The 230,686-nt window shown below is 66.5% G+C and carries 204 protein-coding genes, 1 tRNA gene and 7 pseudogenes (2 of these 212 only partly in view); 111 read left to right on the top strand and 101 right to left on the bottom strand.

Translation table 11 applies throughout. The features are described 5' to 3' along the window. From ACOCEP_RS28615 to ACOCEP_RS28590, 6 genes are all read right to left on the bottom strand, one after another. A protein-coding gene (locus tag ACOCEP_RS28615) for an SRPBCC family protein (protein WP_482332155.1) crosses the window boundary here: on the bottom strand, window positions 1-187 show its start. It extends 272 nt beyond the left edge of the window; the window shows 187 of its 459 coding nt (coding positions 1-187); the start codon lies at window positions 185-187; its stop codon lies beyond the left edge, outside the window. A 59-nt stretch (window positions 188-246) separates the two neighbouring features. Continuing rightward, complete coding sequence (locus ACOCEP_RS28610; protein WP_482332154.1) at window positions 247-1,131, bottom strand: helix-turn-helix domain-containing protein; 885 nt, start codon at window positions 1,129-1,131, stop codon at window positions 247-249. 10 nt (window positions 1,132-1,141) lie between these two features. Then, window positions 1,142-2,197, bottom strand: coding sequence for an LLM class flavin-dependent oxidoreductase (locus tag ACOCEP_RS28605; RefSeq protein ID WP_482332153.1), 1,056 nt, complete (start codon window positions 2,195-2,197; stop codon window positions 1,142-1,144). 67 nt (window positions 2,198-2,264) lie between these two features. Beyond that, the gene (locus ACOCEP_RS28600) at window positions 2,265-2,876 is read right to left on the bottom strand and encodes a SecDF P1 head subdomain-containing protein (RefSeq protein ID WP_482332152.1); all 612 of its coding nucleotides are present in this window, start codon (window positions 2,874-2,876) and stop codon (window positions 2,265-2,267) included. A gap of 58 nt (window positions 2,877-2,934) precedes the next feature. After that, on the bottom strand, window positions 2,935-3,816 hold the full coding sequence (locus ACOCEP_RS28595; RefSeq protein ID WP_482332151.1) for a hypothetical protein: 882 nt from the start codon (window positions 3,814-3,816) through the stop codon (window positions 2,935-2,937). Window positions 3,817-3,829: 13 nt separating this feature from the next. Continuing rightward, window positions 3,830-5,125 carry a choice-of-anchor B family protein gene (locus tag ACOCEP_RS28590; RefSeq protein WP_482332150.1) on the bottom strand — a complete coding sequence of 432 codons (1,296 nt, stop codon included), beginning with the start codon at window positions 5,123-5,125 and terminating at the stop codon, window positions 3,830-3,832. Window positions 5,126-5,810: 685 nt separating this feature from the next. Between ACOCEP_RS28590 and ACOCEP_RS28585 the strand changes: the two genes are divergently transcribed. Both ACOCEP_RS28585 and ACOCEP_RS28580 read left to right on the top strand, forming a co-directional pair. Continuing rightward, the gene (locus ACOCEP_RS28585; RefSeq protein WP_482332149.1) at window positions 5,811-6,038 is read left to right on the top strand and encodes a hypothetical protein; all 228 of its coding nucleotides are present in this window, start codon (window positions 5,811-5,813) and stop codon (window positions 6,036-6,038) included. Between the two features lie 16 nt (window positions 6,039-6,054). Continuing rightward, window positions 6,055-6,231, top strand: a complete 177-nt coding sequence (locus ACOCEP_RS28580; protein ID WP_482332148.1) for a hypothetical protein — start codon at window positions 6,055-6,057, stop codon at window positions 6,229-6,231. Here the strand turns inward: ACOCEP_RS28580 and ACOCEP_RS28575 are convergent. After that, window positions 6,222-7,475, bottom strand: coding sequence for an HNH endonuclease signature motif containing protein (locus tag ACOCEP_RS28575; RefSeq protein ID WP_482332147.1), 1,254 nt, complete (start codon window positions 7,473-7,475; stop codon window positions 6,222-6,224). The genes ACOCEP_RS28580 and ACOCEP_RS28575 overlap by 10 nt on opposite strands. Window positions 7,476-7,688: 213 nt before the next feature. Here ACOCEP_RS28575 and ACOCEP_RS28570 point away from each other — a divergent pair, with 213 nt between their 5' ends. Beyond that, on the top strand, window positions 7,689-8,294 hold the full coding sequence (locus ACOCEP_RS28570; protein WP_482332146.1) for a hypothetical protein: 606 nt from the start codon (window positions 7,689-7,691) through the stop codon (window positions 8,292-8,294). Window positions 8,295-8,342: 48 nt separating this feature from the next. On the opposite strand, the gene ACOCEP_RS28565 is transcribed toward ACOCEP_RS28570, so the two are convergent. Beyond that, entirely contained in the window at window positions 8,343-8,942 is a 600-nt protein-coding gene (locus ACOCEP_RS28565) for a TetR/AcrR family transcriptional regulator (protein ID WP_482332145.1), read from the bottom strand. 164 nt (window positions 8,943-9,106) lie between these two features. Between ACOCEP_RS28565 and ACOCEP_RS28560 the strand changes: the two genes are divergently transcribed. From ACOCEP_RS28560 to ACOCEP_RS28550, 3 genes are read left to right on the top strand one after another with little or no spacing between them, the layout of a single operon-like run. Next, window positions 9,107-9,895, top strand: coding sequence for an SDR family NAD(P)-dependent oxidoreductase (locus ACOCEP_RS28560; RefSeq protein WP_038523608.1), 789 nt, complete (start codon window positions 9,107-9,109; stop codon window positions 9,893-9,895). Between the two features lie 26 nt (window positions 9,896-9,921). After that, window positions 9,922-11,049, top strand: a complete 1,128-nt coding sequence (locus ACOCEP_RS28555) for a DUF5938 domain-containing protein (protein WP_038523611.1) — start codon at window positions 9,922-9,924, stop codon at window positions 11,047-11,049. Window positions 11,050-11,065: 16 nt separating this feature from the next. Then, window positions 11,066-12,595 carry an AMP-binding protein gene (locus ACOCEP_RS28550; protein ID WP_482332144.1) on the top strand — a complete coding sequence of 510 codons (1,530 nt, stop codon included), beginning with the start codon at window positions 11,066-11,068 and terminating at the stop codon, window positions 12,593-12,595. On the opposite strand, the gene ACOCEP_RS28545 is transcribed toward ACOCEP_RS28550, so the two are convergent. Beyond that, on the bottom strand, window positions 12,592-13,497 hold the full coding sequence (locus tag ACOCEP_RS28545) for an Lrp/AsnC family transcriptional regulator (protein WP_038514898.1): 906 nt from the start codon (window positions 13,495-13,497) through the stop codon (window positions 12,592-12,594). The two genes, ACOCEP_RS28550 and ACOCEP_RS28545, sit on opposite strands and share 4 nt — an antisense overlap. Before the next feature lie 211 nt (window positions 13,498-13,708). Between ACOCEP_RS28545 and ACOCEP_RS28540 the strand changes: the two genes are divergently transcribed. Then, window positions 13,709-15,370 carry an amidohydrolase gene (locus ACOCEP_RS28540; protein ID WP_482332143.1) on the top strand — a complete coding sequence of 554 codons (1,662 nt, stop codon included), beginning with the start codon at window positions 13,709-13,711 and terminating at the stop codon, window positions 15,368-15,370. Further along, window positions 15,367-16,647, top strand: a complete 1,281-nt coding sequence (locus tag ACOCEP_RS28535; protein WP_482332142.1) for an MFS transporter — start codon at window positions 15,367-15,369, stop codon at window positions 16,645-16,647. Before ACOCEP_RS28540 ends, ACOCEP_RS28535 begins: the two co-directional genes overlap by 4 nt. On the opposite strand, the gene ACOCEP_RS28530 is transcribed toward ACOCEP_RS28535, so the two are convergent. The 5 genes from ACOCEP_RS28530 to ACOCEP_RS28510 all read right to left on the bottom strand — a co-directional run bounded on the left by ACOCEP_RS28530 (window position 16,644) and on the right by ACOCEP_RS28510 (window position 23,274). Then, window positions 16,644-18,218, bottom strand: coding sequence for a succinic semialdehyde dehydrogenase (locus ACOCEP_RS28530; RefSeq protein WP_482332141.1), 1,575 nt, complete (start codon window positions 18,216-18,218; stop codon window positions 16,644-16,646). The two genes, ACOCEP_RS28535 and ACOCEP_RS28530, sit on opposite strands and share 4 nt — an antisense overlap. Window positions 18,219-18,310: 92 nt before the next feature. Continuing rightward, window positions 18,311-19,957 carry a GMC family oxidoreductase gene (locus ACOCEP_RS28525; protein WP_482332139.1) on the bottom strand — a complete coding sequence of 549 codons (1,647 nt, stop codon included), beginning with the start codon at window positions 19,955-19,957 and terminating at the stop codon, window positions 18,311-18,313. A 116-nt stretch (window positions 19,958-20,073) separates the two neighbouring features. Next, entirely contained in the window at window positions 20,074-20,913 is an 840-nt protein-coding gene (locus ACOCEP_RS28520; RefSeq protein WP_482332138.1) for an LLM class F420-dependent oxidoreductase, read from the bottom strand. A gap of 43 nt (window positions 20,914-20,956) precedes the next feature. Continuing rightward, entirely contained in the window at window positions 20,957-22,123 is a 1,167-nt protein-coding gene (locus ACOCEP_RS28515) for a CaiB/BaiF CoA transferase family protein (protein WP_482332137.1), read from the bottom strand. Beyond that, window positions 22,120-23,274 (bottom strand): acyl-CoA dehydrogenase family protein, encoded by a 1,155-nt coding sequence (locus tag ACOCEP_RS28510; protein ID WP_482332135.1) that lies wholly within the window; start codon window positions 23,272-23,274, stop codon window positions 22,120-22,122. The genes ACOCEP_RS28515 and ACOCEP_RS28510 overlap by 4 nt, the downstream gene beginning before the upstream one ends. 102 nt (window positions 23,275-23,376) lie before the next feature. Here ACOCEP_RS28510 and ACOCEP_RS28505 point away from each other — a divergent pair, with 102 nt between their 5' ends. Continuing rightward, window positions 23,377-23,721: a hypothetical protein gene (locus ACOCEP_RS28505; RefSeq protein ID WP_482332134.1), complete on the top strand. Its 345-nt coding sequence runs from the start codon at window positions 23,377-23,379 to the stop codon at window positions 23,719-23,721. A 61-nt stretch (window positions 23,722-23,782) separates the two neighbouring features. After that, the gene (locus ACOCEP_RS28500) at window positions 23,783-25,156 is read left to right on the top strand and encodes an alpha/beta hydrolase family protein (RefSeq protein ID WP_482332133.1); all 1,374 of its coding nucleotides are present in this window, start codon (window positions 23,783-23,785) and stop codon (window positions 25,154-25,156) included. On the opposite strand, the gene ACOCEP_RS28495 is transcribed toward ACOCEP_RS28500, so the two are convergent. Next, window positions 25,153-25,812 carry a S1 family peptidase gene (locus tag ACOCEP_RS28495; RefSeq protein WP_482332132.1) on the bottom strand — a complete coding sequence of 220 codons (660 nt, stop codon included), beginning with the start codon at window positions 25,810-25,812 and terminating at the stop codon, window positions 25,153-25,155. The two genes, ACOCEP_RS28500 and ACOCEP_RS28495, sit on opposite strands and share 4 nt — an antisense overlap. Window positions 25,813-25,888: 76 nt before the next feature. Continuing rightward, window positions 25,889-26,911, bottom strand: coding sequence for an LLM class flavin-dependent oxidoreductase (locus ACOCEP_RS28490; RefSeq protein ID WP_482332130.1), 1,023 nt, complete (start codon window positions 26,909-26,911; stop codon window positions 25,889-25,891). A gap of 220 nt (window positions 26,912-27,131) precedes the next feature. Here ACOCEP_RS28490 and ACOCEP_RS28485 point away from each other — a divergent pair. The 3 genes from ACOCEP_RS28485 (at window position 27,132) to ACOCEP_RS28475 (ending at window position 28,908) form a co-directional block, all read left to right on the top strand. Further along, window positions 27,132-27,215 (top strand) — tRNA-Leu (locus tag ACOCEP_RS28485). 143 nt (window positions 27,216-27,358) lie between these two features. Then, entirely contained in the window at window positions 27,359-27,823 is a 465-nt protein-coding gene (locus tag ACOCEP_RS28480) for a hypothetical protein (protein ID WP_482332129.1), read from the top strand. Further along, entirely contained in the window at window positions 27,820-28,908 is a 1,089-nt protein-coding gene (locus tag ACOCEP_RS28475; protein ID WP_482332128.1) for a tyrosine-type recombinase/integrase, read from the top strand. Before ACOCEP_RS28480 ends, ACOCEP_RS28475 begins: the two co-directional genes overlap by 4 nt. A gap of 119 nt (window positions 28,909-29,027) precedes the next feature. Here the strand turns inward: ACOCEP_RS28475 and ACOCEP_RS28470 are convergent, their stop codons facing one another. Continuing rightward, entirely contained in the window at window positions 29,028-29,486 is a 459-nt protein-coding gene (locus ACOCEP_RS28470; RefSeq protein WP_482332127.1) for a hypothetical protein, read from the bottom strand. Window positions 29,487-29,689: 203 nt separating this feature from the next. Here ACOCEP_RS28470 and ACOCEP_RS28465 point away from each other — a divergent pair, with 203 nt between their 5' ends. The 6 genes from ACOCEP_RS28465 to ACOCEP_RS28440 all read left to right on the top strand — a co-directional run bounded on the left by ACOCEP_RS28465 (window position 29,690) and on the right by ACOCEP_RS28440 (window position 39,384). Then, window positions 29,690-30,151: a hypothetical protein gene (locus ACOCEP_RS28465; protein WP_482332125.1), complete on the top strand. Its 462-nt coding sequence runs from the start codon at window positions 29,690-29,692 to the stop codon at window positions 30,149-30,151. Window positions 30,152-30,241: 90 nt separating this feature from the next. Next, entirely contained in the window at window positions 30,242-31,207 is a 966-nt protein-coding gene (locus tag ACOCEP_RS28460; RefSeq protein ID WP_482332124.1) for a hypothetical protein, read from the top strand. Continuing rightward, a complete protein-coding gene (locus ACOCEP_RS28455; protein WP_482332123.1) occupies window positions 31,123-31,914 on the top strand; it encodes a hypothetical protein in 792 nt (263 codons plus the stop codon). The genes ACOCEP_RS28460 and ACOCEP_RS28455 overlap by 85 nt, the downstream gene beginning before the upstream one ends. A gap of 255 nt (window positions 31,915-32,169) precedes the next feature. Beyond that, window positions 32,170-33,045 (top strand): hypothetical protein, encoded by an 876-nt coding sequence (locus ACOCEP_RS28450; RefSeq protein WP_482332122.1) that lies wholly within the window; start codon window positions 32,170-32,172, stop codon window positions 33,043-33,045. Window positions 33,046-33,231: 186 nt separating this feature from the next. Then, window positions 33,232-34,557, top strand: coding sequence for a hypothetical protein (locus ACOCEP_RS28445; protein WP_482332120.1), 1,326 nt, complete (start codon window positions 33,232-33,234; stop codon window positions 34,555-34,557). A 309-nt stretch (window positions 34,558-34,866) separates the two neighbouring features. Continuing rightward, on the top strand, window positions 34,867-39,384 hold the full coding sequence (locus ACOCEP_RS28440) for an NACHT domain-containing protein (RefSeq protein WP_482332119.1): 4,518 nt from the start codon (window positions 34,867-34,869) through the stop codon (window positions 39,382-39,384). Window positions 39,385-39,439: 55 nt separating this feature from the next. On the opposite strand, the gene ACOCEP_RS28435 is transcribed toward ACOCEP_RS28440, so the two are convergent. After that, window positions 39,440-43,441 carry a BTAD domain-containing putative transcriptional regulator gene (locus tag ACOCEP_RS28435; protein ID WP_482332118.1) on the bottom strand — a complete coding sequence of 1,334 codons (4,002 nt, stop codon included), beginning with the start codon at window positions 43,439-43,441 and terminating at the stop codon, window positions 39,440-39,442. On the opposite strand from ACOCEP_RS28435, the gene ACOCEP_RS28430 reads away from it, so the two are divergent. Then, complete coding sequence (locus tag ACOCEP_RS28430) at window positions 43,322-44,041, top strand: pentapeptide repeat-containing protein (RefSeq protein ID WP_482332117.1); 720 nt, start codon at window positions 43,322-43,324, stop codon at window positions 44,039-44,041. The genes ACOCEP_RS28435 and ACOCEP_RS28430 overlap by 120 nt on opposite strands. 1,114 nt (window positions 44,042-45,155) lie before the next feature. Then, entirely contained in the window at window positions 45,156-45,536 is a 381-nt protein-coding gene (locus ACOCEP_RS28425; protein WP_482332116.1) for a hypothetical protein, read from the top strand. 432 nt (window positions 45,537-45,968) lie between these two features. On the opposite strand, the gene ACOCEP_RS28420 is transcribed toward ACOCEP_RS28425, so the two are convergent. The 6 genes from ACOCEP_RS28420 to ACOCEP_RS28395 form a co-directional block, all read right to left on the bottom strand. Then, window positions 45,969-46,640 (bottom strand): hypothetical protein, encoded by a 672-nt coding sequence (locus ACOCEP_RS28420; protein WP_482332114.1) that lies wholly within the window; start codon window positions 46,638-46,640, stop codon window positions 45,969-45,971. 814 nt (window positions 46,641-47,454) lie between these two features. Beyond that, the gene (locus ACOCEP_RS28415; RefSeq protein WP_482332113.1) at window positions 47,455-47,643 is read right to left on the bottom strand and encodes a hypothetical protein; all 189 of its coding nucleotides are present in this window, start codon (window positions 47,641-47,643) and stop codon (window positions 47,455-47,457) included. Between the two features lie 1,722 nt (window positions 47,644-49,365). Beyond that, entirely contained in the window at window positions 49,366-49,563 is a 198-nt protein-coding gene (locus ACOCEP_RS28410; protein ID WP_482332112.1) for a hypothetical protein, read from the bottom strand. Window positions 49,564-49,644: 81 nt separating this feature from the next. Continuing rightward, on the bottom strand, window positions 49,645-49,920 hold the full coding sequence (locus ACOCEP_RS28405) for a hypothetical protein (protein WP_482332111.1): 276 nt from the start codon (window positions 49,918-49,920) through the stop codon (window positions 49,645-49,647). Between the two features lie 219 nt (window positions 49,921-50,139). Next, the gene (locus tag ACOCEP_RS28400) at window positions 50,140-50,316 is read right to left on the bottom strand and encodes a hypothetical protein (protein WP_482332110.1); all 177 of its coding nucleotides are present in this window, start codon (window positions 50,314-50,316) and stop codon (window positions 50,140-50,142) included. After that, window positions 50,313-50,606, bottom strand: coding sequence for a hypothetical protein (locus ACOCEP_RS28395; RefSeq protein ID WP_482332109.1), 294 nt, complete (start codon window positions 50,604-50,606; stop codon window positions 50,313-50,315). Before ACOCEP_RS28395 ends, ACOCEP_RS28400 begins: the two co-directional genes overlap by 4 nt. 136 nt (window positions 50,607-50,742) lie before the next feature. Here ACOCEP_RS28395 and ACOCEP_RS28390 point away from each other — a divergent pair, with 136 nt between their 5' ends. After that, the gene (locus tag ACOCEP_RS28390) at window positions 50,743-50,892 is read left to right on the top strand and encodes a hypothetical protein (protein WP_482332108.1); all 150 of its coding nucleotides are present in this window, start codon (window positions 50,743-50,745) and stop codon (window positions 50,890-50,892) included. Window positions 50,893-51,079: 187 nt separating this feature from the next. Next, entirely contained in the window at window positions 51,080-52,564 is a 1,485-nt protein-coding gene (locus ACOCEP_RS28385) for a hypothetical protein (protein WP_482332107.1), read from the top strand. 251 nt (window positions 52,565-52,815) lie between these two features. Here the strand turns inward: ACOCEP_RS28385 and ACOCEP_RS28380 are convergent. Continuing rightward, window positions 52,816-53,085 (bottom strand): annotated as a pseudogene (locus ACOCEP_RS28380) (site-specific integrase); the annotation flags it as partial. 72 nt (window positions 53,086-53,157) lie between these two features. Here ACOCEP_RS28380 and ACOCEP_RS28375 point away from each other — a divergent pair. Then, on the top strand, window positions 53,158-53,775 hold the full coding sequence (locus ACOCEP_RS28375; protein WP_482332106.1) for a DUF6624 domain-containing protein: 618 nt from the start codon (window positions 53,158-53,160) through the stop codon (window positions 53,773-53,775). 10 nt (window positions 53,776-53,785) lie between these two features. Here the strand turns inward: ACOCEP_RS28375 and ACOCEP_RS28370 are convergent, their stop codons facing one another. The 8 genes from ACOCEP_RS28370 to ACOCEP_RS28335 all read right to left on the bottom strand — a co-directional run bounded on the left by ACOCEP_RS28370 (window position 53,786) and on the right by ACOCEP_RS28335 (window position 59,170). After that, window positions 53,786-54,610 carry an SAM-dependent methyltransferase gene (locus ACOCEP_RS28370; RefSeq protein ID WP_482339838.1) on the bottom strand — a complete coding sequence of 275 codons (825 nt, stop codon included), beginning with the start codon at window positions 54,608-54,610 and terminating at the stop codon, window positions 53,786-53,788. 269 nt (window positions 54,611-54,879) lie between these two features. Continuing rightward, window positions 54,880-55,554 (bottom strand): NYN domain-containing protein, encoded by a 675-nt coding sequence (locus ACOCEP_RS28365; protein ID WP_482332105.1) that lies wholly within the window; start codon window positions 55,552-55,554, stop codon window positions 54,880-54,882. Between the two features lie 156 nt (window positions 55,555-55,710). After that, window positions 55,711-56,241: a hypothetical protein gene (locus ACOCEP_RS28360; RefSeq protein ID WP_482332104.1), complete on the bottom strand. Its 531-nt coding sequence runs from the start codon at window positions 56,239-56,241 to the stop codon at window positions 55,711-55,713. A gap of 47 nt (window positions 56,242-56,288) precedes the next feature. Continuing rightward, window positions 56,289-56,837 (bottom strand): hypothetical protein, encoded by a 549-nt coding sequence (locus ACOCEP_RS28355; protein ID WP_482332102.1) that lies wholly within the window; start codon window positions 56,835-56,837, stop codon window positions 56,289-56,291. A gap of 105 nt (window positions 56,838-56,942) precedes the next feature. Next, window positions 56,943-57,506 (bottom strand): hypothetical protein, encoded by a 564-nt coding sequence (locus ACOCEP_RS28350; protein ID WP_482332100.1) that lies wholly within the window; start codon window positions 57,504-57,506, stop codon window positions 56,943-56,945. A gap of 233 nt (window positions 57,507-57,739) precedes the next feature. Then, window positions 57,740-57,931: a hypothetical protein gene (locus ACOCEP_RS28345; protein ID WP_482332099.1), complete on the bottom strand. Its 192-nt coding sequence runs from the start codon at window positions 57,929-57,931 to the stop codon at window positions 57,740-57,742. 187 nt (window positions 57,932-58,118) lie between these two features. Then, complete coding sequence (locus ACOCEP_RS28340) at window positions 58,119-58,481, bottom strand: histone-like nucleoid-structuring protein Lsr2 (protein ID WP_482332098.1); 363 nt, start codon at window positions 58,479-58,481, stop codon at window positions 58,119-58,121. 206 nt (window positions 58,482-58,687) lie between these two features. Then, complete coding sequence (locus ACOCEP_RS28335; RefSeq protein ID WP_482332096.1) at window positions 58,688-59,170, bottom strand: NUDIX domain-containing protein; 483 nt, start codon at window positions 59,168-59,170, stop codon at window positions 58,688-58,690. A gap of 278 nt (window positions 59,171-59,448) precedes the next feature. Between ACOCEP_RS28335 and ACOCEP_RS28330 the strand changes: the two genes are divergently transcribed. Next, the gene (locus ACOCEP_RS28330) at window positions 59,449-60,666 is read left to right on the top strand and encodes a UDP-N-acetylglucosamine--N-acetylmuramyl-(pentapeptide) pyrophosphoryl-undecaprenol N-acetylglucosamine transferase (protein WP_482332095.1); all 1,218 of its coding nucleotides are present in this window, start codon (window positions 59,449-59,451) and stop codon (window positions 60,664-60,666) included. A gap of 22 nt (window positions 60,667-60,688) precedes the next feature. On the opposite strand, the gene ACOCEP_RS28325 is transcribed toward ACOCEP_RS28330, so the two are convergent. The 5 genes from ACOCEP_RS28325 to ACOCEP_RS28305 form a co-directional block, all read right to left on the bottom strand. Next, a complete protein-coding gene (locus ACOCEP_RS28325; protein WP_482332094.1) occupies window positions 60,689-61,339 on the bottom strand; it encodes a formyl transferase in 651 nt (216 codons plus the stop codon). Further along, window positions 61,336-62,535, bottom strand: coding sequence for a DegT/DnrJ/EryC1/StrS family aminotransferase (locus tag ACOCEP_RS28320; protein WP_482332093.1), 1,200 nt, complete (start codon window positions 62,533-62,535; stop codon window positions 61,336-61,338). Before ACOCEP_RS28320 ends, ACOCEP_RS28325 begins: the two co-directional genes overlap by 4 nt. Beyond that, window positions 62,532-63,533 (bottom strand): dTDP-glucose 4,6-dehydratase, encoded by a 1,002-nt coding sequence (locus tag ACOCEP_RS28315; RefSeq protein WP_482332092.1) that lies wholly within the window; start codon window positions 63,531-63,533, stop codon window positions 62,532-62,534. The genes ACOCEP_RS28320 and ACOCEP_RS28315 overlap by 4 nt, the downstream gene beginning before the upstream one ends. Before the next feature lie 66 nt (window positions 63,534-63,599). Continuing rightward, complete coding sequence (locus ACOCEP_RS28310; protein ID WP_482332091.1) at window positions 63,600-64,175, bottom strand: dTDP-4-dehydrorhamnose 3,5-epimerase family protein; 576 nt, start codon at window positions 64,173-64,175, stop codon at window positions 63,600-63,602. Between the two features lie 36 nt (window positions 64,176-64,211). After that, window positions 64,212-64,577, bottom strand: a complete 366-nt coding sequence (locus ACOCEP_RS28305) for a hypothetical protein (RefSeq protein ID WP_482332089.1) — start codon at window positions 64,575-64,577, stop codon at window positions 64,212-64,214. A gap of 109 nt (window positions 64,578-64,686) precedes the next feature. Between ACOCEP_RS28305 and ACOCEP_RS28300 the strand changes: the two genes are divergently transcribed. Beyond that, a complete protein-coding gene (locus ACOCEP_RS28300) occupies window positions 64,687-66,210 on the top strand; it encodes a peptide deformylase (RefSeq protein WP_482332088.1) in 1,524 nt (507 codons plus the stop codon). Window positions 66,211-67,081: 871 nt separating this feature from the next. Then, entirely contained in the window at window positions 67,082-67,441 is a 360-nt protein-coding gene (locus tag ACOCEP_RS28295) for a DUF6210 family protein (protein WP_482332087.1), read from the top strand. 244 nt (window positions 67,442-67,685) lie between these two features. Here ACOCEP_RS28295 and ACOCEP_RS28290 read toward each other — a convergent pair whose 3' ends face one another. The 9 genes and pseudogenes from ACOCEP_RS28290 to ACOCEP_RS28250 form a co-directional block, all read right to left on the bottom strand. Next, window positions 67,686-68,045: a hypothetical protein gene (locus tag ACOCEP_RS28290; RefSeq protein WP_482339837.1), complete on the bottom strand. Its 360-nt coding sequence runs from the start codon at window positions 68,043-68,045 to the stop codon at window positions 67,686-67,688. 36 nt (window positions 68,046-68,081) lie between these two features. Continuing rightward, window positions 68,082-68,390, bottom strand: a pseudogene (locus ACOCEP_RS28285) (DUF3558 family protein); the annotation flags it as partial. A 422-nt stretch (window positions 68,391-68,812) separates the two neighbouring features. Further along, window positions 68,813-70,771 carry a hypothetical protein gene (locus tag ACOCEP_RS28280; RefSeq protein WP_482332086.1) on the bottom strand — a complete coding sequence of 653 codons (1,959 nt, stop codon included), beginning with the start codon at window positions 70,769-70,771 and terminating at the stop codon, window positions 68,813-68,815. 418 nt (window positions 70,772-71,189) lie between these two features. Then, window positions 71,190-71,786 (bottom strand): DUF3558 domain-containing protein, encoded by a 597-nt coding sequence (locus tag ACOCEP_RS28275; protein ID WP_482332085.1) that lies wholly within the window; start codon window positions 71,784-71,786, stop codon window positions 71,190-71,192. Further along, entirely contained in the window at window positions 71,783-72,514 is a 732-nt protein-coding gene (locus tag ACOCEP_RS28270) for a hypothetical protein (RefSeq protein ID WP_482332084.1), read from the bottom strand. Before ACOCEP_RS28270 ends, ACOCEP_RS28275 begins: the two co-directional genes overlap by 4 nt. Continuing rightward, window positions 72,511-72,894: a hypothetical protein gene (locus tag ACOCEP_RS28265; RefSeq protein ID WP_482332083.1), complete on the bottom strand. Its 384-nt coding sequence runs from the start codon at window positions 72,892-72,894 to the stop codon at window positions 72,511-72,513. Before ACOCEP_RS28265 ends, ACOCEP_RS28270 begins: the two co-directional genes overlap by 4 nt. Next, the gene (locus ACOCEP_RS28260) at window positions 72,891-73,202 is read right to left on the bottom strand and encodes a hypothetical protein (RefSeq protein ID WP_125734562.1); all 312 of its coding nucleotides are present in this window, start codon (window positions 73,200-73,202) and stop codon (window positions 72,891-72,893) included. Before ACOCEP_RS28260 ends, ACOCEP_RS28265 begins: the two co-directional genes overlap by 4 nt. After that, window positions 73,199-73,672 (bottom strand): YbaB/EbfC family nucleoid-associated protein, encoded by a 474-nt coding sequence (locus ACOCEP_RS28255; protein ID WP_482332081.1) that lies wholly within the window; start codon window positions 73,670-73,672, stop codon window positions 73,199-73,201. The genes ACOCEP_RS28260 and ACOCEP_RS28255 overlap by 4 nt, the downstream gene beginning before the upstream one ends. Window positions 73,673-74,146: 474 nt before the next feature. Continuing rightward, window positions 74,147-76,042 carry a DEAD/DEAH box helicase family protein gene (locus ACOCEP_RS28250; protein WP_482332080.1) on the bottom strand — a complete coding sequence of 632 codons (1,896 nt, stop codon included), beginning with the start codon at window positions 76,040-76,042 and terminating at the stop codon, window positions 74,147-74,149. 569 nt (window positions 76,043-76,611) lie between these two features. Here ACOCEP_RS28250 and wzm point away from each other — a divergent pair. After that, window positions 76,612-77,561 (top strand): annotated as a pseudogene (gene wzm / locus ACOCEP_RS28245) (galactan export ABC transporter permease subunit Wzm/RfbD). A gap of 835 nt (window positions 77,562-78,396) precedes the next feature. Here the strand turns inward: wzm and ACOCEP_RS28240 are convergent. The 3 genes from ACOCEP_RS28240 to ACOCEP_RS28230 all read right to left on the bottom strand — a co-directional run bounded on the left by ACOCEP_RS28240 (window position 78,397) and on the right by ACOCEP_RS28230 (window position 85,113). Further along, window positions 78,397-79,254 carry a hypothetical protein gene (locus ACOCEP_RS28240; RefSeq protein ID WP_482332079.1) on the bottom strand — a complete coding sequence of 286 codons (858 nt, stop codon included), beginning with the start codon at window positions 79,252-79,254 and terminating at the stop codon, window positions 78,397-78,399. Next, window positions 79,251-84,464, bottom strand: coding sequence for a caspase family protein (locus ACOCEP_RS28235; protein WP_482332078.1), 5,214 nt, complete (start codon window positions 84,462-84,464; stop codon window positions 79,251-79,253). The genes ACOCEP_RS28240 and ACOCEP_RS28235 overlap by 4 nt, the downstream gene beginning before the upstream one ends. Before the next feature lie 172 nt (window positions 84,465-84,636). After that, window positions 84,637-85,113, bottom strand: a complete 477-nt coding sequence (locus tag ACOCEP_RS28230) for a hypothetical protein (protein ID WP_482332077.1) — start codon at window positions 85,111-85,113, stop codon at window positions 84,637-84,639. Window positions 85,114-86,064: 951 nt separating this feature from the next. Here ACOCEP_RS28230 and ACOCEP_RS28225 point away from each other — a divergent pair. The 3 genes from ACOCEP_RS28225 to ACOCEP_RS28215 all read left to right on the top strand — a co-directional run bounded on the left by ACOCEP_RS28225 (window position 86,065) and on the right by ACOCEP_RS28215 (window position 88,319). Further along, the gene (locus tag ACOCEP_RS28225) at window positions 86,065-87,225 is read left to right on the top strand and encodes a NucA/NucB deoxyribonuclease domain-containing protein (protein WP_482332076.1); all 1,161 of its coding nucleotides are present in this window, start codon (window positions 86,065-86,067) and stop codon (window positions 87,223-87,225) included. 79 nt (window positions 87,226-87,304) lie between these two features. After that, window positions 87,305-87,832: a hypothetical protein gene (locus ACOCEP_RS28220; RefSeq protein ID WP_482332074.1), complete on the top strand. Its 528-nt coding sequence runs from the start codon at window positions 87,305-87,307 to the stop codon at window positions 87,830-87,832. Between the two features lie 160 nt (window positions 87,833-87,992). Next, the gene (locus tag ACOCEP_RS28215) at window positions 87,993-88,319 is read left to right on the top strand and encodes a YrhB domain-containing protein (RefSeq protein WP_482332073.1); all 327 of its coding nucleotides are present in this window, start codon (window positions 87,993-87,995) and stop codon (window positions 88,317-88,319) included. A gap of 500 nt (window positions 88,320-88,819) precedes the next feature. Here ACOCEP_RS28215 and ACOCEP_RS28210 read toward each other — a convergent pair whose 3' ends face one another. The 5 genes from ACOCEP_RS28210 to ACOCEP_RS28190 form a co-directional block, all read right to left on the bottom strand. Continuing rightward, a complete protein-coding gene (locus tag ACOCEP_RS28210) occupies window positions 88,820-89,509 on the bottom strand; it encodes an SMI1/KNR4 family protein (protein ID WP_482332072.1) in 690 nt (229 codons plus the stop codon). Next, a complete protein-coding gene (locus ACOCEP_RS28205) occupies window positions 89,428-89,934 on the bottom strand; it encodes an SMI1/KNR4 family protein (RefSeq protein WP_482332071.1) in 507 nt (168 codons plus the stop codon). The genes ACOCEP_RS28210 and ACOCEP_RS28205 overlap by 82 nt, the downstream gene beginning before the upstream one ends. A gap of 354 nt (window positions 89,935-90,288) precedes the next feature. Then, entirely contained in the window at window positions 90,289-90,843 is a 555-nt protein-coding gene (locus tag ACOCEP_RS28200) for an SMI1/KNR4 family protein (protein WP_482332069.1), read from the bottom strand. 52 nt (window positions 90,844-90,895) lie between these two features. Next, entirely contained in the window at window positions 90,896-95,188 is a 4,293-nt protein-coding gene (locus tag ACOCEP_RS28195) for a DNA/RNA non-specific endonuclease (protein ID WP_482332068.1), read from the bottom strand. A gap of 154 nt (window positions 95,189-95,342) precedes the next feature. Next, complete coding sequence (locus ACOCEP_RS28190) at window positions 95,343-96,002, bottom strand: hypothetical protein (RefSeq protein WP_482332067.1); 660 nt, start codon at window positions 96,000-96,002, stop codon at window positions 95,343-95,345. Between the two features lie 774 nt (window positions 96,003-96,776). Here ACOCEP_RS28190 and ACOCEP_RS28185 point away from each other — a divergent pair. After that, window positions 96,777-99,713 (top strand): RICIN domain-containing protein, encoded by a 2,937-nt coding sequence (locus ACOCEP_RS28185; RefSeq protein WP_482332066.1) that lies wholly within the window; start codon window positions 96,777-96,779, stop codon window positions 99,711-99,713. Between the two features lie 889 nt (window positions 99,714-100,602). On the opposite strand, the gene ACOCEP_RS28180 is transcribed toward ACOCEP_RS28185, so the two are convergent. From ACOCEP_RS28180 to ACOCEP_RS28170, 3 genes are all read right to left on the bottom strand, one after another. Continuing rightward, window positions 100,603-101,346: a hypothetical protein gene (locus tag ACOCEP_RS28180; protein ID WP_482332065.1), complete on the bottom strand. Its 744-nt coding sequence runs from the start codon at window positions 101,344-101,346 to the stop codon at window positions 100,603-100,605. Window positions 101,347-101,385: 39 nt separating this feature from the next. Further along, a complete protein-coding gene (locus tag ACOCEP_RS28175) occupies window positions 101,386-101,913 on the bottom strand; it encodes a GNAT family N-acetyltransferase (RefSeq protein ID WP_482332064.1) in 528 nt (175 codons plus the stop codon). A gap of 117 nt (window positions 101,914-102,030) precedes the next feature. After that, entirely contained in the window at window positions 102,031-104,511 is a 2,481-nt protein-coding gene (locus ACOCEP_RS28170) for a hypothetical protein (protein WP_482332062.1), read from the bottom strand. A gap of 300 nt (window positions 104,512-104,811) precedes the next feature. On the opposite strand from ACOCEP_RS28170, the gene ACOCEP_RS28165 reads away from it, so the two are divergent. The 9 genes from ACOCEP_RS28165 (at window position 104,812) to ACOCEP_RS28125 (ending at window position 110,032) form a co-directional block, all read left to right on the top strand. Continuing rightward, window positions 104,812-104,946: a hypothetical protein gene (locus tag ACOCEP_RS28165; RefSeq protein WP_482332061.1), complete on the top strand. Its 135-nt coding sequence runs from the start codon at window positions 104,812-104,814 to the stop codon at window positions 104,944-104,946. 188 nt (window positions 104,947-105,134) lie between these two features. Next, window positions 105,135-105,659, top strand: coding sequence for an SMI1/KNR4 family protein (locus tag ACOCEP_RS28160; protein ID WP_482332059.1), 525 nt, complete (start codon window positions 105,135-105,137; stop codon window positions 105,657-105,659). A 146-nt stretch (window positions 105,660-105,805) separates the two neighbouring features. Continuing rightward, on the top strand, window positions 105,806-106,360 hold the full coding sequence (locus ACOCEP_RS28155) for a hypothetical protein (protein ID WP_482332058.1): 555 nt from the start codon (window positions 105,806-105,808) through the stop codon (window positions 106,358-106,360). Continuing rightward, on the top strand, window positions 106,357-106,752 hold the full coding sequence (locus tag ACOCEP_RS28150; RefSeq protein WP_482332057.1) for an SseB family protein: 396 nt from the start codon (window positions 106,357-106,359) through the stop codon (window positions 106,750-106,752). Before ACOCEP_RS28155 ends, ACOCEP_RS28150 begins: the two co-directional genes overlap by 4 nt. Window positions 106,753-106,786: 34 nt before the next feature. Beyond that, window positions 106,787-107,131 carry a hypothetical protein gene (locus ACOCEP_RS28145; RefSeq protein WP_482332055.1) on the top strand — a complete coding sequence of 115 codons (345 nt, stop codon included), beginning with the start codon at window positions 106,787-106,789 and terminating at the stop codon, window positions 107,129-107,131. Next, a complete protein-coding gene (locus ACOCEP_RS28140) occupies window positions 107,131-108,339 on the top strand; it encodes a putative T7SS-secreted protein (protein ID WP_482332054.1) in 1,209 nt (402 codons plus the stop codon). Before ACOCEP_RS28145 ends, ACOCEP_RS28140 begins: the two co-directional genes overlap by 1 nt. Before the next feature lie 3 nt (window positions 108,340-108,342). Further along, window positions 108,343-108,678: a hypothetical protein gene (locus ACOCEP_RS28135; RefSeq protein WP_482332053.1), complete on the top strand. Its 336-nt coding sequence runs from the start codon at window positions 108,343-108,345 to the stop codon at window positions 108,676-108,678. A 114-nt stretch (window positions 108,679-108,792) separates the two neighbouring features. Further along, window positions 108,793-109,233, top strand: a complete 441-nt coding sequence (locus ACOCEP_RS28130; RefSeq protein ID WP_482332052.1) for an NUDIX domain-containing protein — start codon at window positions 108,793-108,795, stop codon at window positions 109,231-109,233. 157 nt (window positions 109,234-109,390) lie between these two features. Beyond that, on the top strand, window positions 109,391-110,032 hold the full coding sequence (locus ACOCEP_RS28125; RefSeq protein ID WP_482332051.1) for an RICIN domain-containing protein: 642 nt from the start codon (window positions 109,391-109,393) through the stop codon (window positions 110,030-110,032). Between the two features lie 695 nt (window positions 110,033-110,727). Here ACOCEP_RS28125 and ACOCEP_RS28120 read toward each other — a convergent pair. After that, on the bottom strand, window positions 110,728-111,171 hold the full coding sequence (locus ACOCEP_RS28120) for a hypothetical protein (protein WP_482332050.1): 444 nt from the start codon (window positions 111,169-111,171) through the stop codon (window positions 110,728-110,730). Between the two features lie 281 nt (window positions 111,172-111,452). Between ACOCEP_RS28120 and ACOCEP_RS28115 the strand changes: the two are divergent. Continuing rightward, window positions 111,453-111,650, top strand: a pseudogene (locus tag ACOCEP_RS28115) (GP88 family protein); the annotation flags it as partial. Window positions 111,651-112,027: 377 nt separating this feature from the next. On the opposite strand, the gene ACOCEP_RS28110 reads toward ACOCEP_RS28115, so the two are convergent. The 12 genes from ACOCEP_RS28110 to ACOCEP_RS28055 form a co-directional block, all read right to left on the bottom strand. Further along, window positions 112,028-112,882 (bottom strand): phage holin family protein, encoded by an 855-nt coding sequence (locus tag ACOCEP_RS28110; RefSeq protein WP_482332049.1) that lies wholly within the window; start codon window positions 112,880-112,882, stop codon window positions 112,028-112,030. Further along, window positions 112,864-113,289 carry an Imm1 family immunity protein gene (locus ACOCEP_RS28105; RefSeq protein ID WP_482332047.1) on the bottom strand — a complete coding sequence of 142 codons (426 nt, stop codon included), beginning with the start codon at window positions 113,287-113,289 and terminating at the stop codon, window positions 112,864-112,866. The genes ACOCEP_RS28110 and ACOCEP_RS28105 overlap by 19 nt, the downstream gene beginning before the upstream one ends. Further along, a complete protein-coding gene (locus ACOCEP_RS28100; RefSeq protein ID WP_482339836.1) occupies window positions 113,283-113,636 on the bottom strand; it encodes a DddA-like double-stranded DNA deaminase toxin in 354 nt (117 codons plus the stop codon). Before ACOCEP_RS28100 ends, ACOCEP_RS28105 begins: the two co-directional genes overlap by 7 nt. 539 nt (window positions 113,637-114,175) lie before the next feature. Continuing rightward, window positions 114,176-115,090 carry a hypothetical protein gene (locus ACOCEP_RS28095; RefSeq protein WP_482332046.1) on the bottom strand — a complete coding sequence of 305 codons (915 nt, stop codon included), beginning with the start codon at window positions 115,088-115,090 and terminating at the stop codon, window positions 114,176-114,178. A 191-nt stretch (window positions 115,091-115,281) separates the two neighbouring features. Further along, window positions 115,282-115,908: a hypothetical protein gene (locus ACOCEP_RS28090; protein ID WP_482332045.1), complete on the bottom strand. Its 627-nt coding sequence runs from the start codon at window positions 115,906-115,908 to the stop codon at window positions 115,282-115,284. An 86-nt stretch (window positions 115,909-115,994) separates the two neighbouring features. Continuing rightward, window positions 115,995-116,246: a hypothetical protein gene (locus tag ACOCEP_RS28085; protein ID WP_482332044.1), complete on the bottom strand. Its 252-nt coding sequence runs from the start codon at window positions 116,244-116,246 to the stop codon at window positions 115,995-115,997. Window positions 116,247-116,382: 136 nt separating this feature from the next. Further along, complete coding sequence (locus ACOCEP_RS28080; RefSeq protein ID WP_482332043.1) at window positions 116,383-116,580, bottom strand: ANTAR domain-containing protein; 198 nt, start codon at window positions 116,578-116,580, stop codon at window positions 116,383-116,385. After that, window positions 116,567-119,884 carry a helicase associated domain-containing protein gene (locus ACOCEP_RS28075; RefSeq protein WP_482332042.1) on the bottom strand — a complete coding sequence of 1,106 codons (3,318 nt, stop codon included), beginning with the start codon at window positions 119,882-119,884 and terminating at the stop codon, window positions 116,567-116,569. Before ACOCEP_RS28075 ends, ACOCEP_RS28080 begins: the two co-directional genes overlap by 14 nt. Before the next feature lie 82 nt (window positions 119,885-119,966). Beyond that, window positions 119,967-122,150, bottom strand: coding sequence for a helicase associated domain-containing protein (locus ACOCEP_RS28070; RefSeq protein ID WP_482332041.1), 2,184 nt, complete (start codon window positions 122,148-122,150; stop codon window positions 119,967-119,969). Further along, entirely contained in the window at window positions 122,147-123,076 is a 930-nt protein-coding gene (locus ACOCEP_RS28065) for a DNA glycosylase family protein (protein ID WP_482332040.1), read from the bottom strand. The genes ACOCEP_RS28070 and ACOCEP_RS28065 overlap by 4 nt, the downstream gene beginning before the upstream one ends. Further along, on the bottom strand, window positions 123,073-123,699 hold the full coding sequence (locus tag ACOCEP_RS28060) for a DUF3558 family protein (RefSeq protein ID WP_482332039.1): 627 nt from the start codon (window positions 123,697-123,699) through the stop codon (window positions 123,073-123,075). Before ACOCEP_RS28060 ends, ACOCEP_RS28065 begins: the two co-directional genes overlap by 4 nt. Beyond that, window positions 123,696-124,151, bottom strand: a complete 456-nt coding sequence (locus tag ACOCEP_RS28055; RefSeq protein WP_482332038.1) for a hypothetical protein — start codon at window positions 124,149-124,151, stop codon at window positions 123,696-123,698. The genes ACOCEP_RS28060 and ACOCEP_RS28055 overlap by 4 nt, the downstream gene beginning before the upstream one ends. 1,152 nt (window positions 124,152-125,303) lie before the next feature. On the opposite strand from ACOCEP_RS28055, the gene ACOCEP_RS28050 reads away from it, so the two are divergent. Next, window positions 125,304-126,689: an NsdA family TPR-like regulatory protein gene (locus ACOCEP_RS28050; protein ID WP_482332037.1), complete on the top strand. Its 1,386-nt coding sequence runs from the start codon at window positions 125,304-125,306 to the stop codon at window positions 126,687-126,689. Here the strand turns inward: ACOCEP_RS28050 and ACOCEP_RS28045 are convergent. After that, on the bottom strand, window positions 126,686-127,351 hold the full coding sequence (locus tag ACOCEP_RS28045; protein ID WP_482332035.1) for an HAD family hydrolase: 666 nt from the start codon (window positions 127,349-127,351) through the stop codon (window positions 126,686-126,688). The two genes, ACOCEP_RS28050 and ACOCEP_RS28045, sit on opposite strands and share 4 nt — an antisense overlap. Before the next feature lie 414 nt (window positions 127,352-127,765). Between ACOCEP_RS28045 and ACOCEP_RS28040 the strand changes: the two genes are divergently transcribed. The 17 genes from ACOCEP_RS28040 to ACOCEP_RS27960 all read left to right on the top strand — a co-directional run bounded on the left by ACOCEP_RS28040 (window position 127,766) and on the right by ACOCEP_RS27960 (window position 141,664). Continuing rightward, a complete protein-coding gene (locus ACOCEP_RS28040; RefSeq protein WP_482332034.1) occupies window positions 127,766-128,650 on the top strand; it encodes an SAM-dependent methyltransferase in 885 nt (294 codons plus the stop codon). A 111-nt stretch (window positions 128,651-128,761) separates the two neighbouring features. Next, the gene (locus ACOCEP_RS28035) at window positions 128,762-129,346 is read left to right on the top strand and encodes a hypothetical protein (protein ID WP_482332033.1); all 585 of its coding nucleotides are present in this window, start codon (window positions 128,762-128,764) and stop codon (window positions 129,344-129,346) included. A gap of 97 nt (window positions 129,347-129,443) precedes the next feature. Then, window positions 129,444-130,451, top strand: a complete 1,008-nt coding sequence (locus ACOCEP_RS28030) for an ABC transporter substrate-binding protein (RefSeq protein ID WP_482332032.1) — start codon at window positions 129,444-129,446, stop codon at window positions 130,449-130,451. 78 nt (window positions 130,452-130,529) lie between these two features. Beyond that, complete coding sequence (locus tag ACOCEP_RS28025) at window positions 130,530-131,435, top strand: SAM-dependent methyltransferase (protein WP_482332030.1); 906 nt, start codon at window positions 130,530-130,532, stop codon at window positions 131,433-131,435. After that, window positions 131,419-132,312 (top strand): SAM-dependent methyltransferase, encoded by an 894-nt coding sequence (locus ACOCEP_RS28020; protein ID WP_482332029.1) that lies wholly within the window; start codon window positions 131,419-131,421, stop codon window positions 132,310-132,312. The genes ACOCEP_RS28025 and ACOCEP_RS28020 overlap by 17 nt, the downstream gene beginning before the upstream one ends. After that, window positions 132,309-132,698, top strand: coding sequence for a hypothetical protein (locus ACOCEP_RS28015; protein ID WP_482332028.1), 390 nt, complete (start codon window positions 132,309-132,311; stop codon window positions 132,696-132,698). Before ACOCEP_RS28020 ends, ACOCEP_RS28015 begins: the two co-directional genes overlap by 4 nt. Window positions 132,699-132,903: 205 nt before the next feature. Then, window positions 132,904-133,974, top strand: a complete 1,071-nt coding sequence (locus tag ACOCEP_RS28010; protein ID WP_482332027.1) for a S1 family peptidase — start codon at window positions 132,904-132,906, stop codon at window positions 133,972-133,974. Between the two features lie 156 nt (window positions 133,975-134,130). Then, a complete protein-coding gene (locus ACOCEP_RS28005; protein ID WP_482332026.1) occupies window positions 134,131-134,952 on the top strand; it encodes a trypsin-like serine protease in 822 nt (273 codons plus the stop codon). Then, the gene (locus ACOCEP_RS28000; RefSeq protein ID WP_482332025.1) at window positions 134,946-135,584 is read left to right on the top strand and encodes an HAD family hydrolase; all 639 of its coding nucleotides are present in this window, start codon (window positions 134,946-134,948) and stop codon (window positions 135,582-135,584) included. Before ACOCEP_RS28005 ends, ACOCEP_RS28000 begins: the two co-directional genes overlap by 7 nt. A gap of 247 nt (window positions 135,585-135,831) precedes the next feature. Beyond that, the gene (locus ACOCEP_RS27995; RefSeq protein WP_482332024.1) at window positions 135,832-136,401 is read left to right on the top strand and encodes a hypothetical protein; all 570 of its coding nucleotides are present in this window, start codon (window positions 135,832-135,834) and stop codon (window positions 136,399-136,401) included. 12 nt (window positions 136,402-136,413) lie between these two features. After that, on the top strand, window positions 136,414-137,376 hold the full coding sequence (locus ACOCEP_RS27990; protein WP_482332023.1) for a hypothetical protein: 963 nt from the start codon (window positions 136,414-136,416) through the stop codon (window positions 137,374-137,376). A gap of 356 nt (window positions 137,377-137,732) precedes the next feature. Beyond that, the gene (locus ACOCEP_RS27985; RefSeq protein ID WP_482332022.1) at window positions 137,733-138,218 is read left to right on the top strand and encodes a hypothetical protein; all 486 of its coding nucleotides are present in this window, start codon (window positions 137,733-137,735) and stop codon (window positions 138,216-138,218) included. A 69-nt stretch (window positions 138,219-138,287) separates the two neighbouring features. After that, window positions 138,288-138,602 (top strand): helix-turn-helix domain-containing protein, encoded by a 315-nt coding sequence (locus ACOCEP_RS27980; RefSeq protein WP_482332020.1) that lies wholly within the window; start codon window positions 138,288-138,290, stop codon window positions 138,600-138,602. 408 nt (window positions 138,603-139,010) lie between these two features. Beyond that, window positions 139,011-139,298, top strand: a complete 288-nt coding sequence (locus ACOCEP_RS27975; RefSeq protein ID WP_482332019.1) for a hypothetical protein — start codon at window positions 139,011-139,013, stop codon at window positions 139,296-139,298. A gap of 2 nt (window positions 139,299-139,300) precedes the next feature. Continuing rightward, window positions 139,301-140,269 (top strand): ABC transporter substrate-binding protein, encoded by a 969-nt coding sequence (locus ACOCEP_RS27970; protein WP_482332017.1) that lies wholly within the window; start codon window positions 139,301-139,303, stop codon window positions 140,267-140,269. A gap of 74 nt (window positions 140,270-140,343) precedes the next feature. Continuing rightward, the gene (locus ACOCEP_RS27965; protein ID WP_482332016.1) at window positions 140,344-140,883 is read left to right on the top strand and encodes a hypothetical protein; all 540 of its coding nucleotides are present in this window, start codon (window positions 140,344-140,346) and stop codon (window positions 140,881-140,883) included. A 259-nt stretch (window positions 140,884-141,142) separates the two neighbouring features. Then, entirely contained in the window at window positions 141,143-141,664 is a 522-nt protein-coding gene (locus tag ACOCEP_RS27960) for a hypothetical protein (RefSeq protein ID WP_482332015.1), read from the top strand. A 39-nt stretch (window positions 141,665-141,703) separates the two neighbouring features. Here ACOCEP_RS27960 and ACOCEP_RS27955 read toward each other — a convergent pair whose 3' ends face one another. Further along, window positions 141,704-142,657, bottom strand: a complete 954-nt coding sequence (locus ACOCEP_RS27955) for a hypothetical protein (RefSeq protein WP_482332014.1) — start codon at window positions 142,655-142,657, stop codon at window positions 141,704-141,706. Window positions 142,658-142,884: 227 nt separating this feature from the next. On the opposite strand from ACOCEP_RS27955, the gene ACOCEP_RS27950 reads away from it, so the two are divergent. The 7 genes from ACOCEP_RS27950 (at window position 142,885) to ACOCEP_RS27920 (ending at window position 147,446) form a co-directional block, all read left to right on the top strand. Continuing rightward, window positions 142,885-143,193 carry a hypothetical protein gene (locus ACOCEP_RS27950; RefSeq protein WP_482332013.1) on the top strand — a complete coding sequence of 103 codons (309 nt, stop codon included), beginning with the start codon at window positions 142,885-142,887 and terminating at the stop codon, window positions 143,191-143,193. Between the two features lie 552 nt (window positions 143,194-143,745). Beyond that, on the top strand, window positions 143,746-144,072 hold the full coding sequence (locus tag ACOCEP_RS27945) for an ankyrin repeat domain-containing protein (RefSeq protein WP_482332012.1): 327 nt from the start codon (window positions 143,746-143,748) through the stop codon (window positions 144,070-144,072). A 219-nt stretch (window positions 144,073-144,291) separates the two neighbouring features. Then, the gene (locus ACOCEP_RS27940) at window positions 144,292-144,720 is read left to right on the top strand and encodes a hypothetical protein (RefSeq protein ID WP_482332011.1); all 429 of its coding nucleotides are present in this window, start codon (window positions 144,292-144,294) and stop codon (window positions 144,718-144,720) included. A gap of 101 nt (window positions 144,721-144,821) precedes the next feature. Next, on the top strand, window positions 144,822-146,048 hold the full coding sequence (locus ACOCEP_RS27935; RefSeq protein WP_482332010.1) for a competence protein CoiA family protein: 1,227 nt from the start codon (window positions 144,822-144,824) through the stop codon (window positions 146,046-146,048). Between the two features lie 193 nt (window positions 146,049-146,241). Next, window positions 146,242-146,457 (top strand): hypothetical protein, encoded by a 216-nt coding sequence (locus ACOCEP_RS27930; protein ID WP_482332009.1) that lies wholly within the window; start codon window positions 146,242-146,244, stop codon window positions 146,455-146,457. After that, on the top strand, window positions 146,454-147,152 hold the full coding sequence (locus ACOCEP_RS27925) for an RNA polymerase sigma factor (RefSeq protein ID WP_482332007.1): 699 nt from the start codon (window positions 146,454-146,456) through the stop codon (window positions 147,150-147,152). Before ACOCEP_RS27930 ends, ACOCEP_RS27925 begins: the two co-directional genes overlap by 4 nt. Before the next feature lie 42 nt (window positions 147,153-147,194). After that, the gene (locus ACOCEP_RS27920; RefSeq protein WP_482332006.1) at window positions 147,195-147,446 is read left to right on the top strand and encodes a hypothetical protein; all 252 of its coding nucleotides are present in this window, start codon (window positions 147,195-147,197) and stop codon (window positions 147,444-147,446) included. A 1,215-nt stretch (window positions 147,447-148,661) separates the two neighbouring features. On the opposite strand, the gene ACOCEP_RS27915 is transcribed toward ACOCEP_RS27920, so the two are convergent. The 3 genes from ACOCEP_RS27915 to ACOCEP_RS27905 all read right to left on the bottom strand — a co-directional run bounded on the left by ACOCEP_RS27915 (window position 148,662) and on the right by ACOCEP_RS27905 (window position 150,766). Further along, window positions 148,662-148,943, bottom strand: a complete 282-nt coding sequence (locus ACOCEP_RS27915; RefSeq protein ID WP_482332004.1) for a hypothetical protein — start codon at window positions 148,941-148,943, stop codon at window positions 148,662-148,664. Between the two features lie 64 nt (window positions 148,944-149,007). Then, the gene (locus tag ACOCEP_RS27910) at window positions 149,008-149,559 is read right to left on the bottom strand and encodes a DUF3558 family protein (protein WP_482332003.1); all 552 of its coding nucleotides are present in this window, start codon (window positions 149,557-149,559) and stop codon (window positions 149,008-149,010) included. A gap of 613 nt (window positions 149,560-150,172) precedes the next feature. After that, entirely contained in the window at window positions 150,173-150,766 is a 594-nt protein-coding gene (locus ACOCEP_RS27905) for a hypothetical protein (protein WP_482332002.1), read from the bottom strand. Between the two features lie 319 nt (window positions 150,767-151,085). On the opposite strand from ACOCEP_RS27905, the gene ACOCEP_RS27900 reads away from it, so the two are divergent. Both ACOCEP_RS27900 and ACOCEP_RS27895 read left to right on the top strand, forming a co-directional pair. Continuing rightward, on the top strand, window positions 151,086-152,384 hold the full coding sequence (locus ACOCEP_RS27900; protein WP_482332000.1) for a pentapeptide repeat-containing protein: 1,299 nt from the start codon (window positions 151,086-151,088) through the stop codon (window positions 152,382-152,384). A 914-nt stretch (window positions 152,385-153,298) separates the two neighbouring features. Then, complete coding sequence (locus tag ACOCEP_RS27895) at window positions 153,299-153,826, top strand: hypothetical protein (protein WP_482331999.1); 528 nt, start codon at window positions 153,299-153,301, stop codon at window positions 153,824-153,826. Window positions 153,827-154,083: 257 nt separating this feature from the next. Here ACOCEP_RS27895 and ACOCEP_RS27890 read toward each other — a convergent pair whose 3' ends face one another. Beyond that, window positions 154,084-154,731, bottom strand: coding sequence for a hypothetical protein (locus ACOCEP_RS27890; protein WP_482331998.1), 648 nt, complete (start codon window positions 154,729-154,731; stop codon window positions 154,084-154,086). A gap of 199 nt (window positions 154,732-154,930) precedes the next feature. Between ACOCEP_RS27890 and ACOCEP_RS27885 the strand changes: the two genes are divergently transcribed. The 4 genes and pseudogenes from ACOCEP_RS27885 to ACOCEP_RS27870 all read left to right on the top strand — a co-directional run. Then, window positions 154,931-155,383, top strand: coding sequence for a hypothetical protein (locus tag ACOCEP_RS27885; protein WP_482331997.1), 453 nt, complete (start codon window positions 154,931-154,933; stop codon window positions 155,381-155,383). A 340-nt stretch (window positions 155,384-155,723) separates the two neighbouring features. After that, the gene (locus ACOCEP_RS27880) at window positions 155,724-156,956 is read left to right on the top strand and encodes a tyrosine-type recombinase/integrase (protein ID WP_482331996.1); all 1,233 of its coding nucleotides are present in this window, start codon (window positions 155,724-155,726) and stop codon (window positions 156,954-156,956) included. Then, window positions 156,953-159,337, top strand: a complete 2,385-nt coding sequence (locus ACOCEP_RS27875) for a tyrosine-type recombinase/integrase (RefSeq protein ID WP_482331995.1) — start codon at window positions 156,953-156,955, stop codon at window positions 159,335-159,337. Before ACOCEP_RS27880 ends, ACOCEP_RS27875 begins: the two co-directional genes overlap by 4 nt. A 56-nt stretch (window positions 159,338-159,393) precedes the next feature. Then, window positions 159,394-159,585, top strand: a pseudogene (locus ACOCEP_RS27870) (ArsR/SmtB family transcription factor); the annotation flags it as partial. Window positions 159,586-159,769: 184 nt separating this feature from the next. Here ACOCEP_RS27870 and ACOCEP_RS27865 read toward each other — a convergent pair. Both ACOCEP_RS27865 and ACOCEP_RS27860 read right to left on the bottom strand, forming a co-directional pair. Continuing rightward, a complete protein-coding gene (locus tag ACOCEP_RS27865; RefSeq protein ID WP_482339911.1) occupies window positions 159,770-159,901 on the bottom strand; it encodes a hypothetical protein in 132 nt (43 codons plus the stop codon). Window positions 159,902-160,094: 193 nt separating this feature from the next. Then, window positions 160,095-160,490 carry a heavy metal-responsive transcriptional regulator gene (locus ACOCEP_RS27860; protein ID WP_465481596.1) on the bottom strand — a complete coding sequence of 132 codons (396 nt, stop codon included), beginning with the start codon at window positions 160,488-160,490 and terminating at the stop codon, window positions 160,095-160,097. 94 nt (window positions 160,491-160,584) lie between these two features. Here ACOCEP_RS27860 and ACOCEP_RS27855 point away from each other — a divergent pair, with 94 nt between their 5' ends. Further along, window positions 160,585-161,550: an alkylmercury lyase family protein gene (locus ACOCEP_RS27855; RefSeq protein WP_482331994.1), complete on the top strand. Its 966-nt coding sequence runs from the start codon at window positions 160,585-160,587 to the stop codon at window positions 161,548-161,550. 152 nt (window positions 161,551-161,702) lie between these two features. Here the strand turns inward: ACOCEP_RS27855 and ACOCEP_RS27850 are convergent, their stop codons facing one another. The 7 genes from ACOCEP_RS27850 to ACOCEP_RS27820 all read right to left on the bottom strand — a co-directional run bounded on the left by ACOCEP_RS27850 (window position 161,703) and on the right by ACOCEP_RS27820 (window position 170,575). Continuing rightward, window positions 161,703-161,828, bottom strand: coding sequence for a bacteriocin (locus tag ACOCEP_RS27850; RefSeq protein WP_465481598.1), 126 nt, complete (start codon window positions 161,826-161,828; stop codon window positions 161,703-161,705). 378 nt (window positions 161,829-162,206) lie between these two features. Further along, the gene (locus tag ACOCEP_RS27845; RefSeq protein WP_482331993.1) at window positions 162,207-164,450 is read right to left on the bottom strand and encodes a peptidase domain-containing ABC transporter; all 2,244 of its coding nucleotides are present in this window, start codon (window positions 164,448-164,450) and stop codon (window positions 162,207-162,209) included. A gap of 35 nt (window positions 164,451-164,485) precedes the next feature. Next, on the bottom strand, window positions 164,486-164,668 hold the full coding sequence (locus tag ACOCEP_RS27840) for a hypothetical protein (protein ID WP_482331991.1): 183 nt from the start codon (window positions 164,666-164,668) through the stop codon (window positions 164,486-164,488). Window positions 164,669-164,700: 32 nt separating this feature from the next. Next, the gene (locus tag ACOCEP_RS27835; RefSeq protein ID WP_482331990.1) at window positions 164,701-165,060 is read right to left on the bottom strand and encodes an ArsR/SmtB family transcription factor; all 360 of its coding nucleotides are present in this window, start codon (window positions 165,058-165,060) and stop codon (window positions 164,701-164,703) included. Between the two features lie 250 nt (window positions 165,061-165,310). Beyond that, window positions 165,311-166,060 (bottom strand): DUF169 domain-containing protein, encoded by a 750-nt coding sequence (locus ACOCEP_RS27830; protein WP_482331989.1) that lies wholly within the window; start codon window positions 166,058-166,060, stop codon window positions 165,311-165,313. 583 nt (window positions 166,061-166,643) lie between these two features. After that, window positions 166,644-167,066: a GNAT family N-acetyltransferase gene (locus ACOCEP_RS27825; protein ID WP_482331988.1), complete on the bottom strand. Its 423-nt coding sequence runs from the start codon at window positions 167,064-167,066 to the stop codon at window positions 166,644-166,646. Window positions 167,067-167,257: 191 nt separating this feature from the next. Continuing rightward, window positions 167,258-170,575 carry an error-prone DNA polymerase gene (locus ACOCEP_RS27820; protein WP_482331987.1) on the bottom strand — a complete coding sequence of 1,106 codons (3,318 nt, stop codon included), beginning with the start codon at window positions 170,573-170,575 and terminating at the stop codon, window positions 167,258-167,260. A gap of 216 nt (window positions 170,576-170,791) precedes the next feature. Here ACOCEP_RS27820 and ACOCEP_RS27815 point away from each other — a divergent pair, with 216 nt between their 5' ends. Further along, window positions 170,792-171,922 (top strand): AAA family ATPase, encoded by a 1,131-nt coding sequence (locus ACOCEP_RS27815; protein ID WP_482331986.1) that lies wholly within the window; start codon window positions 170,792-170,794, stop codon window positions 171,920-171,922. Beyond that, a complete protein-coding gene (locus tag ACOCEP_RS27810; RefSeq protein ID WP_482331984.1) occupies window positions 171,919-172,689 on the top strand; it encodes an ExeA family protein in 771 nt (256 codons plus the stop codon). Before ACOCEP_RS27815 ends, ACOCEP_RS27810 begins: the two co-directional genes overlap by 4 nt. Window positions 172,690-172,883: 194 nt before the next feature. Here ACOCEP_RS27810 and ACOCEP_RS27805 read toward each other — a convergent pair whose 3' ends face one another. Beyond that, complete coding sequence (locus ACOCEP_RS27805; RefSeq protein WP_482331983.1) at window positions 172,884-173,291, bottom strand: hypothetical protein; 408 nt, start codon at window positions 173,289-173,291, stop codon at window positions 172,884-172,886. A 718-nt stretch (window positions 173,292-174,009) separates the two neighbouring features. On the opposite strand from ACOCEP_RS27805, the pseudogene ACOCEP_RS27800 reads away from it, so the two are divergent. The 19 genes and pseudogenes from ACOCEP_RS27800 (at window position 174,010) to ACOCEP_RS27710 (ending at window position 192,231) form a co-directional block, all read left to right on the top strand. Next, window positions 174,010-175,085 (top strand): annotated as a pseudogene (locus tag ACOCEP_RS27800) (tyrosine-type recombinase/integrase). Continuing rightward, the gene (locus ACOCEP_RS27795; RefSeq protein ID WP_482331982.1) at window positions 175,082-175,402 is read left to right on the top strand and encodes a helix-turn-helix domain-containing protein; all 321 of its coding nucleotides are present in this window, start codon (window positions 175,082-175,084) and stop codon (window positions 175,400-175,402) included. Before ACOCEP_RS27800 ends, ACOCEP_RS27795 begins: the two are co-directional and overlap by 4 nt. A gap of 300 nt (window positions 175,403-175,702) precedes the next feature. Further along, on the top strand, window positions 175,703-176,932 hold the full coding sequence (locus tag ACOCEP_RS27790) for an integrase (RefSeq protein WP_482331981.1): 1,230 nt from the start codon (window positions 175,703-175,705) through the stop codon (window positions 176,930-176,932). A gap of 1,399 nt (window positions 176,933-178,331) precedes the next feature. Continuing rightward, window positions 178,332-178,715, top strand: a complete 384-nt coding sequence (locus ACOCEP_RS27785) for a response regulator transcription factor (RefSeq protein ID WP_482331979.1) — start codon at window positions 178,332-178,334, stop codon at window positions 178,713-178,715. 127 nt (window positions 178,716-178,842) lie between these two features. Next, complete coding sequence (locus ACOCEP_RS27780) at window positions 178,843-178,995, top strand: hypothetical protein (protein WP_482331978.1); 153 nt, start codon at window positions 178,843-178,845, stop codon at window positions 178,993-178,995. A gap of 129 nt (window positions 178,996-179,124) precedes the next feature. Further along, window positions 179,125-179,763 (top strand): hypothetical protein, encoded by a 639-nt coding sequence (locus tag ACOCEP_RS27775; RefSeq protein ID WP_482331977.1) that lies wholly within the window; start codon window positions 179,125-179,127, stop codon window positions 179,761-179,763. After that, entirely contained in the window at window positions 179,760-180,443 is a 684-nt protein-coding gene (locus ACOCEP_RS27770) for a hypothetical protein (RefSeq protein ID WP_482331976.1), read from the top strand. The genes ACOCEP_RS27775 and ACOCEP_RS27770 overlap by 4 nt, the downstream gene beginning before the upstream one ends. A 50-nt stretch (window positions 180,444-180,493) precedes the next feature. Next, window positions 180,494-181,051 (top strand): annotated as a pseudogene (locus ACOCEP_RS27765) (DUF3560 domain-containing protein); the annotation flags it as partial. A 593-nt stretch (window positions 181,052-181,644) separates the two neighbouring features. Further along, the gene (locus ACOCEP_RS27760; RefSeq protein ID WP_482331975.1) at window positions 181,645-182,361 is read left to right on the top strand and encodes a hypothetical protein; all 717 of its coding nucleotides are present in this window, start codon (window positions 181,645-181,647) and stop codon (window positions 182,359-182,361) included. 701 nt (window positions 182,362-183,062) lie between these two features. Further along, complete coding sequence (locus ACOCEP_RS27755) at window positions 183,063-183,779, top strand: hypothetical protein (RefSeq protein ID WP_482331973.1); 717 nt, start codon at window positions 183,063-183,065, stop codon at window positions 183,777-183,779. 112 nt (window positions 183,780-183,891) lie between these two features. After that, entirely contained in the window at window positions 183,892-184,641 is a 750-nt protein-coding gene (locus tag ACOCEP_RS27750; RefSeq protein WP_482339835.1) for a GP88 family protein, read from the top strand. Between the two features lie 47 nt (window positions 184,642-184,688). Beyond that, entirely contained in the window at window positions 184,689-184,904 is a 216-nt protein-coding gene (locus tag ACOCEP_RS27745; protein ID WP_482331972.1) for a hypothetical protein, read from the top strand. Between the two features lie 31 nt (window positions 184,905-184,935). Continuing rightward, a complete protein-coding gene (locus ACOCEP_RS27740; protein WP_482331971.1) occupies window positions 184,936-185,556 on the top strand; it encodes a hypothetical protein in 621 nt (206 codons plus the stop codon). A gap of 206 nt (window positions 185,557-185,762) precedes the next feature. Beyond that, window positions 185,763-186,407 carry a hypothetical protein gene (locus tag ACOCEP_RS27735; protein ID WP_482331970.1) on the top strand — a complete coding sequence of 215 codons (645 nt, stop codon included), beginning with the start codon at window positions 185,763-185,765 and terminating at the stop codon, window positions 186,405-186,407. Window positions 186,408-186,531: 124 nt separating this feature from the next. Beyond that, window positions 186,532-187,077 (top strand): VUT family protein, encoded by a 546-nt coding sequence (locus ACOCEP_RS27730; RefSeq protein WP_482331969.1) that lies wholly within the window; start codon window positions 186,532-186,534, stop codon window positions 187,075-187,077. Further along, complete coding sequence (locus ACOCEP_RS27725; RefSeq protein ID WP_482331968.1) at window positions 187,074-187,844, top strand: deazapurine DNA modification protein DpdA family protein; 771 nt, start codon at window positions 187,074-187,076, stop codon at window positions 187,842-187,844. Before ACOCEP_RS27730 ends, ACOCEP_RS27725 begins: the two co-directional genes overlap by 4 nt. Window positions 187,845-188,300: 456 nt before the next feature. After that, window positions 188,301-190,205, top strand: a complete 1,905-nt coding sequence (locus ACOCEP_RS27720) for a hypothetical protein (protein WP_482331967.1) — start codon at window positions 188,301-188,303, stop codon at window positions 190,203-190,205. A gap of 125 nt (window positions 190,206-190,330) precedes the next feature. Beyond that, entirely contained in the window at window positions 190,331-191,272 is a 942-nt protein-coding gene (locus tag ACOCEP_RS27715) for a PP2C family protein-serine/threonine phosphatase (protein ID WP_482331966.1), read from the top strand. Window positions 191,273-191,277: 5 nt separating this feature from the next. Next, window positions 191,278-192,231, top strand: a complete 954-nt coding sequence (locus ACOCEP_RS27710; RefSeq protein WP_482331965.1) for a bifunctional DNA primase/polymerase — start codon at window positions 191,278-191,280, stop codon at window positions 192,229-192,231. A gap of 615 nt (window positions 192,232-192,846) precedes the next feature. On the opposite strand, the gene ACOCEP_RS27705 is transcribed toward ACOCEP_RS27710, so the two are convergent. Beyond that, window positions 192,847-193,371 carry a hypothetical protein gene (locus ACOCEP_RS27705; RefSeq protein ID WP_482331963.1) on the bottom strand — a complete coding sequence of 175 codons (525 nt, stop codon included), beginning with the start codon at window positions 193,369-193,371 and terminating at the stop codon, window positions 192,847-192,849. 388 nt (window positions 193,372-193,759) lie between these two features. Here ACOCEP_RS27705 and ACOCEP_RS27700 point away from each other — a divergent pair, with 388 nt between their 5' ends. The 11 genes from ACOCEP_RS27700 (at window position 193,760) to ACOCEP_RS27650 (ending at window position 202,163) form a co-directional block, all read left to right on the top strand. Then, the gene (locus tag ACOCEP_RS27700) at window positions 193,760-194,161 is read left to right on the top strand and encodes a hypothetical protein (RefSeq protein ID WP_482331962.1); all 402 of its coding nucleotides are present in this window, start codon (window positions 193,760-193,762) and stop codon (window positions 194,159-194,161) included. Between the two features lie 2 nt (window positions 194,162-194,163). Then, window positions 194,164-194,604, top strand: a complete 441-nt coding sequence (locus ACOCEP_RS27695) for a hypothetical protein (RefSeq protein ID WP_482331961.1) — start codon at window positions 194,164-194,166, stop codon at window positions 194,602-194,604. A 73-nt stretch (window positions 194,605-194,677) separates the two neighbouring features. Beyond that, window positions 194,678-195,421 (top strand): hypothetical protein, encoded by a 744-nt coding sequence (locus tag ACOCEP_RS27690; protein ID WP_482331959.1) that lies wholly within the window; start codon window positions 194,678-194,680, stop codon window positions 195,419-195,421. A gap of 193 nt (window positions 195,422-195,614) precedes the next feature. Then, entirely contained in the window at window positions 195,615-196,913 is a 1,299-nt protein-coding gene (locus ACOCEP_RS27685) for a hypothetical protein (protein ID WP_482331958.1), read from the top strand. Next, the gene (locus ACOCEP_RS27680; protein WP_482331957.1) at window positions 196,901-197,722 is read left to right on the top strand and encodes a class II glutamine amidotransferase domain-containing protein; all 822 of its coding nucleotides are present in this window, start codon (window positions 196,901-196,903) and stop codon (window positions 197,720-197,722) included. The genes ACOCEP_RS27685 and ACOCEP_RS27680 overlap by 13 nt, the downstream gene beginning before the upstream one ends. 204 nt (window positions 197,723-197,926) lie before the next feature. Next, on the top strand, window positions 197,927-199,036 hold the full coding sequence (locus ACOCEP_RS27675) for a DUF4192 domain-containing protein (RefSeq protein WP_482331955.1): 1,110 nt from the start codon (window positions 197,927-197,929) through the stop codon (window positions 199,034-199,036). Window positions 199,037-199,143: 107 nt separating this feature from the next. After that, window positions 199,144-199,611 carry a hypothetical protein gene (locus ACOCEP_RS27670; RefSeq protein ID WP_482331954.1) on the top strand — a complete coding sequence of 156 codons (468 nt, stop codon included), beginning with the start codon at window positions 199,144-199,146 and terminating at the stop codon, window positions 199,609-199,611. Between the two features lie 105 nt (window positions 199,612-199,716). Beyond that, entirely contained in the window at window positions 199,717-200,121 is a 405-nt protein-coding gene (locus tag ACOCEP_RS27665) for a DNA-processing protein DprA (protein WP_482331953.1), read from the top strand. Window positions 200,122-200,594: 473 nt separating this feature from the next. Then, window positions 200,595-201,089 carry a single-stranded DNA-binding protein gene (locus ACOCEP_RS27660; RefSeq protein WP_482331952.1) on the top strand — a complete coding sequence of 165 codons (495 nt, stop codon included), beginning with the start codon at window positions 200,595-200,597 and terminating at the stop codon, window positions 201,087-201,089. A gap of 140 nt (window positions 201,090-201,229) precedes the next feature. Continuing rightward, the gene (locus ACOCEP_RS27655) at window positions 201,230-201,616 is read left to right on the top strand and encodes a hypothetical protein (RefSeq protein ID WP_482331950.1); all 387 of its coding nucleotides are present in this window, start codon (window positions 201,230-201,232) and stop codon (window positions 201,614-201,616) included. An 88-nt stretch (window positions 201,617-201,704) separates the two neighbouring features. Continuing rightward, entirely contained in the window at window positions 201,705-202,163 is a 459-nt protein-coding gene (locus ACOCEP_RS27650; RefSeq protein ID WP_482331949.1) for a hypothetical protein, read from the top strand. Between the two features lie 91 nt (window positions 202,164-202,254). Here the strand turns inward: ACOCEP_RS27650 and ACOCEP_RS27645 are convergent, their stop codons facing one another. Then, window positions 202,255-202,905 carry a hypothetical protein gene (locus ACOCEP_RS27645; RefSeq protein WP_482331948.1) on the bottom strand — a complete coding sequence of 217 codons (651 nt, stop codon included), beginning with the start codon at window positions 202,903-202,905 and terminating at the stop codon, window positions 202,255-202,257. 821 nt (window positions 202,906-203,726) lie between these two features. Here ACOCEP_RS27645 and ACOCEP_RS27640 point away from each other — a divergent pair. From ACOCEP_RS27640 to ACOCEP_RS27625, 4 genes are all read left to right on the top strand, one after another. Next, window positions 203,727-205,049 (top strand): hypothetical protein, encoded by a 1,323-nt coding sequence (locus ACOCEP_RS27640; protein WP_482331947.1) that lies wholly within the window; start codon window positions 203,727-203,729, stop codon window positions 205,047-205,049. 830 nt (window positions 205,050-205,879) lie between these two features. Continuing rightward, window positions 205,880-206,989 carry a tyrosine-type recombinase/integrase gene (locus ACOCEP_RS27635; protein WP_482331945.1) on the top strand — a complete coding sequence of 370 codons (1,110 nt, stop codon included), beginning with the start codon at window positions 205,880-205,882 and terminating at the stop codon, window positions 206,987-206,989. A 9-nt stretch (window positions 206,990-206,998) separates the two neighbouring features. After that, a complete protein-coding gene (locus ACOCEP_RS27630) occupies window positions 206,999-207,340 on the top strand; it encodes a helix-turn-helix domain-containing protein (RefSeq protein WP_482331944.1) in 342 nt (113 codons plus the stop codon). Continuing rightward, window positions 207,337-208,845, top strand: coding sequence for a hypothetical protein (locus ACOCEP_RS27625; protein WP_482331943.1), 1,509 nt, complete (start codon window positions 207,337-207,339; stop codon window positions 208,843-208,845). The genes ACOCEP_RS27630 and ACOCEP_RS27625 overlap by 4 nt, the downstream gene beginning before the upstream one ends. Before the next feature lie 587 nt (window positions 208,846-209,432). Here the strand turns inward: ACOCEP_RS27625 and ACOCEP_RS27620 are convergent. From ACOCEP_RS27620 to ACOCEP_RS27610, 3 genes are all read right to left on the bottom strand, one after another. Then, window positions 209,433-214,073, bottom strand: a complete 4,641-nt coding sequence (locus ACOCEP_RS27620) for a pentapeptide repeat-containing protein (RefSeq protein WP_482331942.1) — start codon at window positions 214,071-214,073, stop codon at window positions 209,433-209,435. 7 nt (window positions 214,074-214,080) lie between these two features. After that, window positions 214,081-214,611 (bottom strand): toll/interleukin-1 receptor domain-containing protein, encoded by a 531-nt coding sequence (locus ACOCEP_RS27615; protein WP_482331940.1) that lies wholly within the window; start codon window positions 214,609-214,611, stop codon window positions 214,081-214,083. A gap of 83 nt (window positions 214,612-214,694) precedes the next feature. Continuing rightward, window positions 214,695-215,147, bottom strand: coding sequence for a hypothetical protein (locus ACOCEP_RS27610; protein ID WP_482331939.1), 453 nt, complete (start codon window positions 215,145-215,147; stop codon window positions 214,695-214,697). A 642-nt stretch (window positions 215,148-215,789) separates the two neighbouring features. Here ACOCEP_RS27610 and mobF point away from each other — a divergent pair. Beyond that, a complete protein-coding gene (gene mobF, locus ACOCEP_RS27605) occupies window positions 215,790-220,880 on the top strand; it encodes a MobF family relaxase (RefSeq protein ID WP_482331938.1) in 5,091 nt (1,696 codons plus the stop codon). A gap of 132 nt (window positions 220,881-221,012) precedes the next feature. On the opposite strand, the gene ACOCEP_RS27600 is transcribed toward mobF, so the two are convergent. The 9 genes in view from ACOCEP_RS27600 to ACOCEP_RS27560 are tightly spaced (at most 29 nt apart) and all read right to left on the bottom strand, a layout consistent with a single transcriptional unit that may run on beyond the window. Continuing rightward, entirely contained in the window at window positions 221,013-221,411 is a 399-nt protein-coding gene (locus tag ACOCEP_RS27600; RefSeq protein ID WP_482331937.1) for a hypothetical protein, read from the bottom strand. Beyond that, entirely contained in the window at window positions 221,389-221,850 is a 462-nt protein-coding gene (locus tag ACOCEP_RS27595; RefSeq protein ID WP_482331936.1) for a hypothetical protein, read from the bottom strand. The genes ACOCEP_RS27600 and ACOCEP_RS27595 overlap by 23 nt, the downstream gene beginning before the upstream one ends. 19 nt (window positions 221,851-221,869) lie before the next feature. Further along, entirely contained in the window at window positions 221,870-222,589 is a 720-nt protein-coding gene (locus ACOCEP_RS27590; protein WP_482331935.1) for a hypothetical protein, read from the bottom strand. Beyond that, entirely contained in the window at window positions 222,586-224,415 is a 1,830-nt protein-coding gene (locus ACOCEP_RS27585) for a type IV secretory system conjugative DNA transfer family protein (protein WP_482339834.1), read from the bottom strand. Before ACOCEP_RS27585 ends, ACOCEP_RS27590 begins: the two co-directional genes overlap by 4 nt. Continuing rightward, window positions 224,324-225,604: a C40 family peptidase gene (locus tag ACOCEP_RS27580; RefSeq protein WP_482331934.1), complete on the bottom strand. Its 1,281-nt coding sequence runs from the start codon at window positions 225,602-225,604 to the stop codon at window positions 224,324-224,326. The genes ACOCEP_RS27585 and ACOCEP_RS27580 overlap by 92 nt, the downstream gene beginning before the upstream one ends. Continuing rightward, window positions 225,604-226,362, bottom strand: coding sequence for a hypothetical protein (locus tag ACOCEP_RS27575; RefSeq protein WP_482331932.1), 759 nt, complete (start codon window positions 226,360-226,362; stop codon window positions 225,604-225,606). Before ACOCEP_RS27575 ends, ACOCEP_RS27580 begins: the two co-directional genes overlap by 1 nt. Before the next feature lie 11 nt (window positions 226,363-226,373). Further along, on the bottom strand, window positions 226,374-227,936 hold the full coding sequence (locus ACOCEP_RS27570) for an ATP-binding protein (RefSeq protein ID WP_482331931.1): 1,563 nt from the start codon (window positions 227,934-227,936) through the stop codon (window positions 226,374-226,376). 29 nt (window positions 227,937-227,965) lie between these two features. Next, a complete protein-coding gene (locus ACOCEP_RS27565) occupies window positions 227,966-229,468 on the bottom strand; it encodes an SCO6880 family protein (RefSeq protein WP_482331930.1) in 1,503 nt (500 codons plus the stop codon). Continuing rightward, on the bottom strand, window positions 229,465-230,686 hold the 3' portion of the coding sequence (locus ACOCEP_RS27560) for a hypothetical protein (RefSeq protein ID WP_482331928.1). 128 nt of this gene lie beyond the right edge of the window; the window shows 1,222 of its 1,350 coding nt (coding positions 129-1,350); its start codon lies off the right edge, out of view; its stop codon occupies window positions 229,465-229,467. The genes ACOCEP_RS27565 and ACOCEP_RS27560 overlap by 4 nt, the downstream gene beginning before the upstream one ends.

Raw genomic sequence — 230,686 nt, 5'->3', positions numbered from 1 at the left:
TCCGGAAGGCACGCACCGCGCCGACGGTGTCCCGACCGTCGGCGGAAAGTCCTTGCGACGCGGCGACTTCCAGTGCACCCACCCGTGACCAGACCGGCCAGCTGCGGGCGTCCAGCAACAGTGCCCACACCTCGCCGGGTGGCGCGGATGATTCGGCGGTGACGTCGTACGACTGCGTTCCACTCACAAGGCTCACCCTAGGAACGGCCGGGCGGGGCCACCATGCGCCGGATTGCGGGACGGCGATCAGGAATTGCGGTACTCCGACGGACGCGTTCCGGTGTGTTTCAGGAAAGCGGCCGACAGGGCGCCCGGAGTGGCGAACCCGCATCTGCCCGCGATCCGGGCGATCGGGAGGTCGGTGTCGCGCAGCAGCCTGCGCGCTTCCTCCATCCGCAGTCCACCGAGAAACCGGTGCGGGGTCTGGCCGGTCTTTTCCTTGAATACCCGGATGAAGTGGTAGACGCTCAGATGCGCTTCCCCGGCGATTTCGGCGACGCTGAGCGGTTCGGCGAGCCGTTCACGCATCATCGCCACCGCGGCGCGGACCCGGTGGTCCTCCTGGCCGGCGCCGGGCGGCTCCGGCTTCCGTGCGTGGCGGGTGAGCAGGTGCACGGCGAGGAAGGCGGCCGCGGATTCGGCGTAGAGGTCGTCCTCCTCCCCGGCGTTCCCGACCGCGCGGACCAGCTCTTCGAGCAGCGGGTCTCCCCCGGCGACGGACGCGGCCATCGCCTCGTGGTCCACCGCGCGGCCACCCAGCCGCGCGGCCACCGACTCCACCGTGGTGCCCGGTATGTGCACCTGCAGGCTCCGCATCGCTTCGTCACCGCGGTAGCGGCGCCGCACGGGCATGCCGGGAACAGCGAGTTCCAGCCGTCCCCAGGGCCGGCGGTCCCACCGGCCCTCGCCGCGGGTCTCCAGCACCGCCCGCCCCGAAAGCGGAAGGACCAGATGCAGATCCGCGACGCCGGGCAGCCGCATGTCCTCGGCGACGGGAACGTGGTCGAAACGCTGGACGAGCAGCGACTCCCAGCCGGAATCCTCCCAGCTGCAATACGTCCGCCGGACGTAGCGGGACATGTCGAAACCGGTGTAGGGCTGAAGGTCGAATCGCTCGGAATCGAACACCACGTCTTCGAGGCTAGCCGAGCAGCTCCTTCACGCGCGGGACGACCTGCTCGCCGTAAAGCCGGATCGAGTTCAGGCGCTGCTCGTGCGGAAGCGCGCCGACGCTGTATTTGAGCTGGAAACGCGACAGGCCAAGGGTCCGCACCGCCCACGCGATCTTCTGCGCGACGGTCTCCGGCGAGCCGACGAACAGCGCGCCACGCGGCCCGGCCATGGCGTCGTAGTCGGCCCTGGACATCGGGCCCCAGCCTCGTTCGGCGCCGATCTTGGCGAACGCGGCCTGGTGGTGCGAGAAGTGCTGGGCGACGGCGAGTTCATCGGTCTCGGCGACGTGGCCGGGGCTGTGCATCGAGATCGGCAGTTCCTGGTGTCCCGCCTCCTTCACCGCGCGCCGGTACAGGTCCGCGAGCGGGGCGAACCGTTCCGGCGAGCCGCCGATGACGGCCATCACCAGCGGCAGGCCGTACGCGGCCGCGCGGACGACCGACTGCGGGGTGCCGCCGACGCCGACCCAGGCGGGCAGACTGCCCGATTCGGTGACCGGGAAGGCCTGCGCGCCCTCCAGTGCCGGGCGGACGGTCCCGGACCAGTCGACGGGCTTCTCCCCTTGCAAGTGCGTGAACAGGTCGAGTTTCTCGGCGAAGAGCGCTTCGTAGTCCTCCAGCGAGTAGCCGAACAACGGGAACGACTCGGTGAACGAGCCCCGGCCGAGCGTGACCTCAGCGCGTCCGCGGGAAACGGCGTCCAGCGTGGCGAACCGCTCGTACACGCGCACCGGGTCGTCCGAGCTGAGCACCGTGACCGCCGTGCCCAGCCGGATCCGCTCGGTCCGGCCCGCGATCGCGGCCAGCACGACGTCCGGCGAGGACACCGCCATCTCGGCGCGGTGATGTTCGCCGACGCCGAAGTAGTCCACGCCCACCTGGTCGGCGAGGACGCCCTCGACCACGACCTGGCGGATGGCCTCCGCCTGGCTCACCGGCTGGCCGTCCGTGCCGTTCTCGACGTCGCCGAACGTGTCCAGGCCGAAGGTCGGCCGTTGCGGGGTGCCCAGGATCTCGTAACCCATGTCCAACTCCTCAAGTAGTTGAACGCTCAAACGTTGGATCCGGTGATCGTATTCCGGGGTGGGTGAGTCAGGCGCCGGCGATGTCCCGCGCCAGTTGACGGGCGTCGTCCATGGTGAACTTGCCGGTGATCTGGGTTTCCCCGCCGGTGATGGCGGACTGGATCATCGGCGCGGTCAGCACCCGGCTCTTCAGCACCATCGCGACCTGCTTGCCGACGTTCCCCGCGGTCCAGTCGGCCCACGTCCGCGCGCCCGCGTCGGTGAAGCTGAGCCCGACGAGCGGGCCGCCCGACCGCGAATCGAGCCTGGCGTTCGCCCGGCTGAGATCGGCCCCGGTGAGGAACGCCGGGCCGAGCAGGTAGCGGGTGCCCTGCACCCGGTCACAGCTGATCAGCGGGAGCGCCGGATCGTCACGGCCGTCCAGCGGATCAGATCCCTCCGAGCAGTCCAGTGCGGCGGCCGCGGCCTGCTGCTCGGCGGGATCGGTGCTCTGCCGGTTGGTCGCCGCGCCGGTCGCCGGACCAGGCGGGAACTCCGTCAGGACCGGGCGGAACCGCAGCCGCGACCCGTCCTTGATCGCGAAACTGTCACCTTCGGGTTCGGCTTGACCGGAAACCCCGCCCTGACATCCGGTGACACCGACCAGGACGAGGGCGACCGCTACGAGGAAGTTCCGCACGGAGACATTCTGCCGTGTTCGGCACCCGCGTGCGGGTGAAACGGCACGGTTCCTCCGGTCAGTCCACCGCGACCGTGATCGCCGCCGTGTGCACCCGCCCGCCGTGGGAGAACTCGAGGAACAGCCGGTATTCCCCGCGCTCCGAGAACAGCGAGTGGAAGGTCAGCTCACCGTCGACGAGCGCCGCGCCCGGCGGCTGCACCGGATGCAGATGCGTGGCCGACAACAGCATGGTGTGGAATCCGGTCATATGGCCGTTGGCGCCCAGGTGCGGGTCGACCGCGGTGACGAGCGCGCCGTCGGGGCCCCGGATGGCGAAACGGAGAACCTGCGCCCGCATCGCCGGGATCCGGGCCTCCCCGTCCACCCGCGCCACGCGGTATCCCGTGGACGTCACGGTGCCGCCCGCCGGAGCGGGCACGGGAACGAAGGTGGTGTCGCCCGGCACGGTGAACGGGACACCGAGCACCACAGGATGCTTCGGATCCTTCGTGTCGAGCGGGACGAACTCGGCGAACATCCGGTAGGCGCCGCCGTCGGCCAGCGCGAGGCTCGTCCGCCAGGTGTCCCCGTCCAGCGTCGGGTGTACGTGCTGGAAGACGTTCATGTCGTCACGGACGGCGAAGAAGTGCATCTGTTTGGTCTGGTTGTCCAGGAACCGGGTGACCGGCCGACCGTCGGGCCCGAGGATCCGGAACGCGACCGGCACCTCGGACCCACGGACGGCGGGCGTCGTCACTCGCTCGAACCGGTAGCCGCTCTCCGCCTCCGACAGCCCGTCGCTGTGCGCGGCGGGAAGCAGATCCGCCGTCACGACGGGCTGCTGGTGGACGGAGTGCGCGGAACCGGGTGTCGGCCGGAGCGCGACGGACACCGCGGCCGCGCCGATCACCAGGGCCAGCGCGAGGAACAACCAATCCGTGAACCGGGGCTTGCGCACGCCTGCCCGCCGGTCACTTGCCGCCGAGGTTCGGCTTCACCACGACCAGGCCCTGTTCGATGCCGTTGACGATGACGATGCCGCTGGCGAAGTACGGGTAGTTGCTCCACGCGCCGTTGAAGCTCGCCGCGTTGCCCGCCGGGTAGATGTCGAAGTACCCGACCTCGGACAACCGCGCCGACGCGACGCCGCTGACGTCCAGGATGCGCAGGCCCGCCTGGTAGTTCGCCTGGTAGGAGTACTGGCCCTTGATGTACTGGTTGTGGTCGATCGCGGTGGCCGGCGAACTGTAGACGCCGGTGTGCACGGGCGCGGACAGCTTGGCCAGGTCCCAGACGTAGGTCTTGGTGCGCTTGTCGGTGCCGCGCGACTCGTCCAGTTCGTCGTCGAGCAGGAAGTAGCGCTGGTCACCGGTCAGCCAGCCCTGGTGTGAGTACTGCGCGCCCGAGTAGCCCTTGCGCGAGATCTGGACCGGCCTGGCCTTGTCGGTGACGTCGACGATGGTCAGCGTGTCCTCGTTGGCGTTGAAGCAGATTTCCCGGCCGCTGTAGGCCGTGTCCGGGCCGCGGTAGACGACGCACTGCGTGTCGTGGGTGTAGCCGTCCTGCGACACGCAGCCCGCCTTGGCCGGCGCCTTCGGGTTCTGGATGTTGACGACATGCGGTCCGCCGCTGCACGTGTTGGAACCGATCGCGTAGGCGAAACCGGTCTCCTCGTTGATCGCGATGTTGTGCGCAGGACCGAATTCCCGGTACAGCGCGTCGGCGGTGAAGGTCTGCGGTGTGGTGACGGTGCGCAGCCTGGTCAGGTCGAACACCTGCATGCCGTGGCCGGTGATGAAGTCGGCCACGATGAACGCGTGGTTCTTGTACACCTTCATGTCCCGCCACGAGCTGCTGCCGCCGTTGGAGGGCAGGTTGCCGAGGAACTTCGGTGCGGTGGGGACGCTCAGGTCGACGAACGCGGTGCCGTTGGTCCGCCCGACGATGGCATATTCCTTGCCTGACGACGGGTCGGTCCAGCCCCAGATGTCGTTGCCGTTCCCGCCGCCGAGGCCCGACAGCGGAAGCACGCTGAGCAGGTCGACGTTCTTGCACGGGTATTTGTCGGCCATGCCGTTGACGCACGGGACACCCGCCTCGGTACCGGTGACGGCGTGCCGTTCCGCCGGGACGTGGTCGGCCAAGAAGGTCCTGGCCGCGGCTTGTCCCTCCGGCGTCTCGGGATCGTGCGCGGACGCCGCCGTCATCGAAAACACCAACGCGGAAGCCGTCAGAACGGCCATCCCCATCATGCGCACGAGCTTCATCGAGGCACTCCTCACCGGGTTTCGGTCGGCTTCCGACGGTAAGAGCACCCACTCCCGATGTATCCCCCCGAACGGCTGGGGCTTTTAACCGTTTATGAGAAGTCTGGGGGCGCTTGTCTCCTCCTCTGCAGCGCAGGCAAGTCTGGGACGGAGCCCAGTGCGGCGGTGTTGGTCAGAGGACTCGGATCGTTCTGGTGCGTGGCCAGTGAGGTCTTCCGGTTCGGTACCGAGGACTTGGCTGGTGGTCCCGGCGAAGGCTTGCACCAGACCGAGCAGGGGCGTTGTGTCCACCGAGTGACCGTCCAGGAGAGGCTCTCCGCGAATACGCGAATCAGCTCTGTGGCCTGGTGACGGACATAGGCGGGATCTACGACACCCAACGGCGCGTAGAGGTTTCTGGCAGTCGCGGCGAGGTCGAGACGGCGCTCACGCAGTGCTCGGTCGAGTTCGGCACCGTCTCGAAGCTTGTCGCCGGCGTATCTCATTTCCACCCGCAAGTTCGAGATCGCGGCGGGAAAGGCCGTGTAGATCCGAAGACGTTGATCACGCCAGTATCGCTCGGTCTCTAGTTCACGCTCCTCGCGTTCCCGGGCTTGCTCTCGGCGCCAGCGCCGATCTTCACGATGGGCATTGACGAACTGGCCCGCGACCACGCCGATGATCTCTGACAGTGCCACTGGACGGTGTGGCCGAAACGATCCCCCCGTGGTCGCTCACCGACGACAGCCTCGTCGAAACCAGTGAGGACGGCTCACTGGTGGTCGTCACGCGCTGGGGCGAGCACGAATTCCCGACCACGGAACCGCTGGTGGTGGAATCGTTGCGGCGGATGGCCTTGGGGCCGGTGTCGCTGGCGAACGTGACGTCGTCATGGGAGCCCGTCGAACGGGAACCCGATCTCGAAGTGAACTGAGGATCCCTGCTCGGTCGTGACCGGTCTGGTGGTGATGGACTGTGTGGATTTTGGTGCGTTGGATGACCAGAAATCCACACAGTCGTGCGTGATCGGTCCGATCAGGAGCGGCCGGATATCGGTGGAGCCTGGCGGGCATGACGAAGGGCCCGTCGCCGGCGTGGCCGACGGGCTCTTCGGGGTTCAGCGGTGATGCAGGGTGTTGCGGCGGGGTTGTCGGAGCGGGTCCCGGTATTGAGGCGGGATGAACTCCGGTAACCCATCGGCCGCCATCCGGACTTCCCAGTCACCGTGGTGAATCAACCGATGGTGGAAGCCACACAACAGCACCAGATTCCGAAGATCCGTCGGCCCGCCATCTACCCAGTGATGAATGTGATGGGCGTGGCAATTCTTGGGCTTCCGATGACAGCCCGGGAAGGCGCAGCCACCGTCTCGGATGTTGAGCGCACGTCGTTGGCCTGGGGTGACGAACCGTCTCAGCCGTCCCATATCCAGCGGCTCGCCGGAGGCGCCCATCACAACCGGCACCATCAGGCAGTCGCACGCGGCGAGCCGGGCTTCCCGCGCGGTCATCGTCCCCACGAAATCCAGGCACGCGGTCCCGAGACCGGATTTGAGTTCGTCGAGTCCGATGGTGACGTGGACGAGGGTGCGGTAACCACTGGTGCCGGGCTGGTCCGGGCAGGCGATCGCCAAGTCGAGGAGGTCGGCCCAGGCGTCTCCCATGCGTCCGCATTTCATCCGCAGATCCGCCTGCCCGAACTCGTCCACCGGCCGAGGCTGCGCATGCGCCTCCAACGCGGCCGCGGTCCGGGCCCCGGTCTCGTCATCGAGCAGGCCGGTGAGTTTCCAGAAGCCGTCTTTGCGGCGTTCCAGGGTGATCTCCCGGCGTGGTTCCTTCGGCTCAGACTCCTTGGGTTCCTTGCCATCCGGATCCAGCAAGCCCAGCAGATTCGCCTCAGCCTCGGCGAGTTGCCGGGGTCCGGCAGTCGGGGCAAGATCGCCGAGGATCTGCTCCGCACCCGCCCGATCTTCGGCCGAAATCTCGGCGGGGAGTTTCTTCAAGATCTCCAGGATCTGATCGATCCGCTCATTCCCGACCAACCCCTGAGCCGCCACCGCGGCAGTCGCCGGTGCGAGAGGTGGAACCTCCGTGCCATCCAAAGCACGCGTCGGGTTCAAGGCGATCGCCCGCTTCACCACCGCGCCCGCTTCGCCGCGCGATAGTCCCGCCAGATCCGCGAGCCAGCTCGCCGTGCTGCCATACCCGTACAAGTCCTTGGCGCCCCGAGACTCGATCTCCGCCAGGAACCGCCCCAGACAAGCGGTCGCCATCCGGATCACCTGCAACGACTGCTGCACGCCATGGGCAAGCTCCAGCTTGCCGGCGCGCCACAGTTCCTGCGGCAACTCGGGGAGGAAAGTCTCGGACACCCCACAAGAATACCAGAAATCGAACACATGTACGAATATGAAGGAGTTTCGAAAGCGGATTCAAGGCTTGCGCGCATCACCGTATTCCCAGCAGGCCATTGGCGTTCTCGGTGTCACGCCGACCGATCGGCTCCAACAAACCGAAACCTCAGTAAGCGCTTTCTGCTAACATCGATCCGCTCATCGAACCGACACAAAGGAGAACAGCACGCAGTGACGTCACCCGCAGCACAGCTCGCATCAGCCCTCACCGCGACCATCGAAGAGAAAACCGCACGAGGCTCGACCGACCGACTGCCACCCACCCAAGGCTGGCATCCCGGCGCCAGAATCGGCGCCACGGCCGAGCTCGGCGCACTCCTCGCCTACAACGAAGACGGTTCCGCCGGCATCTGCAACCTCGAGAACGGCCGCGGCACGTGGCTGAACCTGCAACCCCAAGACCAAAAACAAGACCAAGACCGGCGCCCCTACTCGGTCTGGCGCTGGACGGCCGCCTACAACGGCCGGCCCGCCTGCCTGATGGGACGCCTCGCCCCCGGAGCGGCCAGACTGGAGCTCCACGCGAGCGACGGCACAGTCGCCGAAGCCGACATCGTGGACGGCACCTTCGCCGCCGAAATAACCGTGGACATGGTCAGCCTCCGCCACGCTCGGGAAAGACTGGAAGCCCATGAAGCCGCTTCCGCGGAAGGCCGCGCGGAGTTCGAGCGGCTGATGGCCGACTCGCGAACGGAAATGACGAAGCTCAAGGTCCGGGTCTACGACAGCGCCGGAACCCTTCTTTACGACGGCGCGGCGATCAACGCCACCGACTAGCGGCAAGCCGTTCGATGGGCTCCACCTCCAGGAGCCCATCGAACGGACTTACGAGACCAGCCGCCGGAGCAACGACCCGGCGTCCTCGGCGAGACCGTCGGCGAGATGGTGCAGCAGCGCCTGCTGGAACAGGCCGTCGAAAGCCGCGTAAGCGACCTGCTGCGTCACGACCGGCGAAGCGCCGGCGAGTTCGGCGTAGCGCTCCACGACCCGCCAGATCATCGCCTGCCGCTGAGTGTCGATCTCGAGCACGTCGGCGCGGAACGCGGCCTCGAACAGGCTCTGGTTCCGCAGGTCGTACCACAGCCGGTGCATCACGGCGTCGGCCCGCAGCGTGCCCGCCATCGCGTCGCCGAATCCCCGTTCGAGCTCCTCGGCCGAACGCGCCATGGCCACGACCTCGTCGTAGCGGGTCACGCACACTTCCTCGAACTTGCGGACCGCGTAGGTCAGCAGTTCCACCTTGTCGGTGAAGTAGTAGTGCAGCACCCCGTGCGAGAAGTTGGACTTCTGCGCGATCTCCCGCAGGCTCGTCCTCGCGTACCCCAGCTCGGACAGCGCCTGCAGCGCGGACTCCGCCAGTTCCGCCCGGCGCTGGGCGAACTTGTCCACGCTCCGGCGTGCGATCCGTTCGCTCGTCTCGGTCACCACGAGTTCCTGTCCGGTCCGGGAGCCCGCGCCTGCCGCGGGACCCTCAGTCTAGCGTCGCGGATTTCTTGACGACTGTCCAAGAAAATCTTGACGACTGTCCAAAACTGGCTCAGGATGTGACCCACACCGCAACCGCGGACCGTCTCAAGGAGGAGAAGTCCATGGGTTCGTACGACCTTTCGGGCCGAAAAGCCCTGGTCACGGGTGGCGCGCAGGGCCTGGGCGCCGGAATGGCCGAAGCGCTGGCACAGGCGGGCGCCTCGGTGGTCATCGGCGACGTCCAGGAGGATCTCGGGCGCGCCACCGCCGACAAGCTCGACGCGGGCTTCGTCCGGCTCGACGTCACCGACGAACAGAGCTGGGAGCAGGCGGTCGACGCGGTCATCGGCGAACTCGGCGGGCTGGACATCGTGGTGAACAACGCCGGCGTCGAGATCACCGGGCTCGTCGCCGACCTCGACCCCGCCGACGTGCGCAAGATGCTCGACGTCAATGTCCTGGGCACCGCCCTCGGCGTGAAGCACGCCTTCCGCGCGATGCGGCCCGGCGGTCCCGCGGGCGCCGGTGGCGCCGTCGTGAACATCGCCTCGGTCGCCGCGACCATCGCCTTCCCTGGCATCGCGGGCTATTCGGCGACGAAATCGGCGGTCGACCGGCTCACCAGGGTCGCCGCCATGGAGGCCGGGAAACTCGGCTACGGCGTGCGCGTCAACTGCGTCTACCCCGGCCTCGTCCCCACCCAGATGGGCAATCAGCTCGCGCAGGACGTCGTCGAGGTCGGCCTGTTCCCCAGCGTCGAGGACGCCATCGGCGCGGTCGTCGCGCAAACCCCCGCCGGGCGGCTCGGCGAAGTCGCGGACATGGCCGACGCCGTCGTGTTCCTCGCCTCCGACGCCGCCCGCTTCATCACTGGCGCCGGGCTCCCGGTCGACGGCGGAATGGGCATGTGACCAGCACGAACCCGAAAGGAATCACCATGAGCAGCCCCAAACCCGTCGTGGTCTACGGCGCCTCCGGCTACACCGGACGGTTGATCTGCGAGTACCTGCGCGAGTACAATGTCCCGTTCATCGCCGCCGGCCGGGACAAGGCCCGCATCCAGGAGGCGATCGACCACGTCCCCGGTCTCGACACCATCGATCACGAGGTCGTCGAGGTCTCGCACGACGTCGAAGCGCTCACCGAACTGTTCCGCGACGCCAAGGTCGTGTGCAATACCGTCGGCCCGTTCAGCGAGTACGGCCACGAAGTCGTCGAAGCCTGCCTGCGCACCGGAACGCATTACCTCGACACCACCGGCGAACAGGACTGGCTGATCGCCTCCGAAGAACGCTACGGCGCGCAGATGGCCGAGAAGGGCTTGCTGCTCTCCCCCGGTATCGCGCAGATGTACACCACCGGCGAGATCGCGGCGAACCTGTGCCTGGAGACCCCGGGACTGGACACTTTGGACATCCTGGTGTTCTGGAAGGGGTATCCCACGGTCGCTTCGACGAAGACGATCCTGGTCAACGCCGCGCTGTCCGCCGCGTACTACCTCGAACAGAACGAGTACCGACCCTGGCCCGCCGACGGCGGACTGCAGGACGTCACCGTGCCCGGCCATCACGAAACCGGGCTGGCCCTTCCCTGGGGCGGCACCTCGCATCCGGTCTGGTTCAAGAACGACGCCCGCGTGGCCAACGTCAAGGCCGTCGGCGGCGTCTTCGACCGCGCGCTCATGCAGGGGGTGCCGCAGATCGTCGCGGCCGTCCTGGAACAGGTGAAAGACCTGCCGCTGGACGAGAAGATGCGCGTGCTGGCAGAGCAGGCCGCCGCGGTGCGCGACGAGATGCCGCCGCGAGAGAACCAGCGGCTCAACACCTCGCTGGATTCGGTGCACGCCTCGGGGCCGCTGGGCCGCGCGCACTGTGTCATCCACGGGACCTGCAATTACAAGCAGACCGGGTTGATGCAGGCTTACGGCGCCTACTCGCTGCTTCAGCAGCCGCCGAAGCGCGTGGGGTTCGCCTCCGGGTGCCAGGCTTTCGGCCACCGCGAACTGCTCGGCGTGCTACGAAGCTTCGGGCTGGTTTCGAATCCGGTCTTGACCGTCCACGACTGACCGGAAGGACGAGCGCGTGCGACTGACCGACTACCTCGACAAGGGCGCTTCACTCGATCCGGCGGCGCCCTGCCTCACCATGGGTGACACGTCCCTCAGCTACGGCGACGTCCAAAAGCTGTCGTGGCAGGTGGGGCGGGCGCTGGCCCGGTCCGGCGTCGAGCCGGGCGACAAGGTGGCGATCCTGTCCGGGAACGATCCCCTGTCGTTCGGCTGTGTCTTCGGGATCAGCCGGGCCGGTGCCGTGTGGTGCCCGGTCAACCCGCGCAACGAGGCCGCCGAGAACAGGGAACTGCTCGACCTGTTCGACTGCACCTGTCTCCTGGTGCAGGAGTCGTTCGCACCGCTCGTCTCCCGGATGCTCCCCGACCTGCCGAAACTGTCCACAGTGGTCTGTCTCGACGGCACGATGCCCGGCGCCGTCCCGTTTTCCGGCTGGATCGGCGGCGACGAGCCCTGGGAGGCAACCCCGCCGGACGACATGGTCCTGCTGGTCGGTACCGGCGGCACCACCGGCCATCCCAAAGCGGTGATGCTCAGCGGCACCAACGTGGAGACGATGTCGGCGCTCACGCTGATGAGCTACCCGTTCACCGGCCGCCCGCGGTACCTGGCGCTGGCGCCGCTGACCCACGCGGCGGGCGTGCTCTGTTTCCCGGTCCTGACCCTCGGCGGCGAGATCGTCGTCATGCCCTCGCCGGACCTCGGCGAATTCCTCGCACTGGTGGAACGCCGCCGCATCACGCACACCTTCCTGCCACCGACACTGATCTACCTGCTGCTCGACAATCCGGCGCTCGACGCCGCCGATCTGTCGTCGCTGCAATGCCTTTGGTACGGCGCCGCGCCGATGTCGGCCACCAAACTCGCCGAAGCGATCACCCGGATCGGCCCGGTCTTCGGGCAGTTGTTCGGGCAGAGCGAAGCCCCCATGATGGTGTCCACCCTCGCGCCCGCCGAGCACGTCCATCCCGATGGATCCCTTGCCCTGGAACGGTTCACGTCGGCCGGTAAGCCCACTCCCCTCACCCAGGTGGCGATCATGTCCGCCACGGGCGAGCTGCTCCCGCCCGGCGAACGCGGCGAGATCGTCGTCCGCGGTTCGCTGGTGATGCTCGGTTACTACAAGAATCCGGACGCGACGGCGGAGGCGAGCGCGCACGGCTGGCATCACACGGGCGACATCGGTTACCTCGACGAGGACCACTACCTCTACATCGTCGACCGCGCCAAGGACATGATCATCACCGGCGGTTTCAACGTCTATTCGGCCGAGGTCGAGCAGGCGCTCATGGCGCACGAAGCGGTGCAGGACTGCGCCGTGATCGGGCTGCCGCACGAGAAATGGGGCGAGCAGATCACCGCCGTGGTCCAGCTCCACTCCGGGAGGACGGCGGCGGCACAAGAGCTCCGCGCCGCGGTCAAGGAGCGGCTGGGCAGCATCAAGACGCCGAAGGAGATCCTGGTCTGGCCGGATCTCCCCCGGTCCAAGATCGGCAAGGTGCTCAAGACCGAGATCCGGAAAGCCTTGCTGGACAACGCCTAGCGGCGCGCGAGTTCCTCCGCGGTCGGCAGCGGCCACTCGTAGCGTTCCTTGGCGATGCGGAGGTGGACCCACGTCTCCGCGGTCACGACGTCGGGCCTGCCGCTGATCTCTTCGAGCGCCCGGTCGAGCGCGCGGGCGGACTGCGCGGCGATGGTGGCGACGACGTCGAACCGGCCGATGGTCCTGGCGAGGAACTCGGTGTCCTCCCGCGCGGCGAGCGCGGCGGTCACGGAATCCCCGGCTCCCCGCACGTTCAGGCCGATCCCGCAGACGAGGCCGGCGTCCGGCCGCGCGCGGCTGAGCACCGGCGCGATCCGGATGACGTCGTGTTCGACCAGGAAGCGCACGCGGGTGCGGGTGGCCGACGGCGACAGCCCGACGTGCTCGGCGATACGCGCGTAGCTTTCCCGGCCGTCGGCCTGCAGCCGCAGCATGATCGCGAGATCGCGGTCGTCGAGCCGCAACCAGGGCGGCAGCGGACGGCCGGGCATGAACAGCCCCTTGACCACGTCCACGTAGACGAGGGTGTTGACCTGCTCCACCTCCGGCAGGCCGCGGATGTCGGCCACCGTGCGATAGAGCTCGGGCGAGTCGGGCAGGCGCAGCTCGGCGACGGTCTGGTGATCCCCGCTCACCGCGGAGACGAACGCCGCGGCGGGCAAGGCCGCGATGGCGTCCGTCGTCGCCTGCGAGCGGCCCGAAGTGCGGATGGCGAGATGTGCGTACGCGGTCAGGCCGAGGAACTCGGGGTGGACCGCCGCGACCACGTTCAGCGAGCCGTCGGCCTTCAGTTGTTCCAGCCTGGCCGACACGGCCGACCTGGAAGCCCCGACGCGTTTGGCCAGATCGGCGACGCTCATCCGGCCGTCCGTGCGCAAAGCCGCGACCAGCGCGTCGTCCACGCGATTTCTCCTCTGCTGAATTTCCGACGGCGAGACGCACCATATCACCAGCAGAAACCCGGCAAAGACAGCCGAGATAGCGCGTTGTGTTCATGATCGCGCGCAGATCGATCGTGAACACCATCCGTACACGACCGATCTGATTGCGCTGACGGTTTTCGTCGCTTACCTTCGCCCCACTTCACCGTCGAAAACCCCAGGAGTCCGCCCGATGCGCCTGTTGCCCCTCGATCGTTCAGTCCTCGACGCGCGAGCGACGATCCTGCGTCCCGATGAGCTGGTGACCGTCGACGACGCCACCGAAGGCGCCGAAGCAGTACTCGTGTTCGGCGAGGAGATCGCCGCGGTCGGTTCGGTGGACGAATGCCGTGCCCGCGCGGCGGGCCTCGGCCGTCCCGATCCGGAGGTGCGGCGGCTGCCGGGCACGCTCCTGCCGGGATTCGTCGATCCCCACGCGCATCCCTTGATGTACGGGCAGATGATGACCTGGGTCGACTGCGGTCCCGAACGCGCGTTGACCATCCCCGCCATCGTCGCCCTGCTGCGCGAGGCGGCCGAGAACACCCCGGCGGGCAGGCCCGTCCGCGGTTACGGCTACGAACACCGCAACCTCGCCGAGAAACGCCATCCCCGCAAGGAAGAGCTCGACGCGGTCGCCGACGATCGCGAGGTCTACCTCATGAACGCCAGCGGGCACGGCGGTGTGGTGAACAGCTTCACGTTGCGGCGCAACGGCGTCACCCGGGACACCCCGGATCCCGACGGCGGGGTGTTCTTCCGCGACGAGCACGGCGAACTCACCGGGGAGCTCTCGGACGCCGCGTGCAACATCCTCACCGGGGTCACCGGGGTGAAGGTCGGACGGCACGGGCCGAACTTCCACCTCGAGGACGAGCCGGAGGAGCACGCGCGGCAGCTGGCCGCGGCGCAGGAGAAGTTCCTCGCCGCCGGGGTGACCGCGATCGGCGACGCCCAGGTCACGCGCCGCGAGTTCGACATGTACCTGCGGCTGGACGAAGCCGGGCGGCTCAAGACACGCGTCCACATGTACTTGCTTTCCCATCTGCTCGACCAGGCCCTGGAAATGGGACTGCACGGCGCTTTCGGCACCACCCGCCTCGCTTTCGCGGGGATCAAGTTCTACGCCGACGGCACCCTCGGTGGCTGGACCGCGTACTTCCCGGATGGCTACGTCGGCGATCCCTGCCGTACTGGGCAGCTCTACCACGACCCGAAGGACTACGCCGCGCTCATCGACAAGGCCCATGAAGCCGGGCTCCAGACCGCGACCCACGCCCAGTCCCCCGACGCGATCGCCATGGTGCTCGACGCCATCGACGACGCGCAGCAGCGGAATCCCCGGCCGGACGCGCGGCACCGCATCGAGCACTGCGGGCTGCCGTCCCCGGAGCAGATCGAGCGGATGGCCGCGCTCGGCGTCCATCCGGTCAACCAGCCGCAGCACTACTACAACTGGGGCGAAGGCGTCACCGACGCCGTCGGGACTCCCGGCGAGCGGTTCAACCCGCTCGGCGAGTTCCAGGCCGCGGGCGTGCCGGTCACGCTGAGCTCGGACGCCCCGGTCGCGGAACCGAATCCGCTCGAAGCCATCCAGACCGCGGTGACCAGGACGACCCGCCGCGGCCACCGGCTCGGCGGGGACGACCTGCTGATCGACGTCCGGTCGGCCGTCGCCGCGCATACGATCGCCGGCGCCCGGGTGCTCGGCCGGGAACGCGACCTCGGCTCGATCACCCCCGGCAAACGCGCGGATTTCGTGCTGCTGGACGAGAATCCCCTGACCTGCGACCCGAGCCGGATCGCGGGCATCGGCGTGCTGGAAACCTGGATCGACGGCGAGGTGGCCCGATGACCGTCCGAACCGACACACAGTCGCTCCGCCGTGCCCGCCGGGCCGGGCTCGCGGCCTTCGTCGGCACCACGATCGAGTGGTACGACTTCTACATCTACGCCACGGCCGCGAGCCTCGTCTTCGGCACCGTGTTCTTCCCCGCCACCGGCGACCGGCTGACCGGTGTCGCGGCGGCCTTCGCGACGTACGCCGTCGGGTTCTTCGCGCGGCCGCTCGGCGGCATCGTGTTCGGGCACGTCGGCGACCGGGTCGGCCGCAAGACCGCGCTCGTGATCACGCTGACCATGATGGGCGCGGCGACGTTCCTGGTCGGCTGTCTCCCCGGTTACGGCCAGATCGGCACCTGGGCGCCGATCCTGCTCGTGGTGCTCAGGTTCGTCCAGGGCCTCGCTGTCGGCGGCGAATGGGGCGGCGCCGTGCTCATGGCCGTCGAACACGCGCCACCGGACAAGAAGACCTTCTATGGCGCGTTCGCGCAGGCGGGCAACCCCGCCGGTGCGCTGCTGGCCACCGGTTTGTTCAGCCTGCTGAGCACTGGCGGCACAGAATGGCTCGCCACCTGGGGCTGGCGGATCCCCTTCTTCGCGTCCGTGCTGCTCATCGGTGTCGGCCTCATCGTGCGGCTGAAGGTCGAGGAGTCACCGGTCTTCGAGGAGACCGTCGAAGAAACCGGCGTGCCGATCCTGTACGCGGTGCGGACGAACTGGAAGCCGATCCTGCTGGGCATCTGTGTGCTGCCCGTCGCGGTCGGCGGCTACTACCTCGTCACCACCTTCGCGACGGCGTACGCGACCGATCCGGCCGTCGGCGTCTCCGAATCGCTGGTGCTCAACGCGCTCACCATCGCCGCCTTCGTCGAACTGGTCGTCAGTTTCGGCGCGGCCTGGCTCGGCGATCGCTTCGGCCGGGTGCGGGTGGTCGTCATCGGCCTGGCCGGGGTCGCCGTGCTCGCGGCGCCGCAGTTCCTGGTGCTCTCGACCAAGAACGCGGTGCTGATCATCGCGGCGTTCGTGGCGATGCGCCTGGCGATGACGGCGACATACAGCCCGATCGCCGCCATCCTGTCGCAGATGTTCCGCCCACGGGCGCGCTACACCAGCATCTCGCTGTCCTATCAGCTCGCGGGCGCGCTGTTCGGCGGCCTCTCGCCGTTGGTGTCGACGCTGCTGTTCCAGGCGACCGGCAGTGTCTGGCCGGCGATCGGCCTGCTGATCGGGATGTGCGTGCTGAGCATCGCCTGTGTGCTGGCCGCGCCTCAGCACACCGACGAGGTCTAGCGGATGCGCAAGCGCCGCATGAGTTTCAGGCCGGACAGCATCCCTTCGACGTACTTCTCGTAGGTCTGGCCGCCGCGGGGACCCATGACCTGCTTCTTGAGCACCGCGACGTTCTTGACGTCGGTGTACTTGAGCAGGCCCTGGTCCCCGTGGCGGGCGCCGACGCCGGAGTTCTTGACCCCGCCGGACGGCGTCCCCTTCGAGGCGTACGCGGTGGCCAGGATGTCGTTGATGTTGACGTTGCCGGACTCGATCCGTGCGGCCACGGAACGCGCGGCGCCGACGTCACCGCCCCAGACGGAGGCATTGAGGCCGTACTCGGTGTCGTTCGCGAGCTCGACGGCTTCGTCGACCGTGCGGTACTTGTGCAGTGCGACAACGGGTCCGAAGGTTTCGGTGACGCCGCACAGCATGTCCTTCGTGACGCCTTCGAGGATCGTCGGCTCGAAGAACGCCGGGCCGAGATCGGGCCGCGGCTTTCCTCCACAAAGGATGGTCGCCCCCTTGCCCACGGCATCGTCCACATGGGACTTGACCCGGTTCATGTGGTCGACGGAGACGAGCGAGCCCATGTCCGGCCCGAAGTCGTACGCGGCACGGACGTCGAGGTCCTTGGTCTTGGCCACGTACGCGTTCTTGAACTCCTCGTAGCGGGACTCCGGCAGGTAGATCCGCTCGATATGCATGCAGATCTGCCCGGTGTTGCCGAAAGCGCCGAAGATCGCGCCCTGCACGGTCTCGGCGAGGTCGGCGTCTTCGAGCACGATCATCGGGTTCTTGCCGCCGAGTTCGAGGCAGCAGCCGATGAGGTTGCGGCCCGACTGTTCGCCGATCACCCGGCCGGTGGCGGTGGAACCGGTGAACATCACGTAGTTCGCCTGGCCGATGAGCGTGGGGCCGACGTCGGGGCCCTCGCCGCACACCACCTGGAACAACCCCTTCGGCAGCCCGGCCTGCTCCAGCAGCTCGACGCCGTAGAGCGGGGACAGCGCGGTCTTGTTGTCGGGTTTCAGCACCACCGCGTTCCCGGCCATCAGCGCCGGGACGGCGTCGGAAATGCCGGTGGCGAACGGGAAGTTCCACGGCGCGATGATCCCGACCACGCCCTTGGGCTGCCGGATCTCGGTGGACGTCGTCAGGAACGGGACCGGTCCCCCGCGTTTCGCCGGCGCCAGCAGTTTGGCGGCCCGCGTGAGGTAATGGCTCATCACCATCGCCGGATCGCAGGTCTCCTCGATCGCCATCCGGCGGTTCTTGCCGCTCTCGACCTGGATGAGGTCGGTGACGGCCGGCGCGTTGTCGACGAAGAGCGTGTGCGCGCGTTTGAACACCTCCAGCCGCTGTTTGAGCGGGGTGGCGGCCCACTTCTCCTGCGCGGCGCGGGCCGTGGTGAACGCCTGCTCGATGTCGGCGGGCGTCGACTGCGGCAGCTCGACGAGCACCTCGCCGGTGTAGACCTCGGTGAGTTTCCAGGTCGCGCCGGACGAGCCCGGCACGCGGGCGACGAGCCGTCGGAGGAACGCGTCGGTCACCGACGCCGGACGGGTGAGCGCGAGCGGTGTGACGGTCATGGCCCTCTTTCCGTCAGTTGTCCGAATATCTGGTAGTGAACCCGCGTCCGCGATCGACGCCGGGCGGGTTCACGCGTTTGGTCCCTTCTTGGTCATCCCTCAGCTCCGCCACCCGTCCCAGACAAGACGAGCTGCGCACCCATTTCGCCGATCATGATGGCGGGCGCGTTGGTGTTGCCACCGGTGATCGACGGCATGATCGAGGCGTCGCAGACCCGCAGGCCCTCGACCCCGCGAACCTTGAGGTCGGGACTCACGACAGCGAGCTCGTCCACGCCCATCCGGCAAGTGCCGACGCCGTGGTACACCGAGGTCGCGCGGTTCAGGATCGCGTCGCGCAGTTCCTGTCCCTGCAACGCTTTGCCGGGGTGCAACTCCTCCTTGATCGAGCCGTTGAACGCCTTCGACGCGAAGATCTCGCGAACCATCTCCGAGCCCTCACCGAGCACCTCGAGATCGCCCGGATCGGACAGGTACTGCGGGTCGATGAGCGGCGCCGCCGTGGGATCGGCCGAGGCGAGACGCAGCGTGCCTCGGCTCCTCGGGTAGATCAGCGTCGTGAGCACGGTGAGCGCGGGCCGTTTGTCGACGTCGTGGCGGATGGGCGCGTCCTGGTTCGGCGTCACGTACGCCCACGGCAGGAGATGCAGCTGGAGGTCGGGCACCTCGGCGGCCTGGGAGGTCTTGAGGAAGGCGACCGCCTCGAACACCGAGTTCGCCAGGAACGTCGTTCCGGGTCGCATCAGTTCGCTGACGAGGCCGCGCGCGAAGTACGGCGGCGTGCCCCGGTTCTTGCTCGACGACGCGCGGAAGGTCAGCGCGTGGAACATGTGGTCGTGCAGGTTGTCCCCGACCGGCAGGTCCGCGACGACGTCGATGCCGTGTTCCTTCAGGTGCTCGGCGTGCCCGATCCCGGACAGCATCAGCAGCTGCGCGGATCCGACGAAGCCCGCCGAGAGGATGACCTCCTTGCCCGCGCGCAGGATGCGCTGCCCGCCGTTCGCGTCGACGACCTCGACACCGACGGCGCGGCCGTTCTCGATGACCACCTTCTTCGCCAGCACTCCGGACTGGACCTGCAGCGTGGCGGGCGCGAGATGGTGGATGTAACCGCGCGAGGCGCTGTAGCGCAGGCCGTCGGCGGCGTTCTGCTGCATCCGGCTGACGCCCTCTTGGGACTCGGCGTTGTAGTCGTCGAGGATGTCGCAGCCGATGGCGTCGGCCGTCGCCTGGAGGAACTGGAGCGTGCCCTCCTGCGGGGTCTTGTTGCGGGTGACCCGGATCGGCCCGCCCGCACCGCGGAAGTCGCTCTCGCCGTCCTCGAAATCCTCCATCCGCTTGTACGCGGCGTTGACGCTGTCGGCGTCCCAGCCCTTGTTGCCCTCGGCGGCCCAGGAGTCGAAGTTGGCGCGGTTGCCGCGCACGTAGACCATCCCGTTGATGGAGCTGGAGCCGCCGACCACCTTGCCGCGCGGCACCGGCATCCGGCGATCGAGAACGTGTTTCTGCGGCACCGAGTAGTAGCCCCAGTCGAACGGCTTCTTGAGCTGCGGCACCGCGTGCATCGGGCCGACCAGCCCCGGCTTCTTGACGAGCATCTTCTCGTCCGTCTTACCCGCCTCGAGCAGGATCACGCTGGCCCCGGCCTCCGCCAGCCTGCCGGCGACCGCGGCTCCCGAGCTGCCCGATCCGACGACCACGTAATCGGCCTCGTCGCCGCGCGCAGCCCTGTTCGCCATGTCCGCTCCTCGGTCGCCCACCGTGCAGAACTGTAACCTGTTCTAGTTCTGTCACCGTATAGCGAGACCGGCCGGTTCCGCAACGGGCCGTCGCTCCCCGGCCGGCCTCCGAGACCTCAGCGCAGCGGTTCGAGCGCCTTCGCGAGCGGCTCCAGCACGGCGGGGGTGTGCGGCGGCGGTAGGTAGATGATCGCCAGGTCGAGCCCCACTTCACCGAGGGCTTCGGCGTCCGCGGCCACCTTCGCGTAGTCGCCGTCCGCGCCGAGGCGGACGTGCGAGGACAGGGTGATCTCCTTCGGATCCCGGCCGATGTCCGCGCAGTGCCGGTGCAGCACCTCGCGCTTGTGGGCGAACTCCTCCGGCGTGCCGCCGACGAAATTCCAGTGCTGGGCGTACTTCGCGGTCGTGCGCAGAGTCCGCTTCTCGCCGCTGCCGCCGATGCAGATCGGCGGATGCGGCTTCTGCACGCCCTTCGGTTCACAGCGGGCGTCGGTCAGCTGGTAGTGCTCGCCCTGGAAGCTGGTGGTCTCCTGGGTCAGCAGGCCGACGAGGATCTCGCAGGCCTCCTCGAACCGGTCACTGCGCTCCTTGATGGTGCCCAGTTCCATGCCGTACGCGCCGGATTCCTCTTCGTTCCAGCCCGCGCCGACGCCGATCTCCAGCCGTCCACCGGAAACGATGTCCAGTGTCGCGGCCATGTTCGCGAGCAGCGCGGGGTGACGGTAGTGGATCCCGCTGACCAGCGTGCCCACCCGGAGCCGTTTCGTGGCCTGCGCGAGCGCGGTGAGCGTCACCCACCCTTCCAGGCACGGGCCGGTCGAATCCGAGAAAATGGGATAGAAGTGATCGAAGGTCCAGCCCGATTCGAAGAGTTCGATCTCGTCGGCGGCCTGCCAGACGGCGAGCATGTCGGACCAGACGGTGTCCTGCGGCGAAGTCTTGATGGCGAATCGCATGATCTCGAGCGTAAACCTGGAGTTCCTCCAATCGCTCCCGAAATCAGCGGGCGATGCCGCGGCGAAGGTAGTCGTCGGCGTCCACTCCGGACTCGACGAGCAACGCACGCGTGTGCGCCCCCAAGGCCGGGACGTCGCCCATGCACGCCTCGAAATCGTCGAACGTCACCGGCGGCAGCAGCGCGTCGATCCGGGCGAATTCGGTGCCGACCTTGCGCCAGCGATCGCGCGCCCGGAGCTGAGGATGGTCGGCGACCTGACCGACGTCCTTGAGCTGAGCGGCGGGAACACCGGCCGTGGCGAGCCGTTCGTCGAGTTCGCTGTTGGACCACAGCGATGTCCTCGCGGCGACGGCGGCGTCGCATTCCGCGCGGTGGGCGACCCGCTGGACGTTGGTGGTGAAGCGCGGGTCGTCGGCGAGTTCGGGCGCGTCGAGGACGTCGGTGACGAGCGTGCGCCAGCCGGTGTCGTTCTGGACGCCGATGAGCATCTGGCCGTCGCGCGTGGGGAAGGCGTCGTACGGCGCGATCGAACTGTGGCTCAGCCCCATCCGCTCGGGTTCGGTGCCGGCGTACATCCGGGTGTTGAGCGCGTATCCCATCCATTCGACGGTGGCTTCCAGCATCGAGACCTCGATCGTCGCGCCCTCGCCGGTGCGCCAGCGGCGCAGCAACGCCGCCAGCACCGCCTGCGCGCAGTACATGCCCGAAGCGATATCGGCGGTCGGGATGCCCGTCTTCGCCGGCGCGTCCGGGGTGCCGGTGATCGCGATGAGCCCGGCCTCGGCTTGGACCAGCATGTCGTAGGCCTTGCGCCGCTCCATCGGCCCGCCCGCGCCGAACCCGGACAGGTTCACCACGACCAGCTCGGGATGGTCGGCTCGCAGATCGCCGAAACCGAGCCGCTCCGCCGCGCCGGGCGCGAGGTTCTGCACGAACACGTCGGCCTTCGCGACCAGCCGCCGGACGACGTCACGGCCTTCGTCGGTCTTGAGGTCGACGGCGAGCGACTCCTTGCCGCGGTTGAGCCAGACGAAATGCGCGCCGCTGCCGTGGACGGCGTGGTCGTACGCGCGGGCGAAATCCCCGCCGTCGACACGTTCGACCTTGATCACCCGCGCGCCGAGGTCGGCGAGGTTGCGGGTGGCCAGCGGTGCGGCCACGGCCTGTTCGACGGCGACGACGGTGACCCCGTCGAGTGGCCGCGTCATGTCTTCTTCTCGGCCCGCACCAGCCCACCGCCGATGATCAACCGCTGGATCTCGCTCGTGCCCTCGTACAGTCGCAGCAACCGGACGTCCCGGTAGATCCGCTCGACCGCGACCTCGCGCATGTAGCCGCTTCCGCCGTGGACCTGCACCGCGAGGTCGGCGACCTTCCCGGCCATTTCGGTGCAGAAGAGCTTCGCCGCCGACGGCGCGATCCGCCGGTCCTCCCCCGTCACATACGCCCGCGCCGCCTCACGGGCGAGCGACCGGCCGGCGAGCACACCGGTCTGCTGATCGGCCAGCATCGCCTGCACCAGCTGGAAATCCCCGATCGGCGTACCGCCCTGGGTCGCCGTCGCGGCGTACGCGACCGACTCGTCGAGCGCCCGCTGCGCCGTCCCGACCGCGAGACCCGCCATGTGGATCCGGCCGCGCGCCAGCGACGTCATCGCCGCCTTGTGGCCGACTTCGCCGTCTCCACCGACCAGCGCCTCGGACCCGACGCGGACCTGCGAGAACGTCACGTCCGCGGTACGCGAACCCTCCTGCCCCATCTTGGCGTCCTTCGCCCCGACCGTGATGCCCGGCGCGTCGGCGGGCACGAGGAACACCGCGATCCCGGTGTCGATTCGCGCGAAGACCACGAACAACCCGGCCTCGGTGGCGTTGGTGATGAACTGCTTGCCGCCGTCGATCACCCAGCCGTCCCCGTCCGGCTTCGCGCTGGTCCGCAGGCCGGCCGGGTTCGATCCGGCACCCGGCTCGGTGAGCGCGAACGACGCGACGACCTCACCCGACGCGATCCCCGGCAGCCACCGGTCCTGTTGTTCGCGGGTGCCGAACCCGACCAGCACCTGCCCGGCGATCCCGTTGTTCGTGCCGAACATCGACCGCAACGCCAGGGACGTGTAACCCAGTGTCATCGCCACCTCGACGTCTTGCACCAGATCGAGGCCGAGCCCACCCCACTCCTGCGGGATCGCGTACCCGAACAACCCCATCGCCGCGGCCTGCGCCCGCAGATCCGCCGGAATGGCGTCCGTGCTCATGATCTCCAGCTCACGGGGCATCACCCGGGTGCGGACGAAATCGTCGATCTGGCCGAGAACGTCCGCGAACACGTCGCCGGGGACGTCGGGGTTGCCGGTGTACATGCCCTCACTATCGATCACCGGCCGGACTTCGGTCCACCTTCCCGAGTGGATCCGGCCGCGAGACCTATCGGAGATCTTGATCTTCGTCCTAACGTCGTCCCCATGCATACACGTACCGCTTTCCTCGCCATGGCCTCCGCCGTCGCCCTGTGCTTCACGATCCCCGCGACCGCGTCCGCGGCCGACGGCGAATTCACCTACCGCTACTACGACGAAGACGAAGAAATCCAGGTCGGCACCCTGGTGGATCCGGACGACGGCGAATGCATCGAAATACCCGAAATAGCCGACTGGGACGTCGACGCGTTCCGTCCGCGGAACGACACCGACTCGACCGCCGTGGTGTTCCTGGACGACGACTGCTCGAGCGACTCCTACTTCTCGCTTCGCCCGAACGGCGGCCGGGGCTCGGACAGACTTCTCTTCCGCTCGGTCATCTTCAGTTAGGCCGAGCGGACCTCGACACCACCCTCCGCGCGGCGAAAGATGAGGCGCGGGGGTGGTCGTCGTGGCCCGACGTGGTCTCGTTTTCCTGGCCTTGCTCACGATCTTCCTGGGGCTGGTGGTGCCCCGCGCCTCGGCCGGCGGCCCGGTCACCAGGTACGAGGGCGAACTCGACGGCGCGCGTTATCTGGTGCTGGCGCCGGAGAACTGGAACGGCACGCTCATGCTGTGGAGTCACGGGATGTACTCCCTGGCGTATCCGGAACCCGATCGGATCGCGCTGACGTCACAGCCCACCACGGAGTCCGCACTGCTGGAGCAGGGGTACGCGCTGGCCGCGTCCCAGTACCGGACCGTGCGCGGCTGGTCGATCGAGGAGGCGCTGACCGACCAGATCCGGTTGCACGACTGGTTCTCCCGCACGGTCGGCACACCGCGGCGGACCATCGCGACGGGCGAATCGGTGGGAGCGATCACCGCGACCCTGCTCGCCGAGCGGAACCCGCGCCGGTTCACCGGTTTGATGACCTTCTGCGGCAACCTCGCCGGCGGGGCCGCGCACTGGAACTCCGGTCTCGATCTCGGGTACGCGCTGAACACGCTGCTCGACGCGCGGCTGGATCTGGTGCGGATCGCCGATCCCGTGGGCAACGAGAGCCGGTTCACCGGCGCGGTGCGGGCCGCCACCGCGAACCCGCAAGGCCAGGCCCGGCTCGCGCTGGCGAACGCGCTGGCCGAGATCCCGGGCTGGTTCGACGCCACCCGGCCCCGGCCACAGACCGTCGCGGACCAGGTTTTCTGGCAGGGCGTCTGGGATCGCTTCTACCGCGTCAGCGCTTTCGGCGTGGACAGGGTCGCGCTGGAACACCGCGCGGGCGGCAACCCGAGCTGGAACGTGGGCGTCGACTACCGGCGGATCCTCGCGAAGGCCGGCGAGCGGCCGCTCGTGGAACGGGCGTACGCGGAGGCGGGACTCGACCTCGACGCCGACCTCGACAAGCTGGCGAAGGCGCCGCGAATCGCGCCCGATCCGGCCGCGGTCGGCTATCTGGCGCACTTCGGGCTGCCGCTGGGGCGCACGCCCGTCCCGGTGCTGACCATGCACACCGTCGCGGACGGCACCGCCCCCGCGGCGCACGAACGCGCCTACGCCGACCGAGCCGGGCCGAGCGGCGATCTCCGTCAGCTGTTCGTGAACCGCGCAGGGCACTGTGTGTTCACCGCGTCCGAGGAGATCACCGCCCTGCGCACGCTGGAGCGGCGACTGGACGCCGGGCACTGGCCGTCGGACGCGCCCGCCGCGCTGAACTCCGAAGCCGGCGAGCTCGCGCCGGAACACCAGACGATCTACGACGCCGTGGGGGAAACACGCGTGACGACCAGTCCGGCGTTCACCCGGCACTCCCCTCCCCCGTATCCGAGGGTCCTGCCGTTCTAGGTGCCGGTGAGGATCGTCAGGCCGTAGGCCGACAGGACGCGGTTGACCGGGTAGAAGTAGGTGGTGCCGCCGCTGGAGCAGTTCCCGCTGCCGCCGACCAGCACTCCCTGCGCCTGTGTCCCGCTGACGAACGGCCCGCCGTGGTCACCCGGCTCGGCGCAGACGGACGTGCGGGTCAAGCCGGTCAGCGTTCCTTCGGGAAAGGTGATCGACACGTTCTTCGCCTGGATGATCCCGCAGCGCCATCCGGTGGTCGCGCCGTACCGGCACACCGACGCGCCGACCGGGGCCTCGACCGACCCGGTGATCGTGACGCGGCCGTCGACGGGCGGGATCGAGCCCACCAGCCGCCAGTCGGTCGTATTGGTCACGCGGATGACGATCGCGCCGGCCGGCGGAACCTGCGCGCCCACGACCACCCCGACCACTCGGCCCGCGCTGCGGATCGTGTCGCCGGGTTTGCCGCAGGCGGAACTCGCGATCAGGTAGCCGGTGTTCCCCGAGACGGCGGCGAACCCGGCCGTACACCGCGTCGCCGCACTGCTCTGCAGCACACTTCCGCCGCCGAGCGGGGCGGGAGCGCTCGCCTGCGCGGTCGCCGGGAACGCCAGGCCGAACGCCAAGACCAGGCAGGACAGGGATCGGGGCAGTCTCACGGGACCCTCCGATGGCCGGGGATGCCCCGATCGTAACGAGCGGGACGCCCCGGCCCATCCGCCGAACCGCGCATTCTCAGTGCCAGCCGAGCTCCGGCGCCACATGCGTGAGGATGCTCTCCAGGACGTGCGCGTTGTACTCGACGCCGAGCTGGTTCGGGATGGTCAGCAGCAAGGTGTCCGCGGCCTCGATCGCCTCGTCCTCCTTGAGTGCCCGCACCAGCTCGTCCGGCTCGGCGGCGTACGACCGGCCGAAGATCGCCCTGGTCGTCTCGTCGATCATGCCGACCTGGTCGCGCGAGTTCCGGTCGCGGCCGAAGTAGGCGCGGTCCAGGTCGTTGGTCAACGCGAAGATGCTGCGGCTGACCGACACCCGCGGCTCCCGCGAGTGACCGGCCTCCTTCCATGCTTCGCGGTAGGCCTCGATCTGCTTACGCTGCTGGACGTGCAGCGGCTCGCCCGTCTCGTCGTCCTTGAGTGTGGAACTCTGCAGGTTCATCCCCTGCTCCGCCGCCCACACCGCGGTCGCGTTCGAGCTGGATCCCCACCAGATCCGCTCGCGCAACCCCTCCGAGTACGGCTCGAGCCGCAGCAACCCCGGCGGATTGGCGAACATCGGCCGCGGATTCGGCTGCGCGAACCCCTCGCCGTCGAGCAGTTTGAGGAAGACCTCGGTGCGCTGACGGGCCATGTCCGCCGCGGTCTGCCCCTCCGCCGGCCCGTACCCGAAGTACCGCCAGCCGTCGATGACCTGCTCCGGGGATCCCCGGCTGACGCCGAGCTGGAGCCTGCCGCGGGAGATGAGGTCGGCGGCGCCCGCCTCCTCGGCCATGTACATCGGGTTCTCGTAGCGCATGTCGATCACGCCGGTGCCGATCTCGATCTTCGACGTCCGCGCCCCGATCGCCGACAGCAACGGGAACGGACTCCCCGCCTGCCGCGCGAAGTGGTGCACACGGAAGTACGCGCCGTCCACGCCGAGCTCCTCGGCCGCGACCGCCAGGTCGATCGACTGATGCAGGAAGTCGGCCGCGGACCGTGTCTCGGAGTGCGCGCTCGGTGACCAGTGGCCGAAGGACAGGAAACCAATCTTCTTCACGCCCGTGTAAGCGCCCCGCCCCCGGCTTTGATTCCCCACCCTCCGTAGTCGCCGATCACACTACGCACTTTTGACGTCCGACCTGGAGGAACTTGCCACTCTAGCTCCCCGGGAGCTGTCGGAGGGTAACCGAACATCGTCTCAATGTAGGTCTGCGTGACTATACGTACCCCCCTGATTGAGGCCTCCCAGGCGACGTATACTCTTCTCACATCAGCAAGTCCGAGTGGCGGAATGGCAGACGCGCTAGCTTGAGGTGCTAGTGTCCTTAACGGACGTGGGGGTTCAAGTCCCCCCTCGGACACACTTGCACGGGAAATCTCCCGCACCACAGAGTAACAACCCGGTCGCACCAGATAACTGGAGCGATCCGGGTTCTTCTGGTTCGGCTACGCTGGACCTGTCCACCGGCTCCTCCCCTGAACGTCCGTCCAGGGGAGGCATGTCATGAGCGGCCCCGTCCCGGGCTTGTCCTTGCGCGACGCCCGCCGTTCGCCCCGCCCGGCGCCAGCCACGCCCGCGCCGTCCCTGGCACCGGCCTTGGTACCGCTGCCGATCCCACCGTCGTCCTCCGCGCCGTATGTCGCTATGGCACGGGTGGACGCGTCAGGCCGGGTGCAGACCCGCGATCCGGTCGACCTGCTGGGGTGGTCGCGCGGCGACGCACTCCTGGTCACCGTCCTGGAGACGTCGGCGGTGTTCCAGCGTCGTCCCGACGGTGCGGTGGCCATGACGGCGAAGCCATACGTCGTGATCCCGGCGCCGGTCCGCGCACGATGCTTCCTGCATGCCGGTGCACGGGTCCTGGTCGCCGCGGACCCGGCTCAGGACGTGCTGGTCGTGCACTCCCCCGCCGCGGTGGAGCGGATGCTTCAGCTGTTCCACGTCCAACTGAGCGGGGGTGCTCAATGATGCCAGCCGACCCCGCCACCGCGAGTTCGGCCGAGATCGAGGCCGCGCGGCTGCTGCTGACCAAAATGGGCGTCTCCCCCACCGACCTGCTCGCCACCACGCCGGCCGCACCGGCGCGACCGATGCCGACCGTCGGACAGTGGATCGACACCGTCAGCGAGATGGTGTCCCCGGGCACCGCCCGCTCCTACGGGTCCTACTGGAAGAAAGCCCGGGCGGCATGGGAGGACCGCCCCCTTGACCAGGTCAGCGCCAGCGACATCCGGGCAGAAGCCGAACGCGCCAAAGCCACTGCCGTGATCCGTCGCAACTCCCGCGGCGGACGCAACGCGGCCGAGAACTTCGTCGCCGCCATCCGGTGCCTCTACAAGCACGCCCAGGACGACGACCTGATCGACGAGCGGGCCAACCCCGCCCGCCGGGTCACCAAACCACGTCGTCTCCCCTCGACCCGGCGGGCACTGCCCGACGAGCGGCTCGACGAGGTCAACACCGCAGTCGCCACCTCAGGCAACGACCCCGAACTCGATTCGCTCATCATGCGCCTGCATGAGGAAACCGCCTGTCGGCGAGGCGGCGCGATCGCTCTGCGGCCACGTGACCTCGACGAAGAACAGTGCCTGGTCTATCTCCGGGAGAAGGGAGAGACAGCGCGCTGGCAACCGGTCTCGCCCACCCTGATGCGCGGACTACTCCGGCACGCGGAGACCCGCGGACACGGAGATCGCGGCGCGCAACTGCTGCGCTACGCCAGCGGCCAGCCGATCACCGACCGCCGCTACGACAACATCTGGACACGTGTAGGGCGCCGGCTGCCCTGGGCCTACGCGCAACAGATCAGCGCGCACTGGCTGCGCCACACCACCCTTACCTGGGTCGAGCGCAACTTCGGCTTCGCCGTCGCCCGTGCCTACGCCGGGCACAGCGAATCCCGCGACAACATCACCGCCGGCTACGTCAAAGCCGACATCCACGACGTCGCCACCGCCCTCACGGCACTCACCGGCGAGCCACATCCGCTCGCAGACCGGGCCGACAGCCGAAACCCGACGCCAGCGCCCGCACCAGTAGCCCAGCCCGACTGACCGCTGAACAGGGGGCGGACACAGACGTAACGCCGCGTCTGTGTCCGCCAGGCACGGCCATGCCTGCACCTCAACGGTCACCGCCAACACACCAGGCGCGCCTTACGCGGGGCAGACTCTCAAGTCCGACTACCCGGTCTCAGATTCTGCACCTGACCCGGCGCGGCGTGGAACAACTCGACCATCCGATTCAGCGCCCCGAGCGGATAGACCACCAACGCGGCGTGTGCGGGCAACGCGCACAGCAGTAGTTGCTGGGACGCGAAGATCCCATGGGAACGGCGCAGAGACGCGGGAAGCACGATAGTGGCCTTCCGCGGCAGCGCATGTAACCCGTCGGCCGCGGGATACGCCACGAGCACGCCGGACTCGCTGCGGTACACGATCCGACGACCCGCTTCCCAAGACAACACCTCCCGCGCGGACCTCGCCGGAACCGTTCCCGACGCATCGACACGCGCCATGCTGTAGGAAACCGACGAATCCCCAGACTCGCGCACCAAGGCAGCGAGCGGCAGCGGCCGACGATCGGCCGCGTTCTTGGTCTCGTTCGCAGGAATCGCGAGAGCGTTGATCACTTGCTCAGCCAATTGCCCAGTCATCTAGTACCCCACAACGAGGACCAGACTGCGTGAACCACGAATGCGCCCACACGACAACAATTTCGGGCACCCTCGCCGTTGCTATCGACACGCATGACACCTCCACCATCAGAGCGGGCAACAACTGCCCGGGGAGGCATCGGATGCGCCGTCGTCCAACGCCGCACCCAACATCCAGAATGTTGAACCGACCCCACTTTGTCAAACAAGCACGCCACGAGAACGCCAGCCCCAAACCTCGAATCCGCCGATCTGGCCGTGATCACCCGCACACCGCGCAGGCAAACCTCGTTGTCGCGGCTCTGGAAGACGCTCACGTCGACAAGAGCGAGCTCTCCGTCAGCACCACGAACAAAGTCCAGGGACGCGAATTCGCGCTCACCGTCGCCTGGCACCCGTTCGCCGGCCTGGATCGATGCGACCGAGTATTGCCTTCACCCGACCGCCTGTGCATCGTGCTCTCGCGGCACCTACACGCCTGCATTGTCGTTGGCCGCGCCGGAACGGCTGACATCCTGCTCGAACATCCCGTCAGCGACGACCTGGTCATCGGCGGACCCGAACCGCAAGTCGACGGAGTCACCCCCCACCACCACATCCTCGAGCACCTCAGCCTGCACCGAATGCCCTTGCCTGCCTGACACCAGACACAGCCGTGCACCCACGGACCATTTCGGCGTGTCAGACAGCCGCATCGGCCGCGACGACCGCGCAGATGGTGTGATCGGGATATGGCATCGTCCTCGAACACATCACTGGACACCGAGTTCGCGCCGGTCGGCGACCACCAGGATTGGTGGCCCCGCGGGGCGATGAGGTCGATCACCCCTTATCCCACCCAGTGGGTGAAGATCGCCGAGCTGACACCCGGTCCGGCCTCAGACGTGCGTCGCTGTGCTCTGATCCCGATCGCGGATGTGCCCGACGAGCTAGCACGCACGCACTCCCGTGTCTTCCACGTCGGGCAGGTGGAGATCTTCGACCGCCGCGGCTTCCACGACGGGCTGCTCGATCTATTCGGCGGGCGCGCGGAGTTCTTCTGTCACCTGCGCTGGGTCGCCTCCGTCGCCGAACCGTCCGTTGAATGGGCGTGGCCGTTCCTCTGGTACTGGCGCGCCGTCCGACGAGGCGACAGCTGGCTCTACCTCGACGCCGCCGGACGCGACGTCGAGCTGGCCCGTGTGCGCGTCCAAGGCCCAGACGACTACTACGTCGAGGTCAACGCGATGGCCTTGCGCAACTACCTTCACACCCGCGACATGGCCATGTTGCTCGCAATCCAGATCGATCACGACCACCCCGACGCACCAACGGTCACCGCCGAAGAACACCCCATGCGGTGCGACTGGGCCTCCATGGAGTTCCAGACCTACAGCTATGAGGGCGATCGTGGCCATGGCCAGCTCGTCGCGGCCAGCTCGCTGCACGGCCAGTACGTGATCCTTCCCGCGCAGAACGCGCCCGGACCCGCGTGGTGCAGTGACGAGGAACCCGCCGACTACCCGGCCTTCACTACGACACCGATGCCGCCACCGGAGGCCCGCTCACGGTCGACCCCACCCCTGCCAACGTCGGAACCGACGGCAACCCCGGCCCGCACTTCTGGACCCGGGTGTACTTCCAACCCCAGGTCCTCGACCGCTACCTCGACGAACCACGCCGCTACACCGTCACCGCAAGCCGCATCACCTGCCTAGACGTATGGGGCCTCTCGATCGGCCGAACCTCCGACAGCCTCGTCGAGGTCGACCTCTACGACCTCTCAAGACTGCCGTCGCCGGAGTGGAACCACTGGAAAAGCCACAACGTCGCGCCCACAGGTGGCGAACCCGACTCCGGAAAGCTCGAACGGGAGCGCCTCAACAAGATCGCCGCAAGCGCCGACACCGTCCGCGATCTGCGCACCGCGGTCACGCGCGCCAACGACGCAGCTCAACGCCATCAGGGCTGGCCACTATGGCGGCCACTCGCCGAACCCGCGGCCACCGAGTGGCAAGCCCTGCACGCACCGGTCGTCAACGACATGAGCGCTCTCCTGAGCCCGCTGCTGACCCTGACGAAGGTACTGGTCGACAGTCTCGACGAGATCCGGATCAAAGGCGCGCTGAAGACACCTCCGCCCGATCCTCAGACCCGGAGCCTGGGGTTGCTCCAGATCTACCTCGCCGAGCGCGGCGGCACGTCGGACGCCGTCAAGCCGCTCCGAGACCTTCAACGTCTGCGATCGAAGGGCGGTTTCGCCCACTACGCAGGCGGAGCCGCCGAACTGGAGATCGCCGCGATAGCACCGGGACGAAACACACCCGCCGAGATCTTCGAGTACCTCTGCCGCAACATCATCCAAGCGCTTGGCTCGATCATCGAAACGCTCACGACATCCACAGGCACGGGGTCGGAGGGCTAGGCCGACCATCAACACGTTTACGTACCGGTGCCTGCCACCACGTAACGACCGAAGACGGTAGGACGACCGGTCATCGTCGCGGCGTAAGGCGAAGCCTGGCGCTCGGTAACCATGTGATGGTGCGCTCGTCGGCGTGATGCCCAGTAGGAGGTCAACATGAGGCTCACAGTGAACGGGGATCACTTCGAGCTCGACCACGCCACCGTGACAAGCAGGCTCCGAGGACATACACCGGAGCCAATCCAGGTTCATTGGGTGGAGATCGAGGGAACCCGCTTTCCCGTCAAGCAAGCCCTCGAAACCGTCCTCGGGATCAGCCGCACCACCTTCACCTCCCACACCGCCCGCCACCAATTCGACAGGCTCGGATTCACCACCAGCACCGTGTCCTCCAACCCGACCATCAAGCAAATCCGACCATCAGCGGCCATCGAACCGGCCGTGCCGGACTACCGGTCGACGGTCGATGAGGCGGGGCGAGCATTCGCAACGCTGGTCGCGTTCCTGCGCACCGGCCCGCTCACCACCGGAATCAGCACCCTCGAACACAACCTGCTCAACGCCGACCGCACCACCGCAGGCGACATCACCGCCGCCGCCGGGCTGACCGAGGAGCTGCTACACGCCGCGCTGACCGTTCGCCGCGATGTCGGCAGAGTCAGCGACGTCATCCACGCCACCGTCATCACCCTCGCCCTGCCCCACATCCTCGAGGCCGACGAAGTCGTGTCCAACCGGCCCTCCCTTGGACCAGGAAACGACCAGTCACGCCCCTTCGACCTCGAGACCAACAAACGAGTTGCCGAGTTCAAAGTCGCCGTCTGGTCCGGCGGCGACATGATGCGCAAACGCGGCATCACCCAGGACCTCGTCCACCTCGCCCTGCACGACGACCAACGCCGTCCGGAACTCTGGGTCGCCGGCACCGACCCGATCCGGTTCCTCCAGACCAGCACCAGCCCAGTAGGCAGCCTTCTCTCACGAGCCTCACGCCGACAACGGGCCCGCTACGAGGCCCGCTACGGGACCACCGACATCCCCCTGCGCGACTTCGTCACCGAACACGCCGCCCGCGTGCAACTCCGCAACATCGCCGAGGCGCTCCCTGCGCTTGCCGAGGCGTTCCTGTGACGTCAAGAGTGAACGGCCTCATGTCCTGTACTGGTGAACGAAATCCGTCATTCCGTTGTCGGTCGCCTCCGGTCCAGCGCAGCCTACGCACGGACATTGGTCTGTAACAACGAGCGGACCTCTGGCGACTGCCACCTGGCTGACAGACGAAGCGAGGTCTGCTTCGCGGATCGAAGGGGGCAGGTTTTGAACAATGCGCGAGCACGTCTCGGCGCAATCTTCGTCACCGTTCTGCTGGCGCTGAGCAGCATCATGGTCACGAATGCCGCTCACGCGGTCCAGCCATTCACCAACGCCGATGTGGCGGACGCAGGGCTGGCGGAGCTGGGGACGTCCCGTCCAACTGGCTGGAACCAGCCGGGCGAGTGCATCAAAAGCGTGCAGCGCTGGGTGGCGGCGGCCGGAGGTTACTTCGCCGGTGGTGGCATTATCAGCGGTTACAGCAATTCCGGCGCGCAGGAAGTGGCGCTCGGTTCTGCGGTCAAGGGTGACGTCATCCAGTACACCAACGGCACCGGCAACGACCAGGATTGGTCGCACGCTCACACCATGGTCGTGATCACCAATCACGGCAATGGACGTTTCGACGTTGTCCAATCGAACTCGCCGGCGGGCTCCGGGCTCGTGACCCGCGCCGACAACATGGTCCCCGCTCCCGTGGCGGGCTGGGTATCGCGTGTCTGGCGATTCGGGACTGTGCACAGTGGACTTGTCCCGAACCGGATTGCTCTGCTCACCCCGGACAGCCGGATCTTCGCCAAGGACGATCTGGCCGGAGGCAACTGGCTCGATCAGAACACCGCGGCACCGGCGATCGACGTCGGCGGCCGCCGCGTCGCGCTCATCAACCCAGCGGGCCGCGTCTACGCCAAAGACCACCTCGGGGCAGGCGGCTGGCTCGACCAAGGCGCCGCCGCTGTCAAGGTGGTCGTCGGGTTCGGTGGTCGCATGTACATCATCACCCCAGATGGCTGGGTGTACGGCAAGGACGACATCAGCAGCGGTGGAGGCTGGCTCAATCAGGGCGCCCAGGCTGTCGATGTCGCCGTCGGCTTGGACCGGGTCGCCATCGTGACACCGTGCGGCGCGATCTACGCCAAGAGCAACCTCGACAACGGTGGGTGGATCCAGCAAAGCGACTGCTACACCGCCACCGACGTCGAGGTGAGCTCAACAGGACGTGTCGCGTTCATTCGTACCGACGGTGCCGTATTCGCCAAGGACACCATCACCGGCCCCGGCGGATGGCTCGATCAGAACGCCGCCGCCGCTCAGCTGAAGCTTGGCGCGAACCGGCTCCTCATCCTGACCCCGGGCGGCCACGTCTATGCCAAAGACCACCTCGGCGCCGGTGGCTGGATCGACCAGGGCGCTGCCGCCGTGCAGGTCGCCATCAGCGACCAAGGTCGACTGGTATTGCGGAACTCGGCCAACCAGGTCTATGCGAAGGACACCACCGCTTCTGGCGGTTGGCTCGACCAAGGAGCAGCAGCCATCAGCATCGCATCCTGACAACTTGCCAAGTACGAGGCCGGGGTACGAGCCGCCGTGTCCCTGAGGTAGAGCGTCTGCAGTGTCGCGCGGCCGACGCCTAGATCGGACAGAGAATCGGTAAGGCGGCCGGTCGGCGACACTGGTGCTGTGCCCGTGGAGGGCTTCGAGGTTGCTCCCCGGCTATCGCGTCGTGGAGCCGTCGTCTTCACTGCAGAGTGAATAGCCATCGGAATCCGGCCTGCGCCGGGCATCGCCGACGACCGACGGGCCCTAACCGCTTGTAGCATGCGGCGTGCCTGTTCACGGGGAACAGGGCAGGGATATGGGGTGGTGCAGCAGGTGGACTTCGGCGTGGTTGTTGAGCGGTGGGTCCGTCGTCGCTCCTCAGATGACGGTGACGATCCGCCTTTCACGCTGGATGTGGATGGATTCCTTCCGCGGCCTGGCGGGCTGGAGGCTGAGTGGCTTCGGCCCAGCGAAGCGAGCTGTCACGGCGCGTGGGTGTTGCTGGGCGAGCCGGGATCGGGCAAGACCACCACCTTCAAACAGCACAGCTTGGACCACGACCAGGACGATCCTCCGCTACCTGGAGAGCCAGGAACAATCTGGGTGACTGGCTCGGAACTCGCCGATGCGAGGTCCACCCAGGAGGTTGTCGGGGTTTACCTTGACGCGCTTCCCTCGAGCAGCGATGGCGACGGCGACGTGGTTCTCATCATTGATCAACTTGACGAGAGCCCATTCCTGCATCAATTTCCGAAGTGGCTGAAACACAAGCTCGCTATGCGGAACACTCAGCGACTGCGGATCTGGATCGCGTGCCGCACCGCCGAGTATCGCCACGAACTCACCCGGATCCTCGAGCACGCGCTGAAGTCCTGTGTGGTGGGCGATCTCGCACCGCTGACCCGGGAGGACGCCGAGGAGTTGGTGGCCAGCGTCGGAGCAGGCGCCTCGTCGTTTCTCAACACCGTGGTGGCCAACGCTGCAGGTGTCCTGGCTAGCGTCCCGCTCACGCTGAAGGTCTTGTTGTCGGCCTCCGCCGCGGACCCTGCTGTACTCCAGACCGGCCCGAAACGACTGTTCGAGCAAGGACTCGCCGTCCTGGCTGACGAACACGACGACGACCGGAACCCCGCACAGGTCACCACGACTCGGGAACAGCGGCTGGCGATCGCCACGCGCATTGCCGCGCATCTGCTGCTCAGTGGCCGGCGCACCATCTACACCGGGTTCGTCGGTGATCAGTCCGATCAGGCGGTGCCGGTCGGTGCGGTCATCGGCGACGAGGAATCGGCTGGCGCGGGCACGTTCGAGGTCGCCAAACCGCGAGTCAGCGAAACACTCGCCACCGCTCTGTTCTCCCGCACCACGCGGAACACCGCGATGTTCGCGCACTCCTCCTTCGCTGCGTTCCTCACCGCTCGGTACCTCGCCGCGAGGCTCACCGCTCCCGCGCCCATGCCGACCCCGCAGCTCTCCGGGCTGTTCCTGGTGAGCGCGCCCGACGAAGACACCGCCGCGATCCCTGAGCATCTGCGCGAAACCGCAGCGTGGCTGATGGCCCACGCCCCAGCCCAGACACGATGGCTGGCCATCGCAGACCCCGAAGGTCTGGTCAGCCACAGCGCCACCATCACCGACCCCGAAGTCCGGGCCCTGCTGGTTGAAGGGCTCCTCCTCCGCGCAGACCGGATCGAACTGACCGACAGGTCGTGGCAGCGAGCGCGATGGCACCTCTCCCACCCTGGTCTGGCCGACCAGCTCAACGCCGCACTGACCACAGAACCGGGCAACCCCGGTGACGGCTGGACCGGGCTTGCGCGCGTTCGGCTGGCGGTGCGCCTGGCCCAGGATTCCGGACTGGCCGAACTCGCTGAGCCGCTCCTCGCCATCGCGGAAACGGATACCTGGCCTGTGGCGCTGCGGCAAAGTGCCGCGAAGGCCGCTATGAGCGCCTCTTCAGCCGCCGCCGCGCCCCGTCTTGTCGCCCTGCTGGCCACGCTCACTCCCGATCAGGTCGATGTGACCGGTTCCGAACAGCCTGCATGGGACAACGTAAGCGAACTCGTGGGGACACTTCTGCAGATCCTGTGGCCTCAGCATTTGCCGTTCGCTGCCGCACTGCCCCACATCCGGCCCGTCACCACCCGCGACTTCATCGGCATGCACCTGATCCAAGTCCGAACCTTCCCGCTCGACGTCGCAGAGCAGGACCTGCCGGCACTGCTCAGCCACACCGAGCACACGCTCCACGCGCACGGAATCGGACTACACCAGCCCGATCACCCAGCCGATAATCAGAGCGACGAGGCCGATCTCACGACAGCGTCCCTTGACCTCTTCGCCTTAAGCAGCGACCGCGTGCGCAGCCTGCGGGACTTCGTCGCTCCGATCGTCGACCGGGTGCTGGCGTCCGAACAGCCACACCAGTACCTGCCCAGAATCGCCCGGATCCTGCTGCGGTTTCTGCGGTCCCCCGACCGCATCCCGCTCCCCACCGCTGTCGACCTGCACGTTCCCGACGGAGGCGAACCCCCGCACACCACCGCGCTCCGCCGGGAACTGGCCGAAGAACTCATCCGCGCCGCCCCCGCCAGCAGCGGACCGAGCCACGACGACTGGATCAGCACTGCCGTCCTATCCCGCTGGGGACAGCATCTGCCGAAGGTAGGAGAAGTCCTGCCCTCAGGCACCGAGCGAGCGAACCGAACACAGCTACTCGACGCCGATGACGCGCAATGGGCGGCAGGCCGAGCCCAGCACTACGGAGTCGACGCCCCAGAGTTGGCCGAAACTTTCGAACGCCTCGCGCTCGCACTCACCCCCAGCGGGAACGACACCGCACTCACCAATACGTCGGCGGAGGAACAAGAGCCAGCCTGGCAGCAAGCCGACACCTTCGCCGCCGCTCAACGCAAGCGGCTCAATCGTGCCGTCGCGGGCAACTCTGATTCCTACTGGCAACTAGTCAAAGACCTCACGGTCAACCCGGTCACCGGGCAGTACGAGTTCGTCACATCCTGGGACGTCAGCATCTACCCTGGGGCAGCACTCTGGCCCGCGGATGAGCTCCGCGACCAGCTGCGACTGGCGTCCCAGCGGTACCTGGCCACCGAGCACGATCACCATCAAGAATGGCTCGGAACCAACGCCAGTGACTGGCGCGCCTACGCTGGATACGCCGCCCTAGCCACCCTTCATGCAGCCGACAACGACACCGAATTGGGCCTCACCACCGTCCCCGACGATCGCTGGGCCGGATGGGTAGGGGCGATCCTGGCGTTTTCCGACCACTTCGGCGCCGTTCCCGATCTCGCGCACGATCTCGCCAACCTCGCAGCCCAGCACGCACCTACACAGCTGGTGACAGCCGTCGGGCAGTTCGTCCGAACCCACCTGACCTACGCCACCCACTCCGTAGTCCTGCCAGGCTTTCCTTCACAGCTCACACCAATCCTCACCTCGTTGGCGGAGAAACTGCGGGCAACACTCTGCGGCACATCTCCAGACACCGCACCCGATGCGCCTCTCCCGAAGCCCTCGATAGCCACCGGCGGCCCACTCGTCGTCTCCACTCACGCGCGTGTTTATGAAGCTGCCCTGCTCACCTGGTCCAACCTGCTACGGCAGCCTTTGCGCTTTGGTGACCCCGAAGCCATCGACCTCGCCAAACAGACCATAGCCAGCCACCTCGCCGAACTGGCAAACGACATCGACCTCAAACTGGCCACCGCCGCGGGGGCCACGCTCCTCGCAGCCGACGCCGCGCAACACTGGCCCACGATTCGTCAGGCAGTCACCACCTCAGAGCAGTTCGCGCGGAATCTGGCGATTGCCTGCGCCTCCAGCGAGGACACCGTACCGATCCTCGAAGTCCTGGACGAAGCCGAGCTCGCCGACCTCTATCGCTGGCTCACCATCGCGTTCCCACCCGAGACCGACACCTACCAGACCGGCTTCAACTGGGTCAGCCCTGAACGCCGGGTACACGACTGGCGCCGCGAAATCCTGTCCAACCTTTCCGCCCACGGCTCTCCCGAAGCCGTTCACCAACTCCGGGCACTCGCCGACGCGTACCCCGCAGAACTCAACGTGCAGGCCGCCCTGCTCGACGCCCGCCAGGCTGCGCAAGCCGCAGCCGTCGGCCACCTCACCAGCGACGAGGTCACCGCACTACTCAACAACCACTCCCGCCGCGTAGTCCGCACCGCAGCACAGCTGGCCGAGGTCGTCACCGAGACCCTGGACAGCATCGCGGACGATCTCCCAACACACGGGAACCTCCTCTGGGACTGCGAACGCATCAGGAACGCACCCAAAGGAACCCCCAGCGAACGATGGCGCCCCAAACCAGAAGGAGCACTCGGCGCCTACCTCGCGCACGAACTCAAACTCCGGCTCGAAAACAACCGGATCGTCGTCAACCGCGAAGTCATGGTCCGCCCCACCGACACCGGCGACTCCGGCGAACGCCCCGACATCGTCATTGACGCACACACACCCGACGACCGCACCGCAGAAGCACCGATCATCAGCATTCCCCTGGAAATCAAAGGTTCCTGGCACGATGCCGTCCTCACCGCCCAGGACACCCAACTCGCCCAGCGCTATCTCACCCACATGAACACCACAGCAGGCATCTACGTTGTCGGCTGGTATCCCCTCGACCAATGGAACGTTCTCGTCGCACACGACCGACGCAAAACCAACGCTGGAAAACTTGGCTCCTCAACCGAACTGCGATCCTCGTTGCAGCACCAAGCCTCCGAGATCCAACACGCCACTGCCCGTAAAACCTACCCCTACGTCCTCACAGTTCCGCGCGCAACACCGGCTCAGTAATGACGCCACGCACAGCCGAAGAACAGCTGGCCACTCGCGCAGGTCGAAGGCGCTCTCACCTGCTTCGAGCGCCGGGTTGCAGGATCTCTTGGAACTGCTGTGTCCCGTAACTGCGGTCGTGATCTCGCAGCAGGGCAAGTAAATGTGCCCGCATCCGTGGTCTCTGCTCGGACCGGCTCAACAGGCGCAATGGTGTGCGTGCGTCCTCGTAGTTCCACTCCGCGGCGGCCTCGGTGATGACCTCGGCGACGGTCTCGTCGAGCAGTTCGCACTTTTGGACGAGGGTGCGTACATCTCTGGGGGCTCCCGGGGCGCACAGGTGCAGGAGGGCGTTGCGCAGCTCGCGTCGCCACAGCTCTTTCTGGATGCCGAAGAAGGTGCCGCCGGCGAACTCCGTGAGGTAGTCGAGCAGGCGCCGCCGGGCGAGGGCCGGTTCGCGCAGGGCGAGCCGTGCCAGGTAGTCGCAGATGATCGCGAAGTTGGGGCCACTGACGTGCACTCCGGGCTGGTCGAGTTGATGGAGCCCAAGCGTGCGGATCGTGGGCCAGTGCTCAGTTTCCTGCGACTCACTCCGGATGAGCAGGTGGACCATCGCCGTTGCGGCGGCTCCTGCGACGGCGGTGTCCACACGGCCACTGCGCGGCCTGGCAACCGGTGTCTCGGCACCTGGCCTGACCTCGACGAGACGACCGAGCCAGTTGAGCTGATCGGTGACTTCCCCGGTTGGGGTCTGGTGCCACAACGAGGTGATGAGCTGGGCGAGCAACAGGGGATCGTGCACCTGGTCGAGAATGCCGCGCAGCTCGGGCCACGGTGTGCCGAAGTCGATGTGTGACATGAGATCGGCGAAGAACCGTACACCTGCGGCCTGTTGTTCATCGCTGCCGGCCATGAACGTGCGGAAGCGCCGTAGCAGGGGCGAGGTGTGACGGAGGACCTGTTCCTTGTCTCGCCCGTAAGACTGCACCATCTTCGTCACGTCCTCGATCCGGCCGGACGCGAGCGCGATGGTAAGGACCGTGTCGAAGACGTCGTCGGTCTTCACCATGTGCACGGCACGCGTGGAGAAGAACGTGTCAAGTTCCTCGGCCGTCAGTGTCCGCTCTCCCCTGCGGATCTGTTCGAGAAATCGTTGCGCCGTCGGGTGACCGTGATCAGCAGCGAGCGGCGCCAGGCGTAGCAGCAGGTCCTGGCTGTCCCAGGCCGGGAGGCGCAGCGGCAGCACGTCATACAGCAGTCCACGAGGCAGGTCCGCTTGGGAGAGTGTGTCGAGCAGGAGACTCGTGCGGCTACGGCTGCCGTCGAACTCCCTGAGTTGCTTGAGGGACGTTCTGGCCGCTGCCACAAGTACGTCCGCGGCGTACGAGCCGGAGCGCAGGATGTTCGGCAACACGATCGTTCCAACGAACTCGCGCAGTTCGTCGTCTGGCCAGTCGAGCAGGCAGTCGACAGCGATGCTCGCCCGCTCGTCGTCGAGCTGAAGGGTGAACCGTTCGATGGCCCGCAGGTGCATGGTGCGGCTGCCGATCTCCTTCTGCGGGTCATTCATGCGGATCCTGTGGAGGAAGGCCGCCCAGCTCTCACAGTCGTTCCATGAACCGTTGCGCTGCCACTCGGCGGCGTTCAGCTGGGCCAAGGCCGGTTGTGCGCGGCGGACTTCTCCTCCAGAGCCGACGAAAGCATCGATGATTCGCTTGAACAGCCCCGGCTCGCCGAGGATCGGCCAGTTGTCCGCGAAGAATGTCAGCTCGTCCGGAACGGGCTCACTGGACTGCTCGATCATCAACAGAGCGGTGGACTGCAACAACTTGGTGGTGTGCGGTGTCGTCCTGAGCAGGACATCGAGAACGGCCGAACGCAGCTCGGCCGAATCGGAGTCCCGTACAGCCTGGCCGAGGTCGAGGTCGTGGAGTGCCTCGCTGACCTGCTCCGGTGCACGGAGCGCGATTCTGGTGAAGGACCGCAGCACGGCGGTGCGGTTGTCCGGTTCTTCGTTGGCCTGCCAGCAGATCATCAGCTGGTCGAGGAGGTTGGCGGAACTCTTGCCTGCGATCGAGGGCATTTTGGCGATCGCTCGTTGCAACGCCGACGGTCCGGTCTTACGGAACGCAGCCACAGGATCCTCTAGCAACTCGGGGTGATGCGCCCAGGCAACCGCTCCGATCGCCTGCACGGCCTGACTGTCTGCCTGAAGCAGGGTGTACATCGCTTCGCGTGCAGCAGTGTGCAGCAGCGGCTGGGAGCCGCAGAGCACCAGCACCTGTTCGAGCACGGCCCCGACGAAAAGATCGCCCCCATGCCTGGAGGTGCGCTCGGCGAGCACGCCGATGTCCGCCGGCTCGTGGCGGTCCAGCAGGCCCTGCGCCGCCGAGAACTCGAACATCGTCTGGTGGAAGAACCCGACGCCCGCTCCACTGTGGACGAGCACTCCTCGTTCGGTGAGAACTTCGAGCGCCTCCTGCAAGGCAGCGTGACCTACGTTTCGATCGGTCGTCAACGCTGCTGTGCGTACCAGTTCTTCTTCTGAGGTCTCAGGCAGACCGAGTGCCAGCAAGCCGATCCCCGTGCGCCCGGCCACCTCGGTCAGGTTGTTCTCGGCGAGCGGTCGCATCGTCGTGTCACGTTCCATACGCGCGTCTCTGACCACCCTGCGCTTCCAGTAGTCGCGGTACAAGGTCGTGACGTCGAGGTCGTCGAACTCGGGCAGCCCCGTTGTGGAGAGGTCGAACAGCAAACGCAGCAACAAGGGGCTTCTGCAGACGTCCGCGGCCGGCAACTCTCGCGCGGTCGCTTGGCGGACCTTCGCGATGGCCTCAGCGGCAGGCACCTCAAGGCCATAGTGCGCGACGAGCGCGGTGACGGCTCGTGCGAGCTCCGGGTCGTCGTAGCGCTCGAGGTCCCAGCGCCTCATCCGGTCGTGGGTGAGACCGGCCGCCTCCTGGGGCCGGGTGGAGTACACGCCGACGTGCCCCGCCGTGTGAACGGCGTTGAGCAAACGGTGCAGCAGGTCCTTTCCAGCCTTGTCGTGCAGCATCAAGTCGGCAGTGTCGAGCAGCAGCAAAGGTTCGCGTCCGCTCCTGGTCAGGTCACGGAACGGACCGATGATCATGTCCGCGCTGCCAGCGCGGATCAGAGATGTCGCGGGCACCAGGACGGGTTCGACGCCCTTTACGCCGGATAGGCGCCGGTGCAACGCGTTGAGCAGCGTCGTCTTGCCCGATCCGGCTTCTCCAACAAGTGCTACCGGCGAGGCGTTGCGGGAGTTCCTCACGGCGTCGAAGAGCTCGGACTCCACACTGCGTTCGATGTGCAGATCAGCATCAATGCGCACGTCCCGCGCGTAGGCGTCGGACATATCCAAGAGCTCCCGGAGGTCGGAAGCCACAATCGGGTATGACGCCTGAGGGGTGACCATGCCCGTCGACCTGCTCTCGGTGTCACCGATGCGGTCCAGCCCCTTGGGCGCATCGATGCCGAGAGGCAGGAACTCCTTGGCCGGGTAGCGCTCCACCAACTTGGAGGCTTCAGTGAACGCCCGCTGGGCGTCGCCACGATCGATCATCAGCTGAAGCCTTTGCCGATGGCAGGTGATGAGTTCGTCCGTCATCGCGAGCCGCCGCGCGACTGCCCAATGGCCTTCGTCGTGGCTCAGGTCGGCGAGCGCTTCCTCTGGCCATAGGCCTACTGCTTTGTCGAACAGGTCGAGATCTTTGGATCGGCTCGCTTCGTGGGCGAGCGTGCGGAACTGGTGGTAGTCGACCGCTTCGGGGGCGATGTTCAGCTGCACGGTTTTCGAACTACGCGAGCGCACGAGGCTCTTGGGGTCTCCGCCCGCCTTCACGATGCCACTACGAACGTGTTGCACGTACTGGCCGAGGGTCTCTGGCGAACCTGGCGAATCGGCCGTCCAGACAATGCCCATGAGGCTGTCGATGGTGTGGGGACGATTGGGGGACAGCGCGAGCGCGGCCAGCAAACAGCGCTCCGCTGTCCTCACCAGCCGAACCGTCCGGGCAGGACCAATGATCTCGACGTTGCCGAGCAGCCGAACCTTCACCAACGTCCTCCAGCAGACGGCGACACCCGAGTATCTCAGCCTCGTTGCGCAATTCGGGTCCGGTTCGACGAGGCGACTTTCACGGGCGACGCGAAGTTCGGCAAGGTGACCTTCTCTCGCGACGCCCGGTTCGTCGCGACGACTTTCACCGGCGACGCCGGGTTCGGCCGGACGACTTTCGACGACCTCGCATGGTTCGACCATGCGACTTTCACCAGTACCGCTTGGTTCGGCGAAGCGACTTTTACCAGCAAGGCTTGGTTCGACTGGGTGACTTTTGCCGGCGTCGCATGGTTTGGTGGAGCGACCTTCAGCGACGAGGCTCTATTCGGCGAGACGACCTTCAGCGGCGACGCCGACTTCGGCGAAGCGACCTTCACTCCGGTACCTCGTGCCCTCGGGGCACGTATCCGCACGGACCCGGCCAAGCCCGAGCCTACGAGTTCATCCTGGCCGCTCGGTTGGACCGTGGAGATGCGGGAATCTCAACCGGGCCAGGAAGAGCAGGGGTGGGCCCAGCTGGTTCCTGTACCGGTCGTCCTCGCCGGGACAGGATTAGTCACGAGGACCCGAGTCGCAGGACCCAACGCGAGCAGATGACGCGCTACCACGCCCGTCCGGAGTGGCGGCTGTAGAGGGCAACACTGCGGAGGTTTCTGGCGCCCGCTCTTCACCATGAGATGGGTGATATTCAGGCCGTCTTCGACGTTGCGGGCGATCCCGGAATGCCGCAGGTCGTGCGGGTCCAGCCGCCCGTGGCCTTCTTCGGGGCTTTGAGCGCGACGTCATAGCCGTAGCGGCTGTGCCGGTGTCCGGCCGACGTCGGTCTGCGGGATGGTGCCCCTTCACGGAGCCTTCGGCAGCGCGGGTGGTGAGCGAGAGCTGGCCGCAAGTGCGGGTGCCGAGGTAGGGGGCGAACAGCCGGGCGGCGAGCCCGCGGTGCCCCCAGGTGACGATGTCCGGCCCGCTGCTCTTGCGAACGACGCCGTCATAGGAATTACGCAGCCAAGCCGGCCCTTCGGACGCGGTCAGGCACAGAGCTGGTGTTGCTCTTCGTGGCCGCCGGTAGCATCGGGCACTCCCACGAGAAAGCCGCCCGCGAATTCGACGCGAACGCCCGTCTGACCAGACAACGCGCGCCGTCCGCGCCGCTGGGCTGGTCGCAGGGCATGATCACGTTCCGGCTCGCCGATCAGCAGGTCGGCGCAGAGCGGGCGTGGCGACGTGGTGCGACACTGCCTGCCCCTGACACTGGGGCCATGACACAAGAACGTAGGACGAGCAGGCAGCATTCGCGGTTGTCGAGCGCGTCCTGGGGGCACGAGTCGAGCCGTATGACCTCGATGGTCGGCAAAACGTCGTCGTCGGGCTACTGCACTACCCCGACGGGCACACCGGCGTCCTGGAGATCTCCTCGCTCGGCCCGCAGGCCGAGGCCGCGATCACCGCGGTCCTCGCCAACAGGGCGAAAAGCCGTTACGCGGTGGCCGGCTTACACAACACGTGGATCGTCACCGTGCCGCGCGACTTCCCGCCGAGGGACCTCAAGGGCATCGACGCGCTGCCGCTGATGTGCGAATAACACGACGCGGCCTCACTCGAGCAGCTGTCCGGGGCCGCCCTGCTCGGGCACGTCAGCTCCGAGGTCGCTGAAGCCGTCGATGCCGGCGTCTCGGCCGACATCGCCCGCAGCAGCACAGGGCGGCCACCGGAGGTGTGGATCCTGGCCGACGGCGTCGGCGGTGTCGCCGACGGTGGCGAGCGCCTACTGCCGGTCGAGCTTGCGACGCACCTGGAGTCGCCGACGATGCAGTCGAAGCTGGCAAAGCTGGCAAAGCTCGGCAAGGACGGCCACGACGAGCGACACCTGTTCTTGTGGGTCCGGATGTCGGCGTTCTCCTTCGCAGTGACCGACAACCTCTACTTCGGTGGCCGGCTCCCGATCGAACCGCCGGATCTACCCGGTGGCCTGAGCCAGCTGTGGTTGGCTGGCGGCTACAGCGCCGGCGGGGTTGTGCGGGCCATCCACGGCGATCGCTGGGTCCGCGAGCACCCGTACGCCAACTCGCCCAGCAGCGCAGAAGCCGACAACTGACTGCCCGTTTCCACTACCCCACTGGCTCACCGAGACGGCGTCGAGCTCGCCGAGCACGTTCACCGTCAGGACACCGAGAACACTCCTTGCATCGGACGCCTCGGTCTGGCGTACTCGGGCTTTGATGGTGCCGAGTAACGAGCGGTGGCTGCCCCACGTCCTTGAGGGCAGCGACATCGCGTCGCGACCGGCTCGGCCGCGGGAGTCCCCCGCCTGCAGCCGAGCCGATTTACGGCAAGAACGACACCGGTCCAGCTCTCGTGCCGGCTAGTGATCTGCCTGACCGCCTTCCCCTTGCCGCGAAGCCGGGGCACCTGCGGCGTCTCAGGGAGGATGGGGCCGGAGACGCCATGCACTGCCACGATATCGGCGGTATCAAACCGCGCTACACGGCGCGATTAGACGAAGGTAGGCCCGGAGCACAATGCGCGGCTAGATCCCACCTGCAGCGACTGCGCCCATCGCGCGGAGCGTTCGGCGAAGCTCGCGATCAACCCGACGCTCATGTGGTCCGAACGGATCATTCGTCGGTGCCGGGCGTAGTGGTTCATCGGCTATGGCGTCTCGCAGGAGCGGCAGAAGTTCGCTCCCGCTGCGGTAGGTGTGGATGGCGCGCGGCTGGGCCAGGTCGACCTCATAGCCTCCGCCAGGAAGGGTCCTCACCTGGCAACTGCCGAACTCCGCCACCGCAGACAAGAAACCTCGCTGGGTTCCCGCCAGGACCGGATCACTAACCGTTGCCGGCGCCACGCCGTCGAAAGCGCGGCGTGCGGTCGGTGAGGCCAGAAACGGGCACGCCACCGCCGCGTACAGCATGCAGGCGTGGTGGCCGGGAACTTCGTAGGTGGTGAAAACACCCGCTGGTTCGGCGCCGCGCTTGAGCGCATAGCTGATCCACTTCGCCGCCGGCGCGTCCACGACATGCCACACGTTCTCGTCGCCCATCGACAGAGCGCAGATCGAGCAGAGGTTCCGCACCGCGCACAGCATCTGCCGATCGCCGGACGCTTCCCGGAACACCGGTTCGCCGCTGTCCCACGGAGTGATTGCCGGGATCGGGATTCCCCGCGCGTCGCGGGGACGCCGCGCGACCGCGGCCGGCATGGGGATCTCGCTTGCGTGCACAACCTCAGCATGCCCGACTGTGGCCAGCTGTGGTGACCGGCCCTGCTACCGACCCAAAGCGAATTTTGCCCGGGATGTGGACGACGATCTGCTGGATGTGAGACTCACCGGAGGGTGACTGGAGCCGTCGACGGCCACTCGCAGCAAGCTTGCGATGCCCGCCTCGAGCGTCTGTTCCGATTTGGGCCCGTTGGGCGACGTGCTCCTGAGTTGGAGCTTCAGCTCCCGTGCCTGGCCCTGGAGCGTTCCGACCCGGGGAACGCCAGCCGGGGCGAAGCCGCGAGCAACGGTGCAGCCTGGGCGGACGACTTGCCGACGTCCGAACGGCGCACGGAAAGGGACGGCTGTGACGAGTGTCTGGGATCGAATGTCGGTGCTGGAGAAGGTCGTCGACGTTCTCCAGCAGTGACCCCTGAACCGCCGGGCCACCACCTCGGCCGTCCTTACGCGACGGCCTACCAGCTGGCTATCGCGCTCGACACGAAGTATCCCGAGGTCGATCGCCTCTGGCACACCCTCACCGTCCACGCCGGAACCAGATTGTCAAATCGCCCCACCAGCGGGTCTGTTGGAATCTCGCGGAACTGTCGGTGCGTGCCGCTACAGTGACTCAGTGCTCCAAGGGGCCACCGCACGATGCGCCTCTCGCCGAGCCGATCCCCGCCCACGCTGGGACCCGGTGACCGAGGACAAGTAGCAGCGCTACCCGTGCCGCACCGCAGTATTTTCCGTGACCGCTCGACGACCCGCGGCACGCTCTGGGACCGGAATGGGGCGGCCTTCGCGTCGGCGATCAGGTCCGCGCCGCGGCGAGCAGCTCCAGCTGGGCGCGGGTGGCGGAGGCGACGAATACACCCATGTGCCCGAGTCCGCCGCCGGTGACGCCGGCGGCGGTGAGGTTCGCCGTCGACAGCGACACGACGTCGCGATCCGGGTTGTCGGGGATGTCGTCGGCGTTGTTCTGCAGGATCCAGGGATGCACAGGATCGCGTCGAGCGCCTCCTCGAGTCCGGGGGCGGTCAGCTGCGCGGGCAGCCGCCACGGTTCCTCGCCCGAGGAAGCAGGGGTCCGGGTCGTTGGCGCGGCGCAGGGCGCCGTGTCGGCAACCACTACGCCCGGGTGGCCGAACCACACGCACGGTGAACACCCGACGCCGAATCTTGACCCCATAGAGCCAAGTTCGCAGGCCAAAGACCAGTGTTTGATGGGGTTTAACCCAGGATTCCCCTACGTCCAACCGGGGCACTCAGAGGCGGTTTGCGCGGATGTGCTCGCCCGGCCTCGCGAAGTGAGCGATCGCGGCGTGCAGTGCCCGCGCGAGCAGTGGAACTTCAATCGGGCGGGCAACCGAACGATGTATCGCGATCGAAGTGCTGGCCGACCTGCACTATGACATCCGCCCACCTGTAGCCCGCACCAGGTACGCGGCCGACCCGGCGCGCTGACCAGGCTCGACCGCCGAAGAGAGTGTCCACAATGCACTAAAAGGACGAACATTTATTTCCAATAAATGTTAAGTGTGATATTTCGGGTAGTTTGACATTTGCAGCTTGTCAAATATTGAATCTGTTTACCTTAATGGAAACCGAGTTGCCTGCATTTGATTCGCTAAACGCTTCGACTGGAAACTGATTTTGGGCGAATTTAGCCGACTTTCGCAGGGGGATTAAATTCGCTATGATTGGGCCTGGCGGGACTGAACGGCCGCGGGGTGCTGGAGACACCACGCGCGACCGCCCAGCCGCGTCGACGAGGGCTACCGGCTACCTACGCGCCCACCTGGCGAGCATCCGGAGTCCGATCGCCGCGAGCCTGACAGCCTTGGCTGTCAGGCTCGCGCCGTCTTGCAGGAACTCCGTGGTTAGGGCTCCTACCTCTAGAAACGTCGCGAGAGCCTCGCAGCCCTGCGCGAATCGTTCCCGAACCCGACGGTCCTCGTCGTCGGTACCTTGACTACCCATGTACGAACTCCCGGTTTCCCGACCGGGCAGGGTGCCCCGCGGGCTGCGGGGCTGGCCACCCCGCACCGACGTCGCGCGCGGGATGCAACCGGAGCGGGACGGGGACGATGCACGAGCAGCAGATACCTGCCGGAAGAATACCGCAGGAGGCGACCACTCGACCATTCTCATTGCGGAGCGTGTAGCGGGCCGTGGTCGCGCAGAAAAGAATGCCCACCCCGAGCCCGGTGGCAGGCCACCTTGCACTGTCCAAAGTGGAGCAATTCGCGCGTGCCCCAGACCCGAACAAGGCTCTCTGGTTGAAATCTTTACTGCCGTCCCATCCTCCCAGGCAAAATCACTCGAAACGGTGATTTTTACCCTCTGACCAGCGGTTTCGCCGCCCAATAAACGGTGATCGTGGATTTTCGCGCGCGCAACTTCTACGTTGTCCCAGGTCATCAAGGGTCCGACCGGCCCAGACGAGCACCAGTCGTGAACAGTCCACAAGGAAGAGGACGGTCGGCGCCACACCCGGGAGGTCACGCTGTGGCGCCGGAGGAGTGGCGGGACGTCTCGCCCGCGCCGGAACACGTCCTGACCTGCGACGGCGCCTCCCGGCTGGACGCCCATCGCCCCGGCGCCCGCGAGCAATTGGCGCGCCAGGAGGCGGCCCCGCCGGCCATGCGCCTGGCTGTGCGGGTGGTCGGGTCACGGTGGCGTCGGCGTGCACGCCCCGTTGCCGCGCACTCGCCGCTCGGCCATCACCGCCACCACGATGGCGTGCCCGTCGCGAGCTCGCCGTCGGCGGGGCGGGATGGTGGCCACGCGTTCGCGTTGTCCAGCTCGCAGGTGGTGATCAGGTAGAGCGCCGCAGGGCCGTACTGGGAGTGGACGAACGCGTCCGCCACCCCGGTCGCAGGCCGGAGCCCGTGGTCGCGCAGTTGCTTCTCCGTCCACAAGAACGCCGGCGCGGCACCGTGGGCGTAGCACGGTGCTCCGTTGGGCGACCATCATCCTATCGGCTGTCCCATCCGTGCTCCTCAGTCGGCGATCCGATAGCGGGCGGGCGCGCCCTGATAGTCGACGGCGTGGTTCATCGCCGCGGCGACATCCGCGGCCGCGACGCTGGTGGCGTTAGCGATCAGGCCCTGCAGGAGAGCGAGGCTGGCCACCACCGGGTAGCTCGCCCCGGGCGTGATCCACACCTCAGGGCCGTCGTCGTCGCTGTTGCCGTTGCGAGTCAGCTGAGCGACGAAGCTGCTGACACCCGAGTCATAACCCCAGATACTCAGGTCTTCCCAGCCAGGCAGAAACAACCCCTACATGCCCTCGACCGCGCCTTCCATCACGAGTCCTTCCTCGTCTCACGCGCCTGGCCCGGCACCAGGCCCTCGTGCCGATCGTGGCGTGGCACCGTCGGAAAGGCAGTCGCGACTCACCTGGCATTCGAGTGGCACAGGTAGCGAATTGGTCCGATACCTGCGCGGCTTCTGCCGGGACTGGCGGTTGGCCCCGTCAGCCTCCTGACCGGACAGTTAGCCGAACCCGAGCCGGGTCAACGTGGCGCGGGTAGCGTCGTCGTGCGGAATCGGTCCCCAGTTCCAGAACTCCGGGCTGAACGGGGTAAGCGAACCTGGCTCGATGATGGTGAAGCGCAGCTCGGTGCCGTTCGTGCCGGTCCAGATCCGGACGCCGTTCTGCACGCCGATCACCCGTGGGGAGAGTAATCCGTGCCGTCGAGGCATCCGCCCGCGTCGAGGAGGGTGTCGCGGGAAGCCACGATCGAGACCGTCACCGCCAACGCCGCCACGTCCAGCGGCACACACCAGAGCAGTAGATCAGCCGCGCGGCCCCGGAATGACCGGACAACGGCGAGTCCCGCTCCCGCGGCCCCGCCGAGTGCGCCGACTCTGACGAGCGCGAGGGCGTGCCAGGGCGTGGTCAGCCTGCCGCCGTCCAGCACGATCTCGAACGCGATCGAGGCACACCACAGCACCGCCATGGGTAAAACCCGGTGTGAGAAGGTCGTGGGCCACCGCTGGGACCGGATCCGGGACGGAAATCGCGCAGGGTGCTGGGTGCTCACCCGACGAAGGCCGTAACCGTGCCTACCGCATGGTTTCGGTGACGACGCGCCGGTGGTGGCCTGCGGCGACGAGCTCGGCGAGCATGATCGGCGGCGTGCACAGCAGGCCGCCGCCGTCGTCGCCGGCGAGGTGGCAGTCGGTGCCCCCGCCGAATGGACCGCCTTCGTCCGAGGCGTCAACGACGGCGAGTTCGACCTGTAAACGCCGTGATGAGTGATTCCCACCTTCGGGAATGCCCCTGACCACCGTTGCTGGCCAGGGCATTCCTTGCTGAGCCGACCGCGCTCCACACCGATGATGCCGCACCGGTGCAGCCCGTGGCACAGCCCCGCGAAGGCCCGGTTCACCTACTTGGGCGTGACTGCTTCCGGTGCCAGAATCCACGGCCATGAGCGACGTCGTCGATCCGCGAGACATCTCCGCAGCCTGCCGGGCCTTCATCGCGAGGGCCTTCGACGTACTCGGGAGCGACCACGTTATCCCGCCGTCCGCGTACCAGCCCTTCGTCACGGCCGGCCGCGACTACGCCGGCCCCGACATCATGATCCTCGCCGAGTACAAGGAGCTGGAAGCCCTGCTCGACGAGGCCTACCCCGACCGCTTTGCCAAGCCTCTCGGGCGCCGCCACGGCGAGTTCGCCTCGCAGTACATCTTCACCTTTCTTGAGGCGTGCGTCGCCCGCTGCGCTCTCGCTGACCGGTTCGACCTCAACGCACCGGCCGTCGACGAGTCGATCAACGAACTGCTGACGGTACTGGCGACCACGACCATTGAGGTCGTCGTCACCCGGCACGTGTCCCACCTGACCACAGCCAGCGGCGAGGAGTTGGAGATCGGCGGGATCACCGTCGTCCCCGAGCGGGACGGCGTCTTCGGGCTGTTCAGCGATCGCATCCAGCGTGAGATCAAGGGTGCTCCGCGAGCATGGGACCGTGACGTTCCCGTCGTCCACGACCCACCTCACGCGCTGCTGATCACCCGTGAACGCACCGACGAGCCCGACCACAACGCAGTCGACGTCCGCTTGTCCGAGCGGCTTGAGCGGTTCCTCTTCCTCGCGCGCCTGGTCACGGCCGGCACCGTGCAATCGGGCTACGAAACGGCGGGGACGACGACCCTGGTCACGCGGATGACCCCGCGCATGCGCACCTTCGGCAAGGGCGACCTCGGCAGACTCACGGTTAGGCGAACCGTGCGCCTCACGGGAGATGAAGGGGACGCGTTCACCGCGCTTGGCGCCATGATCGACGCAGCCGATGTCAAGCGAGACAAGATGGCCGCGGCGTCCTTCGACGTCGCGTTGGCCAAGTTCAACCGCTCCCACAGCACCGCCAGCCCCTACGAGCATCTGGTCGACCTCGCCACAGCGCTGGAAGCCGTACTCATCGGAGAAGGCGATCCGAAGGAAGAGGTGACGTTGCGTCTCCGGACCCGCGTCGCGACGTTGCTGGCGACCGACCGTGACCCGGCGACGGCGTTGTTCGACGACATCGGGCACCTATACAACCTGCGCTCGCTGCTGGTCCACGGTGGACAAATCTCGTCGAGCAGGTTGCGGCGGGTCATCGGCGGGATCTCCACCGTGCCCGAGGAGGAGATGGAGCACGCCTTCGGCGTCGCAGTCGGCCGAGCCGTCGATCGCATGCGTGACATCGTCCGGCGCGCAATCCTGGCACGTCTTTGCCTTGCCGCGGAACCAGATCCGCTCTGGCCGTTTACCTCCAAGACCACGATCGACGCAGTACTCACCGACGATACGCAGCGCGTCACCTGGAGGGGGCGCTGGCGGGCGCGGCTGGCCGAACTCGGGATCGAACACGCCGCCGACCGGGCTCGCGCCGCCGCTGATTTCCTGTCACAGGATGATCGGTAGACCCTCCGCACTTCCCAATGGCCCTGTACGCACCTTGCCCAAGGCTCACTCAGCTCGTTCGACGACCGACGGGCATCCGTGGCCACCGTCAGCAGCCGGAAGGCGCGTGGTGTCAACCACTTCACGTCGCTGGCGCGCGCAGCCTTGGCTTTGGCCGCAGCGACCGTGGCGACATCGCCGTGTCGGCCCCGCACCTCGCGCATCAGGACCGGGTTGACCTCAACAAATTCCTTGCCGGACGCCCACAGATACAGTTTAGTCAGCGCGGCCAACTCCCGGTTCCACTTTGACCCGCTGATCGTCTTCGGGTTCCGCGGCGACCAGCGGCGCCAATCCTCAAAGTCGAGCAAGTCGTCGGCCGTGGCCTCGGTCCATGTCTTTCCTCGGCTCCACAAGAAATTGAAGAACAAACAGCAATCGGTCGTATAGTTCCGTTTCGTCTCCGGCCTCAACCGCGCGAAACGCGACTTCGTAAAGTACAAGGTCAACCTGGCGTCGACCCGGCCTTCCGGATCCGTCATGAACGGATCTCCCGGATCGATCTGGCACTGCTGCTCACGATCGGCAAGATCACACCACCGATCAAGCACCGGATGCAGACCCTGAGGCACCGGCCTCGGGTCAGGTACCCAGTGCACTTCCCACAACGTCGACACACAAGCCCCTTCTACATACAACAGAACCAACTGCAACACGTAGATCAAACAGGGAAGACGTCGCATGAGGTCGATGCGCGCAACACGGCGTTCCTTGCCTCGGTGATCGAGCGTGTCGGCTGGCCTGGCACAGGCCTGGTGGGCTCGGCGGCCGCGCACGCGGCGTGGCTGCTCGCCCAGCACGCGCCCGCGGCGGAGCGGGCGCGCTGGCTTCCGCTGCTCGCCGCGGCCGTCGACCCCGACGACGACGTCGCGGTACGCGACCACGCCTACCTCGCCGACCGAGTCGCCACGGACACACGGCAACCACAGCGCTGGGACACCCAGTCCCTGTGCTTCCCCGGCAGAGGGTGCCGCCTTTACCCGCTCGATGACCCGGCCGGAGTGAACACATGGCGTCAGGCGATCGGGCTAGAACCGATCGCGAATGACGACCTGGCCGCCGCCTACTCCAGCTACAGCAGCATCGACGCCGTACGGGCATGGCCAGCCTGCCGCCTCCTCCCTCGTCGCCCGAGGACCGCACCGACGACCCGGCTGGCTAGAGGCAGGTAGGCCCGACCGGTCAGCGGGTGCGTGCCACTCCGGCGAGGCCACGCGACCGGGCGGCGTCCTTATCGGCTCCCGCCGTGTCGGGGTGCCATTGCGGCAGCCACACAAGACCGGGTTCGACCAATTCCAGGTCTCCGAAGAACTCGGCGATCTGCTCACGCGAGCGCATGATCGCGGCGTGATTGGTCCGGCGCCCGTACTCCCGCGCCACTTTCTCGCCCGCGTTCCGCGTCTCGACATCCTCCGGCGCGACGTGAATATGCGAGACCGCCAGGAAACTGCCCGGCGGCAGCATCGTGCGATGGAAACCGAGCGCGGCGTGCGGGTTCTGTTCGTCGGGCATGAAATGCAGCAACGCGACCAGCAGCAGCCCGATCGGCTGGGTCCGGTCGATCAAACCCGTGTCGAGCACGCGGTCCCACAGCAGGCGCCGGTCGAAGAAATCGGCGTCCAATGCCGCGTGCCGGTTCGGGTCCGCGGTCTGCTCGAGCAGGATCTGCGCATGCGCTCGGGCGATCGGTTCGTTGTCGATGTAGACCACCCGGCACTCACCCGGCGCCACCTCGTCGGCGACCTCGTGCACGTTGCCCTGTGTCGGCAATCCGGAGCCGATGTCCACGAACTGCCGGATACCTTGCCCGACCATGAAACGCACGGCACGGCCCAGGAACGCGCGGTTCGCGCGGGCGAAGTCCCGGATCTCCGGCAGCACCGCGAGCTGCTGCTCCGCGAAAGCCTGATCGACGGCATAGTTGTGCGTCCCGCCGAGCAGATAGTCATACACCCGCCCCACCGACACCTTGTCCACCGAAGCGGCCACACGGGCGACGTCATCCATGCTCATCGTGTTCCCCAAGAGTCTTCAGGTGGGCGGCGAGTACCGGCACACTACCGGTCCCGGGGACCACGCAAGGTCCGGATCACCCCGACGAGCGGATGCGGCCCGGCAGAACGAGGCACGGTCACGCAACGCGCGGTCCCGGACAAGTGGCCGATGCCGTCCGTGGGGCGGTTGAGCATGTGATGACCGGGCCGGAGTCGGTGTGCCGCCCGGGTGGCCGTGGTCATCCGCGGTAGAGCGCGCCAGCGGTCGTTCGACGGGCTCGATCAAGTGAGGGTGATGTCGCCGGCTGACCGGCCGACCGCTCGGACCCGATGCTCCAGCTGGCCCAGGAGTTCCCGGAAGCTGGCACAGCCGAAGTTGGCCTCGTCGAAGTCAGGGTCCAGAGCCAGCAGTTTCGATTTCAGCCATGAGGCTGTGGGGGCCGCCGTCGGGCACTGCTTCATCGCGGCCACCACCATCTTCTCGGCTTCGGCCAGCCGGAGGACCGGTGCAGAGGCCGGGCATGCCTCGGCCAGTTGTGGCTCCGTGTGCTCAATGATGGATCCCCACAGCTGATATTCCGAGCACACCGACACCAGGCGCGCACTGGCCGAGGTCTCCGCGCCGACGCCGATCACGGACTTGCCGAACTCCCGCAACTTCGACACCAGCGGCGAGAAGTCACTGTCCCCGCTGACCAAGACGAACGCGTCGACCGACGGGTGCACGATCAACGTCTCCATCGCCTCCACCGCCATCCGGATGTCCGCACCGTTCTTGCGGGACGGGCCGCGCCCCAGCTGGACCAGATCGACGCCGTTGCGCTCCAGCATCTGCTGGTCGCGGCCGAAGCGCGGGTCGGCCCAGTCGGCATAGGCCCGGCGGATCGTGGTCGGCCCGTACGCCCGGCACAACCACGTCAGTGCCGTAGCCGGCACCGGCTCATACCGATCAGGCACGGTCGAACCGGCCCCCAGAACCAGATTCTCGAAATCGACTAAACCGAGCTAGGGCAGTGAGTTTTGGCTCCTGACCTGCGGTTTCACGATGTCGACATGCGCGTGACGTATCGTCCGTCCGGCCGCGAAAGTTCGCTCGTTCGGGCGATCGGTGGGTCATCGATTCTCCAGGGCGCGCTGGAGTTTGAGGAGCAGTTCGGCCAATTCGTCAGGGGTGACGTTCATGGCCCCGGTGGCGTCGTTGAACCTGAGAAGTTCGCCTGCCTGGCTCCACGACATCGAATCGGCTCCGCCCTCGACGAGCGGTCCTTGGCGGCGGAGCAGCGGCGGCGGCATCGGACGGCCGAACGAACTCAGCATGTACCAAGTCCCGACCGCATCCAGGTCGTCGCTGCCGTCCTTGGGCGGAGGACGGTCGGCGACGAACAACGTCAGCATGCCGAAACGCCGATCCGCGCCGACGAGGTGACCGCTGACCGAGTCGTGCAGCATTCCCTTGCGGGGCAAGCGCCGCGCAAGGGACCACAGTGCCCGGATCGCGTCCTGCTCGGCCCGCGCGGCAGGGCTGAGGCGGGGCCGGTTGAAGTACCAGGACACCGCGATGCCGACGACGACCGCGCCGACCAGGAGCGCCCAGACAGGCGGATGCCAGATGTACCAGAGGCAGAAGCCGACAATCACGATCACCGCGAGGACACTGCCCTCCGCAATCGCAGTTCGGAGACGCGGTCTCATCAGATTGCTCGCCTGGCAGGCTGTCCGGGAGGCAGAGCGGTGTCGAGCCAGGCCAGGAACGAGGCCACGTTGCCGCCGAAATGTGTGCGCACTCGCGCTTGGACGGCCCGGATTTCGTGACCAGGCACGAAATCCCGCTCAGTGACCTGCTCACAGCCGCAGCCGCAGGGGCGGGTGCGCGCGCCTGCTTCCTCGGGCAGTTCGCCGTAGGTGACGGAGTTCTGCGAGTCGTTGGCCAGTGGGTCGTCGAGGGTGATGTAGCGGTCGTAGAGCGGGTGCCCGGGACCGAGGAGGTCGCCTCGGAGTTCCTTCCGGTCGTCGTGGGCGATCACGGCAGAGATTTCGGCGACAGCGCGGACATGCCCGTGGCCGACGACGAGCACGAATCGTTCCCGTCGGACCTTGCGATCACTGAGTTTCCAGGCCCCGCGGGCGGCTTCCCATGCCTCCCGCTCGGTCATGCGCGGGAAGTAGCCGATGTAACTTCGCCCCAACGGGTCCGGTTGAGGCGCGGGTCGGTAGTCGCCGAGTTTGATCCGCAGCACCATCACAACCTCCACCTGTCTCAGTCGCTACTCCATTGTCAACACTCCAACTATGCGCACCCTGCGGTCGTAGTTGCCCCTCTGCCTGGGTGAGTTAACCGGAAAGAGTTAAGCGGTCGACGGCGGGCCTCCGGGCAGGCCAGGCTCGGCAAGGAGCTGCGCTTCCAGGTCGGCGACTCGTTTGTCGAGGAAACGGGTGTTGTCGCGGGCTCCCTGAAGGCGTTCCCGCAAACGCTGGTTGTCCTGTTCGAGTTGGCGCACCTTCTGTTTCAAGGTGGTGTTCTCGGTGACGATTCGCTGGATTCCGTCTTCGGGCAAGTCCTGTTCCAGGTCGCGGATCCGGCCCAGGAGCTGACCGATGGTGTTGCGCTGCAAGGAGATCTCGGAGGTCGCGCGGGTGAGGGCGTCTTCGGCGTTGAGCGCCCGTTCCCGCCAGGACACCGCGATGTGCGCGGTCTGCTCCGTCCTGTCCTGCGCGCGTTGCCCCGCTGCCTCCGCGACGGCGGCTTCGACGAGCTTGCGGGCGTCAGGGTTCTGATAGAGGAACGTTCTGGAGACGTCGGGCCCGGCGGCTGACCGCGGCGACGGTGATCTTGGCGTGTCCGCGGCGCATCTGGCGAACGGTGACCTGGAGGCGATCGAGCATCTTCTCGACGGTGCCGCGGTGGGCAACGAGTGCGGCCGCGGTGCGGGTGGCGGACGGCGCGGTGGTCACGGTGTCTGTACCTCGTCGAGGTCGTTCTCCCCTACGTCGGCCAGGTCGGTGGCACGGAAGCCGGTGCTCCAGATGCGGTGGAAGTAGTCCTGCGGCCGCCGCAGATCCATCGCGAGGGCTTACATCACGAACAATCCGTTCATGATCGATTAGGCGCGAACGTAGCGAGCCAGAGCAAGATCCACAAACATCACGCAAACAGCAGTGCCAGGTTGGTTAAATCGATCAGCAACGCCACCTGCTGGCCACGATGACAGGGCGGGTTCCACCGGCCGAACACGCGCCGGCGGGCGGCTTCGGCTTCACGAACCAATCGGACGGCTTCCCGCTCATCATGCGCGCCGCCGCCCGGCGAGTTGTTCCCACACTGCGTCACAGCCACCGACGATAGGCGGGCACGCGGCCATCAGCGGCTACGCAGCGGCGAGTTCACCTGGTCGAGCGGTCGCCACCCGATGTGCCGCGTCCTCGTTGCGCTGGCCCGGCCTGCACGAGCCGCCCGCAGACCGGACGTCGCTCTCCTTCGGCGTCGGAAGGGACAACCAGCGGCACCCTCCGACGCCCTCCAGCTAGTTCTTCTTGTGGTACGCCTCGACGACCTCGGACGGGATCCGTCCACGATCGGACACCGCGAACCCGTTCTTGCGCGCCCAGGCCCGAATCGCCTGGTTCTGCTCACGATCAGCCGCCGTCGGCGCCTTGGACACCACCGCCAACGCAGCCACAGCCGGGGCCACGACCGCTTTACGTTTGCGTCCACCAGCCTTGCGACCGTGTTCGACGTACTGTTCGAAGATGTCGCGAAGTTCTTCCGCGTTCTCCTCGGACAGATCAATGTGGTACGTCACGCCGTCGAGACCGAACTCCACGGTCTCGGCCGCTTCCGTGCCGTCAATGTCGTCGACAAGACTTACCGAAACCTTCTGAGCCACGCCACGTCCCTCCAGAATGAGATGTTGAACGACAGAATAGTATCCCTAAACCAGACCCGGCTATACTTTGGCTTCATATTTCGAGGCGGTGACGGAAAACACTTGCCGTGGACATCCCCGCGATTCCGGTCCTGTGCGCTGTGCGGGTTCCACTCAGGACTGTTCATCCGGTCATCATCCTTGGCGAAACCGGAGTTTCGTGAGGCTCAGTCGCCGCCCTGGTCTGCTTGACGCTGCAGGATCGCGAGGATCTGCACACCTTGGAGCCGCGAATCCTCCGATACGCCGTCTGCGTCCGCGAGCTCCTCCGCGTCGAACCACTGCACATCAGACTCGGCATCATCGGAATAGTCACCGTCCGGCTCGGCGACGAACACGTGATCACGATGCAGGTGGAGCGCATTGGTGTGATTGTCGGGCCCGGCCGGGACCTCGGCGATCCACCACGGGGCCGCCATCGTCCGGTGAGGAAACCGGGCCGGAAGTGGCAGCGGCAGGAGCCTGCACCGTACCCCGGCCTCTTCGCGCACTTCGCGCATCGCTGTCTCGGCGATGGTCTCCCCCGGTTCCTGATGGCCACCGGCCGGCAAGGTGATGTGCAAGCGGTGATGCCAGACAAGCCCGATCACCCACCGCATCTGCCTGCGTTGCACCAGGAAAGTCGACGCTGTCTGCTCTGTAATCGTCACGAACCACGTTCCCATCTGCAAGCTCGCCTAGACAACCCTGTCACACTTTCTGGTGGCAGGTCAGCGTGTGCCAGCAGCACCTACACCGATGCCCGCGGCACGTCACACTCAATCCATGCTGGGTCCTTAATGGACAGTCTCGTTGCCGATGCTCGACAAGGTGTGAGTGGCCGTCATCCGCCATCGGTGCTTGTGGAAGAATCTCGCGCGGAAGCTGGCGTTCATGCCGGATCACGGTCGCCCCATCTCGGCAGGGCGAGAAACAGCGGGTTTTGACGATGACCAAGGACAACGCCGCACAAGCCGGCATCGAGCACGATCAGCAGCCGGAGCGGCGGGCGTTCCGGTTGCTGGTCACGGGCGGCGGGACAGGCGGGCACACCTATCCCGCACTGACCACCATCCGCACGCTGCAGGCTCGGTTGTCGGATCAGGGCAGGGCCGTCGAAGTGTTGTGGGTGGGAAACGCGGCCGGATTGGAAGCGCGCGTCACCGCCGATCAGGGGATCCCGTTTCAGGCGGTCGCCACTGGGAAGATCCGCCGTGCGCGCAACCCGCTGAAAATGTTGTCTCGGGCCAATCTGACCGATATGGCCCGGGTCCCGCTCGGCGTGGTGCAAGCGCGGTCGGCCGTGGCGGCGTTCCGGCCTGATGTCGTGCTGGCGACCGGCGGCTACGTCGCCGTGCCGGTCGGGGTGGCAGCCCGGGTGCGTGGGCGTCCGCTGGTCATTCACGAGCAGACGTTGCGGCTGGGCTTGGCGAACCGGGTACTGGCCCGGATGGCGGCCCGGGTGGCGGTGTCGTCGGATTCGACCCTGCCGCTCCTGTCGCCCGCCACGCGGAAGCGAGCTGTCGCGACGGGGAATCCGGTGCGTGCGGAGGTGCTCGCGGGCGACGCTGATCGGGCGGTGAAGGCGCTCGGCGTGCGGGGTTTCGATCGGGCGCTGCCCACGGTGTATGTCACCGGTGGCGCGCAGGGCGCCAGGCAGATCAACGAGCTCGTCTCGGCGATCCTGCCGTGGCTGCTGGAGCGGGCTAACGTCGTCCACCAGTGCGGCACAGCGGCCGTGGAGGGCCAGCGGGAGCGCGCGGCCGCGTTGCCCGCGGATCTCGCGGCCAGGTATCTGCCGGTCGACTTCATCGGCGTGGAACTGCCTGATGTGTTCGCCTTGGCCGACGTGATCATTTCGCGCAGTGGGGCGGGGACGATCGCCGAGGTGACCGCGCTGGGCACGGCGGCGGTGTTCATTCCGTTGGCGTCCTCGGCGGGTGGCGAGCAGGCCCACAACGCGCGGCATCTCGCCGACAAGGGCGCCGCGGCAGCGCTGCTGGGCGCCGACGTCACGGCGGCGGACCTTCAGGACGCGGTGGCGCCGCTGCTGGCCGATCCGCAGCGCCGCCGCGCCATGGCCGATCTCGCCCGCGCGCAGGGCAGGCCCGACGCCGCGGATCGGCTCGTCGACGTCGTTCTGGAGGCCGCGCGGGAGCGTCGGTGATCGTAGGCGTTGGCCGGTGTTGTCAGCGGCGGGATCGCGTCGTGGTCCGGGTCCAGCCGTCGCGGTCGCCGAGCAGGTGGCTGTCTCGCCGGTAGTGCGTGGTCGCCCTGGTCTCGTCTTGGGGTGTTGGGGTGATGGCGTCGAGTCGGGGCAGGGTGTCGGTGATGAGGCGGCGCCCGTGGTCCATGGCGCGGGACCAGACGTCGGCGACCTCGTCGACGCCCGGCCAGATGGAGAACAGGGCTTCGGCGAGGACGGGGCCGGAGTCGATGCCGGAGTCGATGACGTGGATCGTGATGCCGGCGAGGGTGTCGTGGTTGTGTAATGCCCAGTTGACCGGGCGGGCGCCGCGGTAGGCGGGTAGGCGTCCGGGGTGGCAGTTGAGGATGTGCGGGGTGCTGTCGATCAGGCTGGCTCCGATGATTTTGTCGTAGAGCACGCTGAACACGAGATCGCACCGGCCGGGTTCGAGGTCGCGCCAGTCACCGGAGCGCAGCACGCGTGTGCGCGGCCAGTTCTGTTCGACGGCTCGGGAGAGGCTGATGTCCCAGCCGGGCTCGGGCGTGTTGGGGATGACCGTGTCCAGGACGGTGCCGGGCAGCGCGGCGATGACCTCGCAAGCGTGCACGGCGAGGGTTCCTTTCCCGAGTACGGCGGCGCGGCGCTGAGTCACCGTGGCGCCTCCAGGTGATCCGGAGTCTGCTCGGGTGCGGTCGCCTCGGAGTCGATCGTGCTGGCGGCGAGGCGGAGTGTTTCGCGCAGGGCCGCCGCGACGGTGTGCACGTCGTTCGCGGTCATGGCGGGATGGAACGGCAGGGTGAGGATCTGCCGCCACAGCGACTCCGACCGCGGGAGCGGGCTGGCCCAGGCGCGGAACGCGGGCTGGAGATGGTTGAGCGGGTAGTGCACGCCGACGGCGATCTCGGCGGCCCGCAGCCCCGTGTGGACTGCGTCTCTCAGTGGCGCGGGAACGAGGACCGTGCAGGTGAACGGCACGGTGTTGGCGACGTCGAGGTCGACCACGGTGACGTTCTCGATCTCGCGCAGCGCGGTCTCGTAGGTGGTCCAGAGGTTCTTGCGGCGGGTTTCCATCTCGGGGAAGCGGGCGAGCTGGACCCGGCCGATCGCGGCGTGCAGCGTCGAGAGGTGGTAGCGGAACCCGGTGTCCTCCACGGTGTAGGACACCGCGGCGCCCCGATCGGCCCGGGACCTGGCGATGCCCAGTGCCCGAGCCCGGCGCAAGGCCGCGGCCTCCCCTGCGGTCCGGGGGACGACGGCCCCGCCGTCGCCGCAGGTGAGTGCTTTGATCGCGTCGAAACTGAAGCAGGTCAGGTCCCCGGTGGCTCCGACACGCAGCGGACCGAGGCGCGAGCCGAAGGCGTGTGCGGCGTCCTCGACGATCGCGATGTCCCGGGCGGCGAGATGCTGGCGCACGCTGGTGAGGTCGACCGCGCGGCCGCCGTAGAGGACCGGCATGACCGCGCGGGTGGCCGGTGTGAGGGCGGCGAGGAGGTGGTCGGCGGTGGTGCACAAGGTGGCCGGGTCGACGTCGATGAACCGGGGCCGGGCGCCGCAGGCGAGGATGGCCTGGACGCTGGCGCAGAAGGTCAGCGATGGGACGACCACCTCATCCCCTGGACTGATCCCGGCGGCCAGGAGCGCCAGGTGCAGCGCGGCGGTGCCGGTCGCGACGGCGACCACGTCCGGCACGTCGAGGTAGGCGGCCAGCTCGCGTTCGAAGGCTTCGGTTTCCGCGCCGTGCCCGTACTGGCCGCTCTCGAGCGCGCGGGCCACGGCGGTGATCTCGTCGCCGTAGAGGAAGGGCCGGGCGTTCGTCTGGGGGCCGCCCGGTGCCGTCACGACGGTCATCCGCCGACCGCCGCGAGCTCGGCGTTGACCGGTTTTCCCGGGGCGTCGGCCGCGGGCCAGCGATCGACGTTGCCGCGATACCAGTGGACGGTCTCGGCCAGACCGGACACCAGGTCACGCTGGGGCCGGAAGCCGAGTTCGGCGATCTTGCTCCAGTCCATTGCGTAGCGGATGTCGTTGGCGGTGCGATCCGCCACGGTGGTGACCGCGTCCCAGCCGGCGCCGACGATGCGCAGCAGGCGCCCGGTGAGTTCCAGGGTGGTGAGGTCGGTTCCGCCGGCGATGTTGTAGATCTCGCCGGGGACACCGCGGCGCAGGACCAGTTCGATCGCCCGGCAGTTGTCCTCGACGTGCAGCCAGTTCCGCAGGTGCTGCCCGTGACCGTGCACGGTGACGGGCTCGCCGGTGAGGAGCTTGCGCAGGAACAGCGGGATCAGCTTCTCCGGGTGCTGGCGGGGACCGTAGTTGTTGGAGCTGCGGGTGATGCAGACCGGTACGCCGAAGCTGACGAAGTACGACATGGCCATCAGGTCGCTGGCCGCCTTGCTGGCCGCATACGGGACCGTGGGCCGCAAGGGGGCGTCTTCACCGGCTGCGCCGGTCGGCATCGGCCCGTAGACCTCGTCGGTGGACACGTGCACGAACTTCTGGATACCGCAGCGCATCGCTGCGTCCAGCAGTGTCTGAGTACCCATCACGTTCGTGCTGACGCTGTTGCCGACATCGCGCAAGGACCGGTCCACATGGGACTCGGCGGCGAGGTGCACGACCGCGGAGTGGCCGGGCAGGAGATCGCCGACCAGGCCGGCGTCGCGGATGTCGCCTTCGACGAACCGCAGTTTCGGGGAGTCCATGGCGGCGGCGAGATTCCGGCGGTCGCCGGCATAGGTGAGACTGTCCAGGACGGTCACCTTGTCGATCTGGTCTGTCTGGATGAGACGGTCGACCAGGTGAGAGCCGATGAATCCGGCGCCGCCCGTCACGAGCACTCTGTGCATGATCGGTCCAATCTGTCTCGACGTGGTCGATGGAGCAATCGTTGTGCTGAACTGAATTCCGGTTCGTCACTGCGTGTATGCAGGGAGAATCCCGGCCCGTTCGGCGTCGGCCAGCCGGGGCGCGCTGCGATCCTTGGCCGACTGGTTCAGGGGTACCTCAGGTGGCCAGGTGATACCGAGGTCCGGGTCGAGCGCCTGGACACGGACCTCTCGGGCCGGATCGTGCGGCTGGGACAGCAGGTACATCACCGTCGAGTTCTCGACGAGGGACAGGAACGCGTGGCCCAAGCCCTCGCCCAGATACAGCGAGACGTCATGGTCGTCGTCCAGCTGCTCCATATGCCAGTGCCCGAACGTCGGGGAACCGACGCGCACGTCAACCACGATGTCCAGCACCGCACCGCGAACGCAGGTGACGTACTTGGCCTGCCCGGGCGTCCCGGTGACGACGCTGATCCCGCGCAGCACTCCCCTGCCCGAGACCGACACGTTGGCCTGCCGCGGCCGCCACGTACCGCCGGTGGCAGCGTTCACGACGTCGGCCCGGTAGCACTCCCGCAAACTCCCCCGTCCATCCTCATGGCGCGGGTTCTCGATCTTCCATGCGCCGGGGAGCGGCAGCGGCGTGACGTGGGTTCCCATGCCGGGCGGGCCTCCTTCGATCCGAGCTCGTTCGAGTCACGCGGCGGCGATGACGCCCAGGCCCGATGTCAGGCGGTCACGCCCTGAAAACGGCCGTACCGATAGGTCCAGCGTCCCGTGCATCGCGACGATCTCGTTGTCCACCAGCACCTCGTGCGGCTGGTCACGCAACCACTGCGCGCACGCGTCGCAGACCTCGAAACGATTACCGAGATCGCGGAAACTCACCGAGCCGATCAGCTCAGCCAGGTGCGCGAGCCGGTACCCGAACACCAGGTTGCACACCGGATGGACCTGGAAGTAGCCCTCCTGCGCCAGATCGATCGCGAGGTAGGCGTGACGCCGGCCGTCTCCGGCGTACACGCGGATCACCACCCTCTCGCGCTTCCCGCTGCCCGTCATCGCATCCCCGTTCCGTCGTGTCACTGCGGGAAGGACACCGCGGAGGTCGGGTGTGCCTCTAGGCTGAGCGACGACTCACGGTGCGTTCACGCACACTCACGGTCCCCAGATGGCGGAGGCGACGATGACGACGGGCACGACCAGCGGCGGCACCCCGGATGCCGAGATGAACGTCTTCGCCGTCGAACTCGAACGCTGGCGCGACGTCCGCGGGTTCTCCCGCACCGCCCTGGCCAAGGCCATGGGCTACGACCGCTCCTACGTTTCCAAGGTGCTCTCCGGCACCGAACGGCCCTCGGAAGCGTTCGCCGGACACGCCGAGGCCGCACTCCGCGCCGGCGGCGCCCTGCACGCCGCCTTCCGCGACTACGAAGCCCATCGCCCCGCACGGACGCGCCCCCCTCTCCCGCCCCTGACCGAGACCCCGGCCGGAACCGGGAGCCTGGTGGTCGACCACGACGACGCCACCCTCCGCTACGACGACGGCGTCTACCGGCTCACCCAGCGTCGCCACCTGGTCAACCACGGCACCGAGCCGATCACCCGTTACCTGATCCGCATCTCCGTCGACCGCTTCCCCGGTGACCCCGAACGGTCCAACCAGCTCTACTCCGAGAACCCCTTGACCTGGGACGAGATCGACCTGCACGCCTGGCACGGCCGCGGCCGCGCGAACCCGATGGCTTGGACCGCCCACCACGACCGGGACGCGTTCAAGGAAGTGTGGCTGCTCTTCGCCGGGCAGCACGGGCACTTCCCCCTGTATCCCGGCGAATCCTGCTGGATCGAATACGAGTACACCGTCAGCGAAGAACACTGGGGAAACTGGTTCCAACGCGCCGTCCGGCTACCCACCCGCACCCTGTCGGTCTGCCTGGACTTCCCCGCCGACCTCGCCGCTTCGGTCTGGGGCCTGCACACTTCCATGACCGCGCAAGCCATGCCCTTCGCCACCGCGATCGGCCGCGACGACACCGGCGACCGGCACGTCTTCTCCTGGTCCTGCGAAGACCCGCCACTGCACGCCCGCTACCGCCTCGAATGGGACTTCCGCGGCCACGCCACACAGACCGACGGCCCACCGCCGAAACCGAGCGAGGTCATGGCATCCCTCGGCATCGTGCAAGACACCGACCCCGCACTCCGCCGCATCGCCCGCCGCTTCGACCTCCCGGCCGAAGCCGAGGACGCCCGCCGCGTCGTGACCGCGCTGAACTCCGCCTGCGAACGCGTCGCCCAAGCCCACACCTTCGGCAAAGGCATGGGCATCGCAGCACCACAGATCGGCATCGACCGCGCCGCCGCCATCGTCCGCACACCCGACGGTGAAGCGATCACCCTGTTCAACCCCACCATCATCGAAGCAGGCGGAGACATCGACGACCAATACGAAGGCTGCCTGTCCTTCTTCGACGTCCGCGGGCAGGTCCCACGCGCGCACATCGTCCACGTCGAACACACCACCATCGACGGCCAGACGAAAATCACCATGTTCGAACGCGGCGTCGCCCGCCTCGTCGCCCACGAGATCGACCATCTGCACGGCACCCTCTACACCGACCACATGCGAGCCGGAGTCAACCCCATTCCTGTCGAGCAATACCGCGGCACCGGCACAACGTGGAAATACTGACCCGCCGCTACTCGAAACGGGGCCCACCCATGGCCGGCGCCGTCCCGCCTGGCCAACCACGCGCGCGACCGAGGGCCACGCTGCCCGGCCCTCGCGGCTGGACAGTTCCCACCGCTGTTGTCGCCGCGTTGGACGCCGCCAGCAACGGCGCCATGATGGCCGCACCCGGCCACCATGGGCTGCGAGCGCTCGGGAATGGGCCGCAACAACTCGACCTCGTCAGCGGGGCTCGTGGTGCCACGGTGTCCCAACACGACACGGGGGTGTGATTGCGGTGCCAGAGCAGTCCGAGAAGGCCCTGCGCTGGGTGACAGACACGGTGGGAGGCGGCGTCCGAGTGGCCGCAGTTACTGGCTTGCGAGAGGGAGCCAACCTGTGGTTGTTGAGGTTCGAACCTGCCGGCCGAGTCGAGGCGGCCGTGCTACGACTCGGGGAACCCACCGATCCCGAGCATTGCGAACGGTTTGCCACCGAGGTGGCGGCGCTGCGAGTTGCTTGCACAACTTTCGTGGATGCTGCCCGACGCGCATCGGCTGTCGGACCTGCCTCCTTGAGAACTCATTGCAATGGCCACGAGACGCCGCTCACGGCAAAGGGTGTTGCTCAATCCGGATATACCTCGAGTCAGCCAGGTCGTCCATAGACGGCTCGTCGACGCCATCGGACTCACGGCGTGCCCGCAACGATTTTACCGCAGCCGTGCTGCCAGCACTGGCCGCCTTGAGCCAGAACCTTTCAGCTTCTTCATACTCGCCTCGCCGGTCCAGTAGCACGCCGACGCCGTACATCGATGCCGGATGTCCGCCTTCGGCGCCTTTCCGCCACCATTGCTCAGCCTGACGGGACGGCCACCGGATGGCTGTATGTGATCGTGGAGGCTCAGACGGGGGTCTTCTACCAGCAGCAGTACGGGGGAACGGCCTGTCGGCAGGGGCAGCTCGAAGGTTTCCTCGTCCCCGTTGCCGGCGCCGATGCCTTGGACGCGCTTCGTGACCTGTTCGAGAAGGACTTCCGTGGCGCAGGCACCTGGAACTACTCGTGGCCGGACGATGAGCGGGACCGGCTGGGCCGGATCGTCGTCGGCATCTCGTACTGGGCATGCAACGGACACACCGAGGAGCCGCACGATCTTCGGCTCGACGACAGCCGAATGCGTGAGGTAGACGAGGCATGGGTACCAGTACTCACTCCGGACGGCCCTGGGGTGCTGGTCTGGCCCAACTCCGACTGAGAGCCGACACGCCCGCTCTTCGGCAGAAGAGGACGCTCAACGAACGGGCCCGCTCAGCGGCATGAGCGAACGGGATGTGGCGGTCGAGCGGTGTCGTCAGGGTGTGAGTTCCTGGATGGCAGACAGTTCGTCCGGTGGAGGGCCGGGATGCACGATGCCCAACCGGTGGTGGCTCTGGTCATGGCGATTCTCGATAAGGTGGAAACGCGCCGCCATGTTGCACCCACCTGCGGCTGGATGGCACTTAGCCGCGGTTGCGTTCGTGTGCACTGGTCAGCGCGCTCGACAGTCTCGAGACCTCATCGTCGGAGCCGCTCAGGTTCGGCGCGACGAGCTGAACGGACGTAAATTTCCCTCCGCTGCAGGCTTGTCCGTTGATGGCTTTGGGGTTCTCCCGAGTGGGAATCAGATTCACGGTGCTGAAGCTGCCGGCCGGTTGCCCTTGAACCTCCAGCAGCATTGAGAACAGCTCACAGGCACGATCCGGCGCGATCTCGTTGCCTGAGGCGATCAGGTCGCGAGCCGCTTCCAGTTTTCGAGCCGTCTCCGGGTCGTCGAGCAGTCCCGACTTCTTCACCTGCTCTATTGCCGCGGGCAACTGCATTGCCCACGTTCCGGCTGACGCACCGATTACCTGGACGCGATCCCCGGCAGGCGTCTCCCAGTGACACGCGGGCAATCCGCCGACAGCCAAAGGCTTCGGATCCGACACCTCTCCGGTAAGCATCGACAGCTCAGCCGGTGTGAGAAGTTCACACAAAGCGTCCGGAGTGGCCGTCTTGGCTGCTGGGTCAGCGGATGACGGGGTCACACTCTCGGCGACTTTGCCTTGCGGCGCCGAACCAGACTTGTCCGACGAACACCCAACTAGCCATAGTCCAGCCGACACTGCGACAAACACTGCGATTCGACCGGCTCTCAGATAGCCGAGGCACTCCACGTTTGACATCTTCCGCTGATCTCCCCCATTCAAAGTGAACAGAGGCTATCAGGACTGCGGTTGCGAACAGGCTGGGAGCGTGTTGACGGACATGTGAAGAGAATGATCGCGTGTCCGACGACCACCTGAGCGTGATGGAACGCCAACAAGGACGGAGTTGCCCCTCGTGGGCACCGCCGCCGCCGCTGTGGCCGGGCAGCATGGGCTGTCCACCCGCCTGCCCAAGCGTCCTCATCGCGGCATGACAGGACGTTCGCTTTTGATCGATCGCCCTTGGCGCGGCTCGGGCGCGTGTCGCGCTCACTTCGATCGATGTCCACCGCCGCAGGGCCTCCGCTCCGATGACCACGCGGACCCGATCGTCCCCCGCCATGCGCGCTCCTGAACAGGCCGACACCTGCTCACACCTATCCCGTCCCGCGACTCCGAGGTCACCCGCGCCAGGTCAGCTGCAGGTGGCGCTGAATCTCGCGGTGTGGGAAGCGCAGCGCGCTGCCCGCCGGATGCAGCAGCCGGTTCTCGGCGGCCCACCGCAGAAACTCGACGTACCGCCGGGGCCCACGTTCCTGCCGAGCGATCTCTCGGAACAGCAAACGGTACTGAAGGACTGGCATCCCACCGAAGACGAGCCAGGTGCTGCCGATGTTCAGAACGGCCAGCGGCAAGCAGAACACCACGGCGTACTCCAACCCGGCCGGCAACGAGAGAGCAAACCGGACCGCCGTAACCGGCAACCCGATAAGCAGCGCCGCCCGCCAGGCATTCATCAGCGAGCGCCGCAGACGGACCCCGGGCGCGGTCCTGGCCCGGTTGGACTCCGCCACCGACCGCACAGTCAAGGCGAGCACGACCGGAGCGGCATACACAAAGACCGCCCCCGTGGTCACGACCACCGGCACGGACACTGGCGATCTGCCAAGCGCGGCCGCCAGCACCATGGTGCCCGCGAAGATCAGAATCCCGGTGATCCCTAACCCGACTGGCCAGCGACCCCGCACCCGCCACGTAAGCCTGATCGGCTCGCCTGGGACCAGGTGATTCATCCGGAGGGTGTAAGAGGTCGCGAACAAGATCACGAACGAGTGAAAGACCAGTTGGGGCAGGCTGCGCAAGGCGGCGGCATCGGCAGTAACGACCACGCCCCCAACCAGGACAGCGACCGCCGTGGCGATCATCGTCCGGCCAGTACGGCTGATCAGGTTCGCGTTGTCTCCAGGTTCCAGCACAGCGGGCAACCACGAGGCGGCGATGCGGTCGACGTAAAACTCCCGCGCACCGCGCATGGACATCCACGCCGCTAGCCAAGCCAGCCACCGGCGTGCGTCGTCGCCGCCCGTCGCACCCGGCGGACGGCCACCTCGGGCGATCAGGGCATCGACGTAGAGCCCCAGGACCTGCCTGCGCCGATCCTTGTGCCGGCTCACAAGCCGCAGAGGCCTCGTGGGTGCGATCGCAGCCAGGGTCGCGATCGCACCCAACATCAGTGGCTCGCGCACCATCGACCACCACTGCGAGTCTTTCTCCGACACCGCGACGACAGAGTCGGCTGCGGCGCTGCCAAGCGCTTTCAGGTAGGCCACGGCCTCGTCGCGACTCGGCTTGCACACCTGCACCGCGAGCCCGATCGCCGCGGGCGCATCGAGCCCTTCGAAGTCCTGTTCGCGGCACGCGACTACCACGGGACACGCGCCCGCATCCAGAAACCTGTCCAGCGCCGCGAGGAAATCGGCCTTTCGCCCGCCCGCGTCCTCAAGCGCGTCGACCAAGAGCACAATGGCGCGAGCCGACACCCACTTGCGCGCGACTGCCGGGGGCACTCCGGGGTAGGCGTCGGCCACTGCCCCGGGCAGCCAGGTCTCAAGCCTGCCGCCCGTCCATGCGCCTGGGGTGACCACGACGGGGACCACCGGCTCGTCCCGACCTTGCTCGGCCACGCACAAACGCTCGCACAGCTCGTTGAGCAGAGTGCTCTTGCCCCCGCCGCCGGCGCCGAGAAGCAGCATGGCCCGGCCGGCGCCGTCGAACGCCGCGCCGACGTCGGCGAACTCCTTCGCGGCAACCCCGGTCTTGCGAAAACTGGCTACGTCCGGCCGGCTGCGCAGCACGAGCGGCAGTCGCGGCACCTCCGCAAACACCCGGTCGAGCTCGGCGCGGCTTGCGGCCGCGATCTGCCGGACCCAGAGGCCGCGGGCCACCCGGTCGCGGACCTCTGGGCTCGACAACCCGGCCCACCACCCTGCCACCATCGCAGCCAGTGCGCTGGGGACTGCAGCGATGCCGATCGCGTCGCCGCTGGACTTGTCCAGAGCGGCGTCGCAAAACCACCACGCCGCGGCGAACACAGCCGTACCGAGGAGGACGGCGAGTGTCCATCGCTTCCACCGTGCCACCGTTCCTCCCGGAAAGCTTGAGCTGCGATATCGCCGCGCCCCCGATCGCGTCCTGTGCGCGCTCGAGCACGTCCAAGGCTTTCATGCTGGCGTTGCCGAGTGTCGACGTCGGTTCGTTCCCGCCAACGGCATCGTCGACACCAGCACTCCGGCGTCACCGAAGTGCATCGGCACAACCTGGCCGGCCAACGCGACTCCCTTGCCACCGATACCTCAGCCAGTCGCTTCTCGTGGCCAGGGTGTTACCCCAGACATGCCCGACGATGCGCAAAGCCAGAAGCGTCCGGTCATCGGCAGAAGCGGACGTTCGGTGACCGCCGCGCGGTACCTCGTCCTCCACAACTGCGGTGCGTCCGGTCGGCAGGCCGCACGTGTCTGACGGTGCGGGTGAACACTTCTCTGAACTAGTCCGCTGTGCTTAGCTGCGGAGGTTGTCGATGACGAACTCGGCGATCTTCTTGACCGCGCCGCAGGGATCGGCTTGCCATGGGCCGGCTTCCGGTTTCCCCCACGTGTTGGCTTTGATGTGTACCAGCGTGTTGTCGTCGACACCGAGAGCCAGCCTGCACGCCAGCGGCCCCTGGTCCCGCCTGCTCGGGATGTTCTCTTTGATTTCCACGATCACGGCCGGGTAGCCATTGATCGTGACCTCTTCCCAGTGGTTGCCGGTATCGCGGCCAAGCGCACGATCGCTGTACAGCGTGCGGATGCTCTCCCGCACCGGCGGAAACCACGATGTCGTCACGTCGACCGACGGACCAAGCACGATCAGGCATTGGCCTTCCCGGGTCTGCTCATGCCTGCCCTCACCGAAGCCGATGCTCTCCAGCTGCTCCACCGTGATCGCCGAGCACGGATCGGCGATGAACTTGGCGCCGTTCAAGGGCGCCGGGATCGGCGGGACCGACACCGACGGTTCGGAGGGCGAAGGTGGCGGGCTCGTTCCACAGCCGGCCAGCACCACCATGCCGCCGGCCATCAGTGTGGCGAGCCCGCGGGCCAGACGTCGTGTCACGAAGGATCGGCCCCCGGTTTGATCCGCCAGCGACGGGGCTCCCCGACCACCTCGACACTCGTGCCGACATCCGGGATCTTGGGGAAGTTCGTTTCGATGACCGTCAGCTCGAAACCGCTCCCGATCAGCGCCTCGACAGAGGTGATCATGCCGGAGATGAGCGCGATGCAGTCACGCCAGAACTTCTCGAACGCCGAGTTGACCGCGTCCACGAAATCCTTGACCGCGAGAACCGCCAGCGGCGGAAGAGCTGTCGACGCGAGCAGGATTCCGAACTTACCGGCCAGCGCCGACAGATTGGACGCACAGTTGCCGAGCGCGACTAACAGGTTCTTATAGGTCGCGATCACCGTTGTCGCGACCGTGCTCATCGTTTTGGTCAGGCTCGCGATGGAGACCTGGCCCTTGTTCAGACCATCGACGACCATCCCCGAGTACATCGAGAACTGATCGTAGGCATCCCCATGCCAGGCGGCCGCCAGCGAAAGCTTGGCGTCATTGACGACTTCAGCCGCTTCCTTCAGCGCACTCTCCCTGGCAAACACCTCTGCCAGTCTCAACGTCTTCTTCAGGTCGCCGGCGACGAACACGCGAAGCTTGTCGAGCAGTCCGATGATCCCGTTCGCGCCGATCAGGTTCGCGTAGTCCCGGATCTTCTGGTCCGCGGCCTCCGGATAGCTCATGGTGGCGAGTTCCGCGGCGGCCTGGCCCGGGTCGGGGGTGGTCACTTGATCTCACCCTCCAGCATTTTCATCCGCTCATACGTTTCCTGATCGAGCTGCTCGTAATGGTTCGCGGCCTTGCCCAACGCCGCGCTCAGCACGGCGAGCTGAGTTGAATTCTCGGCCGTGATCCGCTGAATCGCGTCGATGGCCGCGTTGTACCGGTCCACCGTCCCCATCCCGTTGAGCCCCGGCATGATGTTCGTGACCGTTCCCGGCAAGCCAAGGTCGTATGGGCCGAGCGCGACATCCGCCAAGTCCACCACCGCGAAGTCCTGCAGCAGCCCCGCCGCGTCCGCGATCGCGTCGGCCGCGGCCCGCAGCTTCTCCGGATAGACGTGATACCCCTGACCGGCCCCAGGGTCGAACGGATCCGGAACACTCATACCAGCCGCTCCTCATCCCGGACGGCCGCGATCGCCGCGTCATAGCGCTGGGCCGCGGTCTCCTCGGCCCGCTGGATCCCCAACAGCAGCTGACGAGACAGGCTCGCCGCGCTGTAGGCCTTCATCGCGGCCACGTCCACCTGCACGTCGACCAATTCACCGGCCCCGGTCACCGTCACCGACCCCAGCTCACCGGGCAACGCCCACGTGACACGATCCCGCGCCGCAGCCACCGAGGCCTGCTCGACCACGGCCACCGTCGCGTCGATCTCCCGCGCCAGGTGATACAGCTCGTCCTCGTAGCTCACCAGCGATCCCGCCCCTCATCCTCGAGATCAGCGTCCAGGAAGTCGAGCTGATCGAAACTCTCCTCCTCGACCTCATCGGTATCCCGGCGCACTGCGCGCGGCTCGGCTGCCGTTCCAGCTCTGGGCGCAGGCGGCGGAACAGAATCGTCCCGATGCCCGGTCACCGATCCGCGGCCCGGTTCGGGAACCCATTCCTGGTCCTTGTCCACCACCGCGCGCATCTTGACGACGCCGACCTGCGCGGCCTCACGCCGAGCCGCCGACACCGCTTCCAGCACCGCGGGCCCCAGCCGCTGCGGATGCGTACTCCGGATCACATGATCCGCGATCGTCAGATCCACCAGCTTGCCCTGACCAGTCACCACCGCCGACGCGATACCGTCAGCCGATCTCCCGGTAAACCGGGCCTGCTCCAGCTCAGCATCAAGCTCACCAGCCTGCTGCCGCAGCTTGGCCACATTCAACGACACGCCGGCTCGCCCTCCCCGTCGCCCGACATCTTCTAGCAGCCGCCCCCACGGCCCGACCGCTACTCCCGCGATCACTACACGAGCGTAACCGGCCGAGCGGCCAGCGTAGTCGAAATCGCGGATCCGTGTCTCGTTGTTCCGGTCACTCTGCAGCGATCATCAGCAGATCGACGCGCCCTTCCACTGAGGTCTAACTTCGCGCCGACCTGCTCGCATGCAGCTTCGCGATGCCAAGATCCTTCATCGAACTCGCCTCGGCGCACCTCCGCCCGGTCGGCTACCCTCGGGCCGCCGAGCTGAACATCTGTTCGACGTGTGGCATGGTGTCCTTGGACCCGGCGCACCCCTCCCCCTTTGTGCGCCGGGCCCGCCATCTCCGGCGACGTACCGCAGAGATCCCAGTCCACCTCGCCACTCCCGACGCGCAGGCGATACCGACTGCGCGCACAGCCAAGCGCTATCGAACGTTGGGTTTCAGCCGAAGGGTGGTCCGTCCCGTCGTGAGCGGCCGAGCAAGCCGACCGCGATCCTGCGGAGTCGGCCGCTCTGTTCCGGTTGTGGCGGCGGTGTCTGGAACGCCCGGTAGTGCTGTTTGGTGACGCACAGGACGACGGCGTGCATGAACCTCTCGCGGTCTGGGACTTGCACTTCCCAGCGTTCGTCTGTGCGCGTGTTCCACAGCACACCCGTTTGGTGGCCGCTCATGACGAGGTAGAGCGCTAGCTGGAGGAACATGGCGCGATCGAGTTCGGAGACGAACTTGAGCTCGAAGACCTTGTCGTCGTGCACGGCGTCGGCGACACCTACGAACGTGATCGGTGTCGCCGCCGACGATGTCGCAGCCGTGCCTGAGAGGTCCATGGGTACCTGTGCCGCGCAGTCGCGGGGAAGCTGTGTCGCCAGTCGTCTGGTCAGTGCGTCGCGAACCTCGCCGCTGACTTTCCGGGTGACCTGTTCCGCGTAGCGCATCTGGTCTGTGTCGACGGCGGTCAGCACCAGTGAGTTGTGCCAAGGGTCGTCGGTCAGTTTGCCGCGCAGCTGCTTCGCGATCGGTTTGGGGTTCAGTATCACCTCGAGCGTGGGGTTGTGCCTGTCGAAGAACACAGCTTCTTGGTAGTGCCCCACCACGGGAGAGAGGTCGATCAGCCCGTCGACGCGGTCGATGTTGATCTCCTCGCCCGTGCCGTCGTCGAGTCGTCGCCTGTCGAGGAGGTCGACGCAGGCCTGGAGGTTCTCCGCGTAGGTGAAGTCGAAGCAGTCCGATGCCATCATCGGTTTGTCATATTTGGGTTGTTCGGCGGCCAGCAGTTTCGTGAACCGCTGCACGGGGATGAAGCCGATGCTTTTGGGTTGCCGCTGAGCATGTTTTGATCGCACGAAGACGACTTCGTGCTTTCCGCGGGAGGCCGCGACCAGGAACACGTTGCGCATCACCGTTGTGTCCACGTTCGGGAAGCTGCAGCGCATGTCCCACATGTCCTCGTCGTAGTCGAACACCACGCTCGCCGGTCGCTCCAGCCCCTTGCTGGAGTCGAACGTTGTGAACACCGCGGTGTCGTCGTTGTAGGTCACCGAGGTGTCGCCGTCGCGGATGGAAGCGTAGACGGTTTCCTTGTTGAAGACCTCACCATGATCGCGTTCCAGGTGATTCAGCGCCTCGGCCATCTGGCCGTTGCGTCTGCCCAGGCAGAGAAGCTCACCGGGGTTCTTCGCCTTCATTAGGTCGAGTGCCTCGTCGTAGGAGACGTACCTGATCGTCTGCCCGGGGTTGACGCCCACCACCGGTTTGTTCCACGCCTCGCTGAGCAACGTGCCAAGTTCCCGGCCTGCCCGGAAAGACCGCGTGAACGGCATCAACTCGGCCTGCCGGGTGATTTCCCTGGTGAACCGCTGGACGTCCAGCGTCGTATTCGAGTGCACCTTCTGCGCCAGGTCACCGACAAGCACGGTCTGCATGGACGGGTTCAGTGACTTGATGTTGCGCAGCAGCTGCGCGTATTCCTCGTTGATGTCCTGGTACTCATCGACCACGAGCAGGTCGAATCTGGGGAACTGGGCCGAGAGGCTGGTAAAGGCTGCGTTGAACCGTCGAATGGATTCATCAACACCGCATTTGATGCCCGCCTTGAGCAGGGAGGGATATACGATGCCGTGGTAGTTCTGCACTTTCGCGTGTTTCACCCGGCGTTGCGCATCAGCCTTCAACAGCTTGCTGTAGGTCAGATACAGCACCCGCCGTTCCCGACCCACTTCAGTGCACAGCGCCTGAATCGCCGTGGTCTTGCCCGATCCCACGGTCGCATCGACGATCACATCCTGCCCTGACCGCACCGCGTCGATCATCCGCCGCTGCTCGCCGCTCAACGACACAGGCGACACCGAGGCATTACGACCACGACTTCCGCGCCGGCCCCGTGTTCTGTTCGGACTCGTGGCGGCGGCAAAATTCGGGTTGGCCGCTAGTTGCCTCCTCAGCACCGCCTCAGCATCAGCGCGTAACGCCGGGCGCTACAACCATGCTGGCCGAGAACCCAAGCAGCAAGACCGCAATAGCCTTCTTGAGCACGTAATCCCTCCCGATACGTAACTACAAATTCGCATCTACTTCTTCGATCGCGGAGATAGGAGAGGTTCCCAAAATAGACTCGCAAGATCTAGCAACTGATATCCAAATCCCCAGAGCCCCAGACTCTTCACATTGATCATCCCCTCAAATCAACCTAGCCATACTGTTGTTCGACCACCAGGGCCGAACGGGGTGATCGACTTACCGATCCTCCCACCTGGATTCGGAGGCATATTTCTGATTCCATTGCTTGATTCCGAGCAGGTACACTTGCCAGACTGCGAAATTCGATGCGGTATCCAGCGAGTATCCGGAATCCGTTCCTTCGCCTGAGCCGCCCGCGGCCGAAGATCACTGCTTGTACGCTTGCAGCGTGGACGACACAAGTACCGCTCAAAGCACCCCTGTTCTATCGGCAGTCTCGGACAGCAAGGCGTTCGCGCGTGCCTTCGCGGACCTCGGTACCGGGTTCCGCTCCCGTGAGCTGTGGGGCCATCTCGGCTGGCAGGACATCAAACAGCGGTACCGTCGCTCGGTGATCGGGCCCTTCTGGATCACCATCAGCCAAGCGGTTATCGCACTCGGACTCGGACTGCTGTACTCGCAACTGTTCGCCACCCCGGTCGAGGTCTTCCTGCCCTACATCAGCACCGGTTTCATCCTGTGGGCTTCATCAGCGGTTGTCTCTCCGAAGGCATGGAGACCTTCATCGCGAATGAGGGGATGATCAAGCAACTCCCGGCGCCGCTGAGTGTGTACATGCTGCGCACGGTGTGGCGGCAGACGCTCCTGCTCGCGCACAACATGATCGTCTACGTCGTCGTTCTCGCCCTCTTCTTCACCGCGCTGGACGGCCCATACTCCCTGACGAAGGGCCCGGTCACCCCGTCGTTCGACGCCTGCCATGACGCGTTCTGTCATCCCGGACTCGGCTGGCCTACGCTGCTGGCCATACCGGGATTCCTGCTCCTCGCGGTGAACGCCGGCTGGGTGACCCTGCTGCTGGGGATCGTCTCGACCAGATTCCGAGACCTCCCACAGGTGATCAACTCGCTGATCCAGCTGCTGTTCTACGCCACGCCGATCGTGTGGCCAGTGGACCAGCTGATGGCGGGCGGCGCCAGGGCGAACGTGTCGTGGGCACTGCCCTACATCAACGCGAACCCCCTGTATCACTTCATCCAGGTAGTACGCGCCCCGCTGCTCGGGCAAGCCTTCACAGCAGAGAACTGGATCGTCGTCGGTGCCGTCACCGTCATCGGCTGGACACTCGCGCTGGTCGCGATGCGGAACTACCGCGCCCGCGTCCCTTACTGGGTTTGATCGTTGAGTCGAGGTCCTTATCCACCGTCAGGTCCGCTCCGGGCGCAACCGCACCGGACCCCCAAGGCACAGAGCGAGTGCGAACACATTGCCGAACCCGAAGAGGAACGTCGGCTCGACCGTGGCCCCACCATCTTGCTCGCGACTGACACAAGCGGATCGCGCCGATCCTGACCTCCATCCCACACCACCCGGCAGAGCAGCCCTCCAAAGGCGGTTGGACCAAGCGACAGAACCCGGTATCCGCGAGCCCGAGACGCGCCCGAGAGGTCTGAAACAGTCCGACACCAGGCGACACATCCCGACACAGCGGATGCCTCGCGACCAGACGAAAAGGTCTTGTCCGGCATTACTCGACAACGTCCGACACGCCCAGGTGCCGACTCTTAACCAGCTGGTTGCCGACGATCCAGACATGCCGCCAGCTCTGTCAGACGCCCGGTGCACGCGTCGGCGCTGGATGCACTCGCGAGAGTTACCAGGCTGACGACCCGCCAAGCGCGCCATCGTCGCCCATCAACGGATCATGACAACCCGGCCCGTCGACTGCCCGGCCGGTGCTTCGTGCACGGCTACGTGGACCGACGGCCACCAGCCGAACTTAACGGTCCGCGACACGGGCTCGGCCAACTGTCGGGTTGGACGACGTCGTACACGTTCGCTGGCACCGATCAGGTCCTCGGTTCGTCGACTGCGTGCCCCATCCAGACGGGCCGCCACGTACGGATCGCGAACGAGATTCACAACGCCGCGCCGGCTCACAGAGCGAGCACGACGCGAGGCGCGGTGGGGAGCAGCGCGGCGCACGAACCCGAACGCCGGGGTCCATGTTGCGCTATGGGCCATCGCCGGCGAGTCCCTGGAGCACGGCGAGACCGGTTTGTTCGGCAGTCAGATAAGGACGGATATCGTGGGCCTTGGCACCGTTGTGGACCAGGACGTCCCGGACCTCCGGCCCGAATAACGGAGCCAGGGTCTTGGTTAAAGCCACGATATCGCCGTCGTCCGCAATATTCGTCCAGCAGCGGATTCCAGCTGGCCAGCGGCCACGGCCCTCCGTTGGGCGAGGAAGGAGCCGGTCGAAGATCAGGTTGGGCACGCCGAGCGGCGAGCCGAGCGTCACGAACGTGCTCACCCCTTGGTCCGGCATCGCACACAGCGCCTCGTACGCGACGACGGAACCCAAAGAGTGGCCCACAATGACCCGAGTCTCGGCCGTCATCGCGGCGAGGACCCGACGCTGGATCCGCTCCCGGATTCCCGCGTCCGCGAAATAGGCGTGGGTCTGCTTGAGGTTTCCGATCAATGCACGTTTGGCCAATCCGCCGAAGAACACCGATCCGCTGAGGGAGTGAAGGGCCCGTTGCGCCCATTGAGGCGTGCGCCCTCGCGTGCCCGAGGATGAATTCTCCACTCCTCGCTCCGTTCGCGCAGCTTCGTGCCACCAAGCACGCAGAAGGTCCCGCTCGAGCGGGTCGTCCAGATCGGTCACGTCGTAGTCCGGGATGCCGAGGCCACGGGACCCTGCGGGCCGGAATAGATCGCCGTAGAAGGCGACTGCCACGTCGGCGACTTCCAGCCGTCCGCCGGCGAGCGCGACTCCGTCGCAGAGCGCGGGAGCGCAGGCGGCTCGCAGCGACCCGGGGCCTCGGTACTGCTGGGCGATGCCATGGACCAGAAGCACCTTGCTCATGCGCCGGCCTCCCTGACCCAGTCACTGAGGTGCATGGCGACGATGCCCATGCTCGTCGACACGCAGATGCCTCCTTCCGGAAGCACCACGACGTCGGTTGGGGTCACGTTGAGCTGCACATTGGCGACTGTCTGTTCGCTGGCCTGGCTCCAGACGCGGAGAGTCCCGTCGCCTCCACCGACGACGAGGACGGAATGACCATGCATCTCCGTGGCCGCGAGACAGCTTACCCACTTGTCCATTCGCGGCACCTTCGTGCTGACTTCCCGAGCGTCGGCGGGATTCCACGCTCGGATGACGCCGTCGTGATCGCCTGTGAACACGAGAGCCTGGTCACCTCGGACGCCGAGCACCGCGGCATGCACGGAGCCTTCATGCCCGGCGAGTGGCGGCCCGAGTGGTTCGAGTGTGTCCAGATTCCACAATCGCGCTGTCGAGTCCAAGCTCGCGGTCAGCAAGATCGGGAGGCCTGCAAGATCGGCCGCGACCACCGAGTTGATCCGTCCGGTGTGACCGGTCAGTTCGGCCAGGAGCGAATGCGAGTGCAGGTCCCATACCTGCAGATCGGCGCCAGCCGCGGTAGCGACGACGGCCCGCCCGTCACGTCTCGCCGTGGCCAGGATCCTCGACTCGTCGAAGACCACTCTCGGAGGCTGGTGTCGTGACCACTTGCCTCTTTCCCGGCGCTCCGCCAGATCCCAGATCCTGGCCGTCCCGTCCACCATGCCCGCGGTGACCGCGACCGGACCGTCGGAGTCGATGAACCCTACGCCACCGACGTAGCGGTCATGTCCGCTGAACACCGGATCGATCACCGCACCGGAGCGGACATCCCGGATCCGCAAAGTGCCGTCATCCCCGACTGAGAACAAGGCCGTCCGGCCGTCCACCGTCCCGACCGTCAAGGCGAATGTGTCGTTGTCCGCGCCATGCAGCGCATCGCCTATCTGGCGGAAGCTGCCCAGCGACCAGAGCCGAACTTGCTCCAAGCCACAGGAGATGACGACGGTGTCCGTGTCGAGCGAAGCGGCACCGACAGCTCTCAGCCGGAAACTGTCACCGGGAAGCGGGGGTCCCAGCTGACGACATTCGTGCAGGTCCCAGACTCGGATCTCGGCCTCGGAGCTGCCGGTGACGGCGATCGGCTTGCCGTCTCGCTCGGCGAACGCCGCGTGGCCGATCCGATTCGTGTGCCCGATCATCTCCTGGCCGACCTTCTGACCGGCACCGAGGTCCCACAGCATCAGGCTGTTGTCATTTCCCGCGAACAATGCGATCGCCTTGGCGTCGAGAGAGCCGACAGCGATCACGCCCCACCGCTCAACGGTCGGCTGCACGATCGAGATCTTCCTGCGTTCGGCGAGGTCCCACACCGTCGCATGGCCTTCGATGGTCGCCGCGATCACGGCGGCGCGGCCGTCCACCTCCGTGAACGCGAGCAGGTCGACGTTCGCGTTGTGTCCCGAAAGGGGCTCGCACAGCAGTGTGCCGTTCCGGGGATCCCACAGCCGGACCGTGCCGTCCTCACTCCCTGTCGCGAGCACCGGCTCGCCACCCACCCGGGCCAGGAGGATCGCCCGAACCGGACCCGTGTGCCCGACGAGCGGTGGCCCGACCGCCCGCCTCGTCCGGAGGTCCCAGATCCGGACGATGGCGTCTTCGTCACCGGTGGCGGCGACCGGTATACCGGCGCTCTCCCCCAGCGCCACGGCGCCCACGGTGGCCCGGTGCCCCGACAGAGGTGGCCCGTCCTGCCGTCCGCCGGAGTCGAGGTTCCAGACCACGGCGGCGGTGTCCTCACCTCCGGTCAAGGCGAGGTTGCGTCCGTTCACCCGGCCGAGGGTCAGGCTGGCTACCGCGCCGGTGTGGCCGATTAGCGGCTGATCCGCGGTGAGGTCCCAGATGCGAGCGGTCCGGTCCGCTCCGCCCGTGATCGCGATGGGCCGGCGGTCGACGGCGCCGAGCACGACGGCGTCGATGTAATTGTCGTGCCCTGCGAGTGGTTGTCCGAGTTGCTGCCGCGAAGCGAGATTCCAGACCCGGCACGAATCGTAGACACAGCTGATGGCAATCGGGATCCTGTCCAGGACACCTGCGGTCAGTGATCTGACCGCCATGTGCGGATGCGCGATGAGCGGCTCCCCGACCTGCTGGCGACTGCCCAGGTCCCACAGGCCTATCGTTCCATCACCGCTGCCGGTCACCACGGCCGTGCGGCCGTCCAGAATGGTCAGGGCGACGGCGGTGACGGCCCTCCGGTGACCGATCAGCGGCTCGCCGAGTTGCCGCTGGCTTTCGACGTCCCAGACCCTCACCCGGCGGTCGTCGCCTGCGGTGAGCGCGATCCGCTTCCCATCGAGCTCGGTCCAAGTGACGGCGTTGACGGGTCGGCTGTGCTCCGCGAACGGATCGCCGATCTGCCGACCCGTGTCCAGGTCCCACACCCGGGCAGTTCCGTCTTTGCTTGCGCTGACGGCGATGGTCCGGTTCCCGCTGGCGCCGAAGACCACCGAAGTGATCTCGTTCGTGTGCCCGCGGAGCGGCTCGCCGAGTGGCCGCCCGGACGAGATGTCCCAGATGCGGAGCCGGCCGTCGTCCCCGCCGGTCAGCGCGACCGAGTACTCGCCGAGCTCGCCGACCGCCAACGCCGTGACCGATCTGCTGCCGTGCGGCAACGGCTCCCCGACGGACCGTTGGGTGATGAGGTCCCAGATCCGGGCGGTGCCGTCGTCCCCGCCCGTCAGCACGACCGGCCGCCCGTCCAGCTCTCCGGCGGCCAGTGCGCGGATGCCGCGCTCGTGGCCGACAAGCTGACGGTGCACGCCAGTAGGAGACCACCACGCCCAGCGCGTCCGCCACGGCATCGGCAGCGCGAGCCGGTCGATGCCCTCGGCCAACTGGATCGCGCCGCAGCGGCGCGCCGAGAGCTGGAGGTAGGCAGCGCATTCTCCGACTGACAAGGTGCCGCCCAGCTGGTGGGCCGCCTGCTCATAGGAGTTCCTCGCTTGCTGCGCTGGCGAAGAGATGACTTGGGGGAACGCCCGCAGCAGGGCCAATTGCTCCGCAACCAGCAGGTAACTGGGGTCGTGCACGAGTTCGTCGAGCCTGCCAGCCGCCGCGGCGGCGTGAGTCGCCAGATGAGCGCGCAAGTACTGGTGCGCGGAGAACCAGTCCGGCCGCCCGTCGGCGTTCCGGGAAACGGTGGCGAGCAGAGCACTGACGACACGGTCTTGAGCGATTGCCACTCCCGCTCGGTAGACCGCGCGAAGGTGTTCGGCCAACGCCTGGTGGTAGAGCCGGTACACCGACCTGCCCTGGTCGGTCACCTCCGCGACGTACGCGGCGGCCTTGTCCAGGAGCCAGTCGATGTCATCGTCGCCGAAGGACCGCCGCCACAGTGCCTCCGCAGTGGCGGTCCACAGCAGCCCCCGCGGGAGCCCCTGTCCTTCGGCGAACGCCAGCGGTGTGAGCAGTGCCCGGACCCGGACTTCCTCCGGACCGAACCTCGACAAGTAGTCCTCGAACGCCTCACCGATCTCACTCGGCAGATCTTCTTCCCAGTTCGGCCGGCTGACGTCCATGACGTCGTCACCCGAGCGGAGACCGCGTGCCGTCATACGAGCCACGAGGAAGACGCCCGCCGCCCGGCCAGCCACCGCGTCGCCCACCTTCCGAGCCAGCTCGAAGCGTCCGCGGTAAGGCGTCGTCACCTCGGGTTCATTATCCGCCAAAAGCAGCTTAGCCACGTACTCGGCGATGTCGTCCTCGCCCAGATAGCCTTCGTTGTCCAGGTTCAGCACCTGGAACGAGGCACCTAGACTACTCACGAGCTCCGCGCGCGTACCGACGAGCAGTCGCACGCCCGGTATCTCCGACATCGGCCGCAGCAGTTCGCGAGCGATCCTCCGCGGCTCGCCCTTTCCGCCCGCGTCCGCGGCCGTGCCGGAGCCGGCTTCGTCCAGCGCGTCCACCACGATCACCAGCGGACCGGCGTCCCGCGCGCGGAGGCTGATCTCCCGCAGCAACTGCCCAGGGCCGTCCACCTCTGCGCCGATCGCGGAGGCGATCTGCTGGACGATCTCCGGGAGGAGCTTGTGGCGCGAATGCACCGCCGCCTGGACTATTCCCGGCGGCACCTGCGTTCCGGCGGGATCCGTTTCGTACAGCAAGCTTCGTCGGTACGCGGGATCGGACATGGCAACGATCCGCCCTACTACGGCGGATTTCCCGCATCCGGGGGTGCCGGTGACAACCCGCCCCTTGCCGTCCGGGCTGTCAGCCACGAGCCAGGCTACGAGTTGCTCGAGGACCCGTCGCCGACCGTGGAAATACAGGCCCGGCTCGGAGTCGAACTCCACGCCACGCGCCCGGGGGCCGAAGTGGTCGTGGAGGTCCCGCTTGGCGAGCAGCCGCTGCAACTCCAGGTCGGTGTCCTCAGCGGGAAGGTTGTGGCGGAACCCCACGTTGTCGAGAAAGGGCGCGAGCCCGGTGACCATCCCGGCCGCGAGTTCGGCCCGTTGCCGCAAGCCGAGCTTCCGGAACCGTTGGTTTACCGAATCGACGACGTCGATCAGATCCAGAAAACGCTGCCGCTGCCCGGTTCGCTCACGAACTTCGTGCAGGGCGGGAAGCAAGGACTCCATGAAGCTGCCGTCGCCGGCTTCATCTTTGGCTCGCGCGGACGACAACAACCAGACCCCACCCGAACCGTCATTGTTGAGCTGCCTGGAGATCGTCCGGAGAACCAGCTGGGCACCGTCGGCCGCGCCGGTCCCGCCATAGCAGGTGTCTAGGACTACGAGCAGATTCCGCAGCCCGGTCCGGATCAGGATCCGGACCAGGTCCTCGGTGGCCAGGGCGGTCGCCGCCGGATCGTCGTCACTGCTGTCCCAACACATGAGGTAGTGGCGGTCGCGATCGGCGACCAATCCGTGACCGGCGAAGTAGAACACGACCACGTCGTCAGCGCCCAGCGAGGCGTCCTTCGACCACCCGCTCAACGACGAACGCACGTGCTCCGCGGTCCAGTAGTTCCCCATCCCCCGAAGCGCGCGTTCGTACCCGAATGTCGCCAAGAGGTCCGCGAAGCATTCGGCGTCGCTCGACGACCTCGTCAACTGCTCGTCAGGAGGTAGCTCCTTGTGCCGGTTCACGGCCATGCTGACGAAGTAGCGCCTTCCCCGTACCGGTTCGGCAGCGCTACCGGCCATGGACACCCTCCCATTCCCGACCTTTGGAAGGCACCAGTCAACATGACGAGGGCCCGGATTCAAAGGGGAAGCCGCTCCAGGTCGCTCGACTAGATCAAGCTAGTCAGAACGACGATGCGTACTGTGGTGTAAATACAACGCCGAATAGGTCGTTATACGTTGGGGACACGACCTAGCGCTTCGCCGAGGTTCCGTTGCACATCGTGTAGAAGACGGCCTCAGCGAACGCCCTTTGCGCCGTCGGGGCCGTTGCCCACTCCGGGGTGTGCTTGACGATGTCCGGGATCCTCCGTCCGTCCCGCGTGCCTTCCTTCGCCCCGTAGAACGGGCACACATACGGCGCCGCGTCCCGGCCGGCGTTGAGCGCGGCGAACGACGCTGGGTACTTCACCTGGTGATCGTCGAGGTAGATCAGGAACCCACGCACGTCCGGGTCGGCGACTATGAGCGGCGGCACGACGCCCTGATCGTTCGAGACGACCTGAACACTCGGCGCCGTGAACTCCGGTGCAGAATTCGCGGTGGCTGACGCGATCTCGGATGGCGCCGGTGACGGCGTGAAGATCTGGATCCCGCCGACGATCGCCGCCGCGAGTACCACCACGGCGGCTCCCACGATGGTCGCCGTGCCCACGCGTCCTTGCGCCATTCTCACTCCCCCATCGTCGCTCTCTGTGGTCCATGTCGCCTCAGCGGACTGGCCCGTTACTCGAGGACAGGCGGCAACAGATGGGCACGATCGGGCGCGTGCCGACCGATCACGATCCCACCTGGCTGGCGCCCGCCTCGTACCACGACACATGCGCTACTGCTGGGCGTCGGCAAGCGGTCCGGTGGCCTCGACAAGGTCGAACCACCGCGAAGACCTAGGAGCGACCGCCCGGCGATCGGTCGGGTGTGGTCGATGCCCAGGTCGGCGAACGGCTCGAAAACCCGACAGGACAGCACTGCAGATTCCTGTTTCCCAACGAGAGCAGAATAGGGAATCCGCATTTCCCCGCACAACGACCCTGCCGGGCATGCAAAACCTTGACAGCACAACTTCGCGATTGGTAGACAAGTCACGGTGATTCTCGCATCGAGGGGGTTGACGATACACTATTAGTTCGAATTGTCCGAACTGCGTATTCGGCATGAGCACGGCTGTTGCGGGAATCGTAGCGCGGATCGCCCGTATACCTATATTCACTCGGCTCGCTTCGAACCATCCAGCGCAAGGAGGCTTGGGGCGGCACGACCACGCAGCACGGCGACAGCCGTCCACGCATGGCGCCTGTTGAAGTTGCGGACCGCGCGAGGGGCGCAGATGACCGTGACTAGGCAACCCCTGAAGTATGTTGCGTCGCTAGCGTGACACATTCACAGACGAATCCGCACTTTTATACGTGTGGTCATGAATACGAGCCAAGCGGTCGACTGCTCGACCGGTCCGGCGCATTGCACCCTAAGACTAGCTTAATCCGATCCACGAACACAGTTCAAGCGCTGACGCCGCCAGCGTTTTACCACATCGACCAGAAGGGACATTCGTGTGACTAAACAATATCGGTCACGAAGATTCTTCTCGCTGATCGCAGCGATATCGGTAATCGGAGCCGTCTTGAGCGGCACTACGGCAGCCGCTGACACTACCGGCGCGAGGACGAGCTCCGGCGAGGTACGGCAGAGTGCGAGTCAGGCGGCGCCGGAGTGTGCGAACCTGCAGATCGGCACCGGCCGGCGTGGGACTGTGGCCTGTCTGACGAGTCCCGAGAGTCTTCCCGATCAGACGCGGCGGAGGGAGGCGTTACAGCGGCAGTTGGTCGCGCCTGCCGCGGTGGTGTGTACCGCGAAGGATCAGTTGTTCTTCAACCGGACGGAGTCCTGTCTGTTCGAGGAGGTCGCCTACAAGCTCATCGACCTGCAGACCGGCAAAGAGGCCGGCTTCGGGGACATGGCTGTCCGGTCCCTAGTGACCCTGGACGTGCGGACCAGGACGTGGACGCAGCGGATCAACGCGACCGTGATGATCGCGGAAGGCGCCGCCAAACTGGGAACCGTCGCCTACGCGACCGCGACGTGCTCGAGCGGGTGCACCACCACAGCGTCGGCGACCAAGAGTCTGCCGTTCAACGTCGCTGTGGACTTCGACTACCAGGTCACGTCGGCAGGCTCCAACCTGGAACAGCTGAAGGTACTGCCTGTCTTTACCTTCCAATCCGTGTCTCCTTCGATTGGCGGGCCGTTGCGTGAGGAGATCGGCACTGCCGTCGACGTGCGCTGCGACAGCACCCCGAACGTCGGGCCCAACACCGGCGGATGCGTGTATGCCCAGTTCACCCCGACCTACGACGTGTCCACCCTCAACAACGACACCGCCCAGGTGGCCTGGCACATCCAGTGGGCACAACGCAACCTCGCCGGCAAGTGGGGAAGGAAAGGATTCGGGCCCGAGCTCACGCGCACCATGGACAGCGCGTTGATCACTGCTAACCGGAACGCCGCCTGCCCGGCGAGCATTCCGCGCCCGGTCGGGAAATCGTGCGACGAGTACCCGTTCGCCAGCACCTACCAGGGAGGTTCGCTCAACCCGGATCACTCCTGCTACATGGTGCCCGCGACCCAGAACAGCCTCGAGGGCAGCCGCTACCGCCGCCCCTGGTACACCGCCAACCGTGTGCTGGACAAGGACAAGTTCTGGGTGAACGTGGTCCTGCCCGCCGGGATCACCGACCAGGAGATCGCCGAGAAGACCCGGGCGTTCGTGAAGTGTCCGGGATAACCTAACTATCCAGTTCGATGGGGTGGGGCCGCACCGCGGTCTCACCCCAGTCACGTTCCCGCACAAGGAATAGAGACCGATGCCTGCCACGATGCTCGATCGCACTACCGGCACCCTGACCATCGAGGACAACACTTTCTCCCTCGGAGACCGCAACGATCCGCAGAGCCCGCTCTACCACGTCGGCGCCCTGCCCTCCCCACGAGTCACAGGACTTCTCGCCACAGCCCCGGGGTTTGTCGCGGTCACGTGCGGCGTCCACCTCGGCGGCATCACCGTCACCACCGAGACCTGGGACGGGCCGCCGGAGCCCGACCTCGAAACCTGGGAGGACGTGGCCGAAGTCTCGGTCACCTGGCCTGCCAGACCGATCGCGGCCTACGGGACGGACGCCGACGGCGCCGTCGACATCCCCATCGCACTGCCCCCAGCCCCTGACGGCAACTACCGCGTACGGGACTCGGTGCGCCACCGCGATGCCGGCGAAGACCGCGGCCCTGACGACCCGCAGGAGCACCACCTGATCCAAATCTGGCCGGCAACTCCGCGCCAGGACGAACTCCTGAAAGCCACCGACAACACCGGCGCACTCTGGCGCGCCCACTAGCCCCACAGGAAGCAGGACAGCACAACATGCGCGCCATCCCGGTGTCGTCACGACGAGGACGACTTCGGGGAGGTGAACCATTTGTCTCCCGGCGTCGAAACGCACCCTGCTTGCCCAGCTCCTCGTGCTACCCGCGCGCAGTGTCCTCTAGCCTGGTGTCGTGGTGCCCAAGGAATGGGCTGTCGAGATCGTAGAGCGGCATGTGTCCGGGTGGGCGGTGCACGGACCAGACATGGTGATCATAAAAGTCAGCCCGCACCGGCTTGGCTGGGCGGTGCATAGCCAGAGCGAGCGCTACCTGCGCTCCGGTGAGATCACGGACGCAGTGGTGGGCCACGGACCGTTCCTCGTCGATGCGGTGGACGGCAGTCTCCACGAACTGTACGCGACCGCTGATCTCGAGCAGGGCGAGTGGATCGCGGAGTACCTCGAGCAAGTCCGCGGGATCGAGCGTCACGTCCGCTGCGGATACGGATCATCGAGCTGACCGACCGCGGTCATCGGTTCGACGCGCTCCGGCTCGCGCGAGCATCCGCCCCTGACCTCAGCGCGCTAGAAGCCAGAGATTACGGCGAGGCTGTCGCAGCCCGCATGTCAGCACCCGAGCACATTCGCACACGCTTGCCTCGAACGCGGACCGGCCGAAGGGTGTGTTGGCGTCTATCTGGGCCAAATCCCGAGCCAGGAACGTATACCCCGCACGGTTAGACGACGCTCACGTCGGGCACACGAATAATCAGACCCGAGGAACACCAGTGGTGAATACGGGCGTGACGGTCCGAGCAGGGCGAACGAGTGATCGGCCCGCGACCAGGAATGTGTCCTCTCGCGGGTTCGCGCACAACGCGAGACGCTCAGTACGGCCTAGCGGAGCGTTCAGGGGATCGGCTGTCGTTACACCGTTGCTCTGGCGCACTGCGGTCGTCGATGCCCTCTTGCAGCGGTAGAAGCACGGAAGACCTTTCGGAGGCGCACAACTGCGGGTGGTTACAAGGTCAACGGGTTGAATGAACGTTCATACCGTGCCATGTTCCAGCCAAGAATGTTCCGCTTTCCTTGGCTTTTCGCGAGTTCGAGCATCACTGTGGTCATCGACCGTTTCGTCCGTGTCCAAGCGTCAGGACTGTGTCGACTCAGGTAAACGACGTGCCACTTGCCAGGGTCAGGTGCCCAGGGAAGCCAGAAGAACGTGCCACCCGCGCCGTCGGAGGCAAACGGCACGACTCCGCCGGGCTCCGGAAACGGCAGATAAGTGTCATATTCATATTCCCAGGCTGTCTTCACCTTGGCTACGTCCTGGTCGAAGTCAGCCTGAAAGGCATCCAGGTAGTCGCCACCCTGTATCGGGTTGATGAACCTGACCGTGTTACGGAACACTCCCGTCGGGAACCGTTCCATGAATTCTTTGTAATCTGCGGGCAGAGGCGTTTTCAGACGCCTCTCGACGACATTCCAGCCCACTCCGGGGGTAACAGATCCGGTCCAATCAAGCGCGACAGCGATAGCATTCACCGAACGGCGCGTGGCAGTCTCAGAAATTCTGAGCTCCTTCAGCTGGAGTAAGGGCTGTATTCCACTGGCAGGGCTGTGAAGTCCTAACGGAGTAGGTTGTCCTGGCCTGTGTTGGTGAGGATCTCGTAGAGGAGCTGGGTGACCGGGCCGGGGTGCTCGCGCCATTGGTCCGCGCTCTGGTCGTGGTAGGCGATCTTCCAATGGTCGGGGTTGCTGGGTTTGGTGAGCCAGCAGAAGGTGCCGCCTTGACCATCGGCTCCCCACGGCAGCAGGCCCCCGGGTTCGGGGTAGAGGGTGTAGTCGACCTTGTCGAGGTACTCGAGGTCCTCGTCGCCGAGGATCTCGAGGAGTTCATCGAGTGCGCGCTTGTACTTCGTCCAGGCCTTGTCGTTTGCGACTGGGCTGTCGATCTCGATCCGCCTGAATACCCCGCCCGGGAATCGTGTCAGCAGTTCCTTGTAGTCCGACGGCAACGCGATGCCCAGATCCTGCTCGACGTTCGTCCAGGACCTCTCGGGCGCGAACTGCCGCTGCCAGCCCAGCAGGGCGGCGATCTCATCGACGCGGGACAGGGTTTCGGAGTGGGTCATCGACTTTCCTGGTTGGTCGAGGTAACTAGCCCGCCGGCGTGGGTCGACTTCGAACTGGTCGCGTTCTCCCTCGAAGTGTTATGGATTCAGCGGAGCAGGTGAACCCGTTGGGCTGCCGCGTGCCGCTTGAGCGTCCGCTACGGTGACCGCAGCCTTGCGATCGGCTGCACCATGGACGCTGACATCCGCCACTGGCCGCAGCGGCGGCAGCGCGGACTGCCACCGCTGTGTCCGCTGAGCCTTGCTACCCGGTCCGCGTGCGCATTGTTGTGGAAGTACCTCGCGTCAGATATAGCAGCCGATCCCGGCAATCATCCGCCTTCTCTCGACGACTGGATTTCAACCTGCCCACACTTACAGCACTGGCGATGGAACGTATTCCAAGGGAAGCCTCCGAAAGTCCCAGCCGAGGATGTTGTCCTCGCCCTTATTTGTCAGGATTTCATAGAGAAGCTTTGCAACAGGACCCGGGTGTTCACTCCACTCGTCCGCCCCTTGCGAGTAGTAGGCGATCTTCCAGGTGTCAGGATCGGCCGTTTCGGTGATCCAGCAGAACGTTCCACCTTGACCGTCACCACCCCAGGGAAGGAGTCCGCCCGGTTCAGGGAAGAGACGATAATTAACCTTGTCGAGATACTCAAGATCCTCGTCGCCTAGGATCCCTAGAAGCTGGTCAAGGTTGTCTTTGTACTCAGTCCACGCCTGTTCATTGGCGACCGGGCTGTAAATAGTGATCCTGCGAAATACGCCACCGGGAAAGCGAGTCAGGAGTTCTTTGTAGTCGACAGGTAGCGCTGTACCGAGTTCACTTTCCACTTCGGCCCATTGTTTCTGTGGAGCAAACTCACGTCGCCAGTCGAGAAGGTCCGCGATTTTGTCGACAAGCGAGGGTGTTTGAGCGTGGGTCACGACTCTCTCCAGAAGGGACAAGGAACCGCAAGGGGCGGACTGAGTGAGGGTATCAGCATCGGATCTTGGTGGCGTTTCCGTTGGGGATGTTCTCGATCTCCGCAGCGCAGGTAAACCCGTTGGATCCTACCGCGTCGATGAAGATCCATTGTGGCATGGCGGCCGTCGGGGCAGGGTACTGGACCCATACCCTATAGAGGACGGACACGCCAGGGTTGCGGTCAAGGACTCGAGCGACCGCGTTCTCGATGATCTTGACATCTGACTGATTCACGATTTGGTACTGGGTCACGATGTTGTCCACCAAGTTGGAGCCATGCAGTCGCGCCGCGACCAGGTGTCCCCTATGTACTGGCACGCCGTTCAATTTGCCGTCGAGGGGATGACCTGCAGGTGTGGCACGATCGCCCTTCTCGACGGTCGTGCGGGTCGCGCAGACGATGCCGCCGGTGGCTCGTTGGGCGGGGGTTCCCATCCAGGTGAAGGGTTCCATGGGGAAGTTCTGTGGCACGTTGGCCTGCGTCCGTCCCTGGAAGCACTCGTCGAGGTCGGTCTTGCTGGCGACGTGCGTCAGGCGACGTCCGGGGCTCGGGGCGACTTGCGGCTGCTTGTTGTGCTCGTCCATCTCCGCCTTGATGCGTTTCTCCCGGTCGAGGACGTTGCACGTTCCCTGGGTGTGGGCGGGTGCGGCGGTGGTGAGGCTGGTTGCGCCGCGGCAGTTGCGGAGCTGGCGGATGACGTCGCGCAGGTTGTTGGCGATCCGCCGGCCGGCGACTTTGAGGTCTTTGAAGGTGCGGATGCCTTTGACGATGCGGACGACGGCGGAGACGGCATCGGGGATCTTGCTGAGCACGGAGGCGATCTTGAGGATGGGCAGGGCGTTGATGACGGTCATGACGCAGGAGATGAAGTCGCCTTCGGTGAAGCAGCGTTTGGCGTCGTTGTAGCCGATGATGTCGAGGATGATCTGCCCGCCTTCTTGGGCGATGAAGTCCAGCAGCGGCTTGTTCGCATCAGCGCGGGCGCGGTTGTACTCGTCGACCCCGGCCTGTCCCTGCTCGGCGCGCAGGAGCTCGATGTCCTCGGCGGTCAGCTCGGGGATGTCCGTGTCATCACCAAGCGCTTGTTCGACCTCTTCGCGTTGCCGCCGTTCGTTCTCCAGGCGCAGCTGTTCCTGCAACTCGGCGAGTTGCTTCTGGATGTCGTTGGAGATGGCGGCCACGTTGCCGGCCCGGGCTTCGGTGTCTTTGGCGTAGTTCTCGGCGTTGGTAGCTGCCTCGTCGGCGTTTCGGGCGTGTTCCGCGGCTCGGTCCGCGGAGGCACGGGCCGCGTCAGCATCACGCTGGGCCTGTGCGGCGGCTTGGTGGGCGGCCGCGGCGTCCTTTTCCGCGCGGGTGGCCGCGGCGCTCGCCTCGTTCGCCGCGCGGGTGGCGGAGTCGGCGGCTGCGCGGGCGGCGCGGGCGTCGGCTTCTGCTTGGTCGGCGAGGCGTCCGGCGAGTGCGGCGTCGGCGGCGGCCTGGTTCGCCGCGGCTCGGGCGGCTTGGGCGTCGGCTTGGGCGCCGGCGTCGACGACGGCGGCGTCCGCCGCGGCCTTGCGGGCGGCGGCTCCGTGGATGGCGGCGTCGGCCGCTGACTGTTGCGCCGCTGCGGCGGAGCGGCCGGCAGCGGCGGCGGAGCTGGCTGCCTGGGCTGCTGCCTGGTAGGCGGGTGCGACGTCGGCGGCGGCGTTGCGTGCGGCGTCGGCTGCCCTCTGGGCTTGGGCGGCGGCGTCCACGGCGGCGGCCTGGGCGGTCTTGACTTGGGTGTCCCCGACGTCTTTGGCGCGGTTGGCGACCACGATGATGAAGTCGGCGTCGATGTCCGCGTCGGTGAAGGGACTGACGATCGAAATGGCCTGATCGGCGGGCGCTGCGATGCCCGACGCGGACTGCACCGACGCGGTCGCGGCGCGGGCGGCGATGCCGGCTTGAGTGGCGGCGGTGGCTGCCTCGACACCGGCGGCGTTCGCTTCAGCCCGGGTGCGGTGGGCCGCGTCCAGGGTGATGGCTGCTTCCACAGCGGCTTGCTGCGCGAGGTTCGCGGCGTTGCGCGCGTTCTCCGCTGCTCGGGCCTCGGCCGCGGTCGCTTCCTCGGCGGAGGCGCGGGCGCGCAGGGCTTCGGCGTGGACGGCGGCAGCTTCTCGTTCGGCGCGGGTCGCGGCCTCGTTGGCGCGGGCCGCGGCGGCCTGGGCCTCGTTCGCGGCGGTGCGGGCCTTCTCGGCGGCGACTTCGGCTTCGCGGGCGGCGGCTCGTGCCTCGGCGGCGGCCGCTTGCGCGGCGTCGGCGTGGGCGCGGGCCCGGCCGGCGGCGGCGTCGGCTTCGATCGCGGCGCCGCGCGCCCGGCCCGCCGCCGCTTGAGCGTCATCCGCGTGGCCACGGGCGATCCGCGCGGCGTCCTTGGCCTTGTTGGCGTCGGCTCGCGCCGCATGAGCCGCGGCCCATGCCTTGTCCTTGTCCGCCTGCACGACCTCGGTGGATTGCTGCAGCCGCTGCGCCAGGGCTTCCAGGCCGGTGGCCTTCTTGTCCGTGGTGTCCGCGGACTGGGCGATCGCCGCGGCCTCGTCCCGTGCCCGGAACGCGTTGGCTTCCTCGTTACGGGCACTGGTGTTGGCGTCCTGGGCGATCTTTTCCTGGGCGCGGGCGTCACGGGCGGCGTCGGCGGCGATCTGTTCCTGGGCTTGGGCGTCGCCGCGTTTCCCCGCCGCGATCCTCTGCTGGGCTTCGGCGTCCAGGCGTTTCTGGTGGGCGATGGCCGCGTCGCGCTGGGCGGCGTCGCGGTGCTGGGCAGCCTGGAGTTGTTTGGCTTCGGCTTCCTGTCGTTTCGCGGCGGCCTGCTGGCGCCAGTGCTCGGCCTCTTGTCGTTTCGCGGCGGCGACGTCGCGTTCGCGTTCGGCGTCCACACGGGCTTGTTTGACGTTCGCGGCGTGAACGCGGGCGTTGCGGAGCGCGGTTTCGGCGTCGACCCGGGCCTGGCGTGCCTGTTCGGCGGCCTCGGCGGCCGCGGTGGCCTGCTCTCTGGCTGCCTGTGCGAGCTGGGCGGCCGCGGCGGCGTGGGATTCGGCGTTGAGCCGCCACTGCCGAGCGTTCTCCTCGTGCGCCCTGGCCTTCTCGGCGGCGTCGGTGGCCGCCGCGTCGGCGGAGATCGCGTCGATGGCGTGGGCGGCGGTCTCGGCGGCGTGTTTCGCCGCATCCGCCGCGGCGGCCATGCCTTCCACGACCTTCGCCCATTGCGTGCCGTGCGGCATCCCGTTCTGCAGCAGGATGTCGACCTGGGTCTTCGCACCCGCGGCTGCGGATTGCGCGGCCCGGGCGTCGGTGACGGCGCGGCTGACCTCGCGGGCGACGTCGTCTTTCGCGCGCTGATACAGCTCCGGGTGGTAGGTGTGCCCGGCCTGATCCGAGGCGAGCAGCCGGGCGGTTTCGCGGGAGATGTTCGCCGCGGAGGTCATGTCGTTTGCGGTGCGCTCGAGGGCTTTGACACCGTCGGCGTGCGCGGCGAGCAGGTTTGTCCGGGCGCGCATCGCCCGCGCGGTCCGCTGCGCCAGATCCGATGCCGCTACCGCGTCCTTGCGTTTCTGTTCCAGCTCGGCCAGATACAGCTCCCGCGCGTCGGCATCACGCCGTGCCGCGGCCAGGTATCCCGTCTTGAGGAAGTCCGCGATCGCGGCGTCCCCAGCGGCGAGCGCTGCCTTCGCCGCCGCGGACACCTCGGGGGTGCCGCGGTCGGCGGCGACCTGGACGTGCATCCGCCTTCGGTTCTTCAGTTCGTTGTCATAGGCGCCCTCGCGGCGATCCTGTTCGGCGGCGATGTCGCGGCCGAAGGCCAGGAAGTCGGCCCGGTCGTAGGCGTTGCCGGCCAGCGCGCGGGCGACGGCGGCGTTGAACACGGGGCCGCCGGTGCCGGCGAGTGGTTCGATCAAGGCACGGTTGTTGGCGTCGGCGTCGGCTTTGCGTTTCCTCGCCGCCGCCTTGGCGTCCTGCTGGCCGTGGTCGAAGAACGCGGGGATCGCGGTCGCGTCGCCGGCTTCGGTCTTGCGCAGGGTGTCCCGGGCGGCTGCGCGGACTTCCTCGTCCTCGTCGAACGCGGCGATGTCGGCCAGCAAGTCCAGCTGCAGCTGCCGCAGTAGCGCTTCCTGTTCCGGATCGCCTTCCGGTCCGGATGCCGGCGGTGCGATATCGCCCGGCGCGGCGGGACTGGCGGACACCTGCCACTCGCTATGACGGGCGCCTGGCGCAGAGAGGGCGGCGACCGAGCTGCCCGGTCCTGCTCCCCCGGCCACCAGGGCGGCGGCCAGGGTCACCACCACGGTTCGCCGGCACCACCGGTTGGCCAGGATCCCTTGTCTCGCGCGGCGCATCCGTCTCGGCATTCGCACAACACACCCCACCCTCGAAGAACGATCTGTGTCAGAACACCTGGCTCACGGTCGGGTCGTGGCCAGGCGGAACGCACCTGCCGGGTCAGGGGCGGGTGGTCATCCGGTCATAGCCCTGCTGAGCCTGATCGCGGGCTTCTGCCCACCGTCCGGCCTCGTCGCCGGCGAACGTCGTTTCCGTCGTCCAGCCGCCGCGCTGTTTCTCCGCGCCCGTCACGATCGCCGCCCAGACCGGGTCGGTTTCCGCGGCCGCGCGGTCTTTCACCGTCTGCCAGTACCGGGCCTGCTCGAGACAGAGCTGCCGCTCGGCCTCCCACGCCTGCCGTGCTTCCTCGGCCTTCTCCCGCGTGGTGGCCCAGGCCCGGGCGGCGACCAGACGGGCCTGCTCCGCCGCGGCCTCACCCGCGTTGAGGGCCTCGAGCTCGGCCGCCTCGGCCTCTGCCACCAGCCGCGGGATCACCGCGTGATACTGGATCCCCGCGTCCTGCGTGCGGAGCCGGAAGATCTCCACGTCCAGCGCGGCCGCCGCCATCCACCCGGTGGCGAAGAACTCCCGGACATCGGTGTCCGTGCTTCCCGGACGCAGAGCATGCTGTGCGGCCAGCCGGACCTGCTCACCAGGATCGGAGACGCTCAGCAGGCGGACGAAGTCCCGCTCCTCCGCAGCGATCACCTGCCGATGCTGCTCGTCGGACTCCCGGGCGGCGGTGTCGAGCGCTTTCGCTTCGGCGAAACCGGTCCGCACGAAACGATCCCGGTCAGCGTCACTACCCTGGGAGGCCTGTTTCGCGGCGGCATGGACCCTCGGGGAGTACGTGGCCGTATACGTCGCTAATACTCGCTGCACGAAATCTCGATTGCGCGCGGAATTCTGCTGAGCACGCTCCCGAGCCTCACGGAATCCGGATATTACGAATCGCTGGAGCGCGGTTTCCCCTTCGTCCGACCATATTGCCTGCCACGCCGAGGCTCGAACCAGCGTTTCCCCGTGATAGAGAGCGATCTGGCGCACCATCGGATACCACGGCGACTGCTCGATCCCCGCGACCCGCACCTGCTCCTCGCGGCCGCCTGCGGCAGAAGCCGTGCCAGCAAAGGAAAGCGTGACTATCAACCCGAGCGTGAGCGCCCTGCACACGGCAGAAATCTTCCCCACAACCCCACTCCCCCCAGTAGCTACGTGATCACGCAGCCGGGAAACTATGGCACACCGCCGAGACATCCAACCCGCCAAACGTGATGTCCATCACTCTAATTCATGGGCGTTGATCACGTCTGCGTTTCGGTTACCCCGGACTGTTGACCACATTTAGCCACGGACGCTAGTTCTCACAGGCTCGCGTTCGCGAACCGGCATCCAGAAAATGCGGTTCCCGTTGAGCGGTAATACGCCATTTGATTGCTCATCGTGCCATCAAGAGGGGGAATTCTCGTGAGACATTCGGCCAGACCGGCGGCGGTATCCCGCCCGCCCAGACAACGCACGGGAAAGACGACCGCGGTCCTCACCGCAGCCGTTATGGCGGTCAGCCTGCTCGCCGCGGCACCAGCAGCGGCGAACCCGGACCGGCTCGCGACGGCGGCCGCGGCTCAGCGGGCCACGTTGGCTCAGTCGACGGAAGCAGAGAAAGCCAAGGCCGCGGCCATCCTCGGCATCGTCGCCGGCCCGGAACTGCTAATCCTCACCGACCGCAACTTCACCGCCGCCATGTACTACGCCGCCGACGACCTAGACAAACAGAAGCCACTCGAGCCAGAACACCAGAAGGTCAAGGACGCCGCCATCGCCGCGCTCGGCGAGAGCGACGACGCCTGCACCACGTTCATCAAGACCGGCATGGCCGCGGCCAACGTCCAGGATCAGGCCATCGTGGCCGAACGCCGCGCCCGGCAGGAAGAGGAACGCACCGCCAAAGCCAAAGCCGCCGCCCTGCTCGGCATCCCGGCCGACAACACCGCCCTGGCGAAGTCGGTCTATGAGTTCATCGTCTACCTCGACCTCAACGCCGACAACCACAAGGACACCGCGGTCAAGGAAGCAGCCCGAGCCGCCCTCCGCGGCACAGCCGAAGCACAGTGGACCTTCCTTACCGTCGGGATCTTCGACGAGCACAGCAAGGATGTCCAGCGGCTGGTCCGCGAAGACGAAGCCAAGTCGGAGGCGGAGAAAGCGGCCGAGCTCGCCCGCGAAGCCAAGGCCAACGCCGCCTGGCACGCCCTCGGTATCCGCGGCGACACCGCCCTGATCAACCTCAGCGACCAGGACTTCGTCATCGAGATCTGGAGCCGCGCACCACGCGACACCGAGGTGCACGGAGCCGCCGAAGCAGCTGTCCGCAGCCGCAACCCCGCTGACTGGAAAGCCTTCATCGACCGCGGCGCCAAAGAAGCACACCTACGCGACATCGACAACGCACTTCGCGAACGCGACGAGGAATACGTCCGCCAGATCACCGAGATCCGGACCCGCGCTGCGAAAAGCCGCGTCCATCCCGCACTCGTCACCGCCGCCGACACCGCCTTGGCCGGCTCACCGATCGACAGAGAACGGTTCCTCCGCGAGGGCCAGTCTCAGCACCTGACCCAGTCCCTACGCACGCTGACCTGGCTGAACGGTGACATGTACCTGACCGACAGCGGCGGCGGCCGGGTAACCCTCACTCACTGGCAACCGGGCAACCACCCAGAAGTGGTCTGGAAGATCGAACCCGGGCTCAGCGACCCCACCTGTTTCTCGATCCAGTCGGTCACCCATCCCAACAACTACATCCGTTGGAACAGCGCCCCTTCACACCCGTCTTCGGACCACCTCACCGTGTCACCCACCGACGGAACACCCGAGTTCAAAACCGCAGCGACCTGGTGTCTGGACCCCACGACACCTGTTTTCAAGTCCAAAGCGGCACCGCACCACTCCCTGCACGTAGACGGCTCGCGGGACGACTACATAGACATCGACACGCCGCTGCCCCCCACCCCCTTCGACGTGGCGCTCTCCGATTGGCCCGAACTTCGGGACAAGCTTGGCAAGCCCGTCGGCGACCCCGTCCTTGACGCCAACCACCTCGGCTATCGCCCCTACGAGAAGGGCCGCCTCTACCGCACCCGCAGTGGCAGCGGCGTGTACGAGTCCTACGGGATCAGTGCCGTCTACAACGGGCCGATACTCGACAAGCTCCTCGCCATGGGTGGCCCCAACGCCATCCCCGGCATCATGACCTCCCAGACCACGACCAAAGACGGCCAGGGCCAGGAACTCGAGTTCCTCTATGCCCTAGGCGGCGAGGACACCCTCTACATCCTCTGGAGCCCGGCCAGTGGCGCCCACGAGGTGCACGGGGGGATCGGCGTCACCTGGAGTCAAACCGGTGGCTTGACCGGACCGTTGGGCTACCCCACCACAGACGAGACCGGGTTCGGTAACGGCACCGGCTACTACAACCGGTTCACCGGCGGATCGGTCTACTGGATGCCCAACGTCGGCGGTCTTACTGTCACCGGTGACTTCCACATCCGTCACAAAGCTCTCGGCTACGAAACGGGGCCCATGGGACACCCCCTTGAGAACGAACGCCAGGCAACGCTCGCCGGCGCGGGCGTCCCGAGCGTCCAGCGCCAGCGCTTCTCCACCGGCGCGCTCTATCGCTCCCAGGCCAACGGCGTCCTGGCCGTCCACGGCGAGATATACAAGAAGTACGCCGAACTCGGGTACGAATCCGGCATCCTCGGTCTGCCCACCTCCGAAGTGCTCACCACCTCTGACGGGGTCGGCAGGTATGTCAACTTCAGCAACGGCACCGCCATCTACTGGCACCCTGCCACCGGCGCCCACGCCATCTACGGCAACATCCGCGCCCGCTGGAACGCCCTCGGAGCCGAGAAGTCCTACCTCGGCTACCCCACCACCGACGAACTCCCACTGCCCAAGGGCCGCCGCAACGTCTTCCAGAATGGACGGATCGACTGGAGCAACGAGAGCGGCAGCACCATCGACTACAAGACCGTCACCATGACACCCGGTTCGATCGAGCTTAAGAACGCCAATGGCGGACGGTGCATCCAGGTCGCCGGTGTCGGCCAGGACGCACTACGAGACAGCGCCGGCACCGAACTCTGGGACTGTGTCGCCGGCGCCAAGCAGGTCTGGAAACTCATCCCGTTGGGCGACAACAAATACAACCTCAAGAACCAGAACTCCGGCAAATGCCTCGACCTTGCCCCCAATTACAACAACGGAACCTCGATCACCCAATACACCTGCCACAACGGCGTCAACCAGCAATGGGAATTCACCACCGCCGCCAGCGGCACCTTCGCCCTGCGCAGTGTCTACTCCGCCAAGGTCGCCGAAGCCCTCGGTAACGGTACCGCCAACGCGACACCCGTAGGCCAGTGGGCCGACCTCGGCAACCCCAACCAACGCTGGACCAGCATCCAGATCAACACCACCCCGTAACACCACTACGGTGCTGGCTCCACGACTGTGGAGCCAGCACCCGCCCCCCTGCCGATGCCGAATCGCAGTCGAGCCCCGTTCCCGGCTGGCGCTGATCAGACACGCCACGATGCTGCTCCAGCCGGTACGGGTTCCGTGTGACGGCCGCTGCTTCTCCTCTAGACTTCTGCGGTGATCGCATCATGGGGGCTCGATGCCGCACTTGAAGTCGGGATCGCCGCGTTCTGCGCGGGCGACGAGCCGCCGAGCGACGACTTATTCTGGGAACGCCGAAGACGTCGGCGCAGCGAACGCGCCAAACGGACAACGCATGTACCCCCTCCGCTCGCTCGGGGCGCGGGCCCCATCGGCCTGAGTCAACTCATTGAAGAGTCGGCACCACTTCGATGGTGAGAGCCTTCTCGACGGTGCCGGGGCGGGCAACGAGTGCAGCCGTGCTGCGGATAGCGGACGGCGCGGTGGTCACGGTCTCTGCTCCTCGTCGAGGTCGTTCTCCCCCAAGGCGGCCAGGTCGGTGGCACGGAAGCCGGTGCTCCAGATGCGGTGGAAGTAGTCCGCGGCCGCCGCTGGTCCATTGCGAGGGCTTCGTCGAGCAGACCGAGCCCGGTCAGCACCTTTTCCAGCCCGGCGATGGCTCGTCCAGTGGGTTCGAAGACCTGATGCAGGTAGTCGGCGGTGGCGTCGTCGGGTGCGCGTTCGGCGATCGAGCGCCATTGCTCCTGCTTGCGACGCCAAAAGAGCAGGTCGGCGCCGGACAAGTACGAACTTGTCGCAGTTCTCGCAGTCCACCTTCCAGGGGCATGCTCCGCCCTGGACCACGGGCTGAAAAGTGCAGAACCCGCCATCGGCGCCGCCCGGACTTGCCCCTACCCGCTCGCCGACACGCAGGTCAAGCGGTTCCAGTGGTGGCTTCAGCCTTGAGGTGCCCGTCCGGCAACCTTGTCCACCGCTGATTGCCGAGGCGGAAAGACACGGAAACTTGGAGAGGACCGCGAATAATAGTCACTGCCTGGCTCCACGCAAGTTTCGTTAGCATGGGGCCGCCATATTCGTCGCGTCCACCCGGATCGATATCGTGTTTAGCGTAAATCCCGTCTCCGAATTCCATCTCAAGTGTTCTAATTATCTGCTGACTAACGGCGCGAGAAATGTTATCCAGTTCCCGGGATTCAGCAGTCGGCGGCAGCACTCCTATCAATGCAGTATAGTCGAAGAGAATTCCCTTGCCGTAAGTTCGGACGCTGACGTCATAAACCGGAACCTGGGTCGCATTCACAAACTTGACTCTCGCGAAATTGGGGGCCGGACCATCCATTACCCAGATCGCGAACTTGGCAGCAAGATCCTCGCGACGTTCAATTGCTGCAAGTCGCCAGCCTCGCTGTGCAATCAACACAGCTGTTGCCGCTGCAGCTAGCGAGCCCACCCCGCCAAGCCACTGGCCCCACGCTGCCCACCAGTCGGCCTGCTTGTTCTCAAGCCAGCCCCATAGCACCAAGGCTGCGAGGTCGGCGACACCAAGCAGCGTCAGAATAATCACGAGCAGGCGCTTTTCCAGGCGACGAGACCTTAGCTGAGAGACATAGGCCCACCCCAGTAGAGCCAAGGCGTTGGTCAGCAGCAGCACCAGCATGCGATTCGACTCCGTCCTTACTCGACCGCGCGCCTCAGGTTAGTCGCTCGTGAACGCACGCTTCATGCTTACCTGTTCACCATCGAGCAACGTTGCGATCTCTATTCCGAGCAAGTCATCGTCGCTATCCTCGATCAGAGAACGGAAGCCGCACGACTCGAAGAACTTCACGCGTTTTTCCCACGGCGTGGACTGGTCGACCATCAGGGCAACGTGGGTGCATCCCCACTCCAGCATGCCGACCGCGAACTCCCGCAGGAGAAGGCGGCCTATCCCGCACCCCTGTCTGTCAGGCAGAACCGCGATCCTGTCCAACATGGCCTGTGGCCCCGGCAGTGACGCGTATGGGCCGAAGCGCTCATTAAAGCCATCCCTGGCCAAGTGTCCGTGCGCGACCCCGACGGCTACGTTGCCGTCAAGGGCGAAAACGATCGGCTCTTTGCTTCGGGCCACATAGCGAACGTACATCGGGTCGACGGTCATCTCAGCCGCCTCCAAGAGATACTGGTAGTCGTCCTGCCAAGTCATGGATCCGCTACTCGGGTCGACCCACTGGGTTGTCAGCACAGTGGAGAGCTCCTTTTGCTCGGCCGCTCGATCGGCGGCAGGTTGGACGAATCTACCGAGCCCACCATGGCGCGGTTCGCTACGTTTCGGAATATCTGGTACCTGAGCGGTCCCTGATCACGAGTCGGCAGGCGAGATCCGTGTGCGACGCAGAGCCCGGGCCGCGCCCTCGGTTCCTGCTGCGACTTCCCGGTCAAGCAGCTCCAGCATCCCCTGCTCGGCCAGCACATCAGGCAGTCGCGCGGCGGCGTAAAGGTCACCGTTGTCGGCGCGCTGGCGCAGTGACACAACGTCTCCGCGCTTGGCCAGCACGTCAACCAGACGCGTGGCGGCGTGAATGTTGCCGGCGTCGGTGAGCTGGCGCAACTCGTCGACGTCTTCCCGCTCGACCAGCAGGTCGGCCAGTTGCCTGGCGGCGCGACTGTCGCCGTTGTCGGCGAGCTGGCGCAACTGCTTCAGGTCCCCGTGCTCGGCCAGAAGGCGCACCAAGAGGCCGGCGGCGTGATCGTCGCCGAGGTCGGCGAGTTCACGCAGCCCCTCGGCATCTTCTTGCTCGGCCAGCAGGTCGACTAGCAGCGCGGCGGCATAAGGGGTAGCGCGTTGGCGCAAGGCCTCGACGCCTTCCTGCCTGGCCAGCAGGCCAGGCAGCCGCACGGCGGCGACCATGTCGCCGTTGTGGGCGCGTCGGCGCAAGGTTTCGACGTCCCCTTGCTGAGCGAGCAGGGCAACGAGCACTGCGGCAGCGTGAAGGTCGCCGTTGTCGGCGCGCGTTGCCAGCTGCTCGACGTCGCCTTGCTCGGCCAGGAGGTCGTCAAGCCGGTCGGCGGCGAAAGGGGCGCCGTTGTCGGCGAGCCGGCGCAGCGCCTCGGCGTCTCCCCGCTCAGCCACCACGTCAACGAGCAATGCGGCAGCGTGATGGTTACCGTTGTCGGCGCGCGTTACCAGCTCCTCGACATCGCCTCGCTCCGCGAGCAGGCCGACCAGCCGGTCGGCGGCGCGATGGTCACCGCGATCGGCACGTTGGCGCAGAGCATCGACGTTCCCCTGCTCGGCCAGCAGATCGTCCAGCCGGTTAGCGGCGTCAGGGTCGCCCTTGTCGGCGAGCCGGCGCAGCTGCTCGACGTCGCCTCGCTCGGCCAGCAAACCAGCCAGCAACTCAGCGACGTGAGAGTCGCCGTTATCGATGAGCCGCTGGTACAGGGTGAGGGCTTCGTGGTCGCGGCCGCGGCGGCGTGCGTTGTCGGCGATGCGGTCGGTGTCATCGGGGTGGTGGTGGCGGATCAGGGCGTGCCAGGCGATGTCGGGGAGGTGTTCGGTCCGGCGGACGCGGAGGGCGTGCTGGTGGAGGTAGTCCGCGACGCGGTAGCCGGTGATGGTTCCCATGCCCGCGGCGCCGGGGCAGAGGGTGGCGGTGGCGCCGTGCAGCAGTTCGGTGGCGTAGGCCAGAGCGTCGTCGAGCCAGTCTGGTGGTGGTGTGGCTTGCTGCCGGTTGGTGAGGTAGCCAGGGACGGCGGCTTCGAGGTAGTCGCGCTTGAGTGGCGCGTGGGCGCCGACGCGGCGGGCGTCGAGCGCGGCGGTGATGACCGCTTTGGCGTATGGGGGTGCGTGTTCCCAGTGGCGGATCAGTTCCGGGCCTGCGGCCATCACCTGGGTGAAGCCGGCGTCGGGGGTGTCGAGCGCGACCCGGATCCGTGGATCGGTGCGGGCGAGGTCTTCGGCGCGACGCCGTTCGTGGGTGCTGAGCCTGTCGGGCACGGTGAGCACGTCGGCCAGGTCGAGCAGCCGCCGGTCGTTGGCATAGGGATCTGGTTCACCGGCCGCGGGCAGCGCGACCCTTTTGGTGCGTTCACCGGGCCAGCACGTCGCCACTAGCACCACGCCTGCCTCGATCATGCCGCGGACGTCACCGGCTGGCACGCCTTCGTGGAAGTCGAGGTAGTCCTGCAATTCGTCTAGCCACACCACCGTCCGGCCCGCCGGGTGCCTGGCGAACTCCCGCAGCACGTCCGCCTCGCCGGGGTACAGCAGCCACCAGTCCGGCAGCACCGCCCGCACCGCCTCGAACAGCGCGCGCGTCTTCCCCACCGACGAATCCCCGGTCACCAGCACAAATCCGCCCTGCTGCCCGGCCAACGTGATCTTGGTGCACAGCTCCGCGTCGACATCCCGCCGCACATAGGGCGGCAACTCCGAGCGACCCTGCGCGGCAGGGCTGTCCCCGGCAGGCTGGTCGACCTGGATCGCGGCATGCACTCCCAGCACCCGCGGACGCGCGTCCCGGACCCGCACCGCCCCCAGCGGACGCGCCTGATGGGAATGCATGACCCGGTCCAACGCCTGAAGCCACGGTCGCAGCGCCTCCTCCCCCAGAACGCCGCACGCCGCCAGCCACGTCACCACCGTCTCTGGCTTCGGTACCGACCTGGCGTGGATCACATCGCTTGCCGTCAAGCTGGTAAGAGTTCGCTGCCGTCCGCCCTGCGGCGGAAGCTTCCCTGCCTCGGCAGCGAGGTCTCTCAACGAAAAACCACGGTCGAGGCGTAGCTGATCAAGCGCCGCGGCCAGCTGGTCCAGAGTGACGATCTCCTCCAGCTCCATGCTGACGACCTTCCTTCGCCACGGCGGTGATCTGTCCGACAGGGCCCACCAGGCACGGACCGGACACCGTACTCAGTCTCTCAGCGACGCCTGGCCGTTACCGGTGATCCCACCTATGCCCGTCTGCCTGCGCGACATTGTCCAGGTCCGTCCGGACCTCGTGCCGGCCCTCGCCCGAGGCGCCGAAGCTGTTCAGCAACTCAGGCGAGCCTGGACAGGCCGGGCTCCCGACCTTCGTGAACAGGACACCCTACATGTGGACGCCGTTCCTTGGGACTCGTCACCGCCGCTGCTGCGGCCGTGTCTCTCACGACCGACGACACCAGGCGGGGCCACCGCGCGCTGACCCTGCTCAAGTTCCTCCTCGGAGCCATCCTTGGCAGCACTGGCCTGATCGCCGCCGTGCTCCGCCTGCACCATGCAGGACTACTGTGACACCGACACATCTGAGGGAGCGGGCTCCGACCGAGCCGGCGTGCAACAACGTGCGGCCACGACAGTTCGGCGACGAGGTGCCGTTGGAGCCTCTGTCGGCCGCGGATGCCTGGCTGAAGCTCTGCCGCACTCCTCAGGTGGTCGAGGATCGTGCGGGGTCGAACTTGGGCAGCCGAGGGAGCTGGATTGTGGCGGGAGAAGTCGGCCGGTTGAAGGCCTTGCTGGGTGTTCCGGAGTTCGCGCCGTCGCCTGTGCCGTGGGGCGACGTCGAAACCGAGCTCGGGCTGGCACTTCCGCAGGACTACAAGGAGTTCTGTGACTACTACCCGGCTATGGAGCTGGACGACTTCCTGTATTTGACCCACCCCACCGCGCAGGACAAGCACGACAACTTCCTCAGCAACGCCGTCATCCAAGGTGCCGCTCTCACCGACCTGGTCGAGGAGGATCCTCACCAGCACGCCTACGGTTCCTACCCCGCGCTGGGTGGTCTGCTGGCGTGGGGTGTCAACGCGTTCGGGCAAAACCTTTACTGGGTCACGGAAGGGAAACCCGACGATTGGAAGGTCGTCACCGGGGATCTGGTCGACTACCACTTCGTCTACGACGGAAACTTCAGCTCGTTTCTGCTCGGCACTCTCGAAGGAACCATCCGGAACCCGATCCTCAGACAGTACAACAACCGACTGAGGAAGATCAGTTTCAGGCGATAGCCACACCGTCGCAGACCACAACCCGATCACGATCGACGGAGTGGACCCCTGGAATCCACGGCACAGCAGCACTTCCCCGCGATGCGGGGCTGCGAGACCCCCTCAACCCGAGGGTTCTCGACCACGCCCTTGCACGGAGGAAAGCCATGCCCGAACACCTGGACGCGGATCTCAACGTCGACTTCTACTACGGCGCGGACTACATCGCCTGCATCCTGTTGCGCCACATGGCCGACCGGCTGCCGCTGACCCCCGCCTACTACGAGTGGATCAGCCAGGTCCTCGACGACCAGGACAACGCCCCGCCCGTACCGGCGATGTGGGAGACGACGGGCCAGCACGTGATGGAGTCCGGAGCGATCACCGTTGATCACCTCTACCCGTGGGTCCATCGCGCGGTTCGCATGCGCGCCAAAGCCGTGCTCAACCTCGGCTGCACACTGGTGCATACCCGGAAGGAAGCGAAACGCGACCCCGCCAACGTCGAGTACTCCATCGCCACGCTGACGCGAGACCTCACCGCCTACATTCAAGCCATCGCCAACGCCGACGCCGCAGAGATTGACGACAGCACCTCCGCGAAAGCCCGACCGCGCCGGACACAGCAGGACTTGGTCCGACCAGCGAGAGTCCGTCCTGATCTTGTTCTGGGACAGTCTGCTCGTCACCGTCTGCAGTCGTCTGTACACTCGTCGCCGTGATCGCGGAGGCAAGGCTCGCTGTCGTCGCCCAGGAAGTGTGGCGAGGCTCGCGAGGACCCGGTGATCTGACAGACGTCTTCGCGGGTGCCGTGGTGTACGTGCAGCGGCCCGAGCAGCCGCGACTGTGGGTTGCCGATCTCGGCGAGCGCGGCCGGTGGATGGTGGTGTTCTCCACGCTGGAGCGCCTGGCCCGCCACGCCGGGGCGTGCGACTACCTGTCCACGACCGGTGCCGATTTGCTGGAACTGGTACCGCCGGGCACCGGTCTGATGGTTGATCCCGATGACGAGCACCGGTTCCCGGTCTTGTCACGGATGGCGCCCCTGGACGTCGTCGCGAGGGCATGGGCACAAGCAGGGAAACGGCCACCGCGTTCCGATAGCACTGGATAGCGGCGCAGCGGCTGGAAATGGAGGGGGCTCCACGATGGATGGTCCAGGTTTTCACGTCGAGATCGAGGTGCTGGAAGGCGCCTCGAAGAACATGAGCCAGATCGTGCACGACCAGGAAGGCTTCGAGCTGCGTGGCCTGTGCGGTGAGCCACCGCTGTATGGGCACGGCGGTGTGCACGCGGCTCTATCCGAGTTCTGTGGTAGCTGGAGTGTCGGGTTCGACGCGCTGTCCGACCGCGCGAGCGACCTCGGAGCCCTGCTAGGCAAGGCCGCCCAGGCATATCGCGGGGTCGAGCACGACAACGTCAGCGCCTTGAAGACCGATCCGGGCGTCGCCGCGATCACCCCTGACGCGGCTCCCCGAGTCGGGGGCCGCTGATGGCGGAACTGGGCCAGACAACCGACCCGAAAGCGCTGATCCCCGGCAACCCGCCAGCGGTCTACGAGAACGCCCGAGTCCTCGCCGCGCGGGCAAGCTCGGCAGGCGCGGTGGGCGAGGCGTTGAAGCGGATCGATACCGGCGGCTGGCGCGGCCCGGCGTCGGACCGCTTCCACGACGACCACCAGACGGAAGTCCCCCGCTGGCTGCAAGCCGACGACTCACTGGACAACGCCGCACAAGCCCTCACCGGCTACGCCGACACCCTGGCGTGGGCGCAGGGCCAGGCCGCGGAAGCGATCGCCCAATGGCAGCACGGCGAGACCGCGACCCAGCAGGCCAAACAGGCACACGACCGCGCGGTGACCGACGCGCAGACACAAACACGGGCCAACGCCGAGCGCGGGGATCCCACCGTCGTCCAACCGCCGGCGTTTACCGACCCCGGCGAAGCACAACGGCAGGCAGCCCGCGACATCCTGAACCGGGCGCGCCAGCAACTGACCGGCGCTGGCGACCGCTGCGCGGAAGCCCTGCGGATCGAGGCGACAATGGCCCCGCAGGACTCACGCAAGCAAGCCGACGCCAACTTCTACGGCGGTATCTGGGACTCGATCTCCGGTGCCGGCGAAGCCCTCTGGGGCGCCATCTCCGACCCAGGCGGGACGGTGGCGGCGATGGCGCACAACGTCATGCACCCCGTCGAAACCTTCAAAGCCATCACCGCCTGGGACGACTGGGCCAACGGCCACGGCGACCGCGCCCTCGGCAAAATCACCGGTGGCCTGCTCCTGGGCCTCGGGTCGGGAAAACTCCTCAAAGACTTGGCCGCCCGCAAACACCACGACACGGACGCACCGTCCGAACACCGCCCCGCCGGGCCGGCAACCACACCCGAAGCCCGTATCGAGAGAGTGAAGCAGGCCGTCACCGACGATCACGGCAATCTGCTCGGCGTAGAGGACAGCAAAGGTGTCCGCATGATCAATGACGAGCAGCTCAGCCAACTCCGGCAACGCTTCCACGACCAGCTCGGCGCACCCACGAACGTCATCCAGACCCCGAAGGGAACAGTCGAGTACTGGAAGATCAGCGACGACCCCAAACAGACGGTCGCGTTCCGCAACTACAGCGACTCCGGGGGACATACCATCGACATCAACGACGTAGCCGGTGTCGACATGAAACGATTCCACGTAGGTGAATGAGCGATGACCACAGACTTCAACAAGTACCAAGAAGACCTCGACTACTTCACCGACTACGCACGCGACGACTGGGTTCCCCTGCACAACGTGTTCGTGTCCGCGAGCAACATCCTCGGCGCCGGCGCCAGCCTGCCCCAGATCACCCAGACCGCCGAGACCATGCTCGACGCGCTCTTCGCGCGGAACGTGTGCGTCGGCGACCTCACCGCCCACGAGCCCGGATTCCAGACCTGGCCCGGGACACCCCGCGAGTGGCTGGAAAGAATCCGTGAAGACGTCACCAAACGCGGCGACATTCCCGATCCCGGCGAGCTCGGCTGGCTCCACACCCCCGCCTAGGCGGACCGGGACGCCCCGCTGTGCGGTCATGGACCGACCGATCTTCAGTCACGAGGAGTTGCGCCATGCCTCCCGCGACCAGACCCCGCGTGGGTGCCCAAGTCTTGCTGCTCGATGCCCAGGACCGCGTTCTGCTCATTCACGCCTGCGATCCCGACGATCCCGGGGCACCGATGGTGGGAACTGCCCGGTGGCGGCGTCGAGTCCGGCGAAACGCTACATCAGACAGCGTGCCGGGAGGTGACCGAAGAGTCCGGCATCATTCTGTCCACAGTGGACCGTCTGTTATGGACCCGCGAGAGCCGCTTCACCTACCGTGGCCGCGACCATCACCGTCTCGATCACGTCTTCCTCGCCCGGATCAGCGACGACCAGCCCACGATGGCGCTCACCCCGACCGCGAACGAACACGCGAGCGTCCTCGCCCGCCGATGGTGGACTGCCGCCGAGCTCGACGCCGCGGCCGACAAGCTCCTTCCCGCCAGTCTCCCCACGCTCGTGGCGAGCTTGCTCGCAGGCCGCTTCCCGGACGAGCCGATGCAGGTGAACGACTGACAGTGGCAGTGGTGGCGGAGTCCGGGGCGAAGTGCAAGGGCGGTGATCGCGGGGGCGGAACGGTGTCGGCACATGCGCTGCCAAGCAGAAAGCTCGTCACAGTTCACTCGGATGGTCTCTGGTCGGTCAGCGAAGAACTGGCCAGCATCGTGACCGGATGACATCGTTCGATTTCGGGGGGCCGATCGACATGCCACACACATCCGTGCGTGCCGTCCTGGTCGCGACCGTTTCGGCGCTGTCGCTGTTGTCGGTAGCGGAGCCCAGCCACGCGGCGGTACCGCAGGTCGGCACGGCCGCGGACTCGCAGACCACCATCGGGGTGCAGGATCGCAACGCTCGCAGGGTCAGCACGTGGCGATACCGCAACTCCTACACCGACCGTTGTCTGGCGGTGCACGGCCCGAGCGACATCAACGGCGGACCGGCCTACCAGTACGACTGCAACAAAAACTTCGCGGATCAGCTGTGGAACCTTTGGCATATGAAGGGCCAGGGCGCAGATGCCCTCTATTGGATCCGCAACGCGAACACGGGGCGCTGCCTCGCCGTGCAGGGCACCAACAATGTCAATGGTGCGGCCGCCTATCAGTACGACTGCACCATCGCCTACGAAGACCAGCTCTGGATCGTTGAGAACAGGGGCCTCGATTCCGAAGGTCGCTTGCTGCAGCGCTACCGCAACTCCTACACGGACCGCTGTCTCGCGGTGTCAGGGGCTAACAACGTCAACGGCGCGCGTGCGTTTCAGTACGACTGCCTCGACCAGGCCGAAGACCAGCTCTGGTTCTACGACTAAGGGTGAACACGACCTTCACGGTGTCGCGAGTGATCGGCTCCTGCATGATGACGAGGCCTCGGTTCCAGCTGGCGAAACCCAAGGCGGCGCAGCCTCGCCGATGGCTCAGTAACGTCACTTCGTAACGTTACTGAGCCATGCGGTACGCTCTGGCCGGTGTCACCTCTAGGGGTGACACCGCGTCGCCCGGGGCGGCGCGACCTGACGGGGTCGAGCGGACACTCAGTGGCCACCCGACCCCGCGCCTACGACCTCACGCCTTTGCGAGAACGAGGGTCAAGGCCACCAGCTGGTTTGCCAGCTGGAGCAGGATGAAGAAACGGTTCCAGCCAGGACCGCTCCAACGGTGCTGGCCAGGGTTTCCCGCAGGCGGAGTGCCGCCTGCGGGGACCGTGCTCTTCATTTTTCTTGAGGTGGACAAGACTTCTCCTGTCGTGATGACTGGACCTGCGCTCACGCGCGGGTTCGCCGGTGTCTCCGGCTACCCCGACTGGAGACACCGCGGAGAGTCTGGAACCTCGTGTGCTGTGAACGGTGACACCGTTCACAGCACGGCTAAGGCTAGCCGATCTAAGGCGAACCTCATCTGGGGTATCCGGTTGCGGGACTGGAAGCGCCTTCTCCGCCGCCGTTACTCCTCGTGAAACCTGAGTGAGCCGGACCTCCGGGGACGGATCTACGCCCCCGTGGCGAGATCACCCACTCCCGCCGAGTGGCTCCCCGCCAGGACAAGGACGCACGGTCTGTAACGATGCCGTGCTACCACCTATTGGTGCTGGGCGAGGCTCGTTCGCTAAAAGCAGCCGGATACGCACTGCTGTAAGGGTTTTGTCGTCGTGGCGTTTCGCGCGCGGCAGCGTCCGCGCGTCGGGATCGGTGCCGTGTTCCCAGGTGTGGCAGCGGGTCACGATGTCGTGCAGGTCTGCCGTGGTCATCGCGCTGATGGTGGGCCAGTCGGTGATGCCCAGGTGTCCCATGGGTGCGTAGGCGCCGTCGGCCGCCACGATCGCCCACGGGCTCTGGTCGGCGGGGATGGTGACGCGGATGGCATCGTAGGCTGCGGCCGGGTGGGTTTCCGCGATCCAGTAGCCGCCCGGCCGGTTGCGGCGCGCCGCTTGCCGGCGTTGGAGCGCGGCCATCAGCCTCCGGTGGGTGTCGTCGAATCGCGGTGACGTCCTGGCACTTCCACCAGAGCGTGAACCGGCCCGGCAAGACCCTCTTCCTGGCGCCGCCGCCCGGCACGGTCCAGGTTCCCGAACCGGGAGAGAACCGGCACTGCGCGCGATGCTGGCGCGACCAGAACCTTCCTGAATCACTCACTGAACCCTCCCGGACCACTCCCGGAACCGAATTCGGTGATTCCCCAGGTCATCGCCACAATGGCCGATTCAGTGAGCCGTCACGCCGTACTCACGGACAAGCCATTCAGGACGCCAGATGGCACTCCCAAGCCGAATCCGACCTGCTCGCCGTCCTCGGCCCCGCGCCAGTCGGCATCCCCGCCAACCGCATCCCGCGCTACACCCGCCTCCAGAACGGGCGCCGCTGGAGCGACTGGCAAGCCGAAGCCGACGCCGACCGCGCGCACCGGCGACCACGGCCCGGACCAGGCACCTGACCGGCGACGACATGCCGAGCCAGCCCGGCCGCGTCTGCCCAACCTGCCGACGCACCGTCCCCGCCGGACCGTGCATAACCTGCCGCCGAGAACAACGCCGCGAGACCGACCAAGCCCGAGGCACCGCCGCCCAACGCGGCTACGGCCGAGACTGGCAGAAGTACCGCGTCGCCTACCTTCGCGAACATCGACTCTGCGCGCAGTGCCGGTAACAGGCCACAGTGGCCGACCACCACCCCGAAACCCGACGCTCCCTCGTCGCCCGCGGAGTAGCCGACCCCGACGCCTGGCACCGACTCCGACCGCTGTGCAAGGTGTGCCACGATCGACACACCGCGTTCACCAGTCCCGGCGGCTGGAATAGGTGTTAGCAGCCACTACCACTCGGGCTCTTGTTGAAGCCCTTCGTCGGAGTTAGCCTCGCGAGGTGCATTAGGCTCCGATATAGCACGTGACGTTCCGCCGAGAGCGAGCTGCGCAAGGACAGTGTCGCGCACGCGCTCATCCTTGATGTAGTGCGCAATTCTCAATGATTCACTCAGTGACTTAGTTCGATCGACCTCGCGATTAATCGCCGCAAACTTTTCATCGGCTCTCGCTTGTTCATTTTTAGCCATCCTGCTAAAGAATGCGCCCGACGCGAAATCCAATAGGGCCACTGTACCCGTTGCAATCGATGGCGCAATTAAGTTAAAAAGTACCAGAACGGCCGCTACGAGCAGGATTATGAGGCCGCCAACGAAGGCGACGTACGCGGCCGCCGAGTATCGACCACTGGTTCGGATTGCAGAAGCATGGTATTTCTCGTAGATCTCGAATTGAGTCGCGCGAAGGCGTTCTTCTTCGACCCTCCACTTCTCCAGATGAAAATCTGGCAAGTTACCCTTGCGGGCGGCGCCCGAAAAAGTCGCGGCGCGAAGGTCGGGCGGCCACTCTCCTCTTAGTTCTTCGCGTTCCGCAATATCGCCCTCGGGCTTACTCTCGGTCTCACTATCATTGGATTCGCCGTCCGCGCGTTCCTCTTCAAGGTCGACCTTGCGCCTCGGATCATTCTTGGTGTCAAGGGATACAAATAACCCGGGCAGCTTAATATGGGTTTCATATTCCCTGCTGCGGAAAACAATTCTGGCGGCCAGTAGTGCGACCGCACTCCCGAGCGTGACCGTCAATGCTGGAACAGCAAACGAAGCAATTTCGGAAAAAGTAGACATATTCATCCGATTGCTCTCCATGTCAGGCCACTAGGGCGAGCGCCTCCCGAAGACACGTAGTCGTGAACGGCCCTACGAACTTCGGCCCACGCGATCTCCGCGTTGCTCGGCACCTCGCGCTCATGCGACTGGTAGTCGTAGGCCACGGGCTCCGGAGACGTCCCGCCCGACGAGCTGATGGCGCTCGTCTCGTTCTTGCCCGCGAAGCCGACGAACCCGCACGTCGTTGCCGTCGCGCGCACGCCGAACTGAAGGATCGACCAGCCGTCCTCGTCCCGGCGGTCGAGCTGGGCCACCAAGCCCACCTCGACTTCCGGCGACTCGGCCTCGGCCACCATCCGGTCCAGCAGCTCGTCCACCTCCTCGGGCGTGCTCACCGCGAGGGGTTCCCGCTGACCTGGATCGAACCAGGCATCGAACGTCACCACTGCTTCCCTCCCCGATACACCTTCGTGAACCCGCCCGTCCCATGAACCGTTAGCGTGCTTCCCTCCGGCAGCACAACACCCAGCAGATCGTCACAGCTCGCCTGGCCCTGGCATGGCACGTTCTTGATGACCACCGTGGCGTCCGTGATCCCGCTGTCGCGCATCTCGGCCGCGATCTTGAGTTCCACGTCCGCGGCCGCCGTCAAGGGCACGAACGGGCACCCGGCCTCCTTCACGATCTCGTTCACGCGGTCCGTGCGGTCGTCCCGCCCGCTGGTCACAGGCGCAGTGTTTTTACCAGGTGCGAACCAGCGGCCATGTGTCTTCACCCCGCGCCCGCGTGTCACCGGCGGCGGCAACTCCCGCCGCACCTGCTCGACCAGGTCGTCATCCTCGTCCTGATTACTGGACGAACTGGCTGGACTAGGAGGAGCGGACTGTCCAGAAGCTCCAGCCGAACTAGACTCCGCCGGCACTCCCAAGTCGCGGAGGTAGCCTTCGAGTAGGTCCGAGGACCGGCCAATCAGGCCGGAGACCGACTCCGACGAAGACTTCACCTCGGCGGGCAAGCCCGGCAGTCTCGTGAAGTCGGGGTCAGACACACCGGCCGCGACCTCCGACCACTTCCCGCCAGCTTCTTCAAGGTCCTGACCAGTGACCAGCGGTCTTGAGAGCCGCCGTGGCCGCCTTCATCTTGGCGAGCGCCGTTCGCACCCCATCGGCGAGCTCATGCACCAATCCCATGTGCCCTCCCCAGAGCGTCGTCCGACGGGAGGTTACCCGGAGGGTCGGCGCGCGGAGGAGCCTCCGCAGGTCAGGGCGGGCTTTCTAGGTTGACCAGGTGCACGGACATTCGCAGAGGCTCGTTCACTAACGCAAACTTCGATCAGGCTTGGTCTGCTTCGTCGACCTCTTCCGGTTCGACTGGCGGGAAGACAGCAAGGACGGTCGCTGCATCCCACCACTCCTCCACGCGGCTGCGCACGTCATCAGCAATAGGCTCAGGGAGCGGCGTCAAGATGGTCGAATGCTTACCTCCGATTGTTCCCATCGAGGTGCCAATCGTGTAGGCCGCCGAATTGCCAATTATATACCGGTCATGAAGCGTCCCCTTGGCGGCGCATCGCAACTCAAAATCTCGTGCCGCTACACCACTTTGAACAAGGACTGCTAGTGCGGCACGATCCCCTTGACTTAGATTCTCAGACACAAGCAAACGGGCAATTGTAGTCTGCTGCAACACAGGAAGCAGTTGATCAACTCGCGTATATGGGTCGATGATGAGTCCGTCTCCCGCCTCCGCCATGTGACCGATAAAGGTTGGATAAGCCAACGCGTCGTTTGCGCCAAGCATGACAGATTGAACACTTTCGTCGCTCTGATCTTCGATTGAAGCATTGCGAAGAAGGGCGCGTCCCAGTGGCGTGACGCCGAGCGAGTCTCCTTGCTGCTCAAGCCAGCCCAACCTAACCAGATGATCTACGAAAGGCTCTTCGGGCACGTCGGGGCCATACTTCGCCGCGGTACCGCTAAACATATTGAAACTTGGCCCCATTGCAGCTTTAATCGAATTTGCAATTTCTAGATTGGTTGCAGCTAACTGCGACAGGCCACCCAGGAGATTCGACGCGAAGGGTGAGGGCTTCGCAGGCTCAAGCAGGGGACCCCGGCGACTCGGCTTCGGACGCGGTCGCCAAAGCCATTCATTCAATTCCCTCACGGAAGGGCGATGCCCTCCCCGCGTCGCCGCATGCACGAACGTCAACGCTCGCCGCTGGTCGGTATCCAAGATTTCGGTCAAAGCTTTACCTCTGCTTCATCCCAGTTGCTAACACGTCAACAGTCGATTCTACATCCAAAGGAACCAGTTGAAGCCCGGCCGCTACAGACTGTCCTTCAAGGGGGTCGGCAACACCAGGGCCTAGCGCGACCGAGACCGCGCCGGTGGCACTGCGCATGGCACCCCAGGTTTCTCGAACTCAGCGGGGAAGCTTAGGACGAAGATTCCTGCACCTGAGCCGACGACTCTCGGAACGATTTCAGATTCGAAGTATCCTTGCTGATCCTTTCTTTATAGACCTTCAGTGCAACTTTGCGCTTGGGTCGATTGATTCTTCGATTTCGAAGGCCAACCAAAAGTTTTAGAACAATTCCCATTTCTATCATTCGCGCCGCGTTGTCTTGGATAAACTCTTTAACACTCTCTCGAAAATCATCTGTATTACCATAAGACTGCAGGACATTAACGGCGAAGCTCATTCGAACCTGCACACTACTAATTTCTCCGATCACCTCCCTGCATAAAGGCTCCACATCGCTGGGCAGCTTGGCCCCCAAGAGTGCATAGCGTTCAAACGCAGAGTCAATATTCTTTGTAAGTTCAGAATCTAGCTCTAAAATCCACTTTGCGACGGTCTCTTCTCCGCTAGTGACACCGCTCAGCTTAATTGCCGTGGCTTCAATCTTACCCAGGAAAACCCGCAGCTCCCTTAAGGCCTTTACCTCGCTCAGAATTCGATCTTTGCGTGCTTCCAGCCATGGTTTAGCCATGTATTCCACAAGGAGCGTCACGATCAGTGCGGTACCCGCACTGACGAGCGGCGTTTGCCACCAGTTCACGTAGCACCTCACTGCTTTGATAGGCGAAGAGCAAGCCTATCGTCTATCCAGCCGCCTTGGTTCTGCCGGTGGCGTCGCCCGGTCACTCAGCCCACCTCGACGTCGGCGAAGGTCGTCGTGGCGAATTCGTCCATCTTGTCCGTGACGACGACCCGGTAGCGTCCGTCCGGCCAGAGGCGAGGCTCCCAGTTGCGTCGCATACACTCGGCCCCGTCGGTGTCGTCGGTCCACGGATCCCAGGCGTGCTGAATCAGGCGCCAGTCACCCTGAGCGAAAAGGAAGACGGTCCAGTAGGCCGAGCTGCCGTGCGTGCGCTGCGCCCATCCCCACTTCTTCATGACCTACCTGCTCTCGTTGCGCTCGTCTCGCCGTGGGGGAAGCAGGACGGGAGAGCTTTGCTCGAACTTGCGTTCGACAGCGTAAGCGTTGTGGTGACGGATCGCCAGATAGCCGCGAGCGCACTGCTATCTACGCTTACTGTCCGAAGTTCGCACGCGAAGTCGGACCTCGTGAAGAACCTGCCGCGAGACCTCCTGCTCGATGCCTGATGGCTCGACGGGCGCGTGCGGACACAATCACTGCGGCGACGTCGTGAAGTTTGACGTTCGTGCTCTGCGAGACTTCACATAGCGCGGCGAACGCCTGGTCGGCAGTCCAGTTACGCAAGGGCATGAGCATCCCCTGCCTTGGCATGACGGCGACCTGGTGCGAACACGACTCCGAGAGCCGCCAGCCGGTTCTTGCGGTCCGGGGCGAGGTCGCCGGTGCCCGCGGCGCGCTGACAAGTCCGCAGCCAGCATTCAAGACCGAACCCCGTACTGGTGGTGTGCCCGCGCGGAATATCGTCGAGCGATCCATGTCGGGCGTGATACACCGTGGCTTCGGTAAACCGGATCTCCCACGCCCTGTCGCCGGAGCTCAGAACGCGCCAGTCCATGCCGAGTTCGGTCAGTTTCGCGACCCGCTCCGCGCTGACTGTCCCGTTTGCGTGATAGGAGCGCTGGTGTCCGAGCCACTTGGACAGCGCTCGGCGCTCGGGATGTCTCGGGTCACTGGCGATGGCAAGGTGCCCGTGTTCGGCGTGGAACGCCTTGACCCCCTCATATGCCTGCTGCCATTGCAATTCTTTGCGTGTCACGGGATTCCAGTCTATGTCCAGGCTGTCGAGGGCGGCGACCCGCTCAGGTGAGAGTTTCCCGCGCGCGAAGAGTCGCCGCTGAGCGTTCAGCCACTGGTAGAGCGCGGCTTCCTCGTCGCTGGTGTTCTTTCCGTTTCCAGGACGCAGGTGCCCATGCGCGGCATGGAAACGCTGGGCTTGTGCGAACTTCTCGGCCCACAGCCGTTCACGGTTGGCGTAGGTGCCCCAGTTCATCCCGAGCGCGTCGAGGATGGCGATCTGGTCGTCGGTGAGAACCCCGGCGTTGCGATCCCGGCGGCGCTGGCCGAGCCACACGCGGACATTGCAGTTGTGGGCACGGAAATCGTGCGGGACGTCAATGTTCCCGTGTTCCGCGCGGTAGGCGCGCAGCGTCTCGATGAGACGGCCCCATTTCCCCGGTGTCCAGTCGATGCCGAGGGCTTCGAGATCGGCGATGCGCGAGGCCGCGAGGGTGCCGTCAGCGTAGTCCCTGCGGGCGACCCAGAGGATGTCGGTGATGTTGACTCCGTCCACGACGTAGCGATCGCCGGAGACGTTGAGGTCGCCGTGCTGGTCGTGATAGGTGGTCAGTGCTGCGAGCGACTTCTTCCAGGCGGTGTCGTTCGGCGTCCAGTCGATACCGAGCGCGTCAAGCTCCGCGACGCGAGCCGTGCTCAGTTTGCCGTGGCGCCGATTGGAGCGGCAACGGTCCAGGAATGCCCGCAGATCGTAAGGGCGGCCGTGAGAATCATAGGCTTGGTGGGTGACGGGGACGCGCAGATGTCCGTACGTGTCGTGGAATGCCTTCGCGGCCGCGAGGCCTGTGTTCCACTTGTCGTCGATGGGGTCCCACACCATGCCGTGTTCGGTGAGGAACTGGTACAGCTCGTCGGACATCTGTCCCTTGCGGTGTTTCTGGCGGCACCTCGCGAGCCACTGGTACAGAGGGAATCCAGTGTCGTCGACGAAGTCGAACGTCGGGCGGAGGTCGCCGGACGCCGCGTGGAAGCGGCGCACCGCGTCCCTCCCGAGTCGTTCGGGTTCGGCCGCGGGATCCCAGACGATGCCGAGTTTCTCCAGGGCGGCGATCTGCTCGGGCAGCAGTCGCCCCAGACGGTGTGCCTTGCGAGCCTGATCGAGCCATCTGCCCAGAGAAAACCCGTCATGGACGATGGTCTGCGGCACGCCGATGGTGCCGTGGGCGGCGTGGTAGGCGGCCACCCGGGCGTAGCCGTCCCACCAGTGAGTTGTGGCCGATTTGACCAGCTGCACGGTCAGGTGTCGCAGGAACGTCCCGTCGTGGTCATAGCCCGCGGGGAGGTCGACGGAGATCCGGGGCAGCTGGTCGGTGTCGCGGAACCCGTGCGCGCGGCTGTGGTCGAGGGCTGAGGCGAGAATGTCGTCGTGGGCGCGAAGCGCCCGGATTACCTCCCAGAGTTGTTCGAAGTCGCCGGGGTCGACGTCGTCGGTGTTGTCGTCGGGCAGCAGGATCGGTACGAGAATCGTGGCGGTCCCGCTGCCGTGTGGGTTGGGGCGCAGTGCCCGGCCGACGGCTTGGACGATGTCGACGGTGGAGCGTTTCGGTGAGGTGAAGGCCACGCAGTCGAGCGCGGGGACGTCGACTCCCTCGGACAGGCAGGCCACGTTACTGACGACGGTCCACCCGTCGTCGGGTGGCTGGTCGAGCGTTCGCAGCACGGCGTCGCGTTCTGCGGCGGACATTCCGCCGTGCACATGCGCGGTGTGCAGTGGCCAATCGGGCTGGTGTGTATCAGGCAGCAGGTCCAAGGACGAGGTGTAGGTGTCCGCGAACGTCGCGGCGTCGGCGACACGGGAGCAGAAGGCCACGATGCGGCGCAGCCCGTAGCTTCTGGCGGCGCGGGCGATGGCGGTGTGGACCATCGCCGTGTGCAACTTGGGTTGTTTGCCGCCGCGGGCGAGCGCACGTCGCAGCAGCGAGGACACCTCGGAGCGGGTCACGCCGATGACCGCGAGCTGGAAGTTGTCGAGGTAGCCGTCGGCGATGGCCTGCGAGGTCGAGTAGCGATACAGGACCGGCCCGTAGACGCTCTCCTGGTCCATGCTGTGGGTGTGATCGACCGTGCCGCGGGCAGCGCGAGCGGCTCGCTGGGCCGGGCTGAGGATTCGGGCGGTGGCGGTGAGATAGAGCCGCCGCAGCGCGGGCAGGATTTCGTCGTCGTGGACCAGCGCGGAATGTTTGTCGGCCGCTCCGACGGTGTGGTGCGCTTCGTCGACGACGAGCAGGTCGGCAACGATTTGTGCTTTCTGCAGCCCTTCCCCGACGATGTGCGCGGACAGGTGCGTTCCCACGATCAGCCGGGTTCCCTGGTCGGCGGGTGCGCTACGGAGCCAGTGCGCGACGACGTCGGGATCGGTGGTGACCGGCTCGGTGATGTCGTCGACGGTCACCGCCGAGTCGGGCAGGACGGTGTCGTCGCCGCACACGGCCAGAGCGGTGTGGTGCTGGTCGTGTGCGGCCCAGGACCTGAGGATCTGGGTGACCAGCCCGACCGTGGGCGCGACGACGACCACGACTCCGCTGGTGACTGGGAGGCGTTGCGCGGTCCACATGGCCATGTGGGTTTTTCCGGTACCGCATGCGGTCCGCAGCTGCCCACGTCCTCCTCCGACCAGGCCGGCTACGCATGCGTCGACGGCGGCGACCTGGTATGGGCGGTCTCGGAGTACCGCTGGGCCTGGTTCGGCGCCGACGGAGCGCAGATCGAACAGGGCCAGGTCCGGCGCCCGGCCGCCGGCGCTGGACGCGGTGCCGTGCCGACGGCGCGGGCTCGCGGGGCGGGGCGATCGTGCTGACATGGCGAAAGGTCCCTTGGTCAGTTCAGGACGAGGGCGACCGCGGTGGCGCCCAGGACGGAGCACATGGACGTCCCGCGGTTGATCAGCTGAGCGGGGCGGAGAACTGCGGCATCAGCGCAGACCCGGTCCGCGTGGTCCACTGCATGCCGAGCGCGTCGAGCGCGGCGACCTGGTCGTCGGTGAGCTTCCTCAACCGATGCTGAATCCGGATATGGATCAGCCACTCCCCCACACGACCTAACGGAGTCGCGGGATCCGGCGCGATGGTGATGTGGCCGTGCTCGTCGTAATACGCCCGCAGGATCGACAGGTACTCGTCGAACGTCGCGGGCTCGGCGCCCCACCTCATGCTGAGCGTGTCAAGCTGCGCGATCCGCTCTGCCGAGAGGCTCCCCGCGGCGGCCCGGGACCGTTGCTTGTCCAGCCACGACCGCAGTTCCACGCCGTCGACCTTCGTCGACCGCACGGGTTCGAGATGCCCGTTCTTGGCGTGGAACTTCCGCGCAGCCCCGATCCCGGCATGCCACGCCACCGCGTCGGGTTCGAAGTCGAAGCCGAGTTCGCGCAGCGCCTCTGCCCGGTCGGCGGGAAGGACACCGCGACGATGCGAGTCGCGGCACCGATCGGCCCACGCACCCAGCGCGTAGCCGGTCTCGGAACCGTCGTCGGCGACATCATCGCCACCGGCGTGCGCGTGCCCGTGCTCGCCGTGGAAACGCGTGAGATGGCCGTACCCGTCCCACCAGCTGGTGGTGGAGGTCGAAATGATGCGGGCGTTGAGGTACCGCAGGAATCTCCCGTCGTCGTAGCCCTCCGGCAGATTCACCACGATCTGTTCCAGTGGCTGGGGATCCCCGTCCCGTCTGCCCAGGTCCGCGCGACCGCGATCCAGCGCCTCGCCCAGCACGGTGTCGTGAGCACGCAACGCCCGCACGACCTGCCACACCTGGCTATCGACGTCCTCGACTTCGACGGGATCGTCGGGCAGCAGGATCGGCACCAGGATCGTCGCGACGCCGGATCCCTCCGGATTGCGGCGCAGCGCTCGCCCGACAGCCTGGATGATGTCGATGACCGACTGCTTCGGTGAGGTGAACGCGACCGCGTCGACCGAGGGGACATCGACTCCCTCTGACAGGCACCGCACGTTGCTCACCACGGTCCACCCCTCGTCGGGCGGGGTCACCAGGGTGGCCAGGATTCTCTCGCGTTCGCTGACGGGCATCGTGCCGTCGACATGCGCCGCGTGCAGCGGCCTGGCCGGCCGCAGGTCGGCGGGCAACGCCTGGAGGGTGCGCGCCATCGTCCGCGCGAACTCTCTCGACTCGTTGACCCGGCGGCAGAACGTCAGGACACGTCGGAGTCCGAACTGGACAGCGGCGCGGGCCAGCACGGTCTGAACCATCGCGGTGTGCAGCCCCGTAGGACTGGACAGGCTCGCGACCGCCTCGCGCGGCAAACACGCCAGATGCTCGAGGATCTCCCGGCGTGTCACTCCCATGACCACGAGCCGGTAGTTGTCGAGATAGCCCTCGGCGATAGCCTCGGCGACGGTGTACCGGAACAGTTCAGGTCCGTAGACGCCCTGGTTGTCCATCCCGACTCTCTCCGGACCGCAGCGCTTCCGGCCCGCGCGGACAACCTTGGGGGTGGCGGTGGTATACACCCGCCGCACGGCCGCGATCTGCTGGTCGTCGTGCAGAAGCGCGGTGTGCTTGTCGACCCTGCCGGCTGATCGATGGGCCTCGTCCACGATGAGCAGTTCCGCGACGGTCCCGGCGCGCCGCATACCTTCACCGACAAGGTGCGCGGAGCGGTGCGTGCTCACGATCAACCGGATCGCCGTGACCGCCGGGCGCCGCAACCAGGCCGCGACGGTCTCCGGGCTGGTCGTGACAGAACCGGGCAGGTCAGCGGCGGTCGCGGCGCAGTCCCCGACGGAGTCGTCCCCGCACACGGCGAGCGCGACATGGTCGTGATTGGTCTGGTTCCACTCCCGCAGGACCTGCAAGACCAGCGCGATCGACGGACAGGCGATCACGACCACCCCACCAGGTGCGCACACCAATTCGGCGACCCGCTGGCACATCACCGTCTTCCCCGTGCCGCAGGCAGAGATCAGCTGCCCGCGGCCCCCGTCCCGCAGTTCCGTGATGCACGCGCGGACCGCATCGACCTGGTAGCGGCGAGTCCCGATCTTCATGCGACCGCCACCCGTGATGACGTCGTCCATCGCGGTGTCCGGCACCGAATCGTGAGGATTCACCGTGCTTCTACTCCCTTCCTGGTGTCATCGGAATCCGGCTGCGGTAGCGCGCCGGTGGGGCGGGGCCACCCGCGATACGGCGGCCAGGGCCGGGTATCGACGGCAAGGGCCAGCACCGTCCAGGCCGACCGCTCGGTCCCGACCATCGCCAGCCAGCGGGTGCCGAACGCCGCGGCTGCCTCGGGCCAGGACCCCGCCGGATCCATAGCGCGGACCCGGCTGATGACGAGGACGTCATCGGCTGGGAGAAACCGAAAGTCACCGGAAAGGTCCGCGATCGCCGCACCGGTGATCGCGGAGCCCAGGCGCGGTACCGGCGCCAGGATCACGGCGAGACTGTCCCACGGCACGCTGTGCCAGCCCGCTTTGATCGCCCGGACAACCCACGCCGCGGTGCGCAGCCGATCACGGACCTCGCCCAGCCCGTAGCTATCGAATACGTCCGGGGCCAACTGCACAACCACAGCGGGAGTGGGGAACCGCCAGTCCCGGCCGAACGCCGTGTCATGGCCATGCCCGAGTCCCCGTGAGGCTTTCCCGTACAGCTCTCGAGCACGCTCAGGTGCGGTGGTGCACCGGAGAATCGCGCCGACCAGGGCCTCCCAGAGATCACTGGTGCGGATCCTCGCCACCGGCCCCGCAGCCAGCAGGGCTGCGCGCAGCCCGGAACCGGTGTCGGGCAGCGCAGCCGGGTCGACGATGTCGACCTCCGGCTCAGTGGCCGGCCGCCCCTCGACGAGCTCCAGCACGATCTCGCGACCGCCGCCAGGGTGCGGTGTGGCCACAGCCAGCCACACCGCACCCGGCGCACGCAGGAGCCGCCGCCAGCGCCCCTCGCCGTCGAGCCACCACCCGGGATGATCGGCCATCACCGACGGCAGTCGGCCAGCCCGGTCGCGTCCGGTGGCTTCTGCTGGCGTCGTCACCGTCCCACCTGCTTCCGCAAGGAGGTGACGACCAGCTCGGCGGCCTGCCCGGTCGCCGCGCACACGTCACGGGCGTCGCCGACGCGGCCGATCAGCGAGACCCCGACCGCGGCGTCGTCGGCCAGGCCGACCATGACCGTGCAGTACCACTGCGGATCCCGGGTCGTGACCACCGACGGGAAACCGCCCACCGTCCCTTCCCGCCACACCCAGCCCTCCTCCGGGCCTGGCGAGGGATACACCGCGCTCAGGCCCTGCCGGTGGGTCGTCGCGTACTGCACCCGCACGGTCCGGGCGGTCACCGGGTTCTCCCACCGGCAGGTCGGGCCTGCCGGTTCGGTCCGATCGGGCTTGCCGAAGGCCTCGATCCCCAGCACCTGCGTCACCTGGGCCGGGGTGAGCGCGGCCGCGCACGGATGGCCGGACAGCACTGTGGCCGGCAGTGGGTCCCGCACAGCCGGTGCGCCCGCGTACGGCGGGACCCGGGTCGCCAGCCCGATCGTCCGGGTCGTCGTCGGCGACTGCGCCGGCGGGCTCACCAGGGTTGGGCCGCACCCGGCCGCGACCGTCGCGATCGCCATCAGCGTGCTCGGCCCAGCCACCCGACTTGCCAGCCTGCTCATGCTGCCGCCTCGACGATGACCAGCTGCAGATACGCATGCCACAACGCCTGACCTGCCACCACAGCGAACCCACCAGCCGGGCTCAGCTCCTCCGACCACAACAAACCCAGGTGATTACGCAGATTGCCCACCCCGACGGCCGGCCGATTCCGCTCGTACTCACACCGCAACCCTGTTGCCTCAGCCAGCGTCCGCAACCGCCATCCCTCGCGCCCCGCCGTACTCCGCGAACCAGGCCCTGGCCACCAGCGACAGCACCACCGCCACCGCAATTCACCTACCGCCGGGCCTTCGGCGATCAGCTCCTGCACAGCGACCACCTGTGCATCACTCGCCTTGGCCGCCTCCGCACGCTGCTGCCGGATCATCTTGTGGCCAAGCTCAGTCCGCTCAAGGTCGTCGCCGTATGCGAACAGGTTGTAGCTCAGGCACCGGACCTGTCCGGACCGCACAGCACCTCCGCGCACACCGAATCCCCTTTACAAGCGTCAACGCCCGCCATCACACGACGGACAAGCACCGTCACGTCCTTCCCGGAACCGGGCTCAATCAGATTTCCGCTGTGCGACAGCACATCGCCCCGAACACTGATCACCTCAGCAACCGGCGCCCGCGCCACCAACTCAGCCAAGTGTCCGGCCGCAGTCCGATGGGAACGGGCCCGTTTGTACCCCTCTGGATCCCGTAGCCAGTCCAGCAGCGGACGATCACCTCGCACCGAAGCCCACCAGATCCGGGAATCCGGAGACGTTGAGTCTGCTGTGTGGATGACCGGCAGCCAGGTTGTCTCGGCTTGCGCTGCGATATCCAGACACATTGGACAGTCGACCGAGCGTGATGTGACGACGTACTTCGGTGCAGCACGACTTGCCATGTAGATGCACTCCGCGCGCACGGTCTCGGCTAGACACAACGGAACCAGGAGACCGCGCTCCAGGCGAACCCCGGCGTCGATGGTGTGGACCTGCTTTGTCGTCGCCGGTTGGTGCTGCTCAACCTGCCGGTGGACACCGAGAAGTTCTCGACTAGCTGGCGGGAAGCCAGGGCACGCTGTCCACTGACGAGCGTGATCTGTGTCTTCAATTCCCAGCAGGCTCAACGTCACGAGCTAGAAGCGCTCCACCTGGCCTGCCAGCAGAAGCGACTCGCACCTCTACGCGGGCTGGCCCCGACAGTAGGCACACGAGCAACGCTGGGAAAGGAGCGCTGGCAGTAATTCGCACTTTTCTTTGCAGGCTGTGACACGCCCGGTAGTTGACCACTTCCAGTGTCGGGTTCATAAGGTGGCACAGGGGGTGTGCAGGGGGTGCACAGGGGGTGTGAGTGGGCCATGCGCGTTCACGAGCTCCACATCCGTCAACTTGGCTCAGTGCCACCGTCTGTAACGGACACCGGAGCCGAGGAGGCGCTCATCGCACGCCGGAGACTCCTTTTAGGTGTCGTGCAGAGCCTGCGGCACATCAAGTAGCAGTTCTCGGATACTCTGTGACCACGTGCGCGGGCAGCGACCAGTGAAACTTCGCCAACGGCTTGCAACGACCGCAGCAACATGCGAGAGCCATTCGAGGCGCGCGACCGGGCAACAATGGACCAGGGGGCTCTTCGTGACAGGTCAAAGAGAACTCAAGCAGAATCCGCGGCTGCAATGGTATCGAGTGGATCGTGGATGGAGCCGCAGCGAACTTGCCCGCCAGTTGAATCGCAGCATCGCTTCCGAACGGGATCAAGAGCTCGTTGGATATCGCGAAGTCACCGAGCAGATGGTCAAATCTTGGGAAACCCGCAACGGCACTAGCAAGTTTTTTGCCAAGCACCTCTGCATGGTCCTCAACAAGAGCGCATCAGAGCTGGGCCTCCTCACCGACGAGGAGCTGGCACTCCGGCCGGCCGATCCCCGGCCGTACGACATCGCCCTGGCATCTGGCATGGTGAACCTACGAGGGAGGTTTACAGCAAGGGAGGTCGTACCGGTGTTGGCAGGCGGTGCCGATGAGACCTGGCGGTCAGCTCTCCAAGCAGCAGGCGTTCCACTTGACGTCGACCAGGACGAGGTGCTGTCGGTCGACCGACGCCGACGAGCAACGGGCACAGACCCCAAGGCGGTGGCCGCCTATGCCCAAGTTGTCGCGCATCAACGCACGCTGTACTGGACTTCCCAGTCGAGAATGCTCCTTCACGCAGCGCAAGCACATATGGCTCTCGGTAGCGAGATGCTGGGTGAAGCCCAGGGTGACGAGCCCATTTTGGCGGCCGCAGTTGCAGAGTGCGCACTGCTCGTAGCGCGACTGGCGTTCTTCGATCTCGATGGCTACGAAAGGCAGGCCCTGAACGCTTTCAGGACAGCCGCGGCCGGCGTCGCCCACGCCAAAGACCACTCGTTAGCGGTCGCCGTGGCCGCTCACCAGGCATTTGTGCCAGGCTTCGACGAGAGGTTGGCCGATGCGCGCCCCTTCCTCGTAGCCGCCGAACGCCAGTGGCGGAACTCAGGCCACCACCCCTTAGTACGAGCGTGGCTGCATTGTGTCTCCGCAGAGATCTACGCCCGCAATGAACAGGTAACAGAGAGTCGTCGTCACCTCAAGCAGGCTGAGGACTATCTCGCCAAGTCCGATGGCACGGCACCGCTGTGGATGGACTTCTTCGACGGCTCACGCTTCGCGGGATTCGCCGGCAACACGGCACTCCTGGCCGGCCGCTTCGACGAAGCTATCGCCTGGCTGCAGCAGTCTCTGGAGGATCTTGGCGCGGACAGCGGCAAGCAGCGCTCGGTACTACTGCTGGATCTTGCCGCCGCCCACGCTGCCAAATCGCCCGAACATGCCGTTGAGCTCGCTATTAAGGCCTGCGACCAGTTGGAGCAGGCGCCCTATCGGATGGCCGTGGCGCGGCTCCCTCGTGTACACGCCGCGCTGTCGACCGCCCCGACGGGAAGGAGGTTGATTGACCGCACGCACGAACTTTTACGGCCCCAACGCTCGATCGAGCCCTAGCCCTGGTCGGCGTTGTAGGCCTGCACGAGGTTGGGAAGATCAGCCAGCGAATCGAGTGTGAAGACACAAGCCTTCTCAATCGGTGACTCCGGGTCTCGGAGGACATGGCCCCAGATCCCGCGCCGGATAACAGCTGTCTTCATTCCGACCTCTTGCGCCGGAGCGACATCATTGTCGAGCCTGTCACCGACGTAAAGAATCTGCTCAGCTGGAACCCTTGCCTCGGCTACGACGCGTGTGAAGAATTCCGTTGACGGCTTCTCAACGCCCCACGTGTCTGAAGTGCCGAGGATGTCGTGTGGCAGGTCAAGATCACGCAACAGTCCTTCGGCGCGAGCCGTTTGGTTCCCCGAGATCCCTACCGTTAGGCCTAGTTCACGCAACCGAGCGAGGCAGGGTCGGACATCTGGATAGAGGTCATCCTCTCCGAACCATTCAGGCTGACCTGCGGCTGCGCGTTTTTCTCGTTCTTCAGCGAGGTCAAAACCGGGCCTGAATTCCTGAAAAGTTTCCCGATAGTCTCGTCCTTGGGCGATGATAGACCCAAACACGCCTGAGAACGTGTGCCGGGAGACGCCAAGCCAGTCCGCCCAGGTTCCATACTCGCGGGCTTCGTCGATTAGTACTTCCCCCACGTCGAAGAACACCGTGTTGATCCGCATTGCTGGGGTTGTTCCCTCCACTTCGTACCCTTGCCTGGGCACTTTGACAGTCTGCCAACTCAGGATACGGTTCGCTCCCGCTGGACCTGGCAGCGGTCGCCGCCTCCCTGGTCCAACGGGGTTTGAACCGCTCGCACCCTCTGCACACCCCCTACACACCCCCCGTGCCACCTTATAAAGCCGATCCTCGCGGTGGTCAACTACTGGCGTGTTACAGCCAGTAGAGAAAGCCCACACCTTTAGATCTCGACGCCTCACGACGACGACTCACCTGGCCTGCCGGTCGGTACACCGCGCGCCCCCTTACGACGTCGAGCATGTTCCATCCGGATCGGAACCGCTAGTGATCCAGTCGTGAACGCCCACGCACCAATTGAAGAGATCCCACGAGAACCAAGCTGTGCACCGCAGTCAATGCATTCTGAGCACTTGACTCTTCTGCAGGGTCCCAGCCGTGTTCGGTTGATCGACGCGCTGGTCGGTGGCAAGGACCACTACGAGGAGGACCGGCAGGTCGCACGCGCGGTCAGTGCGGCGTTGCCGGACGGGGCGGCCACCGCGAGCCGTCTGTTCAAGGAGGACCGCAGGTTTCAGTTGCGGGTCTGCGAGATGTTGCTCCGGCGCACGCAGGTGAGAACGTTCGTTGTCTGTGGAGCCGACCAGTGGGCTGTGGACGGGGATCCGCTGCATAAGCGTATTCAGCGGGCGGACTCGGATGCGGTCGTTATTTACGTCGAATCGGAGCCAGTGATCTTCAGTCACGCGCGCTCGGAGTACGACACGTCCCTCAACTCGGCTAGTTCCGTGGTCCGGGTTGTCCAGGCCGACATTTACGATCCTGACTTGCTCCGCCGGCTGTATGACATGCAGCTCCCGCTCTATTCCGATCAGCCGGTTGCGCTGCTGCTGTGCGGAACTCTGCCGTTCGTGCCTCACGGCACGAAGTGGACTGTGCAGGACATCATCACAGGTTTAAGCGACACACTTCGGGACGGTTCGTTTCTGGCGCTGACGCACCTGTGTGCGCCTGAGGACCTTGATGGCGCCGAGGCCGCACTGCGGGCGGGCAACGAACTGACGGCGCGAGGTCTCGGGACTCGTCCTTTCCTTCCGCAGAAGGACATCGAGGCATTGTTCGCCGATCTATCGCTGGTTGTTCCTCACGCGCTGACGGACGCCCGCGTACCTGTGCCGTGCCCGGAGTGGTATCCGCCCGGCCCGTTCCGTGAGCGGGTCGCCACCGATCGGTTCAACCTCGGCGGCGTCGCGCACAAGGGGCAGCCCTGGCCGCTCGCGTAGTCACCCGCATTTCGGAGAGAGCCGCCCCGACCGGCTCTCGGGCTGTAGGGGAGGAACACTGTGCACTCAACAGATTCCACGGCGCTACTAGCGTATGAGGGCCCGACGTCTTTGCCGGCGCTGGTGCTGTCGGCGGTCGGCGAAGACCGGCGCGATCATGTGTTCACGCGTCAGTCTCATCGGGACAGACATGCAATCGCGGTCGCGCTGGCCGCCGACCTCGTCCTCGAGCGCGCGGTGACGATCCGGGGTGGGCGGCTGACTGTCGCCGACGGTGCGGCAGTCGCCCGGCTGGCTGGGCCGTGCGGTCTCGCTGTCCGCGCGACCCTGTCGAGAGATCTGCCAGTCGAGGACATGCTCGCCGCACTCGAGGGCCCGGCGTACACAGTGGCTTGGACGGCACTGCAGCGCGCGAACTCGGCCCGCAAAGGTCTCTTCCGAGGCTGGACTATGGACCCCGAGGCCACCTTCCTGTGGCATCGCATGCTCGCATCGGCGCACCAGGACCGCGACGCGGCAGATTCCCGTGCCGCGGTGCTCTGGATGATTCTTTCCGAAGCCGGACTGCACCGAGATCAGCTGCGCTCACCGAGTCTGCAGCCGCGCAGCGCCTGCCCCGACACCCTCCGCGGCCTGCTGCTGACCACGCACGAGCATCACCGCCGAACCCCGTTCAGACAGCGTCAGCAGCACTAACCGTGTCACCACGGCTCAAAGTTGTTGTTCCCGCCGACTCGCGTCCGGCGTCCCCTTACCTCGCCCCATTCCCCGTTGCGTCGCTATCGGAGTCACTATGATGAGATCGTCTCGCTTGACCACTAAACGCTGTTCCAGCGTTCTCAGTGTCGGCCTCGCCGCCACACTTCTGCTCGCTACGTCAGCCTGCGGGCTTCTCGGCGGCGACACCGACGAGTCGTCTGGCCCGCAGCCGAAGGTGGCGGCGACCTTGATGACGATCCTGGACTCCGTTCCCCTACGGTGGGCGATCGAACGGGACTACTTCCGCGCTGCCGGAATCGAGGTGACGCCGGTCCCCGCCGAGAGCGGGCAGGCCAGCATCGCGAAGTTGCAGGCCGGGGACGCAGATATCGCCTACGCCGGTGATGTCGCGATCATCTCGGCCGTCGCCACGGGCGGCCTGGATCTGCGGGTCATCGCCCAGGCCGCGATGGCGGGGCCCGAAACCATGTGGATCATGGTCCGTGACGACGGCTCGGTGCCCTCGGTGGCGGACCTGGCCGGGAAACGGATCGCGCACAACGGCGTCAACGGTGTGAGCCACATGCTCACCCGCGCAGTGATGGCCACGCACAAGGTCGACGATTCGACTGTGCAGTGGACGCGGGCGAACTTCCCCGACATTCCGGGGCTGCTTGCCCGCAAGGAGATCGACGCCGCGCTGCTTCCCGAGCCGTATATCACGCCGGCGACGAAGCTGCAGTTGAAGCAGCTGATCGATCCGATCAAGGGCGGGGGCTTCGAGCAGTCGATCCCGACCGGCAGCTACGTGGTCACGGCCGCCTGGGCGCAACAGCACCCGGCGGAGATCGCGGCGTTTCAGCGGACGCTGCGCCGGGCCGCGGCCGAGGTGACATCGAAACCCGAGATCGTGCAGCAGCTCGCCGTGCGCGAGATGAAGGTCGACGCCGGCGACGCCCAGTTGATGAAACTTCCGATCTTCCCGCTCACACCGTCCGCGGTGCAGTTACAGCGCTGGGCGGACCTGATGCACGACTTCGGCGTGATCAAACAGCCGGTCCGTATTTCGGACCTGATCATCGCGCCCCCACCAGACCAGTAGGCCCTTTCTCCCTTCGCCCCTGGGACGTACCGCACGAATGCGGCACCACCACTCCCACGATCACGAAAGCACGCAACGATGCCTGAGCACCCACGCCGATCCGACACTGCGGCGCCTCCCCCTGAATGTCCACAGTGGATCGTGACACGAGCCGGGGTCCGGGCCGCGCTCTGCGGCCGCGGGGATGACCCCGCAGCCATGTCAGCGGCGTGGCGGATCCGTGAGTGCATGCCCGCTTTCCCCGCGACGATCGCGCTTGAACACGAGTTCCGGGACAGGACCCTCGGCCAGGCCCCCGGGGACGGGTTCTGGCAGTACGTCGTCGTCGGCCCCGACCTCCCACCGTGGACGCCCGTGCATGAGGCGCTGCCTGCCAGCAGCGGGACCCGTGTGCTGTACCTGCTCGACGACGCCGAATCCGCGGTGCGGTCCTGGATGGTCGAAACCTACCGCGAGACCCCGGGCGTCAGCTGGATGTCGTCTGCTCCCGGTCTCGGAGCCTGCCTGCGCACGGCCGCCGCGAGCGGGGAGATCACCCTCGACGCCCCGATCTGGGTTGTGCTGTCCTCCGCGCTCCAGCACACCTGGGACCCGCAGGCACTGCTCGATGACCTGTGGAACGTGCTGCCCGCGGACAGCCGGGTGTCGGTCACTCATGTCGCTCCACGGCATACGGCGACGACACCGGATCCGGGACGCTCACCAGTGGAGGCCGCGTTCACGAGCTCCCTGCCATCGCCCCTGGTCCTGCGCACTGCCTCAGACGTGCTGGACATGTTCACCGATCCGCACGCATGGGACCTCATCCGGTGCAGCGGCGTGGAAATCGCTGCCCCACCGGACCCCGCCGCATCACGGGCCGCCACGGACGCAGCGGCGGAGCTGATCACGGTGATCGCACGCCGCCCGCCCTGCACGAGACCACGCCCGTCTGCCAGCACTGTCGATCACGCGAGGAATCCCGGCCATGACCTCGACGCCTGACCCGTACCTCCTGACCCCGCACGGGACCGTCCCCGACCTGGACGCTGAAACTGACAATCCGACCATCGGCCGTGTCAATGGCTTCTTCCTCGACGAGAACTTCGGTGTCCGATCCGATGGAGTCTTTGTCGCGGACCGGGACCTGGCACAGCGGATCGACGCCGATGTGCCCGGTTATCGCTGGTGTGTGCTGGCGCAGCGGCGTTTCCTTAACGACGTCATCGCGTTCGCGGCCGAGGAGCGCGGGGTCAGCCAGTTCGTGGTCCTGCGCGCCCCGCTGCCGCTCGGCCCGGAGAGGAAGACTCCGTACACCCAGGCCAAGGCCTACGTCGGCGCGCCCAGCACGGTGCTGGTGGCTCGCGAAAACACCCTGTTCGGCCACCAGCACACCGCCCTGGCCGCGCTCGAGGCAGAACGAGCTGCGGCGGTCAAGGCCGCGGTCCACGAGGTCCACCGGCCGCTGCACCAGGTCTATGAGCGTGGCGGCTGGTCGCTGGACCTCACGACACCGGTGTGTCTCACGATGGTCGCCGATCCGGCGCACTGGCCTGGTGACGTCACCGACCTGATGCGCGCCTACCACGAGGAGCTCCCTCCCGGCAGCGTGATCGGTGTGAACACCCTCGGCACCGCGCCCCCGGGGAGCGCGGCCGCCGCCGCGCTCGATGACCTGGCCAGGCACCTGGCCTTCACACCCGAGCCACAACTCACGCCGCGATCCCAGGCCGAGGTCGAAAGCTGGTTCGACGGCACCGGCTGGACGCTCGAACCCCCCGGAGTCGCGCCGGGGTCGCAGTGGGCAGGCCCGCAACCCGCCGACATCGCGGGCCCGGAACTTCCGACGTGGGGCGCGATCGCAACGAGGAACGCGTCGTGACGACATCGACCGTGACCGTTCAGGACACCGCTCACCCCGACCTCGCGCACGCCGCGTGGATCGCGGATCTCGTCGACCACGCCGCGATCGACGTGGTCCCGCGCGGGCTGAGCAAGGTCACCGACGCCGACCCGCTGGACCGCGAGGACGCCGGAAAGTGGCTGTCCGGCCTGCTCGGTCGCCGGATCGAGCACCGCCATTCCGCATCCGAGCACCTGTTCGTCGACGTGACCACCCACCGCGCGGTTCGGCTCGTCCAGTTCCGGCGTGATACCGGCGTGCCGATGTTCTACATGGCGCAATCCCCCGGCACCGGCTGCGAGCCGGAGCTGTACCAGCAGCTCGTCGACGCCGCTCAATCCGCCCCAGGCCCCGGCGACAGCTGAATCCACCACCCGACACGACGGGCCGCCCCGCGCGAAGTGTCGTGCCGTCCGGAAAGGACTGTCCACCGTGTCCGGCCAGGTGCGGCGAGCACCGCACCCGGTGGCCGACATCGCCGCACACCACCGCGGACATCCGGTGGCCCACAGTCGCGCTCCCCGCACGCCCGCGGGGAACGTCAGGAAGCACTATCAGAGAAGGGAAACAGTGACAGCAACAAGTTCGAGAACCCGCCGCCGTGGCGGGTTGCGCGTCGCCGTGGCCGCCCTGGCGGCATTCGTCGCCACCGGCCTCGGCGCCGCGCCGGTCGCTGCCGCCGACGGCGGGAACCACGGTGCGGCCACGGTCGTACCCGCCAGCACCACCAGCCCGGCCGCCACCGACAGCGGAGGCGACGAGATGTCGCCGATGATCGTCGGCGGCGAACGGGCCCCGCAGGCCTACGCCGGCGCCGGGTCGATCCAGCTGCTGAAGAACGGCGTGAAGGATTGGCACACCTGTGGCGGTGCGCTGATCCACCCCGAGTTCGTTGTCACGGCAGCGCATTGCCTGTCCATCATGCCTCCGGCGCCGCAACGCGCGGACCGGGCGGGCGAGCTGGAATGGCGGGCGTTCCAGCAGGCACCGCCCCCGCGGCGGGCCGGAGTGGGTACGCAGGCAGTACCGCAGGATCCGTCGCAGTACACCCTGCGGATCGGGTCGACCAACCGGCACTCCGGCGGAGCCGTCCGGCGGGTCACGTCGATCTCGCTCCCGGAACACTGGGAGTGGGGCGTGCCGGACGGCGACGGCCGCATCTGGGACCTGGCGGTGATCCAGCTGGACCACCCGGTACCGGGATGGCAGGTCAAGCCCGCGAAACTCGCCAACCCCCAGGCGGGCAGGCAAACCCGGATCATCGGGTGGGGCATGACCGACCCGGATCCGGCTCACTGGGGTGCCCCGGCACCGACGTGGCTGCGGCAGCTCGACGTGCCGATCGCCCCGAAGGACGACTGCGCCCCAGCGGGGATCGGACGCGGCGAGATCTGTCTGGGCACTGCCCCGGGCGGCGGCACCGCGTGTGCCGGTGACTCCGGCGGCGCAGCGTTGCAGCGGTACGGGCGGGACTGGGTCCTCACCGGACTCGGGTCACGCTCGCACACCCAGGCCTGTGTCGCCTCGACGATCTACACGCAGGTCGCGGAACCGCGATTCCTGCTGTGGATCATCCGCACCATGCACCAGCGTGATGCCCAGACACACGTCACGCAGGCGGACCTGACACTCGCGGGCTAATACGGAGGCGGGTCGGTGACCGTCTGGTTCGGACGCTCACCGACCCGCTCTCGTCCTCCGCGCCCTCTGCACGCTCACCGCGGCCGCGCGATCGCCCTGACGCCGCCAAAGAAGGCACCCGACGTCCGACATCGGACACACCATCAAGGATTCGTCATGTTCAAGGTCCTCCGCAAAGCCATCCCCGGCGGCGACAGTGCCCGCTTCTACCAGGCATCCCTCGACGAACTCGCCGCCCAGCCCACCCTGCGCCCCACCGACGTCGAGGCTCCCTGGTCGGTCGCGTTCTACTACGACGCGCCCACCTGGTCAGATCGCATGAACCGGCTCGCCGGAGGCGGTGTGCTGATCTCCGATCGCTGGGTCCTGACCTGCGCGCACATCTTCAGCGACGACCAGCGCAAACGAGACGAGCCGCCGCTGGCCGAGAAGAACTTCTTCGCCCGGATCGGCGGACGGGAACTGCACGCCGGAACCGTGCGCCGCATCAACACGCCCGTCCCCGGCCCGTTCCGCCTGCGGCGAGCGAGCCGGCTTCCCGGTCCCGTCGGCGACATCTGCCTCGTCGAACTCGTCGATTCTGTCGACCTGCCCTCGCTCCGGCTCGCGACGACCCCGGCCCAAGTTGGTCAGAACGTGAAGAGCTTTGGCTGGCCGGGCGGCAACGACGGCCCCGGCGTGCTCCACGAGCTCCACTCGACCATCGTCGATCCCCGCAGTGGAATCAACCAACTCATCGGTCACGGCGAGCTCTGTGCCGCGATCCCGGAGAACTGTGCGCTCGGCCCCGGATTCTCCGGGTACCCCGTCATCACGCTGCCGGACACCACAGACGACGACGAACCCGAGGTAGTCGGTCTCATCAGCCACGGCCCGGTCGAACAACTTCCCTACGCGGTACCGATGATCCTCACCGACATCACCGCGCACCTGGCCTGGATCACCGCCACCACCTCCGGAGTGGTGACCGCATGCTGATCACCGTCGACGTCGGACACACACTCGGCGAGTTCGACCGGCCCGGCACCGCCGACATCCTCCGCGAGATCGCCGAAGCCCCCACCCACGCCGCCGAGGTCGACCGCACCCTCCTACACGTCGTCCCCGAGCTGACACCCGGAATCGCCCGGCACGTGCGCGAACTGCTACTCATCCCCGATCACGCCTGGCCCGACACCTGGCACACCGGAGGGTTCACGCCCTACCCGGGCACGCTCGCCGCCTTGCCCCGACTGGCCGCGATCGCGCCCGTGGTCGCACTAACGAACGTGTCCTGCATCGCCGGGCCACGCCGGCTCGACGACCTCCAACTCCACTGTGGACAGTACCTGGACGGTGTGTTCGCCAGCTTCCAGCTCGGTGCCCGAAAACCCCAGCCTCACGGGTGGCACACCATCGCCGCCACGCACGGGATCCGTGTGTCAGAGATCGTGCATATCGGTGATCGCGTCGACGACGACATCCGCGGCGCGCTCGCCGCCGGCTGCGCCGCCGCAGTCCTGGTCACCACCCGGGAAACCTTGCCCGCCGATCTTCGCCAGAATCCCCGGGTCACTTCGGTCCCCGACCTCGGCGGCGCCTCGCCCGCGATCGCGGGCGAGGCCGAATGAACACCAGTCGCTGGTCGGCCCGCCCAGGGCATCTGCCGGTCATCGTGGCCTTAGCCCTGCCGGTCGTGATCTTCCTCGCCGGCAGGCGAGCTCACGGAGCAGGGTCCTCACCGTCGACCAGGCCCGCTGCCAGCCCAGCGGCCCGGATAGTGGTGATCGACCAGCCCACCCGACCTGCGACCGCCTGATGCACCAGTCGCGGCAGCGCATTCCCCCTTATCGCCCCAGCTTCAGACAGACGAAGGACATGACCATCCTCGATCTCGCCCGTACCAGAATCCGCGCGGCCATCGACCCGATTCGCCCGGCCCGTCACGAGGACCTGCCACCACCGGATGACGGAACCGTGGACCCGCTTCTGGGCTATCTCCAGTGGCGTGGCTGGACGATTGTCGACCACGACTCCCCGACCGCCGCGGTACTGACCTATCCCGCCAGTTTCCAGGGCGCGCTCGACACCGAGGATCGGCGGCTGGCAGCTCTGGACGACAATCTGCAGGAACTGGAAGTCGAGCTCGTGCTGCGCGGCATCCACTGGAACGCGCACTTCCTCTCGTGCGGGGCGCTGATCGGCTGCGACCGGCATCGCAGCATCCCCGTGGTCATGGGTGTCCACGCCCTGCCGTTCATCGCGGTGCTCGGCGATCTGGAACTGCAGGCTCGACGCCGCAGGCCGTCGGAGATAGCCCGCTGCCTGCTCTTTGGCCCGTGCAGTAGCCAGCGAGCGCCCGGTCGGCCCTGTCGGCTGCCCCGCGTCGAGCCGGACGAACCCGCGACGCTGCACGTCCTGCCGGACCACGGCGACAGGGCGCGGTAGATGAGCATCGATTTGGAATTCACCTACGTCAATTTCGACCACGGGGGCGCGGAACACGACCAGTCCGCCGTCTACGTCATGGACGGGCTGGTGGAACTACTGGGCGCGGATGGCCGGACGCCCGACGCCGGGGTCATCGGCGAGGGGAACTTCTGGCGCTTCTACGGCGGCAAGGGAGTCGGTGAGGCGGAGGTCGCGCTGAACACCGCCTTCCGCCACCGCAGTTACGTGATCCTCCCCGGCAGCCTCCCGAACGAGTGGGGCGAGATCGCCCCCGCGCTGCTGTACGACGCCAACACGGTGCACAAACACACCTGGGACAGTGGGCGCGAGCCCGGCTTCCTCGAACGCAACCGCAACCGCGCGCTGCTATCCCCTCGCGACAATGCGGACGAGAAATTCTTCCTCTTCGGTTTCCACGGACACCCCGACGGCGACCAGCGCCGCCACGACGCGGAGCACTTCCGGCCCTACGGTGCGCGGGCAAAGCCGCCGACAATCGTGCTCGGGGACTGGTTCGGCCACCCCTCCGGGCCGAAGTTCGAACCCCCGACCTACGCCGAGCACTTCACCGAACTCTGCCACTACGCGCCCCGGATGTTGTTTCCCGGTGGCATTCCCATGCCCGGCGACTATCCGTTCGACACCCGCGCGCTGGACTATCTGTGCGGCCGTTGGCGGCGCGGCCGCCGCGACTGGCGGCGCGCATGGCTGACCCGGAAACCAAGCAGGCGCGTGGGCGGCGTCGGGTTCAGCCACATCGCCGAACTCGCCGACAACTACACCCCCACCAACTTCCCGGCGCCGAATGGACGGCCCACCACCCAGATCGACGCCGCCGTCCTCAATCCCCGGGCGGCAGCGATGCTCGTCCCCGGAAGCATGCTCGTCCACGAACCCGCCCACCAGACCAACAGCCACAAGCGAATCAGCTTCAAGCTGGCGTTTCCGTCCGCGACAGAAGGCCCCGAATAGACCATGAAGCGCCCGGACGAAGCTATGGCCAGGATCCTGCGGGACCGGATCCACCAAGCGCTACGCGCAGGAAGTGACGTTGTGGTGGTGCGAGAAACACCATGAACAAATCCAGCCCATTCCCCATACCCGCCGAACCCAGACAGGCACGGTCGCCGCAACACAAGACGCGCCGTTTACGGCTCCCCGGCGCTGACACGCGACAGCCGCTGTTCCTTCGCTCCGCCCGCCGGCGTCGCCGAGCTGGCCACCTCGCGGATCACGACGAGTTGGCCCCTCGCTGCCCCGCCACCACTCACCGGGACAGCGACGACGTCGCAGCACTGCGCGCGGTCACCTCGGCGTGTTGGGGAATCATGCTCGCAGCCGGCGGCGGGCTGGCGACCTGGAGCGGCACGTTCTACCTGCCCATGCCCTGGTGGCTTGCCACGGTCCTGGCGGCAGGCATCGCCGGAGCCACCGTCGGGTGGGCGCTGGAGAGCCTGAGCGCATTACGCCGCGCCGTACCGCGGGCGTGGACGGCCACCATCCTGGTGCTCGTGACCTTGGGCCTGGTCACCGCAGGCCTGCCCGAGGACATCGGTTTCCCGCCGGGCACGTGGGCCGGGGTCCGGGACTACCGCGGCAAGTGCCTCGCCGGCACCGAATTCACCGATGCGGGAGCCCAGCTCAGCATCACCGCCGACGTCGTGACGCTCATCGGCTCCCGCAGCGGCACGCTGCGGTTCACCAGAACAGACGACAGGTGGCCGTCCCCGGGCCGCGCCGAGATCGGGGGCAGCGGTGTCATACCGCGCGACCGTGCGACGCGCCGTGCACTCGCCGCCGTCGGCTGCAGCTAATAGTTCCGCACGGCGCCGCAGCCTGTCACCACCACAAGAATGAGACACGGAAGACTTGGTGAAGTTGCCATGACAGAGTATGTAGCAACACCGCAGAGGGTCACTTTCGCGGACTTCGAGACCGAGGTGTCTGTGCCGCTCGGTGAGCTTGTGACCCGAGTTCGGCGTGAACGTCGCCTCTCACAGCGAGAGGTACAACGACGCGCGGGCATGAAGGATGCAACACTTTCCAAAATCGAGAAGGGCATCAACGGCATCAGCAACGTCTCGATCATCATCCGGCTTGCCGATGCTTTGGAAATGCCGCGCGAGCAGTTGTTTGAATGGTCCGTCCGCTACATCGAGAACAAGCATCGGCATTCCGACGGCCGCGCCGGCGATTAGCCAGCCCAAGCACAGCGGTCCAGGCCACGACCGAGGACCACGACACACCGTTGCTGATTGGCCTCGACGGTGCCAACTACACGCTCGGCACGAAGTCGCGGCACTTCGCGGCCAGGTCGCCCAGCCGAACCCTTCCACGACGCACAGCACCGACAGGAGACCGAATGCACGGCACCTCCGACTTCCGCGCACGGTCGTCGGGTCTCTCGGACCATGCGTCGCGAACCCTGTCGCCGCAGAGCTCCGATCGGCCAGCTTCGCGAATCCTGTCACTGGTCCGCGAGTCTCCGGCTGCGCTCACCGGTAGAGCACCCCAGCCCGGGCCGACGCGCCGGAGCGGCTTCGCAGTCGGCGGCTCGCGAACGGCGCGTCACCGTCGGGCACGGAACCGGGCGGCGGGTAGCTGCCATGCCCCTTCGTGAGGCGATCCTCGCGGTAGCGGCGATTTCCCTGGGCGCTGTCGCCGCCGCCGTCCTCGTCATCGGTGGGCTTCTCACCTGGTACATCGCCGACGCCGAGCGCCGCTCGACACGCGAGTTCAGCAGGATCTACGGCCCGCTGCCACCGCTGAAGCCTCGGCAGTTGGACACCGACCCGGACGGCCCCGCCGGTCGCCCGTTCAGGCCGATCTACCGGGGCAGCACACCGACCACACCGCACACCGCCACGAACTCCCGACCCCGGAAGGACCGCTGATCATGGTCGCTGTCTCTCGCCAGATCGCCGCTGTCCTGCACGTCGTTCTGGTCATCGTGACGACGATGCTGGCCACTGCCGGGTGCGGGCCGGCGTTCTCGCCCGAACGCCCGCTGGCCGTCCGCGTCATCGCCGATCCGGATCTCGACACGCTGCCCTTGCGGCACGGCATCGAGCGCGGCTATTTCCCCGCCGCAGGCCTCGCCATCACCACGATCCCGGAGCACGACCTATACACCGGCCTGCACACGCTCGTCTACGGCGGCGCCGACATCGCCTTCGGCGCCAGCACCATCGTGGTCGAGACGGCCTACCGCGGCCTCGACGTGAGAATCCTCGCCGAGGCCGGATGGCTCGGCATGCGGGCCGCAGCGATCGTCGTCCGTGGTGACGGCTCGGTTCCCGCTCTCGCCGCCCTCGCCGGACGCACCATCGGCGCACCCTCCACTGGCTCCCAGGGCCGCCTTCTCGCCCAGGCCCGCCTGGACAACGACTCCGAGGCTGTCGCCAGCGACCGGGTCGAGTGGGTGCCCATGGACATGCCCGAGCGCGCGGCGACCCGGGATGTCGAGGCGGTAGTGCTGCGCGAACCATGGCTGATCGACGCCATCGACGCACACGGCTTCACCGCGCTCGCCTCCCTCGGCGACACCAGCATCATCCATCCCACCTCCGTCTACGTCGCCGCCACCGCCTGGGCCGAGAACCACCCTGATGCCGTCGCCGCCTTCCAGCGCGCCCTGCACAGAGCCGCCAGAGACCTCAGACAGGACCGGGCCGCGCTCGGCGACCTCGCCGTACGGCACCTGAACATCACCCCGGGTACCTCCGCCCGCATGGGCATCCCTATCTACCCCACTAGCGGGCCCTCGGTCCCTCAGCTGCAACGCATCCCGGATCTCATGCACCGCTACGGGATCCTCGCCGAGCCGTACCGCATAGCACCCCTGGTCGTGTCCCCTGACCCGTGATCCAGCAAGCGGTTCCTGGTCTGTGCTTGACGGACATAGCTGTTGTCCATTCAGGATTCTCGGAAAGGGAAGCGATGGTAGAGCTGCCCCGCGACGTCGAACTCCAGTTGCTGGAGGGTGGGATTCTCGAGGCCCTGCACACCGGTGCCGACTTCGTGGTGGTCCAGGGCCCCGCGGACGTCGCGATACCGCTCGTGGACAACTGGGTGGCCGAGAACGGTGGCCTGTGGGATACCCACCTCCGCGTCGACCTCTACACCTACGCCTACCGGCGCACCATGGTGGTCCCGCGGGCGGTCGCGGCCAACCTGCTCGCGGCGGTCAACCCCTGGCGCTACCGTCCACGAACGCTGCGGATGCGCATCGCCTGGTACCGCCGGAACGTGCAGCATCGGAAAGTGCTGCTGCGCCTGCACAACGCGCACGGCGCACCAGCCGTGCGCAGGTTCATCGGCGGCGCCCCAGGAAGCCTCGTGCTCGTCACCGCCCGCACGCGACTCTCGATGCCGGCCGACAAGGTGGTTCGGGTCAACCTCAGACCCACACGCCTCATCGAAGGACCGCTCCTACCAGGGCACACCACTCTCGACAGTGAGCAGCAACCATGCGCCTGACGAGCGGGATCGTCACGTCGACGCCGGACCTGTCCGGCGGAACGCGCTGCCAGGACCCCTCGTTCTCCGACATACACCCCGAGGGCAGTTTCCGCGATCAGCCGGGGACGCCGGCTGCAGCCCCGGACGAAGGACTCGTACCGGCCGGGGCGGGCACCGATCCTCGAATACGCCGGTCGATGCGTCCTGGGCGTCTCAGCGTCGGGGAACGATGACGCGAGGGGTTGCGCCGCCGGACGTGTCTGGCACAGTAGCGATCGTGACCGCACCGATCCGGGACGACCTCAACGCGGTAATCGACCGGGAGGTTCTGCGCCTGGGCCGAGAAGTCTCCCAAGGACAGATCCCCCGTGACGCTGCTGTCGCCACGCTGCTCAAGCTGGTACCGGACGGGCTGACACGACTTGGCGCCGCGGACATGCTGGACCATTGGGACAAATCGCTGCCCAGCTACACAGGCTCGTTCGAGATGCTCATCGGCCAGCCCGAGATGTTCACGTCGCTGAGCCCGGAGCGACAACTGGGCTACGCCGGGAAGCTGCTGTCCGTGATCGCGTGCGCCGACGACATCGCGGCCCTGGGGCACGCAGTCATGAACGGCAGCATGTCGCGCACCGCCGCCACAATCGCCCTGCAGGCCAAGCTCGGCGGAACACATACAGCCAACGAAGCTAGCCATGTGATCGGCATGGGCGACATGGCCGGGGTTCACCATTCGCGCGCTTTCCGGCTACTCTCACGCCTCTACACCAAACATGCCGGGAACCAACCGTCCGCGTGAACCACCGGCCCGAGCAGTGCGTGCCGGTACCTACAGCAGCTACGCCATGTCGGCCAGCAGCAGCGCCAAGCTTCCCAACGGGATCACACTTCCGTCGCGCCGGGTGATCGTCTGGGCCAGCTGCCGGATCTCCGCGGCCCTGCCCGCGCCGACGTCCTGCCCCGGCCGGGCGGCGACGTCGAGACGGGCGAGCCGGACCGCACGGCGAAGCCGCCCGATCTGCGCACGATCGCCGGTGCGTGCCGCGATCACCACCGCGTCGTAGACGCCGGGGTCGAGCAGGAGCGCAGTGTCCGCGGTGATGGCCGGATCATCCTCATACCGTTCGCGTTCGCCGCGCTCCCACAACGCGCCCAGCGCGCGCTGCCGTCGCCGCACCGCTTCCCGCCGCCGCTCCAGCGGAGTCGCCTGGCCACCGCGGCCGTGCCGCCGATCTGGCCCGACACTCCCGGCTGCGGGCGCGGCCGGTGTGCGGCGTTCCGCGTCGCCGTAGACCAGGTGCATCCGCTCGGCCCACGATCGGAACGTGGTTCCCGCGACGGGCGGATCAGGCAGTTCGGCGGGAAGGCGGGTGATGTCGCGTGTGTCGTCCTGCTCGCCGGGATCGGCCGGGATCCAGGCGTGCAGCCGCCGCGCGAGGTAGATCTTCAATGGTCCGATCGTCGGTGTGTCGCGATCGACCAGCCACGGTGGTTGCCGGGTTCCGTCCGGGTCGGTGTCCAGCATCCGCACGATCGCCTCGTTGCACCAGCCCGCCCGATACAGCGGCGTGAACAACGCGGTCAGCTCCCGGGCCTGGTCCCGCGGCCAGCGAGCGTTCCCGATCAGCGTCAGGACCGCCGCGGTGATCTGCCGGTCGTTGCCCGGGACGACCTTGCCCGGCCACGAGCGGATCTTCCCCGACCACCCCCCACCACAGCCCCGCGCAGTGCTCTGCAACTCGGCGGCGACGATGCCCGGTACCGGGCTGGGTTCGGCGACTGGTTGACTCATCGGACTGACGTGACTTCCTGTGCGCGGGACCGGTAGGTCCCTGATCGTGCCATCGCCGCCTGTTAGGGGCGGGTAGCGCCAGCGACGTGTCGCCGACGGCTTCACCAGCCGCTGCGACGGTCGACCGCTGCACACAACTACGGCACAAGGAGTGCCGATCACGTCTGCATCCGCGTGAGGTTCCACATCTTTGTTGCGTTTCGTGACGGTTCAGCGATATCTCAGGTATGACCAGGCCAGCCGCACCGGAGCCCGCACCCGACGTGGTGCAGCCGCTGCTGCACGCCTGGGCTGCGGAGATCGTCAGCGCGGAGTACTCCGACGCGGTGTCCCTGGAGACGCTCGTCGAGGTGTGGCAGCATCGCCGGCGGGCGCTGGAGGCGGCGATCGCGGGCGAGGACACCACCGTCAGCGCGCCCACTACACCGGCGTGGCTGCCGGATGCGCCCCGGCCGCAGCCCCATCAGCTGCACACCGAGCATCGTCAGCACGTCTTCGGCGGGTCCTGCACCTCGTCTCCGCCCAGCGCCGCATGAGAGCTCCATGAACGCAACCGTGTCCCCGCAGAGCAAACCGTCGGCGCACCGCTCCTACAGGCCGCGTATAGGAGCAGGACGTCACCGCCCGGCGGTGACCTGGAAAACCGGTGCGCCACGCTGGTCGCCTCGCCCACTGCCGAGCCCAGGCAGAGGACCATGATCAGCAACGTTTCAAGCCCGCGAAGCGGTGATGACGCCTGCGACCTGATCGCTGAGGCCTGGGCCACCCTCGCTGAACGCCGCCGCTGCTAGGCTCGGCGACGACCTCGCCGCCTTCGCCCTGGGCGTTAGCCTGATCGAGCAGGCCGAACGATTTCTGCCGCAGGTAGTGCACGACGCACGAGCCAGCGGCTGCGTCTGGCGCGGGATTGGCCACGCCTTCGGCGCCAGCCCCGATGATGCGCAGGTCCGTTTCGACCCCGGGACACCGATCGCGGACAGCCGCTGCCTCACGAGTACTGATCGAGATCGCCTCAGCCCAGCGACTTCTCATCCGCCTCGTCCGGATATCGTGCGATAGAACCAGCATCGATCTTGCAGAGGCACGCCATGTCCTGGTCACCAGCTCACCAAGCCGTCGAACTCGAAGACCTACCCCGGCTACGGGACCTCCTTGACGCCGGTCACGACATCGAGGATGACAACGGCGACGGCTTGACCCTTCTCCGCCACGCCATCGACGTCGAGCACGACGGTCACGTCCAGACCGGCGAGCCACTACACGTCGACACCTCCGCGTTCCTGCTCGCTCGCGGCGCCGACCCACTCCGGCGCTGCAACGGCATCCCGGTCGTCGAGGAGGCAGAGATCCGCGGGCATTGGCTCGCCGCCGAAGTTATGCGCAGCTGGATCAACCGAGGACACCAGCCGCACTAGCCTCGCCAGTACGGTCACTTCCCATCAACGTTGATCATGAACTCGGCCTGCAAGTGCGGTCACAACCCACGAACATGTGCACTCAACTCAAATAGTCATAGCCAGTCACGACGCCGGCGGATGTCCGCGCGGTGGTCAGCTGGGCCGCGTCCGGTGAATAACTGCCGGGTTCGGTGTGTTCCACTCGATCAGCGGTCCAGCAGGTGTTCTCCCGCACCGATGACGTTGGTCGTGGACACCCAACCTGGCAAGATCACCTGGTCCGCCGCACCGGTCACACTCCTGATCATGGCCGTCGTGACCGAAGCGGCGTCGATCCCGCTGACCGTGCAAACCTTCCGCTGGGCGTTCGCGCCGATGGGGACCTTCCGGGAGATCGTGGGCGGCATCCTCTTGCCCGCGGCCCTGCACGCCGCAGCCGTAGCGGCCGTAGTGATCCGGCCCCGAGCGCAGGAACTGCTGCGCCTCAAGTGGCTGTTCGTCGTGGTCGTCCTACTGCTCGCGGTCTTCAGCGGCCTGGGCATGTGGACCCAGCACGGCGGGCACCCCGTGGCAATCACGATCGCCGCGGTGGTGGCCGCCGGCGGGCCGATCCTCGTCCGTGTCGCGATCAACGCCCTGCGCATCCCAGCCGCTACCCAGGAGTAGCGGGATGCCAAACCGCGACGCGGGTCCGCGAGCACATCCGGTGTACATGTCAGCAAGCGTGCCCAACCTGCGCCGATGACGAGAACATCATCGGCAGCGCAATGCCGCTAATCGCCCGCCTGGACGACGTCGGCGTCCTGGACGCGACCATGCCTGATCTCGGCGCGGCCGGCGTCGGATGGGAGCAGTTGCATCGCGTGCGGAACCCGCGGCCGCCGCTGACCTGTGTCGGCTGCGGCCGCGGGGTGCACGCGAAAGTCAGCCCCGCCCCGCTCACCTTGCGGTACTTCGCGCACGACGCCGCCGCCAGTGACTGCGCTCTGGCCGGGGAGTCCGCCGCGCACCGCGCGCTGAAGGCGGCGCTGGCGGCGGCGGTCCGGAGCGCGGGCTGGCACGCCGAACTCGAGGTTCCCGGCCCGGGATGGCGGGCGGACGTGCTGGCCTCCGCCCCGGACGGCGACCGGCGGGTGGCGTGGGAGGCGCAGCTGTCGGGCATCAGCGTCGACGACATCTCCGCGCGCACGGAGACCTTGCGCGCCGGCGGGCTCGAGGTGTGCTGGGTGGCCCGCCGCCCTGTGGCGTGGCTCGGGCGGGTGCCCGCCGTCCAGCTGTCCCCCATCCCCGCCGCCACGAACGTCGAGGACCGGTTCGACGTCGTCGACGGGCTGAACCGCTTCGTCCGCCGCTGGTGCGAACCGGCGACCCGCTGCGCCATCCGGGGCCGGAAACGGCTGTTTCCTGGGAAGTGCGTCGGCCACAACCGCTGGGAACCGGTCACCGGGATGACGCTGGAGAGGTTCGTCGGACTGCACTGCGCGGGCCAGCTGCTCCAGCATCAACCGTGCGCCGGACTCACCCCCGCACAGGAAAGAGCACGTCTTCGGCGCGGCCCGTGGACCTGGACCGCCGAGCACTACGTCCTGGCTGAGCACAACCGGCTGCCCGATCATCCCGAGACTGGCCCGGCCCCGCCGCGCGATGCACCAGCCGGGGACTGGCGTGCGCAGTGGCGCTCAGCCCTGCACGCGCGGGAAGAGCGCATGGATGCCCTGACCGAGCCGGTCATCAGCTACTTCGAGCGCACCCGCTCCGTTCGCCCCCATCTCGATCCCGGGGCCCGCCGGCAGTTCGCCGACGGTGTCCCGGTCTACATCGGCCCCGACCTCGTGGCGATCGTCGAACCGCTGGGGCCGCTGGTGAACACGCTTCCGCCCGGTGTGCCGATCATCGTCGGCCACCACTACGCGCTTCGAAGGATCACGCAGACCGTTCGCGATCCCGAGCGCACTTTTCTCATCCTGGATTCGTCTGGTGGGGAACTGCCGTAATGCCCGACGCCCTCTGGAGGGTCCGACGGGGTGGTCGGCCTAGCGCGAGCACGCCGGCGACTGTCCGGCGCTGGACGTCCGATCGGGTGGCCGGGGAAACGGGCGTTAAACGTTCATGGGTGCGGGCCCCACTCAGTCACTGACTAAGGCTGCGCGGATGGTGCGCGGTCGGTGATGCTGGAGGACGACACCGATGATGCTGGAGATAGTGATGGTGGCGGGAGTCGCGGGCCACTGCACGATGGAGATGGCCTGGGCCGCGGCCTACCGGTGGCAGGTGAGGGCCCGGGTATCGCTGCTGACCGCGATCGCCGCGCTGCCCGAGGGCGCCGAGGTCGCCGAGCAGGCCGTGGACGGAAGCATGTGGAGGGCGTCGATCGCTCACCGTCCGGATTCGGAGGCGGCGTGAACGCCCCAATGGAGAATGCAATATCCGGTTCGCCGGACAAGCCGGGGCCGGAGGAAGCGTTCCGGCTGTGGCGCGAGCCGCTGTGCCGGTACGCGCTGAAGCGCAGCGTGGACTGCGGCCTGCCTCGATCCCCTGAGAGTGCCGAGGACGCTGTTCAACTGGCGTTCGAAGCAGCTCTCCGCGTCGGCTGGGAGACCATCGAACACCCTCGCGCCTGGCTATACGAGGTAACCCGGCGCGTCATCCTGCGCAGCGCCCGTGCGTGGCACCTGACGAAGCCGTGGCCCCCAGAAGCCGGCAGGGTGGTCTGGTCATCGGTGGTGAAACTTCCCCCGACGGCTATCGCCTCCGCCGCCGCGATGGTCACTCATGAGCTGCACAGCCTGCCGACCATGCGGCGCTCGGTGTTCTACCTGCGCGAGATCCTCGGCTTTAGCTACGCCGAGATCGCCGAAGAACTGGACATCAGCGTGGCGACCGCGCGGGTCCACGGCCACCTTGCTCGGGTGAATCTGCGGCAGTTCGTCATCGAGCCCATCTGGGACTGGTGGAGCCCGGACTTCGCCGACCGCAGGTCCGCGCCCAGTCAGGTGAGCCTCTGGAGGCGGATTGTCCACAGAATCCGGCGAGCGCCGGTCAGGTGCGCAGTGGTTCTTCTCGTACTGGCCGTCATCGTGGCCGGGCTGCTGCTCTGACTCGCGGCCGGGCACTCTGACGAGAGCACGAACGGCGATCGGTTGGAGCCGCCGCTGGTAGGCGGCGAGGAGATCGGCGAGTTGCTCGGGATGGTTCTGGCCGGTCTCGGCGGCGCCCGCCGACCGTGCGGGGTCCGCGCCGTCGGTATCGCTGTTCGCGCCGATCGGGTCCTGGTCGACGCGGGACTGTGCATCAACACCGGTCGCCGCGGTCACCACGGCCGCTACACCTATTACCGCCGTGACGAGCGGGCCATCGCGGCGCTCGCCAACACGGTGATCCGCCATCTGTGACCCAGTGCCGTAAAAGCCTCGCCCCGCCACCAAGTCCCCACCGGATGGGTCGAGACGGGCGATAAAGTGAAGGACTTTGCTCCGTAAATGCGGCGCGCGAGGTAGCATGCAAACGGGGCCCCGTTTTCGGGGTCTACCCCGTTGCCGAGGCTCGATCTTTCGAGATCCCGGTCAATCCAAGAACCCTGAAAGGGGGCAGTTATGTCACGTTCAGATCGTGGACACGGGCCCGACCCGTCCGATCGCTTCGGCTGGGTCAGACCCGTGCTGCAGTGCGGAACCCTCGTCCTGCGCGTCCTCCAGGAGCTGCGACGCTGGTTCGTTTAACCAGGTAGAAGACGGTTTCGTGGCCCCGTAGGAGCGGGGCCACGAGGCCTTCTGCCTCGTCTTGTGTCGTCGACAGTCCGTCGCCGACACAAGTTCATTGTCGGGTTTTCAACGTTTCATCATCATTGTTGCACTGAAGACGACAGTCACAGTGTAGCTCATCAGAACTGTACAGACGCACGTTCCGGCAGTACGCAATACTGCGCTAGTTTCCTTACTGCGGTACTAATGACGGAATCCGATTCCGTCATTAGCACCTTAGTAAGTGTCATTCCGTGCATTCAACTACGTTTACGACAAGGGTGCGATGTCGTCTGCGTCGTTCTCGCCGCTGCGTCCCTTTCAGCGCCAGCAATGAGCATCGGGCATCCCGCGAACCCGGAACCCGAGCGGCAGCAGCAGCGGAAACCGCGCTGAGAACGACGTAGCGAGGAGGAACGCCTAGTGGCGCGACTGTCACCTCACGGTCCCCCGATACCCGCAGGTTGGTCGGACACCAGAGGATCCTCACCCACCAGCGCGGGCCTTGGTGCCCGAGACCGTCCACATCCTGCCCGTCGCAGGCCGGTCGACCGGAACCCGGCCTGGAGTCCGGCGACCGGCGACAGCGGCGGGTCGAGGCCGGGCGATAGGTGTGAGAGGGGTGCCGACCTTGCCAGCATTCCCCGAGCGCGCGGGCCAGGCGCACGCTGGCCCGGCAGGTCCGCAGATCTTCCCACGCCGCCGCGGTGGCCCCGGTCGCCGCGAGCAGCAGCGGATGCGTGATTGCGCTGAACGCGATGATCAGAGCTGCTCGTGGTGCGCCTGTCCCTACCGTTCCCGCAGCACGCGGACGGTCCGACCGGTCCGGGGTGGACCGGCCCCGCGTGGCCATCACGCCCGGGATTCTTACGGTCGCCGGGCGGACTCCGGGTCAGCAATCGACCGGGCGAGCGCGACGGCGGCCCAGTGCGTCTGGGACACCTGGGTGAGGATCTTCGCCTCGTCCCAGCCGCGGCCCTCGTACGGCGCGATGTCGTTGGCGGCGGCGGTCAGCAGGTCCGCGATCGGGCCGACGTCGATCGACCGTGGCGCGGCACCGGCCAGCACGGCCTGTACCTCGAAGTGACCATCGTCGCGGACTCTGCGCGCCGCGTGCTGCAACAGATTAGACAGAGTGTGCTCGGACATCGCGCTCCTTCAAGCGGCCGGAGTCGGTCTGGTCGTGGTTTTCTGCCATGGCGAAGTCTCCCCGTCAGTGTCCTTGGGGTAGCTGTGCAGCGATCTTTTCCGCGATGGGGCGCACCTCGCTGCAGGCCTGCTCGTTCGTTCCGCTGGACAGAGTGAGGCTGACCGATGCGCGCGCCGTCGCCGTCACGGATATCCCGATGAGGCATGCGCTGGTGGATCCGCCGAAGCCTGAGATCTCCACAGCGGCTCGGCCCGAGATCGTGGTTGGGCTTTGGGTCCCCTCGTTCGTGTTGTACTGGTCGATTCCCGCGTTGTCGACCAGGTAAGCACTGACGGATCCATAGCGTGGCTTCAGTGTCTGACAGCCGTTGTCGCTCTCGTACGTCACTTCTGTGGCGTCGCGGAAGCCCTGTGCGCTCGTGATGGGCGAGAGAAGGTCGCAGGCCCTGAGACCAGCGAACACCCCCGCCGACGTGGTCTGCGAGCTCGGTGAGGCGCCGGCGGACGGGGAGGGAACCGGCGACGGTGTGCGGGAGTTCGTTCCGGAGCACGCGACAAGAACGAGCCCGCAGCCCGCGATCGTCGCGGCCAGGTGACGGCGGCTGGTGATAGTCATGCCCTGCTCTCGCTCAGTTCCTATCGACGGCTGTAATGGAGTCGATCACCCCGGACTCGTGGCGTGAGTCGTCCCTCAGCCTAGAGGCACGCCCGCAGGCCGCTGTGTCCTTCCTCCAGGGCCACGATGGGACAAGGTGGCGGCACCGTGATGACCAACAGCACGAGACGGACACGGATGGTAATCAGGCATTACGGCGGCGACGGCCGCCGCCATGCCTACCGGGCCGAGGATGTCGCCAGCGGCTGCGACTGCGGCGGATCGCCCGCAGCCCGGACGGACGGATCTGCGAGGTCAACGAGACTGCGTTGCCAGCCCACCTGTACGAGATCGGGTACGCGCTCGAGCGCACGGACACACCGGACCGGTGAACTCGTCCAGACCAGAAGAGCACGACGACGTGCGTGGGCCGATACATGCCCCCGCCAATCAGGTACCCGACGATGGGAGCGGTGACCACGGCGGCCGCACGGCGACAGCAGGGACCGCGCCTGGGCCGGTGTCGCCGGTTCCATCGTGTTAGCTTCCCCCGTCCGCTGTGGCTCCGCGGCGCGCAATTCCCTCGGCGCTGTCGGTTCCGCCTGTCGTTAACGCGGGCTGGAACAGTGCTCGATCACGCGAATTCTGATGCTTCGAGCATGTGAGTGCACCGTTCTGGAGCTCCGAGTGTCGTGCCGTCCGGCAGTTGCTGTGCTGCCCAGAACGCTCCCGCCGCCGCAGTGTCGGTGATCGCCGTGGTCGACCATCGGTAGCCCTGGCCGCGCTCCAGCGCGGCGGTCACCAGCACGGTCCCGAACCCTTGTCGCAGGTACCGGTCGTCGACGCGGACGTGTTCCACGACCCCGACCTTGCACGCACTGCACATCTGCATGTCGAGATCGGCGATGGTGACATCCCGTAGCTGCAGCATGATCTGCTCGATTCCGGCGCGCACGAACGGAGGCCGCACGGCTAGGTGCAGCCCGGCCGACGTCGCCGACATCCCGTCTCGCGGCCGGAGATCGACTTCGAGCCACTCCGCCCGAGGCAGGCCCAACCGAACACACAATTCGCACCGGCCGGTCGGCAGATCCAGTGTCTGATTCCAGCCGCGGCCGTGTCCGGCAACGTCGAGGACGTGACCGTTGAGGCACCGCCCGTGCCGCACCGCAGACCGCACGACATAGTCGCCGCCTGCGATCGGGTCACGAGCGGGCACAGCAGGCATTCCCGGAGTATGCGCTCCGCGCCCGCCACCTCCGCACCAGGGTGAACCTAGGTTCCGTTCGGTACCGGACACTGTGTAACGGCCGAACGTCACCCGCTGCCGAACCTACGCCGCCGGCCGAAATGACGTGTTCCGCGCCCGGTCGCCGGATCACGAGAACGCCTGGATGCGTGACGGCGCACGGCAGCCAGCCCCGTGTCCCTGTGCTCCCAGCGAGCCTCACACCTATACCGGTTCGACTTCGACCGCGGCCGCCGGCCGCCGGCCGCGGCCTGGGGGTTGTTGTCACAACATGCGCCGATCGGAAGACTATGCCCCCGTGACCTGGAAACCGTTGCCTCCTCAAGGCGGGACCCCCACCGCAAGGCCGGTCCTTGAACCGATCGCGTGGTGGAAGATCCTGCTCGGATTCATGCTCGGCCTGCTGCTCGCGGCATCGGCGACGATCGCGATGCTCCTGTTCACCACCCCGGGCCTGAGTGGCAAAGACCTCGCATCAGCACGACTCGATGCGATCAAGGTCGGGCTGAGCATCGGTATCGGATTGGGCGGCGCCTTCGGCCTGTACCTGGCGCTACGCCGCCAACGTGCGACCGAGGCCGACCTGGACAACCGCGAACGCGCCCTCGAGCTCCAGGAGCAGGTAGCGCACACCACGGCCGAGGACGCCGCGGCACGCCGCGTCACCGAGCTGTACACGAAAGCCTCCGAACAGCTCGGATCGGACAAAGCACCAGTTCGCCTCGGTGGCCTGTACGCCTTCGAACGCCTCGCCCAGGACAACCCCGACCGACCACACCTCAGACAAACGGTCGTCAACGTCATCTGCGCCTACCTGCGCATGCCCTTCACACTCCCCGGCGACCCACCCACCGACGACGAGCGCGATAGTCAGACCCTCAACGCCCAGCTCCAGGACCACAAAGAACGCATTCAAGAGCGAGAGGTCCGCCTCGCGGCGCAACGCATCCTCGCCACGCACCTCCAGCCCGGCAGCCGCTCGGACAACCCGGACGTCACATTTTGGCCCGATATCGACCTCGACCTGACCGGGGCCACACTGATCGAGTGGAAGCTCACCAATTGTCACGTCGCGCAGGCCAGGTTCGACAAAGTTACCTTCGCCGGCCCGGCCAGGTTCGATATCACGACATTTGACCGCGACGCCCGTTTCAGCGATGCGACGTTCACCGCCCCAGCGAACTTCGTTGCCGCCGTTTTCCACAGCGTCGCATGGTTCGACCACACGACGTTCGGCCACAACGCCAAGTTCGACAGAGCCAGCTTCCGAGGGGAAACAGCAGTTTTCGACACAGCAACGTTCGACAAGGATGCAAGTTTCACCGGCACAACGTTCGCGTCTGGCCCCACCTTCGCAGGAGCGACCTTCACCCACTCGACCCAATTCGACCACGCGGAATTTCAGCGGCATGCGCCGTCTTTCGCCAATTCTGCATTCCTGGACACCGCCAGCTTCACCGCCACATCCTTCTTCCGGCCGCCTGACTTCATCGGCGCGAACTTCAGCAGGGGATGGCCCAGCGAGCTCCTGGAGTTCACGCGCAACAGCGTGAAGTCGCTCCCCCCTCCGGAACCGCACAACACAGACGCCTCGTAACCAAGGAACACCAACACGTCAGAGCCGCTCACTAACGCTGTTTTGTCTCACCGCCATTTACCCATCTCCGTCACCCGACTTCGCGGGTTGTTCGAGCCCACGTACACTCGGGATGGGATCCGCACGGTGAGGCTGGCACTATGCCTGACAGCCGCGATGTCGTGCGTACGCTGGTGCGATGGACACGTGGACGACGCTGGATTGGTCCGCAGTGCCTGGGCCGGCCTGGTACCGGCCGGAGGCGGCCGCTGGCGCTGTCCAGGCTCTGGCGGCGGCGGTGTCGGCTGACGGTGCCGCCTTGGCGGTTGGCCGGTTTGTCGACGCCGTCGGCAACGACCATCGCGGGACGCTGTACCCGGCCGCCGTCCCGGCAGTGCATGTGCTGCTCAAGGTCATCCGGGATCTGCCAGGCAAACCACGCATTGAGGCGTTGGGAGTGTTGTTGGACTGGTGGGGCTGTTTCGCGCCCGAGCCCGGGTACACCCTCCAGGACGATGATGGGCGGCCCGTAGAGGTGACGGAGGCGGTCGAGCGCGAGATCGCGACGCGGCGGACGTGTTGCGTACCGTCGCCGGCGACTGGTCGGACGGCAGCCCCGCCAGGAAGATGGCCAAGGACTTACTGGCCCTGCTGGACGCGGGCAGTTGGTCGGATCCGGCGGCCAGCCGCTGACCGGAGCGTAACGCCGCCAGTCCCCCAGCAAACGCCCTTCTTCTGCCGCAGACTTCCCTCCCCGGTAGATTCCCGAAACGCACGGCACATGCAACCTTGATCGACCTCGCGTTCTGACACCGTCCCACGACGGTGGCACGGTGATCAGTCTCAGTTGCCGTGTCACTTCCTCAGGCAGCCTCCGTGCGCGGCGGCTTACGGAGCAGCTCTTGCGGTCATGGTCGCAGCACTATGCTGCGACCATGATCGCAGCGCGGCACGGTGTTCTGTTCGCCGAATACGGGCAGTTCTACGTCCAGGACGTTGCCGCTCACGACCGCGCGATGCGCGGCGACGCGGCCATGGACCCCGACCGACCCGCGGGCGGCTGGACCAAGGACGCCGTCCAGCTGCACCGGATCGGGCTGGAACCGCACTCGATCTCAGTGGGGACAGCACGTGAGGACCTTGTCGAAACGGTCCTAACGGTCCACACCAGCCCGCCGCAACTGACCATCACAGCCGAACATGCCGTGGAAGCCGACCTCGACGTTCCGACCGGAACCGTTTCGATCGTCGACTGCACCCAGCCGCCGCAGCCCGAGCACGCGGTGACCGTGACTCCTGGCCGATACCGCGCGCGAGTCTGCTACGTACCGTCAGTTCCACCCGCCGACTCCGACCCAGACACACCCGGCGACCACTTCATCTACCAGGTCGACATCTGGCCGGCCGCCGAGCGCAGCGCCCTCACCGTAGTCAGACAGGGACCGTCTCCCTGGGCCGGCTAACAACGACGGCGTCGTCCTGCAGGGTCTCATCACTCCTGACATGTTGATCTCGTGCGTCCTGGGCCTTCTCGGCTGTCTCACGGTGACGTCACCATGATCAATCTCAAACTCGTGGCATTTCCTCGACTGCGGTGGCGAGCCCGGCGGTTGCGGCGCCCGGACAGCGTGGGCCGGCCCAGCCGCCTGCCCAAGAATCCTCGTCGCGGCATAAGCAGATATCTGGTCATGGGGTTGGCCAGTTGCCCAGAAGGCGAAAGTCAGCCACGTAGTCTCTCGTCAGAACTGTCGTCACCAGGTAGCGGCAGCAGCTTCGCTAGCTGCCATTCAAAAACCTCGGTTCCCTCGACGTCGGGAATTCCGAGATCCCGCCTGGCTGCCTCGTAGAACTCGCGTCTCGTGTGGCTGACCGCACGAACCGCTTCCGCCCACGAAAAGTCCGTCGACTTACCTGATGCGATGCGTTGTAGACGAAATGTGCTGTGGTGCCAGGCTCGGGCCGCCTTAACCACCTGGCTTCCTCCGAGCAGAAGGACTGGCTCAAATTTGAGAGTTCGCTCCTCCTCCGCCACGGCCAGCATGGGCAGACCTTCGGTAGGAGCAAGTGTGTCCCTTTCGGGATGTATGCCGTGAAATGCAGCTAACCTGACAGCTATCGAAATCACCTTCTTGATGGCGTCCGCGTAGTCTGAGTACGCTTTCAACCTCTTCTCATCCCATCGAACGGCTTGCGCACGGTGCCACCGCACCCGCTCCGCCGCCGACGTAGCCGTATATGTGGCTATGGCACCGACCAGCACTCCGATCAACGTCGGCAACTGCTGCACAAAGGGTTGCAAGCCATCCCCCATCCGATCGGGCAGGTCACTGGTACTAGCTCCCGCGTAGGGATCGCTGCGGTGGCTCACAGCGCTACCTTGCCCATCGTGAGTCACTCAGTCGGCGGCAGATCGTGCGACGCGCTGCAAACTTTCGCTCATCGGCATGAGCGGGCGGTAGAACGAACGCGCGCTTCGTGGTAGAGGAGGGATGTTCGTGGAATCACGGTCGCGGCGGCAGGCTCGACGTGGTCTAATCCCCTCTGTGGGCGGAACTGTGTTGTGTGTCTTGAGCCCGTACACCGCCGAGCGTGTCGAGCCGGTCGTGGTGGCGGAGATGACCGCCGAAGGCTTGAACCAGAGTTCCCTCCACCCGGAGTACTGGCATTCCTCCGACGGGCTGCCTTACAGCTACTCACTCAACGCACCGGACAGTGAGACGGACCCGGCCGAACTCCGACTCCTTGAGCAGGCAGACGGCAGGACGATGCGCTGCGACATCATGTTGCATATCTTCGTCAGCGACCTCGCTGGTCGACCTGTGCTAGGCAAACTGGCGCAGTGTATTGCGGAACGAACCCAGGGCTGGGTGTTCGTCGAGTTCCAGGCTCCACCTTCAGCGAGCCTGCTCGGCCAGCTGGAGACTGCGGGCCGTTGCATCCACGTCAACGACTACGTCTACCTTGACTCATCGGCGATGGCAGCGTGGAACGCCCACCCGGACTTCCACGTCCTTAAGTAGACACCCGTCCCATCGCCGCTTCAAAAATGAAGTGTCCGATGAGAATATGAAATGAATTTGCCCCTACGCGTCCGTTTGACTCGGTTGTCCATTAACGGAAATCGCGTGATGTTGTGGCGAGTCCGCGCAGATCGAGTGGTTCGAAGTGGTCGGCCGAGAGGCTGGTGACGCCGTGATGGGATTGGACGACTCCGTGGACCAGCAGCGCGGGTGAGCTGCGCACGATCTTGTGCTCCCGGTCCCACACCGTTGACCGGACTAAGAACAGACACGCCGATGGGTCGCCGTTCGATCTCTGGAGTGGCGTCGAGACTGCGCTCAGGCGAGGTTTGGAGGCCGCATGGGCGCTGTCGGGAAGAGTGATCTGGCGTTGGTTGAGTTGCCGCGTTGGGGTCGCGTGGTCGCGTGGTCGGCCGCCGTGCCGTGGATGGTCGTCGACCCGACGAACAGTCCCGTGGTGCCGGTGGAGGCGTTCCTGGCGGACTTCGCCGCGCGGGGAAACGCGGCAAGCAGTGTGCGCAGCTACGCGTTCGCTCTGTTGCGGTGGTGGCGGTGGCTGCTCGTTGTCGACGTGCCCTGGGATTGTGCGACGTCGGCGGAGACACGCGGGTTTGTCCTCTGGCTGACCGCGACGGTCAAACCGCGCCGTAGTGCTCGCACTGCGTCTGCGGCGACGGCGGGACAGGTCAACCCGGTCACCCGCAAGGCGTCCCTTGGTGATCAGTACCAAGCGCGGACCATCCGGCACAGCAACGCCGTGATCCGGAGCTTCTACGAGTTCTGGTTGGACGAAGGGTCACGGCCATTGATCAATCCCATGCCACTGGATGCGCGGCGCGGCCGGCGGGTGCCGGTGGCTCTTGGCGAGCGACCGGTGAACGGAGCGCGTATCCGCTACAACCCTCGGCTGCCGAAGCGGCTACCGCGGGCCATGCCGGATCCACAATGGGCGGCTGTGTTCGCGGCACTGCGGTCGAACCGAGATCGCGCGATCGTGGCGATGGCGGTCAGTTGCGGGGCACGGCCCAGCGAACTGCTGGGGGTACGGGGTGTAGATCTGGACTGGGGCGAGCAGCTGGTCCGTGTCGTCCGGAAAGGAACTCGGGCAGAGCAGTGGCTTCCGGTCAGCGCCGAGGCGTTCGTCTGGCTTCGGCTCTACATCGCCGAAATCGGTGAGTTCTCGCCGGGTGATCCGTTGTGGCAGACGCTGCGCCGTCGGGATCGCGGCGATGGTCTTCGACGGCAGCCTCTGAACTACGACGCCTATCGCGCGGTGTTTCGCCGCTTGAACGCTGCGCTGGGGACGAACTGGACCCCGCACGACCTGCGCCACACTGCGGGGATCCGCATGTCGCGAGATACCCGGCTATCGATGCGAGACGTTCAAACGATCCTCGGGCACGCGCATCTGAGCACGACCGCGGACATCTACCTAATCGAAGATCACAACGTGGTCCTTCGCCGCGTCGCCGAACATCTCTCCACAAGGGACCAGCGGCCACAGGCCCCGCCAGATGCTGCGGCCCCGTACGACGCTTCAGACCTGGCGATTCTCTTTGGTGGTAACGAATGATGGACGTAGCCGAGCTGCGCAAGCGGGACAGGATGATCGACCTCGCGCATCTGCTGGAACGACCACGATCGGGTTCCGGCAGTGATCTCAGCACCGAGGACGTACTTCTGGTACCCGAGCGGTCGCTGGTGTGGCGCCCGGGGTTGAAAGAGAACTCGGCGACTCTCCACGAGATGCGACGCCTGCTGGCGTGGCTGGAGAGCTTCCCCGGGACCAACTGGCAGGAGCGGTGGGTCAACGCCGGGGCGGACCACGCCCTCGGCTGGCTGTCCACCGTTCCGGACCATCGTCCGTTCACGAGGGCGGTTCGTGGTCCGCTGATCCGCGCAGTCGGGCATCTCTTCCTGGGAAGGGTCGTGCTGCCCAGCTACGACACTCTGCTCGCGTACCGCGCTAACAAGCTCTATGAGAACACCCGGCGAACCTACGAGCCCGAAGTGTTCGCGGCACTGGACGACGCAGCGGTCCAACGGGGTGTCGCGGACAAGCACCGACTCCAGGCCCAGAAAGCCCTCAGCAAGATCGTCCTCCACACGGGACGGTCACCGAGCGCACTCACCGGTGACGACGTCCTGGAGATGTACGCGTGGGCGCTGGCGTTCCCGCGAGCGAACGGCAAGCCGACCCAGGGGCTGCACCTGAGCTGGGAACTGCTGTCCACGATCGGCGGTACCCCGCCCAACAGCACGCTGGCGCACACACTGCTGCACCCACAGCGAACGACCACCGAACTCGTCGACAACTACCAGGTGCAGAACCGCGAGATCAGGGACGTGCTGATCCGCTACCTCGAGGAGCGCCGTCTGGCCTTGGACTACAACTCCTTCCGGGGCGAGGTCGCCATCCTCGTCGGCCAGTTCTGGTGCGACCTCGAAAAGCACCACCCAGGCCTAGACACCCTGCGATTACCCGAGGACGTTGCGTCCGCCTGGCGAGACCGGATCAGGGTCATCGCGAATCCGGACGGCACCACGCGTGCGCGAACCGACCTTTTGGCCATTCTCAGCCGTGTCCGTGGCTTCTACCTCGACCTGCAACGGTGGGCCCTCGAGGACGCGAGCTGGGCGCGATGGGCAGTCCCGAGCCCGGTTCGCAAGAGCGACTGCCGCGGATTCGCCAAAGCGCAGCGCGCGGCCCGGACCCGCATGCACCAACGTATCCGGGACCGGATGCCTCACCTGCAGATCCTGGTCGACACCGCCCACCGCGCCATGATCGACACCGCGGAACTGCTGTCCACCGCACAGCAGCAGCCGCCGGGCACGGAGTTCACAATTTCAGGGCGGCTTTACCAGCGCTTCGAACCCACCAGCCCGCAGAGAGAGTGGGCGCAGAACGTCCACGTCCGCGATCTCGCCACTGGCGAGAAGATCAACATAACCCACCGAGAGGACGAACGCTTCTGGGCATGGGCGGCGATCGAAACCTTGCGCCACACCGGAATCAGGATCGAAGAACTCCTCGAACTCACCCAGCTGGCGATCGTGTCCTACCAGCTCCCCGACACCGGCGAGCTCGTCCCGCTCCTGCAGATCGTCCCGTCGAAGAACAACGAGGAACGGCTCCTGCTCGTCAGCCCGGAACTCGCCAGTGTGCTGGCCACCATCGTCACGCGCCTGCGCAGCAGTCACGACGGAACCGTCCCGCTCATCGCGCGCTTCGACACCTATCAGCGCGACACCAGTCCGCCACTTCCGCACCTGTTCCAGAGGCAACGTGGCTGGCGCCGAGCCGTGGCCAGCGACGCCAGCATTCGGCGTCTGATCAACGAGGTTCTCGCGCTGACCGGACTGCGCGACGGCCTCGGAAACCCACTCGCCTACACACCGCACGACTTCCGCCGCATCTTCGCCACCGAGGCCGTCACCAGCGGCCTCCCCGTCCACATCGCGGCACGTCTGCTCGGACACGCCTCCCTGGACACCACCCAGGCCTACGTCGCTGTCTTCCAGGACGACCTGGTCCGCACCTACCGGGCATTCCTCGCCCAACGTCGCGCGATCCGGCCGGCCGACGAGTACCGCGATCCCACCGACGAGGAATGGACTGAATTCCAGCAGCACTTCCTCGCACGCAAGCTGGAACTCGGCACCTGCGGCCGTCCCTACGGCTCCTCCTGCCAGCACGAGCACGCGTGCATCCGATGCCCGGTCCTGCGCGTCGACCCTCGCCAACGCGCCCGTCTGGTCGAGATCGCGAACAACCTCCGAGACCGGATCCGCGAAGCCGAGCTCAACGGATGGCGAGGAGAGATCGACGGCCTCACCGTCAGCCTCAAAGCAGCCCACACGAAACTGGCCGCGCTCGATCGGCACACCACCGACTCCTCGCACACAGGACCTGTGAGCATCGGTATGCCCGTCATCAGAACAACGCAGTGACGGCACGTGGTGAGCGGGAACAGGCGCAGCGGAAACCGATCACCGTGTCCCTGCGCATGGCCGAACCTGCGGCGGTCGTCGATCCGGGGCGTCGAGGTGGCGGCGAAGTTGTCCAAGGCGCTGTCCGACCCGGGCGAATCCGTCTGCTGTCGCTGGCGCGGTGCTCCGCCGGTGGCGAGGCGTGCTTGTGCGAACTGGCCGTGGAATTCGACATGCCCCAGCCGTCGGTCAGCCATCACCTGGGCGTGCTGGTCTCCGCCAGCATCCTCGAACGAGAACCGCGCCGGACCTGGAGCTGGTACACCAGCGTCCCCGAACCGCTCGAAACCCTCAAAATTCTGCTCCGGCCGGGCGGCCCACTCGCGGACCAGCCCGCCCGCCTCACCGAAGCGGCACGACAGATGCTGATCACGTCACCCGCCAACACAGCAGCTACACGCCAGCCGCCAGGCCCTTCGCCGCGCGGATCACGAACACGAAAGCGACCCAGGCGTGAGCATCGGCGTCATCGGAGAGGCGGTGGGCCGCTTCACCGTCGACGAGAACCTCGGACCGGCCGGCCACGCTGTCACTCTCCGGTCAGTGCGTTGGCTTCATCGCCATACTCGCCATCGCCGTCGCGGCGGCATTCGGCGCCACCTTCTTGCCGGAGAATGCTGTCACCTACCTCGCGATCGCACCGACTTCGACGAGGTTAAGCAGGCCGATGCCGATCAGGACGTTTGGCAGCAGCATGTGCGGGCGCTGACGGCTCGAATCAGCGGGCGAAGATGCCGCAGACGGCGGTGCTGGCGCAGGAGGCCGCGGGATAGGTACTGGCCCGCGTCTTGAGCTGGTTCAGGCCCTGCTCGGCCGCGCGCAGGTCGGCGATGCGGCGGCGAACGTTACCGAGATGGTGATCGATGAGTTCACCGACGCGATCGCACGGGGCTTGGCCGGTGTCTCGGATGGCGAGGATGTCCCGGATATCGGCCAGGGAGAGACCTGCGGTCTGGGCGGTGCGGATGAACTCGAGCCGGTGCGCGGTATCGGGGTCGTAGTCGCGGTAGCCGCTGGATGTGCGAGGCGGTTCAGGCAGCAGGCCGGCCTGCTCGTAGTACCGGATCGTCTTGGTGCTGACCGCGGCGGTCCGGGCGAGTTCGCCGATGCGCATGGTGCCGATGCTACGCCTTGACCTTCCAGTCAGGGGAAGGTTTACGGTCGTCATCGGATTCGTCTCGCGTGCCACGAAGCAGAGGACGGGTGTCATGGAATTGGTCGTACTGTCCGTTCCGGACTGTCCACATGTTGCACTCCTGGACGATGCGCTGCGGGATGTGCTCGGCGATCGCCAGGGCGTCCGGGTGGTTCACCGCCAGGTCCGCGACCAGGACCAGGCTGAGCGGGAGGGCATGCATGGTTCGCCAACCCTGCTGGTGAATGGGATTGACCCGTTCGTGGCGCCAGGTTCCCAGCCGAGCGTGTCGTGTCGGCTGTTCCGTGACGAGGACGGCCGGGCGCGGCCCGCGCCGTCGAGGGCGGCCTTGGTCGCCGCGCTCGCCCGTGCGGGTGGAACCGCGTCATCGCTGTGGAGGCTATCGACGCGGCTACGCGAGATCTTGGGTGCCGCTGGTCAGCGGCGCCGTGCCCCGGAGGAGCGGGGCCAGCGGGCGATTCAGCAGGCGGTCCTGCGTTCCTTCACCGCTACGGGGCGTCCGCCGACGTCGGACGAGTTGGCGCGGGTGGCGGCGGAGTCCTCGACCACGGCCTCGCAGGTGCTGGCCGCGTTGCATCGTGGCGACTTTCTCCGGCTGGACGAGGCTGGGCGTATCACCGCGGCCTATCCGTTTTCGGCGCTCCCGACCCGGCATCGGGTCACACCGGAGGGTGGGGTGACGGTGTTCGCGATGTGCGCGGTCGACGCTCTCGGGATCCCGGCGATGCTGGCCACGGACGCGGAGGTCGTCTCGACCGCGCCTGACGGCGCGGACGTCGTCGTCGCAGTACGCGGCGGCCGTCCCGGGGCCGAGCCGTCGACGGCCGTGGTCTTCGTGGGCACAAGCTGTGACGCGGGGCCGGCCGCGGAGGTGTGCTGCGGCCATGTGAACTTCTTCAGCAGCCGCGCTGCTGCCGAGTACTGGGCCACGGCACATCCCGACGTCCAGGGAACGATTCTCGATATGGATGAGGCGGGCGAGCTGGGGCGGGAGATCTTCGGCTCGCTCCTGGCCTGAGGGGCTCGGTCGGCGGTGCGAGCGGGTTTCGCGGGAAGATGCGTACTGCGCTCGTTCACGCGGGCGTGAGATGGGTGTGGTGAGCGGACCAGGGTAAGACTGGTCCGCTCACCACACGTTCATTCATCCGCGCTCATCGCGGACGTTGGCATCTATTCGGGCTTGCAGATGCAGTCGCCGTCCACGCTGCTCGCGCAGATTTGTGCGCCCTGGCCGCCCTGGATCTCGTCGAGTTCGGTCTCGGTGAGTTCCTGCGGTGGGGCAGTCGTGATCTCCATGTGTGTCACCTCCTGTCGCATGCCGATACGGTCTCAGCGCCGGGTGTGGCGTGAGCGTCGAGAACCCGTGACAGGCTGTGGCCAACCGTCACGCCGGGCTCCGGGCGTACAACGGTGACGCGGCCAATCGGGTTTCACGGCAGGATGGCGGTTGCGCCCCCGTGGTGGCGGGCGTGAGATAGCCGGGTGGCGGGCGGGCCAGCGAGCGACTGGCCCGCCCGCCACCTGGTTCTCCTCCGATACTCGGTGTGGCCGGTCAGCAGCCGCAGCCGCCGTCGGGGGTCAGGGTGCAGCACGGGTCGCCGTTGTGGCCGCCGTGAATCTCGTCGAGTTCGGCTTCGGTGAGTTCGGGCGTGACGAGGGTGTCGTCCATGGTGTTCACCTCCTTTCGGCATCTGGTGTGGCGTGGTTCTCGCCGCCTGCAGTGGCGGTGAGCAGGGAGGCCGGGCTCGCCGGCTCGGTGGTGCCGCTCGCGTGGTGGCCGTTGGATGTCTGGTCGATCTGCGCGGCGACGAGCCGGGCGTAGTGCTCGCCGTGGGCGAGCAGGTCGTTGTGGGTGCCGTGTTCGGCGAGGCTGCCGTGGTGCAGGACGAAGATCTGGTGGGCGTCGCGGACGGTGCTCAGCCGGTGCGCGATGACGATCTGCACGCATTTCAGTTCGGCGAGGTTGCGGTGGATACAGGCTTCGGTGGCGGCGTCGAGGTGGCTGGTGGCCTCGTCCAAAAGCAGGATCTGGGGTTCGCGCACGAGAGCACGGGCGAGGGCGAGGCGTTGCCGTTGCCCGCCGGAGAGACCGCTGCCGCGCTGGGCGAGCTGAGTGCCGTAGCCCATCGGCATCGCGATGATCTCTTCGTGCAGGCACGCCAACCGGGCCGCGCGTTCGATCTCTCCGGCGGGAACGGTGGTGTCGCGCAGGGTGATGTTGTCGGCGATGGTGCCGGCGAAAACGAACGGTTCCTGTGGCACGACACCGATCTGAGCTCGCAGCGCGCGGGGGTCGAGGTCGCCGGCTTCGATGCCGTCGAAGCTGATGTGCCCGCTGGTGGGGGTGTAGAGGCCGAGCAGCACCATGCCGAGGGTGGTTTTGCCGGAGCCGGTGGCGCCGACGACGGCGACCTTCTCGCCGGGCTCGACACGGACGCTGATGTCGCGCAGGACCGGCGGGCTGAACAGGTCGTAGCGGAACCCGACCTGTTCGAGGTCGATGCGGCCACGGAGCCGGTGGCCCGCAGCGGCGGGGTCGCTGCGTTCGGCCGGGCTGTCCAGGACGTCGGCGAGTCGTTGCAGCTGGGCACCGGCCAGTTGCAGCCGTTGCCCGTTGGCCACCACCGTCGCCAGCGGCGACACGATGGCCGACGCGAGCCAGGCGACCGCCAGCATGGTGCCGGGGGTCATGGTGCCGTCGAGCACGCGGGTCGCGCATAGCCACAGCACCAGCAGCGGCGTCAGCACCCGCAGCGCCGTGGTGACGGCGTCGACGACAGCGGCGAGGTAGGTCCGGCCGAGCGTGGCGCTCATCCAGCCGGACAGCAGATGTCCCAGGCGACCTAGGGCACGGTCTTCGGCCGCGGCGGCCTTGTAGGTGGCGATCCCCTCCAGGGATTCGACGAGATAGCCCTGGGTTTCGGCCTGGGTGGCCAGATCAGCGGCCATCCGTTCGCGGACTGAGCGAGTGGTGGCGATCAGCAGCATCACCACCGCGGCCAGAACACCCAGCACCGCCAGCGCCACGGGCAGGTCAAGTGCCGCGAGCACTCCGAGGTAGGCCAGGACCAGTACGGCGTCCAGCAAGGATCCGAGGGTTTGGCCGGTCATCAAATCACGCAGCATCGCGATGCTGCCGAAGCGGGTGACGAGATCGCCGGTGCTGCGCTGTTCGAAAAACCGCAGCGGCAACCGGAACAGATGCGCGCTGAACCCGAGCAGCGCGGCGGTGTCCAGGCGGCCCTGCAGATAGACCAGCAGCGACGATCTCAACAACGTGTTGACCAACTGCGCCACGGCGACCACCGCGATGCCGATGCCCATCAGCGGGAGCACGTCGGTGGTCCGCAACGCCGGCAGGTCGTCGACGACGGTGCGGGTGGCCAGCGGCATCGCCACCACCAGCGCCTGCGCGACGATGCTGACCGCGAGCACCTGCAGCAGCAGCGCCATCGTCCCGGGTAGCCGCCAGAGCGAGCGGGCATAGGTCCGCCAGAAGGGCTCCCCAGCCGACGGTCGCGGCTCGAACTCGTCGCCGGGGCCTGCCGTGAGGACCGCGCGGCCGAGGCCGGTGCGGAACTCTTCGGCTGTCAAGCGGCGGCGTCCGCGGCGGGGGTCCACGATGTCGACCCGTCGTGGCGACATTCGTTCCACGACAACGAAATGGTTGCCTTCCCAGTGCGCGATCGCGGGCAATGCGACGGTCTCGAACGCCTCGGGTGAGGCGGCGTAGCCCGACATCGTCAGACCGCAGGCGCGTCCGGCGCGCAGCAGCCCGCCCGCGCTGACTCCGTCCCGGCCCGGGGCGCACAGCTCCCGCAGTTCCCGCACCGGCGTGTGCCGCCGGTGATAACTCAAGATCATCGACAAGCACGCGAGACCGCATTCGGCGTTGCTCGACTGCAATACCAGCGGCACCCGGCCACGTAGCCGCGCGAACCTCGCCGTGCGCGTCACAGCAGCCGCCCGATCACGATCCCCAGAACCGCGAGACAGATCGCGGCCACCGCAAGCAAGCCCCACAACAGCCGTAGTGCCGGTGCCCGCACCGCTGCCGGGAACATGTCGCGCTCCCGGCCCGCAAACAGCTGGGTGTCGTCATCGGTGAACAGGACGCGTTTCTTGTTGTCCCCCATCGGTTCCCCACCCTCTCGACACTGCGGTCCGGTCACGATCTCGAGGCGGCCGTCTCCTGCGTCGCCGCGTCGCGATCGTTTCGCCGCGGTGCGACATCCAAATCGATCACCGCGGACAGGTGTTCCGTCGCCACACGATCGACCGAGTAGTACGCCCAGATCCCGCGCTGCTCGCGGCGCAGCAGCCCTGCCGAGACGAGTTGCTTGAGATGGTGGCTCACGGTGGATTGCGCGAGTTCCATCGCCATCGTGATGTCATAGACGCACACAGGAGAGCTCTGGCGGGCCAGGAGATTCACCAGCTGCACCCGATGCGGGTGCCCGAGGGCCTTGAACAGCACCGAGATCTGCTTGGCCTCGTCGGCGGGCAGCCGCGGCGTCGTCAAGGGCACGCTGCACAGCGGAACCCCGGACGGCGGGATTGGGGCACACTCGGCCTCTGACGGGGCGACCACCACGGTCCGCTCCACTCGAGTCACGCCAACCCCCTCATCGAGATACCTCGATGTACTAAATCCAGATTCTTCGATGTGTGCGACCGTACGAGCCCCTTGTTCAGGGCACAACCCCTGCCACCGGAATGGTCCAACCACCGGCGGCAGGGGTTGTCACAACGCGTGCATCACCACAGCGACCTCAGGCTCACACAAAGCCAGCCTTCGCGGTCTCGTAGAACTTCTTCATCTCGGCGTTTGCGGCCACCGTCGTCTCCAACGCCGACACAAACTCCTCGGCCAGCCCACCGGGCAGGACGGCGAGGATGCGGTCGTCGGCGATGTCGGTGAATGTCCGCATACCGATGCATCCCAGCGCCATCCGCGGCGTCTGGCTCTTCAAGGCCAGCGGCAGCGCTGCACAACCGGGCCTGCCCGAGACATCCATCGGCGACGCGGTCCACTTCGCGTTTCCAGCGGCCTCGTTGTAGATCATCGCCTGCGCTGGCGTCAGCCACAGCAGAATCAGATCGGGCTCGACAGGAAACTCGGCGAGCGGCCCATACACGATCCCCGCACTCTTCTTGCCCACCGAGGGAATGTTCGCCGCCTCGTCAGGGTCGAGATACCGGGCGTCGCACATCGACTGCACCAGGCCGCCGAGTTGCTCACCCGTCGCCTCGGGCAACTCGAACCCCATCACCATCGCCCCGACCGGACAGTTGAAATGTTGTTCGGCAGCGGCGTAAAAAACCCCCTTCTCAGCGACACGCCAGAAGTTACAACTCGACGGAACAGCTTCCGACGACACCGCGACACCGTCGGGTGGTGCGTCAGCGAACGTCAACGCCACCGGCGGCAAATCCGCCGAGAGCAGGTCCTTGATTCGTGTAGCAGCGTGAGCGTGCTCCATTGTGCGCCTTTCACTGGTCATCTGATGGTGGCGGAACACGATCACCAGGCCGACGGCACTCCTTCTACGTGATGGCGGCAGCCCAGCAATGCGGAGTTCCCAGATTTCCTTCGTGCCGACCGAGAAATAATGCGCAGGCTCGTCCTCGCCGAAACAAGAGGAAGGGAGCGTGCCACGGACGCCGTTGCGGTACGAGCCACGACTTGGCCACCCCACCCCTCGACCTGCGCACTACAAACCCCGGACCTGGGCCGCGATGATCAACACGAGATCAGCGAACCCGGGTAGCCGATAAATCCTGCCCCCCATTGAGCAGACAGCGCGTCGTCCACTCGGGTGCAACGTTGAGCCCCTCATCCACCCCGCCTGGGCACCAGCGAAAACACTAATATCCAACAATTCTCTACGAATACCAGCAAGTACACCCCCGCGTACCGCGAAACACTGCACCAGATTGATTCAGCACCGCCGGATTCGTTTCATACTCAGGCCTCGTCGTGGCAAGCCGTCAGGTTCGGCGACGACACTCGACTGCCGGAACACTGAACCCGGGGAGCAGCGAAAGGAACCGGGCGCACCACTATCACCGATGCGACGTCACCAAACCTGCCGCTGATTCCTTCCCCGCTCACCACCACTTCGTCCATCGCGACTCAGCAGGCACCACTTCCGCTTCGACCTGATGTGTGCAGGGATGTGGGCTCACCGGCCCGACTGCGCCGACCCGGGCCCAGAAAGCGACAGCGACCGGGTTGCGCCCGATCGGGAGCATCGTCCAGTCGAACTTGGCGCCTCGCTTCAAGGCCGCATTCACCAGCACACGCCCCGCGCCACGACGTCGATGCTTCTCCTCGACCTCGACATGGACGAAGATCGCGCGCCGGTCGACCGGGCACAGCGACAAGCGCACCTCACCAAAGACCGTGTGCCCCAAGCGAAGTTGAATGACGCCGACCCCGGCGGCCACCGGCGGCGGCAGAACGACCAGACGCAGACCGTACTCGTCCACCCCGGATTCCATGACCTGCCGCTCGACAGCGGTGTCGATCACCGCCCAGACTCCACCTTCGCCCGTCAGAGCGTGGCAGGCCTCGCACAACCACTCCGGCGCCCGGTAGTCCTGCGACCAGCCCAGCCGCACCCCACCGACCGTCAGGTCATGACCCCACGGACACCGCTTCGGCGCGCCTGAGCCTGGCCGGATCGGCACTTCCAGCGTTCTCCATGCCCGGTTCGCCCCGGTCACCGGAAATCACGCGACTTCGACACCAAACCCTGCAGGTCCAACGGCTGCACCTGATCCGCGACCACCGTGCACGTTCCCTCGGTCACCTGCGCAATGCCGCGGATCAGCAGGGCGTTGCTCGCCAGCAGCACTCTCCTACTCCGGTGAAAGAGGCGCTGGGTGACCACGATGTTAAGCATGCCGGTTTCGTCTTCGAGGTTGAGGAAGGTGATGCCGCCGGCGGTGGCGGGGCGTTGGCGGTGGGTGACGGCTCCAGCGACCCAGACCGTGGCGCCGTTCCCCGCCCTCGTGACGGCGGCGGTGGTGAGCGCGCCGCGGCCGTCGAGGTATTCGCGCAGGTACTGCATGGGGTGTTCGTCCGGGGAGATGCCGGTGGCCCACAGGTCGGCGGCGGTGATCTCGAAGGCGGTCATGCCGGGAAGGGCGGGGGCGTCGAGGCCGGAGGCGATGCCGGGCAGGTGGGTGTCGCGGCTGGCGGCGGCGGGTCCGGCGGCCCACAGTGCCTGGCGGCGGTCCGGGCCGAGGGATTCCAGCGCGCCGGAGGTGGCGAGTGCCTGCATCGCGGGGGTGGTGAGGTCGGTGCGGTAGCCGAAATCGCCGAGGTCGGCGAAGGGGCCGTGCTGGTCGCGTTCGGTGATCAGGCGCGTGACAGGGTCGTCGCCGAGGTGGCGGATCCTGCCGAGGCCGAGCCGGATCGCGACCCCGCCAGTGCTGTTGGGGTCGGATTCGAGGGTCGGGTGGGCAAGGGAGCTGTTGATGTCGGCGCGCCGGATCTTCACGCCGTGGTGGCGGGCGTCGGCGACCAGGGACTGCGGGGAGTAGAAGCCCATGGGCTGGGCGCGCAACAGCCCGGCGGTGAACGCGGCCGGGTAGTAGCACTTCACGTAGGCGGAGGCGTACACGAGCAACGCGAACGACATGCTGTGTGCCTCGGGGAAGCCGTACCCGGAGAACGCCGCGATCTGCTCGTAGATCGTGTCGGCCAGCTCGCCGGTGACCCCGTTGGCTGCGGCGCCGGCGTAGAAGCGGTCCCTCAGCCGTTCCATTTTCGCTGCCGACCTCTTGGCGCCCATCGCGCGGCGTAACTGGTCGGCTTCGGCCGCGGTGAACGACCCGACGCTGGTGGCCATCTGCATCACCTGTTCCTGGAACAACGGCACACCCAAGGTGCGGTCCAGCGGCCCGGCGAGCAGTGGGTGGGCGTGCGACCATGCCTCCTCGCCGCGGCGGCGCCGCAGATACGGGTGCACCGAGCCGCCCTGGATCGGGCCCGGCCGGATCAGCGCGACCTCCACGACCAGGTCATAGAACTCGCGTGGCCGTAGCCGGGGCAGCGTGCCCAGCTGGGCGCGGCTCTCCACCTGGAACACCCCGATCGCGTCGGCGGCGCACAGCATGTCGTACACCTTGGGGTCGGCGAGGTCGATCTGCCCGAGGTCGATGATGGTGTCGTGGTGCTCGGCGATCAGGTCGAGCATGTAGTGCAGCGCCGAGAGCATCCCCAGCCCGAGCAGGTCGATCTTCACCAGACCGGCGGCCGCGCAGTCGTCCTTGTCCCACTGCAGGATCGACCGGCCCTGCATGCGGGCCCACTCGACCGGCACCACTTCCGACACCGGCGTCCGTGACAGCACCATGCCGCCGGAGTGGATCCCGAGATGCCGCGGGAATCCCTCCAGCCGGGCCGCGAGCCCGAGCACATCCCGCGGGATCCCGTGCCCGTCCTGTCCGGCGGTCGCGGCGACGCTGTTCCACCGGTCGGCGGCCTTGGCGAACGCGTCCTGCTGCCCCGGGCTGTACCCGAGGGCGCGGGCGGAGTCCCGGATCGCCGACGGCGCCCGATAGGTGATCACGTTCGCCACCTGCGCCGCGTTGCGCCGCCCGTGCGTGTCGTACACGTATTGGATGACCTCCTCGCGCCGATCGGACTCGATGTCGACGTCGATGTCCGGGTAGCCGTCGCGCTCGGGCGCGAGGAACCGCTCGAACAGCAGCCCGTAGCGCACGGCGTCGACGCTGGTGATCCGCAACGCGAAACACACCGCGCTGTTCGCCGCCGACCCGCGGCCCTGGCAGAGGATCCCGGCCTCCCGGGCGAACCGCACGATGTCCCACACGATCAGGAAATACCCCGGAAACCCCAGCTCGGTGATCACCTCGAGCTCGTAGTCCAGCTGCGTGTACGCCCGCGGAGCGTCGTCCCGGGTCCCGTAGCGCTCCCGCGCGCCGGCGTAGGTCAGCTCGCGCAGGTAGGAGGCTTCGTCGTGCCCGTCCGGGACCGGGAACGGCGGCAACTCCGGCGCCACTAGGGTGAGGTCGACCGCGCACTCCACCCCCAGCAGCGCCGCCCGCTGCACCGCCCCCGGGTAGCGGGCGAAGATCTCCGACATCTCCTCCCCCGAGCGCAGGAACTGCATCCCCGCCGCCGGGAGCCAGCCCTGCATGTCCTCCATGCTCCGCCGCGCTCGAATCGCCGCGACCGCGTCCGCGTACACCGCGTCCTGCGGGGCCGCGTAGTGCGCGTTCGTCGACGCCACCGTCGCCAGGCCCAGCTCGGCGGCCATCCCCGCCAGCAGATCGTTATGCGTCGAATCCAGCGGCAGGCTGTGATCGATCAGCTCGACCGCGACCGAGTCCCGCCCGAACCGGTCCACCAGCACCCGCAGTTCCTCCGCGGCCGCCGCTGGCCCGGACTCGGCCAGCGCGCGCCGGACCGCGCCCTTACGGCACCCGGTGAGGACCTGGACGTGCCCGCGCAGGTCCTCCACCACCTGATCCAGCTCGTACCGCGGGGCGCCCTTCTCCCCATCCAACTGGCCGGTCGAGATCGTCCGGCACAACCGCTGATACCCCTCCAAACCGCGGGCGATCACCAGAAGATGCGTCCCCGCCGGATCCACCACCCCGTTCTGCGGCCCCGTCAGCCCCAGCGACAACTCCGCACCGAACCCCGTCCGCACACCGAGCTCTTTCGCGGCCTCGGCGAACCGCACCGCCCCGTACAAGCCGTCGTGATCGGTCAGCGTGATCGCGTCCAGCCCCAGCCGCGCCGCCTCCTCCACCAGCTCCTCCGGATGACTCACCCCATCCAGGAAGCTGAAGTTCGAATGACAGTGCAACTCCGCATACGGGGTCCGGGCCAGCGCACCACCACCGTCATCCGACCGCGGCGTCATCAGGTCGGGTGGAGGCCCCACATACCCCTCACGCTTCCGCGACCACGCCGGAGCGTCGTTGCCGTCCCCCGCCGGTGGACGCCCCGATGAGATCCGTTCCAGTTCCGACCAGCTCGCCGGGCCACCACTCCACGCCATCGACCACTCCACGACACACCAGAGGAGCCGTGGGGAGACAGCACCAACATCGAACTTCTGTGCGATCGTCCGTTCTACCTGCAACTTTGTCAAATCCAGAACGAGCCAAGTTGCATCTCTCACAGAAGGCCGTGGCCGACCATCCGCTGACAGGCCGCGTCCCCAGTTCGGTTGGCACCTGACCTCGACGATGACTGCTCTGCCTAAGCTGTGCACATGACCCAACAGCGGCTGACGTCGATCGAGATCGAGGGGTTCACCTCGATCCGTTCGGCGCGCGTCGAACTGGGCGCGATGAACGTGCTCATCGGCGCGAACGGCGCGGGCAAGAGCAACTTCGTCCACGCCTTCGAGCTCTTGGGCAGGATCAGCGAAGACCTGCTGAACCTGTTCGTGGGACGCAACGGTGGCGCGTCGGCGCTGATCAGCGACGCCGCGGACACCCTGCGGATCAGCCTCAAGCTGGAGGCGCCGCCCAACAGCTACCAGGCCCATTTGGCGGCGGCACCGGGTGAAGAACTGATCTTCGACGAAGAAGTGATTTCGTATCACGGTCCCGGCCATGAACAGCCCTGGACGAAATCGATCGGACGAGGGCACCGGGAAAGTCGCCTCAACGACGTCGTCGAGGAGCGCGGAAGCAGTTCGGTGGCATCGCACATCATCGAGTTGCTTCAAGGCTGCCGCGTGTATCACTTCCATGACACGAGCGTCGATGCTCCGGTGAAGCGCCTGTCCCCGACCGCGGACAACCTGGCTCTGCGCGCGGACGCGGGCAACATCGCCGCGGTCCTGCTGCGGCTCCGGGACAGCGAGAACCGGGCGGACAAGGTCGCTTATCGCCGGATCGTCGGCGCGATCCGGCTGGTCGCCCCGTTCTTCCGTGACTTCGTTCTCCAGCCGGACAGCACCGACCGCGTGTTGCTGCGCTGGCAGCGGCAGAACTCCGAAACCGTTTTCTCGGCGAACCAGATGTCCGACGGAACGCTGCGTTTCGTCTGCCTGGTCACGTTGTTGCTTCAGCCGGAAATTCCCGCGCTCGTCATGCTCGACGAACCAGAGCTCGGTCTGCACCCGTTCGCCATCGTCCAGCTCGCCGACATGCTCCGGGTCGCTTCCACGCGCAGTCAGGTCTTGATCGCGACCCAGTCGGTGACCTTGATGAACCAGTTCTCCGCGGAAGACCTCATCGTCGTCGAGCTACGTGACGGCGACTCGGTCTTCACCCGGCCCAACAAGGCCGCGCTGCAACCCTGGCTCGACGAATACTCACTCGGCGAGCTTTGGGAGAAGAACATCATCGGCGGACGGCCGGGATCGGCGGGCAGCGTCCTCGATCCGCAGTGAAACCTATAGGCGCGCAGGGGCCTGCCCGCCAACCATCTCAGCGCCTACAGCATTACCACCGGATCAGCTGGTGCGTCGCCGAACGCCGCATCGGCGTGATCACCGGCGAAGTCGGCGCCGGCAAAACGGTCGCCGTCCGCGCCGCACTGTCGAGTTTGGACAACTCCCGATACACGATCCTCTATCTGCCCAACCCGACCGTCGGGGTCCGCGGCATCCACCACCAGATCGTCGCCGCCCTCGGCGCGCGGCCCCTCGTCCACCACGCCACCCTCGTCCCACAGACCGCGGACGCGCTGGCCACCGAACAGGACGAACGCGGCCGCACCCCCGTCCTAATCGTCGATGAGGCTGCCCACCTGCTCGATCAGGCCCAGCTGGAGTCGATCCGCATGCTCACCAACCACGACATGGACTCCACCAGCCCGTTCGCCTGCCTGCTCGTCGGCCAGCCCACCCTGCGCCGTCGCATGAAAATGGGCGCCCTCGCCGCGCTGGACCAGCGCATCGGGATGCGCTACACCATGCCACCCATGACATCCGAGGAAACCGGCAGCTACCTGCGCCACCACCTCGGCCTCGCCGGACGATCCGACACCCTGTTCTCCGACGACGCGGCCGCGCTGATCCACCAGACCAGCCGTGGCTATCCCCTCGCGGTCAACAACCTCGCTCTCCAGGCCCTCGTTGCCGCGTTCGCCGACGACAAGACCATCGTCGACGAATCCTCCGCCCGCATCGCGGCCACCGAAGTCACGGCAGAGTGAGCACCACCCCGACACCCTGAACACCACGACCCCGCCCAGCACCAGCTCGGCGGGGTCGATTCATCTCCGGACATGCTCACCGCGAACGCCGCCAACATCCTCATCCTCAATGCCGGACAACAGGCTCCTCACCATCGATCTGGAGAGGAGCCAAGCACGGCAACTTCCACGTTTGGACGGACCGGAGCTTGCAGTCAGCCGCACCAACCGACATTCCATCTGTCGATCTGGTATGACGTCCCACCGCCGCCCCAGAGCCTGGCCCAGATGCGCTGCCCACCGAAGTCCATCAGGTCATAAAGCCCCTGCCCAGCGTTGGACCACCTCAAGATCGCGCCGTGATACCACAGTGGCGTGTTGTCCCGCGTGATGCACTGGTAGCGCGACTGCATACCAGCGACCGTCGCCTCGGCAGCCAGAGACTTCGCCGCCTTTCCGCTGACCTCCGCCGAAGAATCCGACACCGCGACCACACCGACAGGCTTCTCCGCTGCCGCCGCCCCAGGCGCAGCGAGTGAAGTAACTCCGCACGCCAGCGCCCCCGCCGCCGAGACCGTCGCGACAACCCGCGCAGCTCGCAGATTACGAGAACCGTTGCCCATAGCAATTCCTCCCAAGAGATGACTGAATACGGGGAGGGACCGAGGACGAAACAAAACACGGCAATGACCGCTTTGTCGGTCACGCACAGCGCCAACGCCATATGAAATGACAAGAGGGATAGGGAGTCCGGAAGACGGCGCCCTCCCCTGGAACCGCCTCCCGGACTACGGCGCCTACCAGGGGGTAGAGGAGGCGCCGCTTCGAAGGCCTGGAGCACCGTCCCGAACGGGTAACTCCGTAACGACCTTCTGGGCTCCAGTGTGCCGAGAACTCCCCTCATCGTCAACTTTTTCAGACGATCTATTGAAGTACTACACGGAGTCCTGTCGTCACTACTTTTCGTGGTCTTATGGCTCGGCCTCGCTGAGCCGCCGCGTAGCGGATGCCCGGTCCCACCGCACCACCTCAGTGCGCCATCCACGAAAGACGACGGTCCTATGCATCGGGTCATTCAATGGTCAGGCGGCATCGACTCCTGGGCCACAGCCGAGCTCGTTGTGAGACAACACCCCGACGACGAAGTCACCCTGCTCTTACCAGATAGCACGGCAGTTCCTTCTGTCCTGCAGGCGCGGCCTCGACGCTGCATGGCGTGCGACCTGCGCCTTCGTGTGCCGGCACGCGCATCTCGTTCGGGTGATCATTCTTCAGATTTCCTGAAGTTGTGTCGATCTCACCGTGGATGGTGTTGGCAGGCTGAACTCAGGGAGGTGAGGCATGGCGCTTGCCGTGGTTCGCGATCTTCACGAGATCCGGCCGCCCGCGACTGCGGAAGAAATCGAGGCGTTCGAGACCGACGTACTGTCCGGCTTCGTACTGGCCCGGGCCTCCGCCGGACTGGCGGACAAGACCGTCTACTGCGATATGTCGCATCTGGAACAGGTTCGCGACTGGTTCGGCAGGCCGCTGTGGGAGATGGAGGCAGCGGACGCCGACCGATACTTCGGCGACTTCCTCCGCAACGGCTCTCAGGGCCTGCGGTTGGCGCGCGCGCAGTCGCTGAGCACATTCTTCGCGTTCCTCGAGCTGAGGTTCCGAGCCGAGCTGCATGCCCTCTGCGGGCGTGTCGTTGGCAGTCCACTGGACGACATCAACCGGCCGCGTGGCCGGAACGAGATCGGGATCCGTATCCCGCCGTGCGAAGCGGAGGTCGACGCCCTGTTCGCGGGGTGGCGCGCGGAGATGGCCACCTGTCGCAAGTATGCCACCACCGCGAGAAACTACGCGGCGGCGCGGATCATGGCCGACCTCGGCCTGCGCATCAACGAGCTCTGCAAGCTCGACCTGGCCGACATCCACTGGGAACTGGGCCGGTTCGGGAAGCTGCACGTCCGATTCGGCAAGGGAAGTCGTGCCAGCGGCCCGCGCGAACGCATGGTGCCTCTCATCAACGGCTCCGATGCCGTGTTGCGGTGGTTCATCGAGGACGTCTGGGGGCACTTCGATGACGACCACTCACGCCCCGGCGCGCCACTGTTCCCGTCAGAGCGGCGTAACAGCGACGGAAGCTGCAAGCGGATCAGCGCCGGCGGGGTGCGGCTCGCGGTGGCCAAAGCCGTCGAGCGCCACCTTCCGGACTGGACCGGCCGGCTCACACCGCACGCGCTACGCCACTACTGCGCTCCCAGCTCTACGGAAGCGGCATGGACCTGCTCGCGGTGCAGGAGCTGTTGGGACACCGCTGGATCACGACGACCATGCGCTACGTGCACGTCTTGGCGACCCACGTCGAAGACGCCTGGATCGCAGGTCAGGAAAGGGCCGCACGTCGGCTGGAGGGGTTGTTGTCATGAAGTGGAACTTGCGGCTTGCCGCGGCGAACCGCGGTATCTGGAAGGCCAGCGAGCTCCAACGCATGCTGGCCGAGCATGGCCTGGTCATCAGTGCGGGGAAGATGTCCGGTCTGTGGTCGGGCAACCCGGCCAGCATCAAACTCACCGATCTCGATGTCTTCTGCACGGTCCTCGACTGCGGCGTCGAGGAACTGCTCCTGCCCGAACCGGTCGGGGCCGCAGCGGCGGACACCTCGGCGACGTCGGCCGTGTCGGCGACAGGCACGAACTCGCCGACGCCGCGGCCGCAGTCCGGACGCTCGCTGCCGCCTCGGTGACCTCCGATCACTCGCCGGTCGCGGCCGGCTGCATCCGCTGCTTGGCATGGGGTGTCCACGCGCCGCGCCGCGTCTGCGGTCCCTGCATCACCTGGGGCGCACGGACCTCAGCACCCTGCTTGGGCTGCAGCCGTGACGTTCCGTTGCGCTACGGCTTCTGTCGGCTGTGTCGACACCAGGCAGCGATCCACATCGGACAGCAGCGCATCCGCGGTCCCATACCCGACGGTGTCGAGCTGTCCGGCTGGCAGCTGTTCTTCGCAGGCATGACCACCGCCCGAGCCGCCATCCACCCCGCCAGTGGCCGACACGCCATCCTCGGAGACCGGCCACGCAGAATCGCCCGGCCAGCTTGCACTCCTGAACTGCCCCCGGGACTTCACACGGTTCTCCACCCGCCGGCTATCGAACCCCGCGAATCCCGCATTGATCGCCGCACGCCGAACGGCACAGCGACGCGGTGAAACCTACGGCTGGTCACACTGGCTCGCCACCGAGGTCGACCGCGGCCTCGTCATCCTGTTGTCTCAGCACATCCCCGGCGACCACATCCGATACTCCGAGATCATCCCGCTGGACTACCGAAGCGTGAACGTCTCCCGCACCGCCGAAGTGCTCGCCGAGCTCGACCTACTCCACGATGACCGGCCCGACACGCTCGACGCCTGGATCAACAGCAAGCTCAGCACCCTCGCACCCGGCATCGCCGGAGAGGTTCGAACGTGGGCGACCGCCCTGCGCACCGGGCAGCAACGGACGAAGGTTCACACCGACGGCACCGTCCGCAACTACCTCCGTGACGTATACCCACACCTCGTGGCATGGTCCGCCGACCGCAACCACCTCCGGGAAATCACCTCCGACGACATCCGCGCCCGGTTGCCTCAGCTGGCCGGCCTCAAGCGCAAGCGCACTCTGGTCGCCCTACGCTCCCTCTTCGGCTTCGCCCACCGCAACCGCATCACCTTCACCAACCCAACGGCGGGGATCAAACCCGGAATCGACGGTGCCAGGCTCCCTCGCCGCATCCCCGACCAGCAGCTGCAGCGCATTGCCCGAGCAAGCATGACCCCGATGCGACGCCTGCTCGTGGCGCTCACAGCGATTCACGCGGCCCGACCAATGCACCTGCACAAGATTCTGCTCGATGACGTCGACCTCCCCAACCGGCGCCTCACCATCGGCGGTCACACCCGCTACCTCGATGACCTCACCCATCAACTGCTCGTCGACTACCTCCACCACCGCCAGTCTCGTTGGCCCAGGACCAGCAATCCCCATCTGCTGCTCACCGAACGGCGCGGTCACGACCTCGCGCCACCAAGTACCTACTGGCTTAACAACGAGTTCCGCGCTATCGGCGCCACAGCAACGCAACTCCGCATGGACCGCCAACTCGAGGAAGCTCTCACCCACGGTCCCGACCCGCTGCACCTCGCCGCGGTGTTCGGTATCGCCGAGAACACCGCCGTGCGCTACGCCCGCGCCGCCCGACAGCTCCTCGAGACCAGTCTCGAAGTCGACAGCTAACTCACGCCCAAACCTCACGCAGACCCACGAAATACGTGGAGTTCACGATGAAGACACTTCAGAAATTCCGAACTCTCGGAGGTTTTGCTGACGTGTTGATTGAAGACAGTGATCTGTACCGGTTCAATGCCGACGCATCAGAAAGGCTGGGAATCCCCATCACACGAGTCTGCGACGGCCGGACCCCTTTCGAGTTGTTCAGGGACCGCCGGTTTCTCGGAAACGCTCGGATCGCGCCGTGTTCCCGTGCCCTGAAACAGCTTCCGTGCAGGCGATGGCTGGACGACCATTTCGATCCGGCGAACACCGTCCTCTACGTCGGCCTCGAACCATCCGAACTCCGCCGGGCTCCTGGGATCGTGGCTGACTGGAAGCCCTGGAGCGTCGAATTCCCGTTGCTACACCACACATCTGCCACCAAATACGACCTTCTCGCTTGGTGCCGCGCGAGCGGGCTGACCCCGCCCCGGCTGTACCGGCTTGGATTCCCGCACAACAACTGCGTGGCCTGTGCATCCGAGGAGGGCAAGCACACTGGCACCGCGCATTGCGCGAGTTCCCCGACCGCTTTCAGTGGTACGACCAGCAGGAGCAACGGTTCCGAGCCGAACACGGCGACGTCGCGATCCTCAAACGTCAGCACCGCGGCCGGACTTCACCACTTCCCTTGCAGCAACTACGCGCGGAAGCCGGCATGGCCGGAGTTCATCCCAGCGCGCTGGTCGACGAAGGCGACCTCGCCCGCTGTATGCGGGTCCTAAGTCTTGGCGAACGGCCACGAGACCGACGCCGCCGACTCGCCGTTGCCCGACAGTAGGGTCGAGTCCAGCAACCGCCCCGGCTGAGCAGTGCGGTACCCATGCAGACTCCGCTTGGCGTCGCGCGCAACAACTTGAGAAGCGTTCGGTCACCTCGGGTACGCCACAAAAGATTTAGGGGCAGGGTTAGCGCCTCGTGCGTGTACGAGGTGGACACGGCATTCAAGCAGACCCACCTGCGGCGGCCGTCCGCGGAGTATCTAGCCCCTTACGTCGACAGGCCGCCGCAGGTGCGCCTGCTTAGAGACCGCTTCGTCCACCTCGCACACCTACCAAGGCGGTGTCCGTGGTGTCACAGCGACGCGCTGGGGTCCTTTCACACGATCCGAACCCCACGAACGGGACACGGGAATCTTCACCGATTGATCACCTCACCCTGTTCCTGATCCAGGCCACGCCGACCGACCCACACCGCTCACCGCAACTCGGCTACACGAACCGAGAGCGCCAACCAAAGCCACCCGAATAAGCCGGGTCCCGAGCCGCGCACGTCCCCCTAACGTGCCGCGCCCCGGCTCGGCTGGCTGGTCGTCGCACCGCGCCGCGACGACCAGCCAGCCCCTTTAGCGAAGGGCCGAACGATGCGGAACAGAATGCCTCTTTCACCAACCGAACTGGAAGTCCTTCAGCACATCGCCCGGGGCTTCGAGAACCGTGAGATCGCCGAGAAGACCTTTCGCTCCACCGAGACCATCCGCACCCATGTTAAGAGCATTCTGTTCAAGCTCAAGGCCAGCAACCGGGCCCACGCTGTTGCGATCGCCTATCACGTGGGCATCTTCCAGGGCGTTCCCCGAACGGACGAGCAAGGCACGTCCCCGCTGACGCCCCCTTCGCCAGACCTCACTGTGCAGTTTCCGCCGGAACATCCCGCTGCGGACGCACTACCTCTGAACGATCCGCCCGCAAGGCCACGCACGGCCCCATCGCAACGCCCACGTCCGCACAGTCAGCGTCGGCTGTGACACCGCGACGTTTGTCCGAGGAAGAGGGACGCACAAGCACTACCGCGACGAACGAGCGCGCCGCGCTCAACCGGCCGTGGAACACCGACAAACCGGGTCAGCCCGTGGCGCGGCACCGCGGGGAGCGGTGCAGGTCATCAACACCTACACCCCAATCGAAGCGATCGCGCGCAGCGCATCCCGCGCCGAACACGACATGTCCCGCGCGGTGGACGGAAAAGCCGACGCGCTCGACCAGGAGACCGTAGCGACGCTCGGCGAGGTGCTGGCCTCGGTCTGACAAGAACCGTCGGAACTTCGGTGCCCGCGCGGCCATGCGCCGCGCGGGTGCCGTGGCCGTGAGATGGCCACAGCCGACGCCCGGCCAATTCCGGCGCACACAATCAGCGGCCAGGAAGGAAACAGACCCATGGATATGCAGGCATTTGCGGTAGCGATGGCGGAAGCGCTCGACGGGACATGGACGGTCGAACTGGGCCACCACGGTCACCGCGACCGGTACCTCATCGGCCCAGACGGAGAAGAGCTTCACGTGTTCTACTCCGACTGGGAGAAGACACCACGGATTCGGCTCTCCGCCAGCCTCCCGGCCACACTGGCGACTATCCGGCACCGCCACGGAAACCCATTGCCACCACATAAAATCACGGTGTCCCCGGCCAAGACACCCGAAACCGTCGCCGCCGAGACCACCCGGCGACTGTTGCCCAGCTACCGGGTCACCCTCGCGGAAACCCGCGAGCTGAAACAACGACTCGACGACCAGGTCGCCGCGCGTGACCGGCTCGCGCACGCCATCGCGGACCGGCTCGGCGTGACCGTCCACACGCCCGGTCCCAGCCCACTCGGCCACGACCCGCAGGAAGCCATCGTGCGCTACCAGGGTCCGCTGGCCGGCACCGCCACGGTGCCCCGCAACGGCGGACGCGTCGCGTTCGCCTTCTCGGTCGCTCCAGCCGACGCCGCCCATGTCGCTGCGTTTCTGGGGACATTCCCGCGCACCGACCGAACAACCGAGTCCGAACAAGAGAGGACACCACGGTCATGAGCAAAGGCGATCTCAGCGACGAGTGCGGCACCCGAGGGTGCAACAACATCGGCATGGGCATTTCCATTGCTGTGTCCAGGCCTAGCGTTTACCGCTGCAGTACGTGCCTGGATTGCATCAACGCGCCGGCCCCGCGCTGGACACCCGGGATGACCGACCGCGACGCGTACGCCGCTCGTACCGACGCAATCGCCCAGATGGACGCGGACGCCCTCCGCAGCGAGGCGGCACCGATCCTCACGCGACTCACCACGGCCCGCGACGCGTACGCCCGCCTGGCCGACCTGATCGGCGCCACCGCCGCGCGGGACCTCGTGATCTCCATCGTCGAAGCCGGAGACCGCGTCATCGACATCACGGTCACCAACTGGTGGGCCGCGTACCGCTGGCCAGAACACCACCGCGCCACCGCCCCCGAGCACGAGCGGTTCGCCTTCACCCACGCATGGCCGATCACGGTCAACGGACTCGGCATCGGCACCGTCCGCCGCATCACCGATACGGACCGCGAGCGCTACACCGCCCGAGACCTCACCGACGGCAGCATCCGGCCCGACCTTCCCGCCGCTGAGGAACTCACCTACGACACACCGCACGAGGCCGCGCGCACCCTCGCCGCCTGGGCCGCCCGCATGGGTCGGGGCCAGAACACTGACCCACCCGGAATTCGGGCGGACTGAACAGGGCGGCCCGCACCACACGCGAAACGAACTGAAGGAGGCGCATCGCCATGTCCCTGGGAACTCTGACAATCCACCACGACTACGAGTCCGGCACCACCATCGAGGGAACCACTCGAAACAGCCCCGCGCACGTGGCGCTCAAGGCCCATCCGTCATGGACCTGGTCCCGCTACGCCACGGCATGGCTGCTGCGATCCTCCCGACATCGCCAGTCCAAGCCGTATGCCGTCGACGCCATCGAACGCGTTCTCACCGAGGCGGGCTACACCGTCGAACGCGACATCGACGACACAATGCCCAGCGTCGAACAACAGGAGACCGATCTCGCCGACCGGATGGACAACCGGGCCGACCGGCTCACCGAACGCTCTGGGAGACACCAGGCCAAGGCCGACGCCACGCGGGCGAAAGCCGACTACGTCTTCCACAACATCCCGATGGGCCAGCCACTGCTGGTCGACCACTACAGCTACAACGCCGACCGCAACCGTCGAGAGCGAGCGTGGAACAACCTCGGCAAATCCATCAAGCAAGGCGAGTACGCCGACGAGCTGGCGCGCCGAGCCGAAACCGCGTCGCACCACATGGGTGCCCGCCACAACCCGATCACCGTGGCCAACCGGATCGAGAAGCAGGAAGCCGACCGCCGGCGTCTTCAGCGCGAACTCGACGGCGAACCGGGCTGGGTGACCGAGACCGACGAGCACGGCCAACCGCGGCACCGCTGGGGAATCCAGCACCCCGGCGAGGAGCGCGCAGCCTACCTGCAACGCGAAATCACCACCCTCACCGAGCACATCGACTACTGGAAGGGCGTCTACTCCCAACTCCAGGCTGAGGGCACGGCGCCCACTCTCGGACCGGACACCGTCTCCAAAGGCGACTGGGTGCTCTGCAACGGCATGTGGATGCGGGTACGGCGGGTCAACAAGAAGTCGGTGACGGTGCCGAATCCGCTGTTCCCACCGCCACGGCCGGGAGAGAAAGAGGCCACCTGGACCGTCGCCTGGCACAAGCTGCGCGGCCACCGCACCACAGACCAGATGCCGCCGGATGTCGTCGAAGCGTACGAGGCACCGGGCGCCGATCGGATCAACGGCGCCGCGCGCAGCTGAAACGGATCCGCCCGTCCGCATGGCATTCGACCAGGTGACTGCCGCTGCTCTCACCCGGCTACAAGAGAAAGAAAGGAACTGAGATGTCCACGCTACCGATTCCCGCCGCCACCGACGGCGAGGTGTATGTCGCGTTGTGCGCGCCCGACGCACCAGCGTTTCCCGCAGTGATCGACGATGAACGATGGAACACCTTCGTCGTGCCCAGGTTCCGCCGCGAGACAGCCATCGCCGTCGCCTCCTGGCTCAACATGGTGCATGAGCAAGACCCCGACACGTGGCAGGGCACCGCCAGGTTCGACAACGACACACTGACAGTGCTGGACACGCCCGAGCACGACCCGGTGCAGGTTAAACCAGACGATCACGGCCGGTACGCCATCGGTGTACCTGGCTGGAGCTGGGTACTTGACACTCCACCCGCCGACGAGCACGCTGAAACCGCGCTTCTGGCCGATACCGCGCGGCTCGTCGCCGAGGACGACGAAATCCTGGTCACGATCAACATCGACGGCACAGACCCCGTGTTCCCCGCGCTCGCCTCCTCCAGACACGGATGGAGCAGGGCCGGATGCCCGCGCTTCCGCCGCCCCGTTGCCGAGATCGTAGTCGCCTGGACGAACGCCACCGCCCGGAAATACCCCGCAGGCACCGACCGCGCCTACTGGGACGGCGACACGATCGTACTGCTCGACTTCCAGCGGATCGCCGAGGACGGGTACCTGCCCGCCCGGATAACGGCCGACGACGACGGCCGCTACCCGATTGGCGCCACCTGGGAGTGGGAACGTGTCGACTGAGCCCGGTCGGCAACCGGGTCATACCCGATCAGCGTGGAAGGAGGGCCGTCGCTGACAGCCTTCCTTTGATTCACAGCGTTCCTGAATCACGCCAGCATCCGTTCCCGTCTTGTCCTGATTATCTTGGCCCGCTGACACTTCAGTACGACGCGGACTTATACGACACGAAATACGTGTCCTGCCTCACCGCACGATGCTCGTGCGACGGGATCTCGGCAGGAGACGTCGTGAATGAGAAGGGCCAGCCTGCCGGCGGCTGGCCTCTGCAGGTCTTCGACGGCCGCCCGGTTCCGTGGCTGGCCCCCATAATCGGTGATCACGTCGCGTGGTCCGCATTCAACTCCGGCAGGCCCGACGAAGCCGATCAGCACCTGCTGTGTCAGGTGTGCGGCTGCTCCCTCGCCTCCGCCTCAAGCTCATAGATCATAGATCATCGTCTCGCAAGGCGAGGTCGCGGCTGGCGGCGCGATGCGCCGACGGTGCATGCACCTGGCTCGCACGGTGTACCCAGAGGTCCACAACGACCTCTCCTACGTCTTCGTCGACGAGCACCAGTCCGAACGCGCTAGCGACTGGGGGCTGCGTTCGCGCGCCTCGCGGCATACGAGAAGCGACACGGCCAATTCCCCAGTCTCTTGCCGCTCCACGTCTGACGACCGTGCACTCTGATTAACCGGCCCACGCTTCAGGTCCTGGTTCCCGTGGCGACTCACAGCCGCACTCCTCCCGTCCAGCTCGCCGATCCCGTGCAGGAATCAGCCGCCGCGGAGTTTCTCTCCTTCAGATTCGCTGCCTTAACCGAGCACCCCACATCTGTCGTCGCCGACAGCCTCACCCCTCGCCAACTCAACCCCACCAACCCAGATTGGAATCACCCCATGGCCAAGTGCGAGCGCGACGTGACCACTCCGTGCGAAGACCTCGGCACCCCGATCTACGACGAACTCGCCGGCATCCACGCCAGCCAGCCGAAAGGATGCCCGGCATCCGCTGCTAGGTCAGGCTCCGTCTCGTCGGACCTCGACGGACTCGCTGTTTCTGCCACCGTCCTGGACTTGTTCGCGCGCCTCAAGTGGCTCGACAAAGGACATGGCTGGAACGGCGGCGACGTCGTCGAGTCACTCAACATCTGGTTCGATGAGTTCGGCATCGACGTCGACGCCGACGAGACGGCCGCCGCCCAGGAACTACGCATCCCCACCTGGCTCGCACGAGCGCTCAAGGTGCCGGGCCCGGAGAAGCCGACCGTGGTCATCCATCTGCGCACCGACCACGAGCGCGCCCTCGACATTGTGCGCCTCAGCGTGACTCGCCTGACCCAAGAACTGGGCGAGGACACCACCGCCGCCGTCTTCGACTTGGCAGGTGACCAGATCGCCAGCATCGCACACCGCGAGGTTTCCTGGGACGAGGCATAACCACCGGCAGACCGAACCGCATCCACTGCTGCGCGAGATCGGTGTACGGTGGAATTGAAGGATCTTGGTGTGGCCTCCCCATGCATCGAGTCGCATGAGGACGGAGGTCATGATGACGTTGCTGCGTCAGAATAGCGAACTGAAGAAGCTCGGAATCTGGAACTGGTCGCTTCCCGCCTTCGCGGGAAAGCTCCCTGATGGCCGCAACTACAACACCTGCCCTTCAGCAGGCGTATGCGCACAAGCATGCTACGCCCGCAACGGCACTTACCTCTTCCCGAACGTCAAAGCACGCCACCAGAAGAACCTCGCCCTAATTCTGGACGATCTTCCCGGCTGGATCACGGCGATGCAGAAAGAACTGTCCCACACCAAGTTCACCGACGCATGGGTGAGAATCCACGACAGCGGAGACTTCTTCGACGGCGCCTACCTCACAGCCTGGCTCGAAGTGATGGAGGCACGCCCCCGAACTCGCTTCTACGCCTACACCAAGGAAGTAGCGATGTTCCGGGAACTGGTCGAGCCACGTCCACCCCGGAACTTCTGGTGGGTCTACTCCTACGGCGGCACCCAGGACCACACACTCGATCCCGCCGTCGACCGTGTCGCCGACGTGTTTGCCGACGAGGCCGCCATCGACGACGCGGGCTGGAACTCGCAGTCCGCCTCGGACCTCCTCGCCGTCATCGGCCCAGCACCTGTAGGCATCCCGGCCAACAACATCGCACACTTCAAGGCCAAACAGGCTGGCCGCCGCTGGAGCCACTGGCAAGCCAGCGTCGACGCGGCACGCTCCGAACGCCGCGCGCGGTCCCGCGACACCGCCATGTCGAGCACCACCAACTCCCACCGCACCTAGGCCTCCGCAACCGCGGCGGCCACCCTCACTCGTCCGGAGCTCCCAGCATGCTCGACCTTGTCCTGCGCGCCAACGGATTCACCCGCACGAAAGACACCTGGACCCGGCAGAACCTCACCGCCGGAGGCCTCTTCGACCTCGACATCGTCCCGGACGACGACCACTACCTGTGCACGCTCCGCCAGGGCACTACGCCCTTGCTGCGCATGAGGCGTGACGCGGACGGCGCGATGAAACTCGTCGCCACCTTCCTCGCATCCTGACGCGAGAAGCCCTACACAGCAAGGGGAAACGATGACCGACATGACCATCCTGACCCGCGAGATCGCCCAGCACCTGGAAGGAGACTGGAAGGCAGGAAAGGGCGTACACGACAACGGAACCGACGCCTACCTGCACGGTCCCGACGGCGAGAAGCTACAGATCCGGCCAGGAACCACAACAGCGACACGGAATCGAATCGAGGTCTACGGCTCCCTCCCCTACCAGTTCACGCGCCACAACGAGCCACGGCACCTCATCACCGTCAGCCCCGCCAAGACTGCCGCCCGGATAGCGGGCGACATCACCCGACGTCTTCTTCCCGCGTACCGCGAGGGCATGGTCTTCGCAGCTGCGGCAAAAGTGCGCCACGAGCTCCGCGAGGCCGACAAGTCGCACACGATCAAGACCTTGCTAGGCATTCTTCCGAAGGCGCATCAGTTCCCGCACGATCAAGACTCAATGGATTTTGGAGGAGGCCGTTATTCGCCGCCGATCGGCGGCCAGCTACGCATCCGCTCAAACTCCGATGTGGAGTGGACGATACACACCACCAAAGAACTGGCCTTCAGCCTCGCCGAGACGATCTACGCGCTCTCCCGATGCGGCGATATCCCTCAGGTACCCGATAAGTCGACAGCTGAGCCTGGCTAGCCGCCTTCCGCGGACATGGCAATCGGTGTTCACTCGCCCACGGCGATGCTGATGAGCGGGCGCAACACCACCTCGAATCGAGTCGGGACCGGATACCTGACAACGAGTCGTGTACGCGGGGACCTACTCCTCGGAGTCGCCGCACATCATCTACCGGCCTACCGATAGCAGTCGCTATCGCCACCACAGCCATCGAAGGACAAAACATGAACAACCGACGCGGTAGTAGCGCAGTCGCGCTCACCGAGTATCTGCGCGACGTCGCCCAGGTATTGGGACCACCCTGGCACATCGCGCCTCCACACAGCACCGGCGAACTCGCCACGCTGTCAGGACCAGAAGGCGGCTCCGTTGCTGTTTCTCTCGAACAACGAACCACCGGACAACGACTCGTGTTCGAGACCTGGCTGTCCAGCGACCTGCGCGCACACCAGCCCACAGGAACGGTGCGCCCCCTCGTCACCGTTTCCCCGACACGGCCGCCGCACGACGTCGGAATGGATCTGCGACGCCGCCTCGTGCCCAAGGTGATCCGCTTCTTCGACGACACGCGCGACCTCGCCGACCGTCGCCGCCGCGACGCCACCGATCTGCACAGCGTCCTCGAATCAGTCGCACTCAAGCTGGGAACAGACATCAAGCCGAACGGGAAGTCCACCGGGATCGGACGATTCGGGCAGCCACTGTTCGCGACAGCTCAGGTCATCCAACCACTGTGGCGCAAGGGCGAACACGTCGTCCGGTGGAGCATCGACACCCGCCCCGACATCGCTCTAGCCCTCGCCGACCTGCTCGCCACACAGGCCTCGAAGGCTGCCGGTGACCACGCCACGGCAGCCGTCGCCGGTTAACGCTCGGGCCCCGGTTTCCCCGCCCCCGCCGGTCCCCCGCCTTCAACCGACAACGTCGCCGAGCAGACCTTCCGATCTGCCGCCGCTCTCATCGCGCCACCCCTGCCACAGTGGTGCCCCGCCCGTGTCCACGCGACGTCGCTGCGACCGCGGCGTCAGAAGCGCGAAGTTCACCTTCGCCTGCATGGTCCTGTTCGCCGGGTACGTGGTGCCGATCGCCATCTCGAACTGGGCCACCTCCCTCTGGCCCGCGGTCACGATCGCAGGCCTGCGGATGCCCGCCGGAGCACTAGCGGCCGGACTCGTCTTCACCATGCGGGATCTGTTGCAGGACGCCGTCGGTGCCCGTACAACGCTGCTCGCCGTCGCCCTCGGCGCGGCGCTATCCAGTTTGACGGCGGAACCACGCATCGCTTTGGCCAGCGTCGCGGCCTTCGCCGCCTCCGAACTCGCCGATCTCGCCGTCTACACCCCGCTTCGGCGACGGAACAAGCTCGCAGCCGTGGGTTTGTCGAACGGGACCGGCCTGCTTGTCGACTCCGTGCTGTTCCTTCCGCTGGCCTTCGGATCACTCGACCAGCTATCCGGACAACTCGTCGGGAAAGCCAGCACCACCGTCCCCGCGGTCGCCCTGCTCTCCCTCGCGCGCCGAAGACCGGCACCCTCGTGAAGTTCTACCTCGGCGCGCATCAGCCCATCTGGCTCACCCGCATACCGGACGTCCCTCTGCTCGTGTCGCACCGCCGCCTCGGTTCCCGCCGCACACTGCCGCGCGCCGTCACCGAATGGGCGCTCGACTCCGGTGGCTTCACCGAACTGCAACTCCACGGGCGCTGGCACATCAGCCCCAAGGACTACGTCCGGGCCGTCCGCCGCTACGCGGACGAGATCGGCATGCTCAGCTGGGCCGCAGCCCAGGACTGGATGTGTGAACACCACATCCTCCGGCGGACCGGCCTGACAGTCCGCGAGCATCAGCGTCGCACGGTGGACAACTTCGTTCGTCTACGCGAACTCGCCCCCGAACTGCCTTGGCTTCCCACACTGCAAGGTTGGACGCCATCGGACTACCAGCGATGCGCCGACCTCTACGAACGTGCCGGTGTCGCGCTGGCAGCAGAGCCACTGGTGGGAATCGGCTCGGTGTGTCGGCGCCAGAGCAGCGCCGATGTCGAACGCGTCGTGCGCGCATTCGCCGCACGACGACTTAATCTGCACGGCTTCGGCATCAAGATCACCGGGCTTACCCGCTACGGCACTGCGCTCACCAGCTCCGATTCGATGGCATGGAGCAGGCGAGGCCGGTACGTCCCTGGCTGCGGTCCGAGCCATCGCACGGAGTCCAACTGCCTGCATTTCGCGCTGGATTGGTACCAGAAGATTCAGACAACGCTCAATCCGGGCGAGAACCCTCCGCGGCCGTGCCATCCGCGCTAGCGACGAGAACCTGTTATGGACCTAGCTGGCCTGTGTCGGCGATCCCATGAGCGGGCAGCGCGGCCTGTTTGCTTCCGCAGTAGATCCCGGCAGCACGCCGGAGGTCCGCGGGATCAGACGCTCACGTCCCGGCCGGAATCAACCACGGTTCCGAGGAACTACGAGAAGAGCAGGCGGAGTGGGCGGCTGTGTCCGGCACGCCGGTGCTCCCGGTCGGAACGCCGCACTCTAGCGGCGCCTGGCACGGGCGCAAGCCCGCGCTTTCCGCTGGAGCGGCATCTTTCGCAGGAAGGCGGGCTTCCGCCCGCGGCAGGCGGCGCCGCTGGATCGAGTGCGTCCCGACCGGGACACCCGCGTCCCGATCCTCACCAGTACGGATCGGGTCAGATCCACGCGGGCGGAGGGCCGGTTGGCCGCTGCGAGCGGTCACCGGTCGGATTCTGTGAAGGAGCCCCAGTGACCAGCACTGTGGAAATCCCGGCCCAGCGCGATGAGGACAAAGCCCAGGCTGACGAGCCCGTGATCACCTCCGGAGAAGTCGTCGCTCCCGAGACCATCGACGTCGACGAGCCCGCTCCCAGTGACGCCCTCCCTGAGGAGGAGTTGCGCGTCCTGCGCGCGGAGCGGGAGGCCGAGTACGACACCATCGTCTGGTGCGATCCGGATGATGTGGTCATCGGCATCAACGTGCGGACCGAGAACGCAGACACTGACCCCACCACTGTCCAGGATATGAAGCAGCGGGGCGTCGACATGGCCGTCAAGGGCTACCGCGACGACGACGGCAGGGTGATCATCACGATGGGTCAGCGCCGGGTGCTCAACGCCCGGGAGGCCGGCTGCAAGGTTCCTGTGTGGATGCAGGCGCCGCCCTTCGATGACGAGCGCGAGACCACCATCCACCGCATCATCGGCCAGATCAACGAGAACGACCTCCGTAAGGACCTAACGCTCGGCGACAGGTACAGCGCCTTCCAGCAACTGGCCGCATTCGACCTCAAGCCCACGACCATCGCCCAGAAGCTCGGCCGTCGCAAAGGCGGCAAGAAGTACGTCGAGAACGTCCTTCAGGCCGGCGCCAGCAACCTGGCCCGCGCCGCGACCGACCGCTACGACCTCACTCTCGATCAGGCCGCCGTCGTCGCGGAATTCGACGCCCTTGGCAAGATCGACACTGCGAAGGAACTCATCCGGCTCGCCGTCGCCGAGCCGAACAACTTCCGCGTCTTCGCCGACGTCCAGCGCCGCAAGCACGCCGAAGCCGAGCATGTCCGGGCCCAGACCGAGCAGCTCACCCGCGAGCTGACCGACGCGAAGGTCACGATCCTCGACGACACGATCGACGCGGACACCGGGCCGGCGCGGTCACTCGACCGCCTCCGCCTCACCCCCGACAGCGAGCCCGGCAGCGAGATCACCGCCGAGCAGCACAGCAACTGCCCGGGACACGCCGCCTGGCTGTACGAGGACTACCAGGACGGGCACACCGTCATCGCCGCGCGGTACGGCTGCGCGGACTTCCTGGAGCACGACCACGCCCTGTCCAACGCGCCCGCCGGGCGTTCCGACTTCACCCCGTACGACACCGACGACGAGGACGAGAACGAAGACGACGACGCGGCTTTTGACGCGGCCCGAGCCGCTCACGCCGCCGCCGAGTGGCAGCGTCGCGCCAATTCCATCAGGTTCCGCTGGGTCCGGGACAGCAACGCGGAGTGGGACGGCGCCATCGAGAAGCGCCACGAGTGGCTGGCAGCGTTCGCCTCGAAGTCCGCGGCGCTCAAAGGCGCCCAGGTGTTTCTCGCGACGCAGAAACTTAAGGGCGGGCGCGCTCTGCGCCGCGCCATGGAGCGCAACCACAAGCTGGCGAACACACTGCTGAACACCGGCGACTCCGGCCGGAGGCCCCTGACCGAGCTGATCAGCACGGCGAAGGCGGCGAAGGCGACCCGCTACGACGTGTTCCTCACGCTCTGCGCGATGGAGGAAGAACTGCACCGCGATGCGTGGCGTACCCCGTACCCGGAGAACCAGGAGTACCTGACCGCGCTGATGGGCTGGGGCTACGAGCCCTCCTCGATCGAACTGAGGGTCCTGCAGCCCCAGCAGGTAGACGACGTCATCACGGAGCAGATCGGTCCCGACCCCGAATCCGAGGACGTCACCGACAGCCGGGACGGCGAGGACTCCGACGCCACCAATGCCGCCGCCGGTGGTGACGATGACGACGCCGAAGACGGCGATCCCGACGACGAGGTCATCGACCCGTCCGCGATCGAGCTGTCCGGCGACATCGCCGATTCGTCTCTGGCCCCGTCCGCGGAGGACTCGGAGTCCACCGACAGTGAGGCTGCCGCGTAGCGGCCTCCCCTCGTCGCCGCGTTTCCTGCGGGGTGTGGACGTCCTCGCGTCCACACCCCGCTTCGGCCTGCCCCCACCTCTACCCCTCGCCGCGCCTTGCCGTAGACCGCCGAACGGAGCCCGTCATGCACTTCCCTCGAACAACTTCCCCACGGCAAGCCCATCCGACGTCGGCGTTCTCCGCCCAGCATCATCCGGCCTGGCCGCACACTGAACTACCAGCGGGCCCGCACTGGGCGCACGCGGTCTGCCGCTGCGGCTGGACCGACTGCGCCGAATCACTGCACGACGCGCGAGTCCTTGCCCGTCGGCACTGCCGCACCGCCTACACCGACGTCTTCTACCCCGGCTGGGCATCCCGCATCAGCAGCCGCCGCTACCAAGCGGACGCGACCGCTGTGCACGTCTCCCTCAACAGCGAAGACCACGCGTGGGCGCTAGCCGACGGCATCGGCGATCACCCGCTGCCCGCCGAGGCCGCGGCCCGTGCGGCCGCGACCGCCGCACGAGTCGCAGCCCGCGACGGAGCTGTCGCCGGACTGCTCGCCGCCACTGACGCCCTCCCCGGTCTCCCCGACGAGGACACCGTCATGGTCGTGGCCTCACCCCTGTCGGCCACGGACGGTGCTGGCTGGGACATCGCCTGGGTAGGCGACTGCCGCGCCTACGAGTACCGCGCCGACACCGACCAGTGCGTACAGCTGACCGTCGACCACACCCGCGGGCAGGAACTGCGCACCGCCCTGGCCGGCTCCTACCAAGACCGGCCCGACGAACTCGAGGCCTACGCGCGGCGATCCGATCACATCGTCACCAGCTCCGTCGGCACCGCCACCGCCACGAGCGTGGGCCACACCACCACCTGCTGGCCCCGGCAGCGGCTCATCCTCACCAGCGACGGCATCCACAAACCGGTCCCGCTGCGCTCCATTACCCGCGCGGCCCGGACCTTCACCGACTCACGTAGCTGCGCACACAAGCTCACCATCGCCGCCAGGTACTTCGGCGGCACCGATAACGCCACCGCCATGGTCATCGACCCCGCGCCCGAGGACATCTACCCGTGACCGTGATGACCACACCCGAATCCAGCTCTCTGGTTCTTCCCACGGCTCTGCCACTTCACGACTCCGCGCTCGACGCCATTCAACGCGGCTGGCGGGTCTTCCCACAGGCACCGAGAAGCAAACGACCAGCAATCACGCGATGGGAACAGCGCGCGACCCTGGACCCCGACACGATCCACCGCTGGTGGACCCGCTTCCCCGACAGCAACGTCGGGATCGCGTGCGGCCCCTCCGGCCTGCTCGTGCTCGACCTCGACGCGGCGCACGGCCCCGTCCCCGGCCAATGGGCGAACCTCAGCGTCGCGCACGGTCGCGACGTCATCGCCCTACTCGCCGCACGCGCCCGCCAACGCGATCCCGTCGACACCCTCATCGTCGCAACCCCGCGCGGCGAGCACCGGTACTTCCGGCGCCCGCGAGACAGCACGCTTCGAAGCACGATCGGTGACCGCGGACGCGGCCTCGGCTGGCGCGCCGACACCCGAGGCCCCGGCGCCGCGGTCACCGCCCCAGGCTCCATCGGCCGCAACGGGGTCCCCTACACCATCGTCCGAGACCTCCCCATCGCCGAACTCCCCGGCTGGCTCGTCGCGGCTCTCACACCACCACCGCCATCACCGCATCCGCTGCACGCGCCGGTGCTCCCGGAAACCAGCAGGCGGGTGGTCGCCTACGTCAACGCCGCCGTCTCCGCCGAGTCGCGCAACGTCGCTACCGCCGAGAAGGGACAGCGCCACATCACCCTCTACGCGGCAGCGGCCGCGCTCGGTGAACTGCTCGCCAACGGCTGGATCACCGACCACGCGATCACCCGCCACCTCACCGAAGCGGCCCGTCGCCACCTCGGCGTCGACGACTTCACCTGGCATGAACTCACGACCACCATCCGCGACGGCATCGCCAAAGGCCGCCGTACCCGGCGCGTACTCAGCGACCGCCCCTACACGCCGCGGCACTGACACCCCGTCCAGTCCGACCTCGGCGGTCCATACCTCTCACACGCCAACGGAGGCGCGCCGTTCCTCCTCATGCCTCCTTGCCGACGTGACTCGGCCATCTGCTCCGGCACGCGCACCGGAACCACTTCCACAGAGGAAAGCTATGTCCACACGCGACAGTCGGACAACCGAGATACACCCTAAGCCCTTGGCCACGGCCCGCTATTCCCTCGCGCCCAACGGGCTACTTCTCAGGCGCGAACAACTTCCGCCCACGAAACAGCACTCGTACGTCGAACTGGTCCGACCCAACGACATCAGCCTGCCCGTCACCTACGACAGCTGTTCCACACCCAGCAATCCCTGCCACCACCCTGTCCGTCGATCTGCTCGAACCCACCAGCCACAACGCCACCACATCCACATGGACACTCGAAACCGGCCTGGACCTGCACTACCACGCGCCCTTCGACGCCACTCTCGACACCGAGAACACAACCTGGGAGCTGACGCCGGCCCTCGCGACGCGGTGGGGCCGCGCACTCCTCACCCTGGCCGCCGTCCTGGACCACGCCCAGACCGTCGCCACGCACGCCGTTCTCGCCGACCGCTGCGGAACAACGACCATCGACAACCTCACCGACTGGACGAACAGGAAGATCGATGACGACGACAACGACGGCTACTGGCCGATCCTGAGAGATCTGCAAAGCCCTCGCCGAAGAGGCCACCATTCTCCGGCAGCAGACGCTGATCGCCGCCCTCGACAGCGCCAACCCCGACCTGCCGACCACCCTCACTGGCCTCCACCTCAACGCCGTCGAGACACTCACCCACCTCGACGCCGTCGAGACACTCACCCACCTCGACGCCGCGACAGCGATCAGAATCATCGCAAACCGCTACGGGATCCCCCTGTTCATGTGGACCGAAGAGCACTGGTGGATCGCCAGGCACCACCTCAGCGTCGGCGAGCTCACCGAAGCGGAATGGCACCGTTTCACCAGCACCCAGGAGATCCAAGACTTTCCGCTCCACATCGAACAACGCCAACAAGACGGTCACGGAATCGACTTCGAACTCGCCCTCAAACAGGCCGGTCTGTCCTGCCGGAAATGCTCCGTCCGGATCCGCGGTGAAGTTGCCGACACCTACGGCCACTGCGCAGCGTGTCTTCCTGCCGATCGAACAGCCGCTCTCACCGAGGCACTCGAACGAGGATGCCCCACCGAGCCTTTCGACCGAGGAGTCGCCTCCCACAGCGGCACGCCCGGCGCGGCCTGCTACGTGTGCGGTCTACCGCTGCCGGCGCTGGGCGATGGCAGCGGAGATCAGCGCTAGTACCGCAGCAAGCCACAGCAGGGGTTGGGAAGACCAGAACCAGGAGTTCAGCTGGTCCTCCGACGCCGTGCAGGCGACATCGCCGCATCAAAGCACACCGGGGCCCGAGCGCCCGACATCCCGCGGACGCGGCACCTGGGCACAGGGGGCGCCCGGGCCCCGGTGTGCTGCCGGGCCGTATTCATCCGCACGACCCGGAGGAGCCATCGTGACTACAGCAACACTCGCCGGAGCATCCGACGATGACGCGTTCGATCACGCCTGCCGCCTGCTCATGATCGAACTCAACGCGACTCCGCTCACCGACCCGCCCGCAACTGCTCAGGCGAAGCCTCAGCCCTCCAAGGCATTCAAAGCCGCACTCATCGCGCAGATCCATCGGTCCGTGCACGTTCACGGACTCACCGACGCCTTCCGCGTCATCGACGCCGCGTACCCCGACCTCACCGCACAGGGACACTGCACCGACGCCGCCGTGCTCGCCGCATGCGGACCGCTCTACGGCGGCCTCGACCACTATCGGCCCGCGACACAAGCGATGCTTCGCGACGAGGCGCGTTCCCTGCTGACCAACGCCATCGCGGCGGTCCTCGAACCGAAGGTGGCCTGACCATGGGTGACCCCAACGCCGGCGGCTGGGCGCACCTCGACGCGCTGCCGCCGTACAACCTGCCGGTCACCGTCGAGAGCAACATCCCGCGCGGATGGAGCCCCGCCGACCCAGCAGCGTGGTCGCTCGCACGAGGAATCCTTCATCACCTGTGCCACGAACTCCACGCGTCACCGATCTCAGTGCTCTACCAAGAACTCACCGGGCGACGGACCCGGGACTTCATCGGCCTGCGAATCACAGCACGTGCGCGTCCGCAGCGCGGGAACGACACGATCGTCATCTACCGCAGCGAATCCGCACACACAGGCACCGGCGTCGGGCGATGGTCCCTCGCGGTCAACGGGCTGATTCCCGTCTCACGCAGAGGCCTCACACGCCCTCCGGCCCAGGCGATCGCCCGCCTCGCGCGCGAAGCACTCGTAGCTGGGCTCGATACCTGACCGGCAACCGCCCGCACCGCCCGATCCCGCATGCAGGCCAGCCAGTCTCGGAACCGCGACCTTTTGGAGCACCATGCTGCACGCAATTCCCGGCGAACACTACGTCGAATTCGTCGCCGACGGCATCAAACCCGACGACCAGCCCAGCTTCGCCGCCTGCGTCGACGTCGTCCCGCTGACGACCTCGCGCTTGGGAGCACAAGTACGTCTGCGCGCCGAGGTCATCCCCGCGATCCAGCACTGGATCGCCCGCAACCCTCAAATCGACATGGGGATACAGCTGCAACCCGCCGACACACACCACTGGACAGACCAGCGTCTGACCATCCACACAGCCAGCTCCCGCTGGGAACGCACTCTCACGATTCGGCCTGACGGCGACGGCCTCTACGAACTCAGTAGTGACAGGACCTGGTTCCTGCAACTGTCGGTACCGACAACGACGGCCGCGACAATCAAGTCGATCAACCGCAAACTCGTCAAGCCGTCGAACTTACGCCCGGAACCAGGAGAGGTACTGGTCACGCTCGCGGACTCCCGGATCGCATTCCCCGCGGTCGTGGACGACGAGGACTGGAACGGCGCCGAAGTACCGTACTTCCGGCCGGAGATCGCGAAAATCATCGGTGCCTGGCTGAACTATGCCCACCTGACACTCGACGACGCTTACGCCCGAACCTACTGGGAAGGCGACACCCTCATCGTCGTCGAAAGCAACTCCGCCGCTATGGCGGGATACCACCCCGATCACGTCAAACCCGGACGGGATGGCCGCTACGCCATCGGATGGCGAGGCTGGGCCTGGGAATCCGTATAGGCCCGGTCCCGGCCGACAAGCTCGCGTACCTCCGCCGATACGGCACGGCCACACCTAGTGCCGGGTAGTGGCCTACTCCCGCGCCTAGCCGCCGTGACCACATTCGCATCCGAACTTTCGTTCACATCATTCACCTCTGCCCTCGCGGACTCAGCCCGCGAGGGCATTTTCCTATGTCCGAAGGGAAAGAACGTTGACACTTTCCGCCGATCAGCTCACTCTGCGATGCGATTGCTGTTCCATCCCCACCTCGCAGCGGCACCGTACCGCCGCCGGGCAGAAGGCATGCAGTACCTGTGTCGAAGCCATGCCGTCATGCGACGGCTGCGACCTGCCTACCGCATCCGCGTTGCCCTCGGACGATCACGGCGACGTGTGTGTCACGTGCGCCAACTCCATCGGCCTCTACCCCTGCGTCGACTGCCCGACACTCATCGCCGACGGTGACACGTGCAACGTTCATTCCGCCCCGCAGCCGGCCTCGTTCGTCTGCAACGACTGCCGTAGTCGCCGTACCGGCGAGACAGCCTTCCACGCAACAAACGACCGCGAACTGTGCGGCGTTTGCGTGGAGGCCTATCACCTGTGCGATGACTGCAGTCTGTTCGACGAGTACAGCACGGCCGCTGAAAACAGCGACATCACGCAAGCCTTCTGCTATCCCTGCGGTCGCGATCACGGCTATTACGAGTGCCGGAGCTGCGAAAGGCTCATCAACCACGGCGACTACTGCGTCACCCACATCGACAATGCGGCCTACGACTCAATTCATAGTTACGACTTCAAACCCGAGCCGATCTTCCACGGGATCGGCCCGCGTTACCTCGGCATGGAACTGGAGATCAACGTACCCCGAGGCGAACTCGCCAGCTGCGTCGACGGCGCGATCGGAGCGCTCGGCGAACTCGGATACCTCAAAGAGGACGGATCCATCGCCCGCGGCTTCGAACTCGTCACGCACCCAATGTCCTATCGGTGGGCGCTCGACTCATTCCCCTGGCAGCTCCTCACCGACCTGCAAGCCAAAGGTTGCACTGGAGACGGTATCGGCCTGCACGTCCACATCAGCCGTGCCGCCTTTGCCGACTCTTTTCACATATACCGGTGGATGAAGTTCATCTACCGCAACGCTTCCGATGTCCAACGGCTTGCCAGGAGGCACTCCAGCTACGCCGCGTTCAACGACCGTGAGCGGGTCTTGGTCAAGGAGACCTGCAAAGGCGAGCGGATTCCCCCGCGATCCCTCGCCATCAACACGCAACCGGAAGACACGCTCGAACTGCGCGTCTTCGCCTCCAGCCTCTATGCCGGCGAGGTCCAAGCCGCTCTCGCGTTCGCGGACGCGTCCGTCAGCTACACACGCGACCTGACTATCTCCGACCTCGCTCAGCGTGGGGCCTGGAACTGGGACAGCTTCACTCGATGGCTCCTGACGCGACCGAAGTACTCGCCGCTGACCCGCGAACTGGAGAGCCTCGCATGTGCATGCTGACCTACCTTCCCGAGGGCATCCAGCCCGACGTCGACGCTCTCGGTAACGGAGCGAGCCTCAACGACCATGGTCACGGCTACGCCATCGTCGCTGACGGGCGCATCTTCTCGGGCCGTGGCATGCAGGCCTCGGCCGTCATCGACGAGTTCGCCGCCCTTCGCCGCCTCCATCCCGAAGGTCCCGCCCTGTTCCATAGCCGGTTCGCCACACACGGGTCGGTCAATATCTCCAACAATCACCCGTTTCCTGTAGGCGCGGACGAGCGGACCCTGTTGGCGCACAACGGAGTTCTTCCCGCCGGGGCACAGCCGGTCAGGGGCGACGACCGCTCGGATACGCGCATCGCCGCGGACGAGATCTTCTCTAGCGCACCGTTCTCGTCCTTCGACGATCCGAAAACCCGCGCGCTCATCGAACGATGGCTCGGACGCTTCAACAAAGTCGTCATTCTCACCATCGACCCGCGCTATCGACAGAACGGCTATATCTTCAACGAACTCGCGGGCGTCTGGGATGGCGGCACCTGGTACTCCAACTACGACTTCGAAGACTACCGTTCCTATTCATCGCCGGGGCACGCCGCGTGGTGGGGACTCGACGAAGGCTGCGCGTGTTGCGGCATCGCCGACAGCATCGACCCCGAATCAGGCCTCTGCCTCGCCTGCGGATCGTGCCCTGTATGCGGCGCCGACGAAGGAGACTGCCGCCGGGGCTGCTATCGCGTGCTTCTGAGCGCTCCATGTGATGAATGCGGCTCAGACATTCGCTACTGCCCGTGCCCGCTTCCCGATGGATACGCCACCACCTGATCCACGGCCACAACTAGCCCCTGCGCTTTCACGCTCGGATCTCGCGCGCCGTCGACCGGGATATCGCTACCCGAGCCGCGTCATGGTCAACCCAGCGTCGTTATGGCTCCGTCGCGCTAGCTGCCGCCAGCGCACCGCGGACCGTCCACAGTGACAACACATCCATTTCCCTTCGACCATTACTGTCCAGAAAGGACTGTCATCGTGCGCCCCAGTGTCAGATTAACATCCACGAGCGACGTGTTCGCGGCGATCCCGCACCTCCTCGGCTTCGTCCCCGATAGGTCTCTGGTGCTCATCTTCATCGGCAACGACCCGCTGCGCCCCAACCGCGCCGAGGTGGTGATGCGGACCGCACTCGACGATGTCGGTCGGGATCCCGTCGCGCTCGCACGTCAGGTGACCCAGCGCGTGCTGGACCGTCCGATGGCCGGTGTCGTCGGCCTCGCCGTGTGCCCACCATCACCCGGGAATGGTTCCGCACTGCCCTATCGAACGGGACTACTCGCTCTCACCCGCGCGATCCAGCAGCACGGCCTGCGCGTCGACGAGATCGCGCATGTTCCCGACTTCACCGCAGGCGCCACGTGGCAGTCCTACCTGGCCGAGGAACGAGCCGGGCGGCTTCCCGACCCCTTCGCCACACCACTCGCCGCCACCGCCGTCGCCGAAGGACTGGTCACAGCGCGCTCTCGTGACGACCTCGCGGCCGCCTTCACCCCCGCCGATGCTGCTGTTCGGGCTCGCCTGGCGCCGCTGATCGTCTCCGCTCTCGAACAATCTCGCGCCGACCGGGCAAAGCCCGACATCGCGCGCGAACGACTCGCCCGCGCCGAGAACGCGATCACCGCTGCGGCGGCTGCCACCCTGCCGGCAGAGGACCACGAGATCGCCGACCTGATCGCCACCTTCAGCTGCGAACCATTCCGCAGCGCACTGTTCGATGACAGGTCGACACAGCTCCTGCACGGCGTTAAGGCCCTGACAACCTATCTGTGGCGGTTCGCCCCAGAACCGTGCGCGAGCAACCTCACTGCGATAGCCGGTCTGCACGCCTACATGCTGGGCGGAGGCGCCACCGCCAGGATCGCCGCCGACGCAGGCACCGCTCGCCTGCCGCTACTAAGTCTTCTCCGTGAAGTTCTCGAACTCCAGCTGCACCCGGACGAACTGAAGTCGGTGGTGAGGAACGCAGGCGCTCAAACTCGCGCCGACCTCGACGCTTTCGGGTCACCAGAAGGGCCCTGCGTGGCTGAACCGCGCGGAGCTACGACCAGCCTCGACAAGACCGTCGATCGAACCAGCCGTGACTGATCAGCCACTACGGATGCTGTAGTCCCACTAAATGGTCCGTAATCCGCGCGTTCGCAGTCGATCTCAGGGTTCCCGCGCGCTCCTTGTCACGAAGAGAAGGGTCCACTATGGAGTATGGTCTGCCCTGCAAGTTCCGGTTCGGCTATCTAACGGCTGACAAGGGAACTTGGTTCTATTACAAGACGCACGCGCTGCGCGACGCGGCCGCCGGCCGCTACTCCGCTCTGCACCAGCGACGAGTCGTCGTTGAGACACAAGCAACCGGTGGCCAGCGGGAACCCGACCAGCAAGGCTGGACAGCCGACGGGTTCATCGACCCGCCCGCGCTTGGACCCGCAATGTCCGGTGATCCGTCCGCGCTTCTGACAGAAATCCGTAACGCACTCCTGTCTTGCGACGACGGTGCCGACGCGCTCGACAACGCGGAAGACGAAAGTGACGAGTACGAGGGAGAAGAGATTCAGAATTCGGCCCTCGCGCAACTACACGGGTCGATCTCCGCTCTCGACAACATCCTCTCCCGCGGAGGCCCGCTCCCGGACAGCTGGCGCCACGCCGTAACCAGCGAGCGCTAACACCGCCACGTCGGCGGTGAGGCGTGCTTCCCTGCGGAATCGACGTCAAGTACCCGGCGGCGCACGCAACCCTGCTGGACCAGATCGCGGTTCACCGGCGCGCTCGTGAGCGAGTACTCACCCGGCACACCACCGGCCAGGCACTGGTTGCTCGTCCAGAACAGGCTCCTCGCGGCCCTCACCGCAGCGACGGTCGTCGTCGAGGCGGGAGGGCGCAGCAGCGCGCGGAACACCGCTTCTACCGCCGGAGAACTGGGCAAGGTCGTGATGGCCATGCCGGGATCGGTCTCGTCGCCGACGTCCGCCGGCTGCCACGCGCTGATCCGCGACGGCGAGGCCATCCTGGTGACCTCCGCCGCCGACGTCCTCGACGCCACCGCGTCCCGGGCAACGATCCTGCAGAGCCCGTCGCCGACAACGCTTCGTCGAGCACTTAGGGCTACCTGGTTCCTCCCTGATCTCCGCGGCTCGCGCTCGCTCTGTCCCGAGCGAGGATCCGCCCCCCGTTGAGGCGACGACGTCACGGCTGGGCCGGAAAAGTCGCGGTGACGACATCCGCGGGAAAGTGCGCGGTCCGAGCACGGGCCCTCGTCCGATGCCAGCTGTACTCTCCGACGCCGACTCTCTGCTGAGGGCAGCTGACGAGGAAGCCTGGACACTGCCTATCCGGTTGGGGGCTGGGGAAACGCCCGATGGGCGTTTCCCCAGCCCCCAACCGCCATACCCACATCGTCTGTCTGGCGCTCCCCTGGTCGTGGGTGTGTGGACCGCACAAAGTCAAGCACCCCCGGGCCGGGGGCAACGTTCCCGGAGTCCCCGCCCGATCCGCCCGGGTGAACCGGCCGCTCACCCACCGTCCGCCCGTGCCCGCTGCATACAGGCCGGTCCACCCCGGACGGACGAGCCGGTCCGGGAACGACCCCCGGCCCAGGAGCGCTAGGGCTGCGCCGCGTTCCAACCACCCGACAACCCAGGAGAACACCATGGCTGGCGAACCCGTCATCACCGTCATCGGAAACCTCACCTCCGACCCGGAGTTGCGCTTCACCCCCTCCGGGAAGGCGGTCGCGAACTTCACGGTCGCGTCCACCCCGCGCAAGCGCAACAACGCGACCGGCGAATGGGAGGACGGACAGGCGATTTTCCTGCGCTGCACCATCTGGCAGCAGCCTGCCGAGAACGTCGCCGAATCCCTGACTCGCGGCGCACGCGTCGTGGTACAGGGCAGGTTGCAACAGCGTTCGTTCGAAACCCGCGAAGGTGAGAAGCGAACGGTCGTCGAACTCGACGTCGACGAGATCGGCCCGTCCCTGCGCTACGCGACCGCGAAGATGAACAAGGTGACCAGGACGCAGAGTGCCCAGACCACCGCCGCGACCGCGGCCGCTCCGGCCGACGACGTGTGGGGTCCGGCGCCGGAACCGGAGCCGGAACTCGTCGGCGCGGGTGTCGGTGGTGGCAGCGAGCCGCCGTTCTAAAAGCCGGATCAAGTGTCCGGCCGGGACTCCCCCACTGGCCGGACACCAACCCACCCCGAGGCCGGTGGGCCAGCCGTACCGGCTGGCCCACCGGCCTCGTCTCATGTCGTTCCGTCCTCACCGCCACCCGGAGAACCCGCATGGACGACGCCAGCTTGATCCAAGCCGCCCTGCGCACCGCCATCGAATCCCCAACCGCCCTCGATGGCCGAGTCAGCGACGCGCTCGCCCGCACAATCGCCGCACAGTTCTATTCCGGCGGCGACGACGAGTCCTACGGCTTCGTGGCCACCGGTTCAATCCCCGACAATCCACGACGGCTGTGGCGCCAGCTCGAACCCGATCCCGACTTCACGCTCCCGTCGGACCGCCAGGCGCTCGGCTACCTCGCCGTGTACCTGCTGCGTCACGCTGGACGCCGCCCCGTCGACGGCTGGAATGGTCTCTGGCTCCGCGCAGGCGAATATCCGATCGACGCGTGCCCTGCCGGTCGGGACGGCCTCGTCATGAGGCCTGGCCGTGCCTGACCGGCAAGACCGCGCGACGCGATCATCTCGACGTGTAACGGCCGGAAGATCACCCTCAAGCGTGCTCCGGGTGCTCTACGCTCAAATGATGAGCACACGCTACGGGATCACGTTCTCGGGCCTGACCCTCGCCGCGGGCGCCGGAGTGTTCTGCGGCGTCGTCCCCCTGGGCTACACCGCCATGCTCGCCGCTGTCTTCACCAATCCGGCTCTGCTGGTCGCCCTGCCCGGCGCGCTCGTCCTCGGCGCGCTCGCCGGACTGCTCGTCGCTTACGGCACCCGCAACGCGATCCGCCCGAGGATGGCCCAGCGCTACCGGCGCTTCGTCACTGCCGGGCTGATCGCCATGCCCGGCTTCTTCTTCATCGGCCGTATCGAGGAGCTCACCAGCAGTCCTGAACCAAGCCGGTGGGCGATCGGGTTCATCCTCTGCTGCGGTCTCGCCGGAATCGCCGTTCACTACTGGTGGCGCAAGCGGCTCACGCTCGAACAGCACGCCCGGCGCGCCGCCGAGAACCGCGCGCGACAGCACACCACAGTCGCCTGACCACAGTCGGGGGAGGTGGCCGCATCTGGAGATGCTGGCCACCACCCCCGACAAACTGGCGCCGTCACCGGCGGCCGCCGCGCACCAGCGGCTAGTCCGACATCTCCTGGTGCGCTGTGCGCTCGTCAGCCCCGGCGCTCGCGTCACCCACGTCAGGCACTGCCCGGTCCATTACTTCGCTGTCCGGTGCCGCATCGTTCACCGGCGGCGCACCGTCCACGCCGGACGCACTGAATCGTCCGGCGCTCGCCTTCGGGGCCGTGCTCGTCGGAGCCGACGCCTCCGCCTCGTCGTCGGCGCTATCGCGCAGAAGAGCTGTCACCGCCTTGACGGGCAAGCCCAGCAACGTCGCCGTCGCGCTGAGCGTCACCTCGGCCGCGCGGATCTGCCGCACCGAGGCGCTCATCACCTCACGCCATTCGGCGATCTCTATCGCTGCATCCGCGCGGACTTCGTCACACCGCCGATGGCGCTCGCCGGTCTTAGCTTCTTTCTGCCGGTCCAGCTCAGCGAGCTTGCGTTCCAACTGCTCTTCCAGAGCGGTGATCCGGCTGTCCCGCTTCCGCTCGATGCTCTCGACCGCGGCCGCCGCTTCCGCGAACGGCCCCAGCGCCTCGTCGATCCGGCGTTCGTTGGCCCGCTCGCGTTCCAGTTGCTCCGCGCGTCGCCGGCGTGCCGACTCCAGACGCTCCAGCGCCGCCGTTGATCGCCGCCGCCGTGGCCTCGCCGTGTTCTCGGCCATGCCGAACCTCCCCGCTGGGGAGGGCTGCGGTCATGCGTCCGAGGCTACCGTCACGACCGCCGTGGCGCCGTCGGCAAAGAACGGTCCGGGGCGCGCACCGTTTGCTGCCCCGGTCAATGTGGGCGCGGGGCCGCCGCGACAGCCCCAGAGGGCTCCCACCGCATGCGGTGGTCCGCCAAGGCCGCGACGGACCCGCTGACGCTCCGCCAAAAGGCACAGTCAGCCTACGGAGCGCTCAAGCCAGGATAGCCGTCGCTGCTCGCGCGGGATGAGCCGACCAACCCTCTGGTCCGGCCGGCATCCGGCCGCGCCGTCGGCAGCTGACGGTGGTTCGGTTCGCCGCGGATGTCCCGTCCGCGGGTGGTGGGTGGCCCCGGCATTGTGCCGGTCGCTGCCCCAAATACAAGGGCACCCCAAGATGTTTTTTGACCGAAAAGCGTGGTCAAAAAACATCTTGAGGCCCCACCCTTGCATTCGGGTCCCCTTGCTCCCTTGGACAGGCATTAAGGGGCAGGCCGGAGGCCTGCCCCCAGGTGCGCCGGGGCCACCCACCACCCACTCAGCCCCCGCTCACCTCTACCGAAATGCCGCAAATCCGCCAGCACGCACGCGAGCACAATTCCACCCCGAACGGGATAACACCAGGTCAACGACATGCAGATAGTCATCGAAAACCCTTCCTATATTTCACCGAAAAAGAGTACCGCCAACAATCCGTTTTGCCTTGTGACCTGCGGAAACACCTACTAATATCGATCATGCAAGGCACTCGGGACGCCAAGCCCGAGCGTTACAAAGAATACAGTTAAGGATCACTCATCATGGTTTCCACCATTCATGAAACACACCGTACGAGTGTGGAAAAAATCGTCACCGCGTTGCAGTCTCAGCCCCCGCGCGTCCGTTCCGCGCTGACCGAGCTGCAACGTATCTTCGTCAGCAGCTCCGAGCAGCCGCCCGCGATCCTCACCGCGTGCGCCGCAGCGCTCAAGACGGACGACCAGCTCACCGCAGACATTCTGGCCGGAGTGCGCACGGCACACGCCGAGTGGGACAGCTACGGCGACCTAGAGCGCAAGCTGTACAGCGCGTGCGTCTACTCGACAGAATCCCGGCACGCGATCACGGCGACGGAACCGAACGACATTACCGTCATGCTGCGCGCGACCCCGCCGCGCGTCAAAGACGCCGCTACCGCGTTGCGTTGGCTCAACGCCGTCACCCAAGGCGCGCATCGTGAGGCGTACATGGCGTGCTCTGCTCTGCTGTCGAACCCGAGCGCGGACCACCCCGCAGTGGTCGAGGCCATCCAGACCGGATACCGGGTGTGGCCGAAGCTTGACGAGCAAAACCGGACTCTGTTCATGGCGTGCGTGTACGCCAGCAAAGCGCGCGCGGAAGTCGCGCGCGCCCGCGCCGCCAAGCGACACGCACGGGGCGAAGCCGAGACGCCCGACGAGGCGCACCGGTGCGGCAACTGTGACGGCGTGCTTCCCGAAGGCATGAACTACTGTTCCGAGAATTGCCGACGCGACGCCGAATCGGCCGAACGTCCCGCGCCCGAGCATCACACCACCACAGCCGCAGCACGGCCGGAAGCCAATGCGACCAAGCGGAAGCGGCAGACCGCCGAGAAACGCGCACAGGCAAAGACGGTCGCCGGTGAACTGGAACAGCAGTACGACGAGCATTACCGCGCTATCGTGGCTGCGATCCCGAGCGCCGGGGTGGTGCGCAAGAACGAGGGCACCGTCGACCGGTACGAAGACGAGCGGCAGCGGGCACGCGACCTAGACGACAGCCGGGACGGAGTCGACGACCTCACCGGGCACCGCGTGACCGATCACGATTACGACCGCATGGCGTTGCGTCCCAGTCGGGCAACCGATCAATGCTCCGCGTGCAACCTCGAACGCCCCACCCGCGAGGCACACGCCCCCGGCAGCAGCGACGACCGGTGCCAGGAATGCCAGGACCGGCACCGCGTTCCGCTCGACGTCATCCGGTGTGAGGTCGCGATCGCAGCCCAGCGTCCGAATCCGGGCCACGCGATCATTGACACCCTGTACGGACTCGACGCGGTAGACGTCCTGCGCAGCCTTCAGGCCCGCCCGCGCACCGCGCCAGCACTCGCCGCAGCCTGACACCCGAACGGCCTGGCACCCGCACGGGTGCCAGGCCCCACCCGGCAGGAGCCGAAACCGTGCGATAACTCACCGAAGTACTCGCCGACATAGACCAGCAGCTCACCGACGCCGAGCACATCCCGACCAGCGAACCCACAGCAGTCGCCGCCTATCTCCGCGAACTACTCACCCGCCACGGCCAGTGGGCCACCGTCCGGGGAAGCGTGTCCGAAGTGGTCACCGCCGACACCATCCGGCGCGAAGCCGCCCACCTCACCCAGCAGTAGCCCGCCCCGGCAGCGACGCAAGGCGGCCCGTCAGTCACAGACTGACGGGCCGCCTTTTTGTGTCGGTCACCAGGGTTCGCCTCGGCGCCACCGGCCTTCGCTTCACTCCGGCAGGCGGCGCCGAGGCGAACCCGCCGGGCGTCCAGCGCGCGACGTGCCCCGCTCACCCACCAGCCCCACTCACCCACCAGCCCACGCACCTCCCGCACGCCACCCGCGCCCAACACCACCACTCCACCGCGCCACCGCCGACCACACCCCCACCGCCACCACCTCACCAGCCGCCCAGCCCACCACCGCACACAGCACGTCTTGCAGATCATCTGAAACCAGGGCGAATCGCATCTGATGCGAACACGCGCCACACTTAATGCGGCCGATATCCAACCGTTCGTGGAGCCCTTTAAGTGGGGCGTCAACACGGCCTTGTGTGTCCGAGGGTACTGCACACCGCGGCGGCATAAGCGGCGCCGCGCGACGAATTCGCCGAAGCTCACCACCAGGCAGGATTGCATCTAATGCGATATCGTCGCAATGGATGCGACCGAGTGGGGTGAGTCTGTGGGTCTGGACGATCTGCCAGCGGGCTCTGCCGGGCTGCAACTGGTCGCCGGGGTGCCGCTTCTGCATCCGGAGGAGCAGCTGTTCGCCGCGATGCTAGACGGCTGGCGGAACCAGCTTCTGGCCAGAAGCCTGGCGCGTTCGACCGTCGACAGCGCCCGACGGGTGGTGCGGGCTTTCGCTGACCACTGCGGCACCTATCCGTGGTTGTGGGCGCCGCAGCTGGCTGACGAGTGGTTCGCCGACCTGCGTGCGGTCCGGCATCTGGCGCGATCCACGGTGCGCAACTACCAGGGAGCGCTGCACGGGTTCTGCGCGTTCGTCACAGATCCGGCGTACGGATGGGCGGCCGAGTGTGAGCGCCGGTTCGGCACGCATCCAGTGCAAGTGATCAACGAGGTCAACGCCGCGGTGCATGTCGAGGACTCGGAGGCGGACGCGAGCAAGCGCGCCTTTACCCGCGCAGAGCTACAACAGCTGTTCGACTACGCCGACGACGAGGTGGCCCGGAAGCGGGCGTTGGGGCGCAAGGGCTGGCTGCCGGCGTTCCGGGACGCAACGTGTCTCAAGGTCGCTTACGGCTTTGGACTGCGCCGCAACGAGGCGCGGATGCTAGACGTCGCCGACTTTGGCAGGAACCCTCATGGGCCGGAGTTTGGCGAGTTCGGTGTGCTGCAAGTCCGGCACGGCAAGGCGAAGAAGGGCTCGCCTCCGAAGCGGCGCGGCGTGCTGTGTGTCTGGGACTGGGTGCCCGAGGTCGTCGAGCAGTGGTCGACCGATGTGCGTCCGCTTCTCGGCGTGGACGGCAATCCGGCCTTGTGGCCGTCGGAGCGAGGCATGCGGATCGGTAATAAGCAGCTCAACCGGCAGCTGGCGACCTACCGCGACGCGCTCGGTTTCGATGCCGCGCTGGACTTTCACTCGCTGCGCCGCTCGTACGTCACGCACCTGATCGAGGACGGCTGGGACCCGCGGTTCGTACAGGAACAGGTCGGCCATGACCACGCGAGCACGACGTCGATCTACACGTGCGTGTCCTCGGATTTCCGCACGCGCACGCTGCGCCGCGTGCTGGACGGAACGATCAACAAAGCCCTGGGCAGGGACTGAGGAGATTCCATGACGGACAAGAAGCGGTCGATCAGCTACAGCTGGCGACTGCGGGAGATCATGGCCGAACACGGCATGTACCAGACCACCGAGCTGGTGGACCCGCTGCACGAGCGCGGCATCTACTTGTCAGTCTCGCAGGTACATAGGCTAGCGACCGGCACACCGGAACGGCTGTCGCTTCAAGTACTGGCGGCCTTGTGCGACATCTTCGGAACAACTCCGGCGGACTTGATCGTCACCGGCGCGGAGAACGTCGGGATCCGCAAGACCGGCACTGCCGACCGTCCCCGGTCGGTCGGTGTCACCGAGCCGCGGCCGGCACGCGCCCGGATCACCACCACCGAATGACCCTGCGCGACGAGGTTTGCGCCCGCTGTGGCCGGGAAGTGTGCACCGACGTGGAGAAAACCAGGCTGCGGGATCCGCGGCTTAGGACCCGGATTCGCTGGCCCGAAGGCCCGGTGTGCGTGAAGTGCTACGACGACGCCGTGCACACGCGGGGCAGTTGCAACGGCTGCGGCGTCGAACGACTGCTGCCCGGGATCAGCGCGGCAGGCATGCGGTCGTGCACCGACTGCGCGGGAGGGCTCGGCGACTTCACCTGCGGCCGCTGCAGCCAGGAGGGACCGCGCTACCAGGCCGGTATATGCGCGCGCTGCGTACTCTCCGAACGTCTCGCAGTTCTGCTGGACGACGGGACCGGCCGGATCCGACCCGAGCTTTCCCCGTTCTACGCGTCCTTCCGTACGATGCCCCGCCCCCGAGCCGGGCTGCTGTGGCTGTCCAAACCACACATTCCGCCGCTCCTGCGCGCGCTAGCCAGCGGCGACGTGCCGCTCACTCACGAAGGACTGGCCACGCTCCAGCCGTCGCGGGCCGTAATCCACCTGCGGGACCTGCTCGTCGACGCCAACGTTCTGCCGCCGGTGGACCGGCTCCTGTTCCTGCTCGAGCAGTGGCTTCCCGGCTGGCTGGCCACGGTCGAGAACCCTCAACACCGCGCTGTACTCGAACGCTTCGCGACCTGGCACGTCCTGAGGCAACTGCGCAAGACCGCAGAGAGGGAGCCCATCAACTCCGGCCGCGCGAACAGCGCCCGGCACCTCATGCGGATCTCCGCGCAGTTCCTGAACCACCTCACCGACCACGGACGGCGCCTTGAAACCTGCCGCCAAGCCGACATCGACCGCTGGCTCGCCACCGATCTCGACCGACACGGTCACTCCCGCACATTTCTACGCTGGTGCATCACCCACCACGAACTACCGCCCCTGCGGCTCCCGGCCGTCACCACGAACGCCGGCCCCGGACTCAGCCAGCAAGAACGGCTTGCCTACATTCGCCGCGTCCTAACCGACCACACCATTCCCGCCACCGACCGGGTCCTCGCGCTGCTGATCCTTCTCTACGCGCAACCACTGGTAAAGATTGCGCAGCTGACCATCGACGACGTACTGCGAGAGGACGACCAGGTCCTGCTCCGGCTCGGCGACCCGCCGATCCCGGTGCCACTTCCCTTCGCTGAAGTGCTCCTCGACTACGTCGACAACCGCCCCAACATGCTCTCCGCCAACAACCCCAACAGCCGTCACCTGTTTCCCGGACGCCGCGCCGGGCAACCAATGCACACCACCTCCCTGCGCCTGAGACTGCGCAACCTCGGGCTGCCCAGCCTCGACGCCCGCACCGCCACGATCCGCCAACTCCTGCTCGAAGCACCCGCCGCTGTCATCGCCGGAATGCTCGGCTACCACCCCAGCACCACCGAAACCCTCGCCATCCGAGCCGGTTCCACTTGGGCCCGCTACGCAGCGGGTGAGCACCAGCGACCACAACGCCCAGGGGCGCGATGACCGTCAAAGCGCCACCACACCCGAAACCTGGTCGGTTAAGGTTGCACTCGTGCGCCTATGCGGAGATAGCGTCCTGGGCGGCAGCAGGGCTCTCGAACGCCTCGACATCATCGAGCAGTGGCATGTGGAACCGCTCGACCGATCGGAATCACAATTACCGCCGCGATCCGGATGGACCGGGAGTGGTCATCGATACCGCAGCTCGTGCGGGAACACGCTCGACCTGGCACCGTTCGAGCTCGTGACGGACTTGTCTCGCGGCCTAGTGTCGGCGCTGACAGTGGATCTCACAGATCAGCGCTTCGACATCGGCTTCCACCCGGTTCGGTGTCCGGCGTTGTCGGCGAGATCCTCCTAGAAACCGGCCACTCCGTATCCAGCGTATCAGCTTCGCCAGGTGTAGATCGTCTGCCAGGACCCCGTAGCGCGCTAACACCTCGATCACCGATACCCCATCAGCAACCTCCAGCACCGCCCGGTAGCGGTGCTCGGCATTCAACCGAACCTCCGGAAATGCTGATGTCACCGTGTCTGGCTGGATTCGCACAGACGCGGTGCGGTGCAGGAGATTCCGATACCGCTAACCGTCAGCGCTCCTCACCCGAGCCAGATCGGTATGTCGTCCCTTCGGAGGCTGTAGTCGAACCTGGCTCGTTGTAGTAGAGCTCGTACGGCTGAAGGTTCACCAAGCGGTTCTGGCTGTCAAAGCATGCTGCCCGCAGATACAGCCAGGCATCGCCGGTCGTGGACAGCAACGTGTCCCTGACCGGTGACCATGACGCCGTTGCGCTACTAGTGAACGAAGCCATCAGCAAGTCTGGCTGTCCTGTGCGCGTATTCCAGATCCGCGCGGTTTTGTCGTCGCCGGCGGTAGCGAGCCGGGCCCCGTCAGGACTGAACGCAACACCCCGGACCCAGTCGGTATGTCCGGTAAGGGTGTGCAGATTCTCGCCGGTGCCGACATCCCAGATCCGAGCAGTGTTGTCGCCGTTGCTGGCGGTGGCCAGGCGGGTCCCGTCAGGACTGAACGCCACACCCTGGACCGAGCCGCCGTATCCGCTAAGGGTATGTAGATTCTCGCCGGTGCCGACATCCCAGATCCGAGCGTCGTTGCTGCCGCCGGTGGCGAGCCGGGTCCCGTCAGGACTGAACGCCACACCCTGGACCGAGCCGCCGTATCCGCTAAGGGTATGTAGATTCTCGCCGGTGCCGACATCCCAGATCCGAGCGTCCTTGCTGCCGGCGGTGACGAGCCGGGTCCCATCTGGACTGAACGCCACGCCCCAAACTGGGCCGACCTGTCCGGTAAGGGTGTGCAGATTCTCGCCGGTGCCGACATCCCAGATCCGAGCGCCGTTGCCGCCACCGGTGGCCAGCCGGGTCCCATCAGGACTGAACGCCACACCCCAAATTGGGCTGTCGTGTCCGGTGATGGCGTGCAGGCCCTCGCCGGTACCGACATCCCAGACCCGCACAGTGCTGTCGCCGCCGGCGGTGGCGAGCCGGGTCCCATCAGGACTGAACGCCACACCCTGGACCGAGCCGCCGTATCCGCTAAGGGTATGCAGATTCTCGCCGGTACCGACATCCCAGATCCGAGCGCCGTTGCCGCCACCGGTGGCGAGCCGGGTCCCGTCAGGACTGAACGCAACACTGTGAACCCAGTCGGTATGTCCAGTGATGGTGTGCAGGTTCTCGCCGGTACCGACATCCCAGACCCCAGCGCCTTCGTCGCCCGCGGTGGCGAGCCAGGCTCCGTCAGGGCTGAACGCGACATCCAAGACCGAGCCGCCGTGTCCGGTGATGGTGTACAGGTACTCGCCGGTACCGACATCCCAGATCCGAGCGTCCTTGCCGCCACCGGTGGCCAGCCGGGTCCCATCAGGACTGAACGCAACACACTGGACCGAGCCGCCGTATGCGATGGGGATGTGCAGATTCTCGCCGGTACCGACATCCCAGATCCGAGCGCCGTTGCCGCCACCGGTGACGAGCCGGGTCCCATCAGGACTGAACGCCACACCCCAAACTGGGCCGACCTCTCCGGTAAGGATGTGCAGGTTCTCGCCGGTACCGACATCCCAGATCCGAGCGCCGTTGCCGCCACCGGTGACGAGCCGGGTCCCATCAGGACTGAACGCCACACCCCAAACTGGGCCGACCTCTCCGGTAAGGATGTGCAGGTTCTCGCCGGTACCGACATCCCAGATCCGAGCGTCCTTGCCGCCACCGGTGGCCAGCCGGGTCCCATCAGGACTGAACGCAACACACTGGACCGAGCCGCCGTATGCGATGGGGATGTGCAGATTCTCGCCGGTACCGACATCCCAGATCCGAGCGCCGTTGCCGCCACCGGTGGCCAGCCGGGTCCCATCAGGACTGAACACAACACACTGGACCGAGCCGCCGTGTCCGGTAAGGGTGTGCAGATTCTCGCCGGTACCGACATCCCAGACCCGCACAGTGTTGTCGTCGTTTCCGATGGTCGCGAGGCGGGTCCCGTCAGGACTGAACGCAACACCTAGGACCGAGCCACTGTGGCCGGTGAGCGGCTGGAGTCGGGTTCGGACGGGCGGCGCCGGGGTTGGTAAGTAGTCACCGCTATGGACGTGACGGAGTTGGGTGGTATTCACGCCGCTCAGGTCAGTGTTGTCCAGGCGGCAGCGGCGGAGGAAGGCGCCGGTGAGGTCGGCATCGCGCAGAGTTCCGTTGACGATCGCGGTCTCGTTTAGCACGGCTCGTTCGAAACAGGCGGCATCGAGGCGCGTCTGGGTGAGATTGACGTGGTCCCAGCGGGTTTCGCGCAGATCTGCTCCGGTCAGGGTGGCGGCTGTGAACACGAGTGGGTTGGCCCTCGTGCCAATGAAGTGCCAGCCCCGTAGCCGGGCACCGCTGAGATCGCAGCCGCCCAAGTTGGGGTGTGGCCGGTCGTGCGCTCTGGCATAAAGCACATACCGGAGCCACAGCTCACTTGCCTGTGCCAAATACGATGTGCGCCATCGGTTCAGGGTTACCTGGAGTGCCTCTTGATCGTCGTCGTCGGCAATCAACTGGCCCAGGAAGTCCAACGTCTCCACCGGAGGCATGGGCAGGCACCAGTCCTCACGCCGATCATCGCGTATCGCGTCGCACAGGTATTGGGCGAGGAAGTACTCGTGGATAGAGCTGTGTGCGAACTGAAAGTCGGGGCGGTCAGGCCCATTGTGGTCGTTGCGCACCACGAATGTGGCGGTGCGCAGGTCCTCCTCGAGTTGATCGCGGGAGGTGTTCCCATAGCGCCTGCCGAGCGCGGGATCCGTGGCGAGCTGTTCGTCGAGCCAGTCGTCCAAGTCTGCGCTGTCGACCCGCCGGTCACCACGCCTCCACGACCACGCGGCCAGTCGAGCCATCAAGGTGAGCTTATGATCGGGGCGCAAGCGGTGCTTGCCGAGGTCTCGTGCAAGCCAATCGCGTAAGACCTGCCGGTAGATCGTGGCCGCGTGCACCGGCCGTTGCTGTGAGAGGCGGTCTTCGATGAACGGGATCTGCGCGGCCACCTTGGTCAGCGTGTACGGGCGCGTGGCCAAGTCGGACAGATCGTGCACCGCTCCCAGCATGTCCATCACCTGCTCGACGTCCTGGTCCGGTAGCGCCTTGTCCAGGTATCCGCGGATCTGCACGTCGGTCAACGGCAACAACATCAGCGCGACGTAGTCCCCGGCAGTTGCGAGATCACGGTCGTGCTCAAGGAAATGCCGGGATTGCTCCCGGAGTGACCGGAAATAGTGAGTTCGGCAGGACAGCAGAACCTTGGTATCCACCCCAGCGAACGGGGCGTGGACCGTGCCCTTGCCCTTCGCCCGGATCGGACGGAGCTTGAGCAACTCGTGGGTGAAGGCTGCACCTTGCGCGGCGTCGAGCCGGACAAGGACCTCGTCCAAACCATCGATGATGAACAGGGTTGGTACTGTCTTGGCCCGTGCGATGACCTCCTCCCCTGTCGGGAGCCGCGTGTTGTCAGCCGCCCATCCGTGGTTGATGCACTCGGTCAGAATGGTGGGAAGGGGCGGCACCATGTTGCTCAGGTTCCCGAGACGCCGGAGGTCAAAGTACAGCGCCTCGGGCCCCGATCGAGCCGGCTGGGCTTGCAGCCGTTCGGTCAGCTCCTGGCAGGTGATGGTCTTGCCCGTGCCGTACTCGCCCAGCAATGCGGCAAGTGGGGCGCTGTCCGGATCACGTGCCCACTCCATGAGATACGCCACGACGTCCTCGACTCGCCGCTCTTGGTCGTGCGCACCATCGGCCGTGTTCGGATCCATGCTGCCGGGGCGTCCGTGCAGGTCGAAGAACTGGTCCCCGCATGTCTCCTTGAGCATGCGCCGGTCTTTCGTGCCCATGTCGATCGGCCTCGCGCTTACGCGGTCGAGCTGACGGTAGATGTGCTCGACGAGGCCATTCACCCACTTGTCCCGGGCAGGGTTCCTCAGCCCACTGAACGGGACAGCCTGAGACCCGCTGGGATAGATAGTTTTGGTCTCAAAGCCACCCGCCTGCGAGTTCGTCGGCCGCAGCAGGACCGGCATCACCGTCGGGCCGAAGGAACCGCTGTAGGCACGCAATGTCTCGCCGAGCGCGGGCTGCGCGTACCAAGCGTTGCTCAACGCGGCCACCACCAGTTCGCTGCCCGCCACCTCCATGCGAAATCGCGTTTCCCGGTCGTCACCTGTCAGCACGTCCTTGTCGGACCGCCACACGGCGATTCTGTGCTGCTCACCGCCCAATGCCTCGAGCAGCAAGTCCCACAAGGCTCCCGCTGGTCTATCGTCCACCGTGGCGTTGCACAGCACAATCCGTCTCGGCCCGAGCACAGTCGCCTTCCGGTCCTCGATGAGAACATCACGAATCGCCTCGTGCTCACGCAGAGGTGCGCCGACCACGTCGTCGCGCTCGGCCCACAGGCTCAGCGTGCGGCCCCGCGCGCCTGACCTCTTCGCACCGTGGACCTGCACCTGGAGATCCACACCCTCGTCTGCCGTAGCGGCGTTCACCTGTTTGACCAGGCGTTCCAACGCTTTTGTCGCGGCCGCCGAGGTCCGCTGAGCGAACAGCAGATTCTGCACCTGCTCCACCGTCAACTCGCCCGCCGTCCCCATCGCGTCCAGCAGCACACCCATCGCCGTGCGGTCGGCCGCGCTCAAGGGGACCCTGAGCAACCGGGCGCGAGCCGTGGCGGGAGGTATCCGTTGCATGGTGCGATCACTTCTCCCAGTCGGCGCGCATCGCGTAGCGGGCGAGCACGCGATGCAGCTCGGCCACAAGGCCGTTCACCCACGCATCCCGCGCCGACACCTCGCGCACGTCGCTGAACGGTCGTTCATAGCCGTAAATTTGCTTGCTCTTCAACCCGCGCCAGTCCGCCTGCTTGCTGACCTTCCGGAGCAACAACGGAAACACACGCTTGCCGGGAACATCGACGAGTGCTGGCAGTTCCACGCCGGTTATGTACTCACTGCTTAGGAAAGCGTTGCTCAACGCAACAACGCCGACCTCAGCCTTCGACAACGCGTCGTGTATCCGGTCGTCCCAGCCCTCGCCAACAAGGATTGCTTCATCGGATCGCCAGAGCTGGAACTCGTACAGCCGGTCGATGACCAACGCCTCGGCCAGCAGGTCCCATAAGCGCAGAACCAGTGCGTCGTCCCGCCCTGCGAAGCTGAGGAACACCCGCACCAGCGGTTTGCCAGAGGCCCCCTCCTCCAAGAGCATCTCTGCGTGGTCCGTGCTCATGCTGGCCTCCCACAGCACTCGTCGGGATGTGTCGCAAGAACGTCTGATTAAGCGATGATACTACACGAGGCTGCGGGGGGGGTCTAGAATCGACGCCCCTTGGCCCGGACTTCACGAGGCCGGTTCGCTGCTGCCAAAAGATGCTGCTGCTCCTGCTTAAGACAATGGAAGGCCTCGCGCACGTAAGTCGTGAACGGAGCGCCAGGGTGGGCAATGAGGGCCCGCTCACGCACGCCGTCGGCCTCTGCCGCTAGCACGATCTCCACGGCGGCCACGTGGGCGCAGAAGTCACGCAGAGCCCGCGGAAGCTCAGGCTCGATCAGGAGGTCGGCGTGATCGACGATCAGGTCACGCATCTGCAGGTTGACCGGCTGCAACGCCTGACTCCTCCATCGCAGCCAGTCGTTGTCAGCGCCAGAAGGACTCCGATCCGCCTTGCGGGGCAGCCCCGAATCGCGCAGGGCCTCCCAGACGCGTTCGTTGATCTCCACAAGCGCGTTGAGGGGCCCATACAATTCTCGGAGCTGGCTGTTCACCCTTGCTAGCCGAGCCTGACGCCGCTCTTGCCGGATCTGAGCACGCTGGTTGAGAACAAACACAAGAACCGCGACCAGTACGCTCGCGCTCGCGGTGATCACTGCTGTTGGCACAGGCACAGCTTGCCGCACTCGTCGATCGGGTGACCAACGACGTATCCGAGACTGGTCAGGTCCGATCGCTAGCGAACCTCCACTCATGCCGGCACATCGGTCAGCCGGGAGCGCCCGGTACGTCATCGCCAACCCGATGACCGGTTCCGCTTCTGCGGTGCTTTCGAACATCCCACGACTGACAACCTGGTGGCCCTACGATGACGGCAGGCGACAGGCGACGGCGTGCCTTCGTCGGCGACGCGGGATCAGCAGGCGCCGGTTTCGCTGGCGCCCGGCTCCGCGCGCCGGAGCGCTACGCCTCCATCGTCATGAACGCCTCGACGAGCTCCCCTGTGGGCGCTGTCGTCGACATCGTTTTCGTCGCCACACTCGCCCTGATCCTGCCTGTCTCAGCTGTCCACGTACCCAGCAGAACCCACGCCCCAGGCACAACTTCAGCCGACGAACACGCGTCGATCGAATACGCGTCCATACCAGTAACCGGGTGGGCATTCTCGGATTTCGCGCGTACGCTCGAAGGTGGTGATGGGCTTACGCAAGCTGAGCCCTGGTGGTCATGAGTACCTCACGAACTCGGTCGCGTGTGCCGATCGCGACCTGGAGCTCGAACCCGGCGAGCTGTTGAGTGATTACTACCTCTCCCGTGGTTACCCGGCAGGCGAATGGTTCGGCGCCGGAGCAGACCGATTAGGACTGTCCGGCGAAGTCACTGCTGCGCAGATGAACGCGCTGTTCGGCGAGGGCCGGCATCCGCACGCCGATGCCATCGAGAACGAGAAGATCGCCGATGGAGCCACAGCGGAAGAGGCGCTGCGGGCGACTCGGCTGGGCCGCCGGTTCCCGCAGTACTCCGAGCTTGACCACATGCGAAGCCAGGTCTCGCAGGCCTACAAGGACTACAACCGCGAGAACGGTCGTCCTGTTGGGGCACCGATTCCTGCGGCGCAGCGCGCCGAACTACGTCACGCCGTTCAGACCTCCGCGTACACGAAGGCGCACGATGGCGCCGGCCCCGGAGATGAGAAGGAGCTTCAGAAGTGGCTCGCTGACCAGAAACGCAGCTTGAAGAGCGCGGTGTCCGGGTTCGAGATGGTGTTCGCACCGGACAAATCGGTGTCCCTCGCCTGGGCCAACGCCAAGCCCATCGAGCGCGATCTGATCGTCAGCATCGTGCGCAAGGCGGCCCGTGACACGCTGTCCTATGTGGAGCGCCATGCGGCGTTCACGCGCCGGGGCAACCTGGGCGAGGCGCAGGTGGACGTCAACGGCATCACCGCCGCGCTGTTCGAGCATTGGGATTCCCGCGCTTCGGACCCGCACCTGCACATCCATGCGCTGATCTCCTCAAAGGTACAGCGCAGCGACGACGGCGAGTGGACAGCGCTGGACGGTCGCACCATCCTGGCGGCTACCGTCACCGCGAGCGAGTACTTCGACAGCCGCGTGCGCGACCTGTTCCGCGAACAGGGCGCGTCCTGGACGCAGCGCGGCGCGCACGGCGTCGACATGACCCGGCCGGTGTGGCAGCTCGCCGGAATCCCTGTGTCGCTGGTGAAGGCGTTCTCTCAGCGGCACAAGCAATTCGAGTCGGCGCGCGCGAAGCGGATCGTGGAGTTCACCAAAGCCCACGGCCGGGAGCCGAAACCGAAAGAGATCTTCGCGATCGACCGGGCCGCGCAGTACGACAATCGCCCCGGGAAGCAGCCTCCAAGGACACTGGCGGAGCACCTGCGCGTCTGGCGCGAACACGCGATCACCATCGTTCCGCCGAGCATCCTGGACGTCCTCGGGCGGCGAGTGTTCCTGACCGGCACCAAGGAGTCGTCGCCGGTCGACGTCGCGAAACTGGCCCAGGTCACCCGCCAGGTCGTCTCCGACCACTACAGCCACTTCTCGTGGTGGAACCTCGCTGCCGAGGCGCACCGGCAGTCCGCGCATCTCACTGTGCCGACGGCGACGCGCGAACAGCTCGTCGACGACGTGGTCGCCGCGGTGCTGGCGGAGCCGGACACTCTCGCGCTGACCGGGCCTGTCGTGGTCTCGGAACCGGTGTCGTTGCGCCGCCGGGACGGCGAATCGGTCTTCGTCGAGCATCGGTCACCGCGTTACACCACCACCGCGACGCTCGCCGCCGAGGCAGACCTGGTTGCCTGGGCCCGTCGCCGCGGCGGTCACCGTCTGCGCTCCGACACCGTCGACAAGGCGATGGCGGGGCAGAAGCTCAACGCCGGCCAACGGCGGATGGTGACCGAGTTCGCCCGCTCTGGCCGCCGTCTGCAGCTGGCGCTGGCTCCGGCCGGCGCTGGGAAGACCACCGCCATGAAGGTGCTCGCCACGGCGTGGCGTCGGACAGGCCACCGTGTGTACGCCTTCGGCCCGTCAGCGCGCGCAGCTCAAGAACTTGGTGCTTCGATCGGAGCCCGGCCACACACGCTGCACCAGCTGACCACGGCGCAACGGTTCGGGTTCGTCGACCGCGCGTTCCCGATCGCCGCCGGGGATTTGGTCATCATCGATGAGGCGGCCATGGCGGGCACGCACACGCTGCACGCGGTCGTCAAGTACGCGCTGCGACGCGGCGCCGATGTCCGGTTGATCGGTGACGACGCACAGCTCGCCGCTGTGGAAGCCGGTGGCGCGATCCGGCTGGTCGCGCACGACGTCGGTGCCGTGCGGTTCCGGGAGATCGTGCGTTTCCAAGGCGAGGACCGTCGTGAGCAGGCGGCCGCGTCGCTCCAGATCCGCAACGCCAATCCCGCTGGACTCGCCTACTACTTCGAGGCCAACCGGGTTTTCGACGGCTCGCTGGAGACCATGCGCGACGCGGCGCACGCCAACTGGCGGGCTGACCTCGACCGCGGCGTGCAGTCGCTGCTAATCGTCCCGACTAACGAGGACACCGTCGCGCTGAACACCGAAGCGCGTGACGTCCGGCTTCGGCGCGGCGCCATCGTCCGCGGTCGCGAGGTCGACCTGCACGACACCACGACCGCCGGTGTCGGCGACTGGGTCGTCACTCGGCACAACCAACGCCTGCTGAGCCTGTACGGCGGCCAGGACTTCGTGAAGAACGGCGACGTGTGGACCGTGAAATCCGTGCACCGCGACGGGCGCATCACGGTCACCCACCGATCTCACAAGGGGACGATCACCCTCCCCGCCAACTACGTGAAAGCCCATGTCGAACTGGCGTACGCGGCGACAGTGAACCGGGTGCAGGGCATGACCAGTACCGGACACGCGCACCTGCTGGTCCCTCCGACGATGACCCGAGAGCAGTTCTATCCCGGCATCACCCGCGCGATGTTGCAGAACTTCATGTACGTGATCACGGTCCATCACGTGATCGATCAGCACCAAGAGACCCCGCAGGTGCAAACGCCGGAATCCGTGCTGACCGGCGTCCTGAACCACTCCGGGGCCGAGGTCTCGGCCACCGAGACACTGCGCGAGGCGCAGGACGTCGAGGTCTCGCTGGGCACGCTCGTGCTCCGCTACAACTACACCGCCACGTATCGCGACGAGGACCGCTATCGCGCCGTGCTCGCCCGGCATGCGCCGATGACCGTCGATCTGGACAGCGAAGCCGCCCTGATCCAGACACTGCGCAACGCGCACGATCTCGGCTGGCAACCAGACCCGCTGGTGCGGGAGGTGTTACGTGGCGCTCCACTGCACAAGGTCGATGACCCGGGCGCGGTACTTCAGAAGCGCATCGCCACACGGGTCGAACAACAGTCGCCGCCGCACCCGCTGGCGCCGGCCACGAGCGAGGACATCGCTCGATGGCGCGTCATCATCGACGCGATCGCTCCTCACGTCGCTGTCGAAGAGCCTCAGTGGACGCGGGTCTGGCAACGCGCCACCGGCGCGCTGGCGGCCGGATTCGACATCGACGCGGCAGTAACGCTGGTCGCACACCACCTCGCTGGCCGCCCCTCCGGGCCGGATCCCATGCCCGATCACCTGTATGCGGACGCGGTCCTGACCAGCGAACTGGAGCGCCGCGCAGAGCTCGGCGAAGCCCATCGGCCCGCTGTGCCGTGGCTAGCGCGACCGGACTTCGCACATGTCCGCCACGTCCCCGGGCACGCCCAATATCTCACCAAGACGAACACCGCAATCGCGGGACGCGTCGACGAACTCCGTGCCGCCGCCATCCGCACACCACCCCCGTGGACAGCACAACTCGGGCCACGTCCCGGCAACCCGATCACCGCGGAAGAATGGGACGAACTGGTAGGCCTCGCCGCGGGCTACCGCGAAACCTTCCGAATCACCAGTGCCGACCCCATCGAGCCGCTTGGCCCCGCGCCCAACAGCCACGGTGCCCGCGCTCATGCGTGGCACGCGTTGACTTCTCGATGGGATGCCCTGGCCCAGGGAACGACCACCACCGCTCCTGGCCAAGGCGCTCCGGTTGCGGACGAATCCGTGAAGGTTGAGGAAGCAGTCACCGAGTTCGAGCCCGTCGAGAACAGCTACGTGATCGAGACGCTGGACGTCCTGGTGCGTAAGTACGACATGCACGCTCGCGACGGCGACGAGGACCGCTACCTGGACATCCTCGCCCGCTACGTCCCGGGCGCGATCAACGCGGGCGCAGAACCTGCCGCGCTCGCCGCCCTATCTCGAGCTCAGGATCTCGGCTGGCAAGCCGAGCGTCTCGTCCGCGCCGTCACCGACAACACCGGTTTCGGCTGGGCCGATGACCCAGCGGCCGTGCTCGCGAAGCGCGTCTCCGCTCATGTCGCCGCCCACGCCCCGCCTGCCCTGATCGGCGTCCCGGGCGACGAACAGGTCCGGCGGTGGCAGACCATCGTCGCCGAGCGGCTTCCGGACGCCGACGTCGACGACGAGCGATGGGGCATCGTATGGCGGCACGCGGCCGGCGGCGGACTCCGCGGCCTCGTTGCCGATACGGCTCTGGCAGAAGCCACAGAACAGGTCGCTGCGACCGCCCCGCTCACCCGCAGCGTCGAGCCACGGGCCATAGGGGAAGCGCTGGTCGCCGCCCTAGCGAAGCGGTTCGACGCGGGCGATGGCCACCATCTCCCGTTGCCCTGGCAAGCCGTGGCCGACCACGGCCACACCAGCGAACCCGCCAGCCGGATCGAACGCCTCGACGCACTCAACGCCGAGATCACCGAGCGGGTCCACCAACTCCGTGAACAGGTGCTTCGCCAGCGTCCCTCGTGGGCTGAGCACATCGGGCAGCGGCCCGCCGAGGTGGCCGCGGCCGAGCGCTGGGATGCGGCCATCGGTCTCGCCGCCGCCTACCGCGAGAACTTCCATGTCAGGAGCAACGACCCGCACATGCCCCTGGGCTCTCAACCCGGTCGTCCGGGCACCAGAGCCCAGGCCTGGAAAACCGTCACCGACACATGGAGGAGCATCATGGCCATACCGCACGATCCCGAAGACCAGCAGTCCGACGCGTTGCTCAGCGTCGAGGCCGCGCGAGACACCCTCGACGGCGTCGAGACAGCCGCGCTCAGCGACGCATCGGCAGCCGACCGGGACCGGCTCGACGACGAGCGCGAGCAGCACTACGACGAGGACATGGACGCGGCTCACACCGAGGCCGCGGACCTACGACACGGCACGGGCTTCTGACAGCGCTGTAGCCTCAACGCTCGCGGGCCCGGTGCGCACCCTCTCCCTCAGCGCGCCGGGCCCGCCCTGCACGTTCTTCGAGCGCCCTTTGTGGACACGGAATCGATGGTTGGTTCGCGAGGTCCCGAGTGATCAGGTGTAGCCGAGCCCACGGCCGAGGTCTTCGATGTCTCCGGAGTTCAGGGGATCGTCGAGATCGGCGACGATGTCATCCTCGGAGATCTCGGCCGTAGAACTGTGCAGGTGAGCGTCGGCGTCGAAGTCTGTGACCGCGTAGCTGGTGACGTTGGCAGCGTGTTCCTGAGCTTCGTCTCCGCCGAAATTCTGGTCGAGCAGGCTGGTGTATTGGTCGATGGCGTGTTCGGCGATCGTTCTGCCGTCATAGGTCATGGGGCTATCGATCGCCGCTTGCTGCCGGGCAACGGGGGCAGCGATGCCAGCGGTGGTCAGTGCTTCGAACTCATCGATCGCGTTGTCTGCTTGGTACCGCACGTATCGATTACCGGTGTCAGTAACCCATTCCGCGTCCAAGATGCTCACCTCCGTCCACGTCGTCCTCGGTTGCGTCGAAGGCCTGTATGCGAGGGTCTGTTTGCGAGGTGGTGGTCAGCGCGACTGTGATATCGATCCCCGCGAGATCTGCGGCGCGTGCGACATGCCCGGCTTCCCCGCGTAGCTGGCGGTACGTTGAGGTGTCGGCTTCTCGTTGCGCGGCCAGCGTTCGTCCGAGATCGTCGGGGATGTCTGCGTACGGCCGGACGGCGTCGATGACGGCACCGGGATAGGTGATCTCGCCGACCCGGTTGCCGATGTCGACCAGCAAATTGTCTTCGCCGTATTCGTTAAGGCCGTTGAAGACTTGGGCGAAGTAGGTTTGCATTCCTCGGTCCCATCCGACGACGATCTCCAGGTGTGGGTTTTCGGCCGTGTCTCGTGAGGTGAGGGCGACACGGTTGTTCGGGTATGCCACGGCCTATTCCTCTCTCGCTCTACCGGTCGTTCGTCTGGTTGCTGTCGGGCTGCGGGTCAGCGGCCGGGGTTGCCTGCGCTTGCGCTGTGTCGTTGGGGGTGGGATCGCTTCCGGGCGAGGAGTAGCGATCGGGTCGTGCGGGTGCGCCGGCGTCTTTGTGGCTGCTGGCGCGGCAGTGAGCGTGTGTCCATTCACTGGCCAGGCGGGCGGCGAAGCCGGGCCGGAACGTGTGGTGCCAGTACTGGGCGTCCTTGACGTTGGCTCTGGGGCCGGTGTTCGCCGCGCGCCAGAAGTAGGCGAGCGTGGCGACCTCGGCCAGGAGTCCGGGGTGACTCAGCCAGCAGTCCGGGATGGCAACGGCGCGCGAGCCCGGGAGGCCGACGTAGGTGGTGTTGTAGTACTCGACGAAGAGGGCGATGCCGACCAGCGGGTCGCGGGCTCCTGAAGCAGGTTCGGTGCGGCCCGGGGGTTCGAATGGCACCCAGGGAGCCGGCCGGTTCCTCCTTTGGTCCGGGTCTGCCTCGTCCTCCGCGACGAGCCGTTGCAGCTGTATCGCGAGATCCTTGGCCAGGTCGTGCTGCTGCGCGACCTGCCGCCGTAGGTCGCTGACCGCGGCACGCAGGACCGCGATCTGTTGCTCGGGTGTGGCGCCTGCCGCCGGTTCCTGCTGGCCGCCTGTTCCGGCGTGGTGGTCATCCGGTTGTCGCCGCGATGGCTGGGGGATGTCGTCGTTGCTCATCGCGAGCCGCCGATCGCGGTGGCGGCGGCACGAAGTTGCTGCGCCCGGTCGTAGGTGTAGCCGTCGGTGGTGATCTGGACGTTGCCGGACCGGATGGCGTCGACGTCGGCCTGGAGCTGGTCCCAGTCCTGTCGGCGGGATACGTCGACGGTGCGGCCGAGGATGGGGCGGAGATTGGCGTGGATGATCAGCACGCGGCCCTTGTCGAGGGTGCGGATAGCACCGGGCCGGTAGGTCAAGGCGTCTTCCGCGCCGGTGGCGGTGCGGCCGACGCCGAGCCAGCCGTCACTGTGTTGCTGGTAGGTCTTGCGCCGATGGTGTCCCGCGAGGGTGGAGAGCCATTCCAGGGTCTTGTCGTCTTTGATGCTGTCGAAAATCGTCAAGGTGAGGGTGTTGTCGATCAGCTGCCGACGGCCGTGTTCGCCGTAGAGTTCGTCGAGCTGGGAGCGGGACTGTGCGGACCAGTGGATGAGCACGCCGCGTCCGGAGGTGTCGGCGATCAGGCCAGGTAGCCGAGGTACCGGTGTTCCGTCGAAGAGTTCGTCGAAGATCATGGTGGCGGCCGGTTCGAGTCGTCGTCGGTCTTGCTCGAGGGCGAGGTCCTGGGCGGTGGTGACGACCTGCTCTCCCATCGCGGTCAGCACTGGCCGGGCCTGCGGTGCTTGGTGTTCGCCCGCGATGACGAACATGGACCCTTTGCGCAGGAGGAAGTCGCGGATGTCGAGCTCTTCGCCGGGCGGTGGCGTGGCGAAGTCTCGGATCGCGGGGTTCATGAAGGGTTCCAGGGCGCGGCGTACCGACATCCAGACTGCGTCGGAGGTCTCGGCGACCATGCCGATCTCCGAGGCGAGGTTGTAGGCGATGTTCGGATATCGGGCGCTGAGGAGCTCGACAGGCTCTTGGTCAGCGGGCTTCGTGATCGCCCAGCTGACGAGATCGGTCACAGTCCGCTGATGGTCCGCGGCGGCGAGTAGATAGGCCTGGAGAACGATCGAGGCACGACCGCGGAAGACTTTGTCGTTGCCGCCGGTCTCGCGGAGGCCGAGCGATGACGCTTCGATGAGGGTTTCGGCGCGGCGCAGCGCGACGGACGGATCGCTACAGCCGGTGATCGGTGACCAGCGGACCCGGGCCGGCCAGTGGACGGTTCCGGTGGCGTCACACAGCAGGACCGGTCCGGCGTTGGACCGCCGTGTGCGCGCAAGCATCGCCCACTCAGCGAGGTCGGGCTTCGTGGTGGACGCGTACAGGGCGCCCGGTGCAGCGAGTGCCTTGTGGATGAGATCGGTGCGGCTCTTCCCGGAGCGGGTAGGCGCGATCACCCCAGTCGGGTTCTCCAGCGAGGTCACGAGCACCTGGTGATTCGGTCCCCGGTGCAGTGGAACAGCGACGTCCGTGAGGTCAGCGGCTTTACGTTCCTGCTTGGTGAGATCGCCTCGGGTCCAAGCAGCTGTGGCGCGGGCGCGGCGCGGTGACAAGGTCTTGCGCATGTCCCGGCGGGTGGCATGCCCGGGTTTCACCGGCCGCCAGCGGCGTCGCCCGACGATGGCGAGCGCGACGACGGCCGCCGCGATCAACCCCGCGAACAGGGCGAAGGTCGTCCAGAACATGGTGACGTGGTCCTCGATCGCCGATGCCCACGGATCGCGCAGGTGTGCGCCGGGGCTGGCTGGCGCCACGATGATGCGCCCCGCGTTCGGTAGCCAAGCCTGGAGCGGTGGCCAGTCCCAGCCGCTACCGGTGATGCCGCATGTCACGGCCGCGGCGGCGTTGATCGCGGCCGCGAGGGTGATGATCAGTGCGAGCGCGGCGATGATCAGGCCCATGAGGGCTGCGTCGCGGTCCATGCCGCTGACGCGGGCCGGGTTGTTGCCCATCTGGCGGTCTCCCTCCCGAGTTCGGGGAGGGCGTGCTGGGGTCTGTGACGCGGCGGATCATCACGATCTTTCCGCTCCACGCGGACAGCGGTTCGAGGATCACGCCGGTGCTGGAGTCGTAGGCGTTGACGATCAGGCCGTGCCCCGCGTACATGCCGACATGGCGCGGATTAGCTGGTGTTCCGAAGGATCCGGGAATGAAGAGCAGGTCGCCGGGCATCAACTGGTTCAGGCCCGGGACCGCGTGTCCGGCGTGGACTTGGCTGACAGTTCCGGCTGGAATCCCGACGCCTGCGGCGGCCCATGCGGCGAGCATGAGCCCGGAACAGTCGAATCCGTTCGGGCCTTTTCCGCCCCATACATAGGGTTTCCCCAGCTGCGCGAGTGCGTAGGTGACCGCAGCGCGCTGTCGCGGGTCGGCTGGGTATTGGTAGCCAGCGGGCAGTTTGGTGCGGTCGACGTCGCTCGGGCTGATCGGGATATCCGAGCCGCCGTCATCGACGCAGCCCGCGGGTAGGTCTGCGGGCTCGGCAGGTTGGCGGGCAGGCGCTGCCGGTGGCGCTGTGTCGTTCCAGACCGCGCTGGTGATTCGCGCCGCCTCGGATTCCCGCGGCGCGTATCGGTCCGGGAAGCCGGACCGCTGGACGCGCTGCTGTGCTTGTCCGGGCGGCAGGGTGTCCCAGCCGGGGATGGCGACCAGCCGGTCGAGGAAGGCGTTGGTGGCGTAGACGGGGTTGAGGATCTGCGCCGGTGTCCCCCAGCCTTGAGAGGGGCGCTGCTGGAAGACGCCGAGGGAGTCTCGGTCTCCGTAGTTCAGGTTGGCCAGTTTGGATTCCACGAGGCCGGTCGAGATGGCCAAGACAGCTGCTCTGCGAGGCAGACCGCGTTGCCGGACGACGGTGACGAGCGTGCGGGCGATGTCCAGTTGTTCGGCGGACGGCGCGGGGGTGGGATCTTTGACGATCCGGCCGATGCCGGTCTTCGGCGGCTCGCAAGACTGTCCGGGACCGCCGCCGATGGCGATCAGCACGAGGCCGAGTGTCGCGATGGGTGCCACGATTTGCACCACGACGGCAAGGCCGATGGCGGCGAACCGGCCTGTGCTACCTACGCGGGCATCGCGCTCTTCGTGGCCCATTAGTATCCCAATCCGGTACCCGAGCTGAGATCGTCATCGGGTGGCTCTTCGCGTAGGGCGATGTCGGATTCCATCAGGTCGTTTTCGTCGACAGTTTCGTGCTCTGCCAAAAGATCGCGAGGATCGGAGACTGGGGTGTTTCGGACATGCGCGAGGGTCTTGGCTAGCGCTTCGGGGGTCGATACGCCATACCTCTGGCCGTCGGCGATGACCGGACTCAGCAATTGCTCGTTGCCGTGGCGCGAATCCGGCCATCCCCACGAGATCGTGAGTTCGTGTCCGTTTCTGACGTAGGTCTCCGAATGCCCGCCGTTGATCAGACTGACTTCGCTCATGACCCAGCCGTGCTCAGCCAGGATGGGATTCACCTGCTCATGTGACAGCTGTGTGGCGAACCCTCCCGGTCGATACAGCTCATTCATCTTGTCGTAGTAACGTTGTTCATTCTGGTAGAGCCGGGAGTACTCACGCAGGTCAGTCATGGTTGCGTTAGGGAGCCTTCGCCCGATGTCGAGAAGGTGATCGAGTTCAGCGGGTACGACCGCGTAGGCGCTGACTGCTTCCACTACCACGTGGGGGTCAGTGATCTCCTCGATTGTGGTTCCGATTTTCAAAGCGAAGTTTTCACGTCCGGCGGCGTCGGCGCCGTTGTACACGTGCGCGTAGTAGGTCTGGAGCGCTTGATCCCATCCAACGTGAACCTCTCTGGCTGCACGCAGGGTCGAAAGGGGCTGAAGCCGAATCTTTGCGTCACCCATCAGTCCGTCCTCTACGCCTCGAGAGATTGATAGTCACCGAGACCGATTCGTTCGGAACCCGCTTCGCCGCCGTCAGGCTTCTGGGCGGTCACGGACCGAATATTTCGGTGTGCGCTTCGCAGTTGGACGTTGGTGTCGAAGTGGCGTCGTTCGACTGCGCTGAGCACGGTCTGCACTTTGCGACCCGTCTGGCTTTCCGTCTTCCACAGGGCGCGGCCGCGGCGGTGGTTGGTCCATCCCGAGATCGCTTGTTGTTCTTTCTCCGACAGTGAGAGCGCATCGCCGAGCTCGGACGCGACCCGGGTTGTCTGTCCGAAAAGGACTCGTGTGCTGAACAGGCTGAGCATGTCGCGGGCGATCGACGCTGCCTGCGATCCGGCGTCACCGACGGTCAGGAAGTCAGCGGGTTTGTGAACCAGTGCGACCTGGATAATCTTGTGTTTGCGGGAGAGGCGCAGTTCGCTGTCGAAGGACATAAGCGCGCGGACTCCGAGGCGCATCTGGCGCCATACCTCGTCGCGAACGACGATGCGGATCTCACCGTCGTCTTGGAGGTCGGTGGCAATGGCCGACCATGATCCGAGACAAGTCAGAGCGACCGCGACCGCCTTGTCCCCGCGGCTGTCCAGCCGGGACAGGTCCATCGATTGTGCCGGGGCGTCCCAGTCGAGTTCCACGTTGGTCGGAGCGTCGAACATGCCGGCAAGCGGCCCGGAGGCCAGGTTGTTCAACGCGTCGGTGATGGGGCGCAAGTGGTCGAGGAACTGACGCCTGTCGGCGAACCTGCTCTCGCGCCAGAGTTCGTCGGGTGGATCGGCTAGGGCGCGGTGCACATCGGGGATCGTGATCGGACGGAGCCGGGTGTTGGCGTCCGCGGCGCCAACGGCGCGGTGTAGGACGGCGGAAAGGACTGCTTCGTCGGTCACGGTGGCGGCATACCCTTGGGCTTCGGCGAGCGCCGTGAGCAATTGCACCCAACGACCGAGGACCCAGCTGAGTTCGTTGCGTTGCCGCCGCGCGGTCCAGGTGTCCCAGCGTGCCGTGAGTGGGCCGAGGTCGAGGGCATTCACGCGGGCCGGGCTACCGGGGCCGAGCACGATCGGAGTCGCTCCCAGCGCCTTCAGGACCGGCGTGTACTCGCCCTTGACGTCACCGCTGATCAAGGTCTTCACGCCGAACGGCATCATGCGCGTCGTGAACGCGACGACAGTGGAGCTCTTCCCGGTTCCCGGCTCGCCGAACACGACCACATTCGGATTCGTGCAGGCGCCAGTGAGCACGGCCTCGACGGGATGAAAGTAGAAAGCTCCACCGGCAGTGACGTCATAGCCGATCCGCGCGCCGACCGCAGGCATCGGGCTCGAGGCCAGGAGCGGGAAAACGCCACCGACCTCATGCGTACTGGCCTGATACACGGCGAGCGGCGGCGGCACCGGTGACCAGCCGTGCCCTGGACGGCGGCGGCCACGCCGGGGCGCGACCGCCCGGTTGACCGGCTCACGACGTCGGGTTCGCGGCTGGTCGGGCCTTCTCACTGCCGGGGGTGCGCCGAAGGTGGACAGCAGGTCCCGCATCGACCGTTCGGAAGCTGTGCGATCGCGGGTCACAATCCACCTCCACGCAGCCGGGGGAGGCCGATCCCGAGCGGGAGCACGGTGGCCACGAACCCGGCATCCTGCGCGAGTTCCATACGCAGCAACCGGAATCTCCCGGCGATGGCGCTTTCCAGCCGGGATGCATGGTCTTCGACCGGCCAGGTCGACGGCACTGTAACCGCGGTCGCGACAGCGAACCTGACCATGCCGTGACCGGACGCGATCGCGTTTTCCTGGATGCTGGCGCGTCGGGCTTCGTTGCGGTCTTCGGCACTGGCAGCGAACCCTTTGGATGCCTTCCAGTCCCGTATGACGCGGGTACGGAACCGGGTGCCGCGTACGGCACGGTGCGCACGGTTCGCGGGCATGATCTCGTAATGCACGGCGAGGCTGCGGCGTTCACCCGGTGTCTTCACCGCCAGAAGAGAGCTAAGGGAGCCGAACACCGTGCCACGGTGTGGCATAAGTACCGCGTACGACACGGTGGAGAAGCCATCGTGGTGATAGGCCCGCGCGGACGGAGCCGGAGCGTGGGTCGGCCCGGCGGCCGCCCACGGCAGTTTGCTGGACGCGGGCTTTCCCTGGTTATGACTCGCGTTCAGGATGGCCGCCGTCGCCGGGTTGAATCCGGTGCGGATCGCTTCAGCCAGGTGCCCGCCCGACAGCCAGCGAACGCTGTGAGCCCCGAGGGCACGGAACCGTTCGTCGAGGCTGTCCAGGACGCGGTAGAGCACGATGGCGCGGCCGTTGGCGCCACCTCCGGCGGCGATGGCTGGACGTCGTAGGGTGTCTTCCCGTCCGCTGATCGTCACGAAGATCTCGTGGCGGACCGAGGGCAGGCCGATGGTGCGGTCCAGTTCCCTGGTGGTCTCGGCTGCGAGCGGTGGAGCCGGAGTGATCTCGTTGCGGGCCCGCCATGCACGGTAATCAGTGCCATCGTCGGGAACAGTCCGCACCAGAAGGGACATCCGGTCGATGACCTCTCGCTGACCAAGGGCTTCGAGCAGGTTCCCCAGCCGCGCCGCGAGTAGCTCGCATTCGTTGTCCGAGAGCATTCCCACCCCGGAATGGGATAGGCGTGCTGTCGCGCCCCAGCGTCCTTCGCCGGTGTCGTGGATCAGGCAGACCCGTCCCTGGTCACGCAGCGGTGGCCCGTCAGGGAATCGCACCCGCGCCAGCGCGCCGGGCAGATCGGGCTCGTCGGGGTCGACTTGACCGGTGGTGGCTCGGGTTTGCCAGCGCGTCCAGCCGAAGGCCGCGCCGACCTGGAACAGCAGCAGATGGGCGAGCCAGCGCGCGGCTGTCCGTCCACGTACAGGCACGGCCACCAGCGCCGCGAGCGGACAGCTGACGCACGCGATCACCAGCGCCCTGGTGATTTCACCTGAGGATAGGGTGATTACCACCGGCACGGCGAGCGCGACGCAGGTCAGTGCCTGCGCCGGCGTCAGCCCGAGGATCCAGCCGTCGTGCTCACGTCGTGAGAGCCCTCGGTACACGCGGCTGGTCATTCGAGCACCTTCCCCGCGTTCGGGTCGCCGCCCTCGTCATCGCTGTCGTCCTCGACCGCGGCCTCGACGGCGGATGCGGCAGCTGCCTCGGGGAGCGCCGCAGCGGCCGCGTCTGCTGCCTCAGACTCCGAGAGTTCGTCTCCGGCCGCTATGGCCTCGTCCGCGTCGCGGGCCGGATCAGGCGCCGAAGGCGAGTCGCTGTCTCCTGTGGCGATCGCACCTTCTTCCGGTCCACTTCGGTCGCTCCCGCTGTCCCTCGCCCCTGCCGTCGAGTCACTGGATTCATCGTCAGGGGCGACTGGATCAGCGTCGTCCGTGGCCGAGTCGAAACGGTCAGTGTTCGCCGTCTCGGAGTCGTCCACGGTGCCGGTTTCATCGGCGTCGTCAGAACCACCGAACAGCTTCTGCTTGGCTGCGTTGAAGGCTGAGGTTCCCGCCTTTCCTCCCTGACTATCGGGGCCGTAGGAATCCATCCCGGCATCGGAGAACGCTCCACGAACGGCCGCGCCCGCTTCCGTATTGGGATCGATGAACGCGAACAACTTGAACAGCACGAGAGGAACCCAAACGGCCATCCAGAGGATTGCGACGCCGGCCAGCAGACCTGAAAGTCCCTTCGCCTCGCCGGTTGCTCCGATGCCGATCACCAGCACGATGGCGATTCCTGGCTTGATAAAGATAATCGCCAGTACCCACCGCATGCCGCGCCAGAACCAGACTGCGGTCGTGTTCGAGATGAGACCCGCTGCGATGATCGGCACAGTCGCCGTCAGCAGATATATGGCGGCTTCACGGAAGACCATCTCCATGGCGAAGCCCAGCACTGCGGGCAGCAGACCGAAGATCGCGGTCAGCCCGAGCACGACAGCCTTCACCGAGTCTGTGCCAGCGTCGACCAAACCCATCACTTTCAGGGCGTCACTGAAGTTTCCGACATGCAGGACGTTCAGAATCCCGGTCGTGGCCCCGTCCGCGGCGGCCAGGAATCCGGCGATCGCCCCGACAGTGACCGCGAGAGCCGCACCGTACTGGAATGGCCCGGACATGACACGGGTGAACCCGCGGCCTCCGCGCAGGACCGACACGGTGATCTGCCAGAAGAACAACCCGAGCGCGATGACGCCCCCGAGCCAAAGCATCATCGGCCACAAAGTTCCGACAGGTCCGTCCGTTGTCGATACCGTGAACGTCGAGAGCCAGTCGACCAGTGTGAACGCC

Source organism: Amycolatopsis sp. CA-211722 (genome assembly GCF_056828465.1).
This window is presented reverse-complemented; position numbering and strand designations above follow the sequence as displayed.

Excerpts from the sequence above, each read along its gene's own strand:
- ACOCEP_RS27840 (WP_482331991.1), bottom strand. The coding sequence starts at position 164,668 with ATGGGGGACAACAAGAAACGCGTCCTGTTCACCGATGACGACACCCAG.
- ACOCEP_RS28515 (WP_482332137.1), bottom strand. The coding sequence starts at position 22,123 with ATGACGCGGCCACTCGACGGGGTCACCGTCGTCGCCGTCGAACAGGCC.
- ACOCEP_RS27875 (WP_482331995.1), top strand. The coding sequence starts at position 156,953 with ATGATGGACGTAGCCGAGCTGCGCAAGCGGGACAGGATGATCGACCTC.
- ACOCEP_RS27995 (WP_482332024.1), top strand. The coding sequence starts at position 135,832 with ATGACCATCCTCGATCTCGCCCGTACCAGAATCCGCGCGGCCATCGAC.
- ACOCEP_RS28555 (WP_038523611.1), top strand. The coding sequence starts at position 9,922 with ATGAGCAGCCCCAAACCCGTCGTGGTCTACGGCGCCTCCGGCTACACC.
- ACOCEP_RS28005 (WP_482332026.1), top strand. The coding sequence starts at position 134,131 with ATGTTCAAGGTCCTCCGCAAAGCCATCCCCGGCGGCGACAGTGCCCGC.
- ACOCEP_RS27860 (WP_465481596.1), bottom strand. The coding sequence starts at position 160,490 with ATGCGCATCGGCGAACTCGCCCGGACCGCCGCGGTCAGCACCAAGACG.
- ACOCEP_RS28205 (WP_482332071.1), bottom strand. The coding sequence starts at position 89,934 with ATGACCCACTCCGAAACCCTGTCCCGCGTCGATGAGATCGCCGCCCTG.
- ACOCEP_RS28370 (WP_482339838.1), bottom strand. The coding sequence starts at position 54,610 with ATGGATGACGTCGCCCGTGTGGCCGCTTCGGTGGACAAGGTGTCGGTG.
- ACOCEP_RS27850 (WP_465481598.1), bottom strand. The coding sequence starts at position 161,828 with ATGGAGATCACGACTGCCCCACCGCAGGAACTCACCGAGACCGAACTC.
- ACOCEP_RS28605 (WP_482332153.1), bottom strand. The coding sequence starts at position 2,197 with ATGGGTTACGAGATCCTGGGCACCCCGCAACGGCCGACCTTCGGCCTG.
- ACOCEP_RS27970 (WP_482332017.1), top strand. The coding sequence starts at position 139,301 with ATGGTCGCTGTCTCTCGCCAGATCGCCGCTGTCCTGCACGTCGTTCTG.
- ACOCEP_RS28530 (WP_482332141.1), bottom strand. The coding sequence starts at position 18,218 with ATGACCGTCACACCGCTCGCGCTCACCCGTCCGGCGTCGGTGACCGAC.
- ACOCEP_RS27655 (WP_482331950.1), top strand. The coding sequence starts at position 201,230 with ATGGACGACGCCAGCTTGATCCAAGCCGCCCTGCGCACCGCCATCGAA.
- ACOCEP_RS27735 (WP_482331970.1), top strand. The coding sequence starts at position 185,763 with ATGAACAACCGACGCGGTAGTAGCGCAGTCGCGCTCACCGAGTATCTG.
- ACOCEP_RS27695 (WP_482331961.1), top strand. The coding sequence starts at position 194,164 with ATGGGTGACCCCAACGCCGGCGGCTGGGCGCACCTCGACGCGCTGCCG.
- ACOCEP_RS27630 (WP_482331944.1), top strand. The coding sequence starts at position 206,999 with ATGACGGACAAGAAGCGGTCGATCAGCTACAGCTGGCGACTGCGGGAG.
- ACOCEP_RS28135 (WP_482332053.1), top strand. The coding sequence starts at position 108,343 with ATGACCACAGACTTCAACAAGTACCAAGAAGACCTCGACTACTTCACC.
- ACOCEP_RS27580 (WP_482331934.1), bottom strand. The coding sequence starts at position 225,604 with ATGGGCCACGAAGAGCGCGATGCCCGCGTAGGTAGCACAGGCCGGTTC.
- ACOCEP_RS28540 (WP_482332143.1), top strand. The coding sequence starts at position 13,709 with ATGCGCCTGTTGCCCCTCGATCGTTCAGTCCTCGACGCGCGAGCGACG.
- ACOCEP_RS28265 (WP_482332083.1), bottom strand. The coding sequence starts at position 72,894 with ATGAGTGTTCCGGATCCGTTCGACCCTGGGGCCGGTCAGGGGTATCAC.
- ACOCEP_RS27650 (WP_482331949.1), top strand. The coding sequence starts at position 201,705 with ATGAGCACACGCTACGGGATCACGTTCTCGGGCCTGACCCTCGCCGCG.
- ACOCEP_RS28180 (WP_482332065.1), bottom strand. The coding sequence starts at position 101,346 with ATGCTGGTGCTGCTGCTGACCAACGCCTTGGCTCTACTGGGGTGGGCC.
- ACOCEP_RS27940 (WP_482332011.1), top strand. The coding sequence starts at position 144,292 with ATGACGTTGGTCGTGGACACCCAACCTGGCAAGATCACCTGGTCCGCC.
- ACOCEP_RS28525 (WP_482332139.1), bottom strand. The coding sequence starts at position 19,957 with ATGGCGAACAGGGCTGCGCGCGGCGACGAGGCCGATTACGTGGTCGTC.
- ACOCEP_RS27640 (WP_482331947.1), top strand. The coding sequence starts at position 203,727 with ATGGTTTCCACCATTCATGAAACACACCGTACGAGTGTGGAAAAAATC.
- ACOCEP_RS27740 (WP_482331971.1), top strand. The coding sequence starts at position 184,936 with ATGACCGACATGACCATCCTGACCCGCGAGATCGCCCAGCACCTGGAA.
- ACOCEP_RS27775 (WP_482331977.1), top strand. The coding sequence starts at position 179,125 with ATGGATATGCAGGCATTTGCGGTAGCGATGGCGGAAGCGCTCGACGGG.
- ACOCEP_RS28145 (WP_482332055.1), top strand. The coding sequence starts at position 106,787 with ATGGATGGTCCAGGTTTTCACGTCGAGATCGAGGTGCTGGAAGGCGCC.
- ACOCEP_RS28385 (WP_482332107.1), top strand. The coding sequence starts at position 51,080 with ATGAGCGACGTCGTCGATCCGCGAGACATCTCCGCAGCCTGCCGGGCC.
- ACOCEP_RS28535 (WP_482332142.1), top strand. The coding sequence starts at position 15,367 with ATGACCGTCCGAACCGACACACAGTCGCTCCGCCGTGCCCGCCGGGCC.
- ACOCEP_RS27975 (WP_482332019.1), top strand. The coding sequence starts at position 139,011 with ATGCCCCTTCGTGAGGCGATCCTCGCGGTAGCGGCGATTTCCCTGGGC.
- ACOCEP_RS27710 (WP_482331965.1), top strand. The coding sequence starts at position 191,278 with ATGACCACACCCGAATCCAGCTCTCTGGTTCTTCCCACGGCTCTGCCA.
- ACOCEP_RS28060 (WP_482332039.1), bottom strand. The coding sequence starts at position 123,699 with ATGAGCAGGCTGGCAAGTCGGGTGGCTGGGCCGAGCACGCTGATGGCG.
- ACOCEP_RS27955 (WP_482332014.1), bottom strand. The coding sequence starts at position 142,657 with ATGAGTCAACCAGTCGCCGAACCCAGCCCGGTACCGGGCATCGTCGCC.
- ACOCEP_RS28305 (WP_482332089.1), bottom strand. The coding sequence starts at position 64,577 with ATGACGGGCAGCGGGAAGCGCGAGAGGGTGGTGATCCGCGTGTACGCC.
- ACOCEP_RS27750 (WP_482339835.1), top strand. The coding sequence starts at position 183,892 with ATGACGTTGCTGCGTCAGAATAGCGAACTGAAGAAGCTCGGAATCTGG.
- ACOCEP_RS28465 (WP_482332125.1), top strand. The coding sequence starts at position 29,690 with ATGTTGAACCGACCCCACTTTGTCAAACAAGCACGCCACGAGAACGCC.
- ACOCEP_RS28030 (WP_482332032.1), top strand. The coding sequence starts at position 129,444 with ATGATGAGATCGTCTCGCTTGACCACTAAACGCTGTTCCAGCGTTCTC.
- ACOCEP_RS28230 (WP_482332077.1), bottom strand. The coding sequence starts at position 85,113 with ATGGCGCAAGGACGCGTGGGCACGGCGACCATCGTGGGAGCCGCCGTG.
- ACOCEP_RS28085 (WP_482332044.1), bottom strand. The coding sequence starts at position 116,246 with ATGAAGAAGTGGGGATGGGCGCAGCGCACGCACGGCAGCTCGGCCTAC.
- ACOCEP_RS27575 (WP_482331932.1), bottom strand. The coding sequence starts at position 226,362 with ATGGGTGACGCAAAGATTCGGCTTCAGCCCCTTTCGACCCTGCGTGCA.
- ACOCEP_RS28300 (WP_482332088.1), top strand. The coding sequence starts at position 64,687 with ATGGCGGAGGCGACGATGACGACGGGCACGACCAGCGGCGGCACCCCG.
- ACOCEP_RS28520 (WP_482332138.1), bottom strand. The coding sequence starts at position 20,913 with ATGCGATTCGCCATCAAGACTTCGCCGCAGGACACCGTCTGGTCCGAC.
- ACOCEP_RS27895 (WP_482331999.1), top strand. The coding sequence starts at position 153,299 with ATGATCGCAGCGCGGCACGGTGTTCTGTTCGCCGAATACGGGCAGTTC.
- ACOCEP_RS27855 (WP_482331994.1), top strand. The coding sequence starts at position 160,585 with ATGGAATTGGTCGTACTGTCCGTTCCGGACTGTCCACATGTTGCACTC.
- ACOCEP_RS28315 (WP_482332092.1), bottom strand. The coding sequence starts at position 63,533 with ATGCACAGAGTGCTCGTGACGGGCGGCGCCGGATTCATCGGCTCTCAC.
- ACOCEP_RS28330 (WP_482332095.1), top strand. The coding sequence starts at position 59,449 with ATGACCAAGGACAACGCCGCACAAGCCGGCATCGAGCACGATCAGCAG.
- ACOCEP_RS27760 (WP_482331975.1), top strand. The coding sequence starts at position 181,645 with ATGTCCACGCTACCGATTCCCGCCGCCACCGACGGCGAGGTGTATGTC.
- ACOCEP_RS27905 (WP_482332002.1), bottom strand. The coding sequence starts at position 150,766 with ATGCCTGCTGTGCCCGCTCGTGACCCGATCGCAGGCGGCGACTATGTC.
- ACOCEP_RS27805 (WP_482331983.1), bottom strand. The coding sequence starts at position 173,291 with ATGGGCAACGGTTCTCGTAATCTGCGAGCTGCGCGGGTTGTCGCGACG.
- ACOCEP_RS28310 (WP_482332091.1), bottom strand. The coding sequence starts at position 64,175 with ATGGGAACCCACGTCACGCCGCTGCCGCTCCCCGGCGCATGGAAGATC.
- ACOCEP_RS28080 (WP_482332043.1), bottom strand. The coding sequence starts at position 116,580 with ATGCCCTTGCGTAACTGGACTGCCGACCAGGCGTTCGCCGCGCTATGT.
- ACOCEP_RS28040 (WP_482332034.1), top strand. The coding sequence starts at position 127,766 with ATGCATTCTGAGCACTTGACTCTTCTGCAGGGTCCCAGCCGTGTTCGG.
- ACOCEP_RS27660 (WP_482331952.1), top strand. The coding sequence starts at position 200,595 with ATGGCTGGCGAACCCGTCATCACCGTCATCGGAAACCTCACCTCCGAC.
- ACOCEP_RS28045 (WP_482332035.1), bottom strand. The coding sequence starts at position 127,351 with ATGCGGATCAACACGGTGTTCTTCGACGTGGGGGAAGTACTAATCGAC.
- ACOCEP_RS28220 (WP_482332074.1), top strand. The coding sequence starts at position 87,305 with ATGCCTGCCACGATGCTCGATCGCACTACCGGCACCCTGACCATCGAG.
- ACOCEP_RS28125 (WP_482332051.1), top strand. The coding sequence starts at position 109,391 with ATGACATCGTTCGATTTCGGGGGGCCGATCGACATGCCACACACATCC.
- ACOCEP_RS28000 (WP_482332025.1), top strand. The coding sequence starts at position 134,946 with ATGCTGATCACCGTCGACGTCGGACACACACTCGGCGAGTTCGACCGG.
- ACOCEP_RS28120 (WP_482332050.1), bottom strand. The coding sequence starts at position 111,171 with ATGGCCGCGCTCCAACGCCGGCAAGCGGCGCGCCGCAACCGGCCGGGC.
- ACOCEP_RS27935 (WP_482332010.1), top strand. The coding sequence starts at position 144,822 with ATGCCGCTAATCGCCCGCCTGGACGACGTCGGCGTCCTGGACGCGACC.
- ACOCEP_RS28170 (WP_482332062.1), bottom strand. The coding sequence starts at position 104,511 with ATGGAGCTGGAGGAGATCGTCACTCTGGACCAGCTGGCCGCGGCGCTT.
- ACOCEP_RS28420 (WP_482332114.1), bottom strand. The coding sequence starts at position 46,640 with ATGCCGGCCGCGGTCGCGCGGCGTCCCCGCGACGCGCGGGGAATCCCG.
- ACOCEP_RS28240 (WP_482332079.1), bottom strand. The coding sequence starts at position 79,254 with ATGAGCAAGGTGCTTCTGGTCCATGGCATCGCCCAGCAGTACCGAGGC.
- ACOCEP_RS28475 (WP_482332128.1), top strand. The coding sequence starts at position 27,820 with ATGATGCCAGCCGACCCCGCCACCGCGAGTTCGGCCGAGATCGAGGCC.
- ACOCEP_RS27670 (WP_482331954.1), top strand. The coding sequence starts at position 199,144 with ATGGAGTATGGTCTGCCCTGCAAGTTCCGGTTCGGCTATCTAACGGCT.
- ACOCEP_RS28025 (WP_482332030.1), top strand. The coding sequence starts at position 130,530 with ATGCCTGAGCACCCACGCCGATCCGACACTGCGGCGCCTCCCCCTGAA.
- ACOCEP_RS27910 (WP_482332003.1), bottom strand. The coding sequence starts at position 149,559 with ATGACTATCACCAGCCGCCGTCACCTGGCCGCGACGATCGCGGGCTGC.
- ACOCEP_RS28480 (WP_482332129.1), top strand. The coding sequence starts at position 27,359 with ATGAGCGGCCCCGTCCCGGGCTTGTCCTTGCGCGACGCCCGCCGTTCG.
- ACOCEP_RS28020 (WP_482332029.1), top strand. The coding sequence starts at position 131,419 with ATGACCTCGACGCCTGACCCGTACCTCCTGACCCCGCACGGGACCGTC.
- ACOCEP_RS28130 (WP_482332052.1), top strand. The coding sequence starts at position 108,793 with ATGCCCAGGACCGCGTTCTGCTCATTCACGCCTGCGATCCCGACGATC.
- ACOCEP_RS28320 (WP_482332093.1), bottom strand. The coding sequence starts at position 62,535 with ATGACCGTCGTGACGGCACCGGGCGGCCCCCAGACGAACGCCCGGCCC.
- ACOCEP_RS27770 (WP_482331976.1), top strand. The coding sequence starts at position 179,760 with ATGAGCAAAGGCGATCTCAGCGACGAGTGCGGCACCCGAGGGTGCAAC.
- ACOCEP_RS28355 (WP_482332102.1), bottom strand. The coding sequence starts at position 56,837 with ATGGTGCTGCGGATCAAACTCGGCGACTACCGACCCGCGCCTCAACCG.
- ACOCEP_RS28590 (WP_482332150.1), bottom strand. The coding sequence starts at position 5,125 with ATGAAGCTCGTGCGCATGATGGGGATGGCCGTTCTGACGGCTTCCGCG.
- ACOCEP_RS28210 (WP_482332072.1), bottom strand. The coding sequence starts at position 89,509 with ATGGCGCGAGCACCCCGGCCCGGTCACCCAGCTCCTCTACGAGATCCT.
- ACOCEP_RS28185 (WP_482332066.1), top strand. The coding sequence starts at position 96,777 with ATGGCGGTCAGCCTGCTCGCCGCGGCACCAGCAGCGGCGAACCCGGAC.
- ACOCEP_RS27815 (WP_482331986.1), top strand. The coding sequence starts at position 170,792 with ATGACCCAACAGCGGCTGACGTCGATCGAGATCGAGGGGTTCACCTCG.
- ACOCEP_RS27915 (WP_482332004.1), bottom strand. The coding sequence starts at position 148,943 with ATGTCCGAGCACACTCTGTCTAATCTGTTGCAGCACGCGGCGCGCAGA.
- ACOCEP_RS28510 (WP_482332135.1), bottom strand. The coding sequence starts at position 23,274 with ATGTACACCGGCAACCCCGACGTCCCCGGCGACGTGTTCGCGGACGTT.
- ACOCEP_RS28290 (WP_482339837.1), bottom strand. The coding sequence starts at position 68,045 with ATGCAGTTGCCCGCGGCAATAGAGCAGGTGAAGAAGTCGGGACTGCTC.
- ACOCEP_RS28395 (WP_482332109.1), bottom strand. The coding sequence starts at position 50,606 with ATGGCGGTGCTGTGGTGTGCCTCGATCGCGTTCGAGATCGTGCTGGAC.
- ACOCEP_RS27965 (WP_482332016.1), top strand. The coding sequence starts at position 140,344 with ATGGTAGAGCTGCCCCGCGACGTCGAACTCCAGTTGCTGGAGGGTGGG.
- ACOCEP_RS27585 (WP_482339834.1), bottom strand. The coding sequence starts at position 224,415 with ATGGGCCTGATCATCGCCGCGCTCGCACTGATCATCACCCTCGCGGCC.
- ACOCEP_RS27565 (WP_482331930.1), bottom strand. The coding sequence starts at position 229,468 with ATGACCAGCCGCGTGTACCGAGGGCTCTCACGACGTGAGCACGACGGC.
- ACOCEP_RS27980 (WP_482332020.1), top strand. The coding sequence starts at position 138,288 with ATGACAGAGTATGTAGCAACACCGCAGAGGGTCACTTTCGCGGACTTC.
- ACOCEP_RS27715 (WP_482331966.1), top strand. The coding sequence starts at position 190,331 with ATGCACTTCCCTCGAACAACTTCCCCACGGCAAGCCCATCCGACGTCG.
- ACOCEP_RS27880 (WP_482331996.1), top strand. The coding sequence starts at position 155,724 with ATGGGCGCTGTCGGGAAGAGTGATCTGGCGTTGGTTGAGTTGCCGCGT.
- ACOCEP_RS27645 (WP_482331948.1), bottom strand. The coding sequence starts at position 202,905 with ATGGCCGAGAACACGGCGAGGCCACGGCGGCGGCGATCAACGGCGGCG.
- ACOCEP_RS27745 (WP_482331972.1), top strand. The coding sequence starts at position 184,689 with ATGCTCGACCTTGTCCTGCGCGCCAACGGATTCACCCGCACGAAAGAC.
- ACOCEP_RS27615 (WP_482331940.1), bottom strand. The coding sequence starts at position 214,611 with ATGAGCACGGACCACGCAGAGATGCTCTTGGAGGAGGGGGCCTCTGGC.
- ACOCEP_RS28155 (WP_482332058.1), top strand. The coding sequence starts at position 105,806 with ATGCCCGAACACCTGGACGCGGATCTCAACGTCGACTTCTACTACGGC.
- ACOCEP_RS27820 (WP_482331987.1), bottom strand. The coding sequence starts at position 170,575 with ATGGCGTGGAGTGGTGGCCCGGCGAGCTGGTCGGAACTGGAACGGATC.
- ACOCEP_RS28235 (WP_482332078.1), bottom strand. The coding sequence starts at position 84,464 with ATGGCCGGTAGCGCTGCCGAACCGGTACGGGGAAGGCGCTACTTCGTC.
- ACOCEP_RS28375 (WP_482332106.1), top strand. The coding sequence starts at position 53,158 with ATGCAGACCCTGAGGCACCGGCCTCGGGTCAGGTACCCAGTGCACTTC.
- ACOCEP_RS28075 (WP_482332042.1), bottom strand. The coding sequence starts at position 119,884 with ATGTCAGCACGATCGCCCCGCCCCGCGAGCCCGCGCCGTCGGCACGGC.
- ACOCEP_RS27945 (WP_482332012.1), top strand. The coding sequence starts at position 143,746 with ATGTCCTGGTCACCAGCTCACCAAGCCGTCGAACTCGAAGACCTACCC.
- ACOCEP_RS27985 (WP_482332022.1), top strand. The coding sequence starts at position 137,733 with ATGCTCGCAGCCGGCGGCGGGCTGGCGACCTGGAGCGGCACGTTCTAC.
- ACOCEP_RS27590 (WP_482331935.1), bottom strand. The coding sequence starts at position 222,589 with ATGAGCAACGACGACATCCCCCAGCCATCGCGGCGACAACCGGATGAC.
- ACOCEP_RS28460 (WP_482332124.1), top strand. The coding sequence starts at position 30,242 with ATGGCATCGTCCTCGAACACATCACTGGACACCGAGTTCGCGCCGGTC.
- ACOCEP_RS27795 (WP_482331982.1), top strand. The coding sequence starts at position 175,082 with ATGAAGTGGAACTTGCGGCTTGCCGCGGCGAACCGCGGTATCTGGAAG.
- ACOCEP_RS27625 (WP_482331943.1), top strand. The coding sequence starts at position 207,337 with ATGACCCTGCGCGACGAGGTTTGCGCCCGCTGTGGCCGGGAAGTGTGC.
- mobF (WP_482331938.1), top strand. The coding sequence starts at position 215,790 with ATGGGCTTACGCAAGCTGAGCCCTGGTGGTCATGAGTACCTCACGAAC.
- ACOCEP_RS27930 (WP_482332009.1), top strand. The coding sequence starts at position 146,242 with ATGATGCTGGAGATAGTGATGGTGGCGGGAGTCGCGGGCCACTGCACG.
- ACOCEP_RS27620 (WP_482331942.1), bottom strand. The coding sequence starts at position 214,073 with ATGCAACGGATACCTCCCGCCACGGCTCGCGCCCGGTTGCTCAGGGTC.
- ACOCEP_RS28110 (WP_482332049.1), bottom strand. The coding sequence starts at position 112,882 with ATGGAGAGCAATCGGATGAATATGTCTACTTTTTCCGAAATTGCTTCG.
- ACOCEP_RS27570 (WP_482331931.1), bottom strand. The coding sequence starts at position 227,936 with ATGCGGGACCTGCTGTCCACCTTCGGCGCACCCCCGGCAGTGAGAAGG.
- ACOCEP_RS27950 (WP_482332013.1), top strand. The coding sequence starts at position 142,885 with ATGACCAGGCCAGCCGCACCGGAGCCCGCACCCGACGTGGTGCAGCCG.
- ACOCEP_RS28560 (WP_038523608.1), top strand. The coding sequence starts at position 9,107 with ATGGGTTCGTACGACCTTTCGGGCCGAAAAGCCCTGGTCACGGGTGGC.
- ACOCEP_RS27690 (WP_482331959.1), top strand. The coding sequence starts at position 194,678 with ATGCTGCACGCAATTCCCGGCGAACACTACGTCGAATTCGTCGCCGAC.
- ACOCEP_RS28505 (WP_482332134.1), top strand. The coding sequence starts at position 23,377 with ATGCATACACGTACCGCTTTCCTCGCCATGGCCTCCGCCGTCGCCCTG.
- ACOCEP_RS28140 (WP_482332054.1), top strand. The coding sequence starts at position 107,131 with ATGGCGGAACTGGGCCAGACAACCGACCCGAAAGCGCTGATCCCCGGC.
- ACOCEP_RS27785 (WP_482331979.1), top strand. The coding sequence starts at position 178,332 with ATGCGGAACAGAATGCCTCTTTCACCAACCGAACTGGAAGTCCTTCAG.
- ACOCEP_RS27680 (WP_482331957.1), top strand. The coding sequence starts at position 196,901 with ATGTGCATGCTGACCTACCTTCCCGAGGGCATCCAGCCCGACGTCGAC.